This is a genomic window from Arthrobacter sp. sptzw32 (assembly GCF_059089735.1).
The window spans coordinates 1-230,686 of record NZ_JBNHEZ010000006.1; the positions used below are offsets into that span (position 1 = coordinate 1).

Genomic DNA, 230,686 nt, shown 5'->3' on the forward strand with positions numbered 1-230,686 from the left:
TCAACCAATCAAAAAACAATCGGTATCAACAAACTTGGCACACTATTGAGTTCTCAAACAACAGACACACCCGGCACCACCACCACAACAACACGCCGTGGATCGCTCCGGAGCAACTTTTCAAACTTACCCGAACCCCCAAAGCTTTGCAAATCAACGTCTCCGCGATACAAACCCTCAAGAACCCGGCCCCACCCAAACAGGCACGCCCAAAAGCGAACCATATTCCAGGCCATTCAAAGGGGGGTTGGCCGCAAACTCTCCGCAACAGCGGCGGCGACTCAAAAAACAATACACCCCCAACACACCAACCCGCAAATCCACCCCCACCCAAACCCCACACCACCCAAAACCCCCGCCAACCCGCCACTTCCAAAGCAACCAACACCACCAAACCCCCCCACCCATACACCCAACCCCCATGAAACGGCCCACACTTACAAGGCGAGTTGGCCACAGCCCATGGGCGGAACAAGTACGCACCAGTACCTTTATTGGGACATCGAGGACTGGCCAGATTTAGGACCACGACCCCCTCTAATACGAAAAGCACGACGGGGCGGGCGGCGCAGGCGCGGGATTTCCCCAACAGTGCCCGCGCCGAGGCTGTGCTGACCGGGCTCCGGCCGGTGCAGCTCAGCGTGCCCACGGACGCCAGGCAACGTGCGCCAGCTGCGCAGGGGATCGCACTTCCACTGCCCTGGCGCTTCCCTCCGGAGCAATAGCGCTCATTTCGCCGAAGTGTTGGGCACCAGCTCTCAAAGGTCATCGGCGGGGGGAGTGAGCGAGTGACGAACCGGGCGCTGGACCGGGCCCATCCAGAGGGTTCGTCTATGCAAGTTTCGTCAACGCGCGTGACGGGCAGACCAACAACCGGCCCGTCACCGGCGCCATCGGAGTCACCGTCAGCGGAGTATGCCGAGATCCTGCCAGACGGAAAAGGCCCGACCTGCGCAATGTTCCGGCCCCGCGGCAGCCTTAGGCAAACCACCCCTCAGAAGGTGCAACAACCAATGACTAAGTACAACTAGTCCACGAATTCCGACTGGGTCTCGATGAAGTCCCAGTCCGCCGCCGTCAACACTGCCGCCGGGTTATCGGGGCGGGGTCCGCCAGCCTCCGCAATGCCTTGCAGTACCGGAAGTGGAAGTTCCTCGGCACGAAGGTTCTCCCTCAGCCATTCCTTGCTGGCGAGGTCCAGGTCCAGCCACCACATAAAAATCTCCATGCCCTCACGCCCTTTCGTCAGCTGATTTAACGGTAGGCGCGGGCCGGTCGGGCTACAAGGTATTGGGAGCGGCTCCAAGTAGTGCGCCCGTTTCTTCGGGTACCGGCAAGTAACCGGCTTTCCGGGAGCACGCCAAAGACGAGTAGTCCCTACTCACGACTGGCAACGAGGGCCCACCTAGCCTGAAAACTCAAGCAAGCTGACCGTGCTGCTGGGGCAATCGGTGCATTCGCTGGTCCTCCTCGTCATGGTCGGTTTCACATCAGAACTGGGGAGAATCATCATGAAACGTGCCATAACAACGTTGGGGGTGCTGGGCCTGACTGCATTCGCCGTCGCGGCTCCCGCCGTAGCGGACCGTGGCAGCGATGACGACAACAGGATTGTCATTTGCCACGCCGGCTCCGGCTCCAACTCCAGCCAGTACAGTCCCATCACTGTTGCCGTCCCGTCACTGAACGGCCATGACGGGCACGGCTCGGACATAATTCCGCCAGATGACGGCATGGATTACGGACAAAACTGGGATGCCCTGGGGAGGGCCATCCATGCCGGCGGGTGCGTGACGCCGGGTACGGTGGTTCCTCCCGTGCATCCACCCGTCGTAGTGAACCCGCCCGTCGTACCGCCCGTCGTAGTGAACCCGCCCGTCGTACCGCCCGTCGTAGTGAACCCGCCCGTTGTTCCGCCGGTCGTGGACCAGCCCGTGATACCTCCCGCCGTCGTGGTTCCACCCGTGGAAGTGCCGCCGGTGGAACAGCCGGTGGTTACCTCCGTTACAAACCCGCAAATTGTTGAACAACCCGCAGCCGTTCCGCCGGCGACAGTACCGCCGGCAACAACCGTCGTCGTGCCCGAACAGCCGGCGGCAGTCCAACCGGAGGCCACGGTGGCCCAGGCAGCAGCGGCAGCTCCTGCCACCGGTGCCGCCATCAGCTCAGGCCGCGGAACGAACCAGGGGTACAACGCCCAGACTGCCGTCGGCGGACCTGACGCCGAGCCGTCCTGGCTGGCCGGCCTGGGCGCACTGCTTACAGCTGGAGCGGCAGTGGCATTCCGCCGCAAGCCCCGCACACTGCCCCTCACACGCTGACGCGGGTAAGCCCCGGCCGAAGGCCACCTGGGAAGGAAGGCGTCCCGCCCCCGCGGGCGCCTTCCTTCCCTATCCCACATTTGCAGTGGAAAAGGAGCAGCATGTCGAAAAAAACTAGCCGGCACGCAGCCTCCGGAGCGCGCAGGTGGAGGCGCTGGAACCGGGGCGACCTGGTGATTCTCCTGTGCGGCGTCATGGCCTTTTTATCCCTCACTTTCGGCGCCCCCGTGTTCCATGCGGCGCAAGTACCTCCCGGTGTCAGCGGGGCCATGACAGCACCGCCCTCCGGCGGCACCTTCGACAAACCGGCACCAAAGGCCCCGACGGCGATGCCGGGGGTGGCACCCCCCGCCTCGGCCGCTGCTCCTGCCGCTGCGCCTGCTCCTGCCCAGCAAGCGCAGGCCCCTGCCCTGCCGGCAGCAGCCGCCCCGGTGCGCATCCGCTACCCATCGGCGGCCTTCGATGTGCCGGTGCATGCACTGGAGCTGGACGACGCCGCACGCGCCAGCGAAACGATTGTGCCGCCGGCAACCAAGGACGGCTACTGGCTGGCCCCGTTCGGTACCCCGGGAAACGGCTCCACCAACACCACTTACATCATCGGCCACAGCTGGGAAGGCACAGAGGCACCCTTCAACCAGCTGAGTTCATTGGCCGCAGTGGGCGATCTGCTGGAGGTGGACACTGCAGGCGGCTCTATGCCCTACCGGGTGGACGGCGTGACAACCCACCTGAAGTCCGGCCTGAAAGACAGTCCAATTTGGGACATTGTGCCCAACCGGCTGGTGCTGATCAGCTGTTACACCCAGGACCCCTGGGGCAAGAACGTGGTGGTCATGGCTTCGCCGGCTGCTTCCTGACCCTTCCGGGCGGGTTGGCGCTGTTCAAGAGAGCGGAAGCAGGCTGAAAATAGACTATGTCGTCAGAAAACACGCGCGGTACTTCGCCGCTGCTGGTAGGTGTTGCTCCCCGCCAGCATCCCGAGGTCCTGCAAACAGCCGCCAACCTCGCCGCCAGGCTGGGGACCCGCCTGCTCTGTGCCTACGTGGATGAGGCGAGCTACCTGGTGGAGTGGGACCCGGCCCGGTCCGCCCACAGGCTCTCGCTGCACCCGGACGCAGATGCGGAAAACATCGGCGGCGTGACGGCCGAACTGAAGACTGCCATTGAAGCCGCTGTGGCCCAGGTGCCGCCGGGGACCGCCGCCGCTGAGTGGACACTGCAAACGCTGGCAGGGGATCCCGCCCGTGCCCTCGCCCAACTTGCGGCGGAAACAGATGCACCGATGATCATTGTGGGAACCTCCGAGCGGGGCTTCTCGCACCGTCTTGCGGAGGCTCTCAGCGGCTCCGTAGGTGCCTGGCTCACCCATCATCAGAGCAGGCCCGTCCTCATCGTGCCGTACCGGATGGCAGCCCACCAGGACCGGTCCTGACCCATAGATGAGCGTCCTGAACGGCTGGAGATGAGGCCCAGTAAGTAAAGTGAAAGTAGTTATTCAGGGTGCTGGCGGACCGGGCTACCAGCCCGTAAGCTGATTCAAGCAGGCCGATTCCAGCAGCATGGAAGCTGGCCTTGCCCAAGAGCCGCTCCGGAGTGCGTATCCCCCAATAACGCACTCCGGAGCTTTTTTGTGTCCGATAGCCCTCTCTAGGGATACCCCGGCGGGGTACTTGTGCCCATACCCCACCGGGGTATACCGTAAATGGCATGACCACAATTGACGGAGCAGCAACTGAAACGGCCATGGACCAGGCGCCAGCAGGGCACGGGTACGCCGCGAACAAGGATGCGTACCTTCGCCGGCTTAAGCGCATTGAAGGCCAGGTGCGGGGGATCGCACGCATGGTGGATGAGGACAAGTACTGCATCGACATCCTCACCCAGGTTTCCGCCGTCACCAAGGCTCTGCATGCCGTCAGCCTCGGGCTCGTTGAGGAGCACATCGGCCACTGTGTAGTGGGTGCCGCCTCCGAACCTGACCCCGCTCTTCGGGCAGAAGTCATCGATGCCAAAGTCAAGGAAGCTGCTGACGCCATCGGCAGGCTTCTGCGTTAGCCGCCTTCCCGCGGCAGATTCCCACACCCTTTCCCAAGGCCGTCCCAACAAGAGGAGCACACCATGAGCACCATTTCCCCTACCACCACAACTGTCAGCGTTTCCGGAATGACCTGTGGCCACTGCGTCTCGGCCGTCAGCGAGGAACTTGAGTCCCTGGCAGGCGTAGAGGCAGTGGACGTCGAACTCAACGCCGGCGGCATTTCCACTGTCACCATCACGTCCAGCAAGGAACTGTCGCCGTCCGAGATCGGCGAAGCCGTGGCAGAGGCCGGCTACCTGGTGGTAGCCAACGAAGCGTAGACACCACAACTATCCAGGGAACGGTATGAGCAACCAGGAACTAATCTCCCAGCCCGAAAGCCGGGTGGTGGAACTCGACATCCAGGGCATGACCTGCGCCTCCTGCGTCAACCGGGTGGAAAAGAAACTGGGAAAGCTCGAGGGCGTCCAGGCCCTGGTAAACCTGCCCCTGGAATCAGCCCACGTCACAGTCCCGGCCGGGATCACCGACGAGCAGATAACCAACACTGTCAATGCCGCCGGCTACAAAGCAACAATCCGCCAACCGCTTCACCCCACCCTGCACCAGGCGGGCGGCACCGCGGGCCACGAAACTGCAGTTGAAGGGGTTATGCCCTCGAGCGGTGACATCGGGGACGTGCGGCAGCATGCGTCCAAGCGAGGAGCGAGCGGGCGTGCCGAGCACGTCTCCGGTGGCGCCGCGGCGGTCGGTCACGGCACGGGCAGCGAAGACACCGTCTCTCACGGGGGCGCTGCCTCCCGGCTGCGCCCGCGGCTGATCCTGGCCGCAGTCCTGACAGTGCCCGTGTTCCTGATTTCGATGGTCCCGGCGTTCCAGTTCGCGCACTGGGGTTGGGCCGCAGCCACGCTGGCCCTGCCCGTGGTGACGTGGGCTGCGTGGCCGTTCCACCGTGCTGCCGCCATCAACGCCCGGCACTTTGCTTCCACGATGGACACCCTGGTGTCCATCGGCGTTGTTGCAGCGTACCTGTTCTCGGCGTGGCAGCTGTTGGCGGATCCGCTGATGACGGAGCACCCCGGCATGGAAGGCATGGAGCAGGGCGGCCTTTACTTCGAGGTTGCGGCCGTCGTCACCACTTTCCTGCTTCTGGGACGCTATCTCGAGGCGAACGCGAAGCAAAAGGCCGGCGATGCCCTGCACGCCCTCCTCAGCCTCGGGGCCAAGGATGCCTCCGTTTTGCATGACGGCCGGGAGCACCGGATCCCCGCCGGGCAGTTGCAGATAGGTGATGTCCTGGTGGTCCGGCCCGGCGAGAAGATCGCCACGGACGGTGTGGTGGTTGAAGGGTCCTCGGCCGTGGACGCTTCGCTCGTCACGGGCGAATCAGTACCCGTGGACGTGCGTCAGGGCAGCCGGGTCACCGGCGCAACCATCAATACCTCCGGCCGCCTGCTGGTCAGGGCCACCCGCGTCGGCTCCGAAACCACACTTGCCCAGATGGCACGGCTTGTGTCACAGGCACAGACGGGCAAGGCTCCCATTGCCCGCCTCGCGGACCGCATCAGCGCTGTGTTCGTTCCCGTAGTCCTGGTGATCGCCGTTCTTACCTTTGTGCTGTGGATCCTTCTCGCCGGCGCGGAAGGCGGAGGCCTGCGCTCGGCCTTCGTTGCCGCCGTCGCCGTTCTCGTGATCGCATGCCCGTGCGCGCTCGGCCTCGCCACTCCAGTCGGCTTGCTCACGGGCACCGGCCGGGGCGCGCAGTTGGGCATCCTCATCAAGGGCCCGCAGGTTCTTGAGGACACCCGCACCGTGGACACCATCCTGCTGGATAAAACAGGCACCGTCACCACGGGAGTTCTGGCCGTGGACTCCACCCTTGCCTTTGAGGGATTCGACGAACGTGAGGTGTTGAGGCTGGGCGGCGCTGTTGAAGCGGCCTCCGAACACCCTATCGGGCGTGCGATAACCGCTGCCGCGGCAGCGGCCCAGGATGCGGGCACAGCCACCATTTCAGTGCCCGACGGCGCCCGCCTGCCATCAGTGCAGGCCTTCCGTTCCGCTCCAGGCGGCGGAGTCGCCGGAACCGTCGAGGGCAGGCTTGTCACCGCCGGCCGCACCGGCTGGCTTGAGGATAACGGCATCGCTTTGACTCCGGCGCAGCTGCAGCTGCTGGCTAAGGCGGAAGCTGCAGGCGCAACCGCGATCTGGGTTGCCGTGGACGGTGCTCCTGCCGGCATCATCAACCTGCGGGACACCATCAAGGAAGGTTCCGCGGCTGCCATCGACCGGATGAAGTTCCTTGGCCTGCGGCCCATCCTCCTGACCGGGGACAACGCCGCTGTTGCCGCCCAGGTGGCCGCCGCCGTCGGCATTAATCCTGCAGACGTCTACGCAGGGGTCCTGCCGGAGGGCAAGGTGGAGGTGGTGCGCACGCTGCAGTCCGGCGGGGCTACCGTGGCCATGGCCGGAGACGGGGTCAATGATGCTGCAGCGCTGGCCCAGGCTGACCTCGGCATTGCCATGGGGTCCGGAACCGACGTGGCCATCGAGGCGGCCGACCTCACCGTGATGGGAAGCGACCTCTCGCAGGTGGTCCAGGCCATCGAACTGTCCCGCCGAACCCTGTCCACCATCAAGACCAACTTGTTCTGGGCGTTCTTCTACAACGCCGTGGGCATACCGGTGGCGGCGCTGGGACTGCTCAACCCGATGATCGCCGGTGCCGCGATGGCAGCCAGTTCCGTCCTGGTGGTGGCCAACTCCCTGCGCCTGCGGAGCTTCGGGAAGCAGGCCTAGGGCGCCCGTCCGGATGCCCAGGCACTGAACGCGACGTCAGGCGGCGCCATACCGGACCGCCGCCCGGGCCCGCGCCTTTGCCGCCTCGGCTTCCCGGTCCTTGGGCGGTGCCTGCGTCACCAGCGAGTCAAGAAGATGCTGGGTGATGTGGGCAATCTCGTGGACTGCTTCTTCGAAGGCTTCCTCGTTGGCCTTGGACGGTTTTGTGCTTCCGCTGACCTTGCGCACGTACTGCAACGCTGCGGCATGCACTTCCTCCGACGTGGCGTTCGGTTCGAAGTTGTGAAGGGTTCGGATATTCCGGCACATACCGCCATGCTAGGCGCTGGATCGCCAAGGATCGACCCCCTCCAGGAAGGTTTATTCTTCTGGTGTGCCCTTGCGGCACTCCGCCGCGGCGTGGCACTTAGGGGACGGGCTCGACGTCGTTCGCGTGCTTCAGCGGTGAGGGCACCCTGGGTGCGTCCACGGCCCTACCGGCGGGGACAGCCGAGGGGGCGCGCAGCTCATCGAACCGGACCAGGATAACGCCGCCGACGATAAGCGCACCGCCCAAAAGCTGGATGGCGCCCGGCAGCTCCCCCAGCAGCAGCCACGCCCAGATCACGGCGAAGAGGACCTCGGTCAGCGATACGAATGAGGCCACCTTTGATCCCAGGGCGCGGGCGCCCATAATGCCGGAGACATAGGCCAGGACCGTTGCCAGGATGACCAGTCCGGCCAATGAAACCCACCAGGGGGTGACCCACGGGCCAAGCTTGGTGTCTGCCGTGTTGAGTGCCATGGGCAGCAGGCCGGTTGCAGCGGCAAGCCACATCACGGCTGCGCCCACCATAAGTCCGCCCGAGGCCAGCACTATGGGCGGCAGAGAGTCATTTTCCTTGGCCGTGATGAAGAAGTAGATGGCAAGGCAGACCGCGGCGGCGACGCCCCACATGACACCCACCGGGTCCACCTTGACCGTGCCAGTGAGGTCCAGGACCAGCACCAGGCCGCCAAGTGAAAGCAGGGTCCCGCCGAACGTCAGCGCACGCGGGCGCCTCCGGCTGGCCGCCCACAGCCACAGCACAATCAGTACGGGCGCCAGGTACTCCAGGAGCAGGGCCACCCCAACGGATAGCCGGGCCACGGCGTTGAAGTAGAACAGCTGGCATGCCGCGACGCCGATCAGGCCGAACAGGACAATGGTCAGCCAGTTGTCCCGCAGCTGGTGCCAGCGGCCCCGCAGCGCAGGAATGGCAGGGACGGCGAGGATCAGTGCGGCCCCCGTCAGCCGGGCGGTCACCGCAGCTCCAGGTGACCAGCCTGTTTCCAGCAGCGCTTTGGCGAAGGAGCCGGAGGTTCCGAAGACCGCGGATGAAAACAGCGCGATACCGAGCCCGGAGGCCAGGAAGCCGCGCCGCGGCGCAGCCGTCCGGCTGCTCGGGGGGTGATTGTGGGCGGCAGGCACCGTCGCCTCCTGTCAGGAGTAAAGTGGGGTAATGGTCATGACACTACGCCCCGCGTCCGTAAGGAGTCAAGATGGTCTTTGCCCCTGACACCGAGGTGGCACTCCGCACCGTCGTTAATCTCATCAACTCCGCCGCCAACGGACGGGAACAGCTGACTTCCCAGCAGGATCTGGACAGCTTCCTTGCCGCAGAAGGGTTCACTGGCTCCCGGACCCGGGACGCAGCGGAGCTGGCCAGCGTCCGCGGACTGCGGCGGCAGCTCGCGGACCTGTGGATTGCCGACGAGGAAGCGGCGGTGGCCACCGTGAACGGGCTGCTGCGGGCTGCCAACGCCCTGCCCCAGCTGGTCAAGCATGACAAGTGGGACTGGCATCTGCACGCCACTACCCCCGAGGCCCCACTCGCCCACCGGATGAGCACGGAAGCGGCCATGGCCCTGGCAGACGTGATCCGCAGTAAGGAGATGGACCGGCTGCGCACCTGCGAGGCAGAGGCCTGCGACGCCGCCGTGCTGGACCTCAGCCGGAACCGGTCCCGGAGGTATTGCGATACGGGCAACTGCGCCAACCGTGCGCATGTGGCTGCCTATCGGGCGCGGCAGGCGGCGGCAAATTAACGGCCCAGCAAGCGCATATCACGCCGCCCCGGCGGAGCAGGGCGCCCCCAGCGTATAGGTCAGCGGTCTGCAGTACCCTCGGGGCCGCCGTCGGAAGCGGGCGGTTTCTGGACGCCGGGCGCGCCGAACCCGTGGGAACTATTTGGAGCCGAGCTGAGGTTCACGCCGGAGCCCTTGCCCAGGTAATCCGCGTTGTCCTTGTGGCTCATGGCGAGCATCGCGGCAATCACCAGGGTGACGATGAAGGCAATGCCCGCGGCAGTGAAGGCAAGATCGAAACGGGGGGCCCGTGCAGTGCCGCCGGAGGCGAAAATCACCACGGCCACGAAGGCGATTACGGCCCAGAAAGCGGAGAACATCAGCGGGCCCTTCACCGAGGTCCGCATCTTGCGCGGATGTCCTGGTTGCTGGTCTGCCACGGTGATTCCTCCCTGCAGGCGGCGCGCCGGCCGGCCCGGGTCGATGTCTTTCGGTATGTGTCCGGTCATTTCCACGACATTTCTACGAGAAGTAGAACCGGACACCTCCTAGTTTACGGGGTTCCAGCAGCGGTGCGGGCATCGTGCCGGATGGTCAGCCCGGCAAGGGCCCACAGCACTCCGGAAATAATGGCTCCGCCACCGGCAACGCCCAGCAGCGCATGCGCTCCAAGGCCGATAAAAAAGGGCAGGATGGCGGCGGTGCCGAGCCCGATGATCCCCGAGGCCACCCAGTCCCTGGCGAGGACGTGCCGGCCGCGGAATCCAAGCCCGCAGAACAACTCGAAAGCCCCCGCTACGCCCAGTCCCAGGGCTGCAATCACACCAAAAAGGAGGTCACCGTGCAGGAGCACCAGCGAAAAACCGGCGCCGGCCAGCACGGACCCGGCCGCGGAGAGCTTCTTGCCCACCGCACTGTCACGCGGGAACCCCGTAGCGGGGATACCCCACATCAGGAGCAGCCCGGTTGCCAGCAGGTAGAGCCCGCCGGCCCAGCCCATGACTTCCACGGACGGTGCTGCCCAGAAAATGGTCACAGCCCCAAAGACCAGCGCCGCCGCAGAACGAAGGAGCACCGGTTTCCACAGCTCAGCCGCGGGGCCCGTTCCGGAAGCAGTACCTGCGGGAGTATTCGGTTGGGTCACCGGTCCAGTTTAGTGGGGGCAGCGCCTACGTCGAACCGAGCACCAGCCAGCGGTCAGACCGGGCGCGGGCGCCCAGGGTAACGGCGCGTGCGGCCATGTAACCGAGGGCAAAGGCCGCCCACAACCAACCCAGCGCGGCCCCTCCGCGTGCGCCTGACAGGGCCACGGCGATCAGGAGTGGCCCGTACACCGCGAGGTTCACCATGCCGGCGAGCGCCAGGTATTTAGCGTCCCCCGCGCCGATCAGTACCCCATCGAGGACAAAGACGTAGCCGGCGACGGGCTGGCCGGCAGCTAGGATCCACAAGGCGACGGCCAGGGCCGAGTGCACCTCGGGATCGGACGTGAACAGGGAGCCGGCCCAGGGAGCGGCGAGCGCCAGCAGTGCACCGGTGACCGCGCCGAAGCCAAGGCCCCAGCGGGTCATGGTCCCGGTCAGGACCCGTGCCCTTGCAGGGTTTGAGGCACCGAGTTCCTTGCCGATCAGCGCCTGCGCAGCGATGGCCAGGGCGTCCAAGGCGAAGGCCAGGAACGAAAAGACGGTCATGGCGAGTTGATGGGCAGCAAGGTTGACCGGTCCCTGTGCCGTGACCACAACCACGGTTGCCAGGATCGCCACCCGCAGGCTGAGGGTCCGCAGCATCAGCCACGACCCCACCCGCGTCATGCTCCTGATCCCCCGCCAGCTGGGCAGGAGGCTGACGCCGTTGCGCCGGGCGTTGCGCCTCACCATCACCAGGTAGACGGCGGCCATGGCCCACTGGGCCAGGCTGGTACCCACGGCGGAACCGGTCACAGACCAGCCCAGACCGTAGACGAGCCACAGGTTCAGGACGATGTTCAGGCCGAACCCGGCGGTGGCCACCACAAGCGGCGTCCGGGTGTCCTGCAGGCCGCGAAGGAGGCCGGTGCCGGCAAAGATGAGCAGCATGGCAACCAGTCCTGGCATGGACCAGCGAAGATAGTCGACGGCGAAGGTGCGGACATCACCTTCGGCTCCCAGGAGGCCGATCAGCGGGTCGGCGGCCAGGAAGCCCGCCACGGCTAACCCCGTGCCCAGCAGCAGTGCCAGCCAAACGCCGTCGCGCCCTGCCGCCAGGGCTTTGCCCAGCTGGCCGTCCCCAATGGCCCGGGCGACGGCGGGGGTGGTGGAATACGCGAGGAAAACCATCAGGCCGACGGCAGTATGCAGCACTGCCGACGCCAGCCCCACTCCTGCCAGCTGCGCCACGCCAAGGTGGCCAACAATCGCCGAATCAGCCAGCAGGAACAGCGGTTCGGCAACGAGCGCGCCAAAGGCCGGAACAGCCAGCCGAAGGATTTCGCGGGCATGTCCCTTCGGTGGTGCGGCTGGCGCCGGGGCAGGTAATTGGGGCACCCCGCCAGCCTAATGGGCTACCTGCGGAGCATGGCACGGCATGACAAAGACCACAATATGAAGCAAATAGTTGACGCTTCAACTATTAGCACGGAAGACTAAGGTCTTATGAAACAGTCACGACTTACCACCACCGCTGTCACCGTCCTCCGGATTGTCCTGGGCTTCCTCTTCGCCGCCCACGGCTGGCAGAAGTTCTCTGAATGGACCATCGCTGGCACGCAGGCCTCATTCGCCAAAATGGGAGTTCCGGCAGCGGAAATTGCCGCACCGGCCGTTGCCGTCCTGGAACTGGGAGGCGGAATCGCACTGATCCTCGGTGTCCTCACCCGTGTGGTGGCCGCACTCCTGGCGCTGGACATGCTGGGCGCCCTGTTCCTGGTGCATGCCTCAGCTGGAGTGTTCGCCGCAAACGGCGGCTATGAACTGGTCCTGCTCTTCGCAGCGGCAGCCTTCGCCCTGGCGCTGACCGGTGCAGGGCGCTTCTCTGTTGACCGTGCAGTGTTTGGCCGCGGCAACTCGAAGCTGGCCGTCCTGGCCTGACCCGGGCCTCAGGTTTCCGATCGCGAACGACGGCGGATGGGCACGAAGATGCCCCTCCGTCGTTCTGGGTTAATCAGAGCGGCCAAAAGCACAACTTCGAATGAGCGCGTCCAATATCTTTCGGGAAAGTTGGGAAAACGCTTGCCAGCAGGTTCGCGGCGCTGATAAACCTTGGGTGCTGCAGTGAGAGCTGCATCACCCCTCCCAGGTCTCAGTCATCCCGAATCGCTCCGAGAATCAAGCAGTAGCTGCAAAAGAGTCTCCGCAGCTACTGATTTGAATCGTTACAACCTTCCTGGGTACCGCTTTGCCACTGCTCATCGAAGGAGATGTCCGTGAAAACACCCCCGCCAGTGACCCCGCTGCCCCAGGAAGCACCGCCACCCCGCCAGCGCAGGCTGCCCGCCGGAGCGAAGGCCGTTACGGCTGCCGTGGCTTCCGCCGCCATCGCCTTCACCGGGCTTCCGGCAGTCCAGGCCGATACCGCCTTGCCGCCCGTGGGAAGCGGCTTCAAATTCGACTTCGGCCCCGGTGCCCTGGCGGAAGGCTACACACCCGTTGCCGCCAATACGCAGTATTCGGCGGGCACCAAGTATGGCTTCACGGACACCGCCGTTACCTCCGGCACGGACCGCGGCACCGGGGACCCGTTGCGGTCCGACTTTGTCCAGACGCAGGGCAGTTCCTTTTTGGTGGACCTGCCCAACGGTGACTACACCGTCAAGCTCATCGCCGGCGACGCCGCCGAAGCCACCAACATCGCCATCACCGCAGAGAAGATGGCCAAAGTCCAGGCAACGGACAAGCCGGCCGGCCAGTACCTGGAAATGGAATTCCCGATCTCCCTGGTGGACGGCCAGCTCAACCTCGATTTCACCGGAACAGCGGCCAGGATCAACTCCCTGGTCATCGCTGCCCGCGCTCCGCGGACCGCCACCACTGACCCCGGCGTCTACCTGGCCGGTGACTCCACCGTGCAGACCTATGACCCCAGCTTCGCTCCGCAGGCAGGGTGGGGCCAGATGATCGACCGGTACTTCGATGACAGCGTCTCCTTCAAGAACCACGCCATTGGCGGCCGGAGCTCCAAAAACTTCATTAGCCAGGGCCGGCTGGACGAGATCCTGCGCGTCATCAACCCTGGCGACTACCTGCTGGTCCAGTTCGGCCACAACGACGCCACCATAGGCGTCGATGACCGCTACGCCTCCCCCGCGGACTACAAGGAATACCTCCGGACGTACGTCAACGGGGCCCGCCAGCGTGGAGCGACACCAGTCCTGGTCACCCCGGTGGGACGCCGGGACTACGACGAAGCCACCGGCAAGTTCCGGGTCAGCTTCCCCGAGTACGTGGCCAAGATGCAGGAGCTGGCCGCGGAGGAAAACGTGGCTTTGGTTGATCTCTCAGCTTCGAGCCGCGCCTACTACGACGCCATCGGTCCCGAGGACACCAAGTCCGTTTTCCTCCATGTCGACGCAGGCGTCTATCCCAACCGCCCCACCGGCACGGTGGACAACACCCACTTCCAGGAATACGGCGCCATCCAGATCGCCCGCCTGGTGGCCGGCGGAGTGAAGCAGCTCGGCCTTCCGCTGGCTGCCCGCGTGAAGGAAGTGGCACCGCCGTCGTCCGTTCCGGCCAAGCCGCAGGGCCTGGTGGCCGGCAGCGTTTCCAATGCGGGAGCGCTCCTGAAGTGGCAGCATGTTGATGGCGCGGACATCTACAAGGTGTACCGCAAGCTGGCCTCCGAGCCGGACAGCGCCTACAAGCTCACCACCACCGCGACCGTCCCCACCGCCAACCTGGCCGGGCTGGCTGAAGGTACGGCTTACAACGTGCGCGTCGCAGCCATGAACGGCAAGGGCCTCTCCGAGCCCAGCGACACCCTCCCGGTGACCACCAAGCAGGCGAAGTACAAGTTCGACTTCGGGCCGGCGGGAGCACCGCTTGAGGCCGGGTACACCGAGGTCAACCGGACCATGGCCTACACCCCCGAGCGGGGCTTCGGCTTCAAGGACATCTCGGTACTCAGCGACCGCGACCGCGGCGCAGTCACCAGCAACCTGCTGCGTGACTTCGTCCTCAGCGGATCCAGCTTCGAATTCCAGCTCGACGTCCCCAACGGCACCTACGCGCTGAAGACCTACCACAGCGACTGGATCGGCTCCACCCGGACCGACGTGGCCGCCGAGGGCACACCCTTCGGCCAGGTCTCCTCCAGCAGGGCATCCTCGGCCACCAAAATCATCAACCAGGTCCTGGTATCCGACGGCCAGCTGAACCTGGTCCTCAGCGGCTCCGGCCAGCGGCTTAACGGCCTGGAGGTTACTCCGCTGCTGGTGGGACCGACCAACCTGCACGCCGCGGCGGTCAATGCCGCCGCCGAACCCCCCACCGTGGACCTCGCTTGGGACACCGTGGCAGACGCCGCCAGTTACAAGGTGTTCCGCCAGGCCTCCTTTGAAGCTCAACCACAGCTGATCGCGGAAAACGTCAGCGCCGCTTCCTTCCAGGACACCACTGCTTTTGCCGGACTGAAGTACAAGTACTTCGTTACGGCGCTGGACAGCACAGGACTGGAATCGGTTCCGTCCAACACGGTGGAGACCGCTCTGGTGGATCCCACCACCCCGGTCCCTGCTGCCACCAGCAAAGTGGACGTGAAAGCGGTGGAAAAGACCAGTGTCAACCTCAAGTGGCAGAAAGTCTCCGGGGCTGCCGCCTACCAGGTCTACCGGTCCACCTCCCCCGACGGCCCCTTTGACTATGTAGGCCGTGCCTCCGAGGTCAACTACACGGACTACACGGTGCTGACCACCATCAAGTACTACTACCGCGTCACCACCGTGAACAAGGGCGGCGAATCCACGCCATCGGCGGTGGTGGGGACTGAAAAGGTTACCGTCGTCAACCGCCAGATGGAGAAGCTGGACCGCGCCCCCGTGGCCCTGCTGACCGGTGACGGTGTACGGGTGGGCTGGCGCATGCTGGGCCTTGACCCGGAGCAGGTTGGCTTCCATGTCATCCGCGACGGCGTCCAGCTCACTGATGAGCCGATCCGCAACAGCACCACTTTCCTGGATCCCGCCGGTACCGCCGCCTCGAGGTATGCCATCAAGACCGTGGGCAACGGCGGGGACCAGCTTACGGCCGAGTTCACACCGCTGGCCCGGGACTACCTTGCCATCAAGCTGGACAAGCCCGCGGACGACTACACCAAGGACGGCCAGCCCTACGGCTACTCCGCCGGCGATTCGAGCGTGGCGGACCTGGACGGCGACGGAACCTACGAGGTTCTCCAGATGTGGTCACCGTCCAATTCCAAAGATAACTCGCAGGCAGGCTACACCGGCACTGTCTACGTGGATGCCTACAAGATGGACGGCACCAAACTCTGGCGCATCAATATGGGCCCGAACATCAGGGCCGGCGCCCACTACACGCAGCTGCTCGCTTACGACTTCGACGGCGACGGCAAGGCCGAAGTGGCCATGAAGACGGCGGACGGAACACGGGACGCGGCCGGCACGGTGGTGGGCAACCCGAGCGCCGACCACCGCAACAGCACCGGCTACGTGCTCACCGGCGACGAATTCCTGACCGTCTTCCACGGCGCCACCGGAACCGTGATGGACACCGTGAAGTACGATCCGCCACGCGGCGACGTGGGGGCCTGGGGAGACACCTACGGCAACCGCGTGGACCGGTTCCTTGGAGCCGTGGCCTACCTGGACGGCGAGCACCCCTCCATGATGTTCAGCCGGGGCTACTACACCCGCGCCGTGGTGGCCACCTACGACCTGGTGGGCGGCAAGATCACCAAGCGCTGGGTCTTCGATTCGGATGCTGCGGGCGCACAGTACCGGGGCCAGGGCAACCACAACCTGTCCGTGGCCGATGTTGACGCCGACGGGAAGGACGAGTTCGTCTTCGGATCCATGACCATCGACGACAACGGCAAGCCGCTGTACAACACCAGCCTCGGCCACGGCGACGCCATCCACACCAGCGACCTCGATCCCTCCCGCCCGGGGCTGGAAACCTTCGCCGCCCACGAGGACATGGCTTCAAGCGGAAACAAGGGTGCCACGTTCCGGGATTCGCGGACAGGTGAAGTGCTCTGGAGCATTCCGGCTGCCAAGGACACCGGCCGGGCGGCCGCCGGAGACATCGATCCCCGCCACGCGGGCGCCGAGGGCTGGGCCATCGGCGGTGACGCGTCCTGGAATTCCCCTGTCGGCGAGCTCCGCTCGGCTAAGGGCCAGCTGATCGCCAACCGCATTCCAGCCGCCAACTTCCTGGCGTGGTGGGACGGTGACCTGCTGCGCGAAATCGTGGACCACGACTGGAACGCCGCCGGCAACACCGGCACGCCCAGCATTGCCAAGTGGAACTGGGAAACCGAGTCCAGTGACCGGCTGCTGACGGCTGCCGGCGCCAAGACGAACAACAGCACCAAGGGGAACCCGGCCATCCAGGCGGACCTCCTGGGCGACTGGCGTGAGGAACTGGCATGGCCCTCGGCGGACAGCACCGAGCTGCGGATCTACACCACCTCCGCAGCCACGGACGTCCGGCTCCGTACGCTGATGCATGATCCGGTATACCGCCTCTCGGTTGCCCGCGAGAACATCGCCTACAACCAGCCGCCGCACCCTGGCTTCTTCATCGGTGAGGGCATGGAGCTCCCCGCCCAGCCGGACATCGTCTATACCCGCGCCGGCTGAATCTCCGGGAACCGTCTTTAGCAGGTCAGCAATGCCCGTCCGCCCTTGGCGGGCGGGCATTTGTTGTTGGACCGCAATGTTGCAGGCCCAACTGATGGGTAACCGGAGGCGTCAGTAAGATCGCACCATGACTGAGACTGGCGTCCCCAACTCCGTGACCCTCCGCTTCCTGGCCGCCCCCATGGACGTGGGGCACAGCGGCTCCGTAGACGCCGGGACGGTTTTGGAGTGGGTGGACAAGGCTGCCTACGCAGCTGCCGTGGGTTGGGCAAAGTCCTACTGCGTCACTGCCTACGTGGGCAACATCCACTTCGCCGATCCCGTTAACAGCGGCGACATGGTGGAAGTGGAAGCCACGATCGTCTACACCGGCCGCTCCTCCATGCACATCAGGACCGTGGTGTCCTCGGGGGACCCGAAGGGTGGCCCGGCAACCATGCGCAGCCAGTGCATGGTGATCTTTGTAGCCGTAGGGGAGGACGGGAAGCCCATCCCGGTCAAGCAGTTCGAACCTGTCACCCCAGGTCAGATCGAGCAACGGGACCATGCGTTGGCGCGGGTGAAGGTCCGCGAGCAGATCGTGGAAGCTATGAACCGGCAGGAATATACCGCCGCGGGTACGGCCGAGCGGGTCACCCTGCGGTTCTTGGCCGCTCCCACCGACGTGAACTGGGGCGGAAAAGTCCATGGCGGCATCGTGATGAAGTGGATTGACGAGGCTGCCTACGTCTGCGCGTCCCGCTATTGCGGGATGGACACTGTGGCCGTATTTTCGGGCGGCGTCAGGTTCTACCGCCCGCTGCTGATTGGCCACATTGTGGAGGTTGAAGCGCGCCTGGTGTACACGGGGACGAAGGGCATGCACATCGCCGTCCACGTCCGCTCAGGCGATCCAAAAGGCCGCGAACTGAACCTCACCACCTATTGCCTCACCGTGATGGTGGCGCGCGACGACGAAGGCAACTCCGTCCCGGTTCCCGCCTGGGTGCCCGTCAGCGATGAGGACAAGAGGCTCCACGCCCATGCCCGCGAACTGCTGGAAATTCGGGGAACGGCGCCGGGCAACCGGCTGCCGAACCACCTGCTCGCACCGGCTGAGGGGTGAGGGCGAAACTGTCCTCAGCAGAAGGGCAGCGCAGGACAGCCGTGGCTCAGAAGCCTCCGCCGCCGGCGTCGGCTGCCATGTTGGCGAAACGGGAGTAGTGGCCCTGAAACGCAACCACGATGTCCTTGGTGGGCCCGTTACGATGCTTGGCCACCAGGATGTCGGCCTCACCTGCGCGGGGTGATTCTTTGTCGTAGACGTCCTCACGGTGAAGCAGGATGACCATGTCCGCGTCCTGTTCAATGGAGCCGGATTCACGGAGGTCCGAGACCATGGGGCGTTTGTCAGACCGCTGTTCCGAGCCACGGTTCAGCTGGGACAGGGCAATGACAGGAACTTGGAGTTCCTTGGCCAGCAGCTTCAGGGCACGGGAGAACTCGGAAACTTCCTGCTGGCGGGACTCCACCTTTTTGCCGGAGCTCATCAGCTGCAGGTAGTCGAGGATGACAAGCTTGAGATCGTGCTGCTGCTTCAGCCGCCGGCACTTGGCGCGGATTTCCATCAGGGACATGTTGGGGCTGTCATCAATAAACAGGGGGGCGTCATTCATCCTGCCCATGGTGGTGGCAATCTTGGACCACTGCTCGTCCTTGATGGTTCCCTTGCGGAGGTCCTGCAGGCCGATGGTTGCCTCCGCCGAGAGCAGGCGCATGGCAATCTCGTTCCGGCCCATTTCGAGCGAGAACATCACGGTGGCCAGGTTGTTTTTAATGGCCGCTGAGCGGGCAAAGTCCAGGGCGAACGTGGACTTACCAACAGCGGGCCGGGCGGCAATGACGATCATCTGTCCGGGGTGGAGGCCGTGGGTAAGCTCGTCCAGCTCGAAGAAACCGGTGGGGACTCCGGTCATGCCCTCACCCCGGTGGCCGGACGCCTCAATTTCGTCCACCGTGGACTCCATGACGTCCTTCAACACCACGTAATCCTCTGCGGTGCGCCTTTCCGCGACGGCATAGACCTCGGCTTGGGCCTGGTTAACCAGGTCTTCCACCTCGCCGTCCGAGCCATAGCCCAGCTGCACGATCTTGGTGCCGGCGTTGACCAGGCGCCGGAGGACCGCGCGTTCCGCAACGATCTCTGCGTAGTACCCGGCATTGGCTGCAGTGGGAACAGTCTGGATCAGCTCATGGAGGTAGGCAGGGCCACCAATCCGGTTGATCTCGGCGCGCTTGGTGAGTTCATCGGAGACCGTGACGGCGTCAGCCGGTTCACCGCGGCCGTAAAGGTCGATGATGGCTTCATAGATGGTTTCATGCGCAGGCCGGTAGAAGTCCTGGCCGCGGAGAATCTCCACGACGTCGGCAATGGCGTCCTTGGACAGCATCATTCCGCCGAGGACGGATTGCTCGGCGGGAATATCCTGTGGAGGCTTCCGGCTCACGTCCGATCCGCGGGTGGCTTCGATCGGGTCCAGATGCGCTACTGACAAAGCTGCCGTCCTCCATGTGTACCGGGGACCGAAGTGCCCGGTGCTAACCATCCTGCTAAGGCGTCTGCGCTGCAATAGCTGCGCTCGGCCACCTGCCAAGGATTACCAGCAGGGTCCGACAATCCCCGCGCTGCCCGCGCGGTGTGTGGGCTTCCGCCGAAGTTATCCCCACTATCCACAGGTTTTCCACAATGGGGTATCCCTGCAGGCTGCAGCGGTCCTCTGTGTATCCTCCTGCGCCCTCCCGGCGGCGTTCCAAGCCACCGAAGAACAGGTACCCCGCTACGCTAGCCGCACTCGCTTGGCCCTCAAAGCCAGCATGCGGGGAAGGGTGTGGATAACCTGTGCAGTACCGGGCATAGCTTGTGCACAGCCTGTGGGGAAAGCTGTGGAAACGAAAAAACTTTGCCGCCTTTTATGCGTCTGAGCTGCGGAAACGTGCCAGCAGGCATGTGGAGAGAACATTTCTTTTCGGGAATTTCATCCACAGCCTGTGCTGCGGGTGCGGGGAAGGATAGCGTCTCCGGGCTGCGTCCACAGGGCCGGCCGCCGCCACTGTGGCGGCTCTCATATCTTCCGCAGCTGATCCGGCCCTCCCCTGCGCCCGCCTCCATGCAGAGCCCTGAATATTGCTGTGGATAACCTCGATGTGGCATAAGCTCTATGCATGGGCGAACTGCTGCTGGTGTTGTTGCCGGCAATTGTTTTGGTGGCGCTCATGTGGGGTCTTATCACAGCCCTGAGCCCGCGTGATGCGGGCATGTCTGAGGCCGAAAAGTACCAGCGCGACCTGGCGGAACGTTCAGCCCTGCACTACGCAGCCCAAGTCCAGGCTGCCACGGCCGCCCGCGCCCGCCTGGAACGGAATACGGAGCCGAGCCAGAACTCCGCCCAGGCAAGGCAAACAGATCTGGCTGCTGCCAGGAAGCACATAGAACGGCTTTAGACAATGGAATCGCTAGTGGCCCCCGTCCTTATCCTCCTTGCAGTCATTGCAGGGGTAACACTTGCGGCCCGCGCCGTGAACAGGCGGAAGGCTGCCCGCAGCGCGGAACCGGCAGCGCCCGCGGTTACGCCCGCTGAGCTCGCGCGGACTTCCGCTGCCAGACTTTCCGAGGAGGAGCACCGGAGGCTGTATGCCCTGATCGCCCAGGGCCAGGCGATGGCGGCCATCAAGTTGTACTACGAGAGCACCGGAGAGGGCCTGCGGGCGGCCCGGGACGCCGTTGGAGCCCTGGCAGCCCATCCCCAGCCCTACCGGGGCGCCGAAGCTCCTCCTGCCGCTGTCGAGGATGACGAGGACGAAGAACCGCAGCGTTTCCCCTACCGCTACCGCGCCATTGCCAGTAAGGGTGATGTGACCCGTGAAGTCAGCAGCAACATGCTTAATGACGAGATCTACGGCAGAATCCGCACGCTTGCCCGGAGCGGGGACACCGAAGCTGCGGTAACCGCCCTGACGCGGCACTCGGACATCACCCCGAAGCAGGCCCGGGAGTTCATCGAACTACTGGACGACTGAGGGATGCCGGCACCTACCCCGCGCCTTCCTATTATGGGCCGCGTCCCTGCCGGCCCGACCTAGAAGTCGAACATTTCCCCCAGCCAGCCGTCCTTCTTCTTGTGGCGCCGCCGGTCATGGTCCCTGTCGTGGTCCTTGCCGTACCGGCGGTCATCGTAGCCCCGCTGCTCCCCGCGCGGTTCGTAGCCGGGATACAGGGGCGGAGGTGCCAGTCCGGGTACCGGGGTTGCCGGCGGGACCGGGGCGGGACCCGGCAAGGTGTCCGCAGCGCGGTCCAGGATCTTGTCCAACTCCCCCCGGTCCAGCCATACGCCCCTGCATTGGGGGCAGTAGTCAATTTCCACCCCGCTGCGTTCGGTCATGAGCAGTTCCACGGAATCCACAGGACACTTCATGCCCGCATAACGTCCGGCAGTGCCCGAAAGTTCGGCGGCAGGTCAGCGGGTTCCGGAAATACCCGCCAGAAGCTGTTCGAACGGCAGCGACTCCATCGGGGCCGGCTTCCGTCCGGGCTGAGGTCCTTCCAGCAGGCGCGCAAACTCACCCGCCGCCCGGTTGATGCGTTCGGCAAGGCCGGAGCCGCCGTCGGCCGCAGTGCCCCAGTCCTGCGGCCCTGCGAAGACGCCTGTGGCGGCCGCCCGGGTGCGCAGATAGCTGAACAGCGGCCGCAGAGCGTAATCGAGGACCATCTGGTGACGGTCGGTGCCGCCGGTAGCACCCAGCAGTACCGCTTTGCCGTCCAGGGACTTGGGATCCAGCACGTCGATGAACGATTTGAAGAGGCCGCTGTAGGACGCACTGAAGACGGGCGTCACTGCGATGATTCCGTCCGAGGCCTCTACGCCGGCAATGACCTCCGCCAGGCGGGGAGCCGCGTACCCGGTAACAAAGTTGTTGGCGATGTCCACGGCCAGGTCGCGGAGTTCCACAACGTCCACCTGCACGCTGAAGCCGGCGCCGCCCAGCTCCCGTTCTGCCGACGCAGCCAGCTGGTCTGCCAGCAGGCGGCTCGATGACGGTACGCCGAGTCCGGCGGAAAGGACTGTGATGCGGCGGGTTTCCATGGCATTCTCCTGTTGCTGGTTCATTTCATCGTACATGCATATGCATCTACCTACTGAACCGGTCAGGTTCCCGGACTATTCCCGGGCGTCCGCTAGAGCAGCACCGATCCCCGGATGCAGGCTGTGGAATGTCCACCTATCCAGATACCGCCGTCGTAGGCCCTGACGTGAACACGTCCTGCCCTGCCCAGTACGGTTCCCTGTGCCGCTACATACTCTTTCGGCGCCCTGTTGCTGTTGATCAGCCACTGCGCTGCGCCGGCATTGAAGCTGCCGGTAACGGGGTCCTCCATCATGGAGTCGCCGGGGAGGAACGTGCGGATTTCAAAGTCGGCTTCAGTTCCAGGTGGGTGCGCTCCCACGACTCCCACTTTCAGCTCGCCCATTGCGGCATAGTCGGGTCTGACCGACAGTACCTGCTCCGCGGATTTAAGCAGCACGCCGATCCACTCGGGGCCGTTCACCAGCCAGGAGGCATCAAGGATGTCAGATTCGGCAATGCCCAGGCCCGCGGCCAACTGGCTGCGAAGCTCCCCCGCCACGGGGCCGAAGCGGGTGAGGGGCGGGGCCGCGAAGGCCAGCCGGCCGCCGTCGTGCTTCACCCGCACCAAACCGGCACCGCACTCCTGCACCACGAAGCCCTCGGATTGGGGCACGCCGCCGGTCTCGAGCCAGGTGTGAGCGGAACCAAGCGTTGGATGTCCGGCAAACGGAAACTCCTCACTCCCAGTGAAAATCCGTACGCGGTAGTCCGCACGGGGGTCAGTGGGGGGAAGCAGGAATGTTGTTTCGGACAGGTTGGTCCAATTGGCGAACTGCTGCATCTGATCCGCTGTCAGTCCCTCGGCGTCTGCCACCACCGCGAGCGGGTTGCCGCGGTACGGCTGAGTGGAGAAGACGTCGACCTGATGGAAGGGGCGGCTGCGCGGTAAAGGTGAACTCACCGCTGCAGGGTATCACCGGCGGTGGCCGGCACACCGCCGCTCTTGTGGCACCTCTTCCAGGCAGGAAACGGCACCGGGCCCGCCGCACGGCATCGTCGAGGCCCGTGGGGCCGCAAGGTCAGGCAGATGCACCGGCGAAGGGAGCAGACAAAAGACCCCCGCTGCCGGAAACCGGCAACGGGGGTCTTGGTGCAGCTTGAAACTACTTGCCTGCGACGACGTCGAGTTCGATCACAGCAGCAACGTCGTCGTGCAGACGGACGTTAGCCTGGTAGGAACCGACGGACTTGATGTGTGCCGGCAGTTCAACCTTGCGCTTGTCGATGCGGCCAAGGCCAGCGGCCTCAACAGCGTCAGCGACGTCGCCCTGCTTGACGGTGCCGAACAGGCGTCCGGTCTCGCCAGCCTTGACAACGAGCTTGACCGGCTTGGAGGAAAGTGCAGCAGCCTGCTTCTGAGCGTCTTCCAGGGAAGCGTGCTCGCGGGCGGCGCGGGCAGCCTTGATGGACTCAACCTGCTTCTCGCCACCCTTGGACCAGGTCAGGGCGAAGTTGCGGGGGAGCAGGTAGTTACGTGCGTAACCGTCCTTGACCTCTACAACATCGCCGGCAGCACCGAGACCGGTTACTTCGTGGGTCAGAATGAGCTTTGCCATGTTAGTTAATCCCTTCCTTAGCCGCGGCCAGCGCCGGAGTAAGGCAGCAGGGCAACTTCGCGGGCGTTCTTGATTGCCTGTGCGATCTTGCGCTGTTCCTGCACCGTGACGCCAGTGACGCGACGGGCGCGGATCTTTCCGCGGTCGGAGATGAACTTGCGCAGCAATGCTACGTCCTTGTAGTCGATGACAGTGATGTCAGCGGCCTTCAAGGGGTTGGACTTTGGTTTGGGCTTACGGAGTTCAGCCTTAGCCATCGTGGAGCTCCTATTCTAGGGAGCCCGTGGATATTGATCCACGGGATGGTGGTGGTCCGGCGGCGGCTGCCACCCTGGTGCCTTGCAGCACGTTCGGTGGTCCCGGCGCCGGGCCTTTATTGGTTGTTAGAAGGGAGGTTCGGAATCGGGGCCGTTGCCCCAGCCGCCTGCGCTGGAAACCCCGGGCGTTGCCCAAGGGTCATCCTGTGCAGCCTGCTGGTTGCCGCCGCCCCAGCCTCCGCCGGAGTTGCCGCCCTGGTTTCCACCAGAGTTGCCTCCTCCGAAGCCACCGCCGCTGTTGCCGCCGCCGAAGCCGCCCTGGCCACCCCCGCCGGAGCGTTGGGTGCGGGTGACTTTGGCATTGGCGTAGCGCAGGCTTGGGCCGATTTCGTCGACTTCAAGCTCGATGACGGTGCGCTTTTCGCCTTCTTTGGTTTCGTAGGAACGGCTCTTCAGGCGTCCGGTCACAATCACGCGCATGCCCTTGGTAAGGGACTCGGCGACGTTCTCGGCCGCTTCACGCCACACCGCGGCGCGGAGGAACAGGGTTTCCCCGTCCTTCCACTCGTTGGACTGGCGATCAAAGGTGCGGGGGGTGGAAGCGATGGTGAAGTTCGCTACTGCCGAACCGGACGGTGTGAACCGCAATTCCGGGTCATTGGTGAGGTTACCGATGACCGTAATGGTGGTCTCGCCTGCCATCTACTGCCTCCTTGTTCGATCCTGGGTGAAGAGTGCGTTTCCTGCGGGGTAAAGAATGAAAGTTGGGCCGAAGTTACTCAGCAACAACTTTCTGCTCTTCGGGGCGGGTGATCTTGGTGCGCATGATGGTCTCGTTAAGAGACAGCTGGCGGTCAAGTTCCTTGGCGGTTTCCGGCTTGGCGGTGAAGTTCACCACGGCGTAGATACCTTCGGACTTCTTCTTGATTTCGTAAGCCAGTCGGCGACGGCCCCAGATGTCAACCTTTTCGATGGTTCCACCATCGGTGGTGATGACATTCAGGAACTTCTGAAGCGACGGCTCAACGGTACGCTCTTCGACCTCGGGGTCGATGATTACCATCAATTCGTAAGGACGCATATGTGAACCCACCTCCTTTGGGCTAAGCGGTTACGGCATTTCCGTAACAGGAGGTTCATTTGCGATGCCATGCGATGCCCCGCCGCCGGAACGGAGGCAGGACGCAGCACAGACTTCAATATCTTAGTGCATTTGGACTGGATAGGCGATTCGCGCTTGACTCAAGGCTATCGGCCATGGTTCCTCACGCAGCAGAACGAAGGTCGCTATGTGGAAAACCCCACGCAAGGGCCATGGCGCCCCGGAGTGCCGGCTAAAAAGCCGTCCTGTAAAACAGCCCGGTTACGGCTGCCAGCAGCCACGGGTCCTCCACCCCGCACAGTTCGCGTGCCGAGTGCATGGAAAGCAGCGGAACACCCACGTCCACCGTCCGGATTCCCAGGCGCGTTGCCGTCAGCGGGCCGATGGTGGAGCCGCAAGGAACGGAGTTGTTGGACACAAACTCCTGGTACGGCACACCCGCTTCCCCGCAAAGCCGGGCCCAAAAAGCGGCCCCGTTGGCATCCGTGGCGTACCGCTGGTTGGCGTTGATCTTCAGCAGGGGGCCGCCATTGAGCACCGGATGGTTGGCGGGATCGTGCCGTTCGGCGTAGTTCGGATGGACAGCATGCCCCGCGTCCGCTGATACACAGAACGACGCCGCCAACGCCTGCCGGCGCTGGCTCGCCGTGGCGCCGAGCCCATCAGATATGCGCACCAGCACATCCTCCAGGATGGGCCCGCATGCCCCGGAGCGTGAATTGGAGCCAATCTCCTCGTGGTCGAAGGCGGCAAGCACAGCGATCGGGGCACCGGCGGCTGCACGGGCAGCATCAGAGGATGCATGCTCGATGAGAGCCGCCAGCCCGGCATGCGTGGCGGAAAGGTTATCCAACCGCCCTGACGCGAAGAACTCCCCATTCCCGCCGAAAACCGCAGGGGCCTGCGTGTCTGCGATGACGACGTCATACCCGCCGATCCGGGCAGGATCCAGTGAGACGCCGGGAACGTGGGACGCCAGCACAGCGAGCAGGTCAAAGTCACCAGGGTTTCCGAGTCCCCACACCGGATTCATGTGGCGCTGCTTATCCAGTGTCAGGCCTTCATTGACGGTCCGGTCGAGGTGGATGGCCAGCTGCGGGAAGCGAAGCATAGGCCCGGTGGCCGTCAGGTGCTCGGAACCGTCCAGCATCACCAGCCTCCCGGCGAGCTGCAGTTCCCGGTCCAGCCAGGAGTTCAACAGCGGCCCGCCGTACACCTCCACTCCTGCCTGCAGCCAGCCATGCGCACCGGTAGTGGGCTTGGGCTTGAGCTTAAAGGACGGCGAATCGGTGTGCGCCCCCAGGATATTGAACGCAGTGGCGGGTCCGGCACCTTCGGGTACAACCCAGGCGATCAGTGCACCGTCGCGGATGATGAAGAACGAGCCTGCGCCGCCGTCCCAGGTGTGCAGCTCATCCAGGCGGGCAAACCCCGCCTCCACCAGCCGGCGGCCCGCCTCATGCGCGGCGTGGAAGCTCGACGGCGATGCCCTGACGTAAGCGCCAAGGTCCTGGATGTGGTCTGCAGCGGAGGAAGGCATGATCCCGAGTCTAGATGGTGACGTTCAGCCCTGCCGTGTAGCCTGCTGCGGCTGATCCTGCCATGGTGGCGAGCTGGTAGATGCCGCCGTCGTTTCGAAACACGCTGTCCTGCTGGAGGCTGGTGCGGCCCATGGCGCGCCGGCTGGCCCCGTAGCCGGGGGTGGAGTAAACGTCGTCGCACGCCGCTTTGGTCAGCGCGATCTGCGAAACGGCCAGCACCTGCCCTGCAGCCGTCGCATTGCGCATGGACTCGAACACCTCAAAATGAATATGCGGCCAGCGCCCGGGGTAGGCGCCCGGGAAGATGGAGGTGAAGGTGGCCTGTCCGTTTGCGTCTGCTTCCTGGACGCCCCGGAGATAGTTTTCGCTGGACAGTTCGGGATCGTACATCGAGTACCTGCCGTCCCGGTCGCAGTGCCAGGCGTACACGGCGGCGCCGGCCAGTGGAACGCAGCCGTTGGCGTTGTCCAGCAGCGTCAGGGTGAAGGCCAGCGGTACGCCTTCAGCCCTGGCGGTTCCCGTCCCGAAGCTGGACGCGATGTCCCGCCGGACGACTCCCGAGGCTTCGAGCAGGTTTGGTCCGTTTGAGCCGTCGGCCGGAAAGGGTCCGGCTGTTTCCTTCGGTATCTCCATGCCGCACTCGGCGATGGCGCGGGTCAGGGTGGGCGACGGCGAGGCCCCGGCCGCAGTTCCGCCGGCCGCCGGGGCGGCGGAGGACGTCGCAGTGCCGGGGGAGCCGCCGGGAGTGCAGGCGGCCAAAGCAGCGGCAGCCCCGCCCGCACCGAAGAACATGCCCAGCGACCGTCGGCTCATGATGGTGGACAGATCGAACTCGAGGCCGCGGTCGTGGTCCGGGTGGGGAACATGCTTGCTCATGGAACTATCCAACCCGCCCGCACCCCACCTGCATAGAGCGTTTCCTGTACGGGAAGCCTCAGGAGGATCCTGGCCCCTCAGACGTCGCGTTTCTTCAGCACGATCATTGCCGGGACCAGGAACAGCAGCACGTAGCCGAGGAAGATCAGCCCGCCGTGCCAGGGGTCAATCACGCCGTCGGTGTGGCCAATCGAAAGGAAGCGCCCGCCGGCCTCGCTGGGAATGTACTGGGGAACGTACTTCCAGAAGTCACCGGGGATAAGGGTCATGAAGCCGGCTGCGATGGACAGGACGAAGAACATTGCCACCAGGACGGTGATGCCACCGGCGGAGTTGCGCAGCAAGGTTCCCAGGGAAAGGCCGATCAAGGCAACCCCGGCTACGTACAGGCCACCGGTGAAGATGCTGTAGAGCACGCCCTCCGTGGTCCAGTCGAGGTCAAAGCCCATGCCCTGGAACACCGGCATGGCGATCAGGAAGGTGGCCGCTCCGGCAATGGTGGTGATCACGTAGGAGATAGCAGCAAGGATGATCGCCTTAGCCACAAAGGCCGGCGTGCGCCGGGGGACGGCGCTCATCGTGGAACGGATCATGCCGGTGGCGTATTCGGAGGACATGAAGAGCACTGCCAGTGACCCGAGGATCAGGATGCCGATCTGGAGCCCGGCGTTGGGCAGGTTGTAAAGGTCGAAGCCCGAACCCGGGGGGAAGGATGCCTCGAGCATTTCGGGGGTCATCGTCTGGCCCTGCTCCCTGGCGCTGCGCGCTGTCTCCTCCAGGTAGGTGTAGCGGATCAGGACGGCCAGCGCGCCGATGCCGATGATGGCTGCCAGCGTCAGCAGCAACAGGATGCGGGTGGACATCAGCGACCAAAGCTTGATCCATTCGGACCGCAGGACGCCGCCGAAGGTCACGCCTTTGGTGCCGGCGGAGGAACGGGTGGGCCCGGTTCGGGTCTCAGTCATGGTGCTCATCCTTACTTTCCTGCCACAGCCGGGGCAGACACTGCGGGGCCGCCGGCCAGGTGTGAGTGGTATTCCACTTCGTCCTTGGTGAGGTCGAAGTATGCGTCTTCAAGGGAGGACACCTGCGGAGTGAGTTCGTAGAGGAGGACGCCGTTGTCCAGGGCGATCCGGGCGATGCCCCGTGAGTCCATTCCCGTGACTTCGAGGGTTTCCGGCTCGCTCTGGTCCACCGTGACGCCGTCGCCGGCCAGCAGGGCGGACAGTTGCAGGGCTGCACTGGTGCGCACCAGCGTCCTGGTCTGCCGGGTTCCGGCGATGATGTCCTTGACCGGGGCATCGGCAATAATCCGCCCGCGCCCGATGACTATCAGGTGGTCCGCGGTCTGTGCCATCTCGCTCATGAGGTGGGAGGAAAGGAAGATCGTCTTGCCTTGGTTGGCGAGGTACCGGACGAGGTTGCGGACCCACAGGACGCCCTCCGGGTCCAGGCCGTTGACCGGCTCGTCCAGGATAAGTGTTTGGGGATCACCCAAAAGTGCCGCAGCGATGCCCAGCCGCTGGCCCATGCCGAGCGAGAAGCCGCCGGCCTTCTTGCGGGCCACCGCTTCCAGGCCGGTCATTTCGATGACTTCCCTGACCCGTGTCTTGGAAATGCCGTGCGTGGCGGCCATGGCCAGCAGATGGTTGTAGCCGCTGCGGCTGGTGTGCACGGCCTTGGCGTCCAGCAGTGCGCCCACCTCATGCAGCGGCGCCTTGTGCTCTGCGTACGGCCGCCCGTTTACGGTGACGGAGCCTGACGTCGGCCGGTCCAGCCCCATGATCATGCGCATGGTGGTCGATTTTCCGGCGCCATTGGGGCCCAGGAAGCCAGTGACCTGCCCTGCCTGGACGGTGAAGCTGACCCCTGCCACGGCGGTTTTTCCCCCGTAAACCTTGGTCAGGCCTTTTGCCTCAATCATGGATTGTTCCTTTTGGACGGCAGCGCGCGGCTGCGGATGTTGGGACGCTTGTATATCCACCACGGTACCGATGCGCGGCCCCCTTTTCCGCGCTCTCAGGGATGATTCAGGGGTAAACCGGGGTGGTCCCCGGAAGTGACTCCGGTCAGGAAGCATTCAAGAAGGAAAACTGTCAGGGGCGGGGGGAGTAGTAGGTGAGGGCCCGGGGCAGCACCCGGTAGGTCACGCTGCGCACGCCAACCAGAGCCTCGCCGTCGACCGCCAGCGCCATCGGTGACCCGCCTGCTTCGATGTGCACTTCCTCTGCCTCTGATAAGTGGGTGATTTTTGAGGTGGCCACCGTGCCGGTCAGTACGCACCACAGCAGGCGCAGCCGGGCGAAAGACTCATCGGCGGTGATCAGGCGGACGTCCAGGATGCCGTCGTCCATGACCGGCCGCAGCAGCGGGGCATGGTCCCGGGGATAGTACCGCCCCCGGCCCACGTACGCGATCCAGACTTTGTGCAGCCTGCCGTCCACCGTCAAAGTGGTGGGGCTGCCCACCGTGAACGTACGGAACATCGCCACTACTCCGGCAAGGGGTTTCCCCAAGGCGGGCTGCAGTTGACGCCGCTGGCGGACAAAATCGGGATACAGGCCGACGCTGGAGGTGTTAAGCATGATCAGTTCCGCTGTTTCAGGCTTTCCCTCGAGCCCCCGTTCAACCGTGACTGTTCCGACGTCGGCCAGCGCCGCTGCACCCTTCGATGAGGCCGACAGGGCTTCCGTGAGGCTCCCCGTGCCGGCGTCGCGGGCAAAGTGGTTCAGGGTTCCGCCGGGCAGGACGAGCAGTGGGATGGCCCGTTCGACGGCCACGGCCGCCGCGGCTCCCACCGTGCCGTCCCCGCCCCAGACGCCCAGTGCACGGGTTCCGGGGTGGCCCGCGATCTCGTGGATGGCCGCCACCAGGTTTTCGTCCGGCAGCACGGTCTCTACATACGCCTTGGGGAATACCTGTAGAAGTGCGGCAGCTGTCTCCTCCTTGAAAGAGCCGCCCAGCGTGTTGACCACGACCGCCAGCCCATCACCTTCAGGCAGTTGGGGCGCTGTGGTCCAGGTCCTGGCCGTTGGAGGCAGGGGCGGGCGGACGGGCCACCACCGCCGGGTCAGCAGCGCCGCGCCGGCACCCAGCGCCGATCCGAAGATCACGTCTGAGGGCCAGTGCGCCCCGGTATGAACCCGGGAGTACGCTACTCCCAGCGCCGCGGGGGCCAGTGCAGCCCCCAGGGCGGGCTTCACCAGTCCCGCGCCCACGGCGAATCCGACGGCAGAAGCCGAGTGGCCCGAGGGCATGGACGAACTGCGCGGTTGGGGATGCACGAACCGGAACACCGGAAGATGTTCGGGCAGCGGGCGGGCCCGGGGCAGGAGGGTCTTGAAGATTCCGTTGGTAACGGCAGAAGCCACCGCCTGGGCCAGAAGTCCATGAAGTGCAGCGCGTCGGGGCATGCCGGGGGAGGTGGCAAGAACGCCAGCGACGCCCATCCAAAGTTTTCCGTGGTTCGCAGAAGCGGACAGTTGGCGGAAGAAGACGTCGTGGTTTCCGCCGGGCAACCTCGATACATGCCGTACGAGGTATCTGTCTGTCCGGCTGATCCACTGATGGCCCCTGCGCCATTTCCCGTGCATGCCCTCACCCTACCGCCGTGGCTGCTTCCGGTGGGGGCCATCTCGGCGCGCATGCCAGCCCGTACTTCGGGTAATGCGGTTACTTGGTGGTCAACGGCTTGGCGGCGCCGGCCAGCAGCAGGGCGACGAGGATGGGCGCAAGGATCGCCAGCAGCGCGAGGTGGATTCCCGTGAGGTCGCCCAGGTATCCCAGGAGGGGCGGCCCGGCCAGGAATGAGATGTATCCGAGGGTCGAAACCACCGAGACCCTCGCCGCTGCGTGCCGGGGGTCGTCGGCAGCCGCCGACATCCCCATGGGAAAGGCCAATGCTGCTCCTACGCCCCAAAGCGCGGCGCCCACAGCAGCAAGCCACACGTTGCCGGCGAGCACAAACAGGCAAAGGCCGGCGGCGGCTGCTGCCATGCTGGCGCGGAGGACGGCGACGCGGCCGTACTTGTCGATAACGTTTCCCCCAAGGAACCGCATGGCGGTCATTGCGAGGACAAAGAGGGCGAACATCAGGGCGCCGGTTGATTCGGAGGTGCCCAGGCCGTCAACGGATGCCTTGGCGATCCAGTCATTGCCCGCGCCCTCGGTCAGGGTGGCACCAAGGACAACGACACCGATGAGCAGGGTCCTGCCGTCCCGCCAGGCCGAAGGGCCCTTGACAACTTTCGGCTCACCGTCGACCGGGGCAGGTGTTGTCGTGTGCGGCAGGAAGTAGCGCGGAACGGTCAGGGTCACCAGCAGCACGATGCCCGCGATGACCAGCAGGTGCACCGGCAGTCCAACGCCAAGGTTCGAAAGCCCGGCCCCGATGAGGGCACCCACGAAAGCTCCGCCGCTGAAGGCAGCGTGGAACTGGGGCATGATGGTGCGCCGAAGTTTGTGTTCGACGTCAGCCCCTTCAATGTTCTGCGAAACGTCCCACAGGCCGATCGCGATGCCAAAGAAGAACAGGGCGATGGCAGTGCCCGGAATGGAGGCTGCGGCCAAGGACAGCGCAATGCCCACACCGGCCGCTGAGGCCAGGAGTCCGCCGAAGCGTACGGCGTTGGCGGTGCCGATCCTGCCCACTACCCAACCGGCGGTCGGCAGGGCGAGTAATGAGCCGACGGCGGTGCAGAGCAGCAGGGTGCCCATCTGGCCGGAGGTGATCTCCAGGGTCTCGGTGACTGCAGGAATCCGCGCAGCCCAGCTGGCGAACACCAGACCGTTGATGCCGAAGACAACGAACGTCGCGGCGGCTGCTGCCTTCAAACCGGCATGCTGTGCCGTTCCGGTATTTATGCTCATTCATTCACTACTTCCACAGAGTTGTCTTCGATGGACTGCTCAACTGCTGATGAGAGCGGGGGTCAGCGGGCGCGCGCCACGCGCTTCTCATCCCACACGGGTTCAGCGGACTCGTACACCTTGCCGTCGGAACCGAACACCAGAAAGCGGTCAAAGGTCCTGGCGAACCAGCGGTCGTGTGTCACGGCCAGGACGGTGCCTTCAAAGTGGTCAATGGCCCGTTCCAGGGCCTCGGCCGAGTGCAGGTCCAGGTTATCCGTAGGCTCATCCAACAGGAGCAGGGTGGCCCCGCTGAGCTGCAGGAGCAGGATCTGGAACCGGGCCTGCTGGCCGCCCGAAAGGGACTCGTACTTTTGCTCCGACTGGCCTGCCAGCCCGTAGCCGTCCAATGCCCCGGCTGCTGCCTCACGGCCCAGGCCGGACCGGTGTTCGTCGCCGCGGTGCAGGATCTCCAGCAGCGTCTTGCCGAGGAGGTCCGGCCGGACGTGGGTCTGGGCGAAGAACCCGGGACGGATCCTGGCGCCGAGTTTCACGGTGCCCTCGTGCGGCACTTCGGCGATCTCCACATCGGAGACCGGCAGGTGCTCCCGTTCCGGATCGGTGCCGCCGGTGGCAAGCAACCGCAGGAAGTGCGATTTGCCCGAGCCGTTGGATCCCAGGACACCCACCCGGTCACCAAACCATACCTCTGTGGAAAACGGCTTCATCAGCCCGGTGAGCTCGAGCTTCTCGGCCACGATCGCGCGTTTGGCGGTCCGCCCGCCCTTCAGCCGCATCTGCACGTTCTGCTCGATGGGCAGCGCCTCAGGCGGCCCCATTTCCAGGAACTTCGCCAGGCGGGTCTGGGCTGCGTGGTAGCGGTTGGCCATATCGGACCGGAACGCAGCCTTGTTTTTATACATGTTGACGAGTTCCTTGAGCTTGACGTGCTCCTCGTCCCACCGCTTGCGCAGTTCCTCGAAGCGGGCGTTCCGGTCCGCCCGCGCCTCCACGTAGGAGCCGAAGCCGCCGCCGTGGATCCAGGCCCCCGCCCCGTTAATGCCCGGTTCCAGCGTGACAATGCGCCCCGCCGCGTTGTTCAGCAGTTCGCGGTCGTGGCTGATGAAGAAGACCGTTTTCTTCGATTCGTTGAGTTTGTCCTCGAGCCAGCGCTTCCCGGGTACGTCCAGGTAGTTGTCCGGTTCATCCAGCAGCAGCAGGTCGTCGGGTCCGGCAAAGAGTGCCTCCAGCACCAGCCGCTTTTGCTCGCCGCCGGAAAGTGTCGACGCCGGGCGGTGCTGCGCGCGGTCAAAGGGCAATCCCAGCGCAGCCATGCACACTTCGTCCCAAACGGTCTCGACGTCGTAACCACCGGCGTCTCCCCAGTCCACGATGGCCTGGGCGTAGCGCATCTGGCTTGGTTCGTCGTCGTCCTCCACCATGGCCAGCTCGGCCTCATCCACCTCACGGGCAGCTGCGGCGAGGGCCGGCGGCGCCGCGGACACCAGCAGGTCGCGGACAGTGGACCCGTCCCGCACCTGGCCCACGAACTGCCGCATGATGCCCATGTTCCCGGAGCGTCCGATCACGCCTTCATCCGGAACCAGGTCCCCGGCGATGATCCGGAACAGCGTTGTTTTACCAGTGCCGTTGGGGCCGATAAGGGCGGTCTTGGTGCCGTCCGGAACCTTGAAGGTCACCCCGTTGAGCAGCTGTGTGCCATCGGAGAGGAAGTAATCGATACCGGATACGTCAATATGGGCCACGTACTCCATCTTCCCATGCCCCGGCAGCGCAGTTTTTGGCACATACCGCTGCCTGAATGGCCCGGAAGCCGGGCATCCACCGCAGACTCTAGCCGGCAGCCGTGAGGAATTTCTGCAGCAACGGCCCGGATGTTGTTGCCCCCAGCCCGCCGTCCTCAACAAACACGGCGACGGCAAGATCACCGTGCACAGCCACAATCCAGGCGTGGGTCTTGGGCGGATTCGCATTGCCGAACTCGGCAGTGCCGGTCTTGGCCCCCACCGGAGCCCCGGGGACGCTGGAGAGGAAACCGGCGTGCCCGGACGTTACAACGGCGCGCATCATGTCTGCCAGCAGTGTTGCCTCTTCAGGAGTGATGGGCTTGTCCGACGCCTGGGACGGCGCCTCCGCGGAGGCTGTGGCGGACGGCTGGGCAGCGGGAGCAGTTGAGCCGCTGGTTGTTCCCTCAGCGGCGGCACCGGCGTCGGGGTTCAGGACCAGCTGCGGCGCAACCGGTGCACCCTTGGCCACGGAGCCCGCCATCATGGCAGCTGCCAGGGGCGAGAGCAGCACCTTTCCCTGGCCGATCATGGACGCAGCGTGCTCGGTGCCGGCGGCTTCGCCGGGGACTGAGCCCAGGAAGGCGTCGGCGCCGAGGGTGGGTGCTTCCACCGCAAGGCCCATGGCCATCGCAGCGTCCTCCAGCTGCCCTTGGGAGACGGTGTCACGGGCGGCAATGAAGGCGGTGTTGCAGGAGTGTGCGAAAGCGTCGCGAAGGGTCACCGATCCCAGGGAGCCCTCGGGGTACCCTTCCGCGTTTTTGAAGGTGCGTCCGTCCACCGCCAACGTGGGGGTGCATTCCACTGTCGACTCAGGGTTCAGTCCGTTGCGGAACATCGCCAGCGAGTCCACCATCTTGAAGATGGATCCGGGGGCGTACTGGCCAAGCATGGCCGTGTTGTAGCCGTTGCTTCCCGAGCCTGATGCGGCCGCCAGGACGGCGCCGCTGGAAGGGCGGAGCGCAACAATTGCGGAGGCGGGTCCCACACCTTCGAGGGTGGTCTCGGCAAGGGACTGCAGCTTGGGATCCAGGGTTGTTTTCACCGGTGTTCCCGGCGTGGGCTTCACTTCGAAGAGCACCCGGCGGGGGTCCGTTGCGGCGGACTGGATCTGTTCCCTGGTCAGGTCGGCACGCTGGGCACGGACAACGACGGCGTCCGTCCCCCGAAGCTGCTTGTCGTACTGCTGCTGGAGGCCGCCGACGCCTGTCACATCACCCGGAGCCAGCTCACCTTCGGATGCCTCAATCTGCTCGGCAGTAGCCTCACCCACCGAACCCAGCACGGCGCGGGCAAACGTCCGGCTGGGGGCCAGGGGCACCGAGGCGGGAACGGCGCGCGCCCCGGGAATCGCCGCGATCTGCTCATCGGTGATGGTGCGGCCTTCTTCGCGCAGGGTTATCGCAGACACGAACGCCTCCGCGCCGGAAGCCTGGACCTGCTGGACGTAGGCGTCCGGGTCCACTCCTACCAATGCAGCAAGCTTTGCAGCAGAATCAGCAGGATCTGCGGCACCAAGCTGCGGCTTGTCGATGCCGACGTTAACCACCGGCCGGTAGGTCACCAGGGGTACGTCCCCGGCGCCAAGGATGTCTGCCCGCTGGGGCGACTGTGAGCCTTTGCTCAGGACCTCGCTGTCGGCAAGGTCCGGTGCCAGGGTGGCCGGGTCCCAGACCGTGAGCCACTTATCCCCGGACTTCTTGAACTTGGCTGAAACGGTGTACTTCCACTCGGTGCCGCCGAAGTTCCAGGTGTAGTTCAGGGGCACTGAGGCGTTGTCACCCTCGAGGGCCAGTTCGCCTGCTTCGACGGCGGGCTTAACGGGATCCAGCGCGGCAAAAACTTTCTTCAGCTGGTCATTGGCAGCTGCTGAATCCTTGCCGTCAAAGGGCACTGAGCCCACATCGAGTCCGGAGACGGCGGCAGCCAACTGCCCCGCAGCCTCTTCAGCGCCGCTCCTTCCGTCGTCACAGGCAACCAGCGAAGTCCCGAGAATGACGGCAGCGATGCCCAAAGAAAGTTTTGTTGATATCCCCATTGCGCCATTATCCCCCGCTTCAATGCTGGGCTTGTCACATGACGCGCCTTCCGCGCAACCAGGGCACGTTCAGGTGGCAGGCAGGCCGAGTCGGGGCACCGAAAGGCCAAACATGTCGCGGAGGGCATGTTTGGCGGCGTAATAGCCTGGCATGCCCGTAACACCCGGTCCTGGCGGAGTGGAAGAGGAACACAGGTAGACGCCGCGCAGCGGGGTCCGCCACGGGACGCGCGACACAACGGGCCTCTGCACGAGGTTCAGCATGTCCATGGTGCCCGCGCTGAAGTCTCCGCCAACGTAGTTCCGGTTGTACTTTGCCAGGCCCGCGGCTGTGATGGCCTTCGACTCCACCACAAGGTCCCGGAACCCGGGAGCGAAGCGCTCCAGCTGGGCGGTGATGGCCTCGGTCATGTCCCGGGTGGACCCGGTGGGGACATGGCAGTAGGCCCAGAGGGTGTGGTGCCCCGCCGGCGCCCGGCTGGAGTCGAAGCGGGACTGCTGGGCCACCAGGACGTACGGGCGTTCCGGGTGCTTGCCGGCGTTCACTTCGTTCTCGGAGCGTGCAACTTCTGCCCGGGTGCCGCCCAGGTGAATGGTTCCGGCGTCGGCCAGTTCCTTCGCCGCCCACGGCACAGGTCCTGAGAGGATGAAATCTACTTTGCAGGAGCCGTTTCCGTACCTGAAGGATTCCAAAGCACCGCGGTAGCGCACGGGAAGCGCGCCGCCGGCCATGTTCAGCAGCCCCTGCGGAGCGACGTTCAGCAAAGTTGCCCGGGTTGCGGGAAGATCCTCAAGCCGGTCGATCGGGGCGTCCGTGTGGATAACGCCGCCGTGTGCAACGAAGTCCTCTGCCATCGCGGCGGCTATGGCAGCGGATCCGCCTTCGGGAATGGGCCAGCCTCCGGCATGTCCAAGTGCACCAAGCATCAACCCGCCGCCGGAAGCTGCAAGGGATGGCTGGTGCGAGATGGGATGGGCGGCCACACCGCTGAGCAGTGCGGGCGCCAAATCTTCCTTAAACCGGGCGTTCCACAGTACAGATCCCTGCTCCAACGTCCGCAGCCCGAACAACCCTGCCGCCAGAGGGTTGCGGGGGATGCGGAGAAGTTGGTTTTGGGTGAAGTCCATGATGCCGTCGATGCGGTCAACAAGGGGTGACATCAGACGCCGGTAGGCATCGCCGTCGCGGCCCAGCCCTGCAGCTGTCCTGTCCAGGGACCGGTAGGCGAGGGCAGCCCTGCCTCCATCCAGCGGGGACCCGTAGGACAGCTCCGGGGTGATGAGGTTAATCCGGCGGGACAGTTCAAAGGCCTTGAAAAAGGGTGAGGCCACCGCCATGGGATGCACGGCGGAGCAGATGTCGTGGAAGTGCCCGGGCCGCATGACTTCGCTGGTGCGCGCGCCGCCACCGATGGTTTTGCCGGCCTCGAAAAGCTCCACGGAAAGCCCCGCCCGCGCCATTACTGCAGCTGCTGCCAGCCCGTTGGGCCCGGCGCCCACCACCGCCACATCAGGCATTGGAACCAACCTTCCAGGGCAGTAGGGAGTCTGACCGGTTTCGAAGGTTCAACCTGAGCCAGTCCGGCGCACCGGTGAAGGGTCCGCCGTGGGGATCGTCGAGGTGATGCCGCCGGATGGGGTCGTAGTCCGGGTTATAGATGTCCCAGGTTACGCGCAGCATGAGGTAGCCCACCGCAGCCATGTGTGCCGCCACGGCGAGAACGTAGTAGGGCATATCCAGGTTGTGCTGGGAAGAGCCTGCGCTGGTCACTTGTCCAAGGTACATCCACACTGCTGCCCAGTGCAGGCCTTCAACTCCCTGCCAGATCAGAAAGTCGCGCCATCTGGGCCGGGCCAGCGCCAGGAGGGGGATCAGCCACACCACGAACTGGGGTGAGTAGACCTTGCCGGTAAGGATGAAGGCCGCCACGATGAGGAAGGCCAGTTGGGCCAGGCGGGGACGCCGGTGGGCGGTCAGGGCGACGGCTGCAATGGCCGCGCAGGACAGCAGGAACAGGCCCAGGGATAAGAAGTCGACGGCGGCCGGGCTGAGTTCCGCCCACCGCAGCCGGTTCGCCACAAGGTTGTAGGCGAACCACGGCGAGCTGTAGCCGGCACCGCGGTCAGCGCTAAACTGGAAAAAGTAAGCCCAGCCGGCGGGATTCGCGGCGGCGAAGGGCAGGTTGACAGCCAGCCAGGAGGCACCGGCAGCACCCGATGTCACCAGGAAGGGGCGGAAACGGCCGGTCCGCACTGCCAGCAGCAGGATCGCACCCAATACAAGCACTGGATACAGCTTCGTGGCAGTGCCCAGCCCGATGAAGACCCCGGCAAGCACAGGCTGCCGGCGCGCGAAAAAGAACATGCCCAGGGCGAGCAGCGCCACCGCCCACAGGTCCCAGTTGATGGTGCCGGCCAGCACGATGCCTGGGGCCAGGGCCACCATGGCCGAATCCCAGGGCCGGCGGCTGGTCATTCTGGCGGTAGCCAGGACCGTGATCACCGTGACAGCGGCCAGGAGCGCCGCATTGATGTCAAAGTAGGCGAGCACGGTCGAATCCGATACCCCGGTCCCGGGAACCAGCCATGCCGTTACTCCTGCGATCAGGGCGATCAGGACCGGGTACTCAAACTGGCTGCCGGCGCCGAGGATGGGAAAGGTCCCCTCTGCCAGTCCACGGTTTCGAAAAAGCTCGGGAAAGTCGGAATAGCATGTGGCGTAGAACTGTGTGGGGGACTCCCAGCCGTTGGCGCGGCAATACCCTTTGACCAGGAGGCCCGCGAACGCCGCCAGGACGGTAAGCAGTATCAAAACGCGTTCCACGGTGAAAATGCCCGGGGAGACGATGCCCGGCGCCGCCCGCGATCCGAGGGGTCCGCCGATGACTTCGGTGAAGTTGCGCAACAGGACGTCACTGCGGCTGGGAACTACCAGGCGGGACCGCCCTCGATGCTCCGGCGGCTGGGTCTCCTGCATGGAACCGAGCTTACCGCCGCTGCCGGAAACCCTCGGAGGAGCGCCGCTAAAGACCCCACCGGACAATTGCCGGTGTCCTCTTATCCCAACCCAAGGTGCAGACTTTTGCAGTTCCGAGGATAAAGTGCCGCCCCTCGGCAGGAGGCAGTTCGAGCCAGCGCGCTGTGAGGATCCGGGAGAAGTGGCCGTGGGCCACAATAAGGACGTTGTCCATTCCCGATTCGAGTACGCGCCCAATAATCTTGTCCGCCCTGGCGGCCACCTCGTCCAGTGTCTCGCCGTTGGGCACGCCATGGGTCCAGATCAGGTAGTCCGGGTTGTCTTTCCGGATCAGGTCCGAGCTGATTCCCTCGTAGTCGCCGTAGTTCCACTCGACGGCAAGGGGCTCGTGCTGGGCGTCGGGGAAGCCGGCCAGTTCAGCGGTCCGGCGCGCGCGCCTCAAGGGAGAGGTCAGCACCAGGTCGAAATCCACCGGGTCCAGAACCTTGCGGGCTTCCACTGCCTGCTGTTCGCCTTCGACGGTAAGGGGCAGATCGGTGAGTCCGGTGTACTGCCCGCTTTTGGACCACTCGGTCTCGCCGTGGCGGAGGATCCAGAGCTGCGGCCGGGGGGCAAGGGCAGGGTAGGTCACTTGGACTCCTTTGAGGAACGATCGACGGCGGCAGGAGACGTTTCAGCCCCGGCTTCAGCGGGTGCGGCTTCGGGCTGTTCCGCCCACCAGCGGAGCAGTCTAGCTTCGGCTTCCTCGGTGGGCAGGGGGCCGTGCTCCATCCGCTCATTGAGCAGGAACTTGTAGGCGCGGCCCACCACGGGACCAGGTTTGAGCTCCAGCAAAGCCATGATCCGGGCGCCGTCCAGGTCGGGGCGCACCGCCTCCAGCGATTCCTGTTCCCGCAGCGCGGCGATCCTGGCCTCAAGGTCGTCATAGGCGAACGCCAGCCGCTCGGCCTTCCGCTGGTTGCGGGTGGTCACATCTGAACGGGTCAGCCGGTGCAGCCGTTCCAGGAGCGGCCCTGCGTCGGTCACGTAGCGGCGTACAGCGGAATCGCTCCAGCCGGCCTCGCCGTAGCCGTAGAAACGCATGTGCAGCTCCACGAGGCGGGCGACGGCTTTGATGGTGTCGTTGTCGAACCTCAGCGCCTTCATCCTCTTGGAGGTGAGTTTCGCACCCACCATGTCGTGATGGCGGAAGCTGACCGCGCCGCCCGGTTCGAACCGGCGCGTAGCCGGCTTGCCGACGTCGTGCATCAGCGCTGCGAAACGCAGCACGAAATCAGGCGCCGGCACGGGGCCTTCTGTATCCGTTTCCAGCTCCGCTGCCTGTTCCAGCACCTGCAGCGAATGCTGGTACACGTCTTTGTGCCGGTGGTGCTCATCCGATTCGAGCCGGAGGGCGGAGACTTCGGGCAGCACGAACTCGGCGAGGCCGGTGTCCACCAGCAGGTCCACGCCGACCCGAGGCCGGGCACCGCAGATGAGCTTGGTGAGTTCGTCCCGCACCCGTTCCGCGGAAATGATGGTGATCCGTTCTGCCATCCGGCTCATGGCCTGTCGGACGTCGTCGTGGACGGAAACACCCAGCTGCGCCGCGAACCTGGCGGCACGCATCATCCTCAGCGGATCGTCGGAGAAGGACGCTTCGGGGGAGCCGGGCGTGGCCAGGATGGAGGCGTGCAGGTCGCGCACGCCGCCAAACGGATCCACGAGCTCCAGGGAGGGCAGTTTCAGGGCCATCGCGTTGATGGTGAAGTCGCGCCGAAGCAGGTCATCGGTCAGGGAGGAGCCGAACGCCACCACGGGCTTCCGCGATTCCGGATCGTACGCCTCGGCGCGGTAGGTGGTTACCTCAATCTGGAAGCCGGCCTTGCGCATGCCGATGGTCCCAAAAGCGCGGCCAATCTCCCAGTAGTTGTCCGCCCACTTTTTGATGAGGGCCACTGTCTGGTCCGGCGTGGCGTCGGTGGTGAAGTCCAGGTCCGGTGAGGTCCTGCCCAGGAAAAGGTCACGCACCGGGCCGCCCACCAGCGACAGTTCGTGGCCGGCGTCCACAAAACGCTGGCCGAGCTCCAGGACCACCGGGTCCACCTGGAAATCGACGGTGTGGGATTCAGTCTCGTGATGTGCGTGCGCCATAGTTACTTAAGCTTGTCAGAAACCAGCGGCGGCGCAGGCCAAAATACCGTCAAGTTCCGCTCATTCCGTCCGCCACCGGGAATGCGCCTCATCTGCAGTCCATGTTCGTGTCATGTTCCGGTCATCACGAACGGGCAACAGTCGTTAGAGTGGACTCCATGGCCCATCCAGTACCGAGCGCTCCAGGCAGGAGGACAAACGCACCGTTGCCGTCGGCAATTGGTGCGCACGTTGCACCTGCCCAGCACTCGGCACCGGCCTCGCTGCCCACGGTGGAGGAAGTCTCCGCCGGCGGCGTCGTGGTGGACACATCCGACGCCGAGCTGAGGGTGGCCATTATCGCCCGCCTTAACCGCGGCGGACGCCTCGAATGGTGCCTGCCCAAGGGTCATCCGGAGGGCAAGGAAAACAACGAGCAGGCCGCAGTCCGGGAAATCGCCGAAGAGACCGGCATCGAGGGGGATATCCTCGCACCGCTCGGAAGCATCGATTACTGGTTCACGGTCAGCGGCCACCGCGTGCATAAGACGGTCCACCACTATCTCCTGCGCGCCACCGGCGGTGAGTTGACTATCGAGAATGATCCGGACCAGGAAGCGGTGGATGTTGCATGGGTTCCCATCCAGGAACTCGCGCGCAAGCTGTCCTTCCCGAACGAACGGCGCATCGCCGACTTGGCCCGCGAAGTCCTGCCCGAACACCTCTAGGCGGCACAGCTGTGCCGGCATTGCCGTGATAGGCGCCCACGGGTGAGACGATGAACTCGATGTCAGCTTCCAATTCTCCTTCCGATCAGTCCGGCCGCGCCGGCGGCGCTCCCCACGGTGTGCCCGGCCACGACACATCCACTGACCGTGCACACCTGGCCGGCCCGCCCATGGACGGGGCACCACTGGACGGCGGACCCGTTGACGGGGCGCCGGCAGAAATTGTCTCTACCGACGGCGGTTCCGCGGAGGCTGGACAAGCCGCCGCGGCGCAGGCAGGCGAGACCAGGTCAAGCGCCATCATGGCCGCCGGAACCCTGGTTTCGCGCTTCCTGGGATTCGGCAAGACCTGGATGCTCGGCACAGCTCTGGGACTCGGTTCCACGGTCAATGACACGTTCATCAACGCCAACAACCTGCCCAACCTGATCTTCCTGCTGGTGGCCGGCGGCGTGTTCAACGCAGTGCTCGTTCCGCAGATCATCAAAGCCAGCAAGGCTCCCGACAGGGGAGCGGACTACATCAGCCGGCTGCTGACATTGGCAGTCCTGCTCCTGCTGGGACTGACGGCGCTGGTTACTTTGGCGGCGCCGTGGGTCATCGAACTCACCACCCAGGGATACTCCCCGCAGCAGAAGGCACTGGCGGTTACGTTCGCCTTCTGGTGCCTGCCGCAAATCTTCTTCTACGGCCTTTATGCCCTCCTCACCCAGATCCTCAATGCCAACGGCGCTTTCGGGCCGGCCATGTGGGCGCCCATCCTCAATAACGTGGTGGCCATAGCCGGGCTGGGCATGTTCATCTGGATTTTCGGCACCAACGAATTCAGTCCGCACACCCTGGAGAACTGGGGTGACACCCAGACCCTGTTCGTAGCCGGATTCTCCACCATCGGTGTGGTGTCGCAGACCGCCATCCTCATGATTCCCGTGATCCGGCTGAAACTGGGGCTGCGGCCGCGGTTCGGCTGGCGGGGAGTGGGACTCGGCCAGGCAGCCAAGCTAAGCGTGTGGACGTTGCTGACTGCCGCCGTCGGGCAACTCGCCTTCCTCTACGTCATGCGCATAGCCACCATTCCCGGCGCCGAGCGCATCCGGCTGCAGCAGGCGGGGGACCCCGCTGCTGCCATGCTGCCGGGCAACGCCGTTTTGGAAGTGGCCAGCCAGCTGTACCTGCTGCCGCATTCCATCATTGCCCTGTCCCTCGCCACGGTCCTGTTCAACCGCATGACCCGTGCGTCCCAGGACGGCAACCGTGCCGAACTGCGCGATGCCCTCTCGCACGGACTCCGGACCATGGCCGTTGCCACAGTTTTCGGCGCGTTGGCACTCTTTGCCCTGGCGGGCCCGCTCGGCATGTTCTTCTCAGGCGGCTTGCGCCAGGACGGCGTGATGCTGGCCCAGACGCTGACCATCCTCGCGCTCAGCACACCGTTCATGAGCGCCAACTTCATGATGTCGCGGGTCTTTTACGCCAACGAGGACGCCCGGACCCCCTTCTACATCCAGCTGCTCCTGGCAGTTGTTTACGTGGCCGGGGCATTCGCCATCCAGTTCCTGCCGGTGAACCAGATCATCTACGCCATCGCCGTGCTTTACATGGTGGGCAACATCCTTTCCGTAGTTATCAGCGCCTACTTCCTGCGGCGGCTCCTGGGGCATCTGGACGGCCCGCGGATTGCCAACTCCTATATCCGGATGGGCTATGCCGCGCTGGGTTCGGCAATTGCGGGCGCAGGAGCGCTTTGGCTGATGGGCAGCTACAGCCCGGACGGGTTTGCCTGGCGCGACCGGCTCGCAGCGCTGATCACGGTTATCGTGGTGGGTCCCGTCATGCTCGTGGTGTATTTCGTCCTGCTCAAGCTGCTCCGGGTCTCGGAACTTCGCGATCTGCTTCGTCCCCTGCTCGGGCGGCTGGGACGCGGCCGGCAAGATCCGCCGGCGACGGAAGGCGGGACCCCGCCGTCGGACACTTCACCTGGCGCACCCTCCGGGGAGCCCCGCCGCCCCGCGCCGGAGCGGGCCACCACGTCGGTTGATACGGGCCTCATCCCGCGCATTTCAGGTGAATTCGACGCCGTTTCCTTCCGTGCCGGGCCGGTTCCGGAGCGCGCCGGCCAAAGGCATGATGCCGACGGCGGCCGCGGCTCCGCGGGTTCGAGCGCCTATCTTCCCGGCGAGGATCAACCCGGCACCGCACGCGGCGGTCTGTTGCGCGATCAGATCCCGCTTCCGGGCCGGCGGACCTTCCAGGGGAAGTCCGGCGAGAACCCACACTTCAAGCCCCGGCGGCCCCGGAAAAAGTGATGCTTGCCCGGTTTGCCGCTGTCTTTGTCCGCGGGGCGCCGGGCGCCATCGGCTAGGATCGAAAGGGAACAGGGGTAGTTGCATTCAAGGGTCAGCTCCCCGGCGGCCCCTTGAACGGTGGTTGCGTCATCCGAGCCGGCGATCCCGGACAGTCTAGGAGGAACACGTGTCCAACCCGATCGATGTCGGATCAGTACTGGGCGGCCGTTACAAGGTCACAGCCACTGTATTGGCCTCGCACGACCACGATCTGGTGCTGGACGGTGTGGACCAGGTTCTCAACCGACCCGTCAGCATCCTGGTTGCCGGACCTCAGAACACCGAGCAGGTTGCGCAGAGCGCCCGCGAAGTAGCCACCGGTGAACGCCCCGGGACTGTTCAGGTTCTTGACCTCGGCGTGACTGAGGATGCCACGTACCTGATCACCAACCACACGTCCGCGGCGGACCTGCTGGACCTCGTGGTGGCGTCCAATCCACCGTACGTGGAGCCCTTTTTTACGGACACCCTTGGAAGTGAAATCTTTGGGCAGCCGCGGTCGCATGAACCCGAGCCCTATGACGACGAAGACCATGTAGAAGCGGGTTACATCAACTACGGAGAGCGACACCCCAGCCAGGTTGATCCGTTCCGTCCCGCGCCCGTCGTGCCCCCGCAACCTCCCGTCCGTCCGGCTACGGCACCCGCTGCCCGCAAGCCTGCCGGTGCGTCTCCGCTGGGCGGTGCTGCCCTTGGCGGCGCTGCTGCCGGGGCTGCGGCTTCACACGCTTCCGCCCGCCCGGCCGGCCCGTTGACGCAGCCCGTTGGCCCTTCGACACGGCCTGCGGGAGACACGGCTGCTGCCAGCGCTGCCTCCCCTTCAAAGCCGGCACAGGCGCCTGAAACGGCCAAGCCGAAGGTGTCCCTCTGGTCCGAGGACGACTACGCCAGCGCTGACGGCCAGGACCGCCACGGGGATGCGCCGGTAGAACATGACCGGGCGGTAAAGAAAAAGTCCTCCGCCGTATTTGCCCGTGCGGCGGCTCCGGCAGCCGCTTCCTCTGCTGCCGCCCCGTCCCACGTGGAACAGGACGACTACGACGACCGGGACGCCCCTGCACGTGGACCCCGTTCCATGCGCTGGCTTGTGGGCGGGCTGCTGGCCGTTGTCCTGATTGCCGGCCTTGTCTTCGCCGTTACCAACCTGGGCAGCCTTTTCGCCCCAGAACCTCAAGCCAACCCATCCGCTCCTGCCACGAACGCTGGCGCTCCCGCAGGCTCCGGTGCACCAACGCAGGCACCCACCTCGGCGCCGCCCGCAGTCCCGCCCGCGATTGAAAGCGTCAGCCGGCAGGGCAACTTCGATTTCGCGGCCACCTTTGACCGTGACCTCATCAAGGCGTACGACGGTAACGCCGCCAGCTACTGGTCCGACATGGAATTCGCGAGCGAAAACTGGGGCGGCCTGGCCGCCCAGGGCGTGCCGCTGGTGGTAAAGCTGGAAAACCCGGCAACCGTTTCATCCGTCACACTTTCGCAGCTTGGTGGCTCCGGCGGAAACATCACGGTGTACACCAACAGCCAGCCCTCCCTGGACGGAGCGAAGGCGGTGGGCACCAACAGCTTTACGTCGGCAGACCTGAACATGCCCCTGGCAGAACCCGTACAGGCCCAGTACGTTATCGTTTCGATCAACTCCCTGCCGAGGCTGGCGGCGCCCAAGACGCGCTACGGTTATGGCCTTCGGCTGGCCGAGGTAAAGGTTCAGTAACCCCCACGGATTGCGCTCGCTCCGCAACACCTGGGGCGGAGATTACTCTGCGGTGCTTGGCTTTGCTGCAGGGCGGTAACCTTGAAAGAGCGTCTCGCGGAGTTCGCTTACTGCTTCCCGCCGGCATTCCGTTGCGCCAGGGGCCCGGAATATTCAGGCTGCAGTATCAGTTGTGCCATGTGGCCGGCCTCCAAAGCGGGGCGCGTCAAAAAGGAAGAGGTTCACCGTTCCGTGACCATCACAGAAAGCACCACGTCAGATTTACGTGATGTCATCATCGTCGGCTCCGGCCCGGCTGGATACACGGCAGCTGTCTACACTGCCCGCGCCAACCTGAAGCCCCTGTTGTTGGCAGGTTCTGTCACTGCCGGCGGTGAACTGATGAACACCACAGATGTGGAGAACTACCCGGGCTTCCCGGAGGGCATCATGGGACCGGACCTGATGGAGAACTTCGAGAAGCAGGCAGCACGCTTCGGTACCGACATACAGTTCGAGGACGTCACTTCGCTGCAGCTCGTAGGTCCGGTAAAGACAGTCACCATTGCCACGGGTGAGAGCTTCCAGGCAAAGGCAGTTATTCTCTCCACCGGCTCCGCCTACCGCGAGTTGGGCTTGCCCAATGAAAAGCGGCTGTCAGGGCACGGCGTCAGCTGGTGTGCAACCTGCGACGGTTTCTTTTTTAAGGACCAGGACATCGCGGTCATTGGCGGGGGAGACTCAGCGATGGAAGAGGCACTGTTCCTCACCAAGTTTGCGAAGTCGGTAACGGTTGTCCACCGCCGTGATTCGCTCAAGGCCTCGAAAATTATGGCTGACCGCGCCCTGGCGCACGAGAAGATCAACTTCGTTTGGAACAGCACGGTGGAAGACGTGGTTGGAGACCAGAAGGTCAGTGGTCTGAAGTTGAAGAACCTCATGGACGGTTCCGTATCCGACCTGGCCGTAACTGGCGTATTCGTGGCTATCGGCAATGACCCCCGTACTGATCTGGTTAAGGGCGTCCTGGATTTGACGCCCGAGGGCACGATTGCCGTGGCTGGCCGCAGTTCCAGGACCAGCTTGCCGGGCGTTTTCGCGGCTGGAGACGTTATCGACCCCACCTACCGTCAGGCCATTACAGCTTCGGGTTCCGGCTGTGTTGCCGCTCTCGACGTTGAGCATTACCTCGCAGACCTGCCCGCCTAAGTCCGTAAGCGCTATACGAGAAAAGAGATAAAGCTATGAGCAATGCGAAAGACGTAACAGACGCAAGTTTCGGTACGGACGTTTTGTCCTCGGATAAGCCGGTTATCGTGGATTTCTGGGCCGAGTGGTGCGGCCCCTGCCGCAAGCTGGGTCCCATCCTGGACGAGATCTCAGTCGAGTACAGCGAGAAGGTTGACGTTGTGAAGCTGAACGTCGATGACAATCCGGGTATTGCCGCTGAGTACGGAATCACTTCGATTCCCGCCGTTTACCTGTTCCAGGGCGGGGAAGTGAAGAGCACCGTCGTCGGGGCAAAGCCCAAGCAGTTTTTTGAGAAAGAATTTGCTGACGTCCTTTCCTAGGAGCGCAGCAGCGGACAACGTCCGGTACTTGGAAGTGGCCACCGCCTCGCAGCGGTGGCCACTTTTTTGTGTACCTAGGCATGGCCTTGGCACTCAGGCAAGGGCGCAACTGCAGAAGATTGTTAGTTTTGAGCTCTGTCTTAATCCTTGACCAGGGCTTAGAGCGGGTTCGCCACGGCAGGGAAGAAGCCTCTTGGTAATGCGGTGGACGCCGTTGAACTAGTGCATAAGTACCTCGGCCCACTCTTCCTGTTTCACGTGAAACAGGAACAAGAGGGCCGTTTCAGTGGTCATTGGCAACGGCTGCACAGCTACTCCAGCTTTTCGCAGCGCCACAACGAGTGGACACCGGTGCGGACCATCCTCATGTTTCACGTGAAACGGCGGCGCCCCTTCGCGGGAAATTGGTGATGCCCTACTTGGCATTGCACAACAGCAAAGACGACAGCTTCGATGATTCGCGGCACGTTTCGTACCCGCGCGGAGCCGGCATGCGGCGCCTACTTTGTTGAGACTCAGTAGCGTAGACTCCTGGGTGTCCGAGGAAGATCGATACACCGAGCTCCTTGCGTCTGGCTGGCCTCCAATTGCAGGTAAGTGTAAGCACTCAAGACCACCTGACCCTCCCCCAGAGTAGTGCGGCGTTTCGCCACACCTCGCATGCCCTGTATGGGTAAGACTAAGTTGAACGCCAAGGTACGCACCGGCGTTTCACGTGAAACAGCTACGACGAGGGGGCGCTTTGAGTTAAGGCGCCCGCTTCGGGAGTGCACTCCTTGCAGCACACACCCGACAGTCCCCATATCCGCTGCACACGGAGGACGTGCAGACGTACGACCGATGGCCCGACCAGTCACTCAGCAGCGCAACCGCACCTTCCGCGGCAGCAATGATCTGCGGTTGTAGTAAAGAAAGCGGGAGGGGCGGGCTTAGTTATATGGACCGGAGGCCTGCTCTTATCCTTGAGGGTCGAATTTACTCCTCCCATCATTGCAATTTCTGACCCTGCTATCGGCAGTGCCTCGACTGTATAAGTGCTAGACCAAAACGCGAGGACTACACAGCTGCAACCACGACCCGGGCTTGGTCTTTACTTCGGGAAACAGCTAACAGTCGAACGACAGTGCAGCAGTACCAAAGGATTCAGAGCATGTGTACGGCTCGTTGTGTCCTGCAAGAGCAGGCGCCTAAACTACGACGGGCAACAACGGTAAAGCCCGTCTGGCTCCCACCAGCCGATTGGTTTCACGTGAAACATGGCCGGCGGCAGAGCGAAGAGGCGTGTCCTTGGAAACATAACAAGTACAGAGTTGTCGTTGCCTGACAGCTAAACACCAACGCGTGGGGGCTAGGCGAAGCACGACCACCGTGAAGCACGATTGTAGAACGGTGTTGCGGCGAAGTCGGCACGGATACGGCGACTAACAGAGAGCACTTACGCAGTTCATACTCTCGGTAGTATCAAGCGTTGTGTAAAGCCAATTCAAAGGCGGTCGTTCTAGAACAAGAAGACCGCCCTAAGAGCAGCTCAACAAAAGCAGACTAAGCCCACAGGAAAGGGTCGCATGCAGGTACCTCACCTCCAAGGCGATTGGGCTGACCAGTATAAGCAACTTCGGCGGCGATGGCCTCCAAGGCGCAAGGGGGTGTCCATGCCAGGCACATTTGCTTGCCCGTCCCCGCCATCATAGTCACGAGCGGATTCGCAGATGGGACAACTTCCTGCACCGCTGCTCGTAGTTTCGGGTGCCTCCTTCCACAGGCTTATCCACATCCACGTTGCCACTTGTCCCCATAGTTATCCACAATTGCTCAGAAGTGTTACTGTCCTCACTCCTCGCTGTCAGCGGAGGTCGCGTGCGTGTTGTGGTGTTAAGGCCGGCTGCTGTCGGGAGTGTAAGAGCGCCCAGTGCATACGCCGGAACCGGAAGGCGCATAACCTGGCTGCTTAGTAAACCTAATCCGGCTTCTTAGGATCTACGCTGGGCGGTGCGGCGTGGCAGCGGCTGCTGTGCACGCGTGTGGGGTTTGTGTTTCACGTGAAACGGCGACGAACGTAAGAGTACGAGACCTGAGACGTGTGGGGCGGGCGAAAGCGCGGACCGGCTGACGTGCAGGTCCGGCGCCGTAGGTATCCACAGTGTTGTCCACAGCACTTTTCCACACGACGCCACGGCTGCTGGGTCGCTGATTATTGCTGGACATGTATAGATGTAGCCAGCGCATACTAGGAGGTAGAGGTGATTCGACGTGCTGGGCCGCTCCACCTCACCATTGCTTGAATCGCGGGCCGTGGCTAGCCTTCCAATCTTTCATCTGCGGCTGAACTAAGGCCGCAATACGTCGCTGTCGAGGACCCGCTTATAGGCCAGCGAGGCACCTGGTTTGTCAACAGCAGGAACCATATGTCCGGTTGATCCTCGAGCGATAATAAGGCATCGTCCCGGCGGCCGTCAGTGAGGGTTTGGTGATGCAAAGCATTGCCTAGCTGCAGGGGTACTGGCCAAAGCGCGCTGCTGTTGTGTATTTACCGGAAGGGTCAAGGCACATACAGCGATCCGGGACGCTGTCTGACGGTGCAACACCACCCAAGCGTCCTATCGGGCTACTAAAGCCTATGCTGTGCAAGGAAGGGATAACAGCAGCCGCTGCCTTGCGGTGTAGTAGGGACCACCGATCTTAACGCATCACTAGGCGGAAGGGCTGCCCTACGATCCTCTCCTTTTGAGGCCACTACAGCCGCCGCGGGCGCTTGGTGGTTCATGTCTTAGCACACTCCAATGGCTAGCTGTTACCCGTATTTATGAGACGACCAAGTGCCTACGGATGTTTCACGTGAAACGCAGCGAGCGTTGAACGATGGGTCCGTAGGCTTCTGGCCGCAATAGGGAAGTGCCACGTGCTTGGGTCACCAAGAGTGCCCGCGTCCTGATGTCGCCTAAGACCACTGGACTAGCTGAACTGAGCGGAAAGTAGCTTGCACGAATGCCGACCTGCCCGCACCCGGGACAGCCATGCGGATTAATCGTGGCAGCAGTGAAGGGCTCGGCTACGGCGTAAAGCAGCCGCTGAAGGTGCGGGCAGGCCGCACGCGAAGCGCTGTATCGCAGGAATACCGCAAGTTCGATGACTGTCTGTCCCAATCGCTGCAAGTAGATCGGGGCGCCGCAACTAGGTTAGCGGGTGCCCAGACCTTGCCGATAGCTCGCTAGGAGTGTTCGCTGGCGCAAATACGTAGGGTGACACCGCAGGTCGACTCAGAAGAAGATGAGCTACGGCATTTGAATCGAGTGCAATAGCCATAAGCGCCTGGCCACCTAGGATGCCCCATGCAAAGAACACCCGTTCCCCGACTGTGGAAAGGTCAGTAGCAACGCCAGCACAAGGCACCTTTTCCTTGGAACGACTGGTTCAAGAACTTCGTAACTATAGGAGGCTCCACATTCGCGAGCCCAACTTCGGTCCCAAACACACGTTACGGAGGAACGTTTCACGTGAAACACCTACGCCCACTCTAAGGAACGTCGGGCCAGAACATGCCCTAGTCGCCCTTGCACCGAGGCTACTGCTCGCGCCGATAGCAATCGTAGTCAAAGCTAAGCCTGAAATTGATATAGCTGCAGCCACTATCCGCAGTAGATCTCCAACCGCAGAAAAAGACCAGGTCTGCGTCATGTGCTGCACCTCCTCGTGTTTACGGTACTCCGGCCATAAGTGCTGGGGGAGTTCCGGACCAATCCCCCAGTAACGCCAGCAGCGGTTCTCGTCCGGAAAAGCACGGAGAAACTTCGTGGCCGCTCTGCCCTAGTGGCCGAAGGACAACGAGCAACAGTCCACATGAATCGCATCCGCTGTTTCACGTGAAACAGCAACTCTAAGCCCAAAAGTCGCTACGACCACAAGTGGAAGGAGGCAGACTTCGTAGTCCGATAACGGGGACCTACAAGGCGCAGACGAGCACTATGAAAATTTGATCTCGATGCCCAGGCATACGTTGAGTGGGCCCAACTGAATGAAGGCTCCACTGCAAGTCGTGCAGCGGAGCATTGAACAACGTTAGTTTCCTGCCATTAGCCAATAGCAGACGCGCCTGTCACCGGGTTATGGGAACCCGCTAGAAGCAGTAAAACGCCGGCGCCAGGACTATTAGTTCTCCGAACCAGGAGCGAGCACGTCCATGATTCGGTTAAGATCCTCAACACTGGCAAATTCGATGCTTACTCGGCCCTTACGAACGCCCAGCGAGATCTTCACGTTCGTGTCCAACCGATCGGAAAGCGACGACGCCAGGTAATCAAGGCGCTCGTGGCGCGCACCAGGACGCGGAATGTTGTTCTTGGCCGGCTTGGCAGGGTCTTGGTACAGAGCCACGGCTTCTTCTGTAGCGCGCACAGACATTCCCTCGGCCACAATACGCTGGGCAAGCCGTTCCATCGCAGCTGCGTCAGGAAGCGCCAGGAGGGCGCGTGCGTGGCCCGCAGACAGCACGCCGGCCGCAACCCTTCGCTGAACCAAAGCAGGCAGCTTCAGAAGCCGGAGGGTGTTGGACACCTGCGGGCGCGAACGGCCTATGCGGTCGGCCAGCTGTTCGTGGGTAGTACCGAAGTCCTCAAGGAGTTGCTGGTAGGCAGCAGCCTCTTCCAACGGGTTCAGCTGGCTTCGGTGAAGGTTCTCGAGCAGTGCATCCCGCAGCAGATCGTCATCGGTGGTGTCCCGGATGATGGCGGGGATGGTTTCGAGTCCAGCGGCCTGTACAGCACGCCACCGCCGTTCACCCATGACGAGCTCAAACGGTTCTCCACCCACTTCGGTTGAATTCCGAACCACAATGGGCTGGAGGACACCGACTTCGCGAACTGAGTGCACAAGCTCCGCCATGTCGTCCTCATCAAAGACCGCACGAGGCTGTTTCCGGTTTGGGTGGATGTCGGAGACGCGTATTTCCGCAAAACGGACTCCCGGGACCTGCACCAGTTCCACACCAGTGTCCGTTGCAAAGGAATCAAACGAATCACCAGCGGCGGCATCCACAAGCTCCGCCTGGTCCGCCTTTGACGAGTCCGTTGTGGCGGTGTCAGATGCCTCAGCCCCACTCTTTACGGTGGGCTCGTCGGCGTCCTGAGTGCTGCCGGCGCTGTTCCCTGCCGGCTCGTCAGTGGAGTCCACGGGAGTGGGGGCTGACGTCGGTGCCTGCCGCGCGGATGATTTCGCTGCAGACGTCTTGGCCGGCGAGTTGCTGGTTGCCTTGGCTGGAGACCTTTTTATGGACCCTGATTTACCCGGCGTCGTCACCTTCAGGACCGACTCCTGCGTCGACAAAGCATCGACTTCCTCCGGCTCGGAAGTCTTCCTGCGCCCCTCGGGAAAGAAGAGATCGACGGGCCGTGAGACCGCTGCACCGTTGCCGGCCCCGTTCGCACCGGCGGAACTCGGAATCAGTGCGCCCAAACCGCGGCCTAGGCCCCGTCGCTTCTCGCTCATGGGTAAATCCCTCCAGTGGTAGAGCACGGCCTTACCGCGCTCCAGTTGTTGCAGTTCTTGAAGTTTTAGCGTTCCGCTATTTCAGCAGCGGCTTCCAGGTAAGAAAGGGCTCCACTGGATGAGGGATCGTACGTCATCACGGTTTGCTGGTAGCTCGGAGCCTCCGAGATGCGGACCGAGCGCGGCACCACCGCGGACAGTACTTGTTCGGGGAAGTGCTGGCGGACCTCGGCGGCAACCTGGGCAGCGAGGTTGGTCCGGCCGTCGTACATGGTCAGGAGGATGGTGGACACCACAAGGTCAGCGTTGAGATGCTTCTGGATCATCTCGATGTTTTTGAGGAGCTGGCTCAGCCCTTCCAGTGCGTAGTACTCACACTGGATCGGAATGAGGACTTCGCTCGCCGCACAGAACGCGTTGACCGTCAAGAGGCCGAGGCTCGGAGGGCAATCAATGAAGATGTAGTCCAGGCGTTCTTCGCCCTTCTTTTCACGCGTCTTCGCGTAAACATCGATTGCCCTACGTAGCCGCTGCTCGCGCGCCACGAGTGACACAAGCTCAATTTCCGCACCGGCCAGGTGAATGGTTGCCGGTGCACAGATGAGGTTTCCGATATCCGGGCACTGCGCCACTACATCAGAAAGAGGAACATCGTTGATCAGGACGTCATAGATGCTGTCCACGTCTGCGTGGTGCTCGATGCCCAACGCAGTGGAAGCGTTGCCCTGGGGGTCAATGTCAATGACCAGAACATTCAGTCCGGCAGCGGCAAGGGCGGCGGCAATGTTGACCGTGGTGGTGGTCTTGCCTACGCCACCCTTTTGATTGGACACGGTGAAAATGCGCGTCTTCTCGGGACGCGGCAACTGGCGCCCCACGAGCCGTTCGCGCCTGCGGGTCTCGTGCGCCAGTTCGCGAGCAATTGGACTTGTGTCGTCTATGGCATCGATGATGTTTGCCCTACCGGTAGACGTTGTTTCACGTGAAACGGCGCCCGCCGAAGACGGTGCTACCTTTTTCGATTGATTAGACGAAAAACCTGACGAAGCGGATGCAGCACCAGCGAAAGAACGCGCTGACCCCAATGACACGAACGGCGGTATCCGTTGCGTGGAGGCTTCGCTACTGGTCACTGGGGCACACTCACTCTCGTTCAGCTGTTTTTGCTGCCGTTGACTAGCCTAACTGCTTACCCCGGCAGACCGTGGCCGCCGGGCCTACCCTAGGCCTTCTTTTGGGACTTGTTCACAACGATGCGCACTACAGTGGTGGGCTCTTCCAGCAGGTTGTCGCCCACCGTGACGACAGATGTCTGAACGCCCCCAAGTTTTCGGATAACCTTGGCGGCCTTTTCGATCTCCTCGGCCGCGCTGCGGCCCTTGATGGCAACAACCTCGCCATGGCCGCCAAGCAGGGGAATAGTAAGGCTTGCGAGGTTGGTCAGTGCAGATACCGCGCGTGCCGTCACAACGCCAGCCTCCACATGCCCGACGGCAAGTTCAGCACGCGTCCTCATGACGGTCACGTTATCGAGGTCCAGGTCGTCGACCACTTCTTGCAGCCAGATCACCCTGCGCTCCAGCGGTTCGATCAGGGTAAGCTCCAGGTCAGGGCGGGCGATTGCAAGGCAAAGGCCTGGCAGCCCGGCGCCACTGCCCACGTCGGCTACGTGGCTTCCCTGCGCAATCTCACTCTCAATGACCGCGCAGTTGAGGACGTGCCGTCCCCACAAGCGGGGAATCTCCCGTGGCCCGATCAGACCACGCTCCGTCCCAGAGGTGGCCAGGTGCTCCACATACCGCTTCGCGAGGTCCAGTCGGTCACCGAAAATCTTTTCAGCCGCCAGAAGCTCAGCTGCAGTGATGTCAACCATGATCAGGGAATCAGCAATCCTCTAGTCCGCGGATACAACAATGTGGCGTCCGGCGCCTTCGCCCTCGGACTCGCTCACGAGGCCCAGATCAGCGACGGCGTCGTGAACGATCTTCCGCTCATAAGCACTCATCGGTTCGAGAGCAACAGCTTCGCCTGTCTCCTTTACAGCAGCTGCCGCATCTTCGGCGATCTTCTGAAGGTGGCCCGTGCGTTCCTGCCGGTAGCCGTTGATGTCCAGCACCAACCTGGACCGGTTCTCCGTAGCGGACAACACCGAGAGCCGGGTCAGTTCCTGCAAAGCTTCCAGGACTTCGCCGTCCTCTCCCACCAGGCTGTCCAGGGTGTCGGACTCTTCTTCCGTAACGATCGAGATGTAGGTGCGGCCGTTGCGGACCTCTATGTCTATGTCACCGTCAATATCTGCAATGTCCAGGAGTTCCTCGAGGTAATCAGCTGCAACGTCGCCCTCTTCCTCGAGCCGGCTGGCCGAGGACACCTTGGGGGCGGAGTTGTCCTCTGCCGCGGACTCGTCCTGATCGTCGATGATCTCTTCGGAAAGGGCGTGTTCGGTACTTTCGGCTGACATTACTTCTTCTTCCTGTTCTTGCGTTGTGGCTGGATGCGCTGTCCCTTGGCCTGTGCCACGGCAGCAGCGGCCGCAGCGGCGTCGGCGTCATCGTCCTTCTTGCCGCCAAGGATGGAGAGGGCCGGGAGGCCCTTGGCGGCACGGCGCTCGGCGAGGGCCTTGGCAGCGGGGGATCCCGGCGTCGGCATGCGGCGGATGACAAAGAACTGCTGGCCCATGGTCCAAAGGTTGGTGGTGGTCCAGTAGATCAGGACACCGATGGGGAAGTTGATGCCGCCCACACCGAAAACGATGGGCAGGATGTAGAGCATCATCTTTTGCTGGCGCATGAAGGGGCTGGCCATGGCCTCTTCAGACATGTTCTTGGCCATAATCTGCTTCTGCGTGATGAACTGCGAAGCTGTCATCGCCAGGATCATCAGGATGGAGAGGATCCAGACTGCCACCACGTTGCCACCAGGGGGTGTGCCATGGAGCAGGGTCGCCGACAGGGGGGCACCGAAAATGGTGGACTGGTCAAACTGAACCACCTGCTCGTGGCTCATGGCGCCGATGCCCTCGCCTTCGCGGCTGGCCGTCGAAATACCGGACAACACCGTGAACAGCGCAAAGAAGAACGGCATCTGGATCAGCATGGGCAAGCACGCGGAGAACGGGTTGGTCCCGTGCTTCTTGTACATCGCCATCTGTTCCTGCGCCATGGCCTGGCGGGACAGCTGATCGGTCTTGCCCTTGTACTTGTCCTGAAGTTTCTTCAGGTCCGGCTGCAGCAGCTGCATGCCGCGCTGTGCCTTGATCTGCTTGACGAAGACGGGGATAAGGGCGGCACGGATCACCAGCACCAGCCCGATGATGGACAGCGTCCAGGTCCAGCCCGAGGCCTCAGGCAAGCCAATAGCAGTCAGGCCCTCGTGGAAGCCCACCATGATGATGGACACAAGCCACTTGAACGGAAACATGATTGTTTCAAAGAAGTCCATACTTATCCCTATTCGTCAGGCCGCAGTGCGGCCTTCTCCATCAGTCCGAGCAGCCAGGTACTTGTCCGGGTTGTTCAGCACAACAATTGTGGGGGTCTGGCTGGCAGGCCATTCCCGGTGGCCGGCGGGGACATGATCCACACCACCGGCGTTCCATGGATGGCAGCGGCCGAGGCGGCGGGCGGCCAGCCAGCTCCCCTTGACGGCGCCATGGACGGTAACAGCTTCAAGGGCATAGGCCGAGCATGAAGGGAAGAATCGGCAGACCTGGCCGTACAAGGGAGAGATCACCTTGCGGTAGGCAGTCAGCAAAAGGATAAGAGTGTTGCGGGGCAGGTTCCAGAGGAACCTCCCGGCAGCGGAAGCAGCAGGAAGGAGATAGGTGACGACGACGGCGGTGGCGTTACGCACGCAGTGTCCCCTCCTGTGTTGTATCGGCCGAACCGTTAGCAGCAGCCCGTGCAGGGCGGCCAGCCAGCCGGGTCATAGTCGCTGCCAGTGCGGCGTTGTAATCCGACAACAGCTGATCCCAGCTTGCGGACGCGGACGCAGGAAGCGCCCGGACCACTATGGCAAACCCGGTACCGTACTCGCGCAGCGAGGCAGCACCTGCTTCTCTCAGTCTCCTCTTAACGAGGTTCCTGACCACAGCGTTCCCGACACCTTTGGAAACGATGAACCCGATCCGGCTTGGTTCGTCAGCAGCAATGGCTGCCGTATATAACACTACGTTCCGGCGTCCATTGCGGACACCGGAACGTACAGTTGTTGAAAAATCGGTTGCAGTCCTCAAACGGTTGCGGGTGGCCAGCACCTTAAACTCGCAAAGAAATGTCTACCGACGAGTCAGTATTTACGCCGACAGCTCGGTACGGCCCTTGCCACGACGGGCTGCCAGGATGGCGCGACCGGCACGGGTACGCATACGAAGGCGGAAGCCGTGCTTCTTGGCTCGACGGCGGTTATTCGGCTGAAAAGTCCGCTTGCTCACGTTAGTTACTCCAGTGGATCAAAGGTGCGCCCACCCGATCAGTAAGGGGAAGAACTGGCCGACGCTAAGTTTTGTATATGCACGCTTCCCCCGGCTGCTCAAACGCACTGCGTCTGAGAGATTCAGATGGGGCCAAAAAGCGGACACAAAGGACTTCACAACGTTAGGGCAATTTGAACCCCCGAGTCAAACCGAAGCAGGGCAGCAGCAGTATCCACAACTGTGGCCAAGCAGCCCTTCCAGCCTGTGGATGAAGTGGCTCACAGCCCCGTTTTCAGAACAACAGCCGTGTAATTATCCACAAGCTACTTGCCAGCTATCTTCTAGGCTTTTCATCCCCTAGAGTTGCCCAGTAGCCGATTATCCACGTGCTGTGCATAACCCTGTGGATGAAGCTGAGCCCCTCCTGGTTCAAGACTTGCGGCTGCAGGCAATGCAGGCAAAGCAAGTTTTGAGGGAACCGATTGATGACAGTAGACGAAGCCAACCACGCCAATACTGTCGGAAGTTCCTGGCGGCGCGTGATCACCCTGCTGGAGCAGGACCACCGCGTTACCCCGCGGCAGCGTGGCTTTGTCATCCTGGCCCAGGCCCAGGGCCTGATTGGCTCCACCCTGCTGGTTGCCGTTCCCAATGAGCTCACCCGCGAAGTGCTGCAGACCCAGGTCAAGGACGCTCTGGATGACGCCCTGCACAACGTGTTCTCCGAGGACATCCGCTGTGCCATCGACGTGGACACCGATCTGGTGCCTGTGCACGTAGAGCCGGAACCCGTCGTCGAACCTTCCTTCTCGCCGGACCAGCTCATCGAGCAGAAGCCGCAGCCCATGCTGCCCAGTACCTCCCACGAGTTCGGCCGCCTGAACCCGAAGTACGTCTTCGACACTTTCGTTATCGGTTCCTCCAACCGCTTCGCCCATGCAGCGGCCGTCGCAGTGGCTGAAGCGCCGGCCAAGGCGTACAACCCGTTGTTCATCTACGGTGACTCCGGCCTGGGGAAGACACACCTGCTGCATGCGATCGGACACTATGCCCGGCGCCTGTATAGCGGAATCCGCGTCCGCTACGTCAATTCAGAGGAATTCACGAACGACTTCATCAACTCCATCCGCGACGATGAAGGCGCCAGCTTCAAGACCACGTACCGCAACGTGGATGTGCTGCTGATTGACGACATTCAGTTCCTCGCCGGCAAGGACCGGACGCTTGAGGAGTTCTTCCACACCTTCAATTCGCTGCACAACAACAACAAGCAGGTGGTCATCACCTCGGACCAGCCGCCCAAACTGCTCGCCGGTTTCGAGGACCGCATGAAATCGCGCTTCGAATGGGGCCTGCTGACGGATATCCAGCCGCCGGAGCTCGAGACCCGCATCGCCATCCTGCGCAAAAAGGCCCTGAGTGAAGGCCTTTCGGCGCCGGATGACGCCCTGGAATACATCGCGTCCAAAATCTCGAGCAACATCCGTGAACTTGAAGGCGCCCTGATCCGGGTTACTGCCTTCGCCAGCCTGAACCGGCAGCCCGTTGATGTGGCCCTCGCCGAGATGGTCCTCAAGGACCTCATCACCGACGACGGCGCCCAGGAGATCACGTCGAGCCAGATCCTCACGCAGACTGCGGACTACTTCAAGCTCAGCATGGAAGAGCTCTGCAGCAAGTCCCGCACCAGGACCCTCGTCACCGCCCGCCAGATCGCCATGTACCTGTGCCGGGAACTGACGGACATGTCGCTTCCCAAGATCGGCCAGGAGCTCGGCGGCCGCGACCACACCACTGTGATCCACGCGGACCGCAAGATCCGCGAGCTCATGGCCGAGCGCCGTGTGATCTACAACCAGGTGACAGAGCTGACCAACCGGATCAAGCAGCAGCAGCGCGATTCCTGACCTCGCATCTATACCTTATTAACAGGTGCATGTGGATAAGCCTGTGGATAGTTAAGGGGACAACGGCGGTTAATGGGCTTAAAACCCTTAAGGCGCCTGTGGATTCGAAAAACGGCCAAAAAAGTTGTCCCCATCCACACCCTGTTTAAAACCTGCTCCGCCCACAGCTCATGAACAGGGCTTAACCGCCGGATCCTGCGGCCGGAGGAGGTTATCCACAGTTTCCACAGCAGTTATTAACACTACTAATCCCAAAAATTTGAAATCCCTCAAATAACAAGATCGTTCTCCTGCCCCGCACCAGGGGCCGACGGCCCCGAGGGACCTGACGGGGACAATCGGGGGATGGGTTAATCGCTGGTCTTCCGGCTAAGCTGTCAGCAGCGCTCCCATCCTTGGGTTTCTGCGTGGTCAAGGCAGCACGGACCATGCAGGTTCAGGTGTCGGGACAACTCCTTTGGGGGCTTCCTGCGGGAAGTTTCCGGAACACCATCGCAGCAGCAATGAAAGGCGGCACCCTTCCGTGAAGTTCAGAGTCGATCGGGACGTCCTGGCAGAAGCCGTCACGTGGACAGCCCGATCGTTGTCTCCGCGGCCGCCTGTCCCCGTCCTTTCCGGCCTGCTTTTGAAGGCCGAAGCAGGGACTGTCAGCCTTTCGAGCTTTGATTACGAGACGTCCGCCCGTTTGGAAATCGCGGCAGATATCCGTGACGAAGGCACCATCCTGGTTTCCGGCCGCCTCCTCGCGGACATTTGCCGCAGCCTTCCCTCAGCCCCTGTCGACGTCGAGACGGACGGCAACAAGGTCACACTGACCTGCCGCCGAAGCAGCTTCCACCTGGCGACGATGCCTGAAGCTGAATATCCGCCGCTTCCAGCACTTCCCACCGTCAGTGGAACAGTTCCGGGTGACGCCTTTGCCCAGGCGGTCTCTCAGGTGATCATTGCGGCCAGCAAGGATGACACCTTGCCCATCCTCACCGGGGTTCGGATGGAGATTGAGGATGACCTCATCACACTCCTGGCCACGGACCGCTATCGTCTTGCCATGCGTGAGGTGCCGTGGAAGCCGGTGAATCCGGGAATCTCCACCAGTGCCCTGGTCAAGGCCAAAACCTTGAACGAGGTAGCTAAAACCCTTGGCAACAGCGGTGATATCCACCTCGCTCTCGCAGATGACGAAAGCCGCCTGATCGGGTTCGAAAGCGGTGGACGTACCACCACCTCGCTGCTGGTTGATGGGGACTACCCGAAGATCCGCTCGCTTTTCCCGGATTCAACTCCAATCCACGCAACCGTGCAGACCCAGGAACTCGTTGAAGCGGTACGGCGCGTGTCACTGGTGGCAGAACGCAACACGCCTGTCCGGCTGGCCTTCACCCAGGGTCTGTTGAACCTTGACGCCGGCACCGGTGAAGACGCCCAGGCGTCCGAGGAACTGGAAGCCCAGCTCTCCGGTGATGACATCACCGTCGCGTTCAACCCCCACTACCTGGTGGAGGGCCTGAGCGTTATTGAAACCAAATTTGTCCGGTTCTCATTCACGGCAGCACCAAAGCCCGCAATGATCACCGCCCAGACAGACGCTGACGGCGAGGACCAGGACGACTACCGTTACCTCGTGATGCCGGTCCGCCTCCCCAACTAGTCCCCACCGCCGCCACCCCGCGCCGCAAGTCCCCATCGGCTCCCCGGCCAGGGAACCCTGGCGGCGTGACCCATGCAGTTGGGCTATCCACCCTCCCACCAGCGCAGAAAAGAGATCCACCGTGCACATCGGACTGATCGGCCTCGGCAAAATGGGGTTCAACATGCGCGAACGCCTGCGCAAGGGGGGTGTGGACGTCACCGGGTACGACCGCAATCCGGACGTCACCGACGCCGGCTCCATTGATGAGCTCCTCGCCGCGGTTCCCAGTCCACGGCTTATCTGGGTGATGGTTCCCGCCGGCGACATCACCGACGCCGTGATCAGGGAACTCGGCGAAAAACTGGATGAGGGCGACCTCGTGATCGACGGCGGCAACTCGCGTTTCACTGAAGACCAAAAGCACGGGGAACTCCTCGCCGCCAAGGGAATCCGTTTCGCGGACTGCGGCGTTTCCGGCGGCGTCTGGGGACTGCAGAACGGATACGGGCTGATGGCGGGCGGCGATGCAGCCGACATTGAACGCGCTCTTCCCGTATTTGACGCCCTGCGTCCTGAGGGTGAACGCGAAGACAGCTTTGTCCACGTTGGCGGTGTTGGCGCCGGCCACTACGCGAAGATGGTGCACAACGGCATTGAGTACGGCCTCATGCAGGCGTACGCCGAGGGTTACCAGCTGCTCGCTTCCAAGGACATCATCACCGATCTGCCGGGCACCTTCCGTGCCTGGCAAAAAGGCACCGTGGTCCGTTCCTGGCTGCTCGACCTCCTGGTCAAGGCACTGGACGAAGATCCGGGCCTGCAGAATATCGACGACTATGTCGAGGACTCGGGTGAGGGCCGGTGGACCGTGGAAGAAGCGATTGCCAACGCCATTCCCGCGCCGGCCATCACCGCTGCGCTCTTCGCACGTTTCGAATCGCGTGAGGACAGCTCCCCAGCCATGAAGATGGTGTCCGCCCTGCGCCACCAGTTCGGTGGACACGCAACCCGTCCCGCCCAGTAGCCACCACGGGGAGCTCCTTAGGTTCCCAGAATTGCCGAACCCCGCGTGTACCTAGAACACCTCTCACTGACCGACTTCCGCAGCTACGCCCAGGTGGACCTTGCCCTGGGTCCGGGTGTCACCGTCCTGGTGGGCTACAACGGCATTGGCAAGACCAACTTGATGGAAGCCATCGGCTACCTGGCCACGCTGAGCTCCCACCGGGTCAGTTCAGACGGACCGCTCCTGCGGTTCGGCACCGACCGTGCACTCGTCCGGGCACGGCTGGTCCGCGGCGGGCAGATCACCGTGTTGGAACTGGAGATCAACGCCGGCCGGGCCAACCGCGGCCGCATCAACCGGAGCAACCCGGTGCGCGCCCGCGACCTGCTCGGCATATGCCAAACAGTGCTCTTCGCCCCGGAAGACCTGGCACTGGTAAAGGGTGACCCCTCGAACCGGCGCCGCTTCCTCGATGAGCTGCTCGCAAGCCTGGTCCCGCACCACGCGGCCACGCGCAGCGACTATGACCGCGTCCTGAAACAACGCAACGCCCTGTTGAAGTCCGCCCGCGCCGGCAGGTTCACCTCCGCCCATGAAGCAACATTGGATGTCTGGGACCAGCACATGGCCAGGGCCGGGGCCGAGTTGCTTTATGCCCGGCTTGAACTCGTGGAGCGTCTCCGCCCGCACCTCGCCCGGGCGTACGCCGAGCTGACTGACGCGTCCAAACCCGCTGACGCCCTCTACCGCTCCACGCTCCAGGATCAGATGGACGACGACGGCGCCCTCTTGCGAAGTGACGCCGGTACCGGAGCCGGAAGTGCTTCGCCGGAAGCCGACGACTTGCGCCAACTGACGGTTGAGCAGTTGACCGAACGGTATGTGCGTGCCTTCGCAGAGGCGCGACGGAAGGAACTGGAGCGGGGGATCTCGCTGGTGGGACCGCATCGCGATGAACTGGAGCTGATCCTGGGCCAGGCACCCGCGAAGGGCTACGCCTCCCATGGAGAAACGTGGTCCATGTGCCTCTCGCTCCGGCTCGCTTCCTATTACGTGATGTTGGATGATGCCCGTACCGGCGGTTCTGCCCCCATCCTGATCCTTGATGATGTTTTTGCCGAGCTTGACGTCCAGCGCCGGCGTAAACTGGCGGCAATAGTGTCGGGCGCGGAACAGGTCCTGGTGACCGCCGCCGTCGACGCCGATATCCCGGAAGAGCTGTCCGGCCGGCGGGTGAAAATCATCGCGGGAGGTATCGATGAATAGGGACGAGAAAAAGCCGGGCCAACAGCCCGGCGGGCAACAACCCCGCGGCACTGACGGCCGAGTCCCCGACAACATTGACGCGCCGCAGGCTGCACTGAACAGGATGCGGGAGGCTGCGGCAGCGCGTGGAGAAATCCGGCGGGCCGCCACGCGCCCGGGATCCCAGAAGGCCAAACGCGGAATCAGGGACACCCGTGGTTTCAGCCAGTTCCATGCCACCGGGCGCGATCCCCTCGGCCTCGGCAACGTAGTGGGCCGGCTTGTGGCTGAGCGCGGTTGGACATCACCGGTTGCGGTGGGCTCCGTCATGGCGGAATGGGCCACCCTGGTGGGACCGGAAATTTCCGCGCACTGCACGCCGGAGAGCTTCACCGACACTACGCTGCATGTCAGATGCGATTCCACGGCCTGGGCCACGCAACTGCGGCTTCTCAGCATCAGCCTGCTGGAGAAATTCCGAGTGGAACTGGGGGATGGAGTAGTCACCAGCATCCAGGTCCTCGGACCCTCGGCACCCAGCTGGCGCAAGGGCGGCCGGTCCGTGAACGGACGGGGACCCCGCGACACCTACGGATAGTCCGTCGTCGAACTCTTGAAAATCCCCTGATTGGCGTGTAACGCCCTGGAAGGGCCGCAGGCTGTATAGGCACCCGGAGACCGGACCGCTGGAGCGTCCAAGGCGGGATACATGGCCTGCCGCAGGCACATTGGCCTTCGCTCACGGCTCCGCAATGCGGGGATACCGCCGGTTTCGCGATAGAATCGCTGTAGATAACTGGGCGCGGGTGAAACGTTGACTGAGTCCGTTTTCCGCAGGCTTTCAGCACGCGGACATCGGGTTCCGCCATCAGCTAGTCACCGGCGCTATAAGTTTGCGCCTGCCGGCAGATGGAAATTCCTGGGCACCTGGGGAAGACATCAGTCGGCTACCATCGAGAACAGAGGAGTCGGCAACGCCTGTGGCTAACGACAATACGGATATTCTGGCAGTTGAACCCGCAGTCGAGGATGCCCGCACGCCTGACACCCCTGCGGAAGCTGCCGCCCCGCGCGAATATGGCGCCAGCGACATCACCGTCCTTGAAGGCCTGGAAGCAGTGCGCAAGCGCCCGGGCATGTACATCGGCTCCACCGGGCCGCGCGGGCTCCACCACCTGGTCTACGAAGTGGTGGACAACTCCGTGGATGAGGCCCTCGCCGGCTACTGCACCCACATCGAGGTAGTGCTTCAGGCTGACGGCGGCGTGAAAGTCGTCGATGACGGCCGCGGCATCCCCGTCGACATGCACCCCACCGAGCACAAACCCACTGTCGAAGTAGTCATGACCATCCTGCACGCCGGCGGCAAGTTCGGCGGCGGCGGGTATGCCGTTTCCGGTGGCCTTCACGGCGTGGGTATCTCGGTTGTCAACGCCCTCTCCAGCAGGGTGGATACCGAGGTCCGGCGGCAAGGCCACGTGTGGCGGATGTCCTTTGCCGACGGCGGCAAACCCCAGGGCAGCCTGGTCAAGGGCGAGGAAACCGACCACACCGGAACTACCCAGACGTTCTACCCGGACGCCGAAATTTTCGAGACCACCGAGTTCGACTTTGAGACGCTTCGGGCACGGTTCCAGCAGATGGCCTTTCTCAACAAGGGCCTGCGGATCACCCTGACGGACGAACGTACCTCGACCAGTGACAGTGAAGAGGACGCTGACCTTGATTTGGACGGCGTGGTCACCGAGGGTGAAGTCAAAGCCGAGCACCGCACGGTGGTTTACCAGTACAACGAAGGCCTGCTGGATTACGTCAAGCACCTGAACTCCGGCAAAAAGGTGGAGGTAGTCCACGAGGACGTCATTGCCTTCGAGACCGAGGACAAGGAACGCCGGATTGCCCTGGAAATGGCAATGCAGTGGACCAACGCCTACTCCGAAAGCGTCCACACCTACGCCAACACCATCAACACCCATGAGGGCGGTACGCACGAAGAGGGTTTCCGTGCTGCTATGACCTCCCTGATCAACCGCTATGCGCGGGAAAAGGGAATCATCAAGGAAAAGGACGACAACCTCACCGGTGACGATATCCGTGAGGGCCTCACCGCGGTTATTTCCGTCAAGCTTGCCGAGCCCCAGTTCGAGGGCCAGACCAAAACTAAGCTCGGCAACTCCGAGGTCAAGGGCTTCGTCCAGCGCGTTGTTACCGACGGGCTCGGTGACTGGCTGGAACGCAACCCCGGCCCTGCCAGGGACGTGATCCGCAAGGCCATATCAGCGGCGCAGGCCCGGATGGCGGCGCGCAAGGCCCGCGACAACGCCCGCCGCAAGAGCCCGCTGGAATCGTTCGGTATGCCGGGCAAGCTGTCCGACTGCTCCTCGAAGGACCCGGAGAAGTGCGAGGTCTACATCGTGGAGGGTGACTCGGCAGGCGGCTCGGCCAAGCGCGGCCGGAACCCCGAGACCCAGGCAATCCTTCCGTTGCGCGGCAAGATCCTGAACGTGGAGCGCGCCCGCCTGGACAAGGCACTGGGCAACGCAGAGGTCCAGTCCATGATTACGGCGTTCGGTACAGGCATCGGCGAGGACTTTGATCTTTCAAAGCTCCGCTACCACAAGATCGTCCTCATGGCCGACGCCGACGTGGACGGCCAGCACATCACCACCTTGCTGATGACGCTGCTCTTCCGCTACATGCGTCCGCTGATCGAAAACGGCTACGTCTACCTCGCCCAGCCGCCGCTGTACAGGATCAAGTGGTCCAATGCGGCCCACGACTACGTCTACAGCGACCGTGAGCGTGACGCAAAACTGGTCGCCGGCCAGGCAGCAGGGCGCCGCATTCCGAAAGACAACGGCATCCAGCGCTACAAGGGTCTCGGCGAGATGGACTACACCGAACTCTGGGACACCACCATGGATCCGGACCACCGCACGTTGCTTCAGGTCACTATGGATGATGCCCTCGCTGCGGACCAGATCTTCTCGGTCCTGATGGGCGAGGACGTGGAGTCACGCCGTAACTTCATTCAGCAGAACGCCAAGGACGTCAGGTTCCTGGATATCTAGGCGCACTTCCCTGACATTCCAGAGCTGACATATACCTGAAACGGAAAATACATAATGAGCGACGAAACACCCGAGAACCCGGTCCCCGAGGCCGGGAACCCGGACACCGTTCTTGAAGGCGACGTGCTGATCGACCGCGTGGAGCAGGTGGACCTGCAGACGGAAATGCAGCGGTCCTACCTGGACTACGCCATGGCCGTTATTGTGGGCCGCGCCCTGCCGGACGTCCGGGACGGCCTGAAGCCGGTGCACCGCCGGGTGCTGTACGCAATGTTCGACGGCGGCTACCGCCCCGAGCGCTCCTTCAACAAGTGCGCCCGTGTAGTGGGCGAGGTCATGGGCCAGTACCACCCCCACGGCGATACCGCGATCTACGACGCCCTGGTGCGCCTCATCCAGGACTGGACCATGCGGTACCCGCTGGCCCTCGGCCAGGGAAACTTTGGTTCGCCCGGCAACGATGGTGCTGCGGCGCCCCGTTACACGGAGACGAAGATGGCCCCGCTCGCCATGGAGATGGTCCGGGACATCGACGAAGAGACTGTCGACTTCCAGGACAACTACGACGGCAAGAACCAGGAACCCACCATCCTCCCGGCCCGGTTCCCCAACCTGCTGGTCAATGGTTCCTCGGGCATCGCCGTCGGCATGGCCACCAACATCCCGCCGCACAACCTTCGCGAGGTAGCGGACGGCGTGCAGTGGTACCTGGCTAACCCGGGAGCGAGCCGGGAGGAATTGCTCGAAGAGCTCATCCTGCGGGTCAAGGGCCCGGATTTCCCCACCGGCGCCACCATCCTGGGCCACAAGGGCATCGAGGATGCTTACCGGACAGGCCGTGGTTCCGTCACCATGCGCGCGGTGGTGAACGTGGAGGAACTGCAGGGACGGACCTGCCTTGTGGTCACCGAACTGCCCTACCAGGCAAACCCGGACAACCTCGCCATCAAGATCGCCGAACTGGTCAAGGACGGCAAGATCCAGGGCATCGCCGACCTGCGCGATGAAACGTCCGGCCGCACCGGCCAGCGCCTGGTGATCGTCCTGAAGCGCGATGCCGTGCCGAAGGTGGTGTTGAACAACCTTTACAAGCACACCGAGCTGCAAAGCAACTTCTCCGCCAACATGCTGGCCATTGTTGACGGGGTGCCGCGCACATTGAGCCTCGACGCCTTCATCAGGCACTGGGTGACGCACCAGATGGACGTCATTGCCCGGCGCACCCGGTACCGCCTGCGCAAGGCCGAGGAAGAGGCCCACATCCTGCGGGCCCTCCTCAAGGCACTGGACATGCTCGATGAAGTCATCGCGCTTATCCGTGCCTCCAACACCACCGAGGCTGCGCGCGACGGCCTGATGGAACTGCTGGACATTGACGAGCTGCAGGCCCGCGCCATTCTGGACATGCAGCTGCGCCGCCTCGCAGCCTTGGAACGCCAGAAGATCCAGGACCGGCACGCTGAACTTGAAGCACTGATCGCGGAGTACAACGAGATCCTTGGTTCCGAACAGCGCCAGCGCGAGATCATCAGCAACGAACTCGGTGAGATCGTGGCCAAGCACGGTGATGACCGGCGCACCAGGATCCTCATGGGCTACGACGGCGACATGTCCATGGAGGACCTCATCCCCGAAGAGGAGATGGTTGTCACCATCACCCGTGGCGGCTACGTCAAGCGCACCCGGAGCGATAACTACCGCTCGCAGCAGCGTGGCGGTAAGGGCATCAAGGGCGCCCAGCTCCGCGGCGACGACGTCGTGGAACACTTCTTTGTCACCACCACGCACCACTGGCTGCTGTTTTTCACCAACCTCGGCCGCGTCTACCGGGCCAAGGCCTATGAGCTGATGGAAGCGGGCCGTGACGCCAAGGGCCAGCATGTTGCCAACCTGATGGCATTCCAGCCGGACGAACACATCGCCCAGGTCCTGGACATCAAGGACTACCAGCAGGCGCCTTACCTGGTCCTCGCCACCAAACGGGGCCTGGTCAAGAAAACGCGGCTGGAGGACTACGACACCAACCGCTCCGCGGGCGTGATCGCCATCAACCTCCGCGACAGCGATGAGCTGGTGTCCGCGCAGCTGGTTTCGGAAACCGATGACCTGCTGCTGGTGTCCCGCAAGGGCCAGTCCATCCGCTTCACGGCAACCGAAGACGCCCTTCGCCCCATGGGGCGTGCTACCTCCGGTGTCACCGGCATGAAGTTCCGCGAGGAGGACGAACTGCTGGCCGCCAACGTGGTCACTGACGGGTCGTTTGTATTCATCGTCACCGAGGGTGGCTACGCCAAGCGCACCGCAGTGGATGAATACCGCCTGCAGGGACGCGGCGGCCTGGGCATCAAGGTTGCCAAGCTGGCAGAAGGACGGGGCGACCTTGTGGGAGCGCTGATCGTTCAGGAAGAGGACGAAGTGCTGGTGGTTATGGAGGGCGGCAAGGTGGTCCGCTCCTCCGTCGCCGGCGTTCCCGCCAAGGGTCGGGACACCATGGGTGTCATCTTCGCCAAGCCGGACAAAAACGACCGGATCATCGAAGTGGCGCGCAACAGCGAACGCGGTCTTGTGGGCGAGGAATTGCTTGAGGATGACGTAACGTTGGCTGAAGATAGCGGTTCCCCGGAGGAAGCCGCAGAGTCAGCAGTGGCAGAAGAATCACCGGCCGTAGAGTCAGAGGACGCCTCGGGCGACGCTGAGCCGAACGAAGACAACACGGAGGTAACGAGTGAGTAATCCGGACTCATTTCCCAACCCGAACACTTCTGTTCCCGAGGGAAGCCGGCCTTCGGCTGCGCCCCGCGTGAACGCTCCTGTTCGTCCCCAGCAGCGTCCGGCAGCACCTGCCGCTGCTCCAGGCCAGCGCCCCCCGGTCTCCGGGCAGCGCCCCGTACAGGGTGAACGGCCTGTGCAGGGGCAGCCGGCACCGCGCACCGCACCCGTAAATTCCGTGCAGGGCCAGCCCGTCCAAGGACAGCGACCCGCACAGGCAAACCCCGTACAAGGACAGCGTCCTGCACAGGGAACGCCGGGCCTGGTTAAACCGGCGCCGAAGGCAAAGGTCAGGCGTGCGCGGCTGCTGGTCAGCAAGGTGGATCCCTGGTCCGTGTTGAAGATGGCGTTCCTGCTGTCAGTGGCGCTGGGGATCGTCACGGTGGTGGCGGCCATCGTCCTGTGGACCGTTCTGGACCTTACGGGCATCTTTGACCAGGTGGACAGCCTGCTGGGCACCCTTGCTGGCTCCGAGGGCGGCGGCTTCGAACTGAAGAAGGTTGCTTCCCTGGGCCAGGTGGCATCCTTCGCCACCATCATCGCCGTGGTCAACGTTGTCCTGTTGACCGCGCTCTCCATGCTTTCCGCAGTTCTCTACAACATTGCTGCCACCCTGGTGGGCGGCATTGGTGTTACCCTCACGGACGATTAGTCCCTGTTTTCACCGGCCGGTGGCCGGTGAAAACGCCCGATTTGAGATCGGGCCGGGATGTGCTGTAAAGTCATGTCTCGGCCCGATGAGGTATCGGGGCGTATAGCTCAGGCGGTTAGAGCGCTTCGCTGATAACGAAGAGGTCCCAGGTTCAAGTCCTGGTACGCCCACGGAACCTGTGCAGGTTCAAGTGGAGGTTTGGTTCGCATCACTGCGGTCGGGCCGGAATGGGGAGCACGTGAAGAAGTTGCTTGTAGTGGCAGCTGCAATCGCGAGCGTCCTGGTCTACCGGAAAGCACAGGAATCCGAAGCCCGGAAAACTGTCTGGAGCGAGTCAACCGATACGGTTGACTAGGCCGGACGTCCAGGCCGGGAGCTGGTCAAGAGCTCCCAGGTTCTAGGGTATGATGGACGGGTTGCTTCTTATGGGGGCATGGCGCAATTGGTAGCGCACCTGCTTTGCAAGCAGGGGGTTCGGGGTTCGAGTCCCCGTGCCTCCACCATAAGAAAGTCCCGGTCAGCGTCAAGCGCTGGCCGGGACTTTTGCTTTGCCCGTCTTTGGCCGAGATTAGGCTGGGACAGTGAACTTCTTTATCGCGGCCCTGGGCGTGCTGGGTGTAGCGTCCTCCGGCCCCCTGATAGCTGCCACGCTTGGAGCTACCAGTGTCAGCGCGTTGGCCATAGCCTTTTGGCGGAATGCCATTGGTGCCGCGGTCATGGCCACTCCCACCCTCGTGCGTGAGCCGGCCCAGTTTGGCAGGGTCACCAGGGCGGAGTTTCGCTGGTCGGTGCTGGCCGCCGTCGCGCTGGCCCTGCACTTCGCTTGCTTCATCACCTCGCTGCAACTGACCAGCGTGGCCGCAGCCACCGCGCTGGTCTGCCTCCAGTCGGCGTGGATCGCCGTCTTCCAGCTCCTCCGCGGGACCAGGCACCCTTGGCAGGTGCTGGCAGGGCTGGGCATCGCTTTCGGCGGAGTCGTAACCATCACAGGGTTCGACATGGGGTCTTCACCCGAGGCCCTGCTGGGAGACCTGCTGGCGGTGGCCGGCGGGGCGCTGGCCGGCCTGTACACGCTGGCGGGCGGCAAGGCCCGGCAAAGTATGACCACCGGTACCTACACCACCCTGTGCTACGGCATGTGTGCAGCCCTGGTGGCCGTGCTGGCCCTGGCCAGCGGCCAGCCGCTCGCGGGCTTCGAAGGGGCCGGCTGGCTTGGCATCGCAGCCATCACAGTGGGGGCCCAGCTCATTGGGCACACGGCGTTCAACCACCTGCTGGCCACCATGAGTCCGCTCCTGGTGTCAATGATCATTCTTTTGGAAATCCCCGGGGCCGCAGTGCTCGCAGCCCTGTTCCTGGACGAGGTTCTTCCTGCCGGTACCTACGCCGGACTGGCACTGATCCTGGTGGGACTCGCCGTCGTCGTACTGAGGTCCGGGCGGGCAGCGCGGCGGAAACGGGCAACAAGTACCGGCAGCCCTGACGGTCCGCCCGAGCGTCCCCTGGCGGAACTGGGGACGGACTAAACCTCCCAGCCGCGGGGCCCCTACTGTCCGCCGCGGCGGACGGGCTGGGCGGTGTTGACCGTGTGGATGGCCCGCAGGAGTTTGGCCGGGAAGTACACCGAGAAGAACACCACCATAGGAGCCTTGAGGGCCATCTTCTTGACGTTGTGGGCCTTGTAGGTCCGGTCAAACCGGGTGACGTAGTATCGGTAGTCCCGCGGTGAGTCTTCCAGCCGGCGGGCCGACATTCCGGAGACCATCTGCGGACAGTAGTTGATCTTCAGGTCGTGGTCCGCAAGGTGGAGCGAAAGATCGATGTCCTCATGCATCTCGTCCTTCTCATCACGGCAGGTCTCGGACCGGATGATTTCCCAGGCTGAGGACCGAAGGGCCATGTTTGAGCCGAACAGGAAGTGGTACTGGTGCTTAGCCAGCTTCAGCATGAGCTGGCGCATCTTGTCGTCCGCTTTGAGGCCGAAGCGCCGCATGGGCATGTCGTAGTAGACCACGGGGCCGGTGGCTGCCTGGACGGACTGGTCCAGGAATGCGCGCTGCACTTGTTCCACCCAGTCAGGTTCCAGCACGGAGTCCGCGTCGATCCGGCCAAGAATGTCTCCGGTGGCGCTGTCCAAACCGAAGTTGCGGGTGGGAATAAGTCCCTGTTCCCGGTCCTGGCTTAGCAGGATGATGGGGCTCTCCGGATACTCGAGCTGCATCTGGCGCACAATGTCCGCGGTCCGGTCCTTGGACAGGTTATCCACCACGATGATCTCGTGGGCGGGCACCGACTGGTAGATGGCAGCTATGAGGCACTGCCGGATCACGCTCTCCTCGTTGTAGGCCGGGATAACAATTGATACGCGGGGCAGTTCTGCTTCGTCGTTCAAGGCATCCCCAGAGGATTGGTCGGCTGGCATCAGTCCAAATCTAGCACCGATCAGATGCACGGCCGGGAGGCCGGGTTAGCCCCCTAGGACGACGAAGGGGCCCCGCCTCGGGAGGCGGGACCCCTTGTCGGGATGTGCACTGTCAGGACTGGCTGGTGCCCTTGTCCGCACCAACGCTGGACGCGGTGGTGCCGGTGGCAGTGGTTGCGTCCGTTGCCGTGCCGCTGGAGAGGTCCTCAGCGACGTGCTTGGCCTTGTCCGTGGTGTCTCCGCCCGTGGCCCCGGCTACCTCAGAAGCGGAACCGGTGGCTGCTTCCGGTACTTCGTTGACGGTGGTGGCCGAAACCGGTGCAGGAGTACCGGTGCCCGTGACGGGTGACGGCGTCTTCCACGGATCCTCGACGGGCTTGGACGCTTTCCAGGCTGCTACGCCGGCGGCGACAGCCGCGGCAATAACACCGAAGACCAGCCAGCCGCGCTGTTTCGGCGCTTCCGGCTCCGGGAGCTGAACGGTGGCTGTGCGGCCTGCCTGGGTGGCTGCTGTCCGAAGCTGTGTCCCGGTGGCCAGGGCCTGCTCCTGGAGGGCGTGAATAATTCCAACGTCGCCGAGCTTCTGCGCCACAGCGTCAACACGTCCTGGAGTGTTCTCCAGCGTGCGGTGGACCGCGCCCGAGGCGACGCCGATCTGGTCCGACAGACGGGGCAGGAACTCGATAACAACCCGGTCCCGGGCGTTGAGGATAACCGGCGTCGCTTTGTCCAAAGCTTCATGCAGCCGCGGGGAAGCGCCCTCCACTGCAACGTTGATCCGCGGTGCGAGCTGCGCGATGCTGTCCTGGATGCGCGGTGTCACAACGGCAACTCCGTCCGCCGCCCTGTGTGCGGCCGACTTCAGGCCTTCCTGAACCTTAGGAGATGCGGTGTCCAGGTTGTGCTGCAGGCGGCCAACCGCTGCTTCCACACGGGGGCCCGCCCAATCCCTGGCGTTCTCAACGGCGCCGATGACTGACAGCTCAAGGTCACGGGCAATACGATCCGATTTCTTCACAACTACCTCCCGATTAATGTGACGGTCTGTGGTTAGCCTACGTGGCATGCTGTTCACCGGCTATTCTCCCTGCGGAATTTGGGCGGATTTCACCGAGCGCGGAACTGTTGCCACAGCCATCCCCACCCCGGACGGCCGTGGAAGAATGGGCGCTATGACTGCAATCGCAACCGCAAAAGCAACCATCCACACCAGCCTCGGCGACATCGTCGTTAACCTCTTCGGCAACCACGCGCCCAAGACGGTCAAGAACTTCGTTGGCCTCGCCACCGGCGAGCAGGCATGGACCCACCCCGAGACGGGCGAGGACAAGACCGGCACGCCGCTGTACAACGGCACCATCTTCCACCGGATCATCAAGGACTTCATGATCCAGGCCGGCGATCCCCTCGGCCGTGGCGTGGGCGGTCCGGGCTACCAGTTCGACGACGAGATCCACCCCGAGCTCAGCTTCAACCAGCCCTACAAGCTGGCCATGGCCAACGCCGGCATCCGGATGGGCAAGGGCACCAACGGTTCACAGTTCTTCATCACCACCATTCCCACCGACTGGCTCCAGGGCAAGCACAGCATCTTCGGTGAAGTGGCGGACGAGGAATCCAAGAAGGTTGTGGACGCAATCGAGGGCGTCCGTACCGGCATGGGCGACCGCCCGGTGGAGGATGTCACCATCAACAGCATCGACATCGAACAGCTGTAACCCTCTCCATGAGTTACGGAATTCCGTCGGCGGAGCCGTCCGCGCAGGTCCCGGTATGCCCCCGGCATCCGGACCGGCCATCCTATGTGCGCTGCCAGCGGTGCGGGCGCCCTGCGTGCCCCGACTGCCAGCGGGCGGCCGCCGTCGGATTCCAATGCGTTGACTGCGTCAACGAAACAAGGCGCACGACGCCGGAGGTCCGGACCGTTTACGGCGGTGCCGTTGCGTCCGGGAAACCGGTAGTGACGTACGGGATCATCGCTGTGTGTGCGCTGATGTACGCACTGCAATGGCTGATTCCGGGCCAGGTGGTCTATGAACAGTTCGCCTATAACAACGTGTTCGCAACCCCCGAGTACGGCGCATTCGAACCCTGGCGGATGCTCACCGCAGCCTTCCTGCACTCCCCGGATTCCGTCCTGCACATTGCCCTGAACATGTACACCCTGTGGATTTTCGGCCAGGCCCTCGAGCCGCTCCTGGGCCGCGTCCGTTTCCTGGCGTTGTACCTCATCTCAGCAGTGGGCGGCTCCGTTGGATACCTCCTGCTGAATCCCGTGCTGGTGCCGGGACAGGGACTGGTGGGAGTGGTAGGGGCCTCAGGTGCCATCTTCGGCCTCTTCGGCGCCATGTTGCTGGTCCAGCGCCACCGCGGCGGAGACACCCGCCAACTCTGGGTTCTGATAGCGATAAACGGCGTGATTGGATTTTTGATCCCCCAGATCGCCTGGCAGGCGCACTTGGGCGGCCTGATAACTGGCGCCCTCTGCGCCGCAGTCCTTGCGTACACTCCGCGCGGGCCGCGGCAGGGTGTTGTCCAGGCCGCAGGGCTGGTGGCCGTCCTGGTCCTGCTGGCAGCTGCCAGCTGGGCCAGGATCTCCATGTAGAACACGGAAGCACCCCCGCGGCAGCCATTGTCATCCGCGTACAGGAAGGCCCCGACATCGCTGATGTCGGGGCCTTTGCTTTTCCACAGCACTTATCCACAGTGTTGGTAACTTACACGAGTGTAGTTCCACCCGGGAAAGCCGTCTTTCCCTGAGACGGCGGGGGCTGGCGACTGCTGCGGTCCAGAGACTCCACATCTGTGGATAACTGTTGGGGATAGTGCTGTGTGTAAGTGGACAAAGCGTCCGCTTCCTATGGATCTGTGGATAAAAACGTGGAAGAAGGCGCAATATCGGCACTCCGGGGTGGGATGCCCTTATCCATCAACAGGCTTATGCACACTGTTAATAAGTGACAGGGGTGTAATCGCTCCTTCGCATATGCCCGCATCGTCGGGAGTAGGGAGCCAAAACTGCCCGTGTGATGGTCCCGGTTTCCACAGTTGTGGATAAGTTGTGGGTATCGCGGTGTTGGTAAGTGGACAACTCTTCCCGAGGGCGCTGAACTAGGTAAACGTGGGCTGCGCAGCCCCTGCCGGCCCACTGACCGTCTTCCATTGCCTGCCTGCAAGGAGAATCCATTGAGCGCCACCACGAAGCACATCTTCCTTGACAAGCAGCATCCAGGCTTATGGCGGGCTCTCAACGGGCTGGGACTCAAAGTCCGGGAAGCCGCGGAGGCTGCGGGCCTGGATGAAAAGACCGTGGAACTCCTGCACGTCCGGATATCACAGCTCAATGGCTGCGCTTACTGCCTGGATCTCCATGTGCGGGACGCTCTAGAGGCTGGTGAGACCGGACAGCGCTTGGCGGTGCTTCCTGCTTGGCGCGAGACGGCCCTTTTTACGGACAAGGAACGGGCAGCCCTGGCGCTGGCCGAAAGCATCACCGAACTGCCGGGCCACAGTTCGCAGGCCCAGGAGGAAGCGTTCGCGCGCCAACACCTGACGGAGGAGGAATTTTCGCTGGTCAGTTGGCTGGCCATCACCATGAACGCCTTTAACCGGATCTCCATCGTCAGCCATCACCCTGTGCAGCAGGACCGCTGAGCACCTGGGTGCCCACCGGAAGACCCTTTATCCACAGGTCGTCCACATTGTTAATAACCGCATATGACCCGCATGATTGCTGGTTTTCCCGCTGCCGGGCGCGGGTGACGCCTGCCCGGTCTTTGTCTTGGGGAGTTTTCAACAGTGTGGATAACTTTGCCAACACTTGGGGAAAACCTAAGAATCAGGCGGGGTGTTGGGGCCAGATTCCTGAGGAACCACGCCGGTGGCTGTCCAGCAGGTGCGTGTCCACCATGCCGATAGCTTCCATGAGGGCAAACATGGTGGTGGGGCCGACGAACGAGAACCCCTTTTTCCGCAGGGCCTTTGACAGGGCAATGGACTCCGCAGACTGGGTGGGAATCTCGGTATGGACGGCAGGGCGGGGTGTGTCAGCAGGTTTGAACTGCCATACGAAGTTCACCAGGCCGCCTTCTTCGCGCAGTGCGAGGGTGGCCCGCGCGTTGGTGATGGCGGAGCGAATTTTCAGCCGGTTTCGGACGATGCCCGGATTCTGCAGAAGCCGGTCGACGTCGGCTTCGGTGAAGATGGCCACGGCCTCGGGGTTGAAACCCGCGAAGGCGGCCCGGAAGGCGGGGCGTTTCCGGAGAATGGTGGCCCAGGAAAGACCTGCCTGGAAGCCCTCCAGGCAGATGCGTTCGTAGAGTCCCTGTTCGTCGGTGACGGGCAGGCCCCATTCCTGGTCGTAGTAGTCGCGCAGGAGCGGATCAACCGATGCCCATGCGGGACGGGCGAGGCCGTCATCGCCAACAACTGCGCCCCCGGCAGCTGCAACGCCGGCAACTGCATCCCGTTCAGGAACTATGAGCGCCACCGGGTGGTCATGAGGAAGCCGATGATTGCGATGCCGAAGCCGGCCACGATGTTCCAGGACTCCCACGCCTGGACGGGCAGCTGGCCTTCGCTGATGTAGAAAGTGATGATCCAGAAGAGGCCGATGATCATCAGGCCGAACATCACCGGCTTGAACCAGACCGGGTTCGGTTTGTAAGACTGCGACGTGGCCTGCTGGGGGGTGCTGGCGGTCTTCTTGCGAGGCTTTGACTCGGGCACGGGCTCTCCTTGGCGGGCTGAGGCAAGCTCGGCGTTCCGGGCTTGATATCCTGCAAGAAGGAAGCTGCCAGCGGTCTGCGCGATCTTGGTCAAATCTGGATTCTTACTAGCAGCCAATTCTAGCCGTAGCCAAGGGTTACGAACGCCCATGGCACACGCCCCGAGGAGAACCCGTGGTACTGCAGGAGAAGGCGAGGCCCGCCGCTGCGCCGGTTCCCGGCGTCGTCATACTGCGCGGGACAATCCAGGTGGTGGGCGAGCTGCTGATTACCGCCGGTGTGATCCTGCTGCTCTTTGTCGCCTGGCAGCTGTGGTGGACCAACGTCGAATCCGACGCGAAGCAAAGCGAAGTCATCAAGGAGTTCGCCCAGGATCTCGGCACCGCCGCACCGGTCCCGGATACGCCCGCAGCCCCTGCAGCACCTGAGGATTTTGGCCCTCCCGTCGTGGGAACCGCGCCTGGCCACGCCGGCACGATCGGGATCATGTACATCCCCCGGTTCGGCGAGTCCTACACCCGGCCCATCGTCCAGGGCACCACCGGGGACGTGCTGGATACCCTGGGGTTGGGGCACTACACCAACACGGCCATGCCCGGAGCAGTGGGCAACTTTGCTGTCGCCGGGCACCGCCAGACCCACGGCGCTGTCCTGGACAACATCCACACCCTGGTGCCCGGGGACAAGATCTACGTCCAGACCAAGGACGGCTACTACGTGTATGTTTTCCGCAACAACCAGATTGTGATGCCCTCGCGGTCGGACGTCCTGGAACCGGTGCCCACCCTTCCGGGCGTCACCCCCACGGAAAGCTTCCTCACCATGACCAGCTGCAACCCCCGGTTTGGGGCGGAAGAACGCATCATCGCCTATGCCCTGCTGGACAGCTGGCGCCCTGCGTCCGCCGGCCCGCCCGCTGAAATAGCAGCCCGGGTGGCTGCAGCGGTTGGAAGGGGTTGAGTATGTACGGCTGGATTTTCCGCCAGTTGCCGGGGCCATTGTGGCTCCGTATCCTCACGTCGCTGGTGCTCATCGCCGCCGCACTGGTATTGATGGTTCAGTTCCTTTTTCCGTGGATGTCCGAGTACACCCAGTTCACCGACTCAACGATTGGTGCAGCAAGCCAGCCATGACCACAACCAAGATCCTCGTGGTGGATAACTACGACAGCTTCGTCTACACCCTTGTGGGCTACCTCCAGGAGCTCGGCGCGGAAACCACTGTGGTCCGCAACGACGACGTCACCCTGGCCGAGGCCATTGAACTGGCCGGTACCCGGGACGGCGTGCTCATCTCACCAGGCCCGGGCAACCCGGCCGAAGCGGGTGTCTGCATCGAACTCATTCGCTGGTGCGGCGAGAACAGCGTCCCTATGTTCGGTGTGTGCCTGGGACACCAGGCGCTGGCGGAAGCGTTTGGGGGCAAAGTGACCCATGCACCCGAGCTGATGCACGGCAAGACCTCGCTGGTGGAACACATTGGAACCAGCGTCTTTTCGGGACTCCCCTCCCCCGTCACGGCCACCCGTTACCACTCGCTGGCTGCGGTCCGGGACACGCTTCCGGACGTCCTGGAAGTAACCGCCCAGACCGCCACCGGAGTGGTGATGGGCCTCCAGCACCGGACCGCGCCCCTGTGCGGCGTGCAGTTCCACCCGGAGTCCGTGCTGACGGAAGGCGGCTACCAGATGCTGGGCAACTGGCTTGAGTCACTGGGCATGAAGGGCGCGGCTGCGCGGGCAGCAAAGCTGAGCCCCCTCATCCAGCACTGACCCGTCCCAAAAGAGGGCGTCAGCCCCGCCTGCGCGACGTCTCCGTGGGCGTTGGCGTGGGAGTCGGTTCAGGTGTCGGCGTGGCGGTGGGTGATGGCGGTGGCGGAGGTGGAGCCTTGGCCACAACGAGGGTAACGGTCTTGCCCTGTTCCACCGCGGCGTTCACGGCGTCGCTCTGATCCGTGACCCTGCCCGGCTCCACCTGGGCGTTTTCCGCCTCGGTGACGGCCGGTACCAGGCCCAGTTCCTTCAAAACCGCCTCTGCTTCTTCCCGCGTCCGTCCGCGAAGTTCCGGCACCGCCACCTTGCCCGTGGACACCACCAGCTCAACGCTTGTGCCCACACCCACGCTCTGTCCCGGGGCAGGGCTCGTGGTGATCACGATGCCGGCCGGGACGGTAGCGCTGTTGGCGGTGGTGGTGGAGGGGGCGCCCACTAAACCAATTTGGCGCAGCATGTCCCGGGCTGCGGCTTCCGTCTTGCCGGGCAGCGTGTCCGGAATCGTGACGGCGCTTGGCCCCTCGGAGATGTTCAGGACCACCTCGGATCCGGGATCAACGGCGGTGCCGGAGGCCGGATCCGTTCCGATAGCGGTGCCTTTGGGTACCGTGTCGTGCTGGGCTCGGACGATTCGAGGTTCCACGTCCGCGCCGTAGAGCTCCTGCAGCGCGGCGGACTCGGTCATGGCCGCCACCACCGGAATCGAAACCTTCGGCGGCGGCGGTGCCGGGCGGTTCACGATGGTATACAGCCACAGTGCGCCGCCTGCCAGGACCAGGACGGTGAAGATCACCAGGGTGGAGATCCATGCACGGCGGCGGGACTTCTGGTGCGCGGTCCGCTCGCGTTCCGGGGGCAGGCCAAGGGGTAAGTCCTCACGCGCGGAAGGTTCGTAGGCGGCGGGAGCGGGGTGGCCGCCGTCGTCCGCCAGAGCGCCGACAGCAGCGAGCCGGCCGGTGGGGGCATCGTCCAGGAAGCTGGCACCGGTCACTGCAAACGCTTCAGTGGCGGGAGCCGGTGCCGGGACGTAGTCGTTGGGATCGGTGGGCGCCTCTGAGGCGGAAACTGCTGCAACAGGAACACCGGCCCTGGCAGCACGCAGTGCACGCATAAAGGCGGCGGCGTCCTGGAACCTGTCATCGCGGTTCTTTTGCAGTGCCTTGGCCAGAACGGTGTCCAGCGCGGGAGAAATTTCCGGGTTCAGGCTGCTGGCAGGGGCCGGAATTTCGCGGACGTGCTGGTAGGCAACGGATACCGGGCTGTCGCCAATGAACGGGGGGCGGGAGGTCAGCATTTCATACAGGAGGCATGCGGCGGAGTAGAGGTCGCTGCGGGCGTCCACTGTTTCGCCGCGCGCCTGCTCCGGTGAAAGGTACTGTGCCGTGCCCACCACGGCCTGCGTCTGGGTCATGGTGGCTGAGGAATCGGCGATGGCACGGGCGATGCCGAAGTCCATGACCTTCACGGAGTCCGTGCCCTCGCAGTACATGACGTTGGCCGGCTTGATGTCGCGGTGCACGATGCCCGCCTTGTGGCTGTACTCCAGCGCTGCGAGTACCCCCAGGCAGTAATCGATGGCCTGGGCAATGGTGACGTCATTGGCCCGGATGAGGTCCCGGATGGTCTTGCCCTCAACGAATTCCATCACGATGTACGGCACCCGGACGTTGTCATCCGAACCGTCGTGGACGAGGTGTTCGCCGGTATCGTAAATGGCCACGATGGAAGGGTGGTTCAGCGCAGCCACGGCCTGGGCTTCGCGCTTGAAACGCGCCTGGAACTGGGGGTCCCGCGCAAGGTCCGGGCGCAACAGCTTGACGGCGACGGTCCGCCCCAGCCGCGTGTCGAGGCCCTGGTAGACGTCCGCCATTCCACCCCGGCCAATGAGGCCCCCCAGCTCGTACCGTCCGCTCAGGACACGCTGGTTATCCACCGGGAGGTTGTCCTCCCGGTGCAACGGTGTGCGCGCTGGCTCGTTCATTGGTTGTCCTGGCGGTTACGGCGTGCAGGTCGGCGGCACGCCGGGCAGTTGGCCGGGGGTGCAGTCCGGCAGAGGCGACTGTGGCGTTGGTGCTGCCACGGAGGAGGTTGTGGGTGCGGGTACGGGGGTCGGCGTCGTCGGGGCCGGGGAGGTGGTGGTGGGCGCCGGCGGTGCCACTGCGTACGTGATTGTCACGGGGGCTCCCACTTCAACCCGGCCTGAGCGGGACAAGGCGATCACGGAATTGGGAGCCGCGTTGGCATCTACCTGCGGCTGCACCGTGACGTCCAGGTTGAGCGCGGACAGCTCGGACTGGACCGTCCGGTAGTCCTTCCCCAGGTAAGCCTCGGGAATGATGTTCACGGTTTCGGGTGCAGGGGGCGTGGTAGGCGCAGGCGTGGTGGGGGCCTGCGTGGGAGTGGCCGACGGCGTCGCCCGGGTGGGGGTGGCCGACGTGGCCGGAGCGCTGGTGGCCGGGGCGCTGGATGAGGGGTTGCCGGACGGTGAGAGGACGCCGAGCTGGTTGACCAGGAACCCGGCCAGCGCGAACAGGAGCAGCAGGACCAGGGCGATCAGGGGCCAGGTCCAGGGGCTGCGGCCCTTGCGCCGGGGCTCGTCGGCGGGCTCGTCGTCGTACGTTGTTTCTTCCGGTACCCATTTCCGCTCCGCGGCGAGGGCGTTGGCCCGGGCGAGCGTTCCCTGTGGTTCACCGGCGTCGGTGGCCGGGGAACCTGCTGCACCGGCCGCAATTCCCGCCGCAGCTCCGGCAGCACCGGCACCAACAACCGGCAACGCGGACGTGGGAGTGGGGGAACTGTCCCGCTGGGCACCGATCACACCCGTAGGGGCAGTTGTGGTGTCCACGGGGGCCGTGATGGGACCCGTGTCGGCGTCGAACAGGAGCATGCCCGGGACGGCGGCGCGCGCAGCGCTGACGTCTCCGTTCCGGATGGCTTCCGCGGCTTCTGCCAACTTGATGGCGTTGGCCGGCCGGTCCTTGGGATCCTTAGCGAGCATGGACATCAGGAGGGCGCGCACGGGGGTGGGAAGCGACTCCGGAAGTGGCGGAGGCGCATCGTTGACCTGGGCGAGGGCGATGGCAATTTGCGATTCACCCGAGAACGGCCGGTGCCCGGAGAGGCACTCGTAGCCGATCACACCGAGCGAGTAGATGTCCGAAGATCCCGTGGCGGTCTGGCCGGTGGCCTGCTCAGGAGCCAGGTACTGGGCAGTACCCATCACCTGGCCTGTCTGGGTGAGGGGCACCTGGTCCGCAAGGCGGGCGATGCCGAAGTCCGTGACCTTTACGCGCCCATCAGGGGTGATGAGCAGGTTCCCGGGCTTAACGTCGCGGTGTACGAGTCCCTGGGCGTGGGCAACGGCAAGGGCCCGGGCGGTCTGGGCGATGATGGACAGCGTCCGGTCCGGGGACAGCACCTGCTCATGTTCGATGATGGCGCTGAGGGGCTGGCCCGGTACCAGTTCCATGACCAGGTAGGCCGAGCCCTCTTCCTCGCCGTAGTCAAAAACGTTGGCGATGCCAACGTGGTTGAGCAGGGCTGTGTGGCGGGCCTCTGCACGGAAGCGCTGAAGGAATCCGGGGTCCCCGGTGTATTCCTCCTTCAACACCTTGATGGCGACAGTGCGGCCCAGGACGAGGTCTTTGGCTTTCCAGACTTCACCCATACCGCCGATCGCGATCCGCGTGGTCAGCTGAAATCTGCCGCCGAGGGTGATTCCCGTCGTAGGCCTCACTTATTCAACACCGCCTCAAAAATTTTCTTCGCGTTAGGACTCGTAAGCTGTGCGCCGGTGGTGATGTCCACGCCTTCCATAACGATCGTGACACCCACCTGCGGATTGTTTGCCGGAGCAAAGCCGGTGAACCAGGAGTTGTTCACGCCGTTGCCCAGCTCTGCAGTACCGGTTTTGCCTGCCACCTGGACCCCGGGTACCGCGGCCCTGTTGGCGATGCCCTGGCTGACCGCACTGGTCATCCATTCGGTGATTTGGTTGGCGATTTCCGGGGTGGTGGAGGTGCGCAGCGGTTCCGGTTTCGGCTCATCGATGACACGAAGGTCCGGGGAGCGGAGGGTCTTGATCAGGTTGGGCCTCATCTGCACCCCGTCATTGGCGATGGCCGCGGTCATCAACGCCACCTGCAGGGGTGTGGCGCGGACGTCACGCTGGCCGATGGCTGACTGGGCCAGCCCCGGGGCGTCCAGATCGTCAGGGAAGTAGTTCTCCCGTGCGTACCCGAGCTTCAGCTGGTCGCCCATGTCCTCGCCGAAGCCGAACTTCTTGGCCTGCTCGGCGATGGCATCACGGCCGAGGTCAAGGGCGATGCTGGCGAACGGGGTGTTGCAGGACTGCTGCAGGGCGAATGCGAAGTCTGCCGTGTCGCGGGTGTAGCAGTTGCCCCCGGCGTAGTTGGGAAGCCTGTACTGGATGCCTTCAAAGGGCATTTCAGCGGGGTTGGGGAGCTCGCTGTCCCTGTTGTACTTGCCGGAGGCCAGGGCTGCAGCAGTGTCCACGAGTTTGAAGACGGAGCCCGGTGCGAGCAGTTCACCCGTGGGCCCGCTGACATTCTGGTTCAGGTTGATGCCCGGAACCTTCACCAGTTCGTTCATGTTCGCGGTCTCAGCGTTTATATCCTGCGTGGCCACCAGGTTGGGGTCGTAGGAGGGCTTGGACACCATGGCCAGGATCGCGCCGGTCTTGGGGTTGGTGACCACGATCGATCCGCGCTGCCCGTCCGGGATCAGGTCATAGGCGAGCCGCTGGATCTCCGGATCGATGGTGAGTTCCACGGAGACACCCTTGGGCTGGTTTCCGAGGAACAGCTGGCCTACCCGGTCCAGGAAGAGCTGGTCTGAATTGCCTGCCATTTCCTCGCCCATGCCTTGTTCAAGGCCGGTGGTGCCGTGGGTCTGCGAGAAGTAGCCGGTGATCCCTGCGTACAGTTCCGGCTGCGGGTAGGTCCGCTGGTACGCGCAGGTCTCGGACCCGCTTTCCACGGATTCCGCCACAGGGGTTCCGGCCACCACTATGGCGCCGCGGTCATTGCAGTAGTTCTGCAAAATGGCGCGCTGGTTCCAGGGGTTGTTTTCGAGTTCTTCGGCGCCGATCACTTGAACGTAGCTGATGGCTCCGAAGATGAGGGCGAACATGGCGATCGCTGCGACCCATGAATGCCGTATTGCCTGGTTCACAGGTGCTTCACCGCCTCGGTAGGAGTATCAATGCCCTCGGGTTCCGCGCCTCTTGCCGGAGGCATGGGGGTGGTGTCCACCGGACCGCGGGCGGTGTGGGAAATCATCAGGAGCAGGCCCACGATGATCCAGTTGGCCAGCAGGGAGGAACCGCCTGCGGCCAGGAACGGGGTGGTGAGGCCGGTCAGCGGGATGAGCCGGGTGACGCCGCCGATGACCACGAAGCACTGCAGCGCCACGGCGAAGGAGAGACCGCAGGCTAGAAGCTTGCCGAAGGCATCACGGGTGCCAAGGGCCGCCCGGAAGCCACGGGTGAACAGCAGCAGGTACATCAGGACGATGGCAAAGAGCCCCACCAAACCCAGTTCTTCCCCGAGGGAGGCAATGATCATGTCGCTGTTGGCAAACGGAACGAGATCAGGACGGCCCTGGCCGAGTCCGGTGCCCACCAGGCCGCCGTTCGCCATTCCGAAGAGCCCCTGGACAATCTGCCGGCTGCCACCGGGGAAACGGTCGTACACCTCCGGGGTGAAGGCATTGAGCCAGCCGCTGATGCGCAGTTCCACATGCGAGAAGACGCGGGAGGCCGCGAACCCGCCGCCAACAATGAGGGCGAGGCCGATGACCACCCAGCTGATGCGGCTGGTGGCTACGTAGATCATCACGATGAACAGGCCGAAGAACAGGACCGACGAGCCCAGGTCGCGCTGGAAGATGAGGACGCCGATGCTCACCAGCCAGGCGGTGATCATCGGGCCCATGTCCTTGAACCGCGGGAATTGCATCGGGCCGATCTTCCGGCCGGCCAGCAGGATCAGGTCCCGGTTGGACGAGAGATACCCAGCGAAGAATATGGCCAGCGTAATCTTGGCGACTTCACCCGGCTGGAAAGTCAGGGGGCCCAGCCGGATCCACACGCGGGCACCCAGGATTTCGCCGGCACTGATGCCCGGAATCAGCGGCAGTACCAGCAGGAGAGCACTCGCGGCCAGCGAGATGAATGTGAATTTACGCAGGATGCGGTGGTCTTTGAGGAACCAGATCACTGCGATGGCCACGGCCATGGCAATAAGGGTCCACCGAAGCTGGTTGTTGCCGGTGTCGTCCCCGGGCGCGTCCAGGCGATGAATCATTGCCAGGCCGATTCCGTTCAGGGCAACTACGAGCGGAAGTATTACCGGGTCGGCATATTTTGCACGGAAGCGGAGGACGCCGTGGAAAACCAGGGCGGCCAGGGCGAGGAGGCTCGACTGGAACCAGAAATCGGAATCGAAGGCTTTTTCCTGGTCCACTCCCACCAGCATGTTGGCCCCGATACCGACCGCAAGGGCCAGGAGGAGCAACGCGAGTTCAACATTGCGGCGGGGTTTGGGCGTGGTACTGAGCTGGCTCATTGGCCCACCTCGCAGGTAACTGTGGGACTGGGTGTGGGGGACGGGCTTGCAGGAGCCGCCGAGGCGTCGGGCGTCGGCGTAGCCGTAGCCGTGGCAGTGGCCGGAGCGCTGGGGGATGCGGAGGCCCCGGGAGAGGCCGATGGCGGCACGCACTCGTCTTCAGGAGAAGTGGTGCCTGTCAGTTCAAGGTTCTTCACGATGCGCTGTGCATCGTAGAGGTCCTGGGCAGGGACGGTCTGGCGGACGCGCTGCTGCGAAAACACCGGCAACGAGTCCATGCTGATGTCGGTGACGGTCTCCAGGCTGGAGAGCTGGATGGGGCCCAGGCGCTGGGAAACGCCGTTGAATATAGCCACCCGGGAATCGAACTCACCCACATAATAACGGGTCTGGGTCCAGGCGTACCCGAGCCAGAGCCCCACGGTGAGGACTACCAGTACGGACGCGGCGATGGACCAGGTCAGCCACCTCCGGCGCTTGAGCGGCACCACTGTGTCGTCCGCGTCACTGGTTGGCGGTTCGGCCTTGTGGGTGAGGAGCGTTGCTGCGCGGCGTGCCACGGTGCGGCCGGCGATGGTGGGAATGGAGCCGGACTCGGCAGCTGTCGCGGCCGCCCCTACGAGTTCGTGCGGCCGGGACGCGAGTTCGTCGCGGAGGACTTCGGCGGAGAGATGCTCGCCGAGGTGGGGGTCGGTGGCCCCTGCTGCAGAGTAATCAGCGCCTCCGCTGCCTTCCCCTGGTTCTGCCGGGTCCTTGGCACTTGGACCTGCTGCGCTGGCGGCGGGCGGTTCTCCAGGGGTGCCGGCGGTGGGCCTGGCACCGTCAACCGAATCCGGTGCCTTGGCGGCAGGGGAGCCTGCGCTCTTTGCCACGGCAGCGGCTTTGGTGACTTCGTGGGAGGGAATGACGTCGACGGCGGCTGTACTGACGTCGTCGGGCGTTTCTTCAACGATCTCCAGCATCACGACCGTGACGTTGTCCGGGGAACCGGCCTCGAGGGTGAGATCCACGAGGGTCTCCACGCACTCGCGGAGGTCTTTGGTTTCGCGCACTGTCCGTTCGACAGCGTGCCCGGCAACATAGTTCAGGCCGTCGGAGCAGAGGAGCCAGCGTTCGCCGGGCTCCACGTCCAGGGTGTCAAGGTCGAGTTCAGGGCTGGCGTCCACGTCGCCCAGGACGCGCATCAGGACGTTTTTGTGCGGGTGTGTTTCGGCTTCTTCGGGCCGGAGCCGTCCCTCGTCGATGAGTCTTTGTACGAAAGTGTGGTCAACGCTGACCTGCTCGAATTTACCGTTGCGGAGACGATATGCGCGGGAATCACCGATGTGGGCGAAGTGCAGCTTTCCCTCGGCCAGCAGGAGCGCCGTTACGGTGGTGCCCATTCCGGCCAGCTTGGGGTTGATGTGCACAAGCTCGGACAGCAGCGAGTTTGCGGTCTGGATTTCATCGGCCAGGGTGGTGGCGGCGTCCCCGGTGTAGTCGCCGTGGTCCAGGTGGATCATGTCCAGGACAGTGGCGGCTGAAGCGACGTCACCGCCGGCATGGCCGCCCATGCCATCGGCGACCACGGCAAGATGGCGGCCGACGTAAGCGGAATCGTCGTTCTTGGAGCGGATTTTTCCTACGTCGGACCTGGCGGCGAAGCGCATGATGAGGGGCCGCGGCGCCGGTTGAGGGTCGGTGGCGGGGTTTTGCGGGGCGGCCACGGCTATGGCCTCAATTCGATGACCGTCTTGCCGATTCTCACGGGTACGCCAAGCTCAACGGGCAGGGCACGGGTCAGTTGCTGGTCCGCCAGGTAGGTGCCGTTGGTGGAGCCGAGGTCCTCGATGAACCAGCGGCTGCCTTGGGGAAACAGCCTGGCATGACGGCCGGAGGCGTAGTCGTCCTCCAAAACCAGGGTGGCCTCCTGGGCGCGGCCCAGCAGGATGGGGCTTGCGGCCAAGGGGAGGGTCCGGCCTTTGAGCGGGCCTTCGATGACGGCCAGTTGCCGGGCCTGCTGCTTCACGGGCTGGGGCGCTTCTTCGGCAAGTTCGGGATTTTTGCGGACCTGGCGGGCTGTGGGGGCACCTGCTGCGGCCTTGCGGCCCACCATGAGGTCGCGCCGCATTGCGGAGACGATGCTGAAGATCAGCACCCAGAGCAGGAGCAGGAAGCCGAACCGCAGGGCAGTGATGGTGAGTTCACTCATGCGTGACCGCCAGGGCCGGCAGGAAGCAGGCGGAAGATGATCTTTGTCCGTCCCATCGTGATGGTGGAGCCGTCAGTGAGTTCGGTGCTTCCGGCAACTTTGTGTCCGTTCACGTAGCTCCCGTTGGTGGAGCCCATGTCCACTGCGCTGGTAACCCCGTTGGCGGTCCGGATCTCGAGGTGACGACGGGATACACCGGTGTCCTCAACCAGAATGTCCGCGTCGGAGGACCTGCCCAGCACGATGGACGGGGCATTAAGGGAATACCGCTGGCCGTCGATGTCCAGGACAGGCTGCAGCCGGACGGGCTGCCTGCTGGGGGCGGCGGGAAGGTTGGGACGGGGCGCAGGACCGCCCGGGGCGGTGCCCTTTGATTTTTCGGTAGAGGAGATGATTTCGAAGTCACCGGCGCGAAGTTCCGCGTCACGGCGGAAAGAGATGCGCACCGAGCCCTGCAGCGTGTAGCCCTGGCTGCGCACATGGTTGATGACAACGTCGCAGAGTTCCTCGGCCAGTGGCGTGCCCCATTCCTGGGCCCGCCGAAAGTCCTCTTCGCTGAGCTGGACGTCGAACACATTGGGCACCAGGGTGCGGCCCGCGGCCACAGTGAGGGAGCGGTGGTCCACTTCCCGGCGCAGCCTGCTGGCGATCTCCACGGGTTCAACCTGGGCGCGCGAGCCGGTGGAGAAGACGCCGCGGACGGCCTTTTCGATGCCGCGCTCGACTTTGTCCAGCAGACCCATGGTTCTTCTCCTTTCCCCCCGGATGCGGGGCAGTTTTCGTTCCGTAAGTTCAGTTGCAGTGCTGTTCTTAAGCCGACGGTGTGCCTGCGACCAGCAGTCACTCCTACATCAGATACTACTGGGCAGCCCTGTGAATGACCTTAATCCACAACGGCCGGGCGCTGCCAAAAGTTCAGTCTCGGGCTGATGGTGGTGCATTGCCGCCGGTGTTCCAGACCCTGGCGCAGTCCTGTTTATGGCACCGGTTAGGTGGCGCACGGCCGAGCCCTGGGACCTCAATTAGTGTTTTCCCTCCAATGTCCGTTATGCTTTATCTCGCTGCTTTTACAGGGTTGCGGTTCGGGAAACCGGCCGCGATTCCGTGAAGGAAGTTGCGCGCGAGTGGCGGAACGGCAGACGCGCTGGCTTCAGGTGCCAGTATCCGAAAGGGTGTGGGGGTTCAAATCCCCCCTCGCGCACGCAAATGAAGGGCCCCGGTCAACAGACCGGGGCCCTTTTGCTTTAGCGGCACGGGGGTTACTGCCGCGCGGAAGCCTTGAACCGGCGTCGGGAGTTCGCGAGGTGGCTGCGCATGGCAGCTGCCGCGGCAGCCTCGTCACCGTCCGCGATGGCGTCAGAAATGGAGCGGTGTTCCTGGACCACCTGGTCAAAGTGGTCACGTGCATAGTGTTCGACGCCGGTCATCAGCCGGGTGCGCGGCATCGCGATCATGGTCTGTCCAAGGGCGGCCAGGCAGTCCGAGTAGAAGGGGTTGCCCGACGCGGCGGCCACGGCCCGGTGGAAGTCGAAGTCGGACTTCATGGCGTGGGCTGGATGGCCGGCACTCGCGGTGAACTCCTCCAGTGCGGCGGTGACGGCCCGCAATTGCCGTTCTGTGTGGTTTCTTGCTGCCAGCGCCGCGGCCTCGGTTTCCACGCCCATCCGGAATTCGAGCATGTGGAGGCGGTCCTCCATGGTTGCCACGGGACGGGCCCCGGGTGCTGCCTGGGGCCCGTCCGACGGCGGGGTGAGGGCGAAGCTGCCACGCCCCCGTTCAGTTTCGACAAGTCCCTCGGCCTGGAGCCGGGTGAGTGCCGCCCGGACAACGGTCCGGCTGACGCCGAAGTCGTTGATGAGGGTGTTTTCGCTGGGGAGCTTCTCGCCGGGCTGGATGGCGCCGTCGACAATGCGGGTGCGAAGGTCAGCGGCGAGGTCCGCGGTGAGGTTCCGGCTCATGGCAACAAGGTTACGCGCCGAACTCCACGGAGTCGGTGGTCCAGGCGCGTGCCTGGTCGCTGAGGGTGACGCCGAGGCCGGGGCGGTCGGGGACGATCATCCGGCCGTTCTTCGTTTCGAGGCGCTCGTTGAACAAGGGATCAAGCCAGTCGAAGTGCTCGACCCACGGCTCGCGCGGGTAGGCGGAGGCGAGGTGCAGGTGGATTTCCATGGCGAAGTGCGGCGCCAGGCCCAAACCGCGCTCGTCAGCCAGGGCTGCGAGGCGGAGGAACTGGGTGATGCCGCCCACGCGGGGTGCGTCCGGCTGGATGATGTCGCAGCCGTTGGCGTTGATGAGGCCCTTGTGTTCGGCCACGGAAGCGAGCATTTCACCGGTGGCGATGGGGGTGTCCAGGACGTTGGCCAGGTGCGCGTGGCCCTCGAAGTCGTAGGCGTCCAGGGGTTCCTCTATCCAGATGAGGTTGAACTCCTCGAGCTGGCGTCCCATTCGGAGGGCTGTGGCTCGGTCCCACTGCTGGTTTGCGTCCACCATGAGCGGTACGTCCCAGCCGATGTGCTCCCGGATGCCGGCTACGCGGCGCAGGTCCTCTTTACTGTCCGGCAGGCCCACCTTGATTTTGATGCCGCCAATGCCTTCCTCGATGGACTGCGTGGCGCGGGCCTTAACTTCGTCCAGCGTGGCGTTGAGGAAGCCGCCGGAGGTGTTGTAGGTCTGCACCGAGTCTCGGTAGGAACCGAGGAACTTGGCCAGGGGCAGGCCGACGCGCTTGGCTTTGAGGTCGTAGAGGGCGATGTCGATGGCGGCGAGGGCCTGGGTGGCGACGCCCGAGCGGCCCACCGAGGCGCCGGCCCAGAGGAGCTTGGTGTAGATCTTGGCGATGTCGTTGGGGTCCTCGCCGATGATGCCCTCGGCGACTTCCTTGGCGTGCGCGTACTGGGCGGGACCGCCGGCGCGCTTGGAGTAGCTGAAGCCGACGCCGGTGTGGCCCAGTTCGGTGGTGATCTCGGCGAAGAGGAAGACCACCTCGGTCATGGGCTTTTGCCGGCCGGTGAAAACCTTGGCGTCGCTGATGGGAACGGCCAGGGGGAGCTTGGCGGTGGACAATTTGACGTGCCGGATCAGGTCGACGGTACTCATGAGTTCTCCTTTGGGCGGGACCGGGCTCCTTCGCCCGCCTTCTTATAATACAAGTTACTGTCTTGTATTATAAGCATTGCTCGGCCAATGGGTTGCGAACTGCTGCCTGGGTTTCTGGGTTGGAGTGAGGACCGGCGTGTGCCGGATCCCCTTACAAGTTGCTGACGACTTGCCACCGATTGTTCTGGTGAAAGGGTGTCAGGTTGGAGTCTGTGACCTCCTATTGGGACTGTCCGGAAATGACTAATCCGGTGCAATCCTGACAAGTAATTCCAGGGGTTCCTGACGTCAGGTTGGGGTGTAGTCAATTCCACAACGCGCCCTTGCGCCACCATTCGTGGGTTATTGTTTTGACGGCGACTGGTGAACTCATTTACCTATGGCTGAATGCGGCCAAGCAGCTTCACAGCTATCGCACAGCCTGGGGCTAATAGACCGAAAGGTGCGTACGGTTCACTCTTATCCATGAACACTTCCGCATCGCCGTGGTTTCCGTAGCCATGATGGTGGTGGAAGAGCCCGAGACATAGGAGCTTGTCTGCAGTGACGGCAGCTGCGGAGGCAGTGTCCGCCGTAGTGCTGGCGTAGGTTCCCTTGGAATTGCCGCCCAATTGCCTCGTACGTTTACAGGTTTGTTTTCGCGACGCGTATGCATCGGCTGGTGGCGCGTCCGCCTCCAGCGCCCCGTCCCTGCGCTTGCTTTATGCCGGGGCCGGGAGGAAGCCAAGAGCTTCCCATCATCATGTCAAGTGAGTGCACTGATGGGACAAGGCAGGCAGCGGCGAGGGGTGCCAAGTCCGCAACCATTCCACCTGTTCAACCCTTGCCGCCCGAGATGCAGCTTGTTAGTATGTCAGGACAAAGTTTGCAAACAAAGGAGTTCGACATGCCGCTCGTACGCATCGACATCAATCAGGGACGAACCGCGGAAGACCTGCAACGGCTCAGCCGCGGGATTCACGACGCCATTCTCGCTGAGTACGGCATTCCTGAACGCGACTACTTCCACATTCTTACCGAACACCCGGCAGGTCAGATCTTCGCGCAGGACGCCGGTCTCGGGTTTGAGCGCACCAGCGACGTTGTGATGATTCAGATCTTCACGCAGGGTGGCCGTTCCCAGGAAGCCAAGCAAAGCCTTTTTGCTTCCGTAGCGAGCAAGTTGGCGGAGGTCGGTGTGTCCGGCGAGGACGTCTTCATTGGCTACGTGGAGAACACCGCGGGTGACTGGTCCTTTGGCTTCGGTCGCGCTCAGTACGTTACGGGCGAGTTGGCGGTTCCCAAGAAGTAGTGCGGCTGCCCCTATTGGGGGTGGGCAGCTGAATTAATTGTTTGCATGTCATTACAAACTTTTGACAGGACATTGCGTCTAGGGCAAAGTATTGCCCGTGGCCTTCATCACGGCCAGCAACCCGAGGCCCTGCCTGTCAAAGGATTTTGAGTTCACAGAGAAAGGTCCACGAGAATCGTGACCCACGAGCTTCTTACGATCGGGCGCATCAGCGTTGATATTTACCCGAACGACATCGGAGTGGACCTGGAGGACGTCACGTCCTTCGGGAAATACCTCGGCGGTTCCCCCTCAAACGTAGCGGTAGCCGCTGCCCGGCACGGGCGACGGACAGGCGTTATCACCCGAACAGGGGATGACGCATTCGGCAAGTACCTGCACCGGGAACTGCACAAGTACAACGTCGACGACTCATTTGTCTCCCCGGTCAAGGAATGGCCGACGGCGGTGACGTTCTGCGCGATCAAGCCGGCAACGGACGATTTCCCGCTCTACTTCTACGGGCGTTTTCCCACCGCCCCGGACCTGCAGATCAAGGCCGACGAGCTGGACCTGGACGCCATCCGGGAAGCAGGCATTTTCTGGTCCACCGTAACCGGCCTCTGCCAGGAGCCCAGCCGCGAGGCACACATCAAGGCGCACGAGGCGAGGGACCGTGACAAGCTTCGCATCGGCCAGTTCACCATCCTCGACCTGGACTACAGGCCGATGTTCTGGGCTTCGGAGGAAGAAGCCCGGGCCGAGGTCGCCAAGATCCTGCCTCACGTCACCGTGGCCATCGGCAACGACAAGGAATGCGCCGTCGCTGTTGGGGAGGGCACCCCTGATGAGCAGGCGGACCGTCTGCTGGCCGCCGGCGTGGAAATCGCCGTGGTCAAACTGGGCCCTGAAGGCGTGATGGCCAAGACCCGCACCGAACGCGTGGTCTCCGCCCCCGTCCCGGTGGAAACCCTCAACGGCCTTGGTGCCGGCGATTCATTCGGCGGCGCTTTCTGCCACGGACTCCTCTCTGGTTGGCCGCTGGCCCAGGTCCTGGACTACGCCAACGCCGCAGGCGCCATCGTCGCTTCCCGCCTGTCCTGCGCCGATGCCATGCCGACGCCGGACGAGGTCACCTCGCTGCTGGCCGAACGCGGCCGCCCGATTCCCGGCGCTTCCATTCCCGAAGGAGCAGCACTGTGACCCTCACCTCCCTAGCCTCGAGTAATGCCGTGGACGACAACCCGCGCCGCTACGAGCACCTGAGCACCATCCGGCTCGAAGACCCCGAAGCTGTGGCCCGCGCCGCCAAGTCGCGCCGCCGCCACCCCGGACTGAAGGCGGGCCGGCAGAACTTCATTGTCGCCGCTGACCACCCTGCCCGTGGTGCCCTCGCCGTCGGTTCGGACCCGGTGGCCATGGCTGATCGCCGCCAACTGTTGGATCGACTGCAGATCGCGCTGGCCAACCCTGCCGTCGATGGGGTTCTGGCGTCTCCGGACATCATGGACGACCTGCTCCTGCTGGGCGCCCTTGAAGGCAAGCTGGTGTTCGGTTCCATGAACCGCGGGGGCCTGGCCGGGCTGGTCAACGAAATTGATGACCGTTTCACCGGCCACACCGCCGCCGCGCTGGAATCGCTGGGCGCTGACGGCGGGAAGATGCTCACCCGCATCTGTTTGGGTGACCCTGACACCGTGGCCACCCTGGAAGCCACCGCGAAGGCAATTGACTCCCTGGCGGCGCGGAAGCTGATCGCCATGGTGGAGCCCTTCCTCTCGGTCCGTGAAAACGGCCGTGTCCGCAACGATCTGTCCGCCAACGCCGTGATCAAGTCCATTGCCATCGCCGAAGGCCTGGGCTCCACCAGCGCCTACACGTGGATGAAGCTTCCCGTGGTAGCGGAGATGGAACGCGTCATGGCTGCCACTACCATGCCCACCGTACTGCTGGGCGGGGACCCGTCGGGCAGCCAGGATGAGGTCTTCGCCGCTTGGGGAGCAGCCCTTGCACTGCCCGGAGTCCGGGGCCTCACCGTCGGCCGCACCCTGCTTTACCCCGCAGACGGGGACGTCGCGGGCGCGGTCGCTTCGGCCGCTTCACTCCTGCACCACACCACTCAAATCCCGGAGTAAGTCATGGCAACGCGCAGAATGACGGTGGCTCAGGCCGTCGTCGAATACCTCTCCAAGCAGTACACCGTGGATTCCATCGACGGTGTTGAGTACCGCGAACGGCTGATTCCGGGCACGTTCGGTATTTTCGGGCACGGCAACGTGGCCGGGGTTGGCCAGGCCCTGAAGCAGTACCAGCAGATGGACCCGGCCATCATGCCGTACTACCAGGGCCGGAACGAACAGGCCCAGGTCCACCAGGCCGTAGGCTACGCCCGGCACACCCGCCGCCGCCAGACCTACGCCATCAGCACCTCGATCGGCCCGGGCTCGTCCAACCTGCTGACCGGGGCGGCACTGGCCACGACCAACCGCCTCCCGGTACTGCTGTTGCCGTCCGATACCTTCGCCACCCGCGCGGCGGACCCGGTGCTGCAGCAGCTTGAGCAGCCCTACGCGTACGACATCACAGTCAACGACGCGTTCCGGCCGCTGTCGAAGTTCTTCGACCGGGTCAGCCGGCCCGAGCAGCTGTTCTCCGCGTTCCACCACGGCCTGCGCGTCCTGACCGACCCGGCCGAAACTGGCGCGGTGACTATCTCGCTGCCGCAGGACGTCCAGGCCGAGGCCTTCGACGTCCCGACCGAGTTCCTCGCCGAGCGGGAGTGGCGGATCCGCCGCCCCGACGCAGACGACGACGACATCGCCCGCGCCGCCGCTGCCATTAACGCTGCCAAGCGCCCACTGATCATCGCCGGCGGCGGTGTCCTTTACGCCTACGCCACCGACGAACTGGCGAAGTTCGTGGAGCTGACCGGCATCCCGGTAGGAAACACGCAGGCCGGCGTCGGCGTTCTCCCGTGGGACCACGCCCAGTCCCTGGGCGCGATTGGTTCCACGGGCACGACGGCGGCCAACGCGATCGCCGCCGAGGCGGACTTGATCATCGGCATCGGCACGCGCTACGAGGACTTCACCACCGCATCCCGCACCGCGTTCCAGAACCCGGACGTAAAGTTCGTGAACATCAACGTCGCCCCGATCGATGCGTACAAGCACGGCACCACTCTGCCGATTGTGGCCGACGCCCGCAAGGCACTGGTCAAACTCAACACAGCCCTGGGCGGCTACCGCGTCGGAGCCGACCTCGACCGGCAGGTCGTGGCGGAGAAGAAGCGCTGGGACGCCACCGTCGACGAGGCCTTCGACACCCGCTACACACCGTTGCCGGCACAGAACGAAATCATCGGCGCCACCAACCGGGCCATGGACCCTCAGGACGTCGTCATCTGCGCGGCAGGGTCCCTGCCCGGTGACCTGCACAAGATGTGGCGGGTCCGTGACCCCTTCGGCTACCACGTCGAATACGCCTACTCCTGCATGGGCTACGAGATCCCCGGCGGCCTCGGCGTCAAGCGCGCGGCCCTGGCCGAAGCAGCGGCACGTACGACGGCGGCAGACGAGGCCCGAGCGGACGTGCGGGACGTCGTCGTGATGGTAGGGGACGGTTCCTACCTGATGATGCACACCGAACTGGTCACCGCCGTTGCCGAACGCATCAAGCTGATCGTGGTCCTGATCCAGAACCACGGTTACGCCTCCATCGGTTCACTTTCTGAAATGCTTGGCTCGCAGCGCTTCGGCACCCAGTACCGGGCGCTGAACGAAGCAGAGCACAGCTTCGACGAAGGGGAGACGCTCCCGGTGGACCTGGCCCTGAACGCCGAGTCCCTGGGCGTGAAGGTCATCCGGATCGAACCGGGGGAGAAGGTGATCGCCGAGCTCGAACAGGCCATCCGCGATGCCAAGGCAGCCCCTGAGGGCAGCGGACCGATTCTGATCCACGTCGAATCCGACCCGCTTTTGGACGCACCGTCCTCGGAGTCCTGGTGGGACGTTCCCGTCTCGCAGGTTTCTGAGTTGGACTCCACCAAGCAGGCCTTCCAGACCTACGTCGATCACAAGTCCCGCCAGCGCAAACTGCTCGGCTGACACCCCTTCCATCCCACGCACGTACTTTTCACTACTCAAGGAAGAGTCCCCATGACTGCCACCACCACTGACACTGTCATCAACCACTTCATCAACGGCGCTGAAAGCGCCGGTGAAGGCGACCGCACCACCCCGGTCTACAACCCCGCCACCGGTGCCGTGTCCGCCACGCTGCGCTTGGCCAACCGCGCCGACCTTGACACCGCCGTCGCCGCCGCCCGCAAAGCAGCCGACACCTGGGGCGACATTTCCCTGGCCAAGCGCACCGCGGTGCTGTTCAAGTTCCGCGAACTCGTGGCCGCCCACGTCGACGAACTCGCCCAGCTGGTCACCGCCGAACACGGCAAGGTCCTCTCGGATGCCAAGGGCGAAATCGGCCGAGGCCTCGAGGTCATCGAATACGCCTGCGGGATCCCCACCCTGCTCAAGGGCGACTACTCTGACCAGGTTTCCACCGGCATCGACGTCTTCAACTTCCGTGAACCTCTCGGCGTGGTCGCGGGCATCACCCCGTTTAACTTCCCCGTCATGGTCCCGCTGTGGATGGCGCCGATGGCGATCGCCACCGGCAACGCGTTCATCCTCAAGCCCTCCGAACGCGACCCCTCCGCCTCGCTGCTGCTGGCGAAGCTCTGGAAGCAGGCCGGCCTGCCCGACGGCGTGTTCCAGGTCCTGCACGGGGACAAAGAAACCGTCGACGGACTGCTGACCCACCCGGACGTGGACGGCATCTCCTTCGTCGGGTCCACCCCGATCGCCCAGTACGTGCACGAAACCGCCACCAAGCACGGCAAGCGCGTCCAGGCCCTCGGCGGGGCGAAGAACCACGCCATCGTCATGCCTGACGCGGACCTGGACAACGCAGCCGACCATCTCGCCGCCGCCGCGTTCGGGTCCGCCGGTGAACGCTGCATGGCCATCTCCGTCGCCGTCGCCGTTGGCGATGCCGCGGACCTGATCGTCAAGAAGGTCGAAGAACGGGCCCTGGCCGTGAAGGTCAACAACGGCACCGCCCCCGACGCAGAAATGGGACCGGTCATCACCCCGGCCTCCAAGGAACGCATCATCAAGATCGTCACCGAAGCCGAAACCGCAGGCGCGGCCATGGTGGTGGACGGCCGCGACCTCGTGGTGCCCGGCCACGAGGACGGCTTCTGGGTCGGACCTACCGTCATCGACCACGTCAAAACCGAAATGACCGCCTACACCGAGGAAATCTTCGGCCCCGTCCTCGTCGTGGTCCGCGTCGACACCCTCGAAGACGGCATCAAGCTCATCAACGCCAACCCCTACGGCAACGGCACCGCCATCTTCACCTCCTCCGGCGCAGCCGCCCGCAAGTTCCAGCGCTCCGTCACGGTCGGCATGATCGGCATCAACGTGCCCCTCCCGGTCCCGGTGGCCTACCACTCCTTCGGCGGCTGGAAGGCCTCGCTCTTCGGTGACAAGCACATCTACGGTCCCGAAGGCGTCTCCTTCTACACCCGCGGCAAGGTCATCACCTCCCGCTGGCCCGAAACCCACCACGCCTCCGGCGCTTCCTACAACTTCCCCTCCAACTAGTTACCCTCGCCCGAGAAGAGAGATAACGCTGTCATGACTGAGAACAAGCTGATCATCGGTACGGCGCCGGACTCGTGGGGAGTCTGGTTCCCGGACGACCCCAAGCAGACCCCGTGGGAGCGCTTCCTGGATGAGGTGGCCGAATCGGGGTACAAGTGGATCGAACTGGGCCCGTACGGCTACCTTCCCACGGACCCCGCCCGATTGGCCGAGGAACTCAAGGCCCGGGACCTGCAGATCTCGGCCGGCACCGTTTTCACCGCCTTCCACCGTGGTCTAAACCAGTGGGAAGCGGCATGGGAGCCGGCCCGCCAGGTAGCCGAACTGACCGCAGCCATGGGTGGGGAGCACATTGTGGTCATCCCGGCCATGTGGCGCGATGACGTTACCGGTGAAGCGGTCGAAAGCGGCACCCTGAGCGACAAAGCCTGGAGCGGCCTGTTCGCCGGGCATAACCGCCTGGGCAAAACTTTGCTGGAGGATTTCGGCCTGAAACAGCAGTTCCACTCACACGCCGATTCCCACGTCGGGGCCCAGGAGGACATTGAAACCCTCCTCGGTGCCACCGACCCGCAGTACCTGAACCTCTGCCTGGACACCGGACACGCGGAATACTGCGGCGCCTCAAGCCTGGAACTGATCAAGAACTACCCGGACCGCATCGGCTACCTGCACCTGAAGCAGATCAACCCGGAAATCCTCAAGAAGGTCAACGATGAAAACATGACCTGGGCCGCCGCGAACCTGGCCGGCGTCATGACCGAACCGCCGAACGGGCTGCCGGACCTCCGCGCCGTCATCGAAGCCGTGGAAGCCTTGAACCGGCCAATTTTCGGCATCGTCGAGCAGGACATGTACCCCGTCGCTTTCGACGTGCCGATGCCCATTGCGAAGCGCACGCGCAACTACCTGCTGTCCTGCGGCTCCCGCACCGCCGTCAGCTGACCGCTTCCATTCCGAGACAAAAGGACATAACAATGACTGAAACCCTCCGCGTAGCCGTCATCGGCGCCGGACGTATGGGCGCCGACCACATCCAGCGCCTCCACGAGCGGATCCACGGAGCAGAAGTGGCTGCCGTCGTGGACGTCGACCTGGCCCGCGCCCAGGCCGCAGTCGAAGGTATCCCGGGTGCTGTGGCCCTTGCCGACGCCGAGGAAGCCCTCAATAACGGCGACGTGAACGCCGTCCTCATCGCCACCCCCGGCTTCCTGCACGAGGACATCCTGGTCAAGGCAATCGCCAAGGACATCCCGATTCTTTGCGAAAAGCCTCTCACTCCCGACGCCGAGTCCTCCTGGAAGATTGTCGAAGCAGAGGTCGCGCTGGGCCATCAACGGATCCAGGTCGGTTTCATGCGCCGCTTCGATGCCGAATACGCCGCGCTCGGTCAGATCATCCGGAACAATGAATTGGGCGAACTGCTCATGCTGCACCACCAGCACCGGAACCCGACCACACCTGAGGGATTCACCAACGAGATGGTGATCCATGACGCAGTCGTCCACGAGTTCGATGCTGTTCGGTTCTTCACCGGCGAGGAGATCACCAGCGTGCAGGTCCGCCTGGGCAAGGCAACGAAGAATGCACCCTCAGGCCAGCACGACCCACAGCACGTCCTGGTCGAAACCGAGTCCGGTGTCCTGGCCGACGTCGAAATCTTCGTCAATGCCAAGTTCGGCTACGAAGTTGCCACGCAGGCTTCCTTCGAAGAGGGCATCGTGAGCATCGGCGGCGACAAGGGCCCCTACACGCGCAGCGCCGGGCGCTGGGGCGGCAACGTCACCCCGGGCTTCGAGGAGCGCTTCGGCGCAGCCTACGACGTTGAAATCCAGTCCTGGGTGGACGCGGCACTCAACGGTGCGATCGGCGGCCCTTCGGCGTGGGACGGCTACGCGACCGCAGCTTGCTGCGAAGCAGGCGTGGAGGCGCAGAAGAACGGCGAGAAGGTCGCCGTGAAGCTGAACGCCAAGCCCGACCTGTACAAGTAGGACAGCGGAAGGGGACGGAGCTTCCGTCCCCTTCCGCTGTCTCCGCCCCTGATCGACCCACAATGGAGTGCTTCACGTGAAAATTGCGCTTGACCCCACACCGTTCCATCACTCGCACAGCCTGCTCGAGTTCCCCAGGGTCGTGGCCGACCTTGGCTACAAGTACATGCAGATGACGCCACACGCCGATCTCATCCCCTTCTACAACCACCCGAAAGCCGATGACGAGCTGGTGGGGCAGCTGAACAAGGCATGCCGGGATGCCGGGATCGAGATCGCGTCCGTCCTGCCGGTGCTCCGCTGGTCCGGGCCCGACGAGGACGCCCGTGAAGCAGCGGTCCGCTACTGGAAGCGGGCCATCCAGATCACCGTTGACCTTGGCGTCACCACCATGAACACCGAATTCAGTGGTCGTCCGGAAAAGGCTGAAGAGTCCGAACGGGCGTTCTACCGCTCCATGGAGGAACTGCTGCCGATTATCGAACGTGAGGGCATCGACCTGTTGATCGACCCGCACCCCGACGATTTTGTGGAGGAAGGCCTCGCCGCCATCCGTGTCATCCGCGGCTTGAACTCCAAGAACGTCGGTATGGTCTACGTGGCCTCGCACAGCTTCCACATGAAAAACCAGCCGCTGGAGATCCTGCGTGCCGCCGGCGACAAGCTCCGCCTCGTTCACGTCGCCGACACCATGAACCACCACGCCTCCCACGGGCTGCGCTACATCACCAACCCGCCCGGCAACCCCGTCCGCGTCCACCAGCACCTGAAAATCGGCGACGGCGACGTCAACTGGGACGAATTCTTCGGCGGCCTGAAGGAAATCGGATTTCTGGACCGCGACGACACCGTCATGGTCTCCAGCGTCTTCGCCGAGGACGAGAACGCCGAGGACGTCTCCCGCTACCAGCTGGAAACCATTAAGCAGTACGTCCAGAAAGTCAACGCATGAGCAGCCCGGCTCCCGCGACCGCCGCAGGAAAGCCCCACAACCACAAAAAGGCGCTCCGGACTGTCACCATCATCTCCACCTTCGGCGGCCTGTTGTTTGGCTATGACACCGGCGTGATCAACGGCGCCTTGCCGTACATGCAGGAAGACCTGGGACTTACCCCCCTGACCGAGGGCCTGGTCACATCCTCCCTGCTGTTCGGTGCAGCCTTCGGTGCCCTGTTCGGCGGGCGCCTGGCGGACCGCAACGGCCGGCGAAAGATAATCATGGTCCTCGCGATGGTCTTTCTTGTGGGGACCCTGGCCTGCACCTTCGCGCCCAACACCGAAGTGATGATCCTCGCCCGGTTCGTGCTGGGCCTGGCGGTCGGCGGGGCCTCCGTGACCGTCCCCGTGTACCTTGCCGAGGTATCGCCCAGCGCCCGGCGCGGCCGCATCGTGACGCAGAACGAGCTGATGATTGTCACCGGCCAGCTGCTGGCCTTCATCTTCAACGCCTATCTGGGCAACACCTTCGGCGAAACAGGCGGCATCTGGCGCTGGATGCTGGTAATCGCCACCCTCCCCGCAATTGCACTGTGGATCGGCATGAACTTCATGCCCGAAAGCCCGCGCTGGCTCGCCTCAATGGGAAGTTTCGGCGAAACTCTCAGCGTGCTGCAGCGCATCCGGTCCCAATCAGAAGCCCGGGCGGAGTTCGAAGAAGTCAAGGCCATGGCCGTGGAGGACTACAAGTCCAAAATGGGTTCCTGGAAAGATCTCGCCACCCCCTGGCTCCGGCGGATCTTCGTGGTGGGAATCGGACTCGCCGTGATCCAGCAGATCACAGGCGTGAACTCCATCATGTACTACGGAACCCAGATCCTCGCCCAGTCCGGATTTGGCCGCGAGGCAGCACTGACGGCCAACATAGCCAACGGCATCATCTCCGTCCTTGCCACCTTCGTCGGCATCTGGCTGCTCGGAAAGGTTGGCCGCCGTAAAATGCTCATCACAGGGCAAGTGGGCACCACCACAGCCCTGCTTCTGATTGGTGTCTTTTCCCTGGTGCTGCCGGAGGGAACCGAACGCGGCTTCGTGATCCTGGCGCTGACCGTGACCTTCCTGGCCTTCCAGCAGGGCGCCATCTCCCCGGTGACCTGGTTGATGCTTTCGGAAATTTTCCCCCTGAAGATGCGCGGGCTCGGGATGGGCGCCTCCGCCTTCATTCTTTGGATCGTCAACTTCCTGGTGGGCTTCGGTTTCCCCCAACTCCTTGCAGCCATAGGGCTTTCCAACACGTTCTTCGTCTTCGCCGTCCTGGGCGTGGGAGCCATCGCGTTCGCCGCCAAGTACGTCCCGGAAACCAAGGACAAGAGCCTTGAGGACGTCGAACACTACTTCAAGTCTCAAACGCACGGACCCGTTGAAAGCCCTGTCCGCTGACCTTCAGTACAAAGAATCACGGTACGAAGCCCTCCCGACACCCGGCGGGAGGGCGACCCGCCACCGGACCTAAGCCCATCGAACGGGTGAGCTGACCATTGGAGAAGCACGCACGGCGCCCTGGTCAATGAAATCTGGGTCAAGCGCCCTGGTGTCGTTGAGTGGACTGGCGGCTTATCAGGGTGGGTTGGAGCTTCCGGGTGACAGCCGGGCCGTCCATGCCACTGATCCGGGCCAGGACGACCTCGGCGGCCGCCCTGCCCAGTTCACGCGAGTGCTGGTCAATCGAGGTCAATCCGATCAGCGGGGAGGCTGCTACTTCGATGTTGTCACAACCGACAATGGCCACGTCATCCGGAACCGACAGGCCCTCCAGTGCAAGGGCCTCCATGGCACCGATGGCGGTCAGATCATTGTGCGCAAAAATAGCTGTGGGCAAAATGCTGCCGGACTGTAGAAACTGCGTCATGACCTCCCGGCCTCCACGCTCGGTCATGTCGCTGTGGACCAGCACTGGTGTGAGGCCCAACTTAGACATTGCGCGCAAGTACCCCTTCCGCCGTGACGTGTAGGGTATGCCCTCGGAAATATCGATATGGGCGATGCGCCGGTGCCCCAGCTGGTGAAGGTGCTCGACAGCAAGTTCCCCGGAGCGGAAGTCGTCCGGAAGGACAGCATCCACGCCGTCGCAGTCCAACTCGCGGGTAATTACGACCGCGGGCGTACCGCGCAGGGCGGCGGTGAGCTCACCTGCCGTCCCCGTGTAGCCCGCCAGGATCACCCCATCGACCCGCATCTCCACGAACGACCGCACAGCCTCTATTTCCGCGCGCGGGTCTGCGGACCCGACAGCGACCATCAGCTGGTTGCCGCTGCTTGCCGTTCCTTCGGCAATGCCGTCATAGACATCCGCGAACACTGGATTGTGCAGGTCCAGGAACAGAACGCCCAGTGTTTTCGTTCGGTGGCTGGCTAACCGGCTGGCAAGCCGGTTAGGGGAGTAGCCCAGGGCGGCGGCACTCTCCAGTACCGCGCTCCGCTTGGCCGGCGACACTTTGGGCGACTCGCGCATGACCAGGGAGACGAGCGCACGACTGACCCCGGCGGCGCGCGCCACATCCTCCATGGTCACTGACCGCGGGGCGGGGGGAGTCTGCTTCACAAGACTCCACTATGCCACTGCGGCCGCGCTGGTCAGCCCTTGAAGGGCAGCCGCGGGTCGATGTCCTGCCCGTCCCAGCTTTGCCGGACCCAGCCGTGGTGCGGGTCGTCGCTGATGAGCCACTCGCGCACGGGGCCGGGGCCCGCCATGACGTTGAGGTAGTAAAGGTCGTAGCCCGGGGCGGCCATAGCCGGACCGTGCCAGCCGTAGGGCACCAGGACCACGTCGCCGGTGCGGACCTCGGCAGAGACGTCGATGGGCCGCTCGTCAGAGGCGTAGACACGCTGGTAGCCGATGGCGTCTGCGTCCGCCGGTGCCGCGGAGCCGGCGGCCACCTGCGTCTCGAAGTAGTAGATCTCCTCGAGATTCGTCTCGCCTTCCTTCTCCTCGTCATGCTTGTGCGGGGGATAGGAGGACCAGTTCCCGGCCGGGGTAAGGACCTCGCAGACAATAAACCGGTCCGCTTCCAGGGCCGCGGGGGTGCCGAAGTTGTGGACCTGGCGGGAGCAGTTGCCCGCGCCGCGCAGTTCCACCGGCGTGTCCGCGGCCGTCACCAGACGTGTGGGGTAGGAAGCTCTGGCGGGTGCGGTGGCTACAGCTACCCTGCCGCCGGCGGAGGAACTTATGGTCACCGCACGGCCGATTCCCGAGTAGAGAACGTCGGTAGGACCGGTGAACACCGAGGACCGGCCGTTGAGTTCATAGGTTGTCCCGTCCACGGTCACCGTAAAGGCTCCGTTGAGCGGCACCACAATGCGTTCTTCCTCTGCAGCGGGAAGTACGACGTCGGCCCCGGCATCGAGGGTGGCGACCTTCAGGCCCGTGTGGGCCCACCCATCAATGGGGGAGGAGTCGGAGGTTCCGATCGAGATGTCCCACTTGCCGTCAGTGGCGGTGCCCAGCGGGTAGACCCAATTGGTCATAAAGAGTGCTCCTTGCGGTTAGCGCTGTACGAGAGTCATTTCAAAGCTGTAGGAATCGGCGCGGTACACATGGTGACCCGTTTCAACGCGACGGCCGGTATCGTCCACGGCGGTGCGCTCCATGGTGACCAGCGCTGATCCTTCCCTTGTTTCGAGCATCGATGCCTGGTATTCATTTGCCGTCATGGCGCCGATACGCTGCGTGGCCAACCGGAAGTTGACACCGCCACGGCGCAAGATGGAATACAGGCCTTCCCCGGCCAGCAGGGCTTCATCCATGTCCGCGATGTCATCGCGCACCCAGTTCTCCATCAGCGCCAACGGCTTGCCGCCGACCTTCCGCAGCCGAGTGAAGTGGTAAATTCTCGACCCGCCGGGAAGCTGGAGCGCCGCCAAGGTGGCCTCGTCCGCATCGACATGGGAGAAGCTCAAGACCTCGGTCGTGGGCTTCTTGCCGTTATTGGTCAGATCGTCATAAAGACTGGAAAGCTCCAGCGGGCGGCGAACCTGACTGGAAACCACCTGGGTCCCCACACCCCGTTTTCGTACCAACAACCCGGAACGCACAAGCTCATCCATAGCCTTGCGCATGGTGGGGCGGGAAAGGTTCAACTGGGCGGCCAAGTCGATCTCGTTGTCCAACCTGCTGCCCGGCTCCAACACACCGTTGTAGATCGCCGCTTCAATACCCTGCACTACCTGGTGATACAGAGGCACAGGCGAAGACCGATCAATACTAAGGGCCAGATTGGTAGCCACGGTGCGTTCCTCTTCTTAGCATCCCAAGGTGTTTCTCTAACAAAATCAAACAATTGTCAGCATATGTTCCATTGATAGGACATACCCTACCCCGATCCTAACAGTCGAAGACGGGCCGTCAAGGATACCGAAGCCGTTCTTTCCCTTACGCCCACAACTAGTTTGTTCTGACATTAGAACTTTCTATTGACGCAAGGGATTAGAGCGCTCTAAACTCAGTGTCACGCATCACACTCCTGACCGGTCGTGCCGGTCCTCGAAGAATCTGAGAGGCAACAATGCAGTTGCAGAAACAATCCCAAGGAGCCACCGGCACCCAACGCCGGGGCTACCTTGCCCGGCTCACTGTGATTTCGACCCTCGGCGGTCTGCTGTTCGGGTACGACACCGGCGTTATCTCCGGCGCCCTGCTGTACATGAACGATTCGCTCAACATGAACTCCGTCGAGGAAGCCACCGTGGTCAGCGCACTGCTGTTCCCGGGCGCCGCCATCGGCGCCCTTGCCGGCGGACGCATGGCGGACAAGCTGGGACGCCGGGGATCCCTGCTGGTCTGCGCGCTGCTGTTCCTCTTCGGCGCCATCGGCTGCGCCATCGCCCCCACGGTTTCCTTCATGGTCGCCGCCCGCATCCTGCTGGGCCTCGGCGTTGGTGCGGCAGCTGTTACCTGCCCCCTGTACCTGGCCGAGATGGCGCCGGCCCACCTGCGCGGCCGGATGGTGACCATCAACGAGCTCATGATCGTTACCGGGCAGATGCTGGCCTTCGCCATCAACGCCCTGCTCGATGCGCTCATCCAGGACACTGAGGTCTGGCGCACCATGCTCGGCATCGCTTCGCTGCCCGCCCTCGCGCTGCTCGCCGGCATGCTGCTGCTGCCCGAATCGCCCCGCTGGTACGCCATTCGTGGGCGGCTGGAGGACAGCCGCCGCGTCCTGAACCTGAGCCGCAGCCCGCAGGAAGCCGAGAGCGAATTTGAAGAGATCGCACTAGCGGCCCAGACTGCAAAGAAAGAGCGCGGGCACGCCCTGCGCGACCTGCGGGACAACCCCTGGATGCGCCGACTCCTCTGGATCGGCATCGGCCTCGCCACCGTACAGCAGGCCACAGGCATCAACACCGTGAACTACTACGCCCCCACCATTCTGGAAAAGAGCGGACTGGGCGTGAGCGCATCGCTCGTTGCCACCATCGGCGTCGGCGTCACCTCAGTCCTGATGACCATCCTGGGCATCTGGCTGCTGGGCTTCATCGGCCGCCGCAAAATGCTCATCATCGGCTTCTCCGGCGTGGTCGGATCGCAAGCCATGCTCGCCGTCGTATTCCTACTACCGCAGTCCGACCTGGCCAGCTACACCATCCTCGCCGCCATGATGCTGTTCGTCGCCTTCGTCCAATGCTTCATCGGCACCTGCGTCTGGCTGCTCCTCTCCGAAATGTTCCCGCTGGCCATCCGCGGCTTCGCAATGGGCATCGCGGTGTTCGCACTCTGGACCGTCAACGCCGCCATCTCCTTCCTGTTCCCGATCGTCGTCGAAGCCCTGGGATCCACCGGCACCTTCGGCCTGTTCGTCCTGGTGAACATCGCCTCCCTGGCCTTCGTGTCCAAATTTGTTCCCGAAACCAAAGGCCACTCCCTCGAGGACCTCGAAGCACACTTCCGCGAAGGCACAGCACCCGCCAAGGTCTAGGCCCCCCTCTCCGGAGCACCTCCTCCACATGCAGAACCCCGCTACCAACATTTGGTGGTGGGGTTCTGCACGGGGGCGAGACCCCCACTGAAGAAAACGACGCCATGGGCGCCACTTGCGGTTTCTTGTCACTTCCGTCAATCACTTCGTGCTGGTGTATGCGGAACAGGCTACGACCATTGGAACTCGCCTCAAGGCCATAGGAACCAAAGCATCTTCCCTGCAGAAGTAAGGTCACACCATGGAATCCTCCGACATAACCTTCCGCACCCGAAAATGGGTGCGCCCAGAAGACCTAAACGCTAACGGCACCCTGTTCGGTGGAAGCCTCCTCAAGTGGATTGATGAGGAAGCCGCAATCTATGCCATCCTCCAGCTCGGCAATGGCAGGGCGGTGACCAAGTACGTCTCGGAGATCAACTTTGTCAGCTCCGCCGTGCAGGGGGACCTCATTGAGATGGGCTTAACGGCAACCAAGTTCGGCCGGACCTCCCTCACCATGCGGGCGGAAGTCCGCAACATGATCACTCGGCAAAGCATCCTAACCATCGAGGAAATCGTGTTCGTAAATCTAAACATTGAGGGTAAGCCCGAGCCGCACGGCTACAAGGAAATCACCTACGACAGAGACAGGATCCCTACACACCACCTGACGGAAACACCACACAGATAGGGACGGCGAACGCTGTGCCTCCAACTTATAGTTCCTCGCCAGCAAGGTGACCCCCTCCAGCGTTTCCAGCATGGGAAACAGCTTTTGGAGAGCCTTTCGAAAACCTTTCAGCAGCTGTAGAAAAGGCTCGCCCAGGGCCGACAGAAGCTGCCGCTGCCCCCTCGCGGCGCGAGCTCGACAAAGCTGCCAAGCGCCTGGCCATCATCGAAGCCGCCTGGACGTGCTGCGCGCCAAAGGACCAGGGAGTTACACCGCCGAAGCTGCGGGGATCGCCCTGTGCACGTTTTTTGCGATAACCTCAGCAGGCTTTCGAAGAAAACTCTCCTCTGACCCGTGCGGAAACACCAAAAAGACTAAGTGGGACGAGTTCTCCCACCCTACTTCTACTCGTGCCACTCAAACGCCGATAATGGATATTCCGTCAACCTGCCCAAGCCTGAAATAGGCCCTTGCTTCCTGCCGCGCGGGCGGTTCTATTGCTGTACGTCGCCGTAGAGGTGGCGGAGGGTTTCAAGTCGTTGCTTGGCCAATTCGGTATCCGTGGAATTGACGAGATCCGCCTTCCGGGGCCCGCTCGGGGAGCGCCGCAGCTGCCCGCTGTTGAGCATTGCCAGTACTTAGGTAACGTCGATGTTCAGCGCTTTGGCTGCCTGTTCAATGCTGAGGTAGCGGTGGTAGCTCCAAGTCATGCCTTACTCCCGGTGGGGTTGTAGCCCGACGTGGGGGACTGCAGCGCGTCGGGCGCGGGCCCTGATTGCAGTGCTTGCAGCAATCACTGAATTCTCAGGCCCCTCAGGGACGCCGGGTCGGTTGAGACCCCTCCTCCGCCCCGTTACCACCCAGCATCCCGCAACTTGAAGCAGAAAAGTACTCGTGAACCGTGGAAACCCGTGCGGTTAGCCGGTCGGGCTGCTGGCAAGTTCACCAAGCAGCCCTCATAAGTTGGAGTGCATCAACCAGCCGCGCCCAGTTCACTCAAGAAGGCAGAAATCATGCCCGCGGCAAGTCGCCCTGCTTGATGCGCGGGAGAGGCAGCTGCAAGGCGAACTGTGTCCGACCCGGTTGTGACGTTGCCGTTACCCGGCCGCCGTGGGCTTCCACGATCGACTGCACGATGGACAGGCCCAAACCGCTGGTACCTTCGGCCGCTGATGCTCCCGCCTGGTCTCCCGAACCCTTCCGGGCCGCGTCTGCGCGGGCAAAGCGTGAAAAAACATGGTCCACGAATTCGGCTGGGATGCCGCCGCCGTCGTCCGTTACCGTCACGATCGCCGCACCCTCGGGTGAAGTGCCGACGCCGGTCACCACGATGGTGCCGGACGGCGTGTGCTTGCGGGCGTTGGAGAGCAGGTTCATCAGCACTTGGCGCAACTGCGAGGCATCGCCGTTGACCACCACCGGCTCATCGGGCAGCTCAAGGCGCCAGGTATGTCCGGGGGCCATCACCTTCTCGTCACTGACGCTCTCCACCACAAGCTGCGTGAGGTCCACTTCGCTGAGTTTGAGCGGCTGCCCCTCGTCCAGGCGGGCGAGCAGCAGCAGGTCCTCCACCAGCGCCGTCATCCTTTCGGACTGGCTCTGCACCCTGGCCAGGGACTTCTGGCCGTCCGGAGTGAAGTCCTCCGTCATCCTCATCAGCTCGGTGTAGCCGCGGATGGCGGTCAGCGGGGTCCGTAGCTCGTGCGATGCGTCCGCCACGAACTGCCGCACCTTGGTCTCGCTCTTCTGCCGCGCCTGGAGCGCACTGGCCACGTTGTCCAGCATGAGGTTCAGCGCATGGCCAACGCTGCCCACCTCCGTGCCAGGGTTGGAGTTCGACGGCGGCACGCGCACCGCCAGCGCCACCTCACCGGCGTCGAGCGGCAGCTGCGACACCCGGGTGGCCACCTCGGAGAGCTGCTCCAGCGGCTTCATGGTGCGCCGGATCAGGATGGTTCCGGCCAGCCCCACCAGCAGCAGGCCGCCCAGCGAGACGAACACGAAGGTCCACACCAGCGATGCGAGGGTGCTTTCCTTGCCGGCGAGGGGGAGTCCGGTCACCAGGACATCACCGAAATTGGTTTTCACCGCCACCAGCCGGTAGCTGCCGTTGGAGAGGGCGCGGTCCACCGGCTGCCCGTCAGTGTTGAGCCCGAGCAGGGTTTCCTTGTCTTCGGTGGACAACGGGGACCGTGTGGTGTCCGAGGCGAGGAAACCGGCGCTGTTCACCTGGCCGTCCACAATGCGGGCATTCAGGGTGCCCACGCTCTGCCCGCGCGCGTCCAGCGGGTCGCGTCCGTTGAAGACACCCATCGGGGGACGGCCGGGATCGTTGGACCGCTCAGCGGCCTGGCTCAGCTGGTCATCGAGCTGCCGTGTCAGGAAGGCCTCCATGGAGGCGTAGCTGACCAAGCCCACGGCACCGCAGATGGCGATCAGCAAGGCCATAACCAGGAGGATCAGCCGGGTGCGGAGGTGCCAGGTGTCGGGTTTGAGCCAGCTCCGACGATGTCGATGGGGAGCTTCGGGGGAGGCCATGGCGGCTACTCGGCAGGCTTGATGACGTAGCCGGCGCCGCGCACGGTGTGGATCATGGGCGGGTGGACGGCGTCGATCTTCTTGCGCAGGTAGGAGATGTAGAGCTCCACGATGTTGGCCTGCCCGCCGAAGTCGTAGTCCCACACCCGGTCCAGAATTTGTGCCTTGCTGATCACCCGCCTGGGGTTCTCCATCAGGTAGCGGAGGAGCTCGAACTGGGTGGCCGTGAGCTGGACGTCCTGACCCGCCCGGGTGACCTCCCGGGTATCGATGTTGAGGACAAGGTCGCCCACCACCAGTTCCGCGGTGTCCATGGCGGCAACACCTGAACGTTGCACCAGGCGATGGAGCCTGAGCAGGACTTCCTCCATGCTGAACGGCTTGGTGACGTAATCGTCGCCGCCTGCGGCCAAACCCACAATCCGGTCCTGGACGGCGTCCTTGGCCGTGAGGAAGAGCGCCGGCACCTCCGGCGCGAAGGCCCGGATCCTGCCCAACAGCTCAACGCCGTCGAACCCGGGAAGCATCACGTCCAGCACCAGCACATCCGGGCGGAAGGCTTTTGCAAGCTTCATGGCCTCCGGGCCGTCGGCGGCCACAGCGACCGACCAGCCCGCCATCCGCAGGCCCATACTCATCAGTTCGGAGAGGCTCGGTTCATCGTCCACAACCAGGGCACGGATGGGGGAGCCGTCCGGATGGGTAAGCGTGGGAAGGTTGTTGGTCATGGAGTGCGAAGTGGCCATGGGACAACTCTCCGATCATTCGTTAAAGCCGGGCTATGGTGTTCCTGTGCCCAGGCTGTGAATAGCTTAGCCAGCTGGTGCCGCCGGGACGCACGGCCTGACATTCCCGGACAGCGGTGCAGCAAATTTTATTGCTCCCGTCGGCCCCCAGCTGAACATGCAGGACACGGCGCTTTCTGTAGCCGGATCGGCTAATTCATTCGACCCCTCCTGCCTGAACGTCCCCGTCATAAGAGGCGCTATGGCTAACAGGGTTTACTCTCCGGGATCTTGGACAAGAACCATTTTGGGTTTCCCGTGCTGCCCCCTTCTGGTAAATCAATAATGGACGTTCCGTCGCCTGCCTCGACGGGACAAATCCATGCTTGCTAATCACGCTCCCGACCTCGGGCGACTTTGAACCCGGCTACAGCTGGGGTCAATTCGGGCTATCTGCGGCTGGAAGTGGGAGATGTTGGAGTCGCTCCCCGACAACAGGTGTCTTCGTCAGGAACCGGCACGGGCCGGAAGGACGGCGGGCATGATCTTACGATCCAGTAATCCGTAAGGGCGATGGCACTGCACTGTACGGTGTTTTCCGGGGCCAAGTCCAGATCCGCGGGCTATCGGAAGGGAAGCTGCAGAACTTCCGGGCGATGGCGGGAGGTGCAAGCGTGGGGCAGCACCGCGCAAAGGCGTGTCAGAGCGTCTGAGGTTAGCGGCGCGGTCCGCCACCACCGCCGCCGGGGCCCTGGGCCGCAGTGTACTCGCCGGCCGTCACCGTGCCCTGCTCTGTGGCGCCATCCAGGGACCCCTCGCCGAGACCGGCGCTGACAGTCGCCGTGCCGCCGGTGTAGATGGTGTATTCCTGTCCTTCGGCGATGGCAGCGGAGGAGAAGACCAGTGATGCTGTGGCCTTGCTGGTGACGAATGCCGCCACCACAGTGCCGGAGGAGTCGGCAATCTGAACCACGGTACCTGCGGCGACTGATGATCCAAGCGTCACCTGCACGCCGGACTGCGTAGAGGACGAGCCTGGCGTAACGACCATGCCGGCGCTTCCTGCCGCGGCCACTGTTCCGCCGGTGACGGCCAGTTCTCCGTTCACATCCAGCGCCCCGTTGCCGGAGTTGGTGGGGCCGTTGACCACCACGGTGCCGCCGGAAATGCTCGCGTTGCCGTTGGAATCCAGGCCGTCGCCCTGTGAGTTGATGGTCAGCAGGCCGCCGCTGACCTCCACCGTGTAATCGCCGACGGCCATTTCACCGCCGCCCATGCCCCCGCCCATCCCAGATTGGGCAGACGTGCCGGAGGTGCTGCTGCCGCCTGAGGCGTTCACGCCGTCGTCGTTGGCGGTGACGGTAGCGGTTCCGCCAGTCATGGTGATGTGCTGGGCCTCCAGGCCCTCCTCGGATTCCTCCACCGTGGTGGTGCCGGCCGCGATGGTGAGGGTATTGAAGGCCTTGATGCCATCGTCACCGGCGCTGACGTTCAGGGTGCCGCCGTTGATCAGCGCCCAGCCGCGGCCTTCATCCTCCTCGTTGTCGGACTTGAAGCCGTCACCGGCCGCGGACACCTGGTATGCCCCCTCGAGCAGCACCGTGTAGTCCTTGCCGACGATGCCGTCATCGCCGGCGTCCACTGTCACGGAACCTGCCGCCAGGACCAGGCCGTCCTTGGCGGAGATGCCATCGTTGAAGTTGCCGTCCACCGCCAGCGAACCGGTGCCGGCAATGGTCAGGTCTGCCATCGAGTACAGCGCGGCATTCGGCGCGTCCGTCCCCTGGTCTGCGTAGATGGCAGCATCGCTGAGCGCGTTGGAGGTCCCGTCCTCGAGGTAGACGATGGCCTCGTTGGCGCTTTGCACCACAAATGGAGAGCCGGTGGAGTTGCTGATGTCCGCACCGTCAAGGATGATGCGGACCACGTCTTCTTCGCCGGCTGCCACCACGATCTGCCCGTCGGACAGCGAGCCGTTGAGGCGGTAAGTGCCGGCCGCGGTGATGGTGACGGTGTCACCGTCAACCTTTATAGCGTCCGACGACGACGAGGCCGTGCTGGCTCCGTCCGCCAGGGTCACGGCTACTTCGGAGGCGGCGTCCCAGGCGAGGTCGTCGGCGTCGTAATGCGTGTCGGCGGCCAGGGTGTCCAGGGAGACGGCCTGGGCGGTGCCGGACGTGGCGGCGGACGTGGTGCCGGTGCCGCTGATGGCCGAGACACCGGTGGGGGTGGTGCCTGCTGCCGAGCAGCCCGCCAGGCCAAGAGTGACGGCCAGGGCGGCGACGGAGAGGTGCGTACGAAGGTTCTTCATGGTTGGTCCTTTGGGAATTTTTGAGGGGACTGCGGGAAGTAGAAGACTAGGCTGCGGGCCGGAGGGACAGGCTGCGGCTCAGCGTCCGGTTCCAGCGGTTGGCGGGAAGGTCGGGGCAGAGGGCGGCCATCCCGGTGGCGAACTTGGAGATCCGGGAAGGCCGTACGCCGTGTGCCCAGAGATGCCGGTCGAGCGGGCCGGCAGTGGAGCCCGATTTGGTCTCAAGGATCACAGCGTCATCCAGTACCCAAGCGGAGTGGGCGGGGCGCTGCCAGGTCACGTTGGTGTCGATGGTGGCCCGGCTCCCGGACTCCGGCAGGTACAGGGTGGTTCGGTTGTAGCGGGTTTCCAGCACCGGCCCGAGACGGCCGGACGGCATGGCACCAACTGACGCAGTGAGCGTTTCGCGTACGTAGTCCAGGCCCTCGGCGGTGAGCCGGGCGCGGTCTTCAAGGTGGTAAGGAATGCGCTCTTTGACCGTTGCTTCGCGGGCGCCTTCGGTTTTGACCTCCAAAAAGCTCACCGCGCTGTCCACGTAGGTCCTGGTGCGGATCTTGTAGCGGCGCCGGCGGCCACGGGCGGCGAGCAGGTAGCTGTCCAGGTTGGCGGTATCAAAGTAGACGGAATCGTAGGCGAAGCTGCGGGAGCCGCTCATCTCCAGCACCCGAACATCGGCCCGGAACGTGCCCAGCAGTTGGCGGGCGAGCCCTGCGTGAACCACGTACTTGCGGTCTACGCGGGTCTGGAGCGCAGCTTCGCTGTTGAGCTCTTCCAGCCCTACCGGGGGGAGGGAACGAAGATTGCCGGTGACGTCTGTTCCGGTGGTGCTCATGCGGCACCTGCCCGGGCCGTGCCGTGTGAATAGCCCGGAGCTGCGACGCCCGGTTCAACGGATGGGAGTTCCGTATGGCCAGGCGCCGCCGTCGTGATGGCCGGGATGCTGGCGGGAGCGGTCAAGACGGCGGGGGAGTAGGCGTACCGGACATCGACGATGGTTTTATCGTTGACAAGGTCCAGCTCCTGAACGGTAGCCGAGTGGACCTTGCCGTGCAGTACTTCCTCAAGCCGGGCGTAGAGTTCGCCGTCCTCGGCGATGGCGCGGTCCAGGACCACGGTCTGGTGGCGGTGGGCGGGCAGGACGCGGGGGTGGTCTCCGACGAACATCACCAGCAGGATCAGGGCCATCAGTGACCCGGTCAGCCACAGGGGTTCGATGCCCAGGCCGGCGATCAGGCCGAGGGCCAGGGCTGAGAAGTAGTAGGCGACTTCGTGCTGGGCCAGCTCGGTGGAGCGGAGCCGGATGATGGACAGGACGCCGAAGAGCCCGAGTCCCAGGCCGAGCCCGGCGGCTGATCCTGACAGCGCGGTGGCCACAGCCAGGACGCCAACGTTCATGCCCAAATAGGACACCACCAGGTCGCGGCGGCGGTGCCGGCGGAGGTACAGGGCGAAGGTCAGGAGGCTGATGGCCGCGAGGTCGGCAAGGATGAAAATTACTGGGTTCATGGGATTCTCCGGGATGTTTCGGTGGGCTGGTCTTTACTTTCCCGGCCCATCCTGTGCAGGTGCTGTGCCGGAACCTAGCCGCATATATGAGTGCGGACCGGTGCTTTATCCGATGTGCTGCCGGCCGCTCCAAGGGCTGGTTTGCGCGCGAAAAGCCAGCGCTGCTGCACCGCGAAGCTTGCTGCCAGCAGGACGATTTCGGCCAGGATCTTGGCCGGCAGTGCCAGCAGGCCGGCGGCTTCGAGGGCCCAGATCAGGCCGAAGTTCGCGGCAAGCAGCACGGCGGCAAGGCTGAAGTAGCGCAGCCCCGTAGCCGTGGCGGGTTTGTCCCTGCCGTGGTCGAAGACCACATTCCGGTTCACCATGAAGTTCACGCCGGCGCTCACCGCGCGGGCGCCCAGCACTGCCAGGAGCAGGGAATCGAGGAGCAACGTGAGCAGCAGGAACAGCACGGTGTCAAGCAGGAAAGCCGTGAAGGACGAAGCCAGGAACTTCAGCAGCGGCGCGTAGATCCGCACCGAATCTGCCACCGGCCGGAAGTGCGATCCGGAGTTGTGGTTCAGGTAAACAGTGGCGATCTCCAGTGACCGGATGGAATAGCCGGCCCGCCTGGCTTCGAGCAGCAGGTTCAACTCATACTCGTAGCGGTCGCCGCGGACCGACCTCAACCAGGGGATCATCGCGGCCGGGTAGCCGCGGAGGCCGGTCTGGGTATCGGGGATACGCTCGCCGGTCGCCAGCGTGAAGAGTACCTTGGTGGCGTTGTTGCCCAGCCGCGAGCGCGCAGGAACCTTCCCGGTGAAGGACCGGCTGCCCAGGACCATGGTGGCCCAGCTCCCAGCCTCAGCGCGGTCCTGTCCGAGGGCTTCCGCCACCCGCAAGATGTCCACCACTGTGTGCTGGCCGTCGCTGTCGGCGCAGACCACATCATGGCCCGGGAGGTTGTCGGCAATGAATCCGAAACCGGTTTTAAGGGCAAAGCCCTTGCCGCGGTTGCGCCCGTAACTGATGACGTGGCACCCAAGTGCCCTGACGACGTCGAACACGTCCCGGTACTGCGAGCCGCTGCCATCGTCCACCACCACAATGGGAACACGCGGTTCCGTGGCACGGATGTTGCGGATCAGGTCGGGAAGCTGCTGGTCCGGCTCGTAGGCGGGGATCAGGATGATCACGGCGGCCTACTGCGCGATGTAGAGGATGTCGGAGGTGCCGCGTTCCTTGTTCTCACCCAGCGGGTTGTTTACCAGCTCGCCGTTGAAGTACATGGTGGACGAGCCGCCGCCGTCGATGTTGTAGGCGGTGGTGGCGCCCAGGCCCTGAATGATTTCGGCGAGGCCGGTCATGGTCACGCCGGCGCTGTAGCCAGGGCTGCGGCCGTCCGCCACCACAAACACCAAATGGTTCTGGTCAATAATCCCAACGGCGGTACGCGGATGTTCTCCCTGGATGGAGTGGTTACCGAAGTTGGTGTCTACTTCAACGTCCTCGATGCCCTCGGCCACCTCGCCGTTGTCCAGGAGGGAAGGGCCAAACGAGAGGGTGTTCCAGACACCGTCGACCAGCAGCTGCTCGGCGGTGGTGGTGGTTTCGTCGTACACCTTGACCGTGCCGTCGCGGTAGAAGGCCAGGCCCTGCCGGGCGCCTTCATCCCGGAAGACCACGCCGTTGCGGATCACGATGCCGGTGTCGCGGAAGCCGTAGTAGTCCCCGTTGATGGCGAAGACGGCGTTGTTCGCCTCGGCGATCGCAGAGGTGGTTTCGGTGATGTTCTCACCAAAGCTGTCATTGGCGAACGCTGACTGGAGCGTGGTGGCATCATCAAGTATGACGTCGGCCACGTAGTAGGTGACCGTACTGTCGCCACTGCCGGTGGTCACCGTGGAAATGGTGATGTTCGACGATTCGGAGGAGTAGGTGGTGTCCGTGGTGACGGCAGTGGCGGAGGCCGTGTCCGCCGTCGTGCTGGTGGAGGTTCCCGTGGAAGTGCCAGCCTGGCTGGCCTCATAGGCGGAGACATCAGAGATCTCCACGTGCTGGACAACGAAACGGTCCAGAGCCCACGCGGTGGCGCCACCGGCTGAAAGCGTCAGCGCCACGGCCCCCGCGACGACGGCGCGCCGAAAGCAGCCACCCTTACGAAATTTGATTTGCTCAGAAGTCATGCCTCATTTCTAGGCAGGACACTTAGCAGAGGGATGTACCGGGTATGTGTGGAACCTGTGAAACGAGCTTGCTAAAAGGGTTCTGCTGTAAAGCGAGACAGGCCGAAACCATATGAGATCCTGCATTTCATCGGTGTGGGCTTGCGGCTTGGAGGAAGCGCTGGGATTGACGTTTTCGTGGATGCCCGGTTTGCCCGGACCGGGGGGTCTGTACGTTCCGTGGCGTAGGAGGAACGCTTGCTCCTTCGCTCGCATCCCAGCTCCTTGATTACAGGCGTTTGTCAGGCCGTCCGGCTTGCCTTCGTCTCCCGCTCGTCAGCGGGCACCCTGCCGCTGACCCAGCGCGTAACCGAGCGCAGCCTCGGCGTTCCCCGGGGCTACGCCTCCTTCGCGGTGCCCCTGGGCGCCACCACCAAGATGGACGGCTGCGCCGCCATCTACCCGGCCATCGCGGCAATCTTCGTCGCCCAACTCTTCGGCATCCAGCTGGACTTCACCCAGTACCTGCTGATCGCCTTGGTCTCCGTCCTGGGCTCCGTGGGGACCGCCGGAACCACCGGCGCCGTCGTGATGCTTACGCTGACCTCTCTACGCTGGGACTGCCGCTGGCCGGCGTCGGCCTCCTGCTGGCCATCGATCCCATCCTGGACATGGGCCGCACCGCGGTGAAACGTGGCAGGCCGGGCCTTGGTCCCCACCATCGTGGCCAGGCGCCTGGGCATCCTGGATGAGTCGCTGTACAACGCACCCCGCAGCGGCACACCGTTAGTGGATGACAGCGACTACGCCCCTGCAGCGTTCACCGGAACCAGCACGGACACCGCGCCGCCTGAACTGCAGGATGCGAAGGCATAACTGCACAGTGTGATCTGCGCGGTGTAATCCGCAGAGTGTGATCAGAAGGAAGTCCCCGGGAATCTTTCCCGGGGACTTCCTTGTGTTGCGGGCTTTTCGGCGCCGGGTCAACGGCCGCCGATAACCCCGTTCTGCACTGCCTTGGTGACGGCATCGGCCTCGGTCTGGGTCAGCTTGCCGTCCGTCACCGCCTGGTCCAGCCGGGTCTTGAGGGCCGCAGCCTTCGCCGTCTGCCGCTCGCTGCGCAACTCCTCCAGCGCCGCAGTCACCGTGGACTCGTCGATGTCCAGCGATTCGGCAAGCGACGTGGCCAGCGCAGCGTCGCGGGTGGCAGCGTCCGGTTTGCTGCCTTCGGCCGGCGGCGTGGCGGGCTTGTTGGCTTCCCGGAAGGCCTGGAGAGCTTCCGTGACCTTTGCTTCCTCAACCCCGAGCTTTTCCGCGAGCACGGATGCCTGCGCCACGCCGCGTTCGCCGCCGCGGCCGCCGTGCTTACCCATGCCCTGTTCCGTGCTGCCGTCGGTAGAGGCGCTGCTGCTCGCGCTCGGGTAAGGAGTCGGCGTGGTGGTGGCGGAGGCCATGCCGGCGACTCCAAGTCCGGCACCGAGGGCCAGCGCCGTAGCTGACAGGCCGAGGGTCATTTTCTTTGTGCGTGACATGTGTTTGTCTCCTGAATCCGCCGTCCTTGACGGCTGCTGTTGGGTTGCCTCTCTCGAGACGTTTCCAGCATCGGAAAACAGCTTCTGGAGATCCTTTCGGGAACCTTTCATTCAGCTGTGAAAAAAACTTGCTCTGAGTGCAAAGCTGCACGAAGCGTCAGAGCGTGACGCCACCTTCCACAGGGGCAACAGAAGCTGCCGCCGCCCCCTCGCGGCGCGAGCTCAACAAAGCCGCCACGCGCCTGGCCATCACCGAAGCCACCCTGGAGCTGCTGCGTGCCAAGGGACCGGGCAATTTCACCGCCGAGTCTGCCGGGATCTCCCCCCGCACGTTTTTCACCTACTTCAGCAGGCTTCGAAGGAAAAGCCGCCTCTGACCCCGCGCAAACAAAAAGCAGTGTCGGACGAGTTCTCTCATCTACTTCTACTCGTCCCACCCAAACGCCGATAACGGATATCCCGTCAACCTCACTCGACTCGGAAAAGCTCGCTCCGGTGACTCTGTTCCTTCCCGATGGCGTGGGTCAATTCAGGTTATCCACGGCTGGGAATGGGAGCCGTGGGAGCTCCCTGGCAGCGGTAGCGGTGGATAACCGATGAGAATTGTCCCCGGCTGTGGGCGGCGGAAGCTACGTATTCACTGTGGAGCGGAGATTCAATGCCCACTGCTTGCAGACCAAGCGAGGAGACCTTGGGTCAGGTTGGGGTGTGCCTAAAGTTGGCAGGACTGAGACCCCCTACAGTGCTCGCTGACACAGCTGCTTTGAGGTTCCCCCGTCGGGGTATTGAAGTGAAGGAAGATGCTGCCAAGAGTGCAGGGGCCCTAGAGGACTTCTACGGATGATCCCTTGGTTGGGCGTTTGCAGATCCACGTCCGTTCCCCCTCGCTTTGCAGCACAGGAGCGTGCGATGCAGCTTTCGATTTCTCAGCCGCAACTGGAGCCGTTGGCGCGGGAGAGCAAGCGACTCAGGCTAGGGCTCCAAAGGTGCCAGAAAGTTGAAAACCATCTTGTGGGATGGTTTTTAAGTTGCTAGGCTCACATCAGCTTCTTGATCGAAACGTTTCAAGAACTTGTTCGCTGACACTTGCACCCCTCGGGATTCAAAGGAGAATTCTCATGATTACCACTGAGCAGAAAGCCGCGAACAGGCGCGGATGGCGGGTAGCCTTCGCGGCCGGTCTGGCTTCCTATGTTGACGCCGGCGCCATTGTTGGCACCGGTACAGCCCTCGTTATCCTGCAAAACATTCTCGGCCTGCAGCCCGCCCAAATCGGCCAGCTTTCTGCACTGCTGACCATCGCCATCGCGGTGGGGGCACTGATCGGCGGCAGGCTCGGTGACAGGTTCGGGCGCCGCCGCGTATTCCTCATCACCTTGAGCGTGTACTTCCTTGCCGCCCTTGTGCTCATGCTCGTTCCCAGCGTCGCCGTGCTCTACGTTGGTTTAGCGGTGCTTGGACTTGCTGCCGGCGCTGATCTGCCTGTTTCCATGGCCATGGTGGCCGAGTCGGCTCCGGAGGACAAACGCGGCAAGATGGTCACGTTCTCACACATGCTGTGGATGGCAGGCATTCTGGGTGTCATCATCATCAGCATCTTCTTTGGAAACGCTGGTCTTCTAGGTGCACAGGTCATCTACGGTCACCTTGCAGCAGTGGCTCTGATTGCGTTGGCCCTGCGTTGGGGCATCCCAGAGTCCAGAGTCTGGGCCGAGTCGGTTTCCGCTCCTGTCGACGAAGAGCGGGTAGACCTGGGCTCCCTGCGTACACTTTTCAGCCCCAAGCTCATCGCGCCGCTGGTGGCTACCGGCCTGTTCTACGCTTTGGTCAACATCAACGCGAACACCAACGGGCAGTTCTCCACATACCTTTATGTCAACGTCGCGGGAGTTGATGTGGCCACTGCCTCAATGCTGGGTCTGGGCGTTTTGGTCCTGAGTGTCGCTGGACTGTTCGTGATGATGCGCGTCGTGGACGGCAGCAACCGGCACCGCGCGTTCATCATCGCCGCGGTAGTGGCACTTGTCGCCATCGCCGTCCCCTTTGTCTTCGGCGTCAACGCACTCACCCTTACCGTCATGGGGGTCGTCGGAGCACTGGCTGGCGCGATCGCCGGTGAGCCAATGTACAAGGTTTGGTCCCAGGAGCTCTTCCCTACAGCGCACCGCAGCACGGCCCAGGGCATCACGATCGCCTTCGCACGCCTCGTCGCCGCTGCCGTGGCATTGGTTACTCCCCTCATCATCTCTGCCGGCCCGGCCCTGTTGTTCCTCTTCCTCTTCCTAACCTCAGCGGCCGCTTACCTGATCGGTGTTTTCTGGATCTTCCGGATGCGGAAGTTCCTTAAGAAGGACAGCACCGAAGCCACAAGCCCTGCGCGCAGCCTGGCTTAATCGACGGCTAGATTATGACGATGCAAACCGAGGAACAGCCCACCCCCGACCTCGCCCCGGCAAGAACTCGGCGCACCGGACCATATAAGGCGGCGGACGCCCGGCGTGAAGCCATCCTGGAAGCGGCCATCGAGCACTTCGCTCAGTGGGGATACTTCAACTCGTCGATCCCTAAGATTGCCGCCGACGTGGGAGTGACCAAGGCAGGGCTGATCCACCATTTCCCCACGAAGGAGGTTCTGCTCTCGGCGGTGCTCGAACTGCGCGAACAGCGGGCCGTCAAAGCCTTTTACGCTGACGACTCACTGCTGGACCCGGAAAACTACTTCCGCCAGATAGCAGCCCAGGCCGCCTTTAATGAGACACAGCCGGGATTAACGCAGATGTTCTCAGTACTGGCGGCTGAGTCATCAAACCCCGAACACCCCGCTCACGAGTACTTCCAGGAGCGGTATTCAAGCGTCATCACGCACATCGCACGGATTCTGGACCGAATGGCCGCGGCCGGGACCATACTTGCCGGCACGGACTCGCGGCACCTTGCTGCCGAAATCCTGGCCGTGGTGGACGGCTTCACCATCCAATGGGCACTCGCCGGCCCCCCGTTCTCACTCCACGACAACGTGCGCCAGTATCTCGACCGGCTGCTCAGAACCATCACTCCTGACGCCCGCGCCCTGAGCAGCTAAACCCCCTTAGTGAAAGAAGCATTATGACGTTCCCCTGGTCCGCCCTGATGATCGCTCCCGATGAAGACTTCGACGGCGCGGCGCTGCTCCGCAAACAGTTCCACCTCGCCACCGGGCACGGCGCCCCCGTGCGGGCCGTGCTGAAGGCCACGGCATTCGGAGTCTTCGAAGCCACCATCAACGGCCATCCCGTCAGCAATGAGGTGTTGAGCCCTGGTTGGAGCTCCTATGAATGGCGGCTCCGCTACCGCAGCTACGACGTCACAGACCTCCTGGAACCGGCCAACATTCTAGGTGCTGCGCTTGGCAACGGCTGGTACCGGGGGAACCTGTCCTGGAACGGCAACTCTGCCTTCTACGGGCCGGAACTGGGATTCTTCGCCCAGCTCGAGATCACGTACGCTGACGGCTTTGTGCAGACCGTAGGCACCGACGAATCCTGGCAGTCCGGGCCGTCGGCCACGACCGCTAACGACATTTACAACGGTCAAAGCATCGACGCTCGCCGGGCCGGCCAGGAATGGTTCGGACCGGAGTTCACCAACGGCACGTGGGCAGGGGTCCACGCCCTGGACTTTGACACCTCCCGCCTGGCCGAACCGGTGGGCCCGCCCGTGGTGCGTAACGAGGTGCTTAAGCCGGTGAAGGTTTCTTCCTCCCCGAGCGGCAAGACGTTGGTGGACTTCGGCCAGAACCTGGTGGGGTGGCTCCGCTTTACGGTGCAGGGCGAACCTGGCCAGGTCATCACGCTGCGCCACGCCGAGGTCCTGGAAGATGGGGAACTGGGCGTTCGCCCGCTCCGTACCGCCCAGGCTACCGACACCTTCACGCTCTCCGGTGGTGTGGACTTCTTCGAGCCAACCCTGACCTTCCACGGTTTCCGCTACGCCGAGGTGAGCGGCTGGCCCGGTGAACTGACCGAAGAATCCATCGAAGCAGTCGTCGTGCATTCAGCACTGGAACCCACCGGAACTTTTGAATGCTCGAACGACCTGGTGAACCAGCTGCACCGGAACGTGGTCTGGGGCCTGAAGGGCAATTTCCTGGACCTGCCCACGGACTGTCCGCAACGGAACGAACGCCTGGGCTGGACCGGCGACATCGCGGTCTTCGCACCCACCGCCGCGTTCCTCTTTGACGTCAAGGACTTCCTGCAGGACTGGCTGCTGGACCTCGCCGCTGAGCAGAAAGCTGCCAACGGACTGGTTCCCTTTACCGTTCCGGACATCCTCAAGTACGAGGATCACCCCAAGGAATTTCCGACCCCCGAATCAACAGCCCTGTGGAGTGAAGCCGCAGTATGGGTTCCGTGGGCACTCTGGGAAGCCTACGGCGACAAGTCCGTACTGAGCCGGCAGTTCCACTCCATGGCCGCGCACACCCGACGTGTGGAAGGCCTGCTCTCCCCGACAGGCCTGTGGGACCAAGGGTTCCAGTTCGGCGACTGGCTCGACCCCGACTCAGCACCCGACGAGCCCTGGAGCTCCAAAGCGGACAACGGGGTGGTGGCGACAGCCTGCCTCTACCGGACGGCCCGCATCACATCCGAAACCGCGGCCATTTTGGGCAGGGAGGAAGACGCCAGCCACTTCGCCGCGTTGGCAAAGCGCGTCCGTGCAGCCTTCAACACCCACTACGTGCAAGAGGACGGCACAATCCTCAGTGACTGCACCACGGTCTACGCCCTGGCTCTCGCCTTTGACGTCCTGGACAGCGGTGAAAAGCGTGGCGCGGCAGCCACACGCCTCGCCGAGCTCGTCCGCAAGAACGAATACAAGGTCTCCACGGGCTTTGCGGGGACCCCTTTCATCACCTGGGCACTCTCCGAGTCCGGGCACATCGAGGACGCCTACCGGCTGCTGCTTGAACAGCAGTGCCCTTCCTGGTTGTACCCCGTCACCATGGGCGCCACCACCGTCTGGGAGCGCTGGGACTCCATGCTGCCCGACGGCACCATCAACCCCGGGGAAATGACCAGCTTCAACCACTACGCCCTCGGCGCAGTCGCAGACTGGCTGCACAAAGTGGTGGGCGGCATACGCCCCCTCGAGCCCGGCTACACAAAAGTCCTTTTCGCACCACGTCCGGGCCCCGGCATCCACTGGGCCAAAACCTCACTAACCACTCCCCACGGCACAGCCCGCGCCGAGTGGAACCTCACCGGGGAAGGAGTGCTCGAACTGACCGTCACCGTGCCCGAGGGGGTGACCGCCGACGTGGACCTGCCCGCCGCTGCCCGCCAAACTCTCAGCGCAGGAACGCACACGCTTACATCCGCAGGCCCGTCATTCGCAGGAGGAACCAAATAATGCAGACCGAGACCATACCCGCCTTTCAGGATTCCAGCCTTAGCGTGGCGGAGCGGGTGGAGGACCTTCTCTCGCGGATGACGCTTGAGGAAAAGGCCGGTCAGATGTTTCACGCCATCGCCTTCGGCGGGCAGGACGTGGACCAGCATACCGAGCAGTTGATCAGTCATGGCTTCCTGACCCACTTCAACGTCCATCAACTGCCCGACGCGCGGACTGCCGCACAATGGCACAACCGCATGCAGGAGCTTGCCTCCCAGACCAGGCTCGGCATCCCCGTCACCGTCTCCACCGACCCCCGGCACGCCTTTGCCGAAAACCAGGGCGCGTCCTTCGCAGCCGGTTTCTTCTCGGCCTGGCCCGAACCCATCGGAATGGCGGCGCTGCGGGACCCCGAGACAGTCCGCCGCTTCGCCGACGTCGCTCGCCAAGAATACCTGGCGGTCGGCCTCCGCGCGGCGCTGCATCCCACCGTTGACCTGGCGACCGAACCCAGGTGGGCCCGCCAGTACAGCGGCTTCGGCCAGGATCCCGAGCTCGCAGGCCAACTCGCAGCGGCTTATCTTGACGGGTTCGAGGGCGGCGCGGTGGGCAGCGAGAGCGTGGCATGCATGACCAAACACTTCCCGGGCGGCGGGCCCCAAAAGGACGGTGAAGACCCGCACTTTCCCTACGGGCGCGAACAGGTATACCCCGGCGGTAAATTCGAGGAACACCTGCTGCCGTTCCGCGATGCCATCAAGGCCGGGACCAGCGCCATCATGCCCTACTACGGCATGCCTGTCGGGCTGGAACGCGAAGGCCAGCCCATCGAGGAAGTCGGCTTCGGATTCAACCGGCAAATCATCACCGGCCTGCTTCGAGAGGAACTCGGCTACGACGGCGTCGTGTGCACCGACTGGGGTTTGCTTCACGCGTCCGAAGCCTTCGGCATGACGCTCCCGGCCAGGGCATGGGGTGTTGAACACCTTTCGGTCGAGGAACGGATGATCAAGGTCCTCGACGCCGGATGCGACCAGTTCGGCGGCGAATCGTGCCCCGAGATCCTCGTTGACCTCACCAGGGCGGGGCACGTTTCCGAGGACCGGATTGACGAATCAGTCCGCCGGCTGCTGCGCGTCAAGTTCCAGCTGGGCCTCTTTGACCACCGCTTCGTGGATCCGGACGCCGCGGTGGCAACGGTTGGGAAAAAGGAGTTCCATGAAGAGGGCCTCCGCGCCCAGGGTCGTTCTGTGGTTGCCCTCAAAACTGCGGCAGATCTCCTACCGCTCAACCCGGGAACCCGGGTTTATCTCGACGGGATGTCCGGCGAACATCTCCAGGACCGCGCCCTCCCCGTTGCCAGCCCCGCGGAGGCCGATCTCGCGATCATCCGTATCGATGCCCCCTACGAAGAGCGGAACGAGCTGTTCCTGGAGGCCAGGTTCCACGCCGGAAGCCTGGAATTTGACGCGGAAACCGTCGCCCGCATCGAACGGACAGCACAGCACGTTCCCGTGGTGCTCGTGGTGAACCTGGACCGCCCCGCAATCCTCACCCCGCTCGAGCCCAACGCCTCGGTACTCCTTGCCACTTTCGGAGTTTCTGACGAGGCTCTCACCCAAGTCCTGAGCGGCAACATCGCACCCGAGGGCTGCTTACCCTTCGAGCTCCCGCGCTCAATGCAGGCAGTCCTGGAAGGCCAGAGCGATGTGCCCGGCGGCACTCACAATCCGCTCTATCCCTACGGCTACGGGCTCAAGAAAATATAGGGACGTAAGAGAGTTCCCCTGGGCGAACCGCAGCAGTTCCGTGAACTGCGCTCTGTCTGTGTGTAGGCTCGATCCCAAACCTGGCCTCGGGCCAGCGTTTTCCGTTCAGGTCGAGCGTGCTGATGGGCGCGTACCCGATTGGCTCGGGCAACCTGCGGCTCAAGCCCCTAACCAAGATGAGTTGGAGTTCCGTACCAGCGGAACAGGATCAAGCCATACGGTCCCCTTTTGTCGGGTTGAGGTGTGCTCCAAAGCGGTTTAGGCGATGGCCGGGACCTCGCGGTCCGGCGCGGGATCCGTCTTAAGTGCGGTTGGCTGGCCCAAATCTTCCATTTCCCAATCGTGTTCCCATGAGGAACTACAACGTTTCTAGGCAAAACGGCAACATTAGCGGATGTCGCGTGGATCGGGGCGGCCCCAGCCGGTGCGGAAGAAAGTGTTATTAGCCATTTTGTAGCAAAGATTCCCGTCAAGCTCTTGCGGCAGGATCCAGATCTCGTAGCCTTCTGCAGCAGCGAAAAGTGCTCGACCGTGGTTGTTATCGGCTGCAAGCCACAGTACTGATGAGTCGTGCGTCGCGTCGTCAACAACCCCTGCGCGGACGATGAGGAAATCCTTTCGCACCTCCACGGGCACCCCGATTAGGCGGCTCCAGTCGTCGTGATAGCGATACGGCTTCATCACGGTGCCCTCCTCTGCCGCTCAGCAGGCTTCGAAGTCGGCCAAGACTTTGACTTTGGCCGCAGATGCGGAGCCCGGGTCGAACGTGTAGCCGATCCATTCCCTGGCCAGCCGGCGTGCAAGCTCGATTCCCACGACCCGCTGGCCCATGGTGAGGACCTGGCAGTCGTTGGATAGTACTGAGCGCTCCACGGAGAACGAGTCGTGTGCTGCAGTGGCGCGGATGCCTTCGACCTTGTTTGCGGCGATGGCAACACCGATTCCAGTGCCGCAGAAGAGGATGGCACGGTCTGCGGCGCCGTCCCGGATCATTTCCCCGGCGGCGATGCCCACGTAGGGGTAGGGCTTGGTGAAGTCAGCGGGTGTATCGGTGCGGTTGACGCCGATGTCTATGACCTCGCTGACGCGGGGATCCTGCCGGAGGTCTTCAAGGACCCTGTCCTTGTAGTCGACGCCTGCTTCATCCGATCCCACAACGAGCCGCAGTCCAGTGGTTTGCCCTTCTTCTTTCATGCTTTTACTCCAACTGTTTCTTGGGTCGACTTCAGGGGTGTCACCGTCAGGTGGGCTCCTATGACGGTGAAAATCATGGCCAGGGAGGTGGCGCCGGGGTCGGGTGTGCCCAGGCTTTTCTCGGCAAGGGGCCGGGCCCGGCCCTTCAGGGGAAGAAAATCTGCGGTTGCTTCAGCGGCCGATGTGGCCTTCTGTGCAGCGTCCTTCCATGCTTCGTCCGGCCGTGTTCCGTTGGCTACCAGCCGACCGAAGGTTGTGGCGAACGGCAGGAGGGCGTCCACCATGGTCTTATCTCCGGTTTCGGCTTTGCCCAGCTGCACGATCCTGTCCGAGAACGCGGTTACCCCGGCAGCGAGCTGTTGTGCGTCAGGGGCTGCTGTGTTTCCCATGGCTTCACCCCAGGCCCTTAGTCCGGCGCCCCAGAGGACTCCTGAGGTGCCTCCGGCTTTGTCGGCCCAGGCGTCTCCGGCAGCGATGAGCACATCGCCGGCACCGGCTCCTTTGGAGTAGGCGAAGGATGCCGCAGTGGCTGCGGCGTCAATGCCCCGCACCATGCCGCGGCCGTGGTCCCCGTCCCCAGCGATTGCATCCAATCTGCCCAGGCGCTCCTCGGCGGCATGCAGGGATTCCCGAGCCGCTTGGACTGCCGCCAGGCAGGCCGAGGCGAAAGTGCGGGAGGCGTCAGCGGATTCGAAGGAAGCAACGGCACTGCCGGCCTCGGTGTCTTCCTCGGTCCCTTGGATACCGGAGGTTGTGGTGGTCTTGCCGCGCCGGTAAGCAGGGGTGTTCGCTGGGGCAGCCCACAGGGGTTCAAGTTCGTCGTCGAGCCAGGTAACAGTAAGTGAAACGCCGGCCATATCCAGGCTGGTGACCAGTTCGCCGACTTCGGGCAGCACCAGGGTGTACCCGGCGGCACGCAGCAAAGGCGCTACCGTGCCCCAGAGAACGAAAAGCTCTTCATGCTTGGTGGATCCCAGCCCGTTAAGAATGACGGCTATCCGCTGCCCGGCATCGTGCGGGGTTTCGGCGAGGACCCGGGACACGAGTTCCTGCCCCAGTTTTTTGGCGGATGGCAGGTCCGTGTCGTGGAGGCCGGGTTCGCCGTGGATCCCCAAACCCAGGCCCATCTGCCCGTCCGGCAGAGTGAACAGCGGGGCCTCAGCGCCGGGGAAGGTGCAGCCGGCGAAGGCGCTGCCGATGGTGCGGGTCAGGTCATTGGCTTTGCGGCCCACCCGGGCCACCTCGGCCAGTCTTTCACCGTTTTCCGCGGCGGCACCCATGATCTTGAAGACGGCGAAGTCCCCGGCGATCCCGCGGCGCTTGGCCGCTTCCGACGGCGGGGCGCTGGCGATGTCGTCAGTAACCAGGACGTTGTCCACCGCGATCCCTTCAGCGGCCAGCCGTTCGCTGGCCATGCCGAAGTTCATCACGTCCCCCGCGTAGTTGCCGTAGGTGAAGACGACGCCGGCGCCGGACTCCGCTGCCTTGGCTACGGCATAGGCCTGCTGGGCGGAGGGGGAGGTGAAGATGTTGCCCACCACGGCCCCGTCAGCGAATCCGGATCCGATCAGTCCGGCGAACGCCGGGTAGTGGCCGGAGCCGCCGCCGGCGAGGACCGCGACTTTGGGCTGTGCGGGGCGGTAGCGGCGGACCGCACCGCCGGGCACCTGGCGGACGAGGTCCGAGTGGACGTCACAGAAACCCGCCAGAGCCTCCTCGGCGAAATCCGAGGGGTCATTGAATATTTTGGTCATGGTGTTGGCTCTCTGCCGGGGTCCTGGTGCGGTGGGCTGCTGGCCGTCGAGGTTAGTGGATGTGGCTTCCGCCGTTGATATCGATGGTGGTGCCGGTGAGGTAGGCCGCGTCTTCGGAGGACAGGAAGGTCATCACGGCAGCGACTTCCTCGGTGGTGGCGTTGCGGCCCAGCGGGATGCCGGCGTTGATCGCGGCTTCCTGTTCCTCGGTGCTTCCTACACGGATGTTGGTGTCAACGGCGCCCGGGGTGATGGCGTTGACGGTCACGCCGGTGGTCCCGAGTTCGCGGGCGAGGGCTTTGGTGAGGCCGAGGATGGCTGCCTTGGCTGCGGAGTAGGGGACCTTGCCGAAGACACCGCCGCCACGCTGGGCAGAAACGGAGGACATGTTGACGATCCGGCCCCAGCCGTTGTCAATCATGTCCGGCAGGAACGCCTTGGTCACCAGGTAGGTGCCGGTGGCGTTGACGTCCATTACCTTGTGCCATAGCTCAAGGGTGGTCTCCAGGAAAGGTAGCGGTGAGGTGATGCCGGCGATGTTGGCCAGGGCGCCGACCGGCGGGAGGGTGCCGGCAGCGACCTCGGCGGCGACGGCGGCCTGGGCCGCCGTGACGGAGGCTTCGTTGGCGACGTCGATTTCATGGCCGAAGGCGGGGACGTTGAACTCGTTGCCGATTTCGGCGGCGACCTTGGCGGACTTCTCACCGTCGAGGTCCAGGATGACGATGCCCCAGCCTTCACGTGCGTAGCGGCGGGCGGTGGTGATGCCGATGCCACGATCCGAGGTTGCTCCGGTGAGGACTGCGGTGCGCTGAATGGTGTTGCCCATGATGACTCCTAGGTTTTGGGATGGCAGTGTGGATGAAAGAGTTTGTTGCGGTGGTTCAGATGAGATCTGAGATGAAGCTGGCTGCTTTGGCCGCGGCTGCCGGCCGTTCTTCGTGCGTGACGTCGCGGGTTTCGAGTTCCAGGGAGAAGTGGCCGGTGTAGCCCTGTCCCGAAAGCCGTCTTAGGCCCGCGGCGAAGTCCGCGTTGCCGTTACCGATGCTGAGGTTGATGTTTCCTGGCACTGCATCGCGCAGGTGGACGTGGGCGATACGCCCGTAGTGACGTTCCAGGTACTCCAGGGCGTCCTCCCCGGACGCCACGATGTGGCTGAAGTCCATGACGATCCCGACGTCGGTGCCCTCCAGCCGGTCGGCGAGCAGTCCGGCACGCTCCAGGTTCCAGCAGAACCGCAGGAAGTGCAGGGATTCGGTCCAAAGTTCCACGCCGAACGCCGCAGCACGTTCGCTGGCGTGGATCAGTTGTCCGGCGATAGCGTTCAAGTCCTCGTCCAGGCTCCGGACCGGGTTGTGGTCGAGGGCCCCGCACGGCAGGACCAGCGCCTTCGCACCGGTATTGGCCGTGAGAGTGAGGAGTGCGTCAAGGTGCCGCTCCCGCGCCGCCCTGGCACCGGCGTCGAGCACTGCGTTGAGGTCGCCGATGTCGCCGTTCACCGAGCGGACGCGGAGACCGGATGCTGCCACTTCCTTAGAAACAACGGAAACCGCGGCCGCGTCCAGCTCATAGGGGACGTGGTTGCAGACGCCCGGGAGAGCGCCAAGATCGATTTCCTCGAAACCCAGTTCGCCCATTGTCCGCAAAGCAGTCTGCAGGTCCTGGTGCCGGAAGCTGATGGACGAGCAGCCCAGTCGGGAGTTGAACATCGTCGTTGAATCCTCTGAATGGGGGGGTGATGTGAATCACGATACGCAAGCAAGTGTCGACAGTCAACCACAAACATCGACTGTTGACATCCCGAATGATCCAAGTCACACTTATCGCACAATGTGTTAACAGTCGACAGTGTCGAAGTGCGAGCTTTGGTCACTCATCGAAAGGGATTTAGCCAATGAGCAACGAAGCTCTCAAAATGCGGGGCCATGTACACGGCACCAAAGACGCAAAGCGCGTCGCCATCGGCTCCGGTGTCGGCGCCGTCATTGAGACGTACGACTTCATCGGCTTCGGCACTGCCGCGGCCTTGTACTTCGGGACGGTCTTCTTTCCCAATACAGACCCGGTGACCGGAACGCTGGCCGCCTTTGCCACGCTCGGCGTTGGTTTCGCTGCCCGTCCTATCGGCGGCATCATCGGCGGACACCTTGGGGACAAGGTTGGCCGCAAGCCGGTCCTGGTGGCCTCCCTGATCCTGATGGGCGTGGCGACCTTCCTGATCGGCCTGCTGCCTACTTATGAGCAGGTGGGCCTGCTTGCACCGGCGCTGCTGGTGTTGGTCCGCATCGTTCAGGGCCTGGCCTTCGGTGCCGAGTGGGGCGGTGCCATCCTGATGAGCTACGAGCACGCACCCTGGAAGTCCAAGGGCAAGTACACCGGCATCGTGCAGGCCGGCTTCCCCGTGGGCCTCCTGCTGGCCAACCTGGTCTTCCTGGTCAGCGTGAACCTCGGTGGCGAGCTCGCCTGGCGCGTTCCCTTCCTGGCCAGCATCATCCTCGTTGCTGTCGGGCTGATCATCCGCGCCAAGGTCCCCGAGTCCCCGGTCTTCGATGAGGTCAAGGAAAGCGGCGCCATCGTCAAGAACCCGATCATCGAGGTCATCAAGACCGATTGGCGCAGCATCGTCCGCGGCATCGGCCTCCGCATTGCAGAGACTGCCGGCTACGCCGTGTCCATCACGTACATGATTTCCTACCTTCACACCCAGCAGCTCGCGGACAAGACCGAAACCCTGGTGGCACTCTGCATCGCCTCGTTCATCGGCATCTTCGCCACCATGGCCTGGGCCCGGCTCACCGACAGGATAGGCCGCCGGCCGCTCTACATCTGGTCCACAGCCTTCGCTCTCCTGTTCGGCATCCCCATGTTCCTGCTGGTCAACACCGGCATGTTCATCTTCGTCATCGCCACCATCGTGATCTCCTACGCCGTCTGCCAGAACTCCCTGGCCGGCGCGCAGGGTCCTTGGTTCCCCGAACTGTTCCAGGCAAAGACCCGCTCCTCCGGCGCCTCACTGGCCTACCAGATCTCCGCGATGGTCTCCGGCTTCACCCCCTTCATCACCACCCTGCTGTTCGTCGCCCTGGGCTGGATGGGCCCGGCCCTCCTCTTCAGCTTCTACGCAGCCATCGGCCTCTGGGCCGCCATTGTCACCCGGGAAACCTGGGGCAAGCGCGAACGCCAGCTCGCTGACGAAGCCACCAACAACACCCCCAACACGGTGAGTGTCTAATGACCACCACAGAAGAAGACCAATTGACTGCCACTCTGGAAACCCCCGCCGCCCCCACCACCGAACGCATTGCCAATGTTTCGGCCGCTGCCTACCGGATCCGGCACCACGCCCTGAACATGGGCGAGGTCCAGGGCCAGGGCTACGTGGGCCAGGCCCTGGGCGCAGCCGATATGCTGGCCACGGTGTACTCTGACCAGCTTCGGTTCCGCGCTGAGGATCCACACTGGGAGGCACGTGACAGGTTCCTGCTCTCCACCGGGCATTACGCCATCGGCCATTACGCGGCCCTCGCTGAAGCCGGAATTGTTCCGGTGGAGGAACTGGAAACCTATGGCTCGGATGATTCCCGGCTGCCGATGTCCGGGATGTCCACCTACACCCCCGGTATGGAAATCTCCGGCGGCTCCCTCGGGCACGGGTTGACCATCGCCGTGGGCATGGCCTTGGGCCTGCGCTACCAAGGCTCCAATGCCCGGATCTTCAACTTTCTTTCGGACGGTGAACTGGACGAGGGCTCTACCTGGGAGGCTGCCATGGGCGCGCACCACCACCAGCTGGGCAACCTGACCGCAATGGTGGACATCAACGCCCTGCAGGCCGACGGCAAGACGGACACAGTGCTCCGCACCGAGCCGGTGACTGAAAAGTGGGAATCGTTCGGCTGGTACACGCAGCGCGTGGATGGGAACGACGTCGGCGCGTTGCTGGCCGCGTTCGACAACGCAGCCGCCCAGGCCGCCGCCGTCGGACGCCCCTCGGTGATCCTGTGCGACACGAAGGTCGGCCGGGGCGTGCCGCTGCTGGAGGACCGCGAGAAAGCGCACTTCATGCGCATCGAAGAACACGAATGGCAGACCTGCCGCGAGCAGCTCACCGCCGGCTACGAAGGAAAGGCTTCAGCATGAGCACCACCACCGAGGCCCCCGACACCACAACAGCGGCCAAGCCGAAGCTGAAGACCTCAGCGATGATCGCCTCCTTCGCCGACCCCGACCAAAAGACGGCGTCCGCGCCGTTCGGGCACGCCCTGGTGAAAGCCGCCCAGGAGAACGACAAGATCGTCGGCCTCACCGCCGACCTGGGCAAGTACACGGACATGCACATCTTCGCCAAAGCCTTCCCGGAGAGGTTCTTCCAGATGGGCATGGCCGAACAGCTGCTCTTCGGCGCCGCGGCCGGCCTGGCCGAAACCGGCCTGGTGCCGTTCGCGTCCACCTACTCGGTGTTCGCCGCACGCCGCGCCTACGACTTCCTCTGCCTGGACGCCGCCGAGCCCAACCTGAACGTCAACATCGTAGGCGGACTGCCCGGCCTGACCACCGGGTACGGCCCCAGCCACCAGGCAACCGAGGACATGGCGATTTTCCGCGGCATGCCCAACCTAACCATCGTTGACCCCTGCGACTCGATCGACATCGAGCAGGCCGTCCCGCAACTGGCAGCCAGTGATGGACCCACCTACCTGCGCCTGCTCCGCGGCAACGTCCCCACCGTCCTGGACGAGTACGACTACACCTTCGAGCTCGGCAAGGCCAAGGTGCTGCGCGGCGGCAACGACGTCGTGTTCATCTCCTCCGGCCTGATGACCATGCGCGCCCTCCAGGCGGCCAAGGCCCTGGCGGCGCACAACGTGGACGTCGCCGTCGTCCACACCCCCACCATCAAACCGTTCGACGCCGCCACCGTCCTCGCCGAGATCAACACCGACCGGCTCGCCGTAACGTTGGAGAACCACAGCGTGGTGGGTGGCCTGTTCGAAACAGTAGCCTCCGCCATCGTCACCGCCGGCGTGGGCAAGCGCGTGGTTCCCATCGCACTGCCTGACCAGTTCCTCGACGCCGGCGCCCTGCCCACCCTCCACGACCGCTACGGCCTGGCTGTGGACCGCATTGTCGCGAAGGTACTCGCCGAGCTCGGCTGACCTATTCTCCACTGCAAAAAGCACGGCCCCGGTCCCGGCCGGTGCCGTGCTTCTGCCGTAGTATCAAAATACGACTGTAAACAGTTGACTTACAACACTGAGGACGGAAGCCATGGCCGGACTGACAGCCCCGCTGCTGGGACTGGAAAAGAAAAGCTTGCGCGAGCAGGCGCTCTCGGCACTAAGGACCGCCATCACCAGCGGCGAACTTACGCCCGGCCGGCACCTGGTGGAAACCGAACTGTCCGACATGCTGCAAATCAGCCGGGGAACCCTGCGCGAGGCCCTGCGTCAGCTTGAACAGGAAGGCCTGCTCTCCGCCGGGCCCCGCGGCAGGCTGTCAGTCCGCCACCTGAACGAGAAGGAAATCCGGGAAATCTACGCGGTAAGGGCCGCTCTGGAAACCCTGGCAGCGCGGACACTATGCGAACTGCCGGACCGGCAGCACGTCATCACCTCGCTGCACTCAGCTATCGACGCCATGAGAACCGCGGAGAAGGAGAGCCTGCAGACTCAAGTCGAAGCGGACCTAAACTTTCACCGCACGCTTTGCCGGGTTACCGGCAACGACACGCTCCTCCATACTTGGGAATCCTTGGAAGGATCTATCCGGATGTCCATCATGTACGCAGGGCTCGAAAAGGGCGTCAAAAACATGAGCGTCGACCGGCACCATGACATCGTGGCCGCCATCGAAACCGGTGATGTGTCCCTGGCCCGGAAAACCATCAGGGAACACATGGAACAAGCGGCTGACAACCTCGTCGCTTAAGCACATTTTTGTCCCAGACCTCGACAGAAAAGGGCCCTGAGCGGAAACCCGGCCTGCGCACCTCAGCCGCTCCCCACCTTTTGGAACCCCGATAACAGGACTGCCGTCTACCTGTCCAGGCTCAAACATTTCCCTTCGCACGGTCATGGAGGACGGCTGAAGACACGTCGCCCCCAGGAAGGCTCGACGGCGTATCTTGTGAGCTATTGACGCGCTTGCTGGCTGGAAGTTGCAGCCACACGGTGATTCAGCGCCGAGACGCGGGCTGGCTTAGGGGAGGGATGCCAGCAATCGACGCGCACCTAGGCAACGATGCCGATATATGTAAAAGGTGCACCTTTGCCTTGGACAACTCAACGTTCCTTGAATTTGCACCAGCCAGGTCACAGCAATTCTCCCCAGAATTCCTGCGGCGCCCAGGTTCCAAGTCTTTGGTTAGGCGGCCCAGCGGACAGACGTTTTCATGGTCACCACTTTTCCGCCTTCTACGTCTTCGGCGCCGAGGCTGATGGTGATGGAGGATAACTCTGACAGGTTCGAGAGGTGGGTTCCCCCGCAGGGTATCCGGACTTCCTGGTTGTCCAGGGTAGCAATCCAGTGGCGGCGGTCAGTGAGCTTTTCTCCCTCAGATTCAATCCGGACTGGGGCTCCTGCCGCCCGCCATCGTTCTAGGAGTGCATTTGTTTGCTGCTCGATTGCTCCGAGGTTTTCGAGGAATTCTGCGGCGTTGAAGCCTTTACGCCGCAAGGACTTGCCCAGGCGGTACACGTCGACTGAGGTGAGTTCGTTGATGGTTGACGTGTCGATGGCGGCCGCGTCAAAGTTCGGGTGCCCCAGCCCGTCGGTGGGCACGTCCTTTGACCACAGGTGTGCCACATGGGCGTTGAGCGCCAGGGAGGCGACATGGCAGGCCGTGTGGCCTGCCGAAAGGGCCCTCCGGTTTGCGACATCAATTGAGACGGCAGCTGTTGCACCGTCCTTAATCTTGTCGTCGCTGTCGATGATGTGGGCTGCGAAAAACGTCCAGCCTTCTGAGCCCTTCTTGACGCTCACATCCGTCCCCAGCTGCAGCTGGGTTCCGTCGGTGGCCCCGACAACACAGTCCACGATCGAGTAGGATCGGGCGTCTATCACTAGCTGGCCTTTGTCCGGTCCCTGATCAGGCCAGGCTGCATCAGTGGGATGGCATGCAGTTGTATCCAATATGACAGCCTGGCGCCCTTCGCCCACGGGAGCGGTGTGTAGCACGGTCCCGGTTGATGTCATCGCCCCTGCAGGATAGCTGACAGTTGTTTCGGTGAGCGGTCGGGACAAGATGTTTCCTTCATCAGTAGAGCTATGGATGACGTGCCTTGATGCAAGGTCACTGCCATCGACGGTCTCCGGCACGGGGAAGCGGCTTCATTGGCCGCGGGACACAGTACGAATCTGCCAGCCGTCCTGTTGACGGAATGTTCGTGAACCTCTTCCGTAGGACAGCCTAAGCCGAAGGGCGCTTCGAGCAGCGAATATATCTTCGACTACTCCGCGTGAAACGACGAGGCCGGCATCGAGCACGTCAATCTCGTCCCCGGTTCTGAGTCGCTTCCAGTCGAAGGTTTCCATAACCAGTTTCCCCACGGTGTCCTCCTTAGCTTCTTCGCAGGTTCCGCCGTTAGGAAGAATGGGGGACAGTTACCTTCCTTTTAGGATCGACAGCATCGCCAGGTCGCGGGCAACGGCTGCCTTGGCGTCCCCGCTGCTGGCATCCCATCGGCCTGTAGTTTTCCTTTGATGACTTGGTGAGGCGGGGCCCCTGCTGCTCGCCCTTGGACTGCCCTTTCGAGTCAGGTCACCGTTTTCAGCGGACGGGATTGGGTCGTAGAAGATCGCATCCGTGCTCTGCCGGCCTGGAGCCACGTGTGGAGGCAGGCACGGCAGACTCGCGGCAGCGAGTTCGGAAGGCTGTGGGACGGCACTTGGATCCATGGCGCCATGGACAACCGTTCCCGGCATCACTGGCAGTTTTCTGCTAGCACTCACAACGCTCCCTGGTTTCCCCGAAAGGGACTGATTCGCTGAGGGCCACGGTGAACATTTCCGGGCTGTGGCGTGTGACGAGGATGCCGTGGCGCTTGGATGTCAGTGCCTTGGGCAAGGCAGAGGCGACGGCCAGATCGAGTTGTTGGTCCAGGGTCCCCCGGGCGGTGACTCTGACGGTCGTCGAAAATGCGGTGGTCATGGCTAGGTGCTTTCGTTTTTGGTCGTTGGCAGCCGGAGGCTTGTGAAGAAGGCTGGTGTTTGGTGGAGGTAGCGGGTACCGGAAGTCCCTGAGCGGTGTCTCTGTATGTTCACACCACGGCGTTCGGGGCCCCTTATCGCCAAGACTTCTTGGGTTGAGGGGTCGATTGCCGTAAATGATTCGCGCCCGGTGCTGCTGCATGCTTTTCAGGGCTTCACTGCTGGGTTGCGTGCTCCAGGGTTTTGTTGAGCCGGGAGTTTTTCACGGAGTACGCGAAGTAGAAGATGAGGGCAAAGCCGGTCCAGCCGATGAAGGCCAGGAGGGTCTGCGGGCGGAGGTCTTTGATGATCCATAGGCATCCGGCGATCGCCAGGATGGGTGTGAGCGGGTAGAGCGGAACCTTGAACGGGGCGGTAATGCCGGGGCTTTGTTTTCTTCGGACGATGACCGCCACCGCTACGACGAGGAAGGCTACCAGTGTGCCTACGCTGGTCATTTCGGCGAGGAAGTTGATGGGGAGAAGGCCGGCCAGGACGGCCACTGCTGATCCGGTCAGGACCGTGCCGGCGATGGGTGTTTTTGTCCTCGGGTGTACCTTGGCGAAGGTTGGCGGAATCAGGCCATCGCAGCTCATCGAGTAGAAGATACGGGTCTGGCCGTAGAGGACAACCAGGGTGACGCTGAAGATGGAAACCACGGCTGCGACTGCCAGGACCGTGCCGGGCCAGGTGGCGCCGGTGACGGCCTGCAGTATTGCTGCGAGCCCGGCTTCCTGGCCTTCGAACTGATCCATGCCCTGGGCACCGACTGCGACGAGGGCGACTGTGACGTAGAGGGCGGTGACCGCTCCGAGGGTGATCAGGATGGCCACGGGCATGGTGCGGGCAGGGTTCCTGGCTTCGTTTCCTGCAGTGGAGACGGCATCGAGTCCGATGTAGGAAAAGAAGATGATGCCTGCTGCGCCGGTGATGCCGGCAAGGCCCATGGGGGCGAAGTCTGCAAAGTTGTTTTCGTTCCACCCCGTGATCCCGATGATGATGAACATCAAAAGGACAGCGATCTTGATCATCACCATGATGGCGTTGGCCTTCGCCGATTCGCTGGCACCGCGGATCAGCAGCAGAGTACACAGCACAACCAGGATGACGGCCGGGAGATTCACAGTTCCTCCGGCTTCCGGGGCGCTTGAGAGTGCCTCGGGGATCCGTACCCCGAACAGGTTCTCGAGCGCCTGGTTGAGGTATTCGGACCAGCCGACGGAAACCGCGGCGGCAGAGACGCCGTATTCGAGCAGGAGGCATGCTCCCACGCCCACGGCAGGCAGTTCCCCCAAGGTGGCGTAGGCGTAGGAATACGAGGATCCTGATGCGGGCATGACGCTGGCCATTTCGGCGTAGCAGAGGGCAGTCAGTCCGGCGACAACGGCGGCGATCACAAAGGACCAGATCACTGCCGGGCCGGCGACGGGAACTGCTTCCGAGAGGACTATGAAGATACCGGTTCCGACAGTGGCACCTATGCCGAGCATGGACAGCTGGAACACTCCCATGCTTCGGGTGAGGGACTGCCCCCCGATGGATGAACTGCCGTCCTGTTCTTCGGGGGTGGTCTTACGGAAGACGGCGTGAAGGAGTGGAGGCATCTTTGGCATTCCTAAAAGTCTGGTGAACGGGCCAGCTGACCGCGCTGGGTCCCAAGGGTGGTGGAAATCACCCCCGGCATAGTAGACATATATTGCTCATAAGGGCAATAAAAGCCCTAGCCCTCCGCCTCCGATGCAGTATTAAAACTCAGATTCTTGACAGGTAGTGCCCACTTGGGCAATATAAGTAACAGCACTGGTGAGCGTTGGGTGCTCATTCTTAGACAACCCGTATGGCGCGCGTGTGCCATCGAACTTTGGAGCTGCCATGAAAATCAAGGACTTCGGCGTCGAGATCTGGATGAACAAGTACGAGAACGACTGCGCCTACAACCTCGCCGAGACCTGCGTCGAGTCGCTGACGGTTGATCAGTTGTTGACGTTGGCTGGGCGCAAGGAAAGCTTCATGGCCGAAATCCTGCCGATGAAGCTCACTTACGGGGCGATTGAAGGCTCCGAAGCCTTGCGGGTGCAGATCGCCGGCCTGTACGAGACCCTGAAGCCGGAAAACACCATCACGACCCACGGCGCCATCGGCGCCAACGCCCTCATCCATGAAACCCTGGTCGAACCGGGCGACGGCGTGATCTCGGTGCTGCCGACCTACCAGCAGCACTACTCAATTCCTGAGAGTTATGGCGCCAACGTCCAGCTGCTGAAGCTCCGCCCGGAGAACGGCTACCTCCCGGACTTGGATGAGCTGAAGTCCATGGTCGATGCCAACACCAAGCTCATCGTGTTGAACAACCCGAATAACCCGACCGGTTCCGTCATGGACCGGCAGATGCTCGAATCCATCGCCGATATTGCCTCCACTGTCGGGGCGTACGTTCTGTGCGACGAGGTCTACCGCGGAACAGCCCAGGACGGAGACGGCTTCACGGCCTCCATCGCCGACGTCTACGCCCGCGGCATCAGCACCGCCAGCATGTCCAAGTCCTTCTCCCTCGCCGGACTCCGTTTGGGCTGGGTGGCCGGGCCCACGGAAGTAATCGAGCGCGTCGCAATCCGTCGTGACTACAACACCATCAGCGTCGGCATGATCGATGACGTCCTGGCCCGCATCGCACTGGAAAACAAGGAGACCATCCTCGAGCGTTCCCGTTCCATCGTGCGCACCAACCTGGCCATCCTGGATGAGTGGGTCCAGAAGGAGCCCTCAATCACCTACGTCAAGCCTGCCGGGGGTACCACGGCCCTGCTGCAGTACAACACCGACGAGCCCTCGGCCGAGCTGGCGGAGGCACTGCTGAAAGAAACCGGTGTGCTCATGACACCGGGCAGTGCCTTTGATCTGGAGGGCTGCCTCCGGATCGGTTACGCCAACAACGAAGAAGTTCTTCGTGCCGGTCTTCCCAAAGTCAGCGAGTTTTTCGCGCGCCGCGCACAGGCATAAATACTTCTCCGGCCGGGGCGGACTCCTCCCGGCCGGAGAGCCCACCAAGAACGACCCCCGCAAACGCAGGATCCGCCCGAAGCGCGCTTAACGCCTGCGCAGGTTTCCGGCCCTAAAGAAGTGAGCTCCATGACCGACTACCAGGTGATCAACCCGGCCACGGGGGAGCGCAGCGCCCCCTTTCCCGCTATCAGCGACGCCGAGCTACGGAACGTCATCTCCGCAGGAGATGATGCCTACAGAAACTGGGGCAGGAACAGCACCGTACAGGAGCGCGCCGGGCTGCTGGGCCGTATTGCGGAGCTGCACCGAAGCCGGCGGAAAGAACTTGCCGATATTGCAGTGGCAGAGGTCGGTAAGCCGCTCTCCCAGGCACTGAGCGAAGTCGACTTCACGGCTGACATCTACGATTACTACGCCAATAATGCAGAGAAGTTCCTCGCTGACGAACCCATAGATCTTTTGGTCCCCGGCGGCAGCGCCTTCATCCGGAAGAACCCGATCGGGGTTCTGCTGGGCATCATGCCCTGGAACTATCCCTACTATCAGGTGGCCCGCTTCGCGGCACCGAACCTGCTGCTGGGAAATACCCTCATCCTCAAGCACGCCCCGCAGTGTCCCGCCTCTTCGGCAGCCATTGAGAACCTGATTCACAGCGCCGGCGCTCCTGTCGGGGCGTTCGCCAACGTCTATGCCAGCAACGATCAAATAGCTGATGTCATCGCCGACGCACGCGTGATGGGCGTCTCCCTCACCGGCTCTGAACGCGCAGGTGCTGCGGTAGCCGAAATCGCGGGACGGCATTTGAAGAAGGTTGTCCTTGAGCTTGGAGGGTCGGACCCGTTCATCCTCCTGTCCACTGATGACCTGGACCGGGTCGTCGAATCAGCCGTCTCGGCCCGCCTGGAAAATAACGGACAAGCCTGTAACGCCGCCAAGCGATTCCTGGTCATTGACGAGTTGTTCGATGCATTCACTGACCGTTTTGCTACCGCTCTCGAACGCGTGAAACCCGGTGACCCATCGCGTCCGGAAACCATCCTGGGCCCTGTTTCCTCCGGTGCTGCAGCACAACGGCTTCAGGAACAGCTTGACCTTGCAGTCTCCCACGGGGCCTCCGTGGTCACCGGGGGAGACCGGTCCGGAACCTTCTTCCCCGGGACTCTCCTCAGGGGTTTGGATACGGAAAATCCGGCCTATCAGGAAGAGTTCTTCGGACCCGTCGCCTCGATACACAAGGTCTCCTCCGAGGCCGAAGCGATAGCGGTCGCTAACGACAGCGTGTTCGGGCTCGGAGCCTACGTCTTCACCACAGATTCAGACCAGGCCCTGCGGGTAGCCGACCGGCTGGAAGCCGGCATGGTGTTCCTCAACGGGGTAGGCGTCGAATCACCCGAGCTGCCCTTCGGAGGGGTCAAACGCTCCGGCTTCGGCCGGGAACTCGGCCGCTACGGGGTTGAGGAGTTCGCAAACAGAAAGCTCATCCGCACAGTCTCCTGACTCGATTCCTCACCGAAGGCTCCACCCACTACGGGTGGAGCCTTCGCCGTACCCGCGCTGATGCGGCCTTCGGACCCTGAAGATTTCCGACCTCTTCCCACCTAAACACTGACAACCGGGCACTTCCGCCAGCTACCTACAGGCTCCGTGCCACGGGGTCCGAAGATCCCCAGTCTTTCACCGTCCCGGCAGGCATAGGCAGTTTTTCCTTCCTGCGGCCCGCTCCAGCAGGCAATACCGACGTTGGGGGAGGGAGAGTCATGAGAAAGGCAGAGCCGCCCATCCTGGCATCAGGATGGGCGGCTCTGCATGGCTCAGGTAGCTTCAGTCCGTGGACAGGTGGGTGGGGGCGAACATTTTCAGGAGGGTTTCCACCACGATGACGTTGGGCCCGTCCGATGCGAAGCCAGCCCTAAGTGCCTCGCCCACGTCCTCGGCTGCCACCTTTGTGGCGGGCACGCCGAAGGCTTCGGCGAGTTTGACGAAGTCGGGGCGGGCAAGTTCGGTGGCGGTTGCCTTGCCGAAGGCGCCCACCATGTATTCGCGCAGGATGCCGTAGCCGCCGTCGTCGACGATCAGCCAGGTGACGGGGGCGTTGTGCTGCTTTGCGGTGGCGAGTTCGGAGATGGAATACATCGAGGAGCCGTCACCCGATACGGCGAGCACCCGGCCTTGCTTGCCGAGGGTTTCCAGTCCCACTGCGGCGCCGATGGCTGCGGGGAAGCCGTAGCCCAGTCCGCCGGCTCCCTGGGCTGAGTGGAACTGGCCTTCGCGGGCGTCCCAGCAGCTCCAGCCCCAGTAGGAGGCGATGGTCATGTCCCAGAAGGTTTGCATGTCCGCGGGGACGGCCTCGCGGATGTCCGCCATGAATTTCAGTTCCTTGCCAAGGTCCTGGGATTCCAGGCGTGCTCTGACCTTCGCCAGCGACTCCTTGACCAGGTCCTCCGGCGCGGTGCCGTGCCAGTGTGGCCTGGTTTCTAGAGTCTCAATCACCAGGGCTTCGTCCAGCGCGGCGAGGGCTTGACCGGCGTCGGCGCGGATCCCCAGACCTGGACGGTTTGATTCCAACACGCGCGGTTCGGCGTCGATCTGGATGATCCTGCCGCGGGGCTCAAACGTAAAGTAGTTGGACGTGACCTCACCCAGGGACGAACCGATCACCACCAGGACGTCGGCGTCCTCGAGTAGGTCGGTCATGTGCTGGTCCTCGATCCAGGACTGCAGGGACAGCTCATGGTTCCAGGGAAAGGCGCCGTTTCCGCCCGGGGTGCAGATCACGGGGGCTCGGAGTTTTTCGGCGATTGAGAGCAGGGACTTCTCTGCCCGGCCCCGCCGGGCGCCGCCGCCGGCGATAATGGCGGGGCGTTCCGCAGTCTGCACCCATCTCACTGCTTCGCGGACCAGTTCCACCCGGGGCGGGTTGTCCGCTGCTTCGGCCAGGGCGTCCTCCACCGGCGGGACCATAATCGGGTCCAGCAGGACGTTCTGCGGAATCTCCAGCCAGACAGGTCCCTGGGGCGAGGAGATTGCTTCGGTCCAGGCGTCCTGGATGGCCGAGGGAATGCCGGACGCGTGCTGGATCAGCCGCTGGCTCTTGGTGACGTTGGCGGCCGAAGCTTTCTGGTCATCGAGCTGGTGGAGCATTCCCTTGCGTCGGGCGCCCAGTCCCTCGAGCGGGATTTGGCTGGCGACCACCACCATGGGAACGCCAGTAGCGTACGCTTCCTGCAGCCCGGCCAGTGAGGTCAGCGCGCCCGGCCCGGTGGAGAGGAAGAGGACCCCGACCTCCCCGGTGGCCCGGGAGTACCCGTCCGCTGCGAAGGCTGAGTTGTTCTCCACCCGCGAGGAAACAAACTCCAGGTTGCCCCGGCCCATAGCGTCAAAAAGCCCCAGGGCGTGCTGCCCCGGGATGCCAAACACAGTCCTGGCGCCCAGCGCCTCCAAGGTCTCGACGACGAGGTCCCCGCCGTTGCGGGATCCCGTGCCTGGAGTGGGTGGGTTTTCTGCGTTCATAGTCTCATTCCGGTTTGTGGTGGCGGAGGGGTTGGGTCATGCCCTGCAAGGTGAACCGTTACGGTCCTTCTCCCCTTGGTGGGTTCGGGCTGCAGGAAGCGGCGTTGCCTGGTGCCGTCGTGTTAGTCCTTGATCCGGTATCCGTCGTCGGCATGAAATATGCGCCGGTGCTGCGGTACGGAGGTGATCCAGACGATTTTTCCGTCGTGGGTGATTGCGTCAACGGTGCCTTCGACGGGCAGTTGGGTCTCGTGGGCGAGGACGACGTTCTGTCCCTCAGACAACTCGGCCCATCCGTCACGGCTGTTCCTGGAGGCAGGATTGCTGGTTTCAGTTGCCATGGTTTCAGCTTCCGTGGGTGGCCCGGAGGCCCGCGCCATCGGCGCCAGGAGACATGGATGGCACGGGCGCCTGGGGATCAGTGCGAGAGTACGGCCAGCGCGTCGATTTCGACCAGCGCGCCCGGGGCGAGCTGGGCACCAACAGTTACGCGGGCGGGGAAGGGCTGCGGTACAACCCTGCTGTATGCGCCGTCGAAGGCATCGAAGTCATCGTCTGAAGCGAGGTAAACCCGGGTGATCAGCACATCAGCCCATGTTGCTCCTGCGTCCTTGAGGAGAGCTTCGATCTGTTTGAGGCTCTGTTCTGTTTGCTCTGCGATTCCAGCGGCGAGAATTGATCCGGTCGCGGGATCGATGGCGAGTTGCCCGGAGAGCTGCAGGAATGGCCCGATCTGCTTGCCCTGGCTGTAGGCACCGACCGCCGGTGGAGCTGTGGGCGTGTTGATGATTCGCTGTTCCATATATCTCTTACTTTCTCAAAGCGGAAGGCCGCGGGCGGGAGGGGCAGGCGACTGGCATCAACGTGGATGAGCGCTAGCCATAAAGAGCAATATACTGCACAACGCTCCGACGTGACAACCCAATTCTTTGACCCTCGCCCCGAACTTTTCTCTGCACTTTTTACGATGTTGCGCGATAACGCACCACTTCCCTATAGGAATTCAGGGTTAGGAGCGGAGAAGCGATGCGCAATATAGTGTGCGCTTGTGTGCGAAATGAATTCCAGGAAGGTTCCTACTGGGGCACCCGCCGGGCTCCCTTTGGCAGAGCTCCTAGGGCAGCGCTTCCGGCACCGGCGCGTCCGTCTGGGGCTTAGCTTGACCAGTGTTGCAGAAGCAGTGGGATTGGGAGTCAGTTCCCTGAGCAACATAGAAACCGGACAGCGTAATGCCAGTCTGCCGGTTGTCCTGCGCCTGTGCAGGGCTCTGTACTTGCGTGTGGAGGAGGTGCTGGACACGAATCCTGAGACGTTGGGGTGGCAGGGTCCGGGGTTGCGCGGCAGGGAGGGGGAGGTGAAGGAGCTGTCGCTGCAGCTCCTTACCGACCCTGGGGAGTCCCGTGTCGCGGTGATCAGTGCCACCCTCCCCTTGGGACACCAGTGTTCCCTTAACGGTGCGCCGGCAGGAGTTCTGACAGTTGTTCAGAAGTCCGGATGTTCGGTCATCCGGTCTGAGAAGGATGAGGAAGTTCTCCGGCCAGGCGATGCACTGACTTTCCGCCGACGGAGTCCCGCGATCTGGCTCAGCGTGGAAAGAGGACATTCGACAGCCCTGTGGGTCATCGCTCCTGGCGGCGATTGGCGGCATACTTTCGGGGCAGTCCGCAGCGGTAACGGAGCCTTGCGATGTTAGGTCAGGGAGTGTTGATTACTACGATCCGCACAAAGCTGACTTCTTCTGCGGAGGTGTTGATGTAGGAGTAGGCGCGGTCGGTGGCAATTCTGGCCACTCCGCCCTTTCCCACCGAATAGCTTGTGCCGTCCACGGAGAGGGCCAGCGTACCGTTGACGACGGCGAGAATCTCTTCTGATCCAGCCGGGTCCGGTTCAGCGTCGTACCGGTCCCCGGGCGCCAGAGTCCAGTCCCACATTTCTGCAGGGCCCTGGCTTTTGGTCGTGGTGAAAACGCGCCCCCGGCTTCCCTGCTTGGTGCCCTGCCAGACGGTGGACGCTTCGTCCGCGTGCAGAAGCTCGACGGGGCTGTCCGCGCGTGTGCGGACCAGTGAGGAGAATTCAACGCCCAGTGCTCTGGCGATTTTATCGAGCGTCACCAGAGAGGCATTGGCGGTTCCGGCTTCTATGGCTGTAAGCATCCTGCGGCTTACGTCCGACCGCTTCGCCAGATCCGTCACGGATATGCGTTGGGCGGTCCGGAGCTTCTTGATAGTTCCGCCGACCAGCGCAATCAGGGACTGCCCCGCGACATCGACCTCTGTCATTGATCCATCCTGCGCTCGGGTGAGTGATAAAGTGCTCAGTTTGGAGCATATCAGGTAGGCCGCTTCTTCTAGCCCAACGCCTGGCAGCTTCTTGTGGCGCTTCCATCGGTACATCTATACTGCCTATGTGAGCAATTTATTACTCACATAAACAAACCTTTCCTATGGCCAGCGTCCTACGCTGTCCAGATCTCTGTTCACATCAAGGAGTCTCCAGTGTCCGCACCTTTTAACTCGCCCGATTCTGCGCCTGGGGCTGGCCTTACGGGCAGCAGCCGTGTGAAGCGGGGCATGGCTGAGATGCTCAAGGGCGGCGTCATCATGGACGTCGTTAACGTCGAACAGGCCCGCATCGCCGAAGATGCCGGTGCTGTTGCTGTGATGGCGCTGGAACGCGTTCCGGCCGATATCCGTGCCCAGGGCGGCGTCTCCCGGATGTCCGATCCGGACATGATCGACCAGATCATCGATGCTGTGTCCATCCCGGTCATGGCCAAGGCCCGGATCGGCCACTTCGTCGAGGCGCAGGTCCTGCAGTCCCTGGGCGTGGACTACATCGACGAGTCCGAGGTCCTCACCCCGGCCGACTACGTCAACCACATCGACAAGTGGAACTTCACCGTTCCCTTTGTCTGCGGTGCTACCAACCTCGGTGAGGCGCTGCGGCGCATCAACGAGGGCGCGGCGATGATCCGTTCCAAAGGCGAGGCCGGCACCGGTGATGTCTCCAACGCCACCGGGCACATGCGCCAGATCCGTTCCGAGATCGCCAAGCTCGCAGCCCTGCCCGAGGACGAGCTGTACGTCGCGGCGAAGGAACTGCAGGCCCCGTACGACCTGGTCAAGGAAGTTGCCGCTGCCGGCAAGCTGCCCGTGGTCCTGTTCACCGCCGGCGGCATCGCCACCCCGTCCGATGCTGCCATGATGATGCAGCTCGGCGCTGACGGCGTGTTCGTCGGTTCCGGTATCTTCAAGTCCGGCAACCCCGCCCAGCGCGCGGCCGCCGTCGTGAAGGCCACCACCTTCTTCGATGACCCCGACGTCATCGCCAAGGCCTCCCGCGGCCTGGGCGAAGCCATGGTCGGTATCAACGTCGACGAGATCCCGCAGCCGCACCGCCTCGCCGAACGAGGCTGGTAAATAAAGCCAGTGGAGCGCAGTCCCGGATTTTCCCGGGGCTGCGCTCCTGTCATGTATTGACGTGCCCGTGGCCGGTCAGCAGTCGGTAGAGGACCCGGGCACCAAAGATCAGGGACTCCACCGGCACTCGCTCGTCCGTCCCGTGGAACATTGAAGAGAACGAGTAGTCCGGCGGTAACTTCAGCGGCGCAAATCCATAGCCTTGGATCCCAATCGAGGCAAAGGATGCGTTGTCAGTAGACGCTGATGAGGTGTAGGGCACGATTTTGCACCCGGGATCCTCGGCGGCGAGAGCGGTCTGCATCTGTGTGACAAGGCTGGAGGCGGGATTGGCTTCGTCTGCCTCTGTCAGATCAATGACGTCCACTGAGATGTCCGGGCCGAGGACGGAGGCCAACTCATAAAAGAAGTCCTCCTGGTACCCGGGGATGAACCTTCCATCCACGAGGGCTTCTGCGCTGTCGGGTACGACGTTCAGGGACTTTCCGGCCCTGAGGACGGTGGGGTTCGCGACATGCCGCACGGAAGAGGTGAGCATGCCGGCTACTGGTGCCAGGACGCTGCCGTCCAGAGATTGCGGATCGCCGAGGATCCCCGGGGCTCCCAGCCGTTCCAGGGATTCCGTCATTTCGGAGGATACCTTGGTCAACCGCAGCGGCCAGCGGTGCTCACTCAGGCGCGCTACCGCGGAGGAGAGGATGCCGATGCTGTTCTGTGTGTTGGTGATGGACCCGTGGCCCGCCCTGCCCCGGGCTGTCAGGCGAAGCCATGCCACGCCCTTCCGGCCGGATTCGAGCAGGTAGATCCGCTGGTCCGGCCGGACTTGGACGGAAAACCCCCCGACCTCGCTGATCGCTTCGGTGCAGCTGTCGAACATGTCCCGGTGGTTGTTTACCAACCACCGGGATCCCAGGGTGAAGGCGTTTTCCTCATCCGCGGTGAAGGCAAGCACCAACTCGCGCTGGGGCCGTACGCCCTGCCGGTGCATTTCGCGCACTGCCGTGAGGATCATCGCGACCATGTGCTTCATGTCAATCGAACCCCGTCCCCAGAGGTATCCGTCCAGGATCTCACCGGCGAACGGATCAACAGTCCAGAGTCCAGGGTCGGCGGGGACGACGTCGAGGTGACCGTGGACGAGCAGCGCCGGTCCCGGTCCTCCCGGCACTCGGGCAATGACATTGCTGCGCCGAGGAACAGGTTCCAGGAGGCTCGACTGAATCCCGGCTTCAGCGAGTTTGGTCGCGACGTACTCAGCAGCATCGCGTTCCCCCGGCCCTGACGAGTCGCCGTAGTTGGAGGTATCGATACGGATCAAGTCCCTGCAGATGTCGACAACTTCTTCAAACCCGGATGACTGCCGCCCGGATACTCCAGGCAGGGGAGACGCTGCTTTCACAGCACCCGGGACAGGAAGGATTGGGTGCGTTCGTGCTGGGGGCTGAGGAGCACTTCGTCGGGGGTGCCCTGTTCGACGATGATGCCGCCGTCGAGGAACACGACCTGGTCGGCGGCCTCACGGGCGAAGCCCATCTCATGGGTCACGACGACCATTGTCATCCCCGAGGCTGCCAGGTCCCTCATGACTTTCAGGACTTCTCCGACGAGCTCGGGGTCCAGGGCCGAGGTTGGTTCATCGAAGAGCATCAGTTCGGGTTTCATCGCAAGTGCACGTGCGATTGCGACGCGCTGCTGCTGGCCGCCGGAGAGTTGGGACGGGTAGTGGTGTGCCTTATTACCCAGCCCCACCTGCTCAAGGAGCTCGTGAGCCCTCTTTCGGGCGCTGAGAGCCGACTCCTTGAGCACCATCCGGGGGGCTTCCATGACGTTTTCCACGGCTGTCATGTGGGGGAAAAGGTTGAATCTTTGAAACACCATGCCGATTTTGGACCGTTGCCGGGCGACGGCACCGTCATCCAGCTCGTGAAGGATTCGTCCTTCCTGTCGGTAGCCTACGAGGTCACCGTCAACGTAGAGCCTGCCTGAATCGATGCGTTCGAGGTGGTTGATGCACCGAAGCAGGGTACTTTTGCCTGAACCGCTGGGCCCTAAAAGGCAGGTAACGTCACCGCGCCTGACGGTGAGGTCGACGCCTTTCAGTACTTCGTTATGTCCGAACTTCTTGCCGACGTTGTCCGCGAGGACCATGGTGTCGTTCATCGTGCTCCTCTTTTCAGTCTTGGCGTGGCAGTAGGGCTCACTCCTCGGCCAAATCTCTTTTCCATTTGGCTCTGCCCGATGGACAGCAGCGTGGTGACGATGAGGTACCAGATGGAAGCGACAACCAGCAGGGGAATGACTTTGTAGTTCTGTGCGTAGACCTGCTGAAGGTTGGTCATGAGGTCGTTGCCGGCAATGACGGACACCAGGGCGGAGGTCTTGAGCAGGGAGATCACTTCGTTGCCCATCGGCGGCACAACGACGCGCATGGCCTGGGGCAGGATGATCCGTCGCATGGTGATGGCCCGGTTCATTCCCAATGCCGATGAGGCTTCACGTTGTCCCGAATCGACGGACTGGATCCCGGCCCTGACAATCTCGGAAGCGTAAGCGGCTTCATTGAGTCCCAGGGCGAGGATCGCAGCTGTCGTTGAATTGATCAGCGCGGACGTGGGCGAGGAGAAGAACACGGTGTCCGTGAACGGAATACCGATGGTGATGGAGGGGAAGAAAGCCCCGATGAAGCCCCAAAAAATGATCTGGACCAGCACAGGGATGCCGCGGAACACTGTCACGTAAGCTCCGGCCACGGCCCGCAACACCCAGTTATGGGAAAGGGTCATGATGGCAATGATCGTGCCGCCCACCAGGCCGATGATCATGCTGACCACGGTCAGGTAAAGGGTGACCATGAGGCCCCGGATGGTCAGCTCGGCAAAGAGATACGCGCCAACTGTGGGCCAATCGAGATTGGGATTGGTCGCAAAGATCCATGCGATCCCGGCGGCAGCCAGGCCGATAAGGACCGCAGCAACGGTACGCCAGGGGTGCCGCTGCCGCCGTACTTCGAAGTCGTCCACCCGGCGCTCATTTTGTACGCTTACCGACATCTCAGCCCCCGTGCTGGTTGGCCAGCGGCGCCGGAATAGCCGTCTGGCTCACACCGTACTTGTCCAGGATGGCTTCGTAGATTCCGTTGTCCATCAGCTTCTCGATGGCGCCCAGCACAGCTTCGCTCAACTTCTTCTCAGTTTTCGGGACTCCTACGCCGATCAGGGAGCTTTCATACCCACCGGGGGCTGCCGGATCATCAAGTACCTGAACGCTCGTGTCCTGTGTGGCTGCATAGGCCAGGGCAGGCAGGTCCCCAACGATGGCGGTGATGGCTCCACTGTTCATCGCCAACTGCTCATCCGAGAAAGCCGGGAAAGCCTTGATCTCGACGGGTGCTTTACCGGCGTCTGAACATTTCTGGCTTTGAGTGCCGACCAGGTCAGCCTGCAGGGAGCCGTTCTGCACGCCTACCGCCCTGCCACAAAGGTCATCCAGGGTCTTGACGTCGGAGTTGGTCTTCTTGACCAGAATCCCGGAGCCGGAGCGGGCGTAGTTGACGAAGTCGAGCTGCTGTTCCCGCTCTGCGGTATCAAACAGCGTAGCCATCAGCACGTCGTACTTGCCTGCCTGCAGACCCGGGATCAGCCCGTCGTACGGTTGCTGGGAAAACTCGAAGGGAACACCAAGGGTCTCTCCAATGGCATGGCCAAGGTCAATTTCGAGGCCCACCAGCTCCTCGCTGCCTGGAGCGGCGAACATCTGGTAGGGCGGGAACGGCGCATTCGTGGCAACCCGCACAGATCCAGCGGCGCGGAGCTTTTCAGGGACGAGGGCGGCCAGGGTTTCATCTTTGGTTGCTGCCGGGATTTCGGCGGGGGCCGTTGACGAGCCTCCAGCACTGGGGCTCACAGTGGGGTTGGCACACCCCGAAAGCGTGCCGGCGGCAACGGCAAACGTGAGAGCACTCACGGCAGCGGCCCGAAGGGTGACGGAAAGCTTAGGCATCATTAGTTCTCTACTCCGAGTGTCCTGTCCGACGGTGCCGGATCTCTGGAGAGCGTGGAGCGCTGGAATGAGCGCTCCATCGCCCATTGTGAGCAATATAACACCCATTAGATTACAGTTGTGGTTCATGGCGCAAGACTTAGAGCAATATTTCTCTCACATGAGGCCTGATACTCCCAGGGGGCGGGTCGGCGTTCCGAACGCGCCCACCGCAACCGTCATGAGGGATACAGTGCACCCCAAGTGCAGTATGATGCACTTATGGATATGACTACAACGGCCCTTGCGACGGCTATCGGCGGCCGGGTGCGCAAGGAACGGCAGTCCCGGGGCTGGACGCTTGATCAGCTTGCCGATGTTGCGGGGGTGAGCCGCCGCATGTTGATTAACGTCGAGCAGGGTGCGGTGAACCCCAGTGTGGGGACGTTGTTGCGGCTCAGCGATGCGCTGGGTATCGGGCTGCCTGCACTGGTTGAGATGCCCCGTCCCAGGCCGGTCACGGTGACGCGTCGGGGTGAAGGCGCTGCCCTTTGGACCTCTGCGTCCGGTGGGCGCGGCGTGCTGGTCGCCGGGACTGAGTTCCCCAATGTGGTGGAGCTGTGGGACTGGACAATGGGGGGAGGGGACCGGCACGACAGTGAAGCGCATTTGCCCGGCACAAAGGAGCTGCTGCAGGTACAGGAAGGCTCCGTCTCCGTTGTGGTTGCGGGCGAGACGTTCGTCCTTGAGGCAGGTGACGCTGTTTCCTTCCCCGGTGATGTGGAGCATTCGTATGGCACCGTGGGCACGGAACCGGCGCGGTTCTCCCTGGCGGTTTTTGAACCGGGTGTGGGGTCAGGGCACCGGCCGGAGGTAACTGATGCGTGACGTGGAGACACTTCAGGAGTTTCTGAACGGAGCCCGGGTGGACGCCGCGGTGTACTCGCTGCGACCCGATTACCGGGCCGTTTTGTTAGCGGTGGACGGGCTGGTTCCCGGTCCCAGCGACGCGGCCAGTGAAGCGCTGCTGCAGAAGGCAGAGGCCTCGGCACAAAAAGCTCTGGACGGCCGAGGCGTGGAGGACATTCCCCACGTGCTCGCGTGGCGCGAAGCCTACAAGGGATTTGGAGCCAAACCCCAACGCACGCGCAACAGCCTTGAGGCATTGCTCCGCCGTGCAGCTTCGGGCCTGCCGCGGGTGAATCGGCTGACTGACATCTACAACGCCGTCTCGGTGCTTCACCAGGTCCCATTGGGAGGCGAGGACCTCACCAGCTACATGGGGACGCCCCGGCTGACACGCGCTGCGGGCACGGAGCCGTTCGACACCATCGCCGGTGGTGCTGAGGTGCTTGAGCACCCGGATCCCGGCGAGGTGGTGTGGTGCGACGAGATCGGTGTGACCTGCCGGCGCTGGAACTGGCGACAGGCCCAGAGAACCCAGCTCCGCGAAGACACCACAACAGCACTGTTCATCCTCGACGCGCTCCAGCCCATGACCAATGAGGCGCTCGATACTGCGGCAGAGGACCTGGCCGGGTGCCTGGGAACGCTCGGTCCGGACGTCCTAATCGCCCGCCGTCGCATAGCGGCGGACACTACATCCCAAAAAGGAAACTGACATGCGCATCCGAAGCGCTTTGAACGTCCCTGTCCCGCCGTGGGGACTTGCCATGACGGCGATCCTGTCAATCCAGCTGGGCTCGGCCCTGTCGGTGGACCTGATCAAGGAGGTCGGCCCGTCCGGAACAGCCTGGCTCCGACTCAGCATGGGAGCCGTCATTCTCCTGGCGATTGCCCGCCCGCCGCTGCGTTCCGTCCGCCGAGTCGACGTGCTGCCGGTGCTTGGGCTCGGGATCATGACTGGCGTGATGTCGATCGGGTTCCTCGCAGCGATCGAGCACATACCGCTCGGCACCGCCGTCGCGATCGAATTCCTCGGACCCCTGACGGTGGCCGCGCTCCGCAGCCACAACAGGACGGCACTCGTTTGGCCGGCCCTGGCGCTGCTCGGCGTCATCCTCCTGACCGAACCCTGGCGAGGCGACTTCGACCCGACCGGTGTGGCGTGGGCGGCGCTGGCGGGAGTTGCCTGGGGCCTCTACATCCTGCTCACCCAGCGGATCGGGGACCGTTTCACCGGGATTGGGGCGCTCTCAATGACTGTCCCCATCGCCGCGTTGGTGGCCGCCGTCGTCGGCATACCGCAGGCCGCCGGCCACCTCACCTTCGGGGTCCTGGCCGCAGCGGCCGGGCTCGCCCTCCTGCTTCCCGTGCTTCCCTTCGCACTGGAAATGCTCGCCCTGCGCAGGATGACGCCGACCGCGTTCGGAACCCTGATGGCACTCGAACCCGCTGTCGGCGTCCTCCTTGGACTGCTCATCCTGCACCAGCAGCCCTCAGCGGTCCAGGTCGTGGGCATCCTGCTCGTCGTCCTCGCAGGTGCCGCGGCACAGCGGGGCGGACGACGGCGCCCCACGCCTCCGGAGCAGCGTCCCAGCCCTGCTGAAAGCGACGCCGCACGCTAACTGGCCGCGCTGCTGCTTACACCCCACGGTGTCCCGGTCGCGGCACCCTTCCGGAGGTGCGCTCATTGTTGACCGCTGGCGCTGGGACCGCCGCCGACTCTGCTTTCATCCCGAATCCAATCAAGGAGTTTGAACGATGTTCACTGGCTTAAGCGCTTTTCCACTCACCCCGCTGGCAGACGATGCGGTAGACGAGGCTTCGTTTATTCGGCTGGTTGAAAGGCTCAGTGCGGCGAAAGTCGACTCCATTACCGCGCTAGGCTCCACCGGTTCCTACGCGTACCTGAGCAGTGATGAGCGGAACCGTGTGGCCCATCTGACTGTGCAGCATGCTGGCGGGACGCCAGTAATCGTCGGTATCGGGGCGCTGCGCACCTCTCAGGTCCTGACAAACGCGGAAAACGCCCAGCAGGCCGGAGCATCCGCGCTGCTGCTGGCGCCCATGACCTACCAGCCCCTTACCGATGACGACGTGTTCGAGCTGTTCCGAACGGTCACAGCCAACTCGTCGCTGCCCGTCGTCGTCTACGACAACCCCGGCACCACGCACTTCACCTTCAGCACGGAGCTCTACGGGCGCATCGCTGAGCTACCCAAAATCGCCTCCATCAAAATCCCAGGGGTACCGGCTGACCCGCAACAGGCCTCGGCCCGGGTCCAAGGTATTCGGGCGGTTGTTCCCGAGCACGTGACCATCGGAGTATCCGGAGACGCCCACGCCGCCGCGGGCCTGGCTGCAGGCTGCGATGCCTGGTACTCGGTCATCGGTGGTACTTTGCCCGCCCTGGCCACGAAAATCACACAGGCGGCGCAGGAACGCCGGTACTCGGACGCCCTGACCGAGTCCGAGCGCCTTGAACCGCTCTGGAAGCTGTTCGCCGACTTCGGCGGGAGCATCCGTGTGGTCGCTGCCATCGCCGAGCACCTGGGCTTGGCCCCAAGAGCCTGCCTGCCGCTTCCCATCCAGGGATTTACCCCTGATCAGCGGGACCGTGTTGCCGGGGTCATCGATGCGCTCGGCCTCCACGAATAACACCGGTACCGGCGTTTCAAACTTAAAGAAGCTCCGGGTCCGGGCTCTGGCCCGCTATGTATTCGCCGCCACCCTGGTTCGAAGTGCAGACGGGGGAGCAGTAGTCGCTACCGTGCTGCTGGCACACTCCAGGGGGATGCCTGGCTGGTTGGCTGGACTGCTTGGCGCCTCGATCACCGCACCCCACCTGCTGGGACCGTTCATCGCCCGAAAGCTGGACACAGCCCGCGACGGGCGCAAGGTCATCGCCGCCTCCGCCACACTCCACGGGCTGCTGCTCGGGGCGGCTGCCCTGCTCATGCCGATCGGAGCGTTGTGGCCGGCCGTACTGTTGTTTGCCTCCGGGGTCTTCGGGCCTATGCTCACCGGCGGGATCAGCAGCCGGCTACCTTCCATCGCCGGGCCGGAACAAAGCAGCCAACGCAGGGCCCAAAGCTGGGATGTGGCTACCTACGGGCTCAGCGGGACCCTCGGACCCGCCGCCGTCGCCTGGATAGCAGCAACATCAGACCCCCTGACCGCCACCATGGTCCTCGCCGCGGTGGCCGTCGTCGGAGCCGGCGCCGTCCTCGCGCTCCCCAAACAAGAACCGCCACACCCGGCAACCACGGTGCCATCGCCCGCACAAACTCTATGCCTTATTTGGACTAATGGCCCTCTTCGCCGGACCCTGGGGCTCACTGTAACAGTGGCGTTCTCCGTTGCCGCTCTGCCCATCTACGCAGTGACTATCGCTCCGGTATTGGGCGGGGGCCCAGCCGCGGGTTTACTCGTCGCCGCCTATGGTGCTGGCAATCTTCTGGGATCGGCTGGCCTCATGCTACGACCGCTCCGTGGCGACGCCGACCGGCTCATGAGCCTCCTGGCCGTCCTCGTAGCGGCAGCGCTAGCGGCAGTCATCTTCACCTCAACCCTGCCTGCATCACTTATCGCCTTCTGCCTGGCAGGGGTTGTCAACGCGGTGTTTTTCGCAGCTACTCTCGCTGCCCGAAGTGAGTTTGCGCCCATCGAATCCCGTGGGCAAATTTTCATCTGGGTCGGAGCGCTCAAGATCGCCGGGGGAGCAGCCGGAACAGCTAGCGCCGGGGCGATAGCGGGCGTTGCCGGCTGGGCGCCTCCCGCTCTGGCGACAACACTCACCGCAATGGCCGTAGCGGTCACAATCGTCGAAAGACTCCGCCGACCGCTGTCACTACACGGGTAAAGCCAAAGACAACGGGCGAACACTGTTGCTCGGGCTGCCCCTCCCAAGTTTCCGACACAGAGAAGCAATGATTCGATCTTCTGAAAAGAGGCAATGCCATGCACCTTCCTCCGTTCCTCATTGAGCGCATGTTCGCAAAGCACGAATTCACCGCGCGGGTAAACCTCACCGGTTCCGACACAGAGGCGCTGTCGCTGAACGAACTATGGCAAGTAGCGCCCGAGCGAACCCGGGCCTGGTACGAGTCGTTGACACTTGGATACACCGAGTCGCCCGGCCACCCGGAGCTGCGCGAGCTGGCCGCTCAGGCCTCCGACGTTGGATCCGGGTCGAACGTCCAAATCTTCGCCGGCGCCACGGAGGCCGTGTTCGTCCTCTTGAACGCGGTTCTTGAGGCGGGCGATCACGTGATTGTCATTGGTCCGACGTACCAGCTCCTGATCGACGTTCCGCGGGCAATCGGTGCCGACGTGACCGAGGTGCGCCTCCGCCGCGAGAACGGTTGGGAGCTCGACATCTCTGAAATCAAGCACGCTGTACGGCCCAACACGCGGCTTATCGTCACAAACTTCCCCCACAATCCCACCGGAGCCCTACCCGAGCGGGCGGTTTTCGAGGAACTCATCAATCTCGTCGATGGGACCGACACATTCCTGCTCAGCGACGAAATCTACCGGGGGATTGAGCTTGATCCGCAGCGCCAGCTCCCGTCTGCGGCGGCCATGACGCCCAACGCCATCGCAGTTACGGGAGTATCCAAAGTGCTGGGCATGGCCGGCGTCAGGATCGGCTGGACCGTAACGCAAAACGCAGGAATCACCGACAAACTCCTCGATTACCGCTACTGGACCACCTTGGCCACCAGCGCCCCGAGTGAAGTCCTGGCCATCGCAGGTCTCCAGGCAGCACCCGCCCTTCTGGACAGAGCCAACACCCTCGTACGTACGAATTCCTCGGCCCTTGCCACGTTTGTTGCCTCGACGCCCGGCTGGGATTGGATCCCCCCGGTCGGTGGCACCTGCGCCTATCCGTGGCTGCTCAGCTCCAATGCAGAAGCTTTCTCAGAATGGCTTGTTAAGCATCACGGAGTACTCCTGGCTTCCGACGTCATGTTCCAGCACACCGGGCAGCACCTACGCTTTGGTTTGGGACGGGCACAATTCCAGGATGGAATTTCTGCTCTCGAGCAGGTCTGGCCGGGATGGCTGGGCGCTGCGTCCTGACTCCGCGGCTGATTCGTTGATGTTGTAGGTGTTGAGGGTTCGCAGGCTGGGCGGTTGACCGGAGACCTGGGCGGCTGGCTTGGTCCAAACCGGTGGAAAGGGTGCGGGCGAATGTTCTCTCAGCGTGTTGGCACCCGGGCTCCCTTTCAGGGGCCGAAGGACAGAATGCTCGTCGCCCTGCTTCAAAAAGTCCCGCCGCCCATTTGGGCGGCCCAGGGCGGTCTTACCCTGCACTGCACAAACTGACCTACGCCGTGACTCACGTCCTGCTGGGCGCCCGCCCGTGGTTGTGATCGGAGCAACAATCAGTTAACGTATTTGCAGACGTAATCCCGGTCAGTGTGCATGCATCCCACTAATCGGGACAATTCATGGTTCATATATCAGCAAAATGCTTGGCGCAGGAAGGTTTTCAATGTCATTTGTTACCAAGGCGCCAGCCACGAAGGGACGGACCAGCCCGGTACCGAAGCCCGCCCTGATTTACTTCTTCGGTGCCCTGGGCGGCATCCTCTTTGGCTACGAAACGGGGATCATTGCCGGAGCTTTGTCCTATATCTACAAGACCCCGGGATTCCCCCCAAACGCCCTGACCACGGGCCTGATCGTTGGCGGAATTTCCATCGGTGCCATTGTTGGCGCAGTCAGTGCCGGCAGGTTGTCCGACCGCATCGGCCGTCGACGTGTCATCCTGATTCTCGGCGTTATTTTCATTGTGGGCTCCTTGGCCTGCGCCGTCGTGCCAAACAACGAGGCCCTTATTGCCGGGCGAATCTTCCTCGGACTTGGGGTGGGTGGATGCTCTGCGCTGGTGCCGGTGTATCTGTCCGAAATGGCACCCGCTAAGGCGCGGGGCCGTCTGGCGGGCCTGAACCAACTGATGATCGTCACCGGTCTGCTGCTTGGCTACTGCGTTAACTTTCTCCTCGCTCACACTGAAGACTGGCGGCTCATGCTCGCCAGCGGCGCTCTCCCCGCGCTGCTCCTTGTCGCCGGCCTTCCCTTCCTGCCAGAAAGCCCGCGCTGGCTAATGACCAAGGGCCGTACAGAGGAGGCGGCGCGCCTGCTCTACGCCACCCGGTCCGCGGAGGAAGCGGCTTCCGACATTGAAGCGATCACCCGCGTGGAAGCCAGAAGCTCACACAGGGAACTCCTGGCCAAATGGGTACGCCCGGCCATCATCGTCGGTGTTGGTATTCCCATTCTTTGCCAGGCCACTGGACTGAATATGGTGACCTACTACGCTCCAACGATTTTCGAAAGCCTGAATCTGCCGCACGAAAATGCTCTGATGTTCACGATCATTCTCGGAACCATCAAGGTAGTTTCCGTGGCGGTCGGACTGCAGTTCATCGACCGCGTCGGCCGCAGGACCCTGTTGGTTGCCGGAAGCGCATGCATGGCCCTCTGCATGGCCGCCATGGCCTTCGAAGCGAGTAAGGGCGATCAAGTTGACCCGATGTCGATGCTGATCGCCATGGCCGTCATGTTTGTCAGCTACTCCCTAACCTGGGGGCCGGTTAACTGGGTTTTGCTCGGTGAGATCTTCCCCCTCCGCGTCCGCGGGGCGGCCATGGGCATGGCAAGCATGGTCACATGGTTCGCGACGCTCGCCATTACCTTCGGCTTCCCCCTGCTGCGCGAGTCGCTGGGCCTGGCAGGGACGATGGTCCTTTTCGTGGCATGCAATATCGCCGGATTCTTGTTCTGCCTGAAGTTTGTCCCTGAAACGAAGGGACGGAGCCTGGAGCAGATCGAGCAGGACCTCCACGACCGCCACGACACCAAAGTTGCTGCCACAGCACAATGAGCTCGCGTCGGACTCCGGCTAAGGCAGGTGCGTAAGGAAGGGAAACGCGGAGCACAAGCATGCGGACCTCGCGGCTCTGACCGTCGAGTCGTCGGAGGAAAGCATTAATGGAAGGAGACTGCCGGTTGGGTCGGTGGCCGTTGTGTGTACTGGAATCTTGAGTTGAAGACATCGGCCAGGTAGTCCCGGTAACCGGGACTAGGATGTTTCAGGGACTATAGAGATAGGTCGGACCGGCCTATGGGGTCCCGAACCTAGGTAGCGATGCTTCGAGCTCCGTGCAGACTCGAAGGGCTATCCTGCACTGAACTACCCGAGAGGGAACGATATGGCGTCCACCACGACGATGGGGAAGGGTTCTCTGGACCGGGGCCTGGAACTGTTCAACCACCTTGCCCGCAGCAAAGAAGCTTCCACGGCAGAATTGGTCAAAGCCCTGGGCATGAGCCGCAGTGCAACGTATCGGTTGGTGGAGCGGCTGCATGAGGATCAGTACATCATCCAAACCCCAACCGGCCAGTGGAGGCTCGGGCCGTCCATCGCCCGGCTCGCGATGGCTGCGGTGCAGTCCGTCGAAGTAATGGACGTTGCACCGGCGTTACTCCGGGCGTTGGCTCAGCAGACGCGCGAGAGTGTAAGCCTCGGGGTACTCAATGGTCATGAAATTGTCTTCGTCTATCGCGAGCTTGGCCCCCAATCCGTCCGGGTAAGTGCCGAACTGGGAGCCCGCCGTCCGCTGCACGCAACGTCCATCGGTAAGGCCTACTTATCAGGTCTGGGAGAGCATGAGCGATCAACCCTGTTGCGCCAGCTCCAGCTCAGCCCCCACACTCCCCATACCATCACCTCAAGAGCGACCCTGGAAGATGACATCCAGCTCTCGCTGGAGCGGGGCTGGACAGAGGAACACCAGGAGTTCGATCTCTCCAGTACCTGTTGCGGCGCCCCGATTTTCGACCACTCAGGACACGTCGTGGCAGCGATCAGCGTTGCCGGACCTGCCAACCGAATGCAGGAGCAGACTGGTACTTTTGGTCCCTTGGTTTCGGCAACCGCGGCCGCCATTTCCCGCCAGCTGGGATATGAACCGCGAAATCCAACCACCCAGGCGCGCGCTGTTTAAGCCTCCCATGCCTGGTGTTGGTCTATCGAAAGTTGCCTCCATTTCAGGGCCGGCAGGAGTGCGGTGCCCGTAATTTTAAGCCAACTGTCCGCTGTGTGCTGGTGACGAACACAGGGAATGGTCTGTGAGGACGCGGTCGACATGGTCTTGGTGCCTGGCGCCGGTCGAAAAAACCATAGCGCACTCTAAAGAGCCCCTTTATAGAGAGACCAAGGGACGCTATTGATTTCGGCATACAGCACGGACGAGCCAGCCGTCCTCGTGGTGGAACATTCGTCTGCCACCTCCGTAGGTCAGGTGAAGCCAGAGTACGCGTCGATCGTGTGTGTAATCGTCGACGACGCCGCGTGCGATGACGAGGTCGTTGTCGAGGACTTCTATTTCCTCGCCGCGGCTGAGGCCTCTCCAATGGGACATATCGAGAGTCATTGTTGTGGCAGGCCTTCCATGGTTTTCTTCTCTCGTGCTGCATCGGTGGTGGGCGTGCTTCCAGGGCGATGTTAGGGATGGGTGGTAACTCGGCAGCTGAAGGTTCGTTCTTCACCCGGTTGGACAAGCATTTGTCCAGGGCTTGTCAGTACTTCCCCGCGATGTGCCGCGGATACGGGCAGGCCTGCCCACGGCTCGAGGCAAACGAAGTTCGCACCTGCCTGCTTCCACACCGTGAACTGCGTAAAGTCGTCGAAGGCCAGGTCTAGTAGCGGCCCGTCCGGCGAGACGTACCGGACGGTACGGCTTTTCACTGACTCAAAAATGATCGCTCCGTCAGCGAAAAGGTCTTCAGTCAGAGTAAGGACCTTTTCATGCAGCGGTGTCGGATGACGGGCAGCGGTGAGCTGCACCTGGGCATCGACCCGCCGGATTGCGTCGGTTTCCTCCTCGGGAAAAAGAAGCTCCCATCCCGGGGACGGATCCCATCGGAAGGCCGGGTGCCATCCGAGGGATGCAGGCATGGGCGCTGGGCCCGTATTGGTGAGTGTAAAGGTGAGGTTGAGTGAGGGCCCGTTGAGCGAGCAGCAAATTGCCAACGAAAAGGGAAACGGAAACATTGCTTCTGTTGCCGGGCTGTTGCGGAGCAGGAAGCGTGCCGTGCGGGCGGTGGTTTCCAGGACAGTGAATTGGCTGTCTCGTGCGAATCCGTGCTGTGTCATCGGGTAGCTCCGGCCATCGTGGTGCAGCACGTCATTGGCGAGCCGTCCGATAATCGGGAACAGGACGGGGGCGTGCCGCGGCCATTGCGGTCCTGCTGACCAAAGCAGTTCCTTGCCGGTGCTGTTCTGGAGGGAGACCAGCTCCGCGCCGTGGGAGTCCAGTACGGCGCGAAGCTGGTCGGTCTGGAGATGTACTCTCATCAGTCCGTTTCCGGGCTGGTGCAAAAATCGCAGTTGTCCGGGCATTGCCATTCCGGTGTTTGGTAGGCAGTGTCTTCTTGCCGGATGAGAAGGAGTTCTGTGCTCATGGTCAGGCCGAGGGTTGTGGAAGGCTCAGCTGCCCGTTGACCCGGGTGGGAACGATGAGGTTTCCGTCCTTGAGCTCGTCGGGGAGGACGGTTGCCGGGGCATCCTGGTAGGTGACCGGGCGCAGGAACCGGCGTACGGCGGTTGCTCCGACGGAGGTGTGCAGGGAGTTGGTCGATGGCCAGGGCCCGCCGTGGGTCTGGGCCCAGCTGACACTCACGCCGGTGGGGTAGCCGTTGTAGATGATGCGGCCGGCCCGAGCTTTTCCGAGTTCTGTGAGCCGTTGTGCCAGGTCGTCATCGTCTTCGCCGAGGTGGATGGTCAGGGTCAGGGAGTCCTCGATCATCGACAGTGCCTGTTCGAGTTCTGGCAGCGTCGCGTAGCGGACGATGATGGCGGAGGGTCCGAAGCATTCTTCAACAGTCTCCCGCCGCAGCCGGGAAGCGTCGATGCTGTAAACGGCGGGAGTAACGCGGAATCCCCCCTCGGCAGGGGCTTTACCGGTGGCGACCCGATCCACGTCCTCCTGATCGTCCAGGGCGCCGGTGATGGCAGCGTAGCTCTCGAAAATTCGGCGGTTCAGCAGGGGTGAAACGTTGCTGGAGGACAGTTCGTGGCTGAGCCTGGAGACGAGAATGTCGCCTTCGGGGCTTTGCGGGACGAACACGACGCCCGGTTTGGTGCAGAGCTGCCCGGCGGAGGTCGTGATGGAGGCTGCAAGACCGGCTCCGATGTCGGCGCCCCGCTCGGCCGCGGCATTGGGGGTGACAATCAGGGGGTTGAGGCTGCTGAGCTCACCGTAAAAGGGGATGGGTTGTGCCCGGCGGCTGATCGCTTCCATGAGCGCGGTCCCGCCGCCAAGGGAGCCCGTGAAGCCGACAGCCTGGATGAGGGGGTGGCTGACCAGCGCGGTTCCGGCTTTCTGGCCAAAGACTATTCCCAGGATTCCTTCTGGTGCCCCGTAGTTGGTGGCCGCTGCAGCCATGATGTCGTAAGAGACTTTGGAGGTGCGGGGGTGGGAACTGTGCGCTTTGAGCACGACCGGGCAACCGGTCGCGAGGGCTGATGCTGTGTCGCCGCCGATGACGGAGAAGGCAAAGGGGAAGTTGCTTGATCCGAAGACGGCCACGGGGCCGATGGGCTGGAGGATGCGGCGCAGGTCCGGACGCGGCCCCATCGGAGTCTCGCCGGCGGTGTCGATGGCCGCTTCGAGGTAGCTGCCTTCAAGTAGGACTTCGGCGAAGAACCGCATCTGGTAGCTCGCCCGTTTGAGTTCCCCGGTCAGGCGGGCCGGGCCGATGCCTGTCTCTTCGTCAGCGGCCTTTATGAGCTCTTCCGCGTTTAGGTCCAGGCTGTCCGCGATTGCCTGGAGCAGCCCGGCACGGCCCGTTCTGCCGATGGTCTCCAGATAGGGGAAGGCCTTGCCCGCGTTCTCGACGATGCGGCCCACGTCCGCCGGAAAGTTTTCTTCTGCTACCGGGTCCAGGCGGGCTCCGGTGTAGGGGTTGGTGCCTGCAATGGTGGTCATGATGCTGGGGTCCTTGGCTCTGGGGGTCAGTGGAAGAGTGTGGCGGGAACTGTTGCGGCGTTTCCCGGGTGCATTACCGGCACGCCTTCGACTTGGGGTGCGCGGCCCTGGGCCAGCATGCCGCCGTCGATGTTGAAGGTTTGTCCGGTGACGAACGCTGATTCAGCGGAGGCCAGGAAGATGACGCCGGCTGCGATGTCTTCGGGTGTTCCTGCGCGGCCCAGCGGGATCTGGGCGGCGCGCAGGTCCTTTTTGCCGTCCCACATGGGCGGTTCTCCCTCGACCGCGATTGCGCCGGGGCGCAGGGCGTTGACGCGGATGCCCCAGGGGGCGAGGTCAACGGCGACGGCGCGGGTGAAGGATTCCATCGCGCCTTTGACGGAGTCGTAGGGGATGTGGTTGCGGTGGGCGCGTTCGGCTCCGTGGGAGCTGATGTTGATGATCGATCCTTTCTTGTCCTGGGCGGCCAGGGCGCGCGCTGTTCGCTGGGTGCAGCCGTAGAGCATGTTCATGTTTTTGCTCACGAACAGTTCCCAGTCGGCTGGTTCCACTGACAGGAAGTTGCCCCATGCGGTGTCGCCGCAGCGGACGTAGGCGTTGTTGACCAGGATGTCGACTGTGCCCAGGGCTTCCTCGGTTTCGGCGAACACCCGGTCGACCTGGGTGAAGTCGGACATGTCACCGATCGCGGCGTATGCTTCCACGCCGGCGTCCCGCAGCTCCTGCACGACGGACTCGGCCGCGGCCGCGTCGACGTCGTTCACGGCAACGCGTGCGCCTTCGGCTCCGCAGCGGATCGCGATGGCACGGCCGATGTTTCGCCCTGCTCCGGTGACGAATGCAGTGCGGCCGGTGAGGGAACCGTGCCCGGTGGTGATGTCGGGGGAGGCCCAGGTGGTGTTGGCTTGCTGGTTGTTCATGCCTTCTCTTTCACGGGGAGGTGATGTCCAGTGTGTGTGTGGGCAAAGCCCACATCCGCACTGCATCTTCGTTGATTTCGATGCCGAGGCCGTTCCCTGTCGGAATGGTGACCTGGCCGCTTTGAGCCAGTATCGGCTCCTTCAAAACGCCTTCACGGAAGGGATTTTCTCCCCGGTCGTATTCAAGCAGCGGCGGGTAGGCGTTCCTTTCACCGAAGGGTGATGCCGGGAGGGTGGAGAGCAGTTGCAGGGTGGCGGCCATCAGGACGCCGGTTCCCCAGACGTGGGGGGCGACGCGGAGGTTCCACGCGGTGGCCATTTGGGCGATGACCTTGGCCTCGGTGAACCCGCCGCAGACGGAGAGGTTGGGCTGGACAATGTCGATGCGTTTTTCCGCGATGTAGTCACGGAAGCCGAACCGGGTGTACAGAGCTTCTCCTGCGGCCAACGGAAGGTCCGTGTTGTTGCGCAGCATGGCCCACCCGTGTGTTTCGTCCGGGGGCAGGGGCTCCTCGATCCAGTAGGGACTGAAGTCCTTTACCTCACGCAGTGAAGCCAAGACCGTGTCCACCGTTGCGTTGGCGTTGTAGTCCACCATGACCAGCCCGTCCGGACCCAGGAGGTCCCTGGTGATGGCTGTGCGTTCCACGTCGTCACGGATGCCGGAACCGACCTTGATTTTCGCGGCAGTGAAACCTTCCTCGACGGCTTCTTCGATGTAGTCCCGAAGGATCCTGTTGTCGTCTGATTCATGGTAGTAGCCGGTGGAGGCGTAGGCGGTGACCTCATCACGGACCCGTCCACCGAGCAGGGCCGAGACCGGAAGACCGTACGTTCTCGCGGCAGCGTCCCACATCGCGGTGTCCAGGCCGCTGATCGCCGCAACGTGAAGTCCGCCCTTGGTCAGGTGGTACCCGGCGTTGAGCCGGCTCAACCAGGCGCCTTCCCTGAGTTCCAGTGGCTGGCCGATGACCGTGTGGGCGAGATCCTCCAGGTGGGCGGAGACCACACGGGGCGGCCCGAAGGACTCCCCCCAGCCCTCGATGCCGTCGGAGGTCGTTATCTTGACCAGAGTCGCAGTTCTCGCCGCGACCCTGACCTTGGAGGTGCCGAATCCGCCGTCCTTCAGCCTGTGCTCGAGCGGAAAAATTTCGATCCGCTCGATCGTACTCTGCCTAGTCATCGTCTGCGGCACCCTTCACTTGTCCGACAATCTGGGTGGGATTGACGAAGCGAAGCGCGATCATCAGCAGTACCGAGGTCATTACCGTGTAGATCACGGCCATGGCATCAATGGTTTGGGCGCTGCGGATTCCGGTGGAGAACGCGGCCGAGTACAGGGCGACGATGAGGGTTTCACTCTTGGGCCCTGCCACGAGGAACGTCAGTTCGAACATGGCCACGGTCCGGACCAGGATCAGCACGCCCGCGGCCAGAATTCCGGGGGTGAGCAGCGGCACCAGGACCATGCGGAACATTTTCCAGGTGTTCGCACCGCACATGCGGGCCGCCGACTCGAGGTTCCGATCCAGCTGGCCGATGAACGGGGTCATCACCAGGATGACGAACGGCAGGGCAGGCACCAGGTTCACCAGGATGACGCCGGTGAGGGATCCGGCCAGCTGGAGCTGGTACATCAACGTTGCCAGCGGCACGCCGTACGTGATCGGGGGGAGCATCACGGGCAACAGCATGAGGAGCATGACCAGCTTTTTGCCGGGGAAGTCCCGCCGGGCCAGGGCGTAGGCCGCGGGAACGCCGAGGGCGAGCGATAGCGCCAGGACACTGAAAGTCACCTGGAGGGTGGTGATGAGGACGTCGGCGAGGTTGAATTCCTGCCAGGCCTGACCGAACCACTCGACCGTGAAGCCTTCGGGGAGTGGCCCCCTGAACCAGGTGGTTCCGAAGGCGTTGACGATGACCGAGAGGATGATTCCGGCCAGGTTGAGGAGGAAGAATCCGACGGCTACCCAGACTGCGATCTGGAGTAGTGAGCGCTTGTTCTTGGTTGGGGCGGCCGGGTTGTCGGTTGACCGTCGGGATGTTGATGGGGGAGCGGTTGTGGTTGTCATGATCAGCCCTTACCTCCTGCTGTGGATCCTTCGTAGAAGCGGCTGCGCAGGACCAGGACCGCACCGATGATGACCATTTCCACTACGCCCATGATGACTGCAATCGTGGAGGCGAGGGAGAAGTCATATTGTTCGAACGCTGCCTGGTACGCGGCGATGGACAGGACGCGGGTGGATCCGGTGGGTTCGCCCACGAGGTTTGCCGAGGGGAAGACGCCGAATGCCAAAACGAAGGTCAGACAGAAGGTCATTGCCAGACCGGGCGCGAGCAGCGGCATCACGATGTACTTTGTCCGCTGCCATTTCGTAGCGCCCAATGTCGCCGCTGCCCGTTCCAGTGTCGGGTCGATGCCGGAAAGGTACGACAGCGTCAGCAGGAAAGCGAACGGGAAACCGGTGATGATCAGGGAGAACAAAACCCCGGCGTAATTGTAGATAAGCCGGACGGGTTCATCGACAAGTCCGATACCCAGGAGCACCTGGTTGAACCACCCTGTGGGGGAGAAGTAGCGCAGCAGGCCGTCGGCCACCAGAACTGTACCCAGACTCACCGGCAGCACGAGGATGGCCGTCAGGAGCCGCTTTCCCTTGAACTTGCGGCGCATCTGCATCGCGATCGGAACGGAGGCCCCGACGTTGATCAGCGCAGCCGGCAGTGCCAGGGCCAGCGTCTTCCATATGGTGGAGGACTGGAACGGGTCGGTGAAGAAGTTCACGTAGTTCGCGAACGGTCCGCCGCCGTTCAGGGGGTCCATTGAGATGCTGACGCCGTAGAACATCGGGTAGACGAACAGGGCTCCAAGGATCAGGACGGCTGGCACCAGCAGGACCAGCAGAGGATCGATGCCGCGGTCTGCCAGTTTGTGCCGGAAGTTCAGCTTGGGGGCATCGTTGCGGTTGGTCAGGGTGGTCACGAAAAGACCTCTTCTTGCACGGCGGCAGCGGCCTGGACGACGTCGTCGGAGCATTCGTCTCCGGTGAACAGCAGTGCGCTGTAGTGGGAGAAGCCCACCTCGAAGGTATCGCCGGCACGGACGCGGTCCTTGAGCCGCAGGTGAATTACTTCCCCGGCTTCGGTGACGCCCTCTACAACGAACGTGTGTCCGGAGAATTCGACGACGACGGCACGGACCCGCAGTGAGTTTCCGTCCACGGGGCCGAGCTGGAAATCCTCCGGCCGGACGGCCATGATGGCCCTTCCGTTCTGGATGGGACGCTGCGCGGTGACCTGGAAGGAATTGCCGTGCGAGCGGACTCCGACGATTCCCTGTTCACCAGCCGAGGACGTGGTCTCGACAGAGAACAGGTTCCGGAAACCCATAAAGGATGCGACGTAGGTGTTGATCGGCCTGTTGTAAACCTCTTCGGGAGGTCCAACCTGATCGACTTTTGATCGGCGCAGGACAACAACGCGGTCTGCCAGGGCCAACGCTTCTTCCTGATCGTGCGTCACATAGATGGTGGTGAGCTTCAGGCTCTGGTGCAAACGCCGGATTTCCGTGCGCATCTGCAGCCGAAGCTTTGCGTCCAGATTCGATAGCGGTTCATCCATCAGGACCAGACGGGGACGGAGGACCACGGCACGTGCGATGGCCACGCGCTGCTGCTGGCCACCGGAGAGTTGGCCGGGGAGCTTGGAGGCGTGCTCCTGCAGGTCTACCATGGCCAGCGCCTCATCGACCCGGGTACGCATTTCCTGCTTGTTCACGCCCCGGACTTTAAGGCCGAAGCCGACGTTGTCGCGGATGCTCAGGTGGGGGAAGAGGGCGTAGTTCTGGAAGACCATGCCGAACTCGCGCTTCTCCGAAGGCAGGGTGTCGATCCTGACGTCGTCCGCCCAGATGGCGCCTTCGCTGAGCGGAAGCAGGCCGGCCAGGCAGCTCAGTGCTGTGGATTTTCCGCAGCCTGAGGGGCCTAGGAGGGCGATGAACTCGCCACCTTCGATGGTCAGGTCAAGGTGATCAAGGGCTGTTATGGGGCCGAATTTTCTGGTGACGCCTTGGAGCCGGAGCTGGCCCAGTTCGGGTTTTGCGGTAGTGGTGTTCACGTTCGTTGTCTCCTTTGACTAATGCTTGCGCCGGCTACTTTTGCTGTACTTTGGCGCCGCCGACGTTGCGGTCCCACAGATCAAACGCGGAAACCATGGCATCAGCTTCGAGGGGGATCTCCAGCGGCTGGCTCTTGATCAGCTCGTCGTAGATGGGGCGGCCAAATTCCTTGATCAGGTCCTGGCTCTCCTGCGGGGCCATGGTCAAGGGAACATCCTTGACGGCCGGTCCCGGGTACAGGTAGCCCGAATCGTAGGTGAAGGCCTGCTGCTCAGGTTCCAGCGCGTACTTCATGAAGTCCAGGACGACGGCCAGGCGCTGGCCTTCGATGCCCTTCGGTGCGGTCATGAAGTGTCCGTCACCGACCCAGGTGAAGTCGTTGAACGCGCTGACTTCCATCTCCGCCGGGACCTGGCCGATGGCGCGCGGGTTGATGTCCCAGCCCGTAGTAGTGGGAATCATCCAGCGGTTCCCCTGCGCCAGTTCAGTCATGGTCTGCGCCGTGCCGGTGGGGTAGTAATCGATGTACTGGTTCAGTTCCGCCAGGTAGGCCCACGTCTTTTCCCAACCGTTAACCGGGTCCTTGGGGTCCTTGTCGCCGAGCATATACGGCAGGCCCATCAGGAACGCGCGTCCAATGCCCGAGTTGGCCGGGCGGGCGTAGAAGAACTTGTTGGGGTTGGCTTTTGCCCAGTCGAGAAGCTCCTGGGGTGTCTTGGGCGGGCTGGGCACCTTTGCCGGGTCGAACTCCAGCAGCGGGCCGCCCGGGTAGAAGACAAAGGACAGGCCCTTGCCCTGGGCGAGCTCCTGGAACTTGCTGACGTTTTCGTCGTAAATCTCGCTGGGTTCCGGAAGGTTGTCTTTCTGCTGGCCGAGAAGGTCGTACCAGACGTCCTGCTTCAGACCCGAGGCCATGCCATCAGAACCAGTCAGGACGAGGTCGATATCCAGCCGGCCCGCCTTTTGCTGCGCCTGAAGCTTTCCGACCAGTTCGGGGGCGTTGACCTTTTGGAAGGTGAACTCCTTGACAAGCTCCGGGTGTTCTTTCTGGTAGTTGTCGAAAATTTGCTGGCTGAGTTGCAGGTTTCCGGCGACGTCGACGACGTTGATCGTCAGCGGTTCGCTGGGCAGGACAACTTCACCGGCAGGGGTGTCCGCGGCGCCCGGGGCTTTAGGGGCGCTGCATCCGGTGACCAGCATGGCGCCTGCCATGGAAATGGCGGCGAGGGTTTTCAAATACTTCAATGGAGTCTCCGTTGTCTCGTGCCCGCCGTTGTGGCGGGCTGAAGCGATTTCAGGCGTCAGCGGTTTCGCTGGCTATGGGGCGGGGGACGGGGCATTCAAGGTGATAGCCGCGGCCGGCGTAGTCGAACCCTTCGAGCTCGGTGACGGTCACCCCGGGGTGCTGGGCCGCGGCATAGTATGCACGGATTTCCTTGATCAGGCCCGTCTTCTCGTCGAAGACGTACCATTCATCGCCCCGAAGGATGGTGCCTTCAAGGGTTTTGTAGTGCGTCCATTCGATGACGGCCTGGTGCGACTCGGGCGCAACGACCAAGCGGTCGATAGTCCATGCCGAGCCCTTGGTGGCAACAAAATGCGCCCAACGTTCGGCGATCAACCGGTTGCCGTGCCAGGCCCCCCCATACATGCTTGGGGGGAAGTAGTGGACAGCATCTTCGGTGAAGCATGCGGCCATTTTCTCTACGTCGGCTTCGTTGCAGCCAACAAAGTAGGTCCTGATCAAAGCTTCGTACTGAGCGGCGAGGTTGGAAGGAGCATTCATCGTGATGCCTTCCATTCCTGGTACTCGGCCATCGTCTTGTCGTTCGGGGGGTAGACGCCCAGCAGGGACTCTCCGTTGTGTACCCGGGTATGAAGGTAGGCCTCGCGGGTTTCCTGTTCCAGTGCGTCCTCGGCGATGACCGGGGCCAGTGAGCGGGGAACGATGATCACGCCATCGGGGTCCCCCACAACGATGTCACCGGGATAGACGGCGACGCCGGCGCATCCGATGGGAACCTGAAGATCGGCCACGTGGAAGCTGGTGAGGCGCGTAGTGGCGGTGATGGCCCGGGCATAGGTCGGAATGTCGAGGGTTTCCAGGACGTAGCCGTCACGGAAGGCGCCATCGGTGATGAAAGCCTTCGCACCGCGGTGCATGGCGCGGGTTACGAGCATGTCACCTGCGGACGCGGCGCTGATGTCGCTGCGGCTGTCGATGATCATGACGTGGCCGGGCTGAAGCTGTTCGACACCGGCCCACTGAAGGTTGTCCTCATCGGCGAGTCCCTCAAGGGTGTCGAGGTCCTCGCGGGCAGGGATGAAGCGCATCGTGAACGCCTCTCCTGCGAACGGTTCCTTGACCTGACCCACAGGTGCCACTCCGACCAGGAACTGCTGCCGCAGGCCGTGCTTGAACAGCTGGGTTGCCAGCGTAGCGGTGCTTACCTTCTTCAGGGTTTCCAGGACCTCCGGGTCCACCTGCTGGGATTGGATGCTCAATTCCTGCTCCTTTTTCGCTTCAAAAGTTTCATTCTCTGGGAAGCCGTCTCGTTCAACGGGATTCCTGTTACGATCGATGCTAGGCAGGAAACAAAGAAATACCTAGCGGATTGTGAGGTGAAGCACCGGAATGAGCGAACTTATCGAGCAGCGGGACAATATCCGCCGCGAAGTCCCATCCAGTGAGACGAAGGAGGGTGCGAGTGGGGCGAAGGACCAAGCGGCTGCTTCGGCTCTGGACCGGAGTCTTTCCATTCTTGATTTCCTGGCGACGACCCGGGGAGCGACGACCGGGGAGATTGCGGCAGCCGTCCACGTGAGCCGCAGCACCACGTACCGGCTTGTGGAGCGCTTGCGGCAGCGTGGCTACGTTGATGACATCGGCCATGCCGGGATCTGGCACCTGGGTCCGGCCGCTGCCCGCCTGGCGCTTGCCGCCGTGCAGTCAAGTGATGTCGCTCAGATTGCGCCGGAGTACCTGAGGATGCTTGTCCAGCAAACCCGTGAATCAGTCAACCTTGGCGTCCCCCGCGGTACGGAGATGGTTTTCATCTACCGGGACAAGGGACCCCAGACCGTCGCCGTTCATGGCGACGTCGGGGCGCGGAGGCCTATGCACTGCACGTCCGTTGGCAAGGCATACCTGGCCGCCCTGCCACAGGAGGAGCGGGAGCAAATCCTCTCCAAGATGGTCTATCACCGCTTCACACCGCACACCATCACCACGAGGGCGGCTTTGGAGGAAGAGATTCGACGCACTATTGAACGCGGCTGGTCCGAGGACCATGGTGAAATCGACCCGTCGAGCACCTGCTGCGGCGCCGCCATCCGCGACAACATGGGCCGGCCCGTTGCCGCCATCAGCGTCGCCGGCGTAACCGACCGGATCAGCCCCGAACTTTCGCGTATCGGCGCCGTGGTGGCCAGCACCGCCGAAGCCATATCCCGCCGTCTCGGCTACGACCCGGCCATCAACTACGCCACATCTCCCACCGCAGGAACGAGAAAATAGCTTGAGAATCGCACGAATTTCCCTCCAGCAACGCCCCCGCCTTGCAGTCGAAGACGATGGGGCATGGCGCGTCCTGACCCAGACAGACCTCGCCGCAATCGTGGCAGGGGAAGCACCTGAAATAGATCCCGCCGAGGAACCCCTGAGCCACCCGGGACTGTTGGCCCCGTATCCGGGAGGAACCATTTTCGGGATCGGCCTCAATTACAGGGACACCATCAGGGACATGGGATTCCCGACCCCAGAAACGCCGTACCTTTTCCCGAAACTCTCCTCCAGCGTCGCCGGGCCAGGAGACCCCATCATTCTTGACGCGGACGTGACCACAGAAGCTGACTGGGAGGGCGAGCTCGCGGTCATCATCGGCAAAACGGCCCGCAACATCCCCGAAGAAGGCGCCTTGGATTTCGTCTTCGGATATACGGCGGCAAACGACATTTCGGCACGGGACGTCCAGCGGGCTGATCCCCAATGGGTCCGGGGCAAAGGACTGGACACCTTCTGTCCCATCGGCCCGGTCATCGTCACTGCCGACGAGATTCCCGACCCGCAGAACGTCCGGATCAGGACCTGGGTCAACGGGAACATCGTCCAGGACGGGAACACAGCCGACATGGTCTTCGGCGTCAGGGCGCTCATTTCCTACCTGAGCAGGCACTTCACCCTTCGCCCCGGAGACGTGATTCTCACCGGCACCCCATCCGGGTGTGGCGGGTTCATGACTCCTCCCAGGTTCCTCGCACCGGGTGACCAGACCACGGTGGAAGTCCAAGGAATCGGAAGCCTTACAAACCCGGTGGCAGCGGCATCCGTTCCGGTGCCATGACCTGTGCACGGCCCAACGATAAGCACCGCTAACAGAATCGACGCTATGGCTCCCGAAAATTCGCTGCCCAGAACCACTGCTGCAGACGACAGTCTGATCAATGAACAACATTTCGCAGGGCTTCGTCCCGGCGAAGCAACCACGGACCGGATAAAGGGAATTGATCTGTCCTTGATCATGCTCCCTCTTGCCGCTCCCATCAGCGACGCGAAAGTCCTGACAGGGCGCCAGGAGCCCCTGACGGAAATTGCGTTTCTTTTCGCTGAGATCCACACCGAGGCCGGACTGTCCGGCATCGGCTACAGCTACTCCAAACGGGCCGGCGGCCAGGGCCTCTTCGCCCATGCCAAGGAGATCGCACCGAAACTGCTGGGCGAGGACCCCAACGACATCCAGCGTCTGTGGACCAAGCTGATTTGGGCCGGCGCCTCCGTCGGCCGCAGCGGACTCGCCACGCAAGCCATCGCCGCCATGGACATCGCCCTCTGGGATGTCAAAGCCAAACGCGCAAACCTTCCCCTGGCCAAACTGCTGGGAGCCCACCGCGACACCGTCCCGTGCTACAACACTTCCGGCGGATACCTCTCCATGTCCATCGAGGAAATCCGGGCCAATGCCCAGGCCTCACTGGAACGAGGCATCGGCGGCATCAAGATCAAAGTAGGCCAGCCGGACACATCGCTGGACATCCGACGAGTGCGTGCAATGCGGGAACTTCTCGGGGACGACTTTCCCCTGATGGTGGACGCAAACCAACAATGGAGCCGCACTACAGCCCTTCGCGTTGGCCTAAGGCTGGAAGAATTCGATCTCACTTGGATCGAAGAACCCCTCGACGCCTACGACGCCGAGGGCCACGCTGCCCTCGCCAGGGATCTGGTCACCCCGATAGCTACCGGGGAAATGCTCACCAGCACGGCTGAGCACCGAACCCTGATCCGTGCCGGTTCGGTGGACTTCATGCAGCCGGACGCTCCCCGGGTCGGCGGCATCACCCCCTTTCTGAAAATCATGGCCCTGGGCGAAGATGCAGGAATCCGCATGGCACCCCACTTCGCCATGGAAATCCACCTCCACTTGGCCGCAGCCTACGAGATCGATCCGTGGGTGGAGCACTTCGAATGGCTGGAACCGCTCTTCAACGAACGGCTGCAAATAGGAGGAGGCCGAATGATCATTCCGGCCAGACACGGGCTTGGCATCTCACTCAGCGAACAAGCCCGGGCATGGACGGCGGACCGCGCCAGCTTTGGCGGTACCGGCACCAGCTGACGCGACCCCTCGCCCACAATCCTCACCCGCCTTCCTCCCAAGCCAGCCGCGACCATGATCGCCGAACAAGATTCCGCGATCAGCGGGCTCCCGAGCACCCTTCCCACATCATGGTGAATCCGCTCGCCATTGCTGCAGAAGGCCAGCCGAAAGCCGAAACACGCGGCAGAACGCGCCATCCGAAAGGCGACAAACAGCCCCATCCGGGCATGCGTCCGAAACGCCGATAATGGGGCTTTCGTAAAACTAGCCGTTGCTGGGGCTACTTATCTCCCCGGTACCCCACGGACAGATAGCACTCCCATAGATCATTCATCGCCTTATATAGACGTGCACCGATGGCGTCTAGCTCCTCTGGACTATGCTGGGCGGCCTCCAACTGGCCCACTAACGGTCCCGAAGTAAATCTCTATCTTCGACTGTTCCAAAACGTGGTGGTGCCCCTTATCAGAGAACCACCAACGGTGGCCTGCAGAATCTTGTTGCGTTGTTCTAGAGCTGCCTTGGCTTCAGCCAGCGCGGCCATAGTCGTGGCCTTATATTCCGCGCTGATCGTATTGGATTCGGCCAGGAGTTTCTTCGCGAGCTGAATCATGGACGAAGCGCTCATATTGGCGGTCACGGCGTGTCCAACCGCCGCATTGCTTTCGTTGATCAGTTCTGCGCACAGATCTACAAGGTGCTGCTCCACGTATGCAGCCCATATGGCGATACGGCCTACAGCTGCTTCGCCTTCCTTGGTCATGGCTGTGTATGTACGGTGTTCCGGCCGCTCCAGTATTGCTGACGCTTCGTCCATACTCGTCAGCCTATGCCGCCGTTGTGAGCTTCATTGGGAAAACCGATGCAGCGCCGGTGGCGGCGCTCAGACTGAAGGAGTGCCAACAAATGCGGCATTTTCTCACCTAATGAGCAGCCAGATCGAACGCCGATAACGGATATTCGTAAAGCTACGGCAAGAGGGGTGTCTTGGCGGAGGACAGGGTGTCGACTGGCCTGGCGTGGCGCAGGTACTGGTAGACCGTCTCCCTGCTGATCCCGTAGTCGCGGGCAAGCAAGGCTTTCGAAACGCCGCTGCCGGCCCGCTGGACCAGTTCGGCGGCTCGTTCCGGCGTGAGGGTCTTTTTCCGTCCTTTGTAGGCGCCGCGCTGCTTGGCCAGGGCAATGCCTTCCCGCTGTCGTTCCCGGATGAGGGAGCGTTCGAATTCGGCGAAGGCGCCCATGACGGAGAGCATGAGGTTGGCCAGGGGGGAGTCCTCGCCGGTGAAGACCAAGCTTTCCTTGACGAACTCCACCCGCACACCTTTGCGGGTCAGGCCCTGGACGAGGGCACGTAGGTCATCGAGGTTCCGCGCGAGCCGGTCCATGCTGTGCACAACGACGGTGTCTCCGTCGCGGGCGAACCGCAGCAGTTCAGTGAGCTGCGGGCGGAAGGTGTCCTTGCCGGAGGCCTTGTCCGTGAAGACCCGGTCCAAGACCTGGCCTTCGAGCTGGCGTTTCTCGTTCTGGTCCAGTGTGCTTACCCGCACGTACCCGATCCGCTGCCCAGCCACTTATTGCCTCCGAACCGTGGTCCCGTCAGGCTGAGTTCTAGGCCTGTCTCAGAAAGAAGTCAAGACGAGCACTAAAGTTTGTCAGATTGGGGGTGTGCTTCAGCCTGACGTTTGAATCGGGCTGAAGCAGTCCGCGGTCCTTCCCGTCGCCGGTCTTCGTGGAGTTTTTGGGTGGCGCTTAGCCGCTCCAATATCCATTGATATTGCTTGTTTCTTCGTCGAGGTGCTTTATAGCAAAAGGCCCACGGGCAGCTGGTGCTGTCCGTGGGCCGTGCTGTTCAGCGGGTTTAGGGGATGGTCTTGTTGGCCACTGCTCGAGGGCCTTCCGTTTCAGCGGACAGGGTGTCGGTCGGTTTAGCGTCTTCTTCACTGAAGAGGCTGCTGCCCTTGGTTTCTTTCATGGTCAACACGGCTGCCAGGCCAATCAGTCCAACGAGTATGAGGTAGAAGGCCGGCATCATCTGGTTGCCGGTCTGGGCGATGAGCCAGGTCAGTACGTAGGGAACTGTGCCGGCGAAGATCGCTGCTGTGATGCTGTAGGCGATGGACAGGCCGGTCTGGCGTGTGCGGGTAGGAAAGAGTTCGGCTGCGGCTGCTGCGTGAACGCCCAGGATGAGTGCCAGAATGATGCCTAGTCCAACGGTGCTTACGGCACCGGCCCACGGTGTGCCGGACTGCATGGTGAGGAACAGCGGGTATGCCAGCACGATGAGTGCGATCGCTGCGGTGATGAGCAGAGGTTTGCGGCCAATTCGGTCGGACAGCGCCCCTGTCAGGGGTACGAGGATGAGTCCTGCGATGGAGGCCGCAGTGGAGAGCAGGGCGGCGGTTCCGGCGTCGAAGCCGAGCACGGATTCCTGGTAGGTCAGGAGGTAGACGAGGACGACGTAGAAGGTTACGTGCATCATGATTTCCAGGCCGCTCATTTGCAGGAGCTGCTTCCAATGCCGTGTGAAAACCTCTTTCACGGGGCTTTGGGGGATGTTGTCGAGTTCTTCGAGTGATTTGAACTCCGGGGTGTCCTCGATCTTGGAGCGGATGTAGAAGCCGACCACACCCAAGGGCACGGCGATGAGAAATGGTATGCGCCAGCCGCCGTTCTCAATGGTTGCAGCATCCATCGTGCTGGTCAGCACGAATACAACCAGAGACGCGGCGAGGAAGCCCAGGAGACTGCCGAACTCAAGCCAGCTTACGCCGAATCCGCGATGCTTCCGGGGGGAGTACTCGGCCAGGAATGCTGCGGCGCTGCCGAATTCGCCACCAGCGGCAAGGCCCTGTACGACGCGGGCAGCTATGAGCAGGATGGGAGCCCAGATGCCGATGGCATTGTAGGTGGGCAGGAGGCCGACAACGAGGGTTGCGCCGCTCATCGACAAAATGACTATCGAAAGCGTCTTCTTACGCCCGATCCGGTCGCCAAGGGTTCCGAAGATAAGGGCACCGAGCGGGCGGACGCCGAAGCTGATGGCAAAGACCGCGAACACAGACAGCAGCGCCGCGGTACTGTCCTGTTCCGGGAAGAAGACGACGGCGATGGTTGAAGCCAGATAGGCGTAGATCGCCCACTCAAACCAGTGGACGAAGACGCCTATGGAACCGGCTGTGACGCTTGTGCGCAGCCCTTTCCGGCTGATTCGCCCCTCAATATTGTTGGTGTTCACTGCTACTCCTGGAGGAAAAGTATCCGATGCTGGGGTAGAAAGCGCATCCGCAGGTGGCCGCCCCTATGGTTTCAGAACTGCGCTACCAGGAAGTGGTGATGGGGATCACTCGGGATTGCTGGCATTTACCATCTTTCTGCCACGTCGAGGATCTGTCGAATAGTTATTTCACGGAAAGCACATCTGATTTCCTGATGGCGGCACTCCAACCTTGTCATCTACGAAGACGAGCTATCGGTGATAGCTCACCTCTGTTTCGCCCGGACGGACCGTGAAGCTGGGGTTACGGACGGCGGTGACTGCACCGCTACGCACGCCGAGGTTGGCAACAGTGAGTGGGCGCTGCTGTTTCTGCTCATCACCTACCATGATCCAGGGTTCCTTTGGGGACTGCGGAGGTCACTGCAAATTCGACAGGGAGTACGTGGTCGGGCCCGACGCAACTTCGTATACGGCGCGAATGCGGGCATCATGAACGCCCCTTGGGCCCGAGCGGGAGGGCTACGGCTCGTGACTGCTCGCGCTGTCGCCTTGACTTCCTGGTACGCCTTCCCGGCGCCTATTCCTTAGTAGATGCTGCTTTCGCAGCCACGATCTGGTGCCGTAACGCTTGCCCTACTGCCCGTACCCGTGCAGTAGGGCGCTGCGATTGCAGGTGGGCCAGCACTGTCTTTAGCTCCGGGACGTCGTCCTTGATCTCGACAGTTGCTATTTTTCCCCCGTCGTACGTCAGGCGGTGTTGAGGGCGTTGGTGAAGGATGGAATATCCAAGACCCCGGGCTACGAAAGTGCGTACGGTCTCATAGCTTGCAGAGCGGAATCTGATGTCCGGCTCCCGGCCGCTGCGCCTAGCGATTGAGAGCATGAGATCGCGGGTGTGAGGCAGGTCCAGCAACACGAAGGACTCTTCCCTGAGCGCGGACAACGGCACGCTGCCCGAGCCCGCAAGGTCATGATTAGGTGGAAGCGCGAGGTATGGCCTGGCCGTATGCACCACGGAACCTGCGATTCCCTCCGGCAGGTCCAGGTCATAACACAGTGCAAGGTCAGCCTGGCCGTTGATTAGCGCGCTGACGCATCCTGAAATGTCCGTTTCAAGTACCTCGACTTCCAGGGCGGGGTGTTCCTCCCGCAGCCTGGTGAGCACGCCGGGAAGCAGGAATGGTGCGAGGGTGCTGAAGCATGCCATGCGCACCCGGCCCTTAACGCTTTGCTGCTCGCCCCGCGCGTGGTCGAGGCTTTCCTCTACATGGGTCAGAATGGCTTGGGCATCGCGCAAAAACAGCTCTCCGGCAGGAGTGAGCACCAACCCTTTGGACCTCTGCCTGATGAAAAACTGCGTGCCAATATGGCGCTCCAATTGCGCGATCGCCGCTGACACAGCGGATTGCGCCACGTTCAGCCGGACGGCGGCGCCAGTCATCGACAACTGGGCGGCCGCCTCTGAGAAATAGCGCAATTGCGTGAGTGTGACATCCATGTTCACCACACTACGACATTCATCTGATTTCGAGATGTAACTGTTCTAAAAGGACTGTTGGACAGATCCGGACGGGCGCGGAAAGCTGGGACAAGAAGTCTGGAACTGACGATCGAGCCAGTAGAACGAAAGGTAGCGGTGAAAGTGAAACACCAGCGCATCCGCACATTCAACACCAAAGACACCTACCCGGAGCAGAACCTGGACAACGACCTCTGCCAGGCGGTGGTAGCCAACGGGGTCGTCTACCTTCGTGGACAAATTGGGCAGGACCTGGACACCCGCGAATCGGTGGGTATCGGTGATGTTGAAGCTCAAACGGAAAAGGCCATGGCCAACATCGACATGCTTCTGAAGGAAGCGGGCAGCAGCCTCGAAGACATTGTCAAAGTCACGGTGTACATCATTGATCCGCGCTACCGTGAGACTGTCTATCGGGTGTTGGGCCGCTGGCTCAAGGGAGTCTTCCCGGTTTCCACCGGGATCGTCGTACAGGCGCTGGCACGGCCGGAGTGGCTGGTGGAGATCGACGCCACAGCCGTACTGTCGACCTCCCAGGTGGCACAATGACGTTCAGCATTGCTGGCACGGACGGGCAGGGGCGGTATGGAATCGCCGTGTGTTCCTCTTCCCCTGCCGTCGCCGCACGTTGCGCCCACCTGCGGGACGGTGTAGGCGCCGTCAGCTCACAGAACATCACGGATCCCCGTCTGGGCGGCGCCCTGCTGGATCGCCTCCAGGCCGGAGATTCAGCGCAGGAGGCCCTCGATGCAATTGTCCGCAAAGCTCCCGCGGTTGATTACCGCCAGTTGGTCGTCTTGGACTCCAAGGGTGCTTCAGCTGTCTTCAGCGGCGCGCACACGTTGGGCGTCTTAGGTGAAGGCAGAGGCAGGAACTGCGTTGCCGCCGGGAACATGCTGGATAGCCCTGCCGTCGCCCAGGCGCTGTGTGACAGTTTTGAATCTGCCACCGGTGAGCTGGAGGAGCGGTTGCTGGCTGCGCTGAAGGCTGCTGAAGCTGCCGGTGGGGAAGCGGGCCCCGTAAGGTCTGCAGGGATGTCCATCGTCTCCGGTCATGGCTGGAGGGACACTGATTTGCGTGTGGACTGGCACGACGACCCCATAGCTGAGCTTGGAAGGCTTCTGGATGTATGGCTTCCACAGCGCCAGGATTACGTGGTTCGCGGTCTCGATCCGGCCTCGTCCATCAGCTATGGAGTGCCAGGCGATGAACGCTGAGCTGGCAGCCAAGCTGAACGCAGAGGTTCAGCACGGACAACGCGATCGGGTGCTGGAGGCCGTGGCCGGGCAGCAAGCGGACCTGACCCAGCTCTCCGAGACGCTGCACGCCAACCCGGAGCTCGGCTGGCAGGAACACCGCGCAGCAGGGTGGACGGCAGACTATTTGGAACAGCACGGCTTCGACGTCGAAAGAGGGTACCTGGGTTTCCCCACTGCCTTACGGGCGGTCTTCGGAAATGGTAGCCGTCGGATCGGCGTCATGGCGGAGTACGACGCCCTGCCGGGTCTCGGTCATGCCTGCGGCCATAACATCATCACCGCCATCTCGTGCGGGACAGCGGTGGCACTGGCAGGGTTCGCGGTCGAACGGGACCTGACTGTCGAACTTTACGGAACTCCTGCCGAAGAAGGCGGAGGAGGAAAGATCGAGCTCTTGAAGAAGGGTGCCTTCCACGGCCTTGACCTTGCCATGATGGCACACCCCAGCCCGGTGGACTCGGCCGAGGCGCGGCCCTACGCCGTCGCCCATAACCATGTGCAGTACAGGGGCAAATCGGCCCACGCCGCGGCTTACCCGGACCAGGGCATCAACGCCAATGATGCGTTCATCGTCGCCCAGGTCGCTCTGGGTCTTCTTCGCCAGCAGCTGCCCGGCGGCACCCGGGTGCACGGTATCCAAACCCGTGGCGGTGAAGCCCCGAACGCCATCCCGGAAAAAACAGAGGGGCGCTGGTATGTCCGTGCCGAGTCACTCGCCCAGCTCGAAAAGCTGGAGGAGCGCGTCCAGCGCTGCTTTGAAGCCGGCGCCCTGGCATCCGGATGCGAGCTGTCGGTCACACCGGAATCAGAGCCGTACTCTGAGTTTCGGACAGATCTGCGGGCGCTGGAACTGTATGTCCGTCATGCAGAGTCCCTCGGGAGAGACTTCAACGTGCCGGCAGAGCAGGCGACCATGAACCGGGCCTCCACCGACATGGGCAACGTCTCCCAGGTGGTTCCGGCTATCCATCCCTACATCGGACTGGGCTGCTTCCCTGCAGCCAATCACCAGCCGGAGTTCGCTGCGCATTGTGTGGGCGAAGCAGCCGACCGCGCAATTCATGACGGTGCTGCGGCCCTGACGCTGACAGCACTGGACTTCCTGGCACAGTAGCCAGGCGCTTTCTCCCATAGTCGCAGGAACAGGACCATGACAGATCAACCATCGTCGACCGACCCCCGCAACCGGCGGGAACACGACAGCCTCGGCGACCGGGACGTCCCTGCCGAGACCTATTGGGGCATCAGCACCATGCGGGCCGTGGAAAACTTTCCCGTCAGTGGACGGCCCATCGGCAGCCTTCGTTCCCTGCTGTGGGGACTGGGAGCTGTAAAGTACGCCGCAGCCCGCGCAAACGAAAGCCTCGGCCTCCTCGAACCCGTCAAATCCGACGCCATACAAAGTGCCGCCCGCCAGGTCATGGACGGGCTCCTGGATGACCAGTTCGTCGTGGACACCATCCAAGGCGGCGCCGGTACCAGCACCGCCTTGAATGCCAACGAAGTAATAACCAACCGCGCCCTGGAACTGATGGGACACGACAAGGGCGACTATGCCACGCTGCACCCGATCGATGACGTGAATCGAAGTCAGTCGACCAACGACGTTTACCCCACTGCTATCAAGATCGCCTTGCAGCGTGAGCTCACAGAACTCTGTTCCGAACACAACAGGCTCAGCGAAGCCTTCGATGCCAAGGCGGCAGAATTCGCAGGAATCATCAAGGTAGGGCGAACCCAACTCCAGGATGCCGTACCGATGTCAATGGGCCAGGAATTGGGCGCCTTTGCCGAAACTTTGCGCGAGGACAGGAACCGGCTCCTTGAGCTTTTGCCGCATCTGCGCGAATCCAACCTCGGCGCCACGGCCATTGGCACAGGCATCACCGCTCCGCCCGGATACCGGGAAGCCGTCATGGTTGAACTCAACGCAGTCACTGGCCTGCAACTCGTCTCGGCGACCAACCTGGTCGAGGCAACCGGTGACACCGGCGTCTTCATGCTGGTCTCTGGAGTTATGAAGAGAGCCGCGGTAAAACTGTCAAAGATTTGCAACGACCTCCGTTTACTCTCCTCGGGCCCTCAAACGGGCTTCGCCGAGATTTTCCTGCCCGCAGTGCAGGCCGGGTCCTCGATCATGCCCGGAAAGGTTAACCCGGTCATCCCCGAAATGGTCAACCAAGTCGCCTTTCGCGTCGTCGGCGCCGACGCGACCGTGACCATGGCTGTCGAGGCCGGCCAGCTGCAGCTCAACGCCTTCGAACCCGTCATCGCTGACGCGCTCCTGGAATCAATCTCCTGGCTAACAGTCGCATGCCGCCAACTCCGCACCCACTGCGTGGACGGCATCAAAGCCAACACTCAGGTCCTGCAGCAACGCATGCTCGAATCAGTAAGCGTCGTCACTGGCCTCGCTCCTTTGATCGGCTACGCCGCGGCGGCAGAGCTGGCCAAAGAAGCGCTATCCAGCAACCGGGGCATCGCAGACTTGGTGATCGAACGTGGACTGCTGGACAGGCGAATAACAGAAAACGCCCTTGCTGCCGCGTCAATGGCTGGACTGGGCTGAACAGCCGAGGCTATACACAACGACAACCTCAACTAGGCATTTCGAAGGTCGGCCATATGACGGCAACGAGCGCGAGACGAACTCTTACTAAGAACTAAACTCACTTAACCCTAAGCTCCGTTATCCGCTTCGAAAGCCCCGGTGGTCTGTAAGCATAATGAATCCGCTGGAATACCGCAGGAGAATGAAGGCAATGACGAAAAAGACCAAAATCGACCGTTTAACAGAATTGGACTGCGCTGCACGTGAGAGACCCGGTCATTGTCACCGAACAGGAACCTAAACCCCGTTCGTAGGCATTTGACCATAGGGGCGTCGCCGTCTCCCCGATTTAGTCTTCGCTGTCAGCCACGCCCATGATGAGAACTCGATTTTGAAAATATGAAAATAGAACAGCCTATTAACCAAGGGAGCCATTCCGGAGGCCAGCACACCGCACCGTCCATGGCGGTTCTCTTCCATGACCCGCTGACCACGCAGAACCTCGCGGCCCAACCCCTGTTCCTCCGCGGCGAGACCCGTCGTCGCTCTCTTGGTTCAGAACGAAGCGCCCACAAAAGGCAACCGTCACAGCAGAGCAACACCCTTGCGAAAGTGGCCGTGTCACAGGACCTCGAAGCCCTGCGGCGACGCATGGCACCTGCTGTGCGGTAGGCGCCTGCGTTACGCCTGAAAAGCTCAGCAGCACGGGCAGACGTTGACCCGATCTCAAGCTGGGCCGTTTTGCCGTAGACCTGTCCCTAGCCTTCGCCTCCCTGGCAGAATTTCCTGATCCCTAATGAAGAACCTTTGACAGGGGGCGAAGTGGTTGTACTCGTTGCACCGTCGCCGCAGATCGTCGCAACCTATCTGCGTAATCTAAATTACAGATGTACTTAAGCGAATTTATTCGCTATGCAGATGCCGCTGGGCCCGTCAAAATTGAAATAGATGGCCGGCCGTGTCCGCCATTCGCCCATTCCAGTCGAGTTTCCTCATAAGGCATCGACGGAAAAATGATTTTTCGGTGTGTGCCAAGTACCACTGGGGCAATTCGCATTAAAGTAGGAGATTGAAATGTCAAGCCAAGAGGTTGAGGTTCTCGTTGTAGGGGCCGGTCAGGCCGGCATTGCTATGAGCGAGCACCTGTCTGAGCGCGGTATCACGCACATCGTTTTGGAACGCGACCGTATCGCCGAGCGGTGGCGCTCCATGAGGTGGGACTCTCTTGTGGCGAACGGTCCGGTCTGGCATGACCGCTTCCCGGGCCTCGAGTTTGCCGAGCACGATCCAGGTGCCTTTGCCTCAAAGGAACAGGTCGCGGACTATTTTGTCGCCTATGCGCAGAAAATCAACGCTCCGATTCGTTGCGGAGTCGAGGTGAAATCCGTCCGCAGGAACGTCGGCGCGCCCGGCTTCGAGGTGACGACCTCGGATGGGGACTTCAATGCCCGCTATGTTGTGGCTGCCACGGGCCCGTTCCAAAAGCCTGTCATTCCGGCCGTCGTTCCCGATGCCGCCGGCATCGTACAGATGCACTCCAGCTCCTATCGGAACCCCGGCCAACTGCCTGAAGGTGGCATCCTCGTTGTCGGTGCCGGCTCCTCAGGGGTGCAGATCGCAGCAGAAATCCAGCGGTCGGGCCGTCAGGTCTACCTCTCCGTCGGACCGCACGACCGCCCCCCGCGCAGTTACCGCGGACGGGACTTCTGCTGGTGGCTTGGAGTGCTCGGCATGTGGGACGCTGCCACTCCTCCCCGCGGCGCGGAGCACGTAACCATTGCGGTGAGCGGAGCGGACGGCGGCCACACTGTCGATTTCCGTGCCCTCGCCGAAGACGGCATCAAACTTGTTGGCCGGACCGAAGTCTTCGACAACGGAACGATGCGCTTTGCCCAGGATCTTCGCCAGAACGTCGAAAACGGCGACACGCATTATCTGCAGCTGCTGGACCAGGCCGACGCGTACATTGAACAAAACGGCCTCGATCTCCCCGAGGAACCGGAGGCCCGTACACTACGGCCGGACCCGGAAAGCCTTACTGATCCCCTGCGCGAGCTCGATCTCGCAGCAGCCGGTGTCACCTCCATCGTGTGGGCAACGGGTTTTGTTCAGGACTTTAGCTGGCTGCAGGTCAACGCCTTCGACGACAATGGCAGGCCGCAGCATCAGCGTGGGGTTTCTTCAGAGCCCGGTATCTACTTCCTGGGCTTGCCCTGGCAGTCACGCCGCGGATCGAGCTTCATTTGGGGCGTCTGGCACGACGCTAAGTACGTCGCCGACCAGATTTCCATTCAGCGGAGCTACCTCACCCACAACGATCAGGACGCGCTAGTACCCACTGGGGCGGTCTAAAGCCCCACACCCGCATCAGGTTGAACGGTGCCTTCCCCATATCGAACAGCCTCGTCGTATCAGGACTTGCCCGGCCCGAATGGGTCGTGGAGATAGACGCAAGGGCCGTCATCACTGACAAGTAGGGGGCAAGAAAACCAGTTGGACCGGATTTCGTGTAGCAATTGAGGGACCGTGCCACAAGGCACGGTCCCTCTGTTCGCTTCAAAGACGGGAACACCAATCGGAGATTTGATCCTCCTACGGGGGACAAAAGCAAAGTGAGGACCATTCCCATTGCGGGTCACCATCTTCACGAGCAGTCAAGAGATGTGAAGATACCAGTGTTTTCGAGGCGACCGTAAGCAGATAGTTATCCGCGCTGGCCTCTGCCCGCTTCCGGCAAGAGCGCAAATCAGAACTGTCCAAACAGTTGAGCCTTTTTAGGAGAGTCTTACCAGTCTTGTAGGGCAGGGAGCCGTCCCGGTCTATGGCTGCTGTCGGACCAATGGTTTGATATGCAGGTCCCAATGGTGACGCAATCTAATCCTTCCGTAGATCACAGAGACATCAACTTGCGAGTGCCGGTCATACCAGGGGTGCGGAACGTCCAGGCAATAAGGAGCAGCTGCAGCGATGCCATTACGCTTCAGGCATTTGCCCGCAACCTCAAGCGCGCTCCACAAGTCTGTGCGCCTGACCGTTAATCGATTCGCCGTGCGTATAATCTGCCGACACTAGGGAACTGCCGGAACGCGGACTTCGGTTGAAGCGAGGCGTGCGGCAGTGATAACTCCTTCAATTTCCGAATCTGAAAAAGTTAGCTTGAACCTATTCGCGAGACTATCGAAAACACCAATAAAGGACCGTGCGCATTGCATGATCATCGCTTCTGCCTCGTCTGCAGTCACTCCTAATTTCTCCTTCAGCAATGCCGTGAGAGCCACCAACGATGCTGGATTGTCTAAGACAAACGCCGTTTCCGTGTCACGCACGAGCGGTCGAACTCTAGGTGCGTCGGATTCAGCGAGCACTTCCCCCTGAAGTCTGAAGTCCCGCGACGACGATCCGACGTGGAGCTGAACCACACCGTCATCGAGCACAGCTCGCCCCACCCGGGAGTCCCAGTAAGAAAGGTCTTCGGAATCAATCGTTAGGGCCACACGCCGCGATTCGCCGGCTTCAAGGTGCACTTTTGAGAATCCCACTAGTTCACGTGCCCTCCGCACCCTTGGATTGATGTAGTCCGCGTACACCTGTGCAGTCTCGGCACCGGCGCGTCCCCCTACGTTGCTCACCGTGAATTCAATGTCAAGAGAGCCGCCGGGCCTGACCGCAGCACTCGTCACAAGGTCCGAATACTCGAAGTCGGTGTAGCTGAGTCCGAATCCGAACGGGAAGAGGGGCTCAATGTCTCTGGCATCGTAAAAGCGGTAGCCCACGAACGTGCCCTCCGAGTAGCGATGCTGCCCGTTCTCCCCCGGGTATTCCAAAATCCCTGGGATGTCCTCAATCCTCTTTGGGAAGGTCGTCGTCAGTTTGCCTGAGGGAACTACGTCTCCTGATAACACCTGGGCCAAGGCCGATCCCATGGCTTCTCCAGCGAAGAAGGGAACTACGACTGCATCAACCTCGTCGAGCCATGGCATGGTGACGGCGTCAGGGATAGTTAGTATCACCACAGTGTGTTTGGCCTCTTTTGCTACCTGCGTAATGAGGTCGTCGAATCCCGGTGCGAGAGCGAGGCTGGGGCGGTCGACGTTCTCTCCGTCAGCGTTGAGGGGCGCGTTCGCGAAGACCATGGCAATATCTGCCGAGCGCGCCAGTTCGGCGGCGTCCCCGAGCAGAACGTCACCTTGTCCAGAGAAGCCCGAATGGAACTCTATCGTGGCTGCGGGTAGGACTTGTCGAATTTCGTCTAAAGGGGTATCTACAACGCTGGGAACCATACGAGCGCTACCGAAGCCTTGGATTACTGGCTCAACTGCGCCGGGCCCAAAAACTGCCACGCGGAGTTTCGCGGACGGACTCAACGGTAATAGTCCTGAGTCGTTCTTGAGGAGGACGATAGACTCGGCGGCGGCACGTCGTGCAACGTCATGATGGTTGAGGTGCCCATCCACCCTCTGACTCCGCAGGTCGGCGATCTTCTGCACGGTTCGCACGACACGCCCCACACTCCGATCGAGAACTTCGATGCCGACCTCACCGGATGCGTAAGCGGCTTCCAGCGCCTCCTTCCGCATAGCGCTTTCAGGCATGTCCAGATCATTGCCTGCGTGGATGGAGGCCGGCCGGTCCTTCACGCCGTGCCAGTCGGAAACCACCAAGCCTTCGTACCCCCATTCTTCTCGAAGAACCGAAGTAAGAAGCCACTCATTTTCCGACGCTTGTGTGCCGTTCAGCTTGTTGTACGACGACATAACGAGCGCAGGGGCACTCTTAGTTATGGTGCGCCGGAATCCTCGAAGGTAAACATCGCGAAGTGCCCGCTCGTCTATGACAGAATCCATGGTCGTCCGTTCGACCTCGGAGTTGTTCGCAGCAAAATGCTTGACGCAGGCAGCTACGCCCGAGCCCTGAAGGCCTACGACAACCCCTGCGGCAATTTCGCTGGTCACCAGCGGGTCCTCGGAATAGTACTCGGACGTCCTGCCAGCAAGAGGAGTGCGCCGAATGTTTATTCCAGGCGCCAGCAGAACGTCTACTCCGAAATGGGAGCACTCCTCTGCCATTGCCTCACCTATCAATCTCGCCAGCTCCGGATCCCAGGAACATCCCAGACTTGAGCCAGTAGGGAAGCAGGTGGACATTTCCACTTTCCTTTGACCGACCGCTTCACGGTCTCGATCGTTAACTAAAGCGAGGAAGGCCGTGAAATCAATGCCGCCTCCAGCGCTTTCCTCGACCTGTGCACGCGAGTATCGCACCCCATTCGGACCGTCGGTCATGACGATCGATGGCACCCCAAGACGATCAACCGGGGCCGTGCGCCACAGTCCATGTCCGGATACTAGGTCGAGCTTCTCCTCTAGCGACAGGAGGTCAAGCAGGTTTGAGGAGTCTTGGCGGGAATTTTCCATTGTCTAATGCTTACCCGGTCGCTTCATGCATTCAACCGCAAATATTCGAGGAACGACATCTGTCCAAACGATGAAACATGGACGAAACACCTCCTAAATATCGTCGAAACTTCGCGCTGGAATATTGATGCCATCCCGCATCCGGATCAGAATAAGTGATGCAGAGCATCATTAATCACTGCTTGCTTTGAAAAATCGCACGCCAGAGGATGTTGGGACTATCCGTTGACTTTCCACCTGATTGGACCCAGAGCGTGCTAAAAAGACATTTCGCAGGTGCACTGCTCGCAATAGCGATGACCCTATCGGTCGCTGCGTGCGGCAGTTCTGGCTCGACCGATTCATCGACGACGCAGGGAGGCACCGCTCCGCTGCTTACACTTGGCACAGTGGTCGACGTGCCCTCCTACGATCCGGCCCAGCTGCGGTACAGCGGCGAATTCCCTCAACTCTGGGCGCCTGTATACGACACTCTTCTTAAACTCGACCCTGACGGCAAGGTTTCTGAGAACCTGGCTACCGAGTGGTCGTACAACGCTGACCGTACAGTGCTGACGATGAGCCTGCGCGAAGGCGTTACCTTCACTAACGGCGAGGCCTTCAATGCTGAAGCTGTGAAGGCTAACCTCGAACATTTCAAAGCCGGAACGGGAAATGACCGCTACCTCGCCGCCTCGATTGCTTCCGTCGATGTGTTGGCAGACCACCAGGTGGCCATCAACTTATCCGAGCCGGACCCGGTGCTTGAGTTTTATTTGGCGCAATCGCTCGGTGCGGTAGGTGCACCAAGCGCGTTAAAGAGCGAGTCAATCAAGCTGGAGCCCGTGGGGTCCGGTCCATACGTCCTGGATACCACGCAAACCACGCGTGGCAACCAATACGTCTTCACCCGCAACGCCAACTACTGGAACACCGAAGCTTGGCCATTCGATAAGCTCATCATCAAAGTGTTTCCTGACGTCAATGCTCGCCTGAACGCTCTGACTTCCGGACAGATCCAGGGAGCGCGCATAAACATCCCCCTCATGGATCAAGCAAAGGCCCAACGTCTGACGGTTCACCCTAACCGCGTGGACTGGGTCGGTCTGAATATTGTTGACCGAGACGGCGCCGTCGCTCCGGCCCTTGCTGACGTGCGCGTTCGTCAGGCAATCAACTCCGTGTTTGATCGGAAGGGCATGCTGGCAAGCATAGATCTTGGTCAGGGACTGGTCACGGAACAGATTGTGGGCGAGGCAAGCTCTGCATTCGACGAATCGCTGAATAGCAAGTATGCCTACGATGTCGATCAGGCCAAGAAACTGATGGCTGACGCTGGCTATGCTGACGGGTTTAGTATCCCGATGATGGATAGCTCCCGGTACAAGGCGTATCAGCCTTACGTGGAGCAGGCCTTGGGGAAGATTGGCATCAAAATCAACTGGGTTCCTGTTACTGACGCCGCTGCTATTGAGAAGAGTTTCAGCGGGGAGTACCCGATCCTGATAATGTCGCAAGCTGCCCCGGCGCAGTCCTGGGATGCCCTGAACTTTGCCTACCAGGGCGCGTACAACGTCTTCAAGTCCGAGGATCCGGAATTCACCAAGCTCATGGAGTTGGCACAGTCGAGCTCCGGAGATGTGCAGGTGCAGGCATACAAGGATGCGAACAAATGGCTTGTTGATAACGCCTGGTTCGCGCCGTGGTACTACGTTGACCTCATCTACGCAACAAGCGATGACGTATCTATCGAGGTGCAGGCCGGAAGCGCTGGTCCTCAGCTGCGGTATTACAAGCCTGCTAAGTAAGTAAGACCCACGGGCCGCGCCCCACCACGGCGCGGCCCGTATCCAATGTTCATCAAGAAAGCGGAAAAGACACATGGGCATCTATCTTGCCAAACGACTTGTGGCCGCGGTCGTGCTGCTGGTGCTCGTCACATCGGTGACATTTGCGGTGATGTATGCCAGCAGTGAGAACGTCGTTCGCTCCCTCGTGGGTGAGAACGCTTCGGCAGCGCAGATCGAACAGCGTACAGCCGAGCTAGGGCTCGATCGTCCCCTGTGGGAACAATTCGCGGCATGGGCCGCAGACGCTTTTAAAGGCGATTTCGGCGTTTCCTACTTCACCTCTGAGCAGGTGACCCTGGCCATCGTTAATCACTTGCCGGTGACCCTTTCTCTAGTTGTCACCTCGATGATCGTGCTCTCGATCGTCTCCGCTGTGCTCGGCACACTCGCGGCTATCCGGATTGGAGGCGCCCTCGACCGAACTCTTCAGGTCGTGACCGAAGTCTTCAGCTCCATCCCGAAGTTTTGGCTCGCACTGATGCTTGTAATCATCTTCGCGATCACAATTCCTGTGCTCCCCGCCACCGGTTTCGTCCCTTTTAGTGAGGATCCATTTGGATGGGCAATGAGTCTTCTCCTTCCTGTAGCGGCCATTGTGCTCGGCGAGCTGCGCGTGACCTCCATGGTGCGCGGAGCGGTCGCCGACGAACTTTCCAAAGACTACGTGCGCACCCTGCGCTCTCGCGGCTTGAGTGGCTCGGACATCCTCGTCCGGAATGTACTCCGAAACGCGGCACCGCCTTGGATCACTCTCATGTCGATGAAATTCGTAGGGCTTCTCGGCGGAACACTTGTCATCGAGAAGGTTTTCGCGCTGCCGGGCCTCGGAACGCTGGCAACAAATGCCGCACTCAACGGAGACGTGCCGATCCTTCTAGGGGTAGTGGTCGCCACAACCCTGATCATCGTACTTGTCTACTTGTTATTCGATCTTGCTCAATCCTGGCTTAACCCGAAAGTGCGGCTCCAATGAGTATTGAAATATCCGAGCTCGCGGAGCATTCCCGCACCCGTCCAGGGGCATTCCGCCGATTCCTGCGAAACCCGCTTGGCATCGTCGCAAGCATCGCGCTGCTTGCGATCGTCGTGATGAGCATCCTTGCTCCTGTCATTGCGCCGTTTAATCCCGCGACACCGATGCTGGAGCAGATCAACGCCGGGCCAAACGACACCTATGCGCTCGGTGGCGACAGCGCGGGCCGCGACATGCTCAGCCGCCTTATCTGGGGTGGCCGCAGCACCCTATATGGCGCCGTCGTTGTTGTCTTAGTAACGGCAGTCGTCGGTATCGTGACAGGTCTCGTCGCTGCCTACGTTGGTCGATTCACCGATATCGCGCTGGGGTGGATCTCGGATGCACTGCTTGCCATCCCGACCATCATTGTCCTGATCGCTTTATATGCGGCGATTGGTCCTGATGTCACAATCTCCATGATCGTATTTGGCGTTTTGATCTCTCCTTTCCTGTACCGGCTCGTCAGAAGCTTGGCAATCGAGGTGAAAAATGAGCCATACGTCGAGGCAGCTCGCGTTGCCGGCCTTGGGAACGTTCGGATCATTTTCCGCCACATTCTGTCAGTCATACGCGGCCCCGTCATCGTCATGCTCGCCGACATAGCAGCGACCGGCATCGGGATCCAGGCAAGCCTGGAATTTCTCGGCCTAGGTTCTGTCAACTCAGTCACCTGGGGCGGGATGGTGCAAGACTCCTTCAATGCCATCTACCGTGCGCCCTTGAACGTCGTGTGGCCAGGCCTAGTTCTGACCATCACCATCGCAAGTGTGGCGCTCATCGGCAACGCCGTCCGCGACGCGCTGAATCCCACCACCGGTTCAGCCAAGGCTGCACGGCAGGCTAAGACTACGAGGAATTCGGCGGCTACTCGTGTTCGAGCCGCTACACCTCAGCCCGCGCAGACTCCTACCACAGCAGGCAACGAGCCGCTGGTGCGCGTTCGCAACCTACAGATAGGCTATCCAACCTTCCACGGAGATATGAGCGTCGTCGTCAAGGACGTCTCATTCGATGTAACAGCAGGCGAAGTGCTCGGCTTGGTCGGCGAGTCGGGATCGGGAAAAAGCCAAACGGTGCTGTCGATTTTGGGACTCCTCCCGCCGCAAGCTCATATTCTCGGCGGCAGCCTGATGTTCGAAGGGCAGGTGCTCGACGATAAACGGCATAGGGAAATACTTGGACGAAAAATTGCTTATGTGCCCCAGGAGCCTATGAGCAATCTCGACCCGCTCTATCCAATCGGCGTTCAGCTAGCGAGGCCGCTTCAGAAGGTATCTGGCCTTTCCCGGCAGGATGCGCAGCGGCGCGCGGTCGAGTTGTTGGATCGCGTCGGTATCCGCGATCCGGAGTCGGTCTACCGCCTCTACCCGCACCAAATTTCCGGAGGCATGGCACAACGCGTCTTGATCGCCGGAGCGATTTCGTCCGAACCCGACCTCTTGATTGCTGATGAGCCGACCACTGCTCTGGACGTAACCGTGCAAGCTGAAATACTCGAACTGCTCCGTGACTTGCAGCGGGAACGGTCGATGGCGGTTCTTCTAGTCACTCACAACTTCGGAGTCGTCGCCGACATATGCGACAAGGTCATAGTCATGAATGGCGGACAAATTGTCGAGTCCGCCTCCGTGGATGAACTTTTCACTAATCCGCAACACCCATATACCAAGATGCTTCTCGACTCGACACTTGAGAACGCAACCTCACGAACATATTACGAGGGCAGCCCGGCATGAGTATCAACCAGCTATCCGGTGAACAACCCGTCGCACTGCGCGTGCGTGACGTTAGTGTTGAATACCCTTCCCGGAAATTCATGACACCGCCAAAACGCGTACTTGACCGCGTATCGCTAGACATACGCCCAGGCGAGACCGTAGGGCTAGTAGGGGAATCCGGGTCAGGGAAATCGACTCTGGGTCGAGCAGTTCTCGGACTCGCGCCAGTCGCTGAGGGATCCATTGAGTTCCTTGGCCAGGATCTCACTCACGCATCGACTCGCAACCGCCGGAGAGCTGCGAAAGACCTTCAAGTTATATTCCAAGACCCCTACGGATCCTTGAATCCGGCGATGCGCATCCGCGACATCATTCTTGAGCCTGTTTTGAGCAGCGGTGGTGACCGGACCGAGGCTCAGTCGTCTCTGAAACAACTGCTTGAACGCGTCCATCTGCCATCCGATACGCTCCAGCGCTATCCAAGTGAATTCAGTGGTGGCCAACGTCAGCGTATCGCCATCGCTCGTGCACTGATCATGAAACCGAAACTGATTGTTTGCGATGAGGTGGTCAGCGCCCTTGATCTGTCCACGCAAGGACGCATCTTAGATCTCCTCATTGAAATCCAAGAAGAAACCGGCGTATCGTACCTGTTTACTTCTCATGATCTTGCGGTGATTCAAGCGATTTCACACTCGGTTGTCGTTCTTTTCCGAGGAAAAATTGTGGAGACAGGAGATGTCGTACAGGTGACGACACAACCCAAACAGGAATACACAAAACAGCTGTTGATGGCATCTCCCGTTCCAGATCCTGTTCGCCAAAGGGAGCGGCGTGCCGAATACAGAAGGACCTTCATGTCCAAGGAACTGACGGGATAAAGCGTAGGCAGCGGGTGCTGCCCGATACTTTGTTTCCCTCCTGGAGGGCGTCCTCAATCTGGGGACGCCCTCCAGCTTGGCCGCAAAAATCAGTGAATGCGGAGCGCTCCCGCCCGACTTCAGCTCGTACGGGAAGTCGCTTGGATCTCGGCGCCGTTGTAGATCTTCGCCAAACGACTGCGAATAGGCAAAGCGACTGATGCCTTGCCCACCTTCCCTGCTCGATTTCAGAACGCCGATAACGGATATTCCGTAAAGCTGGTTCAGCATCAAACAGTTCCCGCTGCGCTGCGGACACCCCTTGCCAATGGGCAGGCCACGGGCTACCTCGCGAGGACGTCGACCTTGAGGGGCGCGCAGATGTTCACTAGCCAGCTGAAGCCGTCGGCGGCGGCGAAGGCAAGCCCGCTTGCCGGAACGACTTCAAGGTGGTCCTCTTGGACCCTGTCACCAAAAAGCATGTACGCCTTGGCGCTGTTGTCGCGTTTAGACATCCAGCCGATGCCGTCAAACCCGGCGGTATGGGCTGCATGGGCCCATTTGCGCGTCTGCGGATAGTTAGCCATTGGGGTATCGGTGAGCTGGGTGGCTTCGATCCCGAGGGCGCGGAGGCCTAATCCGAAAAATTCTGCGATCCGGAACTGCCGCTTCAGCTCCAAGCCAGCCATGACACTGTTGGCGTATATGCTGCGGGGGAGCGTCGCCCGAGCACCAACCGGGATGTCGTGCAGCAGGGTTTCAGCCAAAGCAGCTTCCCGGGTTTCAGCGAGGTAGAGGGCCGGGACCATCGGGTCTCCGAAGAAGTGAAAGCGGCCAGCGCCCTTCGGCCCCGGGTTGAACTGGTTGGGTCGGAACTGGTTTGAGTGAATGCGCTGAAAGACGGTGCCAGCGGTCAGGATTCCAACACGTGGTTCGAAGGGGTTGGGCGGCTCGGGGGTGGCCGGCCAGGCAACCGTCACCAGATGGCTCCGAAGTGGGCAGCAGCCGCAGCGAGCAATTGCTCCCGGTCATTGAGATGGTCCACCGGTCGGCGCTGGTCTGCGAAAGCCGATGAAGGGGCTGCCATCCACAGGACCAAGTCTTCGTCCGGGACGTCGAGGTCGCGGGTGAGCATCAGTAGTTCCGGAATGACCGGCAAGACGCTGCCGCGTTGCACATCGAATTGGAACTTCGGATAGCGGATGGCCTGGCGCCGAGCATAGCCGAGCAGTCTGCCCGCCGTTCGCTGAGACGACGCGAAGTTCCGGTTGGTGACTTTGGCGCCGAGGAAAGCTGCCGTTTCAGTGCTGCTCATCGACGGCAGTTCGTTCTCGATCCGCCGCCACCAGTTCTCCTCCGCCTGTAAACTCCGGACAAGTTCGGGAGACGGCGTTTCTGGGTTGGACGCAATCGCGGCCCCCAAGGCCGAGATGCTGTTCGCTTCGCTAAGAGCCCTTTTCAGTATCCATGCGTCAACGCCGGGGACACCGGGCAGATCCTTTGCCGTTGGCGACGGTGAGGCTTTGGCTGAGATAGAGCCGCCTGCAGCACTCCGAAAAGCCGCTTTGGCTTTCTTCTTCCGGATGACGTCCCTCCGAGAGGTGACCATTTCCGCTCCTGATCAATGACGGTTATTACGTTCCACTCTAGCGCGTGCACTGTCATCCGTGAAGAATTGGGGCTCACTCGATGACGCCCCTCGGAGTACAAGTCAAGCCAACGAATTTGTGCTTGCTGATCGCGACCCCTGAAACTGGTGGCCACTCTGGCCCGTCCATGGCTGGGGTCAATTCGGGTTATCCACGGCTGTGAATGGGGAGCCGTTACGGTAGCTCCCTGGCAGCAGTGGCGGTGGATAACCTATGAGAATTGTCCCCGGCTGTGGGCCGGGCGGACTTGTTGCGAGGACCAAGCAAGGAGCCGTGTGTCAGGTTTGGGTGTGCCTCACCTTGATAGGCTTAAACGCCCTGAATCTGTATGTATGGAGTGGCTATGGCCACGGCTGGTTCACGATTTCGGGCCAATTGCACGTACCTGCCAGCCGTCCACCCGCCGGTAAGTTCGTCCACCTCTTCCATAGGAGTGCTTGAGCCGGATAATGCTTTGATACGAATCCACATCCTCGATTACTCCACGTGCAATAGCTAGGCCGTCATCGAGCACCTCAATTTCATCACCGCGTCTGATCCAGCTCCAGTCAAAGATTTCGAAAGACACTGGCGTCATTAAGCCTTCCTTGATTCCTTCGGCAGGGACGCGTGATTCATGGCGGCCAACGTGCACGATGGCGGTCCCTCCCGCGTAGGGAGGCACCGCCATCGTCATCGCGGAATGGGGAAGGGCGCTACTCCGCTTCCACGGCGGCAGCGACCGCGGCGGTGACGGCCGGGGCAACGCGGGGGTCCAAGGGGCTGGGCACGATGTAGTCGGCGGCGAGGTCCTCCGCCGCGAGCTCCGCGATAGCATACGCAGCTGCAAGCTTCATGGCAGGGGTGATACGGCGTGCCCCGGCGTCCAGGGCCCCGCGGAAGATGCCCGGGAAGGCCAGCACGTTGTTGATCTGGTTCGGGAAGTCGCTGCGGCCGGTGGCAACCACGGCGGCGTACTTCACGGCGACCTCGGGCAGCACCTCGGGGTCCGGGTTGGAGAGGGCGAAAACGATGGCGTCCTGGTTCATCAGGGCGAGGTGTTCCTCGTCCAGCTTGGAGGAGGAGACGCCGATGAAGACGTCGGCTCCGGCCAGGGCCTCGGCGGGGCCGCCTTCGAGGCTGCGGGGGTTGCTGCGGCCGGCGATGTCGGCCTTCTTGCTGGCCTGGTCCGCGGCCAGATCCGTACGGGTGCTGTTGATGATGCCGCGGGAGTCCAGCAGGACCACGTCGGTGATGCCGGCTGCCAGCAGGATTTCGGCGACGGCGATGCCTGCCGCTCCTGCGCCGGAGACCACCACGCGCAGGGTTTCCAGTTCTCGGCCGGTCACCTTGGCGGCGTTGGTCAGCGCGGCGAGGGCAACGACGGCGGTGCCGTGCTGGTCATCGTGCATCACGGGGCAGTCCAGTGCCTCGATGAGCTTTTCCTCAAGCTCGAAGCAGCGGGGTGCGGAGATGTCCTCGAGGTTGACCGCGCCGAAGCTGGGGCGCAGGCGGACGAGGGTTTCCACGATTTCGTCCACGTCCGTGGTGTTGAGCACGAGCGGAATGGAGTCCAGGTCGCCGAAGGTCTTGAACAGGGCAGACTTTCCCTCCATCACGGGCAGGGAAGCACTGGCGCCGATGTTGCCCAGGCCCAGAACAGCCGTGCCGTCGCTGACCACAACCACGAGGCGCTCGGCCCAGGTGAGGGTGCGGGCGAGTTCGGGCCTGGCGTGGATGGCGCGGCTTACCTCGGCCACTCCAGGGGTATAAGCGATGGACAGGTCGCGCTTGTTGGACAGCGGGACGGTGCTGGCGATAGAGAGCTTGCCGCCCTGGTGGGCATCAAAAATCTCAGCTTCGCTCAGTGCGGTGGCTGCGGAATCGTCAGTTGCTGCGGTTGCGTCAATGGACACGTCGTTGTCTCCTGGTGCTCGCCGTGGGCACACGGCACATGGGAACCCGGGCCCGGGGGCTTCAGGCGTTGGAAATGAGAGGAAACCCAAAGGTGACGGGTTCGCCAAGTCGTCGGGAGCAGCGGTGACGGGGGGTAATTCTCACCCTGAGTCCTTATCCGCCGGCAGGGGCTGGGGTGAGCGGGACGGGGACCAGTTCCTGGAGTTCTTCGAGGGTGCAGCCGAAGGTTTCGCGTACGGTGACGCCGTCGGGTCCGGTGAGGAAGACGGCCTTGTCGGTGTACACGCGGGTTACGCAGCCGACGCCGGTGAGCGGGTACGTGCAGGCTTTCACGATCTTGGAGGCACCTTCGCGGGTGAGCAGGGTCATCATCACGAAGACATCCTTGGCGCCGGTGGCGAGGTCCATGGCTCCGCCGACGGCGGGAATGGCACCGGGAGCGCCGGTGTGCCAGTTGGCCAGGTCGCCGGTGGCGGAGACCTGGAAGGCACCCAGGACGCAGATGTCGAGGTGTCCGCCGCGCATGATCGCGAAGGAGTCGGCGTGGTGGAAGTACGAGGCACCCGGGAGCTCTGTGACGGGGATTTTGCCGGCGTTGATGAGGTCGCCGTCGATCTCGTCGCCCTTGGCCTCGGGTCCCATCCCGAGCATCCCGTTCTCAGTGTGGAGCGTGATGTTCTGCTCTTCCGTGAGGTAGTTCGATACGAGGGTGGGCTGCCCGATTCCAAGGTTCACGAAGGATCCGGGGGCGATGTCCTTGGCCACGAGCCGGGCGAGGTCATCCCTGCCCAGCGGCTTTTCACTGGTTTGGATAGACGTTGCGATGCTCATTTCAAGCCACCTTCTCTGCATTGCCTGCCGCGGGTACGCGGACCACGGTGTTGACGTAAATACCGGGGGTGACGACGTTTTCCGGGTCCAGCCCACCGGTGGGGACGATTTGGGACACCTGGACGATGGTCTGCTTGGCCGCGGCGGCCATGATGGGGCCGAAGTTCCGTGCGGTCTTGCGGTAGACGAGGTTGCCCACGCCGTCGGCTTTGAGGGCCTTGATCAGTGCGACGTCGGCGTGAATGGGGGTCTCAAACACCTGGCCGCGGCCGTCAATGATCCGGGTCTCCTTGCCCTCGGCGAGCATAGTCCCGTACCCGGTGGGGGTGAAGAACCCGCCGATCCCGGCCCCCGCGGCCCGGATCCGTTCCGCGAGGTTGCCCTGCGGGACGAGTTCCAGCTCGATCTCGCCGGCCTTGTACTTGGCGTCGAAGTGCCAGGAGTCGGACTGCCTCGGGAAGGAGCAAATCATTTTGCGGACCCGGCCTTCCTTGATCAGCAGCGCCAGGCCTTGGTCGCCCTGGCCGGCGTTGTTGTTCACCACGGTCAGTCCGGTGGCGCCGCAGTCCATCAATGCGTCAATCAGTTCAAACGGCTGCCCGGCGTTCCCGAACCCGCCGATCATCACCGTGGAACCGTCCCTGATTCCGGCCACGGCCTCCTGGACCGAATCTACGAAGTTCAGCATGACTTAGGCCTTTCCCTTGGAAGCGGTGACGTTTTCGAGGACGACGGCGAGGCCCTGGCCCACGCCGATGCAGATCGCTGCCACACCCCAACGTTCGCCCGAGGCCTGCAGGGACCGAGCGAGGGTCCCGAGGATCCGGGTTCCGGAGGCACCGAGCGGATGGCCCATCGCGATGGCACCGCCGTGCCGGTTCACAATGGAGGGATCGATGCCCCAGGCGTTGATGCACGCCAGGGACTGGGCGGCAAAGGCTTCGTTAAGTTCGACGGCGCCCACCTGGTCCCAGCCGATGCCCGCCTTCGCGAGGGCCTTGTTCGCCGCCTCCACCGGAGCGAACCCGAAGTACTGCGGATCGTTGCCGTGCGCACCCCGGCCCGCGATGCGCGCCAACGGCTCAAGGCCCAGCAGCCCGGCGGCACCCTCGGATCCGATCCAAGCCGCGGAAGCGCCGTCGGACAGCGGGGAAGCATTCCCGGCCGTAACCGTGCCACCCACCTCGGCCCCCTCAGGCTCGTTGCGGAACACCGTCTTCAACGCCGCGAGCTTCTCCGCGGTGGAACCGGGGCGGATCCCCTCATCCCGCACCAGGTCTGTTCCGGGCACCGGGGCGACGAGGTTGTCGTAGAAACCCTCGTCCCACGCGGCGGCGGAGAGGTTGTGCGAGTCCGCGGCGAACTGGTCCTGCTGCTCCCGGCTGACCTTGTACTTCTCGCGGAGCCGTTCGGTGGCCTCGCCCAGGGAGATGGTCCACTCCTTGGGCATCGCCTTGTTCACCAGGCGCCAGCCCAGCGTGCTGGATGCCAGGGTCATGTCTCCGGCAGGGTAGGGCTTCTCGGTTTTGGGCAGCACCCACGGGGCTCGGGACATCGACTCGGCGCCGCCTACGAGCACCAGGTCCGCGTCGCCGGCGTTGATCTGGCGGGAGGCGATGATCGCAGCGTCCAGCGAAGATCCGCAGAGCCGGTTGACCGTGGTCCCGGGGATCGACATGGGGAGGCCGGCGAGCAGGGTGCCCATACGGGCGATGTTGCGGTTCTCCTCGCCGGCGCCGTTCGCGTTGCCGAACACCACCTCGTCGATCCGTTCCGGGTCCAGGGCGGGGGCCCGCTTCACGGACTCCTTGATCACGTGCGCGGCAAGGTCATCCGGACGGACCCCGGCGAGGCCGGACCCGAACTTGCCGAACGGGGTGCGCACGGCGTCGTACACAAAAGCATGATTCATGGTTCTTCCTTTGTTGACGCGAACAAAACAGAGGTTGCGGGGTCTAGGCTGCCGCAGGTTTACGGGGAGTCGGCTGGTATGCCAAGAACTTCCAGCTCTCGCCCTCTTTGATCCACACCGAGAGTGCGCTGTTGGCAAGTGTTTTCTGGGTTCCGTTGACGGTAAGGTCTGCGTTCATTTGCCCCAGTACGAGTGCGGTGTCCCCGATCAGGACGATGTCTTCTATAGGGTGGTCGATCCGGTGGTACCTGTAGAAGCCCTTGCGAAGCTTCTCCAGGTAACTGCTCAGCGTGTCACGGTCACCCAGTGAATGCGTGTACACCAGACGCTGGTGGCACAGGTCTTCGAAGGCGTCGTAGTCACCATCGACTACAGCTTGATAGCGCTTTGCTTCCAAAGTTTCGATTTTGTTTTTCTCGGCTGCAGTGGTGTTATCCACGGAGCACTCTCCTTGCTTAAGTGTTGGGGACTATCGGCCGCCACGAGTATTAGCCGGCCCTGCTGCCCACGCCCAACGCTGCTTCTTCACGACGTTGGGCCGGCCCGGGTACCGGGAAGTCAATCCTGAGCTGATGAATTGGCCCAGCCTGATTCCAAGGTAAAGCACGGCCGGCGCGGCGTCAACTGATACTTGACAGAATGAACGGACCAGCGCCGCTCGGGAACCCCGCCATGTCCCTCGCTTCATCCCATGATCAGAAGGACAACGCTGCATAATTTCGCGGAGAAGCACACCTTCTCGAGGCCGCTACACACCCATCCCCTGGCTGGTGGGGGTTTACAAACTTGGTACACATGTCCGCTGCTACTTGACAACTGTGTGTTGGACCACTTAACGTCGTCCTCGAATCATAAACGGAATGAGGTCAACGTGGTCCTTAGTACCGAGGTCCTGCTTTCTGTGAACAGGATCAGCAAAAGCTTCGGCGGGGCGAAGGCGCTCAACGACGTTTCGGTGGACTTCCGGGCGGGCGAAGTGCACGCGCTGCTGGGAGAAAACGGCGCCGGAAAGAGCACCCTGGTCAAGGTCATAGCCGGTGTAGTTACCGCTGATGCCGGCGAAGTGACCTTTCCGGGAGGCTCCGAATCAGCCGATGTTGCCATGGTGTTCCAGGAACTTTCAGTGATCCCCGAGTTGTCCGTTCGGGACAACATGGCTCTGAGCATGCGCCGGACCTCAGGTCTTTTGGTGCGCAGGGAAAAACTGCAGGAGCGGATGCGCACTGCGCTGGCTTCTGCGGGTCTTCAAGACCTGGATCTGGACATGCCCGTGGAGGCATTGCCGCTGGCTAAACGCCAACTGCTCGAGATCGCCCGTGGACTCGTCGCCGATGCCCGAACCCTGATCCTGGACGAACCCACCGCCACCTTGTCGGACATTGAAATCTCGCGCGTCCATGAGGTTGTCAGGTCGCTGGTGGCAGGCGGACGATCAATCGTCTACATCACCCACCGGATGGGCGAAGTCTTCCGGTTGGCTGACCGGATCACTATCATGCGTTCCGGCAGCGTGGTGGCCAGCGGTCCGACGGCCGATTTCACCATGGACTCGGTTGTCACGCACATGCTGGGCGAAGAACACACAGCGGGGGAGGCAATCCATGTTCAGGAAAACTTTGCCCCGGAAAATCGCCGGAAGCTGCACATCCGCGAACTGGCCTCCGGACACCGCTTCTCGGACGTCTCATTCACTGCGCAGGCCGGGGAGGTCACCGCGCTCTTCGGCCAGATAGGCTCCGGAGCTGATGACGTTGTACGAGCCCTCGTCGGTCTCATCCCTGTGACCGCGGGGGACATTCAATTGAACGAGATTCAGCTGTCCGCCCTGTCCCGCCCGAAGTCCCAGAAACACGGTATCGCCTACGTCTCCGCGGACCGTGTTCTGGAGGGGGTCTTCCTCAGCGGTAGTGTCGCCCAGAATGTCAGCTCGGGTGCACTGGCCGCCGTCAGCCGTCAGGGCACCATCAGGGCTGAGCTGGAAACGGACCTCGCCCGTTCCGTTGCGACCAAGGTGGCCTTCGACCCGGCGCGCATCCGGGTTCCCGTTGGATCCCTCAGTGGCGGCAACCAGCAGAAGATCGCAATCGGCAGGGCCCTGGCCACTCAACCCGATGTTCTGGTCCTGAATGAACCGACCCGTGGCGTTGATATCGGCGCCCGCGCGGAAATCTATCGTGCACTCCGGCAACTTTCCGCGAACAACGTCATTGTCATCGTTTATTCGAGCGACATCGTTGAGCTCCGCGAACTAGCCGACCGGGTCATCACCATGTTCCGCGGCCGCCCGGTCAGCAGCAACCGTACAGCCGAAGTCACAGACTCCCAGATCCTCACCGAAATCCTTCACGGAGCCAAAGCATGAACACTAAGATCACGGCACGGGCGACGCAACAAAAGCCGGTGGCCCCGGCCAGGCCGCTCGCCAAAACCATGAAACGGATCACGACGGACAGCTCAGCTATCATCGCCGTGACCACCGCCCTGCTGTTCATCCTGGCCTGCATCTTCGTCAGCGAGTTCGCCACGGTGACAAACCTGCGAGCCCTGTTCCTCTCAGTTTCCCTGGTGGGTATTGCCGCCGTCGGCCTGAGCATCATCACCATTGTCGGCAGGCTGTTTGCCCTGTCCGTCAGTGCGATGGTCGCGGTTTCCACAATCGTGTTCGCTTCCCTCCTTCACACCGGACCCTGGACCGCGATGGCGGCTGCCGTCCTGTTCGGTGCCCTCGCCGGTGCAGTGCAAGGGTTCTTTGTTGGGCGCCTGGGAACGGATCCCATCGTTACCACCATCGCAGCCGCGGCAATCCTCATTGGCTTCGCGCAGATCGTCACCGGTGGGCGCAACGTGCAGGGGGCAGGTGACGCCAGCGTCTTTGGGCAAACGATGGCCGGCGTCGTCCCCGTCCAGGTTCTTGCCTTCTTTGTCCTCACAGTGCTGGCCTGGTGGATGCACCGCTACACCGTACTGGGCCGGCGGGTAACACTCGTGGGTTTGAACGAAAAAGCAGCCCTTGTCTCAGGAATGCGCGCCTGGCCCGTGGTGCTGTTTGCCTTTATCGCCTCGGGTGCCATGGCAGGCCTGGCCGGCGGGCTGCTGTCCTCTGAATCGGGACAAGGAAACCTCCAACTGGGAGGCACCTTCGGCTTCGATGCCATCACGGCCGTCGTTGTCGGCGGCGTCAGCGTCAAGGGTGGAACCGGAAATCCCGTCGGCGCAGCAACCGGAGCGATCCTCGTCGGTCTGCTCGGCAATGCCCTGGTGCTGCTCGGCCTCAGCTACGAAGTCCAGCTCATCTTCAAGGGCGTCCTCGTCCTGCTGGCTGTCGTAGCGACCGGCATCGCATCCAACCGTCAATCAGGAAGAAAGCGTTGATCCCGTGGTTAGACTCTATTGGCACTTCCGGACCCTGCTGGCATGGTCGCTGGCAATCCTTGCATTCATCGCCTTCGCAGTAACCAACCCGGCCTTCCTCAACGCCGGCAACCTCTACTCCCTGCTGCAGTCCTTCGCCGTCCTGGCACTGGTCGCGACCGGTCTCGCTCTCGTCATGATCGCGGGTGAATTCGATCTCTCCATCGCAGGAACCATTCCGTTGGCCGCACTCATCGCAGTCAAAGTAGGAGAAACCGCAGGGATACCGGTTGGCGTGGCGGCAGCTATCGCTGTCGCCGCCGCGGTCGGCGTACTCAACGGGTGGCTGACCGCCCACTACTCCGTGCCTTCCCTGGCAGTCACCGTCGGCACACTGGTGCTGACTATCGGGCTTGGTTTCGCTGTTGCAGGTGGCCAGATCGTCACCCTGACCGACTTCGGACCAGGGCTTTGGCTGGATCAGGCCATCGCCGAGATTATCTCGCCCCGCGCCCTGATCTACGTGGTGCTTGTCGTCGCGGCGGGCTGGTTCATGGCCAAGACCTGGCCTGGTGTGAAAATCCGTGCCGTCGGAAGTGACCGCCAGCGCTCCTCGGCGTCCGGTCTTCCGGTGACCCGGGTCCTGATCCTGGCGTTCGTCATCTCGGGTCTGTTCGCCGGAGTGGCAGGCGCCCTTCAAGGACTGACCCTGGCATCGGGTGCGCCGGGATCAGACGAAGCCACGCTCCTGCAAGCCGTCACCGCAGCCATCATCGGCGGGGTCGCGTTGACCGGCGGCAAAGGCAGCATTCCAGGTGTTGCCGCGGGGGCAATGTTGCTGGCCGTGGTCGGCAACGGCCTTAGCCTGCAAGGTACCTCAACCGCCATCATCCAGCTCGTCAACGGCGGAATTCTCCTCCTCATCGTTGTCATCGACCGGCCGCTGAACAGCATCGTCAACAGGTCGGTCGAGAACAGCATGTCCCCATCCACACACCGCGCATTAATCAACCACTAGAAGGATTACCAATGAAAACCACCTCAATGAAGAGACTGGCTGTCGCTCTTTCCCTCACCTCTGCACTGTTCCTGTCTGCCTGTGGATCAACGCCCTCAGCAGCACCGAGCGCAGGTGGCGGGTCAGACGATGTCAAAGGCAAAAAGGTCACGCTGCTGACTGTCGCCCAGAGCTGTGACTACTGCGCCAAGCACACCGAAGAATTCAAGAAGGTCGCCGAAGCCGCAGGTGTCCAGGTGACCGTTGTTGTGAACGACTTCAATGCTTCCGAACAGGCGCAACAGGTCAACCAGGCCATCAGTACACGCCCTGACGCGATCGTCCTATGGCCGGCCGATGCAACTGCCATCACCCCTTCCCTGCAGCGGCTCAAGCAGTCCAAGATCCCGGTAGTCGTGACCAACTCACATCCGCAGTCCGATGATGAGAGTCTCTGGAACACGTTCACCGGGCCCGATGATTATGCCAACGGCCAGGAGGCCGCCAAGGCCATGATCGCCGGGTTCAAAGAGAAGGGCTTCGGAGACTCTGGATCAGTCGTTATTGTCGAAGGCGTACCTGGAACCCCGCCGGCAATCAGCCGTACCAAGGGATTCAAGGACGAGCTGGCAGAGTCCGCACCTGGAATCACGGTAGCCGGTTCACAGCCCGGCAACTGGGACCAGACCCAGTCCACGTCCGCAGCGGCCAGCCTCATCACACAATTCGGCGGCAAGGACCTTCGCGGTATTTACGCCCAGGCCGACAATATGCTTGCCGGCGCCATCGTTGCCGCGGACCGGGCCGGCCTGAAATCCTCAGATTTGGCCATGGTGGGATCAAACTGCTCCATCGAGGGTTACACCAACATCGAGAAAGGCGTCCAGTACGCCTCCGTACTGCAGAGCCCGATTGAGGACGGCGAGTACGCCGCGAAAGCAGTGATCGATGTTTTGGGCGGCAAGAGCGTTGAGAAGAACCAATACCTCACCCCCAAGACCATCACGAAGACCAACCTTTCTGACTGCGCAGCAGCAGTCGGCAAGTAACGGAGGAAATTATGGCTGACTGGACACTTACCCTTCCCGACCACGTCATCGTCACGGGCACCGCCAGCGGCTTGGGACTGGAATGCGCCAAAGCGCTGCTGTCAGCAGGCAGCCATGTCATCGGCGTTGACCTCGGGGACGGCCCCGCACAGTTGGCGGAGCACCCCGGGTACCAGCACATCGTCGGTAACGTGGCAGCGGAGGCGACGTGGCAGGAAGTAGCCAAAACGGCAGCAGCAGGGGCTAACGGATCCTTGGGGCTGATCGCCGCAGCTGCCATCCTTGGCGTCGGCACGCTCGAGGAAGAAACCCTGGAGTCGTGGAAGCGCACGTGGGAAGTGAACGTCCTCGGCAACATCATTGCCCTAAAGACGCTCATGCCGCACCTGCAGGAAGCAGACCACGCCTCCGTCGTCGTGGTGACCAGCGTGGATGCCCATTTCGCGGAGCAGCAGTTGGCGTCCTATGCATCCTCCAAGGCCGCACTCACCGGAGCCGTCCGTACAATCGCCTTGGACTACGCCCGCACGGGTGTCCAGTTCAACCTCCTGGCCCCCGGGCCGATGCGGGCAGGACTCTTCGAACGCCACCTCGCCTCGGCCAGCGACCCGGAGAAATTCCTGGCCACCCGCCAGGCCCGCCAACCCCTCGGACGGATCACCGGAGCGGACGAAGTAGCAAACTCGGCACTTTTCCTGCTCTCCAAGGAATCCTCTGCCGTGTTTGGCACCACGGTCATCGCCGACGGGGGCCTGACCACAGGTTTTGATTTCCGGACCGGCTCCGAAGGTTCCTCCGCGCACCAGAATTAAGCAACATCAGAAAACCCGAATCACCGAAAGGTACATCTCATGGAACTGCAACTGACCGGCAAGAAGGCCATCGTTACCGGCGCAGCCACAGGCATTGGCCGCGCCACCGCACTTCTGCTGACCGCCGAAGGTGCCACCGTGGCAGCCCTGGACATCGACAAGTCCGCGCTGGCCGAACTGGAGGAACTGGCAGCTGACAACCCAGGCCGGATTGTCCCGGCCGTCGTTGACTTCACCCAGGGCGAGGCTACCAACAACGCTGTCGCTGAGGCGATCAGCCAACTTGGCGGCCTGGATCTTCTCATCAACAACGTTGGATCCGGAGCGGTCCGGTCCTTCGAGGAGCTCACTGACGAGGACTGGTCACGGACCATGGAGCTGAACTTCATGAGCTACGTCCGCACCATCCGCGCGGCACTGCCCGCCCTGCGCGAATCAGTCGCTCCATGCATCGTCAACAACGCCTCTGACCTTGCCCGGCAGCCTGAAGCCCAGCCCGTCGATTACGCCGCCAGCAAGGCCGCAGTCCTGGCACTGACCAAATCGATTGCCCGCGCAGAAGGCCCCAAGATCCGCGTCAACGCCGTGGCACCCGGACCCATCTGGACGCCATTCTGGACAAAGCCCGGCGGGTTCGCAGACACACTCGCCACCGTGCACGGCATGGACCCCCAGGCAGCTGTCGAACACGAAATGAAACTCCGCCAGCTTCCCTTGGAACGGCTGGGCACCCCGGAGGAAGTCGCGCGGGTTATCGCCTTGCTCTGCAGCCCGGTCACGAGCTTCGTCACTGGCTCCGTGTGGGGCGTAGACGGCGGCAGCATCCGTGGACTCATCTAACCTTCAGCATTCCCCGGACCGGAAGGAAGGTCACGGGCCCAATCACCATTCAGAGGAACAGGACATCCTGTCCCTGGAAGATCTTCGATACGAGGCTGTGCTCAGGTCAGATTTTGACGCCTTCGCTGTTCTCTGCCACGAGGAACTCGTCTATGCGCATTCCAACGGGGAACGCGATGATCTGCGGAGCTACATGGATAAGTGCCGGCAGGGAGTGTACGTCTACCACCGGATCGATCATCCTGTCGATCAGGTCAAGATACTCGGCGATGTAGCCCTCGTCATGGGCGAAATGCAGGCCGAACTGACTATCCGGGGGACACGTACAGAACTGGACAACAGCGCCCTGGCCGTGTGGATCCGCGTGGGTTCATCCTGGAAGCTGCTGGCCTACCAGCCAACACCGAAGCCTGTGCAAGCTGGCCAGAGAGGCACAGCCGCCTCCGCGGGCTCAACACCCTAGAGGGCTCCAGAACCGCAAAGCAGAAGAGTGCCGGCGACGCCTGTCGCCGGCACTTTCTGCTTTCTACCGTCCGCTTGCCTTCCGCCCATACGAGTTGGCATCCAGTTTGTACTCTTGAGGTTGACACACTCATGAAGACTTTCTGCGCTGACGACACGCCCTGCCGACTCATGAAGACGCGATAAGCAGAAGAAATTAGGCGTGTGAGTGTTCAACCGCAGCGGATTCCTCGCCGTTCGACGCACCGGCCCTGGCCAGATCAAGGGGATGGGCGAAGCCTTGACGACCGACGACGGCCCAGATGGCGACACAGTCTTCACCAGAGGTGTTGCTGAGACGGTGCGGGACGTTTGAATCAAAATTCATGCTGTCGCCAGGCCCGAGAACATCGCTGTCGAAGGCGACCTGGACGTTAAGTTGGCCGGAAAGGATGTGGATGTACTCCCACCCTGGGTGACGCATCAGGTCACCGGCGGCGCAGGACTCGCTCCCGGGAGTGTAGGTCACCCGCAGAAACTCGACCAGCGGGTCTGCCCGTTCCGTGAGCCGCTCCCAGCGGACGCCTCCCATGTTGATCTCGGGACGGTCCCCGGCCCTTTGGACTCCTGGGAGCGCTGAGCCTGCAGAAGCGGTGAAGGCCGAATGGCTGGTCAGCTCCCTAGCGGCGGCCCCGTTACCGGTCGCGTCATTAGCTTGCGGCGCGGGGGCCGAGTGCTCACCACTCATCAGCGTGTCCAGTGAAAGCCCCAGTTCCGAAACGATGGTGTACAAGGTCCCGATGGAAGGGACAGCACGCCCCAGCTCAACCTGCGACATAAAACTTGCCGAGATTCCTACCCTACGGGACAGCTCCCTCAGGGAAATCTTCCGCTTCGTCCTGGCGGCCCGGAGCTGGCTGCCCAGTTGGGCGCGACCCTCTTGCGTAACCGGTGCAGTGTCCTGAATGCTCATCCTCGGCCTTTCCGACGGTCCTGCCCGGCGCGCGGGCAGACCGCTGATTTGACTGCCCACTCAAGGCCTGAAGCCCGCTAGAGATGTACAGTGTGCGCGGACACCAGTTTAGCTTCTCTACCCGATCATTGCCCACACTTCACAATCCGCCCGCCCTAACACAGACATATTCCAGTTATTTCAGCCGAGTGTAAAGCGACATGTGCTGTATTACTTGACACTGTGGGGTGTATCACTTTACATTTAAAGGGTGATAAAGCCGCGAAGCTGGTGCGAATGGGGATCTCCCAACCAGCCCGGCGCATCAGCCGAAGCTTTCGGAAGCTCCCGGACTCGAAGCGAGGACGGACAGCACCGGAGCCAGAGTTCCACTGTGTATATCTACCCTCTAACTAGGAGCAAATGATGGTGCAGGATCGCAAAGGCGCCTCCGCATTCAAACTGAGCCGCCGCCACATCGGTGTAGCTGTGCTCACGGGCGCCACCTTGGCGCTCTCCGCCTGTGCCGGGGGCGCGGGGTCGGGAAACGGCGACAACCCCACCGTTGGCTTCTCAGCTGGTGTCCTTGATAACCCGTTCACGGCAGGCCTCGTGGACTCGGTCGTCACCGAGGCCAACTCGAACGGATTCAACATGCTTCCGGCGTCCAATGCCGAAGGTGACCCCGCCAAGCAGGTAACGGACATCAACACGCTGATATCCCAGGGCGTGAAGGGCCTCGTGACCATCCCCCGGGACAGCGATGCAATCATCCCGGCCATTGAGGCTGCGAACGCCGCAAACATTCCAGTGGTTACCGTGGACACCGCAGCCAACGGCGGCAAGATCTACATGAACGTCAGGGCAGACAATGTTGCCATGGGCACCAGCGTCTGCGAACAGATCGGCAAACTGACCGGCGGCAAGGGCACGGTGCTGGAACTGCACGGTGCACTGTCTACCACCTCCGGTTTCGACCGCAACAAGGGCTTCAGCGAGTGCATGACGTCCAAGTTCCCGGACATCGAAATTATCCGCAAGGACACCAACTGGGAGTCTGCGAAAGCCGTCGAGAACGCCCAGACGGTGCTGAGCACCTCAAAGATCGATGCAGTGTTCCTCGCCAGCGACTCCGTCATGCTCTCCGGCGTGCAGACGGTGATGGAAGGCCAGGGCAAGTGGGCCCCCGCAGGGCAGCCCGGTCACGTTCCGCTGGTAACGATTGATGGTTCGAAGGGCTCCCTGGACGCCATCCGCTCCGGCCACGTTGACGCTGTCATTTCCCAGCCGGTGGACCTCTACGGCAAATACGGTGTCCAGTACCTCAAGGACGCCATCGCCGGCAAGGAATACAAAGTTGGTCCTTCCGAGCACGGCAGCGAGATCGTCGACTACAAGGGCAACCTGGCCGACATGCTTCCCTCACCGGTCATCACAAAAGACAACGTTGAGGACCAGAACCTCTGGGGCAACAAAAAGTAGCCTGCTCCCGGCCGAGCAGGGCCTGGGTGAAGACTGAAACAGAGAAAGGGTGACATCGTGGTCACAGCTAATACGCAGAATGCCATCGAGATCCGCGGACTGCAGAAGTCCTTCGGCTCGACCAAGGCGTTGACAGATGCCAACCTGATCGTCCGTTCAGGCGAATCCCGCGCCCTTCTCGGCCGGAACGGCGCAGGGAAGTCCACCTTGATCGCGATGCTGACGGGCCTGGTGCACCCAGACGCCGGAAGCATCCACATCCAGGGCGCAGACGGCCAAATCACCGAAGGCCCGGGATCCGATTCCATCGCCTGCGTCTATCAGAAAAGCACGCTCGTGCCGGAACTGACCGTGGCGGAAAACATCAGCCTTGGTGCCTACCCCCGCAAGCGCTGGGGAAGTGTGGATTGGTCAGCGATTCGCAAGACCGCCACCGATCAGCTCAAGGACTGGGGGTACGAACGCATCGTCGACAAGACCGTCGAAGACCTTGAACCGCTGGAAAAGAAGATCGTGGAAGTGTGCAGAGCACTGTCCCGTGGACCGCGGATCCTCCTCTTGGATGAACCGACGGCCGGGCTGGACGAAGGTGCGTCCCATGAACTCTTCGCTCAGATCGACAGCCTGCGCCAGCGCGGAGTGACCGTCATTTACGTCTCCCACCACTTGGAGGAGATCTTCAAGGTCTGCGATTCAGTCACCATTCTGCGGGACGGGCGCGACGTCCTGACCGCCCAGACAGCGGATCTGACCGTCAACCGGATCGTGAACGTCATGGCTGGGGTCAGCGAGGAAGAAGCCGCGGCAGCCAAGAAAGACTCTGCCGCCGCTCACCGCGCCCAGGAGCAGCTCGGTGAAACCCGTTTGAACGTTTCGGGGGCCCGCGTCGGCCTCCGAGTGCTGGGAGCCAGCCTGACCGTCCGCGCCGGAGAATGTGTCGGGCTGACGGGCCTCGATGGTGCCGGTCACGTCCAGCTCGCCCAGGCCATCGCCGGCCAGGTGGCAATCGACATGGGAACTGTTGAACACAACGGCCACACGCTCGGCCAGGGAAACGTCATCAAGACGATCAACGCGGGTGTGGGCTTCGTTCCCGAAGACCGCCACGTCAACGGCTACGTCCCGGAACTGTCCGTGGAAGAGAACGCCACCCTGACAATCGTCGACCGGCTTCGCGGCCCTGGCGGCCTCATCAACTCAAAGCGTCGCCGCGAACGCTTCACTGAACTCTCCGGAGCCTGGGCCATCAAATGCGACGGACCGACCCAGGCCATCGAAGAGCTCTCCGGAGGCAACCAACAGAAGGTCGTGCTCGCACGGGCCCTCGCTTCAAACCCGGACACGCTTGTCCTCGTCCACCCAACAGCCGGTGTCGACGTGACAGCGAAGGAATCCATCTACGAATCCCTGCGGGCGCTGCGCGACAGCGGACGGTCCTTGCTGATCGTCTCCACTGACGACACGGACCTGGAAATCTGCGACCGGGTGATCGTTATGTACAAGGGCGAAATCCACGCAGAACTCAACGCCGGCTACGAAGAGTGGGAACTCGTCGGCGCAATTCAGGGGGCGGAGACAGCAGCATGAAACCGACGACCTCCCCCCTGCAGCCCACGCCCACAGAGCCAAAGAACCAAGGAGAATCTCCAATGTCCACGCATGCCCCGACCGTTGCGGGTTCGGCGACCAGCCGCCGCCCCCTCAACTTCATCGAACAGGCCCGCTCGTCCGGCTGGGCCCGCGAACTCGCATTGCTCCCGGCCATTATCTTGGCGATGGTCGTCGGGGCGTTCCTGTCCCCGCAGTTCCTCACGGCAAACAACCTCCTGAACAACGTCCTTGTCACCTCTGCTGTGCTTGGAATTGTCGTGATTGCCGAAAGCATCATCCTAATCTCCGGATACTTCGACCTCTCACTCGAATCCATCGTCGGGCTGGCACCGATGCTTGCAGTGTGGCTGGTGCTTCCCGCCGCTGTCGGCGGCTCCGGATGGGGCTGGTCGCCATGGGCAGCCATTGGAGTGATGTTTGCCCTGAGCATCGTCATCGGACTCATGAACGGCTTCCTCGTCGGCAAGCTGAAGCTCAACGCCTTCATTGTCACCCTGGCGATGCTCACCCTTCTCCGCGGTCTGACCATGGGCCTCTCAGGCGGCAAAACCCTTTCCGGCCTCCCTGCCGAATTCCTTGCCCTGGGCAACACGAAATGGCTTGGCATCTCGATTCAGATCTGGCTCTTCGCGATCTTCCTGGTGGCCGCCGCAATCTTCATGCGCAGCCACCCGGTCGGCCGCAAGCTCTACGCCATGGGCGGCAACAACGCTGCAGCAGCGGCAGCAGGCATCAAAACACTGCGTCTGACCATCGGAGTCTTCGTCGCCGGCGCCATTATTTCCGCGTTCGCCGGCCTCATGCTTACAGGCCGTATCGCCTCCGTGACCGCCAACCAAGGTGACGGTCTGATCTTCACCGTGTTCGCCGCCGCCGTCATCGGTGGCATCAGCCTCAACGGCGGCAAGGGCTCCATGATCGGCGCCCTCAGTGGCGTGCTGCTGCTGGGCATCATCCAAAACATCCTCGTTCTGTCCCAGGTTCCCTCGTTCTGGATCCAGGCGATCTACGGTCTGATCATCCTCAGCGCCCTGATCTTCAACTACCTGGCTGGCTCCCGGCGTACCCGCCGCGTCGTCTAACCCATCCCGCCAACCCTGAAAGCTAAGGAGCGCACACCGTGAGTTCACCATCCTTCGACGGAAAGGTCGCCATCGTCACCGGCGCGGCCAGCGGCATCGGCCACGCCACAGCAACGGCACTGGCCGCACAAGGTGCAACCGTCTACGGAGCCGACATAGCCGCCCCCGCAGACGGTGCAGCCGACGGGACCATCCAATGGCGGCGTCTGGACGTCGCCGAGGAAGATGGTTGGAAGGCCCTCACGGAAGAAGTGCTCCAGGCCCACGGCCGGATCGACGTCCTAGTCAACAACGCAGGCCTCGTCGGATCCTACGACTCGATCACAGACATCGACATCCAGGACTGGCACCGGATCATCTCCATCAACCAGACCGGAGTTTTCCTGGGCATGCGCTCAGTAGTCCCGCCCATGCTGGCCCGGGAATCCGGAGCGATCGTCAACGTCTCATCCATTTGGGGACTCGTCGGAGCAGCCGGCGTCGCCGCCTACCAGGCCTCCAAAGGTGCCGTAACCGTGATGACGAAGAACGCCTCCGCCACCTGGGCAGCCCAGGGAATCCGTGTGAACTCAGTCCACCCCGGGCTGATCACAACGCCCTTGACGGAAAACCAGGATCAAGCCATCTCCGACGATCTGATCGCAAAAACCCCCATGCACAGGGCAGGGCAGGCCAGCGAAGTCGCCGACGCGATCGTCTACCTCGCCTCGGACAAGGCCTCCTACATCACCGGCGCGGAGTTGGTTGTAGACGGTGGATTCACCAGCATCTAGACCCCCTTTACCAGCCGCCCCAGCTCCAAGGAAGGAACATCACCATGAGCACGGACCTCGGCCCCGAAACACTGACTGCCGCCGTTATCGACAGTTTCAGCAACACCCCGGATGACCGCCTTAGGACTATCCTGACCAGCCTCACGACCCACCTTCACGACTTCGTCAGGGACATTGAACCCACGATCGAAGAATGGGAAACCGCCATCAACTTCCTGACCGCCACAGGCCAGAAGTGCGATTCCGTCCGTCAGGAGTTCATCCTCCTGTCAGACGTGCTGGGCGTGTCCATGATGGTGGAGACACTCAATGACGCCGAGACCCCGGACGCCACCGACTCCACTGTCCTGGGACCGTTCCACATGGTCGAGTCACCGAAGCGCGAGCTGGGCGACAACGCTTCCCCGGAAAGTGAAGGCGACATCTGCCTGGTCAGGGGCCGCATCCTTTCCGTCACCGGTGAACCTGTCCCTAATGCCTCCATTGACATCTGGCAGGCGAACACCAAGGGCTTCTACGACGTTCAGCAACCCGGCATTCAAAGCGTCGGGAACGGCCGTGGCCTGTTTACATCCAATGCGGACGGGGAGTTTTACTTCCGCAGCGTCATCCCCAGCTATTACCCGATCCCGACTGACGGACCGGTCGGTGACCTGCTGCACGCGACGGAGCGCCACCCGAACCGGCCGGCGCACATCCATTTCATTGTCACCGCCCCGGGTTTCCGGGAGCTGACAACCCACATTTTTGTTGGCGGGAGTGACTACATCGACTCTGACGCTGTTTTCGCCGTGAAGAAGAGTCTGATCGCTGAATTCGTGCCCAACACCTCAGAGGCCGATGCAGCGCGGTACGGGCTCAGCTCACCGTTCATGGAGGCAGTGATCGACATCGTCATCCACCCCGAACTCGTCGACCCCGATATCGTCCACACCGCCGTGATGTCCCCGTCCACTGCGCGGATTATCGAAGCACAGGAGAACACTCGATGAAGGATTTTCAGTACCAGGCACTTCCCATGCGCGTCCGCTTCGGAGCGGGCTCCCTTGCCTCCCTCAATGACGAAGTCGTCAGCCTCGGCCTCAAGCGGGTCCTGGTCCTGGCCACCCCCTTCCAGGCGGACCTGGCAGAGCAGGTCTCCGAGCAGTTGGGCGAGCTCAGCGCCGGAGTGCATGCGGAAGCTGAAATGCATGTGCCCATCGAATCCGCTCACAAAGCGCGGGAAGTAGCCGCAGCGGCCCAGGCCGACGGGTACGTCGCCGTGGGCGGCGGGTCGACGACAGGCTTGGGCAAGGCCATCGCACTGGAGTTCGGCCAGCCCATCATCGCCGTGCCCACAACCTACGCCGGCTCAGAGATGACCCCCATTTGGGGTCTGACCGCCGACGGTGAAAAGAAGACGGGGCGCGACCCCAAAGTCCTGCCCACTAGTGTCATCTATGACCCGGAACTTACTGTCTCCCTGCCGGTGGCCATGTCGGTCACCAGCGGATTCAACGCCATTGCCCACGCGGTGGAAGCGCTGTACGCCCCTGACGGCTCGCCCATCATCTCGCTGATGGCAGAGGATGGCACCCGTGCGCTGCTGGAGGCAATGCCGAAGATCGTCAAAGAGCCGACCGATATCGAGGCGCGCTCCGATGCCCTGTACGGGGCCTGGCTCTGCGGTGCCACGCTCGGCGCGACCACCATGTCTCTGCATCACAAGCTGTGCCACACGCTGGGCGGGACGTTCAACCTTCCGCACGCTGAGACGCACACCGTCGTGCTGCCCTACGCACTGGCCTACAACGCCCAGCACGCACCGCAGGCAATCGCGGCACTGCAGCGGGCCACCGGATCCGACAACCCTGCAGCCCACCTCCGGAAACTGAGCCTGTCCCTTGGGGCACCGTCGTCACTGGCTGAGCTGGGCCTGAAGGAATCCGACATCGACAAGATCGTCGAAATTGCCACCAAGAATCCCTATTCGAATCCGCGGGAAGTAACCCCGAAGGGCATCCGTGAACTCGTCACCGCTGCCCTTCATGGCAGCGACATCTAAGTAACGTCCGCGCTACAACCTGTTGCCTGAACCTATAGAAAGAACACAACATGTCTGAGACCGTAAACGACGTTCGTTCGGCGCCCGCGGTACCGCCGGTGGGAACCGTTCCGGCTGTCCTGGTCCGCAAAGACGCGGCCGGCACCATCACAGTCGAGCCCGGCACAGCACCCGTCACTGCGCCCAGGCCGACTGAACTTCTCGTACGGCCTGCCTATGTAGGGGTATGCGGCACCGACATCGAAATCCTGCATGGCAGCATGCCCGCAACCTTCAACATCAACTACCCGCACGTTCTGGGGCATGAATGGTCCGGCACTGTCGTAGAGGCGGGCAGCGACGTTGAGGGGTTCCACCCCGGGGACAGAGTCCTCGGCCACGGACACCTCGGCGGGAACGACTGGTTCGGGGTCACCCACGACGGAGCCGCAGCTGAATTGTTCACCGTTCCGGCGGACATGTGCTTCCACATTCCCGACGAGGTGGACATGCTCACGGCCGCTGTCATCGAGCCTTTCGCCTGCGTCTTGAACGGACTCAAAAAGATCGGCGGCATCAGCGCTGCCGACACCGTCCACGTGCACGGGCTTGGAGCGATCGGCCTGAATGCAGTGCTCCAGGCAGTCACCGCAGGAGCAGAAGTCGTTGTATTCGATCCCAGCCCACTTCGCCGGGAAACGGCGATGAAACTGGGGGCCGCGGCTGCCGTGAATCCACTGGAGAACCCGGACACCGCAGCGGCCGCAGCAGCAGCCATGGGACGTCCCTTCGCGGACGTGGTCATTGAAGCATCCGGTAATTCGGCTGCACAAGCAGCAGCACTGGAGAGCGCGGACCACAACGGACGAGTCCTGCTGATGGGCGTCTCGACCCCCAGGTCCGCGCCCGCGCGGCTGGGACTTGTCCAGGAACGGAACCTAACGATCACCAGCTCAACGGGGGCGCCGGTGGCCGTATGGCCGGCGGCAATCCGCTACGTGGCAAACACACGCCTGAACCTGGCTGAGATCGTCTCGACTGTCGTCCCCTTCTCCAGGGGAGACGAAGCCCTCCAAAGGGCGCAGGACTCAAGCCGGGAAACGAAGGTCATGCTGGCCCCGGACAGCACCCATTCCGACAACGTACCAAGCTCTTCAGCCCCCAAAGCGAATTAACAAAAAGGACGAACGTGAACGCTACCAACATCATTCAGAACCGGGACCTGCTGGCTTCCTGCTGGACCTGGGCAGGAAACGCAGCACCTCTCCGCGGCGACGAAACCAGCCCTATCGACGTGCGTACCCGGGTTGAGGCCGCCGCCAAGGCAGGCTGGAAGGGACTGGGCTTCATCCACGCCGACCTTCCCGAGATAGAAACGACCATCGGCCTGAAGGGACTCCGCCAGCTGCTGGACGACAACGGAATCGTCCACGTCGAGATGGAATTCCTCGCCGACTGGTGGAAGACCGGCCCCGAACGCGCCGAATCCGACCGCTGGCGCAAGATTTTGTTCAACGCCGCAGAAATCCTCGGCGTCAAGACCATCAAGATCGGCGCCGAACTCGCCCTTGAAGGCGAACCAGCCCCTGTCGACGAGACCGCGTTCCACCAGGAGTTCGACCGGCTTGCTACCGAGGCCGGCGAAGTGGGCACACGGGTTGCTCTGGAACCCATGCCGATGAACAACCTCAAAACGATCGAAATCGGCGCGAAGTTCATCAGCGAGGTCAACAACCCCCACGGCGGGCTCACCGTAGACACCTGGCACACCAGCCGTGGCGGCACCCGCTACGAAGACCTGGCCGCCATCCTGCCCATGGACAAAGTCTTCGTCGTTGAAATCGATGATGCCCATAAGGACGTCAGGGGCTCTCTGTGGGAAGACACCATCAACGAACGGCTGTACCCCGGTGAAGGCGACCTTGACACCGCCGCCTTCGTCAAAGCCATCCATGAGGCCGGATGGCGCGGACACTGGGGCGTGGAGATCCTTGCGGAATCACACCGCCTCCTGCCCCTGGACCAGGCCCTGGCCCGCGCCCACGACACGGCGGCCGCAACACTGGAGGCTGCATCCCAACTGATCGCCGCGGAACAGTCTGAAAAGGTCTAACCCGAGCTGATCCACAACAAGCCTGGCCCACGCGCTACCCCAGCAGGTAGTGCGTGGGCCGGACCTTACCTGAGCACAGAAGAAAGCCGAACCCCCATGAGCGCACCCGCCCCCGAGGCACGTTCGGATGCTGCCATCAAACTTGGCATGCGTCTTCGTGACGCCCGGCAGAGCGCCAAACTGTCCCTGCGTGAACTTGCGCGCCGTGTGGACGTCTCCGCCAGCCTCGTTTCGCAGGTCGAGCTTGGCCGCACATCACCGTCCGTCGGAACCCTCTACGCTCTCGTATCAGAACTGGGCCTCTCCCTTGATGAGGTCATGCAGGATGGCGCACCATCGGAAATCCAGCTGCCGGGCACCAATCTTCGCGTTGTTGAAACCGCACCCGTCAATGGCGACGGCGGGCCTTGGTCATCCAAGGATCTTGTGACTTCTCTACTGCCATCCGAAGCGGGCAACGAACTCCCAGGACTCCTGGAAGCGAAAGACCGCCCAAAACTCCGCGTTGCTGGTGTCCTCTGGGAGCGACTCACCGCAGAAAACGACCCCATCGTCGAACTACTCCGAGTGACGTACGGAAGCGGCACCGAATCCTGCCCGCCCGACAACCTCCTGCGGCACGGTGGACACGAGTACTTCCACATCCTTCAAGGAAGACTCAACGTAGAGGCCGGCTCCTCGTCAGGAACCCTCAGCGCGGGCGACAGCATCAACTTCGTATCCTCCATCCCTCACCGGCTCAGCAATCCTTTCACGGAAGACTGTATTGCCATTTGGGTCGTAGTCGGCCGCCAAAGTCATGAGTCGGACAACCCCGTCTCACCGGTCGCATAGGGCAGCTGTATCGGTCGCTGAGACCAAAGAAAGTCATCACGTGCACTTATGGAATATGGAACGGAGTGCGAGTTGAACTCGTCATCCACGCGCTACCGTTGGCAAGGACCTACTGGTGACGCGCAGCCAAACACTGCCACCACGCCTGTCAACTGGACCGAGCTGTGCCCAGGCGACCTTGTATTGTTGGTATCTGAGAAGACGTCCCACATTGGAATCGTTGACACCGTGTCCTCTGACAGCGAGTATCTGTGGCTTTTCCTAAGCGACGGCACGGGTCGCCGGTTGTTCACCAAGACTGAAGCTCACAGAACTTTCATCGATCCGGTGGACCTCGCCAAACGGCCAAGACCAGCCCAATAGGCCCCCTTACTTCTGAACATACGGCAGGCGCTGTCGTGGCCAGAGAGGTTCCTTGGAAGCCGCTCAAACACCACAAACCCGTGACACACCCCGGGGAGGACTATAAATGCTGCTCACCCTTTTTGCGGCTCTAATCGACGGAGCTGGTTACGGAAGCGACCTAAGTGCGTTTCATGACCCTCAGGAAGCGAGGTTCCCTCAGGGAGTGCTTGACTCGTTCCCTTGGGAAGGCTGGTGGCAGGAGGAAGCCCCAGCGCCTTAGCTCATTTATGGGCCCTTCAGCGGCCAGCCGCGCCGTACGAAAATCATGATCGATATGAGCAGCCTGGACTAAAACGCCCTCGAGGATCCTCCAGCAAACCTGTGAGGGCACATCGCCCGGACCATAACCCGCAGTGCCCCCACCGCCAAGCTAACTAGAACCACCTGACAACCAAAGCCTTGATACAAGAATCGACAGGAGACAAGCCGTTGGAACCGCTCGTAGTAGGACTCCTTGGGATCACCCACCCTCACGCCTCCGCACGGGTACGTGCGCTCCGCGAGATCGAAGGGGTCGAAGTAGTGGCCGCCGCAGACGACGATCCTCTGCTGTCGTACTTCACAGCCAAGTACGACATGGAGCCCCGCGACATAGAAGGAGTGCTTCAGGACGAGCGCATCAACACAGTCATGGTCCACTCCAAGAGCAAGGACATGGTCCCACACGCCCTGAGGGCCCTCACCGCTGGAAAATCTGTCGTCGTAGAAAAGCCGGGCGGCTCAACCGTCGATGACCTGTTACAGCTGGCCAAGGCGGAAGCTCAAGCGGCGCCGGGACTGATAGTACAGGTCGGGTACAACGTCCGCCTGGCACCGTCGATCACCCGAGCAAAGGAGCTCATAGACGCCGGGACCATCGGGAACGTGGTCAGTGTATCGGCCAGAGGTGCCGCCCTGGCCGGTGAGCACCTCACGGCCCACCTGAACCAGCCGGCGGACATGGGCGGGGGGCTATGGATCATCGGGTGCCACATGCTCGATTCTCTGGTCAGCATGTTCGGCGTCCCCGAGACCGTCAATGCGCGTGTGCGCAAGTCCGCGTGGCTCTCAGACAAGTCGAGCCGCGAGGACTCCGCAGCTGTGCTGCTGAATTATCCCGACATGTCCGCTACCTTCAGCTTCGACAGCCACGACCGTCTCGAATGGTTCGAGAGTTCCCGCATATCCGTTTACGGCACCACCGGAATGATCGAAATCGGCGTCCTTCCCCAAAAGCTAAGGGTTTACATCGAGAAGGACCAGGCCGGCTGGCCGGCTGGCTGGACCGAATGGACCCAGACCTATTTCACCCCACCGTTCGCCCGGACTGAAGCGAACAAATTTTCCGAACTGCCCGAACTGGAAAACATCAGCAATTTCCGCACCGAGATGCGTGGATGGGTCAACAGCATACGCACCGGCGCCCCTGTGGTGGCGCCCGTCGAGGATGCCCTGGCAGTGGCGCGGATCATTGACGCCAGCTACCGCTCCGAGAAGGACCAAGGGGCACCCGTCCACGTCGCGCGAAGCGTGAGCCTGGAAGCGGGGCTCGCCTCATGACAGCCGTTCGCTGGGGAGTGCTCACTACCGCCCGCATCGCCCAGGACCGCTTCCTGCCCGCCATGAACAAAGCCCGCAATGCGGCCGCCGCCGCAGTCTCAAGCCCAAACGGAAGGGCTGCGGAGATCGCCCAAAGGTTCGGGATCCCGGCGACATACAACTCACATGAAGACCTCCTCGCCGACCCGAACATCGACGCCGTCTACCTTCCGTTTCCCAATGGTCTGCACGCAGAGTGGATCATCGCAGCGGCGAATGCCGGCAAAGACATCCTCTGCGAGAAGCCCCTGGTGTGCAGCCTGCAGGACTACCGGCGGGTAGTGGAGGCCTGCGAACGGAAACAAGTAAATCTGATGGAGGCGTTCATGTACCGCTTCCACCCTCAGCACCAGAAAGTCCGCGAGCTCCTCGATGCAGGCAGGATTGGGAACATCATCTCAATGCACGCCCGCTTCCACTTCGTCATGAACCGCGCTCCCGGCGAGATCAGGCTCCAGCCGGGCCTGGAAGGCGGTGCAGTCAACGATGTCGGCTGCTACGCCATCGACATCATGAACATGATCGTGGGCAGCCTTCCGACCAGCGTCTATGCCAAAGGAACAAGCCCCTCGGACCCGGTTGAAACCAGTGTGGCGGCCATCCTCGATTACGACGGAGTCCTGGGAACTTTGGACTGCGGCTTTGACGGGCCCCGTACCAACACCTTCCAGATCATCGGAACAAAAGGACAAGTCACCCTCGACACGGCCTTCGACCCCGACCCATGGGATTCGGTGAGTGTGAAAGTCTCCCTGCGAAACGGCCACGCTGAAGTTTTCGACATCACTGAAGACCATTTCAAGATGGAAATTGAACGTTTCAGCGCCCGTGCGCGCAACCCAGGAGCAGAGTTCATAGACAGGGAACTAACCGAACAGAACCTTGCCGTGCGCCTCGCAATCCACGAATCGCTCGCTACCGATCAGCCCTGCAAGGTCGCAGCAGTGCATGTTGCTGAAGACCTCTTGCCAGGGGAGCAGTAGGTTTCGGGTCATGGCATTTCGGGTACGCACGGCCATTGCTGCCTCCAACCCTTCGCCTGTGAGGTTGAGTTCTACGCAGGCGCGCCGACCGTGCGACTTGAAAGAAAGCCGTCCTTGCCCCTAACTACGGCACCTGGACACCGTCTACCGGTTCCTGTGGCAACTCAGAATCCCAGAAGTTCTCCGGAAACACGGAGAACTACCACGAACCTCGACTCACCCACGCCAGAAATTGGAGATCCACATGTCTAAGCCCATCCTGCAGGTCATCGTCGGCAGCACTAGGCCCGGACGCGTAGGCCGGTCGGTGGCAGACTGGTTCGTCGCGCAGGCCAACGAGCACGGTGAATTTGACGTAGAGGTTATAGACCTTGCCCACATCGGCCTGCCGATGACTGACGAACCGCACCATCCCCGACTGCGGACCTATGTGAACGATCACACCAAACGGTGGAGCGAAACCATCGACCGCGCGGACGCGTATGTGTTCGTTATCCCGGAGTACAACTATTCACTCAGCGCCGCCGTGAAGAATGCGATCGATTTCTTGTACCAGGAGTGGGCCTACAAGCCCCTGGGAATTGTGAGCTACGGTGGAGTCTCGGGCGGGCTGCGCGCTGCGGGGACGTTGAAGCAGGTAGCCAGTGCACTGAAAATGATTCCCACCCCTGACCTGGTAACTATTCCCATGGTGGCGCAGCTGAAGGATGAAAGCGGCAACTTCAATGCGCTGCCGATTATGGACGATTCCGCCGCCGTGCTTCTCAAAGAACTGCACGTCCTCCACAATGCCCTTACGCCGCTGCGCGAGGCGCAGAAGATCGCCCAGTAGCGCGGAACTCGAATGAACTACCCTCCGCGCGATAGCGGCACGAACCGAATCCTTATCAAATCTGGAACCGTCGTCTCCATGGATGAGGAAATCGGTGTTTTGCCGGTCGCGGACATCCTTATCGAAGATGGCATCATTACGGCTGTCGGGCAGCAGTTAGACGTCTCTGAAGATACCGGTCCCATAGAAATCGTAAGCGCGGAGGGACGCATAATCGTCCCTGGATTCGTCAATGCGCACATGCACACCTGGCAGACAGCCCTACGGGGGATTGCTAGCAATTGGACACTCCTCGAGTACTTTCGATGGACCCATGCCGGGCTGGCCACCCACTTCGCTCCTGAGGACATCTACTGGGGAACCTACGCGGGCGCCCTGAACCAGATCAACTGCGGAACGACTACATTGGCTGACTGGTGCCACAACAATCCAACGCCGCAGCACACCGATGCAGCCGTTAGCGGCCTGCATGCGAGCGGAATCCGGGCCACCTTTTTCCACGGCAGCCCGAAACCTGATCCCAAATCGGGAGAGGCTCCTTTTTGGGAAATTTCCCATGACCGGACGGAAATCGAGCGTCTGCTCGCGGATTCCCGGTTCGCCCCAGGAGAAAAGCTTCGCCTTGGCATGGCTGTTCTCGGGCCCCATTACTCCACGCTAGATGTGGCGTTCACCGATTTCCGGCTCGCAAGAGAGCTGTCGCTGGTCACAAGCATGCATCAAGGCGGCGGGGCGGCCCGGGCGCCGCAGGGATGGGCTGCATTGGAGGATGCTGGCCTCTTGGGCCCCCACATTAACATCGTTCACGGAAACGATTTGGACGACAAGCAGTTGCGGCGGTTTATCGCCGCCGGGGTGACGTTTTCCGTTACCCCGGAAAACGAAATGACTCAGGGCCACGGGCATCCGATCATCGGGCGGCTTCGAGATCACGGAGTCGCTCCATCAATCGGTATCGACCTTGAAGCGGGGCTATCCGGAGAGATGTTCCTGGCGGCACGTATTGCTCTGGTTCACCAGCGTGCGTTGGATAATTTCCGCTACCGCGCACAAGCCGGAACCCAAGTTATACCTGAGACCTCGACCATCACCACTCTTGAGGCGCTTCGCTGGGCAACTGTCGAGGGTGCGAGAATGCTCGGACTTCTCGATCAAGTTGGGACGATCACCCCTGGAAAACGCGCTGATCTAGTTTTCGTTGATGCAACTCTGCCGAACATGCAGCCGGTGCATGACCCGGTCAACTCAGTAGTCATGCAGACGAGTTTGGCAAATATCGAAGCGGTCATGATCGACGGTCGATGGCGCAAGCGCGATGGCCAATTGCTGAATGACTCTGGCTCGGTGCTTGATTCCCAGGCTTGGCTCGAACCTCTGAAGGCATCGGGTTACCGGTTGGCGACTGCGGTCGGGCTCCAGAAGGAAACCGCAAATTTCACGCTTCCGGCGTGAGAGTTCCAAAATCGACTGCGAACCCACGGCCAATGCTAGTAGCAGAACCAGCAGCATGTCGGCCAGCTCCAGAAACCAACTCCGCAAGGGCCACTTCAGATACGATCCAATCAAACATCCGGTTGAGGACATGGGATCAGCGGGAAGACATTGAGCTGCCACGCCGGAGTTCAAAGGACTATTAGGACGCCGATGTAATGCCGACTTCGAGGCACTTTGTTGCCACTCCCCGGGTAACACCGAACGCCGATAACGGATCTTTCGTCAAGCTATAGGCGCGCGGCGGGGGAGAGGTCACCCGTCCGAGAAGAAGGACCTTGAGGCCTGTAATGATTGGTGCCATGGACAAATTTGAGGCCGAGACCGGGGTTGGACAGGACTCGGTCCTGGAAGTTCGCGTGGCGCTGGTCGACAGCGCGCCTGAGATTTGGCGTCGATTCGAGCTCCGGGGCTCCCTGGCTTTGAGCCAGGTGCATCAGGTCCTGCAGGCAGCATTTGGCTGGGACGACGCGCACCTGCACAGGTTTGTAACAAGCGACCCGTTCGCGCCGCTACGGCCGGTCGACGGCGAATTTCCGGAAGTCCCGCAGTGGCTCCCAGGACAGCAGTGTGAAGAACCGGGCGACAGGCCCGAAGAGGATTGCTCCCTGGATCAGCTGCTTACATTGGGCTCAGCCGAAGCGTTCTACGAGTACGACTTTGGAGACAGCTGGCTTCACCGGCTTGAGCTGGTTTCCCGCCGGCCCGCGGACGAAGACAGTCCGCCCGCCCGGCTGATCGATGGCGCCCGGCGCGGCCCCTTGGAAGACTCCGGAGGTTTACCCGGGTACGAAGAGATCATGGACGCGCTGGCCGACCCGACGCACCCTGACCACGCTGAGCACTCAGCCTGGGTCGCCGACATAACCGGCTCCAATGCGCCTTTTGACCCTGCCTTCCTCGACATTCCCGCCGTAACCCGGGCGCTGGCTGAGCAGTTCCGACGTACGCAGTCTGGGGAAAAACGCCGTAAGTGACGGGCAGGAAACAGCCCCTTTTCGGGGCACTCCCCTGCCTGTTTTGAAGAGCCGATAATGGAGATTCTGTAAAGCTAATGGCTGTGCGGTCCAGGGCACATCGACGACCAGGCAGGGGAGCGGATCACTCCAACTTTGCGTTGCGGAGGTACTGGTAGACGGTCTCCCTGCTGATCCCGTAGTCACGGGCAAGAAGTGCTTTCGGAACACCGCTGCCGGCGCGATGGACGAGTTCGGCTGCCCGGTCCGGTGAGAGGGTCTTTTTCCGTCCCTTGTAGACGCCGCGCTGCTTGGCCAGGGCGATGCCTTCCCGCTGGCGTTCCCTGATGAGGGAGCGTTCGAATTCGGCGAAGGCACCCATGACGGACAGCATGAGGTTGGCCATGGGGGAGTCCTCGCCGGTGAAAACCAGGCTCTCCTTGACGAACTCCACCCGCACACCTTTGCGGGTGAGGCCCTGCACAAGGGCCCGCAGGTCATCGAGGTTCCGGGCGAGCCGGTCCATGCTGTGCACGACGACGGTGTCCCCGTCGCGGGCGAACCGCAGCAACTCCGTAAGCTCCGGTCTGGAAGTGTCCCTGCCGGATGCCTTGTCCGTGAAGACCCGGTCCAGAACCTGGCCTTCAAGCTGGCGTTTCTCGTTCTGGTCTAGGGCGCTCACGCGTACGTACCCGATCCGCTGCCCGCTCACGGTGCCTCCAACCCTCGTCCTGTCAGGTTGAGTCCTAGGTTCCTCTCAAAAGAAAGCCAGGACAAGGTGACCCAGTCGTCTGGTTGGGGTGTACTCAGTTGACGCACCAGGGTGCCGAGAGCGGCGGCCCGACCGCGCGGCGCGAGCTTTCCAGGGAGATTACCGCGGCGCGTCTCCCCAAATTCTGATTACACCGGCGGCAATGTCTATGGCCGCCTCCGCTACTCCAGAGAGCCCCGCTCGTACTCCATCTCCCGGTTTCCAAGGCGGGACGGGTCTCGAGTCGCTGCGGGTACAGTGGAGCGTCCAAGGAGGAAGGCGGGTACCTGTTGGATGACCGGGGACGGGTGAAGCGTGAGAGAATCCCGCAAGCGGCTGAGCAGCCACGGAATACGGTGGCACGCGATGAGCGGCGACTGCAGCTTCTGCAGGCAGCCCAGGAAGTTTTTGTAGCCAGTGGTTACCACGGTGCCAACATGGACGATATTGCCCAAGCGGCCTATGTGAGCAAGCCGGTTCTGTACGAGTACTTCCCATCCAAGCGTGAGCTGTATCTCGAGCTGCTGGACATTAACCTCAAGGCACTAGGCGATGTATTGCAGGAGTCCGTCCGTTCCACAAAGCTCAATAAAGAACGGGTGCATGAGGCTATCCGGGCCTATTTTGGCTACATTGCCCGTGACGACGGCGCATATCGCCTCGCCTTCGAATCCGGCCTGAGCAATGATCCTGACGTCCGCGTAAGGCGGGAGGCATTCAGAAGGGGATTCGCAGGCGCAATTGCCCAAATCATCAGCGAGGACGCTCAACTGCCGCTTGTCGAAGGGGAACTGCTGGGTAGGGCTTTAATGGGTCTGGCTCAAGCAAGCGCACGTTATTGGGTAGAGGACAACGCTGAACAAGGCAGCGCTGCCCTTGGCATGGACGCGGCCAGCGAGCTTGTTTACCGCCTGGCGTGGCGGGGTATTTCACGCTTTCCCAAGGAGACTTAGAAATGACTGAGGTGTCACCCGGGGCATGCCAACGTGGATAGCTCTTGACCGCGTCGGCTTTTCTCCGACCGTTCCGCAGTGAACCGACGGTGGCTTTTCGACGTTACTATCTGCTCCTTCACGACCCAGTTTTGTGCGGCAGAAACGCAAGCGGCCTTAGACCGCCGAATGATCGGCTTGATTCGCTTGCGGGGCTTCGGGGGATCACCGGTACGTGCCCTTAGAGTGACTGCATGGGTAGTAGTTTCCTCATCGGTTTAGCTGCAGTTGTAGCCATCGGCCCAGCGCCCGGAGGCGGCGAACACTCGGATTCCGCGGCTATCGGGTTTAGCATCGTGCCATGTCGAATTCGTGGAAAGAATTCAAAGCCTTTGCCATGGGCGGCAACATGTTTGATCTTGCCCTGGGCTTCATCATCGGCACGGCCTTCGCCGCACTCGTGGACAGCCTCGCCAACGACATCCTGCTGCAGTTCGTCGCTGCGATCTTCGGCGCGCCGGACTTCAGCCAGATGAGCTTCACGGCGAACGACGCCGAAATAAGATACGGCAGCTTCATCACCGTGCTGATCCGGTTCCTGCTGCTGGCTCTGGTGCTGTTCGGGATCGTCAAACTCCTCAAACGCTTTGGCATGGGCAACTTCCGCGCCCAGGGCCAACAGGAATGCCCCTACTGCAAAGAATTCGTGGCCATCGACGCCATCAAATGCAAATACTGCACCGCCGACATCGACCCGGGGCAACTGGAGGAAGAAGACATCGAGCTGCTGAAAAAGCGTGAAGGCTGGCAAAATCCCAACGACGGCATTGCCTAACCCGGCCTTAAATTAGACCCAGAGGAGACATATCGGACCGTGTAATGGCCTCAGGCCGTTGGGCGCTGTCTTCTGTGAACGAGACTCCAGTGGGGTTGTGCCGGACCGGCCCGCCGTAGTGCCGCCTGGGGCGGTGTGCGGTGGGTGAGTGTTTGGACGTCGTACTTTTTCAGTAGCCAGATCGCCAGGAGCCAGGGCAGGACGCCGTAAATGACCTGTGCGGTAAAGCTGCCGGAGGACAGCACGAGGTAGGACTGCCACAGGTTGGCGTAGCCGTGGAGGATGACGATCCAGAACAGGCTGCCGGTATTGTTGTACAGCCAGGTCAGCACGATGGTGTACCCGACAACGCCGACGGTCAGGCCGACCAGCGAGAATGCCGCCTGCAGTAACCCCCCCGCATCTGTCATCAGCGGCAGCAGCACCACCGAGGGCAGATGCCATGATCCCCAGGCCACACCAAGGATCCAGCTGGCCCGTTCGGCTGTCCGCGTCCTTTGCAGATAGGGCAGTGCGAAGCCGCGCCATCCGAGTTCTTCGGCCAGCCCGGTGCAGACGATGAGGAACAACAGGAAGGGAACTGCAAGCATCACAGGGACCAGGAAGCTGTACTCCAACGATGCCATGCCGCCTGTCACCCAGCCCAGGGCCACTGCGGCCAGGCTAAGAACGATGGGGAACAGGAACACGAACAAGATCCACTTTCCCGGAACCCGTGCCCTGAGCAGGCGGGAGAAAAGACTCCGCAGCCCTGGACGCCCGTCCACCAGCGCAATGACGATAACGCCCGCCATGGACGGGCCAAACGAGAAGCACAACAAGACCACTGCCAGGAGGACGCCCGGGTCAGTTCCGCCGGTGCCGAGCAGGAGGAAGTTCGCCTCGTTCGTGGGAGATATGCTTCGCGGGACCAGGTGGAGGTACGCGGGAATTTGTACCGCCCAGGTGATGCCGTAGGCAAGAACCAGGAAGAGCGGCCAAGCCCACCGGACACCCGCCGAGTTGCTCATAAGAACAATTCTGAAGCTGACACAGGATCAGCGAAACCATGTCCAAGACGTATTGCCCTGAATTCCCGACTTGCTGAAACCTGGACCGAAAACACGAGCGATGACGGGGCGGTACGACCATGAATGAGAGGCCATAGCCCTCGGCGGGCCGATAGCGTTGCACGCTGATATGCGGGTTGCCACCGAAACCGCCCCGGGCATTACTGTGGCCCTAGGCAGTCTCAGTACCTAAGCGAGGGGGATCTATGGCAGCGAAGCCGCCGGCAATGTCACCGTCCGGTCAGCCGGTTGAGGAAGTACTTGACCGGGCCACGGGTCCCCGCCGGGCCGAGGCAGAGGAACTGCTCGCACTCCTGGCCGGGATTAGCGGCGAGCAGCCTGTGGTGTGGGCAGGCCGGATTATTGGCCCTGGCGAGTATGAGTACCGCTACGAAAGCGGCCACCGCGGCCGCGCTCCGGTGCTCGCGTTCGCGCCGGGACCTGCAAAACATACGGTCTACCTGGCTAACGATTTCTCAAAGCGCTGGCCCGACCTGATGGAACGGCTCGGCCCGCACCGCGCCAGCCAAGCCTGCCTCTACCTTACGCGCTTGACCGGCGTGGACCGCAGCGTGCTGCGCGAGCTGCTGGAACGCTCACTGGCGGAGACCCTGTCAAAGGCGCACTGACCCGGGTCCATCCCTCAGCCGGGCGCACTGCGTGCGTCGATTTCGACCTTCACCCAGTACGCCAGGGCGGCAGGCCCGCGGATCTGGTCCTGGGGGACACTGATCCACCCAGGACCCATCGGACGGTCCTTGCCCATGTACGCTGGCGTCCCGCGACGCCGGAGCAGCTCGTCATACTCGGCGGGATTGGTGCGCACGAGCAGGTCACCGTGACGGCCGGCGGAGAGCGTCATCCGGTCTTCCACCATGAAGGACAACCCACCGAACATACGCACCTCACGCACATTTCGATACCCGGCCAGAAGCTCACGGACCCGCTGAGCAAGGGCCTCCCGCGGGCCGGATTCGGTCGCCGTCATTGCCCGCCCTCCATCCTGCGGGCGTGCCCGAGGTAGTGCAGATCAGACGCTGATCCGGCCACGGACAGCTCCCTCGATAGCAGTGACGTACCCAAGATGCCTGCCCGCATCCTACGGCTACTCGACGCCGGCGGCACCGGTCGAGGCGTCCGGTGAGGCCGTCGCCGCGGCAACGCTACTCGGGCCAACTCCACACTGCGTGCTCACCCTTTGGGGGGCGGCAGTGTTCTGCCGCCCCATTGATGGTGCGGTGGCAACGGGTTAGGGTGTGGTGCACCATGCAACAGGAGAGGTAACGACCGATGTCCGGTGAACCAGTGTTCTTCGAGATTGGCGTTCAGGACGCCGCCCGTGGCAGGCGCTTCTACGGGACACTCTTTGACTGGGAACTGGTGCCCGGACCGGGAGAAGACGGCTACTCGATCAGCACCGCCGGGATTCCAGGAGGCATCCACGGAGGTGACTCCGACGCCTCCCCCTACCTGTTCTTCAAGGTGGACGATCTGGACGCCGCCCTGGCGCGGGTCCGTGACCTCGGCGGATCCGTTGACGACACCGACCTCGGCGACACGAACGCCGCCGAATACGGGCGGTTCAAACTCTGCAAGGACGATCAAGGCTCAACCTTCGGCCTGCACGAACCCCCACCTAACAGGAAGGATAAACCTGCGCCACGAAGCTGACCCTGACAGGAGGTCGCTGTCTTGACCAGCCAAAGACCAACAGCGCCGCTGCCACAGCGCTGGTCAGACGTCGAGAATTGAACCTAGGCAAGGGGCAGGCCATCTGATACTAGAATTGGCTAGGGAACTGCGGGGCAGCGCTTATCGCTTTCCCGTACTTACGATGGACAGCCTGCTTGCTCACGCCCAGACACAGTGCTATGACTTCCCAGGAAAGCCCCGCCTGCCGGGCCCTCCTCACTAGGGAAGCTTCATTGCGCCCGACTTCCTTCTGCAGCTCAGCAACGGCCTGCAACGCTTCAGCCGGACCTTTGCCGTCCATGGACGCAACCAATTATTTCATGCGATCCACCTCCATCCCGTCAACAAGCGTTGACGGGATGGAGCGCGTCAACGCTTGTTGACAGAGGCGTCAGATTGAATGTTTCGTGACCGTTCAGCTTTTGGCGCAGGAGGGACAATTAAGCCGGGGTGACCGGTAACTAATCGCCGTCCTGCAGCGCGGCGTGCTTAGGATAAAAAGGTGAACTGTCGGCAGGAGGCCGGCAGCAACGACAGACCGTAGCAAGACTCCAGCGGACAGGCTACGAAGAGATCATGGACATCTTGCCAACCGTCGCATTCTGACGGCGCCGGGCACGCAGCCTGGGTGGCCGACACAAGCGGTTCCGATGCGCCTTTTGACCCCGCGCCTTCCTAGACATAACCGCCGTGAACCGGGCGCTGGCTAGAGAAGCTGACTCAAACTAGTGGGAAGCATAGTTACTTTCAACTTGATGATGCCTCTGCGGTTCAGCAGCTGGCGGGACCATGCCACCCGATAAAGTTGATGCCATGGGGGAGAAGAAGAACGACGAGAAGTACCAGCGGTTCATCAACCGCCCGTACTACTACGGGTATGCCGCGGGCGGTAAAACTGTTCATGCTTACACCAAGGAAGAATGGGGTCTCGGTGCCAGTTCGGGCGGCGGCGACCATAACTTGATCCGTTCCTTCTACTCCAGCCTTCTCTTGACGGTTCTGGTGGCGCCGGTCTCGCTGTTCTGCCTGCTCCTCGGGATCCTCGCGATCTTCAAGATGCCGATCATGGGGCTGGTCATGGTGTTCTTCGGGCTTCTCCTTGGCCTTGCAGTCGTCCAGGGATACTTCAACATCACGGAAGAACGGCGGGGGCGCAAGGCCCGAAAACTCAAGGGCCTCCCGAAGCCGTGGTGGGAGGCCGACGATGACCGCGCCTACGAATGGTTTCTGAAGCACCCGGATCCGCGTATCCAGATGCCCCTGGAGTACTTCCCGTATTCCGTGAGGCTCCGTAAGGAAATGCCGGAAGGGGCTTCTCGGCGTTGAGGGCTGACTTGCACCTTGATCGTGGGGATTTTGAAGACATACCCCTGCCGCGTTCTGGTTCATCGGGATCTTCCCGCTGGGCTGAGCCAAAAACCCCCTTACGAGATACTTCAGGAGCCCCAACGTGAAGAGAATCCTCGCCGCAGCGGCCATCGCAGCAGTCGCGGGCCTGACGGCATGCAGCTCAACTGCTATAGAACCCAACGGCCCCAGCTCCATACCTGCGGAGACAGCCATCACCACGCAGGCATCACCGTCAGAATCATCAACAGCAGTTGCGGCAGGCAGCGCAAAAGAGGCCTGCGAAACCTACAACGCGCTCTACGCAGAGTACAAAGCCCTTCCCGGCGCCGATCCGAACGCCTATGAGGACATCTACCTGAAGGCGCAGGACGCAAAAACCACCGTCCCAGGAGATCTGAACGGTCTGTTCGCGGCGCTGAGCGTTCTGGCTATGAATCACTCGGCGGCGGCCGAAAACGGGGGCCAGCCTGAGCAGGTATCCAAGGACGCCGTCCGGGACGCCGTCTTCGCCAGTGCAGGCACCTGCACTGCCGAGGGCGTCACGCTCCGGCTCTAAAACCATCCAGCACAAAACACAGGGCACCGCCCGACGGGGATCGAATGAACATCATGGCAGCGCCGGAACGCCGGCGCCAGAAACAGTACAGCCGCGGATGAGCTGCGGGGTTGCTGGCCTTGGCCCTGCTCCTCAGCCGGAACGGAGACTAAGACGCTGTCGTCTGGCGCTTTCTCCACCTTCGACGCCGCCGGCGCGGAGCAGATCCGAGCGAGCAAGACCGCACGACTGGATATGAGCTCCGGGACCGTGCAGAAGGCCGCCTTCCGCACGAGGTCTGACTTCAGCGAATCCGGGACGGCGTGCAGCGCTACGGCATCGACGCCGAAGCCGCGGAAGGTTAGATCAGCGACATTCAAATGGATCCAGGTTCAAGCAGTGACCACTAGCTGTACTAGCCCTCGGGCACGGACACGAGCTTGGATGTGAACTACAATTTCCGCTACGACGGCACCGAGGAAACGCAGGTAATCATTCGTCCACGTCCTCACGGCAGCCTAGGAACATGCTGAGGATCGGGATTTTCCGAAACAAGGGACTGGACGACGCTGCCCTGCTTGCCCAGATCCGTTTTATAGATAGGACCCACTATGGTTTACGACCGTGAGCGTGAGCGGCGAAACGATGCCGTGTACGCCGAGCACAAGAGTGCCGTAGCAGCCGGAGAGAAGCGCGCTCTACGCAAGA

At 62.5% G+C, this 230,686-nt stretch carries 206 protein-coding genes, 3 tRNA genes and 2 pseudogenes (1 of these 211 cut by a window edge); 109 read left to right on the top strand and 102 right to left on the bottom strand.

The features are described 5' to 3' along the window. Nucleotides 1-1,027: 1,027 nt before the first annotated feature. Nucleotides 1,028-1,228: a hypothetical protein gene (locus tag AC5RVN_RS12420; RefSeq protein WP_494138125.1), complete on the bottom strand. Its 201-nt coding sequence runs from the start codon at nt 1,226-1,228 to the stop codon at nt 1,028-1,030. A gap of 283 nt (nt 1,229-1,511) precedes the next feature. On the opposite strand from AC5RVN_RS12420, the gene AC5RVN_RS12425 reads away from it, so the two are divergent. From AC5RVN_RS12425 to AC5RVN_RS12450, 6 genes are all read left to right on the top strand, one after another. Beyond that, a complete protein-coding gene (locus tag AC5RVN_RS12425) occupies nt 1,512-2,321 on the top strand; it encodes a hypothetical protein (protein ID WP_494138126.1) in 810 nt (269 codons plus the stop codon). A 101-nt stretch (nt 2,322-2,422) separates the two neighbouring features. Further along, nucleotides 2,423-3,181, top strand: coding sequence for a class F sortase (locus tag AC5RVN_RS12430; RefSeq protein WP_494138127.1), 759 nt, complete (start codon nt 2,423-2,425; stop codon nt 3,179-3,181). A gap of 56 nt (nt 3,182-3,237) precedes the next feature. Further along, nucleotides 3,238-3,756, top strand: coding sequence for a universal stress protein (locus tag AC5RVN_RS12435; protein ID WP_494105788.1), 519 nt, complete (start codon nt 3,238-3,240; stop codon nt 3,754-3,756). Between the two features lie 275 nt (nt 3,757-4,031). After that, nucleotides 4,032-4,379: a metal-sensitive transcriptional regulator gene (locus tag AC5RVN_RS12440; RefSeq protein ID WP_494042285.1), complete on the top strand. Its 348-nt coding sequence runs from the start codon at nt 4,032-4,034 to the stop codon at nt 4,377-4,379. Between the two features lie 63 nt (nt 4,380-4,442). Further along, entirely contained in the window at nt 4,443-4,682 is a 240-nt protein-coding gene (locus AC5RVN_RS12445) for a heavy-metal-associated domain-containing protein (RefSeq protein WP_494042284.1), read from the top strand. A 25-nt stretch (nt 4,683-4,707) separates the two neighbouring features. Next, a complete protein-coding gene (locus tag AC5RVN_RS12450) occupies nt 4,708-7,161 on the top strand; it encodes a heavy metal translocating P-type ATPase (RefSeq protein ID WP_494138128.1) in 2,454 nt (817 codons plus the stop codon). A 36-nt stretch (nt 7,162-7,197) separates the two neighbouring features. Here the strand turns inward: AC5RVN_RS12450 and AC5RVN_RS12455 are convergent, their stop codons facing one another. Both AC5RVN_RS12455 and AC5RVN_RS12460 read right to left on the bottom strand, forming a co-directional pair. Beyond that, complete coding sequence (locus tag AC5RVN_RS12455) at nt 7,198-7,470, bottom strand: DUF2277 domain-containing protein (protein WP_494105790.1); 273 nt, start codon at nt 7,468-7,470, stop codon at nt 7,198-7,200. A gap of 97 nt (nt 7,471-7,567) precedes the next feature. Further along, nucleotides 7,568-8,611: an EamA family transporter gene (locus AC5RVN_RS12460; RefSeq protein ID WP_494138129.1), complete on the bottom strand. Its 1,044-nt coding sequence runs from the start codon at nt 8,609-8,611 to the stop codon at nt 7,568-7,570. A 71-nt stretch (nt 8,612-8,682) separates the two neighbouring features. On the opposite strand from AC5RVN_RS12460, the gene AC5RVN_RS12465 reads away from it, so the two are divergent. Next, nucleotides 8,683-9,228 carry a CGNR zinc finger domain-containing protein gene (locus AC5RVN_RS12465; RefSeq protein ID WP_494138130.1) on the top strand — a complete coding sequence of 182 codons (546 nt, stop codon included), beginning with the start codon at nt 8,683-8,685 and terminating at the stop codon, nt 9,226-9,228. A gap of 59 nt (nt 9,229-9,287) precedes the next feature. Here AC5RVN_RS12465 and AC5RVN_RS12470 read toward each other — a convergent pair whose 3' ends face one another. The 3 genes from AC5RVN_RS12470 to AC5RVN_RS12480 form a co-directional block, all read right to left on the bottom strand. Next, nucleotides 9,288-9,647, bottom strand: coding sequence for a hypothetical protein (locus AC5RVN_RS12470; protein WP_494138321.1), 360 nt, complete (start codon nt 9,645-9,647; stop codon nt 9,288-9,290). 113 nt (nt 9,648-9,760) lie between these two features. Continuing rightward, on the bottom strand, nt 9,761-10,351 hold the full coding sequence (locus tag AC5RVN_RS12475) for a hypothetical protein (protein ID WP_494105792.1): 591 nt from the start codon (nt 10,349-10,351) through the stop codon (nt 9,761-9,763). Between the two features lie 25 nt (nt 10,352-10,376). Further along, the gene (locus tag AC5RVN_RS12480; protein ID WP_494138131.1) at nt 10,377-11,729 is read right to left on the bottom strand and encodes an MATE family efflux transporter; all 1,353 of its coding nucleotides are present in this window, start codon (nt 11,727-11,729) and stop codon (nt 10,377-10,379) included. Between the two features lie 108 nt (nt 11,730-11,837). On the opposite strand from AC5RVN_RS12480, the gene AC5RVN_RS12485 reads away from it, so the two are divergent. The 3 genes from AC5RVN_RS12485 to AC5RVN_RS12495 all read left to right on the top strand — a co-directional run bounded on the left by AC5RVN_RS12485 (nt 11,838) and on the right by AC5RVN_RS12495 (nt 18,107). Further along, on the top strand, nt 11,838-12,272 hold the full coding sequence (locus AC5RVN_RS12485) for a DoxX family protein (protein ID WP_494105794.1): 435 nt from the start codon (nt 11,838-11,840) through the stop codon (nt 12,270-12,272). 335 nt (nt 12,273-12,607) lie between these two features. Then, the gene (locus AC5RVN_RS12490) at nt 12,608-17,002 is read left to right on the top strand and encodes a rhamnogalacturonan lyase family protein (protein ID WP_494138132.1); all 4,395 of its coding nucleotides are present in this window, start codon (nt 12,608-12,610) and stop codon (nt 17,000-17,002) included. A 127-nt stretch (nt 17,003-17,129) separates the two neighbouring features. Next, entirely contained in the window at nt 17,130-18,107 is a 978-nt protein-coding gene (locus tag AC5RVN_RS12495) for an acyl-CoA thioesterase (RefSeq protein ID WP_494138133.1), read from the top strand. Between the two features lie 46 nt (nt 18,108-18,153). Here AC5RVN_RS12495 and dnaB read toward each other — a convergent pair whose 3' ends face one another. Further along, a complete protein-coding gene (gene dnaB, locus AC5RVN_RS12500) occupies nt 18,154-19,536 on the bottom strand; it encodes a replicative DNA helicase (protein WP_256247236.1) in 1,383 nt (460 codons plus the stop codon). A 667-nt stretch (nt 19,537-20,203) separates the two neighbouring features. On the opposite strand from dnaB, the gene AC5RVN_RS12505 reads away from it, so the two are divergent. Next, nucleotides 20,204-20,482, top strand: a complete 279-nt coding sequence (locus AC5RVN_RS12505) for a hypothetical protein (protein WP_494138134.1) — start codon at nt 20,204-20,206, stop codon at nt 20,480-20,482. 3 nt (nt 20,483-20,485) lie between these two features. Further along, on the top strand, nt 20,486-21,058 hold the full coding sequence (locus AC5RVN_RS12510; RefSeq protein WP_494042273.1) for a hypothetical protein: 573 nt from the start codon (nt 20,486-20,488) through the stop codon (nt 21,056-21,058). A gap of 59 nt (nt 21,059-21,117) precedes the next feature. Here AC5RVN_RS12510 and AC5RVN_RS12515 read toward each other — a convergent pair whose 3' ends face one another. The 19 genes from AC5RVN_RS12515 to AC5RVN_RS12605 all read right to left on the bottom strand — a co-directional run bounded on the left by AC5RVN_RS12515 (nt 21,118) and on the right by AC5RVN_RS12605 (nt 41,298). Beyond that, nucleotides 21,118-21,453, bottom strand: coding sequence for a TFIIB-type zinc ribbon-containing protein (locus AC5RVN_RS12515; protein WP_494105798.1), 336 nt, complete (start codon nt 21,451-21,453; stop codon nt 21,118-21,120). 42 nt (nt 21,454-21,495) lie between these two features. After that, nucleotides 21,496-22,122 carry an FMN reductase gene (locus tag AC5RVN_RS12520; RefSeq protein WP_494138322.1) on the bottom strand — a complete coding sequence of 209 codons (627 nt, stop codon included), beginning with the start codon at nt 22,120-22,122 and terminating at the stop codon, nt 21,496-21,498. Between the two features lie 92 nt (nt 22,123-22,214). Next, nucleotides 22,215-23,066 carry a PhzF family phenazine biosynthesis protein gene (locus AC5RVN_RS12525; protein ID WP_494138135.1) on the bottom strand — a complete coding sequence of 284 codons (852 nt, stop codon included), beginning with the start codon at nt 23,064-23,066 and terminating at the stop codon, nt 22,215-22,217. A gap of 202 nt (nt 23,067-23,268) precedes the next feature. Continuing rightward, nucleotides 23,269-23,721, bottom strand: coding sequence for a 50S ribosomal protein L9 (rplI, locus tag AC5RVN_RS12530; protein ID WP_494042270.1), 453 nt, complete (start codon nt 23,719-23,721; stop codon nt 23,269-23,271). Between the two features lie 17 nt (nt 23,722-23,738). After that, complete coding sequence (gene rpsR, locus AC5RVN_RS12535) at nt 23,739-23,978, bottom strand: 30S ribosomal protein S18 (RefSeq protein WP_003800144.1); 240 nt, start codon at nt 23,976-23,978, stop codon at nt 23,739-23,741. Nucleotides 23,979-24,104: 126 nt separating this feature from the next. After that, a complete protein-coding gene (locus AC5RVN_RS12540; RefSeq protein WP_494042269.1) occupies nt 24,105-24,680 on the bottom strand; it encodes a single-stranded DNA-binding protein in 576 nt (191 codons plus the stop codon). 73 nt (nt 24,681-24,753) lie between these two features. Next, the gene (gene rpsF / locus AC5RVN_RS12545; RefSeq protein WP_078107099.1) at nt 24,754-25,059 is read right to left on the bottom strand and encodes a 30S ribosomal protein S6; all 306 of its coding nucleotides are present in this window, start codon (nt 25,057-25,059) and stop codon (nt 24,754-24,756) included. A gap of 253 nt (nt 25,060-25,312) precedes the next feature. After that, the gene (locus AC5RVN_RS12550; RefSeq protein WP_494138136.1) at nt 25,313-26,620 is read right to left on the bottom strand and encodes a M18 family aminopeptidase; all 1,308 of its coding nucleotides are present in this window, start codon (nt 26,618-26,620) and stop codon (nt 25,313-25,315) included. 10 nt (nt 26,621-26,630) lie between these two features. Then, entirely contained in the window at nt 26,631-27,497 is an 867-nt protein-coding gene (locus AC5RVN_RS12555) for an intradiol ring-cleavage dioxygenase (RefSeq protein ID WP_494138137.1), read from the bottom strand. A 77-nt stretch (nt 27,498-27,574) separates the two neighbouring features. Then, the gene (locus tag AC5RVN_RS12560; RefSeq protein WP_494138138.1) at nt 27,575-28,462 is read right to left on the bottom strand and encodes an ABC transporter permease; all 888 of its coding nucleotides are present in this window, start codon (nt 28,460-28,462) and stop codon (nt 27,575-27,577) included. Between the two features lie 11 nt (nt 28,463-28,473). Further along, the gene (locus AC5RVN_RS12565) at nt 28,474-29,421 is read right to left on the bottom strand and encodes an ABC transporter ATP-binding protein (RefSeq protein WP_494138139.1); all 948 of its coding nucleotides are present in this window, start codon (nt 29,419-29,421) and stop codon (nt 28,474-28,476) included. Between the two features lie 172 nt (nt 29,422-29,593). Next, nucleotides 29,594-31,090, bottom strand: a complete 1,497-nt coding sequence (locus AC5RVN_RS12570) for a bifunctional phosphatase PAP2/diacylglycerol kinase family protein (protein WP_494138140.1) — start codon at nt 31,088-31,090, stop codon at nt 29,594-29,596. A 79-nt stretch (nt 31,091-31,169) separates the two neighbouring features. Beyond that, nucleotides 31,170-32,366: an MFS transporter gene (locus AC5RVN_RS12575; protein WP_494138141.1), complete on the bottom strand. Its 1,197-nt coding sequence runs from the start codon at nt 32,364-32,366 to the stop codon at nt 31,170-31,172. A 62-nt stretch (nt 32,367-32,428) separates the two neighbouring features. Continuing rightward, a complete protein-coding gene (locus AC5RVN_RS12580; protein WP_494105882.1) occupies nt 32,429-34,111 on the bottom strand; it encodes an ABC-F family ATP-binding cassette domain-containing protein in 1,683 nt (560 codons plus the stop codon). Between the two features lie 88 nt (nt 34,112-34,199). After that, nucleotides 34,200-36,188: a penicillin-binding transpeptidase domain-containing protein gene (locus AC5RVN_RS12585; RefSeq protein WP_494138142.1), complete on the bottom strand. Its 1,989-nt coding sequence runs from the start codon at nt 36,186-36,188 to the stop codon at nt 34,200-34,202. A gap of 69 nt (nt 36,189-36,257) precedes the next feature. After that, nucleotides 36,258-37,706 (bottom strand): phytoene desaturase family protein, encoded by a 1,449-nt coding sequence (locus AC5RVN_RS12590; protein ID WP_494138143.1) that lies wholly within the window; start codon nt 37,704-37,706, stop codon nt 36,258-36,260. Beyond that, nucleotides 37,699-39,165: a glycosyltransferase family 87 protein gene (locus tag AC5RVN_RS12595; protein WP_494138144.1), complete on the bottom strand. Its 1,467-nt coding sequence runs from the start codon at nt 39,163-39,165 to the stop codon at nt 37,699-37,701. The genes AC5RVN_RS12590 and AC5RVN_RS12595 overlap by 8 nt, the downstream gene beginning before the upstream one ends. Nucleotides 39,166-39,211: 46 nt before the next feature. Then, complete coding sequence (locus AC5RVN_RS12600; protein WP_494138145.1) at nt 39,212-39,796, bottom strand: histidine phosphatase family protein; 585 nt, start codon at nt 39,794-39,796, stop codon at nt 39,212-39,214. Further along, on the bottom strand, nt 39,793-41,298 hold the full coding sequence (locus AC5RVN_RS12605) for a CCA tRNA nucleotidyltransferase (RefSeq protein WP_494138146.1): 1,506 nt from the start codon (nt 41,296-41,298) through the stop codon (nt 39,793-39,795). The genes AC5RVN_RS12600 and AC5RVN_RS12605 overlap by 4 nt, the downstream gene beginning before the upstream one ends. 206 nt (nt 41,299-41,504) lie before the next feature. Between AC5RVN_RS12605 and AC5RVN_RS12610 the strand changes: the two genes are divergently transcribed. The 5 genes from AC5RVN_RS12610 (at nt 41,505) to trxA (ending at nt 47,611) form a co-directional block, all read left to right on the top strand. Further along, nucleotides 41,505-42,005, top strand: coding sequence for an NUDIX hydrolase (locus AC5RVN_RS12610; protein WP_050057127.1), 501 nt, complete (start codon nt 41,505-41,507; stop codon nt 42,003-42,005). A gap of 59 nt (nt 42,006-42,064) precedes the next feature. Next, nucleotides 42,065-44,311, top strand: coding sequence for a murein biosynthesis integral membrane protein MurJ (gene murJ, locus AC5RVN_RS12615; RefSeq protein ID WP_494138147.1), 2,247 nt, complete (start codon nt 42,065-42,067; stop codon nt 44,309-44,311). A gap of 166 nt (nt 44,312-44,477) precedes the next feature. Beyond that, nucleotides 44,478-46,061: an ABC transporter substrate-binding protein gene (locus AC5RVN_RS12620; RefSeq protein ID WP_494138148.1), complete on the top strand. Its 1,584-nt coding sequence runs from the start codon at nt 44,478-44,480 to the stop codon at nt 46,059-46,061. Nucleotides 46,062-46,292: 231 nt separating this feature from the next. Next, on the top strand, nt 46,293-47,249 hold the full coding sequence (gene trxB / locus AC5RVN_RS12625) for a thioredoxin-disulfide reductase (RefSeq protein ID WP_494138149.1): 957 nt from the start codon (nt 46,293-46,295) through the stop codon (nt 47,247-47,249). 35 nt (nt 47,250-47,284) lie between these two features. Then, nucleotides 47,285-47,611, top strand: a complete 327-nt coding sequence (trxA, locus tag AC5RVN_RS12630; protein WP_494138150.1) for a thioredoxin — start codon at nt 47,285-47,287, stop codon at nt 47,609-47,611. A 4,146-nt stretch (nt 47,612-51,757) separates the two neighbouring features. Here the strand turns inward: trxA and AC5RVN_RS12635 are convergent. The 8 genes from AC5RVN_RS12635 to rpmH form a co-directional block, all read right to left on the bottom strand. Next, a complete protein-coding gene (locus tag AC5RVN_RS12635; RefSeq protein WP_494042253.1) occupies nt 51,758-53,092 on the bottom strand; it encodes a ParB/RepB/Spo0J family partition protein in 1,335 nt (444 codons plus the stop codon). Between the two features lie 65 nt (nt 53,093-53,157). Next, nucleotides 53,158-54,225 (bottom strand): ParA family protein, encoded by a 1,068-nt coding sequence (locus AC5RVN_RS12640; protein ID WP_494042252.1) that lies wholly within the window; start codon nt 54,223-54,225, stop codon nt 53,158-53,160. Nucleotides 54,226-54,314: 89 nt separating this feature from the next. After that, a complete protein-coding gene (gene rsmG, locus AC5RVN_RS12645; RefSeq protein ID WP_494138151.1) occupies nt 54,315-54,965 on the bottom strand; it encodes a 16S rRNA (guanine(527)-N(7))-methyltransferase RsmG in 651 nt (216 codons plus the stop codon). A gap of 21 nt (nt 54,966-54,986) precedes the next feature. Beyond that, nucleotides 54,987-55,553: a Jag family protein gene (locus tag AC5RVN_RS12650; RefSeq protein ID WP_494105810.1), complete on the bottom strand. Its 567-nt coding sequence runs from the start codon at nt 55,551-55,553 to the stop codon at nt 54,987-54,989. Further along, entirely contained in the window at nt 55,553-56,533 is a 981-nt protein-coding gene (yidC, locus tag AC5RVN_RS12655; RefSeq protein WP_494042249.1) for a membrane protein insertase YidC, read from the bottom strand. The genes AC5RVN_RS12650 and yidC overlap by 1 nt, the downstream gene beginning before the upstream one ends. Nucleotides 56,534-56,548: 15 nt before the next feature. Then, nucleotides 56,549-56,944, bottom strand: coding sequence for a membrane protein insertion efficiency factor YidD (yidD, locus tag AC5RVN_RS12660; RefSeq protein ID WP_494138152.1), 396 nt, complete (start codon nt 56,942-56,944; stop codon nt 56,549-56,551). Continuing rightward, complete coding sequence (gene rnpA, locus AC5RVN_RS12665) at nt 56,937-57,347, bottom strand: ribonuclease P protein component (RefSeq protein ID WP_494042247.1); 411 nt, start codon at nt 57,345-57,347, stop codon at nt 56,937-56,939. The genes yidD and rnpA overlap by 8 nt, the downstream gene beginning before the upstream one ends. 39 nt (nt 57,348-57,386) lie before the next feature. Then, a complete protein-coding gene (rpmH, locus tag AC5RVN_RS12670; RefSeq protein WP_003800212.1) occupies nt 57,387-57,524 on the bottom strand; it encodes a 50S ribosomal protein L34 in 138 nt (45 codons plus the stop codon). Nucleotides 57,525-57,991: 467 nt separating this feature from the next. Between rpmH and dnaA the strand changes: the two genes are divergently transcribed. The 12 genes from dnaA (at nt 57,992) to AC5RVN_RS12730 (ending at nt 71,312) form a co-directional block, all read left to right on the top strand. Next, nucleotides 57,992-59,413 (top strand): chromosomal replication initiator protein DnaA, encoded by a 1,422-nt coding sequence (dnaA, locus tag AC5RVN_RS12675; RefSeq protein ID WP_494042246.1) that lies wholly within the window; start codon nt 57,992-57,994, stop codon nt 59,411-59,413. A gap of 523 nt (nt 59,414-59,936) precedes the next feature. Next, complete coding sequence (gene dnaN, locus AC5RVN_RS12680; RefSeq protein ID WP_494138153.1) at nt 59,937-61,061, top strand: DNA polymerase III subunit beta; 1,125 nt, start codon at nt 59,937-59,939, stop codon at nt 61,059-61,061. A gap of 121 nt (nt 61,062-61,182) precedes the next feature. Continuing rightward, on the top strand, nt 61,183-62,067 hold the full coding sequence (gnd, locus tag AC5RVN_RS12685; protein ID WP_494138154.1) for a phosphogluconate dehydrogenase (NAD(+)-dependent, decarboxylating): 885 nt from the start codon (nt 61,183-61,185) through the stop codon (nt 62,065-62,067). Nucleotides 62,068-62,112: 45 nt separating this feature from the next. Next, nucleotides 62,113-63,315 (top strand): DNA replication/repair protein RecF, encoded by a 1,203-nt coding sequence (gene recF, locus AC5RVN_RS12690; protein WP_494042243.1) that lies wholly within the window; start codon nt 62,113-62,115, stop codon nt 63,313-63,315. Next, nucleotides 63,308-63,892 carry a DciA family protein gene (locus AC5RVN_RS12695; RefSeq protein ID WP_494138155.1) on the top strand — a complete coding sequence of 195 codons (585 nt, stop codon included), beginning with the start codon at nt 63,308-63,310 and terminating at the stop codon, nt 63,890-63,892. Before recF ends, AC5RVN_RS12695 begins: the two co-directional genes overlap by 8 nt. A gap of 382 nt (nt 63,893-64,274) precedes the next feature. Next, complete coding sequence (gene gyrB / locus AC5RVN_RS12700) at nt 64,275-66,365, top strand: DNA topoisomerase (ATP-hydrolyzing) subunit B (RefSeq protein ID WP_494138156.1); 2,091 nt, start codon at nt 64,275-64,277, stop codon at nt 66,363-66,365. Between the two features lie 54 nt (nt 66,366-66,419). Next, nucleotides 66,420-69,098, top strand: a complete 2,679-nt coding sequence (gyrA, locus tag AC5RVN_RS12705) for a DNA gyrase subunit A (protein WP_494042240.1) — start codon at nt 66,420-66,422, stop codon at nt 69,096-69,098. Then, nucleotides 69,091-69,786, top strand: a complete 696-nt coding sequence (locus AC5RVN_RS12710) for a DUF3566 domain-containing protein (RefSeq protein ID WP_494138157.1) — start codon at nt 69,091-69,093, stop codon at nt 69,784-69,786. Before gyrA ends, AC5RVN_RS12710 begins: the two co-directional genes overlap by 8 nt. Nucleotides 69,787-69,882: 96 nt before the next feature. After that, nucleotides 69,883-69,956 (top strand) — tRNA-Ile (locus tag AC5RVN_RS12715). Nucleotides 69,957-70,024: 68 nt separating this feature from the next. Then, nucleotides 70,025-70,141 (top strand): DLW-39 family protein, encoded by a 117-nt coding sequence (locus AC5RVN_RS12720; RefSeq protein ID WP_494042238.1) that lies wholly within the window; start codon nt 70,025-70,027, stop codon nt 70,139-70,141. 72 nt (nt 70,142-70,213) lie between these two features. Beyond that, nucleotides 70,214-70,289 (top strand) — tRNA-Ala (locus tag AC5RVN_RS12725). Between the two features lie 78 nt (nt 70,290-70,367). Beyond that, entirely contained in the window at nt 70,368-71,312 is a 945-nt protein-coding gene (locus tag AC5RVN_RS12730; protein ID WP_494138158.1) for a DMT family transporter, read from the top strand. Between the two features lie 20 nt (nt 71,313-71,332). Here the strand turns inward: AC5RVN_RS12730 and AC5RVN_RS12735 are convergent, their stop codons facing one another. Both AC5RVN_RS12735 and AC5RVN_RS12740 read right to left on the bottom strand, forming a co-directional pair. Continuing rightward, entirely contained in the window at nt 71,333-72,229 is an 897-nt protein-coding gene (locus tag AC5RVN_RS12735; protein WP_494138323.1) for a glycosyltransferase family 2 protein, read from the bottom strand. 91 nt (nt 72,230-72,320) lie between these two features. Beyond that, entirely contained in the window at nt 72,321-73,226 is a 906-nt protein-coding gene (locus AC5RVN_RS12740) for a hypothetical protein (RefSeq protein ID WP_494138159.1), read from the bottom strand. Between the two features lie 154 nt (nt 73,227-73,380). On the opposite strand from AC5RVN_RS12740, the gene AC5RVN_RS12745 reads away from it, so the two are divergent. From AC5RVN_RS12745 to AC5RVN_RS12755, 3 genes are all read left to right on the top strand, one after another. Beyond that, nucleotides 73,381-73,926, top strand: a complete 546-nt coding sequence (locus AC5RVN_RS12745; protein ID WP_494042235.1) for a peptidylprolyl isomerase — start codon at nt 73,381-73,383, stop codon at nt 73,924-73,926. Between the two features lie 8 nt (nt 73,927-73,934). Next, complete coding sequence (locus AC5RVN_RS12750) at nt 73,935-74,813, top strand: rhomboid family intramembrane serine protease (RefSeq protein ID WP_494105816.1); 879 nt, start codon at nt 73,935-73,937, stop codon at nt 74,811-74,813. Nucleotides 74,814-75,394: 581 nt separating this feature from the next. Beyond that, entirely contained in the window at nt 75,395-75,862 is a 468-nt protein-coding gene (locus AC5RVN_RS12755; RefSeq protein WP_494042233.1) for a carboxymuconolactone decarboxylase family protein, read from the top strand. A gap of 184 nt (nt 75,863-76,046) precedes the next feature. On the opposite strand, the gene AC5RVN_RS12760 is transcribed toward AC5RVN_RS12755, so the two are convergent. Next, complete coding sequence (locus AC5RVN_RS12760) at nt 76,047-76,697, bottom strand: DNA-3-methyladenine glycosylase I (RefSeq protein WP_494105817.1); 651 nt, start codon at nt 76,695-76,697, stop codon at nt 76,047-76,049. Further along, complete coding sequence (locus AC5RVN_RS12765) at nt 76,685-76,936, bottom strand: cell division protein CrgA (protein ID WP_494042231.1); 252 nt, start codon at nt 76,934-76,936, stop codon at nt 76,685-76,687. Before AC5RVN_RS12765 ends, AC5RVN_RS12760 begins: the two co-directional genes overlap by 13 nt. Nucleotides 76,937-77,109: 173 nt before the next feature. Between AC5RVN_RS12765 and AC5RVN_RS12770 the strand changes: the two genes are divergently transcribed. From AC5RVN_RS12770 to AC5RVN_RS12780, 3 genes are read left to right on the top strand one after another with little or no spacing between them, the layout of a single operon-like run. Further along, nucleotides 77,110-77,895 carry a class E sortase gene (locus AC5RVN_RS12770; protein WP_494138160.1) on the top strand — a complete coding sequence of 262 codons (786 nt, stop codon included), beginning with the start codon at nt 77,110-77,112 and terminating at the stop codon, nt 77,893-77,895. A 2-nt stretch (nt 77,896-77,897) separates the two neighbouring features. Then, the gene (locus AC5RVN_RS12775) at nt 77,898-78,068 is read left to right on the top strand and encodes a hypothetical protein (protein WP_494042229.1); all 171 of its coding nucleotides are present in this window, start codon (nt 77,898-77,900) and stop codon (nt 78,066-78,068) included. Then, complete coding sequence (locus AC5RVN_RS12780) at nt 78,065-78,706, top strand: anthranilate synthase component II (protein ID WP_494042228.1); 642 nt, start codon at nt 78,065-78,067, stop codon at nt 78,704-78,706. The genes AC5RVN_RS12775 and AC5RVN_RS12780 overlap by 4 nt, the downstream gene beginning before the upstream one ends. A gap of 19 nt (nt 78,707-78,725) precedes the next feature. On the opposite strand, the gene pknB is transcribed toward AC5RVN_RS12780, so the two are convergent. From pknB to AC5RVN_RS12815, 7 genes are read right to left on the bottom strand one after another with little or no spacing between them, the layout of a single operon-like run. Further along, entirely contained in the window at nt 78,726-80,687 is a 1,962-nt protein-coding gene (pknB, locus tag AC5RVN_RS12785; RefSeq protein WP_494138161.1) for a Stk1 family PASTA domain-containing Ser/Thr kinase, read from the bottom strand. Between the two features lie 15 nt (nt 80,688-80,702). Then, on the bottom strand, nt 80,703-82,442 hold the full coding sequence (locus AC5RVN_RS12790) for a serine/threonine-protein kinase (RefSeq protein WP_494138162.1): 1,740 nt from the start codon (nt 82,440-82,442) through the stop codon (nt 80,703-80,705). After that, nucleotides 82,439-83,899, bottom strand: coding sequence for a peptidoglycan D,D-transpeptidase FtsI family protein (locus AC5RVN_RS12795; protein ID WP_494138163.1), 1,461 nt, complete (start codon nt 83,897-83,899; stop codon nt 82,439-82,441). Before AC5RVN_RS12795 ends, AC5RVN_RS12790 begins: the two co-directional genes overlap by 4 nt. Next, nucleotides 83,896-85,293 (bottom strand): FtsW/RodA/SpoVE family cell cycle protein, encoded by a 1,398-nt coding sequence (locus tag AC5RVN_RS12800; protein WP_494105822.1) that lies wholly within the window; start codon nt 85,291-85,293, stop codon nt 83,896-83,898. The genes AC5RVN_RS12795 and AC5RVN_RS12800 overlap by 4 nt, the downstream gene beginning before the upstream one ends. Continuing rightward, nucleotides 85,290-86,999, bottom strand: coding sequence for a PP2C family protein-serine/threonine phosphatase (locus AC5RVN_RS12805; protein WP_494138164.1), 1,710 nt, complete (start codon nt 86,997-86,999; stop codon nt 85,290-85,292). Before AC5RVN_RS12805 ends, AC5RVN_RS12800 begins: the two co-directional genes overlap by 4 nt. A 2-nt stretch (nt 87,000-87,001) precedes the next feature. Then, entirely contained in the window at nt 87,002-87,484 is a 483-nt protein-coding gene (locus AC5RVN_RS12810; RefSeq protein ID WP_494105824.1) for an FHA domain-containing protein FhaB/FipA, read from the bottom strand. Further along, nucleotides 87,481-88,227 (bottom strand): FHA domain-containing protein, encoded by a 747-nt coding sequence (locus AC5RVN_RS12815; protein ID WP_494138165.1) that lies wholly within the window; start codon nt 88,225-88,227, stop codon nt 87,481-87,483. The genes AC5RVN_RS12810 and AC5RVN_RS12815 overlap by 4 nt, the downstream gene beginning before the upstream one ends. A 375-nt stretch (nt 88,228-88,602) precedes the next feature. Between AC5RVN_RS12815 and AC5RVN_RS12820 the strand changes: the two genes are divergently transcribed. Continuing rightward, nucleotides 88,603-88,685, top strand: a tRNA-Leu gene (locus AC5RVN_RS12820). A gap of 58 nt (nt 88,686-88,743) precedes the next feature. Here AC5RVN_RS12820 and AC5RVN_RS12825 read toward each other — a convergent pair. After that, nucleotides 88,744-89,442 carry a FadR/GntR family transcriptional regulator gene (locus AC5RVN_RS12825; RefSeq protein ID WP_494105826.1) on the bottom strand — a complete coding sequence of 233 codons (699 nt, stop codon included), beginning with the start codon at nt 89,440-89,442 and terminating at the stop codon, nt 88,744-88,746. A 10-nt stretch (nt 89,443-89,452) separates the two neighbouring features. Further along, a complete protein-coding gene (locus AC5RVN_RS12830) occupies nt 89,453-90,580 on the bottom strand; it encodes an L-talarate/galactarate dehydratase (protein WP_494138166.1) in 1,128 nt (375 codons plus the stop codon). 886 nt (nt 90,581-91,466) lie between these two features. Between AC5RVN_RS12830 and AC5RVN_RS12835 the strand changes: the two genes are divergently transcribed. The 9 genes from AC5RVN_RS12835 (at nt 91,467) to AC5RVN_RS12875 (ending at nt 101,886) form a co-directional block, all read left to right on the top strand. Then, a complete protein-coding gene (locus AC5RVN_RS12835; protein ID WP_494138167.1) occupies nt 91,467-91,871 on the top strand; it encodes a tautomerase family protein in 405 nt (134 codons plus the stop codon). A gap of 177 nt (nt 91,872-92,048) precedes the next feature. Then, a complete protein-coding gene (iolC, locus tag AC5RVN_RS12840) occupies nt 92,049-93,053 on the top strand; it encodes a 5-dehydro-2-deoxygluconokinase (RefSeq protein ID WP_494138168.1) in 1,005 nt (334 codons plus the stop codon). After that, on the top strand, nt 93,050-93,985 hold the full coding sequence (locus tag AC5RVN_RS12845) for a Cgl0159 family (beta/alpha)8-fold protein (protein ID WP_494138169.1): 936 nt from the start codon (nt 93,050-93,052) through the stop codon (nt 93,983-93,985). Before iolC ends, AC5RVN_RS12845 begins: the two co-directional genes overlap by 4 nt. A gap of 18 nt (nt 93,986-94,003) precedes the next feature. Beyond that, entirely contained in the window at nt 94,004-95,956 is a 1,953-nt protein-coding gene (gene iolD / locus AC5RVN_RS12850; RefSeq protein WP_494138324.1) for a 3D-(3,5/4)-trihydroxycyclohexane-1,2-dione acylhydrolase (decyclizing), read from the top strand. Between the two features lie 51 nt (nt 95,957-96,007). After that, nucleotides 96,008-97,519 carry a CoA-acylating methylmalonate-semialdehyde dehydrogenase gene (locus AC5RVN_RS12855; RefSeq protein ID WP_494138170.1) on the top strand — a complete coding sequence of 504 codons (1,512 nt, stop codon included), beginning with the start codon at nt 96,008-96,010 and terminating at the stop codon, nt 97,517-97,519. A gap of 33 nt (nt 97,520-97,552) precedes the next feature. Next, the gene (locus AC5RVN_RS12860) at nt 97,553-98,464 is read left to right on the top strand and encodes a sugar phosphate isomerase/epimerase family protein (protein ID WP_494138171.1); all 912 of its coding nucleotides are present in this window, start codon (nt 97,553-97,555) and stop codon (nt 98,462-98,464) included. Between the two features lie 32 nt (nt 98,465-98,496). Then, on the top strand, nt 98,497-99,510 hold the full coding sequence (locus tag AC5RVN_RS12865) for a Gfo/Idh/MocA family protein (protein ID WP_494138172.1): 1,014 nt from the start codon (nt 98,497-98,499) through the stop codon (nt 99,508-99,510). Nucleotides 99,511-99,586: 76 nt separating this feature from the next. Beyond that, nucleotides 99,587-100,462, top strand: coding sequence for a sugar phosphate isomerase/epimerase family protein (locus AC5RVN_RS12870; protein ID WP_494138173.1), 876 nt, complete (start codon nt 99,587-99,589; stop codon nt 100,460-100,462). Beyond that, complete coding sequence (locus AC5RVN_RS12875; RefSeq protein WP_494138174.1) at nt 100,459-101,886, top strand: sugar porter family MFS transporter; 1,428 nt, start codon at nt 100,459-100,461, stop codon at nt 101,884-101,886. The genes AC5RVN_RS12870 and AC5RVN_RS12875 overlap by 4 nt, the downstream gene beginning before the upstream one ends. 139 nt (nt 101,887-102,025) lie before the next feature. On the opposite strand, the gene AC5RVN_RS12880 is transcribed toward AC5RVN_RS12875, so the two are convergent. From AC5RVN_RS12880 to AC5RVN_RS12890, 3 genes are read right to left on the bottom strand one after another with little or no spacing between them, the layout of a single operon-like run. Further along, nucleotides 102,026-103,048, bottom strand: a complete 1,023-nt coding sequence (locus AC5RVN_RS12880) for a LacI family DNA-binding transcriptional regulator (protein WP_494138175.1) — start codon at nt 103,046-103,048, stop codon at nt 102,026-102,028. Between the two features lie 32 nt (nt 103,049-103,080). Further along, on the bottom strand, nt 103,081-103,971 hold the full coding sequence (iolB, locus tag AC5RVN_RS12885; protein ID WP_494138176.1) for a 5-deoxy-glucuronate isomerase: 891 nt from the start codon (nt 103,969-103,971) through the stop codon (nt 103,081-103,083). An 18-nt stretch (nt 103,972-103,989) separates the two neighbouring features. After that, nucleotides 103,990-104,730, bottom strand: a complete 741-nt coding sequence (locus tag AC5RVN_RS12890) for a GntR family transcriptional regulator (RefSeq protein WP_494138177.1) — start codon at nt 104,728-104,730, stop codon at nt 103,990-103,992. A gap of 278 nt (nt 104,731-105,008) precedes the next feature. Between AC5RVN_RS12890 and AC5RVN_RS12895 the strand changes: the two genes are divergently transcribed. Then, nucleotides 105,009-106,421: a sugar porter family MFS transporter gene (locus tag AC5RVN_RS12895; RefSeq protein ID WP_494138178.1), complete on the top strand. Its 1,413-nt coding sequence runs from the start codon at nt 105,009-105,011 to the stop codon at nt 106,419-106,421. 241 nt (nt 106,422-106,662) lie between these two features. Beyond that, nucleotides 106,663-107,094 carry an acyl-CoA thioesterase gene (locus AC5RVN_RS12900; protein ID WP_494138179.1) on the top strand — a complete coding sequence of 144 codons (432 nt, stop codon included), beginning with the start codon at nt 106,663-106,665 and terminating at the stop codon, nt 107,092-107,094. Between the two features lie 990 nt (nt 107,095-108,084). Here the strand turns inward: AC5RVN_RS12900 and AC5RVN_RS12905 are convergent. The 7 genes from AC5RVN_RS12905 to AC5RVN_RS12935 form a co-directional block, all read right to left on the bottom strand. Beyond that, nucleotides 108,085-109,611, bottom strand: a complete 1,527-nt coding sequence (locus tag AC5RVN_RS12905) for a sensor histidine kinase (RefSeq protein WP_494138180.1) — start codon at nt 109,609-109,611, stop codon at nt 108,085-108,087. Between the two features lie 5 nt (nt 109,612-109,616). Then, the gene (locus AC5RVN_RS12910) at nt 109,617-110,357 is read right to left on the bottom strand and encodes a response regulator transcription factor (RefSeq protein WP_494138181.1); all 741 of its coding nucleotides are present in this window, start codon (nt 110,355-110,357) and stop codon (nt 109,617-109,619) included. Nucleotides 110,358-111,051: 694 nt separating this feature from the next. Beyond that, nucleotides 111,052-112,647 carry a carbohydrate-binding domain-containing protein gene (locus AC5RVN_RS12915; protein ID WP_494138182.1) on the bottom strand — a complete coding sequence of 532 codons (1,596 nt, stop codon included), beginning with the start codon at nt 112,645-112,647 and terminating at the stop codon, nt 111,052-111,054. Between the two features lie 46 nt (nt 112,648-112,693). Further along, on the bottom strand, nt 112,694-113,479 hold the full coding sequence (locus AC5RVN_RS12920; RefSeq protein WP_494138183.1) for a polyphosphate polymerase domain-containing protein: 786 nt from the start codon (nt 113,477-113,479) through the stop codon (nt 112,694-112,696). Next, complete coding sequence (locus AC5RVN_RS12925; RefSeq protein ID WP_494138184.1) at nt 113,476-114,153, bottom strand: DUF4956 domain-containing protein; 678 nt, start codon at nt 114,151-114,153, stop codon at nt 113,476-113,478. The genes AC5RVN_RS12920 and AC5RVN_RS12925 overlap by 4 nt, the downstream gene beginning before the upstream one ends. 74 nt (nt 114,154-114,227) lie before the next feature. Continuing rightward, nucleotides 114,228-115,328, bottom strand: a complete 1,101-nt coding sequence (locus AC5RVN_RS12930; RefSeq protein WP_494138185.1) for a GtrA family protein — start codon at nt 115,326-115,328, stop codon at nt 114,228-114,230. Between the two features lie 6 nt (nt 115,329-115,334). Next, a complete protein-coding gene (locus AC5RVN_RS12935) occupies nt 115,335-116,318 on the bottom strand; it encodes a phosphodiester glycosidase family protein (RefSeq protein WP_494138186.1) in 984 nt (327 codons plus the stop codon). Nucleotides 116,319-116,555: 237 nt separating this feature from the next. On the opposite strand from AC5RVN_RS12935, the pseudogene AC5RVN_RS12940 reads away from it, so the two are divergent. Beyond that, a pseudogene (locus AC5RVN_RS12940) lies at nt 116,556-117,173 on the top strand (dicarboxylate/amino acid:cation symporter); the annotation flags it as partial. A gap of 107 nt (nt 117,174-117,280) precedes the next feature. On the opposite strand, the gene AC5RVN_RS12945 reads toward AC5RVN_RS12940, so the two are convergent. After that, nucleotides 117,281-117,829, bottom strand: a complete 549-nt coding sequence (locus AC5RVN_RS12945; RefSeq protein WP_494138187.1) for a hypothetical protein — start codon at nt 117,827-117,829, stop codon at nt 117,281-117,283. A 164-nt stretch (nt 117,830-117,993) separates the two neighbouring features. On the opposite strand from AC5RVN_RS12945, the pseudogene AC5RVN_RS12950 reads away from it, so the two are divergent. The 5 genes and pseudogenes from AC5RVN_RS12950 to AC5RVN_RS12970 form a co-directional block, all read left to right on the top strand. Then, nucleotides 117,994-118,179: pseudogene (locus tag AC5RVN_RS12950) on the top strand (TetR/AcrR family transcriptional regulator); the annotation flags it as partial. Between the two features lie 768 nt (nt 118,180-118,947). After that, nucleotides 118,948-120,222, top strand: a complete 1,275-nt coding sequence (locus AC5RVN_RS12955) for an MFS transporter (protein WP_494138188.1) — start codon at nt 118,948-118,950, stop codon at nt 120,220-120,222. A 20-nt stretch (nt 120,223-120,242) separates the two neighbouring features. Continuing rightward, nucleotides 120,243-120,911, top strand: a complete 669-nt coding sequence (locus tag AC5RVN_RS12960) for a TetR/AcrR family transcriptional regulator (protein ID WP_494138189.1) — start codon at nt 120,243-120,245, stop codon at nt 120,909-120,911. A 23-nt stretch (nt 120,912-120,934) separates the two neighbouring features. Further along, nucleotides 120,935-123,220 carry an alpha-L-rhamnosidase gene (locus AC5RVN_RS12965; RefSeq protein ID WP_494138190.1) on the top strand — a complete coding sequence of 762 codons (2,286 nt, stop codon included), beginning with the start codon at nt 120,935-120,937 and terminating at the stop codon, nt 123,218-123,220. Further along, complete coding sequence (locus AC5RVN_RS12970) at nt 123,220-124,971, top strand: glycoside hydrolase family 3 protein (protein WP_494138191.1); 1,752 nt, start codon at nt 123,220-123,222, stop codon at nt 124,969-124,971. Before AC5RVN_RS12965 ends, AC5RVN_RS12970 begins: the two co-directional genes overlap by 1 nt. Nucleotides 124,972-125,358: 387 nt before the next feature. Here AC5RVN_RS12970 and AC5RVN_RS12975 read toward each other — a convergent pair whose 3' ends face one another. The 5 genes from AC5RVN_RS12975 to AC5RVN_RS12995 are packed head-to-tail and all read right to left on the bottom strand — an operon-like array spanning nt 125,359 to nt 129,628. Beyond that, nucleotides 125,359-125,652 (bottom strand): hypothetical protein, encoded by a 294-nt coding sequence (locus AC5RVN_RS12975; protein WP_494138325.1) that lies wholly within the window; start codon nt 125,650-125,652, stop codon nt 125,359-125,361. A 21-nt stretch (nt 125,653-125,673) separates the two neighbouring features. Further along, nucleotides 125,674-126,165, bottom strand: coding sequence for an RpiB/LacA/LacB family sugar-phosphate isomerase (locus AC5RVN_RS12980; RefSeq protein ID WP_494138192.1), 492 nt, complete (start codon nt 126,163-126,165; stop codon nt 125,674-125,676). Further along, nucleotides 126,162-127,919, bottom strand: coding sequence for a dihydroxyacetone kinase family protein (locus AC5RVN_RS12985; RefSeq protein WP_494138193.1), 1,758 nt, complete (start codon nt 127,917-127,919; stop codon nt 126,162-126,164). The genes AC5RVN_RS12980 and AC5RVN_RS12985 overlap by 4 nt, the downstream gene beginning before the upstream one ends. 52 nt (nt 127,920-127,971) lie before the next feature. Beyond that, on the bottom strand, nt 127,972-128,748 hold the full coding sequence (locus AC5RVN_RS12990; protein WP_494138194.1) for an SDR family NAD(P)-dependent oxidoreductase: 777 nt from the start codon (nt 128,746-128,748) through the stop codon (nt 127,972-127,974). Between the two features lie 55 nt (nt 128,749-128,803). Further along, nucleotides 128,804-129,628, bottom strand: a complete 825-nt coding sequence (locus tag AC5RVN_RS12995; protein WP_494138195.1) for a sugar phosphate isomerase/epimerase family protein — start codon at nt 129,626-129,628, stop codon at nt 128,804-128,806. A 185-nt stretch (nt 129,629-129,813) separates the two neighbouring features. Between AC5RVN_RS12995 and AC5RVN_RS13000 the strand changes: the two genes are divergently transcribed. The 4 genes from AC5RVN_RS13000 to AC5RVN_RS13015 all read left to right on the top strand — a co-directional run bounded on the left by AC5RVN_RS13000 (nt 129,814) and on the right by AC5RVN_RS13015 (nt 133,847). Continuing rightward, the gene (locus AC5RVN_RS13000; RefSeq protein ID WP_494138196.1) at nt 129,814-131,151 is read left to right on the top strand and encodes an MFS transporter; all 1,338 of its coding nucleotides are present in this window, start codon (nt 129,814-129,816) and stop codon (nt 131,149-131,151) included. Further along, a complete protein-coding gene (locus AC5RVN_RS13005) occupies nt 131,151-132,059 on the top strand; it encodes a transketolase (protein WP_494138197.1) in 909 nt (302 codons plus the stop codon). Before AC5RVN_RS13000 ends, AC5RVN_RS13005 begins: the two co-directional genes overlap by 1 nt. Then, a complete protein-coding gene (locus tag AC5RVN_RS13010; RefSeq protein ID WP_494138198.1) occupies nt 132,056-133,075 on the top strand; it encodes a transketolase family protein in 1,020 nt (339 codons plus the stop codon). Before AC5RVN_RS13005 ends, AC5RVN_RS13010 begins: the two co-directional genes overlap by 4 nt. 112 nt (nt 133,076-133,187) lie before the next feature. Continuing rightward, nucleotides 133,188-133,847, top strand: coding sequence for a GntR family transcriptional regulator (locus tag AC5RVN_RS13015; RefSeq protein WP_494138199.1), 660 nt, complete (start codon nt 133,188-133,190; stop codon nt 133,845-133,847). Nucleotides 133,848-134,282: 435 nt separating this feature from the next. Here AC5RVN_RS13015 and AC5RVN_RS13020 read toward each other — a convergent pair whose 3' ends face one another. From AC5RVN_RS13020 to AC5RVN_RS13030, 3 genes are all read right to left on the bottom strand, one after another. Continuing rightward, complete coding sequence (locus tag AC5RVN_RS13020) at nt 134,283-134,981, bottom strand: alanyl-tRNA editing protein (RefSeq protein ID WP_494138200.1); 699 nt, start codon at nt 134,979-134,981, stop codon at nt 134,283-134,285. Nucleotides 134,982-135,858: 877 nt separating this feature from the next. Then, nucleotides 135,859-136,068, bottom strand: coding sequence for a hypothetical protein (locus tag AC5RVN_RS13025; protein ID WP_494138201.1), 210 nt, complete (start codon nt 136,066-136,068; stop codon nt 135,859-135,861). Between the two features lie 214 nt (nt 136,069-136,282). After that, entirely contained in the window at nt 136,283-137,710 is a 1,428-nt protein-coding gene (locus AC5RVN_RS13030; protein WP_494138202.1) for an amino acid permease, read from the bottom strand. 268 nt (nt 137,711-137,978) lie between these two features. Here AC5RVN_RS13030 and AC5RVN_RS13035 point away from each other — a divergent pair, with 268 nt between their 5' ends. Both AC5RVN_RS13035 and AC5RVN_RS13040 read left to right on the top strand, forming a co-directional pair. Beyond that, nucleotides 137,979-139,106 carry an aminotransferase gene (locus AC5RVN_RS13035; RefSeq protein ID WP_494138203.1) on the top strand — a complete coding sequence of 376 codons (1,128 nt, stop codon included), beginning with the start codon at nt 137,979-137,981 and terminating at the stop codon, nt 139,104-139,106. Nucleotides 139,107-139,235: 129 nt separating this feature from the next. Beyond that, nucleotides 139,236-140,606: an NAD-dependent succinate-semialdehyde dehydrogenase gene (locus AC5RVN_RS13040; RefSeq protein ID WP_494138204.1), complete on the top strand. Its 1,371-nt coding sequence runs from the start codon at nt 139,236-139,238 to the stop codon at nt 140,604-140,606. A 324-nt stretch (nt 140,607-140,930) separates the two neighbouring features. Here AC5RVN_RS13040 and AC5RVN_RS13045 read toward each other — a convergent pair whose 3' ends face one another. The 3 genes from AC5RVN_RS13045 to AC5RVN_RS13055 form a co-directional block, all read right to left on the bottom strand. Then, complete coding sequence (locus tag AC5RVN_RS13045) at nt 140,931-142,619, bottom strand: thiamine pyrophosphate-binding protein (RefSeq protein ID WP_494138205.1); 1,689 nt, start codon at nt 142,617-142,619, stop codon at nt 140,931-140,933. Nucleotides 142,620-142,741: 122 nt separating this feature from the next. Continuing rightward, complete coding sequence (locus tag AC5RVN_RS13050) at nt 142,742-142,960, bottom strand: hypothetical protein (protein WP_494138206.1); 219 nt, start codon at nt 142,958-142,960, stop codon at nt 142,742-142,744. A gap of 77 nt (nt 142,961-143,037) precedes the next feature. Next, entirely contained in the window at nt 143,038-143,421 is a 384-nt protein-coding gene (locus tag AC5RVN_RS13055; protein ID WP_494138207.1) for a RidA family protein, read from the bottom strand. Nucleotides 143,422-143,676: 255 nt separating this feature from the next. Here AC5RVN_RS13055 and AC5RVN_RS13060 point away from each other — a divergent pair, with 255 nt between their 5' ends. Further along, the gene (locus AC5RVN_RS13060) at nt 143,677-144,312 is read left to right on the top strand and encodes a helix-turn-helix domain-containing protein (protein ID WP_494138326.1); all 636 of its coding nucleotides are present in this window, start codon (nt 143,677-143,679) and stop codon (nt 144,310-144,312) included. Between the two features lies 1 nt (nt 144,313). On the opposite strand, the gene AC5RVN_RS13065 is transcribed toward AC5RVN_RS13060, so the two are convergent. Continuing rightward, nucleotides 144,314-144,898, bottom strand: coding sequence for a helix-turn-helix domain-containing protein (locus AC5RVN_RS13065; RefSeq protein WP_494138208.1), 585 nt, complete (start codon nt 144,896-144,898; stop codon nt 144,314-144,316). Between the two features lie 216 nt (nt 144,899-145,114). Here AC5RVN_RS13065 and pdxS point away from each other — a divergent pair, with 216 nt between their 5' ends. Next, nucleotides 145,115-146,038 (top strand): pyridoxal 5'-phosphate synthase lyase subunit PdxS, encoded by a 924-nt coding sequence (gene pdxS / locus AC5RVN_RS13070; protein ID WP_494138209.1) that lies wholly within the window; start codon nt 145,115-145,117, stop codon nt 146,036-146,038. 49 nt (nt 146,039-146,087) lie between these two features. Here the strand turns inward: pdxS and AC5RVN_RS13075 are convergent, their stop codons facing one another. Genes AC5RVN_RS13075 through AC5RVN_RS13090 form a run of 4 tightly spaced genes read right to left on the bottom strand, consistent with a single transcriptional unit; the run spans nt 146,088 to nt 150,037 of the window. Then, nucleotides 146,088-147,437 carry a M20/M25/M40 family metallo-hydrolase gene (locus AC5RVN_RS13075; RefSeq protein ID WP_494138210.1) on the bottom strand — a complete coding sequence of 450 codons (1,350 nt, stop codon included), beginning with the start codon at nt 147,435-147,437 and terminating at the stop codon, nt 146,088-146,090. After that, nucleotides 147,434-148,198, bottom strand: a complete 765-nt coding sequence (locus AC5RVN_RS13080; RefSeq protein WP_494138211.1) for an amino acid ABC transporter ATP-binding protein — start codon at nt 148,196-148,198, stop codon at nt 147,434-147,436. The genes AC5RVN_RS13075 and AC5RVN_RS13080 overlap by 4 nt, the downstream gene beginning before the upstream one ends. Then, entirely contained in the window at nt 148,195-149,088 is an 894-nt protein-coding gene (locus tag AC5RVN_RS13085; protein WP_494138212.1) for an amino acid ABC transporter permease, read from the bottom strand. Before AC5RVN_RS13085 ends, AC5RVN_RS13080 begins: the two co-directional genes overlap by 4 nt. Before the next feature lies 1 nt (nt 149,089). Further along, entirely contained in the window at nt 149,090-150,037 is a 948-nt protein-coding gene (locus tag AC5RVN_RS13090; RefSeq protein ID WP_494138213.1) for an ABC transporter substrate-binding protein, read from the bottom strand. Nucleotides 150,038-150,298: 261 nt separating this feature from the next. On the opposite strand from AC5RVN_RS13090, the gene AC5RVN_RS13095 reads away from it, so the two are divergent. The 8 genes from AC5RVN_RS13095 (at nt 150,299) to AC5RVN_RS13130 (ending at nt 158,937) form a co-directional block, all read left to right on the top strand. Further along, nucleotides 150,299-150,904 (top strand): helix-turn-helix domain-containing protein, encoded by a 606-nt coding sequence (locus AC5RVN_RS13095; protein ID WP_494138214.1) that lies wholly within the window; start codon nt 150,299-150,301, stop codon nt 150,902-150,904. Beyond that, the gene (locus AC5RVN_RS13100) at nt 150,897-151,637 is read left to right on the top strand and encodes a B3/B4 domain-containing protein (protein ID WP_494138215.1); all 741 of its coding nucleotides are present in this window, start codon (nt 150,897-150,899) and stop codon (nt 151,635-151,637) included. The genes AC5RVN_RS13095 and AC5RVN_RS13100 overlap by 8 nt, the downstream gene beginning before the upstream one ends. A 1-nt stretch (nt 151,638) precedes the next feature. Further along, on the top strand, nt 151,639-152,544 hold the full coding sequence (locus tag AC5RVN_RS13105; protein WP_494138216.1) for an EamA family transporter: 906 nt from the start codon (nt 151,639-151,641) through the stop codon (nt 152,542-152,544). Between the two features lie 136 nt (nt 152,545-152,680). Next, a complete protein-coding gene (locus AC5RVN_RS13110; RefSeq protein ID WP_494138217.1) occupies nt 152,681-153,577 on the top strand; it encodes a dihydrodipicolinate synthase family protein in 897 nt (298 codons plus the stop codon). A 136-nt stretch (nt 153,578-153,713) separates the two neighbouring features. Continuing rightward, complete coding sequence (locus AC5RVN_RS13115; RefSeq protein WP_494138218.1) at nt 153,714-154,781, top strand: MFS transporter; 1,068 nt, start codon at nt 153,714-153,716, stop codon at nt 154,779-154,781. Nucleotides 154,782-154,879: 98 nt separating this feature from the next. Next, nucleotides 154,880-156,004 (top strand): aminotransferase class I/II-fold pyridoxal phosphate-dependent enzyme, encoded by a 1,125-nt coding sequence (locus AC5RVN_RS13120; protein WP_494138219.1) that lies wholly within the window; start codon nt 154,880-154,882, stop codon nt 156,002-156,004. Between the two features lie 391 nt (nt 156,005-156,395). After that, the gene (locus tag AC5RVN_RS13125; protein ID WP_494138220.1) at nt 156,396-157,814 is read left to right on the top strand and encodes a sugar porter family MFS transporter; all 1,419 of its coding nucleotides are present in this window, start codon (nt 156,396-156,398) and stop codon (nt 157,812-157,814) included. 328 nt (nt 157,815-158,142) lie between these two features. Beyond that, the gene (locus tag AC5RVN_RS13130; protein WP_494138221.1) at nt 158,143-158,937 is read left to right on the top strand and encodes an IclR family transcriptional regulator; all 795 of its coding nucleotides are present in this window, start codon (nt 158,143-158,145) and stop codon (nt 158,935-158,937) included. A 500-nt stretch (nt 158,938-159,437) separates the two neighbouring features. Here AC5RVN_RS13130 and AC5RVN_RS13135 read toward each other — a convergent pair whose 3' ends face one another. From AC5RVN_RS13135 to AC5RVN_RS13180, 10 genes are all read right to left on the bottom strand, one after another. Then, on the bottom strand, nt 159,438-160,289 hold the full coding sequence (locus tag AC5RVN_RS13135; protein WP_494138222.1) for an aldose 1-epimerase family protein: 852 nt from the start codon (nt 160,287-160,289) through the stop codon (nt 159,438-159,440). A 109-nt stretch (nt 160,290-160,398) separates the two neighbouring features. Further along, nucleotides 160,399-161,922, bottom strand: coding sequence for an aldehyde dehydrogenase (NADP(+)) (locus AC5RVN_RS13140; RefSeq protein ID WP_494138223.1), 1,524 nt, complete (start codon nt 161,920-161,922; stop codon nt 160,399-160,401). A 26-nt stretch (nt 161,923-161,948) separates the two neighbouring features. After that, the gene (locus AC5RVN_RS13145) at nt 161,949-162,842 is read right to left on the bottom strand and encodes an SDR family NAD(P)-dependent oxidoreductase (RefSeq protein WP_494138224.1); all 894 of its coding nucleotides are present in this window, start codon (nt 162,840-162,842) and stop codon (nt 161,949-161,951) included. Nucleotides 162,843-162,852: 10 nt separating this feature from the next. Next, the gene (locus tag AC5RVN_RS13150) at nt 162,853-164,025 is read right to left on the bottom strand and encodes a mandelate racemase/muconate lactonizing enzyme family protein (RefSeq protein ID WP_494138225.1); all 1,173 of its coding nucleotides are present in this window, start codon (nt 164,023-164,025) and stop codon (nt 162,853-162,855) included. Then, on the bottom strand, nt 164,018-164,914 hold the full coding sequence (locus AC5RVN_RS13155) for an ABC transporter permease (RefSeq protein WP_377085310.1): 897 nt from the start codon (nt 164,912-164,914) through the stop codon (nt 164,018-164,020). Before AC5RVN_RS13155 ends, AC5RVN_RS13150 begins: the two co-directional genes overlap by 8 nt. A 2-nt stretch (nt 164,915-164,916) precedes the next feature. Next, on the bottom strand, nt 164,917-165,828 hold the full coding sequence (locus AC5RVN_RS13160; RefSeq protein ID WP_494138226.1) for an ABC transporter permease: 912 nt from the start codon (nt 165,826-165,828) through the stop codon (nt 164,917-164,919). Beyond that, nucleotides 165,825-166,961, bottom strand: a complete 1,137-nt coding sequence (locus AC5RVN_RS13165) for an ABC transporter ATP-binding protein (RefSeq protein WP_494138227.1) — start codon at nt 166,959-166,961, stop codon at nt 165,825-165,827. Before AC5RVN_RS13165 ends, AC5RVN_RS13160 begins: the two co-directional genes overlap by 4 nt. Before the next feature lie 34 nt (nt 166,962-166,995). Continuing rightward, entirely contained in the window at nt 166,996-168,207 is a 1,212-nt protein-coding gene (locus AC5RVN_RS13170) for an extracellular solute-binding protein (RefSeq protein ID WP_494138228.1), read from the bottom strand. Nucleotides 168,208-168,256: 49 nt separating this feature from the next. Further along, nucleotides 168,257-168,748 carry a nuclear transport factor 2 family protein gene (locus AC5RVN_RS13175; RefSeq protein WP_494138229.1) on the bottom strand — a complete coding sequence of 164 codons (492 nt, stop codon included), beginning with the start codon at nt 168,746-168,748 and terminating at the stop codon, nt 168,257-168,259. Then, nucleotides 168,745-169,467 carry a ribonuclease activity regulator RraA gene (locus AC5RVN_RS13180; RefSeq protein WP_494138230.1) on the bottom strand — a complete coding sequence of 241 codons (723 nt, stop codon included), beginning with the start codon at nt 169,465-169,467 and terminating at the stop codon, nt 168,745-168,747. Before AC5RVN_RS13180 ends, AC5RVN_RS13175 begins: the two co-directional genes overlap by 4 nt. Nucleotides 169,468-169,597: 130 nt before the next feature. Here AC5RVN_RS13180 and AC5RVN_RS13185 point away from each other — a divergent pair, with 130 nt between their 5' ends. The 3 genes from AC5RVN_RS13185 to AC5RVN_RS13195 are packed head-to-tail and all read left to right on the top strand — an operon-like array spanning nt 169,598 to nt 172,577. After that, a complete protein-coding gene (locus AC5RVN_RS13185) occupies nt 169,598-170,479 on the top strand; it encodes an IclR family transcriptional regulator (protein ID WP_494138231.1) in 882 nt (293 codons plus the stop codon). 1 nt (nt 170,480) lies between these two features. Next, complete coding sequence (locus AC5RVN_RS13190; RefSeq protein ID WP_494138232.1) at nt 170,481-171,305, top strand: fumarylacetoacetate hydrolase family protein; 825 nt, start codon at nt 170,481-170,483, stop codon at nt 171,303-171,305. 45 nt (nt 171,306-171,350) lie between these two features. After that, complete coding sequence (locus AC5RVN_RS13195; RefSeq protein WP_494138233.1) at nt 171,351-172,577, top strand: L-talarate/galactarate dehydratase; 1,227 nt, start codon at nt 171,351-171,353, stop codon at nt 172,575-172,577. A 409-nt stretch (nt 172,578-172,986) separates the two neighbouring features. Here AC5RVN_RS13195 and AC5RVN_RS13200 read toward each other — a convergent pair whose 3' ends face one another. The 4 genes from AC5RVN_RS13200 to AC5RVN_RS13215 form a co-directional block, all read right to left on the bottom strand. After that, entirely contained in the window at nt 172,987-173,376 is a 390-nt protein-coding gene (locus tag AC5RVN_RS13200) for a hypothetical protein (RefSeq protein WP_494138234.1), read from the bottom strand. Nucleotides 173,377-173,527: 151 nt separating this feature from the next. Further along, on the bottom strand, nt 173,528-174,130 hold the full coding sequence (locus AC5RVN_RS13205) for a recombinase family protein (protein ID WP_494138235.1): 603 nt from the start codon (nt 174,128-174,130) through the stop codon (nt 173,528-173,530). Between the two features lie 287 nt (nt 174,131-174,417). Then, a complete protein-coding gene (locus AC5RVN_RS13210) occupies nt 174,418-175,794 on the bottom strand; it encodes an MFS transporter (RefSeq protein ID WP_494138236.1) in 1,377 nt (458 codons plus the stop codon). Nucleotides 175,795-176,353: 559 nt separating this feature from the next. Beyond that, nucleotides 176,354-177,274 carry a LysR substrate-binding domain-containing protein gene (locus tag AC5RVN_RS13215; RefSeq protein WP_494138327.1) on the bottom strand — a complete coding sequence of 307 codons (921 nt, stop codon included), beginning with the start codon at nt 177,272-177,274 and terminating at the stop codon, nt 176,354-176,356. A 144-nt stretch (nt 177,275-177,418) separates the two neighbouring features. On the opposite strand from AC5RVN_RS13215, the gene AC5RVN_RS13220 reads away from it, so the two are divergent. The 5 genes from AC5RVN_RS13220 to AC5RVN_RS13240 all read left to right on the top strand — a co-directional run bounded on the left by AC5RVN_RS13220 (nt 177,419) and on the right by AC5RVN_RS13240 (nt 183,457). Continuing rightward, nucleotides 177,419-177,844 (top strand): RidA family protein, encoded by a 426-nt coding sequence (locus AC5RVN_RS13220; protein WP_494138237.1) that lies wholly within the window; start codon nt 177,419-177,421, stop codon nt 177,842-177,844. After that, the gene (locus AC5RVN_RS13225; protein ID WP_494138238.1) at nt 177,841-178,512 is read left to right on the top strand and encodes a DUF1028 domain-containing protein; all 672 of its coding nucleotides are present in this window, start codon (nt 177,841-177,843) and stop codon (nt 178,510-178,512) included. The genes AC5RVN_RS13220 and AC5RVN_RS13225 overlap by 4 nt, the downstream gene beginning before the upstream one ends. Continuing rightward, entirely contained in the window at nt 178,502-179,668 is a 1,167-nt protein-coding gene (locus tag AC5RVN_RS13230; RefSeq protein ID WP_494138239.1) for a M20 family metallopeptidase, read from the top strand. The genes AC5RVN_RS13225 and AC5RVN_RS13230 overlap by 11 nt, the downstream gene beginning before the upstream one ends. 36 nt (nt 179,669-179,704) lie before the next feature. Further along, complete coding sequence (locus AC5RVN_RS13235; RefSeq protein WP_494138240.1) at nt 179,705-181,123, top strand: aspartate ammonia-lyase; 1,419 nt, start codon at nt 179,705-179,707, stop codon at nt 181,121-181,123. Between the two features lie 1,056 nt (nt 181,124-182,179). Next, complete coding sequence (locus AC5RVN_RS13240) at nt 182,180-183,457, top strand: flavin-containing monooxygenase (protein ID WP_494138241.1); 1,278 nt, start codon at nt 182,180-182,182, stop codon at nt 183,455-183,457. A 716-nt stretch (nt 183,458-184,173) separates the two neighbouring features. Here AC5RVN_RS13240 and AC5RVN_RS13245 read toward each other — a convergent pair. After that, a complete protein-coding gene (locus tag AC5RVN_RS13245) occupies nt 184,174-186,519 on the bottom strand; it encodes a beta-glucosidase (RefSeq protein ID WP_494138242.1) in 2,346 nt (781 codons plus the stop codon). Between the two features lie 389 nt (nt 186,520-186,908). Here AC5RVN_RS13245 and AC5RVN_RS13250 point away from each other — a divergent pair, with 389 nt between their 5' ends. From AC5RVN_RS13250 to AC5RVN_RS13265, 4 genes are all read left to right on the top strand, one after another. Further along, complete coding sequence (locus AC5RVN_RS13250; protein WP_494138243.1) at nt 186,909-188,306, top strand: ABC transporter substrate-binding protein; 1,398 nt, start codon at nt 186,909-186,911, stop codon at nt 188,304-188,306. A gap of 73 nt (nt 188,307-188,379) precedes the next feature. Further along, nucleotides 188,380-189,321 carry an ABC transporter permease gene (locus AC5RVN_RS13255; protein WP_494138244.1) on the top strand — a complete coding sequence of 314 codons (942 nt, stop codon included), beginning with the start codon at nt 188,380-188,382 and terminating at the stop codon, nt 189,319-189,321. Continuing rightward, entirely contained in the window at nt 189,318-191,099 is a 1,782-nt protein-coding gene (locus tag AC5RVN_RS13260) for a dipeptide/oligopeptide/nickel ABC transporter permease/ATP-binding protein (RefSeq protein ID WP_494138245.1), read from the top strand. Before AC5RVN_RS13255 ends, AC5RVN_RS13260 begins: the two co-directional genes overlap by 4 nt. Before the next feature lie 80 nt (nt 191,100-191,179). After that, nucleotides 191,180-191,962 (top strand): ATP-binding cassette domain-containing protein, encoded by a 783-nt coding sequence (locus AC5RVN_RS13265; protein WP_494138328.1) that lies wholly within the window; start codon nt 191,180-191,182, stop codon nt 191,960-191,962. Nucleotides 191,963-192,285: 323 nt separating this feature from the next. Here AC5RVN_RS13265 and AC5RVN_RS13270 read toward each other — a convergent pair whose 3' ends face one another. The 8 genes from AC5RVN_RS13270 to AC5RVN_RS13305 form a co-directional block, all read right to left on the bottom strand. Further along, entirely contained in the window at nt 192,286-192,921 is a 636-nt protein-coding gene (locus tag AC5RVN_RS13270; protein ID WP_494138246.1) for an RES family NAD+ phosphorylase, read from the bottom strand. Further along, nucleotides 192,918-193,550 (bottom strand): hypothetical protein, encoded by a 633-nt coding sequence (locus tag AC5RVN_RS13275; protein WP_494138247.1) that lies wholly within the window; start codon nt 193,548-193,550, stop codon nt 192,918-192,920. The genes AC5RVN_RS13270 and AC5RVN_RS13275 overlap by 4 nt, the downstream gene beginning before the upstream one ends. Nucleotides 193,551-193,948: 398 nt before the next feature. After that, a complete protein-coding gene (locus AC5RVN_RS13280; RefSeq protein ID WP_494138248.1) occupies nt 193,949-194,158 on the bottom strand; it encodes a hypothetical protein in 210 nt (69 codons plus the stop codon). Nucleotides 194,159-194,285: 127 nt separating this feature from the next. Then, nucleotides 194,286-195,485, bottom strand: a complete 1,200-nt coding sequence (locus AC5RVN_RS13285; protein ID WP_494138249.1) for an NAD(P)-dependent malic enzyme — start codon at nt 195,483-195,485, stop codon at nt 194,286-194,288. A 154-nt stretch (nt 195,486-195,639) separates the two neighbouring features. Then, a complete protein-coding gene (locus AC5RVN_RS13290; RefSeq protein ID WP_494138250.1) occupies nt 195,640-196,317 on the bottom strand; it encodes a 3-oxoacid CoA-transferase subunit B in 678 nt (225 codons plus the stop codon). Between the two features lies 1 nt (nt 196,318). Next, nucleotides 196,319-197,005, bottom strand: a complete 687-nt coding sequence (locus tag AC5RVN_RS13295; RefSeq protein ID WP_494138251.1) for a 3-oxoacid CoA-transferase subunit A — start codon at nt 197,003-197,005, stop codon at nt 196,319-196,321. Between the two features lie 3 nt (nt 197,006-197,008). After that, nucleotides 197,009-198,229, bottom strand: coding sequence for a thiolase family protein (locus AC5RVN_RS13300; protein ID WP_494138252.1), 1,221 nt, complete (start codon nt 198,227-198,229; stop codon nt 197,009-197,011). 43 nt (nt 198,230-198,272) lie between these two features. Next, complete coding sequence (locus tag AC5RVN_RS13305; protein ID WP_494138253.1) at nt 198,273-198,668, bottom strand: nuclear transport factor 2 family protein; 396 nt, start codon at nt 198,666-198,668, stop codon at nt 198,273-198,275. A gap of 432 nt (nt 198,669-199,100) precedes the next feature. Between AC5RVN_RS13305 and AC5RVN_RS13310 the strand changes: the two genes are divergently transcribed. Genes AC5RVN_RS13310 through AC5RVN_RS13340 form a run of 7 tightly spaced genes read left to right on the top strand, consistent with a single transcriptional unit; the run spans nt 199,101 to nt 205,741 of the window. Further along, the gene (locus tag AC5RVN_RS13310) at nt 199,101-200,591 is read left to right on the top strand and encodes a sugar ABC transporter ATP-binding protein (RefSeq protein ID WP_494138254.1); all 1,491 of its coding nucleotides are present in this window, start codon (nt 199,101-199,103) and stop codon (nt 200,589-200,591) included. After that, on the top strand, nt 200,588-201,601 hold the full coding sequence (locus tag AC5RVN_RS13315) for an ABC transporter permease (RefSeq protein WP_494138255.1): 1,014 nt from the start codon (nt 200,588-200,590) through the stop codon (nt 201,599-201,601). The genes AC5RVN_RS13310 and AC5RVN_RS13315 overlap by 4 nt, the downstream gene beginning before the upstream one ends. 4 nt (nt 201,602-201,605) lie before the next feature. Beyond that, nucleotides 201,606-202,598 carry an ABC transporter permease gene (locus tag AC5RVN_RS13320; protein ID WP_494138256.1) on the top strand — a complete coding sequence of 331 codons (993 nt, stop codon included), beginning with the start codon at nt 201,606-201,608 and terminating at the stop codon, nt 202,596-202,598. Between the two features lie 11 nt (nt 202,599-202,609). After that, entirely contained in the window at nt 202,610-203,626 is a 1,017-nt protein-coding gene (locus AC5RVN_RS13325; protein ID WP_494138257.1) for a sugar ABC transporter substrate-binding protein, read from the top strand. Nucleotides 203,627-203,637: 11 nt separating this feature from the next. Further along, complete coding sequence (locus tag AC5RVN_RS13330) at nt 203,638-204,438, top strand: SDR family NAD(P)-dependent oxidoreductase (RefSeq protein ID WP_494138258.1); 801 nt, start codon at nt 203,638-203,640, stop codon at nt 204,436-204,438. A 39-nt stretch (nt 204,439-204,477) separates the two neighbouring features. Next, entirely contained in the window at nt 204,478-205,278 is an 801-nt protein-coding gene (locus tag AC5RVN_RS13335; protein ID WP_494138259.1) for an SDR family NAD(P)-dependent oxidoreductase, read from the top strand. Further along, on the top strand, nt 205,265-205,741 hold the full coding sequence (locus tag AC5RVN_RS13340; RefSeq protein WP_494138260.1) for a nuclear transport factor 2 family protein: 477 nt from the start codon (nt 205,265-205,267) through the stop codon (nt 205,739-205,741). Before AC5RVN_RS13335 ends, AC5RVN_RS13340 begins: the two co-directional genes overlap by 14 nt. A gap of 195 nt (nt 205,742-205,936) precedes the next feature. Here AC5RVN_RS13340 and AC5RVN_RS13345 read toward each other — a convergent pair whose 3' ends face one another. Then, nucleotides 205,937-206,692, bottom strand: coding sequence for a helix-turn-helix domain-containing protein (locus AC5RVN_RS13345; protein WP_494138261.1), 756 nt, complete (start codon nt 206,690-206,692; stop codon nt 205,937-205,939). 405 nt (nt 206,693-207,097) lie between these two features. On the opposite strand from AC5RVN_RS13345, the gene AC5RVN_RS13350 reads away from it, so the two are divergent. From AC5RVN_RS13350 to AC5RVN_RS13415, 14 genes are all read left to right on the top strand, one after another. Next, nucleotides 207,098-208,153: a sugar ABC transporter substrate-binding protein gene (locus AC5RVN_RS13350; protein WP_494138262.1), complete on the top strand. Its 1,056-nt coding sequence runs from the start codon at nt 207,098-207,100 to the stop codon at nt 208,151-208,153. A gap of 57 nt (nt 208,154-208,210) precedes the next feature. Further along, nucleotides 208,211-209,740, top strand: coding sequence for a sugar ABC transporter ATP-binding protein (locus AC5RVN_RS13355; RefSeq protein ID WP_494138263.1), 1,530 nt, complete (start codon nt 208,211-208,213; stop codon nt 209,738-209,740). Nucleotides 209,741-209,802: 62 nt separating this feature from the next. After that, entirely contained in the window at nt 209,803-210,846 is a 1,044-nt protein-coding gene (locus AC5RVN_RS13360) for an ABC transporter permease (RefSeq protein ID WP_494138264.1), read from the top strand. 38 nt (nt 210,847-210,884) lie between these two features. Further along, complete coding sequence (locus AC5RVN_RS13365; RefSeq protein WP_494138265.1) at nt 210,885-211,619, top strand: SDR family NAD(P)-dependent oxidoreductase; 735 nt, start codon at nt 210,885-210,887, stop codon at nt 211,617-211,619. Nucleotides 211,620-211,663: 44 nt separating this feature from the next. After that, complete coding sequence (locus AC5RVN_RS13370) at nt 211,664-212,611, top strand: dioxygenase family protein (protein ID WP_494138266.1); 948 nt, start codon at nt 211,664-211,666, stop codon at nt 212,609-212,611. After that, on the top strand, nt 212,608-213,663 hold the full coding sequence (locus AC5RVN_RS13375; protein ID WP_494138267.1) for a maleylacetate reductase: 1,056 nt from the start codon (nt 212,608-212,610) through the stop codon (nt 213,661-213,663). The genes AC5RVN_RS13370 and AC5RVN_RS13375 overlap by 4 nt, the downstream gene beginning before the upstream one ends. 50 nt (nt 213,664-213,713) lie before the next feature. After that, nucleotides 213,714-214,817, top strand: coding sequence for a zinc-dependent alcohol dehydrogenase (locus AC5RVN_RS13380; RefSeq protein WP_494138268.1), 1,104 nt, complete (start codon nt 213,714-213,716; stop codon nt 214,815-214,817). Between the two features lie 14 nt (nt 214,818-214,831). Further along, nucleotides 214,832-215,755, top strand: a complete 924-nt coding sequence (locus AC5RVN_RS13385; RefSeq protein WP_494138269.1) for a sugar phosphate isomerase/epimerase family protein — start codon at nt 214,832-214,834, stop codon at nt 215,753-215,755. A gap of 96 nt (nt 215,756-215,851) precedes the next feature. After that, complete coding sequence (locus AC5RVN_RS13390) at nt 215,852-216,589, top strand: helix-turn-helix domain-containing protein (RefSeq protein ID WP_494138270.1); 738 nt, start codon at nt 215,852-215,854, stop codon at nt 216,587-216,589. Between the two features lie 834 nt (nt 216,590-217,423). Next, the gene (locus AC5RVN_RS13395; RefSeq protein ID WP_494138271.1) at nt 217,424-218,533 is read left to right on the top strand and encodes a Gfo/Idh/MocA family protein; all 1,110 of its coding nucleotides are present in this window, start codon (nt 217,424-217,426) and stop codon (nt 218,531-218,533) included. Continuing rightward, nucleotides 218,530-219,555 carry a Gfo/Idh/MocA family protein gene (locus AC5RVN_RS13400; protein WP_494138272.1) on the top strand — a complete coding sequence of 342 codons (1,026 nt, stop codon included), beginning with the start codon at nt 218,530-218,532 and terminating at the stop codon, nt 219,553-219,555. The genes AC5RVN_RS13395 and AC5RVN_RS13400 overlap by 4 nt, the downstream gene beginning before the upstream one ends. A 244-nt stretch (nt 219,556-219,799) precedes the next feature. Further along, complete coding sequence (locus tag AC5RVN_RS13405; RefSeq protein ID WP_494138273.1) at nt 219,800-220,387, top strand: NADPH-dependent FMN reductase; 588 nt, start codon at nt 219,800-219,802, stop codon at nt 220,385-220,387. A 12-nt stretch (nt 220,388-220,399) separates the two neighbouring features. After that, nucleotides 220,400-221,839, top strand: coding sequence for an amidohydrolase family protein (locus AC5RVN_RS13410; RefSeq protein WP_494138274.1), 1,440 nt, complete (start codon nt 220,400-220,402; stop codon nt 221,837-221,839). 341 nt (nt 221,840-222,180) lie between these two features. After that, entirely contained in the window at nt 222,181-222,855 is a 675-nt protein-coding gene (locus AC5RVN_RS13415; RefSeq protein ID WP_494106231.1) for a plasmid pRiA4b ORF-3 family protein, read from the top strand. Between the two features lie 124 nt (nt 222,856-222,979). Here the strand turns inward: AC5RVN_RS13415 and AC5RVN_RS13420 are convergent, their stop codons facing one another. Further along, entirely contained in the window at nt 222,980-223,546 is a 567-nt protein-coding gene (locus AC5RVN_RS13420) for a recombinase family protein (protein WP_494138275.1), read from the bottom strand. Between the two features lie 395 nt (nt 223,547-223,941). Here AC5RVN_RS13420 and AC5RVN_RS13425 point away from each other — a divergent pair, with 395 nt between their 5' ends. Both AC5RVN_RS13425 and mscL read left to right on the top strand, forming a co-directional pair. Beyond that, entirely contained in the window at nt 223,942-224,538 is a 597-nt protein-coding gene (locus AC5RVN_RS13425) for a TetR/AcrR family transcriptional regulator (protein WP_494138276.1), read from the top strand. A 340-nt stretch (nt 224,539-224,878) separates the two neighbouring features. After that, nucleotides 224,879-225,352, top strand: coding sequence for a large conductance mechanosensitive channel protein MscL (mscL, locus tag AC5RVN_RS13430; protein ID WP_494040215.1), 474 nt, complete (start codon nt 224,879-224,881; stop codon nt 225,350-225,352). 50 nt (nt 225,353-225,402) lie between these two features. Here the strand turns inward: mscL and AC5RVN_RS13435 are convergent, their stop codons facing one another. Beyond that, nucleotides 225,403-226,362, bottom strand: a complete 960-nt coding sequence (locus AC5RVN_RS13435) for a CPBP family intramembrane glutamic endopeptidase (RefSeq protein ID WP_494138277.1) — start codon at nt 226,360-226,362, stop codon at nt 225,403-225,405. A 245-nt stretch (nt 226,363-226,607) separates the two neighbouring features. On the opposite strand from AC5RVN_RS13435, the gene AC5RVN_RS13440 reads away from it, so the two are divergent. Next, entirely contained in the window at nt 226,608-227,030 is a 423-nt protein-coding gene (locus tag AC5RVN_RS13440) for a DUF1801 domain-containing protein (RefSeq protein ID WP_494138278.1), read from the top strand. 14 nt (nt 227,031-227,044) lie between these two features. Here AC5RVN_RS13440 and AC5RVN_RS13445 read toward each other — a convergent pair whose 3' ends face one another. Continuing rightward, nucleotides 227,045-227,389, bottom strand: a complete 345-nt coding sequence (locus AC5RVN_RS13445) for a TfoX/Sxy family protein (protein ID WP_494040218.1) — start codon at nt 227,387-227,389, stop codon at nt 227,045-227,047. A 302-nt stretch (nt 227,390-227,691) separates the two neighbouring features. On the opposite strand from AC5RVN_RS13445, the gene AC5RVN_RS13450 reads away from it, so the two are divergent. Further along, nucleotides 227,692-228,072 carry a VOC family protein gene (locus tag AC5RVN_RS13450; RefSeq protein WP_494138279.1) on the top strand — a complete coding sequence of 127 codons (381 nt, stop codon included), beginning with the start codon at nt 227,692-227,694 and terminating at the stop codon, nt 228,070-228,072. Nucleotides 228,073-228,181: 109 nt separating this feature from the next. On the opposite strand, the gene AC5RVN_RS13455 is transcribed toward AC5RVN_RS13450, so the two are convergent. After that, nucleotides 228,182-228,394: an AsnC family protein gene (locus AC5RVN_RS13455; RefSeq protein WP_494138280.1), complete on the bottom strand. Its 213-nt coding sequence runs from the start codon at nt 228,392-228,394 to the stop codon at nt 228,182-228,184. A gap of 512 nt (nt 228,395-228,906) precedes the next feature. On the opposite strand from AC5RVN_RS13455, the gene AC5RVN_RS13460 reads away from it, so the two are divergent. The 3 genes from AC5RVN_RS13460 to AC5RVN_RS13470 all read left to right on the top strand — a co-directional run. Then, entirely contained in the window at nt 228,907-229,419 is a 513-nt protein-coding gene (locus AC5RVN_RS13460) for a hypothetical protein (RefSeq protein ID WP_494138281.1), read from the top strand. 124 nt (nt 229,420-229,543) lie between these two features. Then, a complete protein-coding gene (locus tag AC5RVN_RS13465) occupies nt 229,544-229,999 on the top strand; it encodes a hypothetical protein (protein WP_494040222.1) in 456 nt (151 codons plus the stop codon). A gap of 590 nt (nt 230,000-230,589) precedes the next feature. After that, a protein-coding gene (locus AC5RVN_RS13470; RefSeq protein WP_494138282.1) for a hypothetical protein crosses the window boundary here: on the top strand, nt 230,590-230,686 show its 5' portion. The gene runs 386 nt beyond the window's last position; 97 of the gene's 483 nt are visible here — the first part of the coding sequence; it begins with the start codon at nt 230,590-230,592; its stop codon lies off the right edge, out of view.

What these genes read in the sequence shown, in the direction of transcription:
- AC5RVN_RS12430 (WP_494138127.1), top strand. Translation starts at nt 2,423, where the DNA reads ATGTCGAAAAAAACTAGCCGGCACGCAGCCTCCGGAGCGCGCAGGTGG.
- iolB (WP_494138176.1), bottom strand. Translation starts at nt 103,971, where the DNA reads ATGACCAATTGGGTCTACCCGCTGGGCACCGCCACTGACGGCAAGTGG.
- AC5RVN_RS13235 (WP_494138240.1), top strand. Translation starts at nt 179,705, where the DNA reads ATGACAGATCAACCATCGTCGACCGACCCCCGCAACCGGCGGGAACAC.
- AC5RVN_RS12450 (WP_494138128.1), top strand. Translation starts at nt 4,708, where the DNA reads ATGAGCAACCAGGAACTAATCTCCCAGCCCGAAAGCCGGGTGGTGGAA.
- AC5RVN_RS12920 (WP_494138183.1), bottom strand. Translation starts at nt 113,479, where the DNA reads ATGAGCACCACCGGAACAGACGTCACCGGCAATCTTCGTTCCCTCCCC.
- AC5RVN_RS13435 (WP_494138277.1), bottom strand. Translation starts at nt 226,362, where the DNA reads ATGAGCAACTCGGCGGGTGTCCGGTGGGCTTGGCCGCTCTTCCTGGTT.
- AC5RVN_RS13390 (WP_494138270.1), top strand. Translation starts at nt 215,852, where the DNA reads ATGAGCGCACCCGCCCCCGAGGCACGTTCGGATGCTGCCATCAAACTT.
- yidC (WP_494042249.1), bottom strand. Translation starts at nt 56,533, where the DNA reads ATGGACTTCTTTGAAACAATCATGTTTCCGTTCAAGTGGCTTGTGTCC.
- AC5RVN_RS13255 (WP_494138244.1), top strand. Translation starts at nt 188,380, where the DNA reads ATGGGCATCTATCTTGCCAAACGACTTGTGGCCGCGGTCGTGCTGCTG.
- AC5RVN_RS12555 (WP_494138137.1), bottom strand. Translation starts at nt 27,497, where the DNA reads ATGAGCAAGCATGTTCCCCACCCGGACCACGACCGCGGCCTCGAGTTC.
- AC5RVN_RS12975 (WP_494138325.1), bottom strand. Translation starts at nt 125,652, where the DNA reads ATGAAGCCGTATCGCTATCACGACGACTGGAGCCGCCTAATCGGGGTG.
- AC5RVN_RS12775 (WP_494042229.1), top strand. Translation starts at nt 77,898, where the DNA reads ATGTACGGCTGGATTTTCCGCCAGTTGCCGGGGCCATTGTGGCTCCGT.
- AC5RVN_RS13230 (WP_494138239.1), top strand. Translation starts at nt 178,502, where the DNA reads ATGAACGCTGAGCTGGCAGCCAAGCTGAACGCAGAGGTTCAGCACGGA.
- AC5RVN_RS13040 (WP_494138204.1), top strand. Translation starts at nt 139,236, where the DNA reads ATGACCGACTACCAGGTGATCAACCCGGCCACGGGGGAGCGCAGCGCC.
- AC5RVN_RS12445 (WP_494042284.1), top strand. Translation starts at nt 4,443, where the DNA reads ATGAGCACCATTTCCCCTACCACCACAACTGTCAGCGTTTCCGGAATG.
- AC5RVN_RS13130 (WP_494138221.1), top strand. Translation starts at nt 158,143, where the DNA reads ATGGCGTCCACCACGACGATGGGGAAGGGTTCTCTGGACCGGGGCCTG.
- AC5RVN_RS13140 (WP_494138223.1), bottom strand. Translation starts at nt 161,922, where the DNA reads ATGACCACCATTGCAGGCACCAACCCCTACACCGGAGCCCGCCTGGAC.
- AC5RVN_RS12985 (WP_494138193.1), bottom strand. Translation starts at nt 127,919, where the DNA reads ATGACCAAAATATTCAATGACCCCTCGGATTTCGCCGAGGAGGCTCTG.
- AC5RVN_RS12830 (WP_494138166.1), bottom strand. Translation starts at nt 90,580, where the DNA reads ATGAGTACCGTCGACCTGATCCGGCACGTCAAATTGTCCACCGCCAAG.
- AC5RVN_RS13045 (WP_494138205.1), bottom strand. Translation starts at nt 142,619, where the DNA reads ATGAACGCAGAAAACCCACCCACTCCAGGCACGGGATCCCGCAACGGC.
- AC5RVN_RS13145 (WP_494138224.1), bottom strand. Translation starts at nt 162,842, where the DNA reads ATGAACAACCAGCAAGCCAACACCACCTGGGCCTCCCCCGACATCACC.
- AC5RVN_RS13055 (WP_494138207.1), bottom strand. Translation starts at nt 143,421, where the DNA reads ATGGAACAGCGAATCATCAACACGCCCACAGCTCCACCGGCGGTCGGT.
- AC5RVN_RS12750 (WP_494105816.1), top strand. Translation starts at nt 73,935, where the DNA reads ATGAGTTACGGAATTCCGTCGGCGGAGCCGTCCGCGCAGGTCCCGGTA.
- AC5RVN_RS12990 (WP_494138194.1), bottom strand. Translation starts at nt 128,748, where the DNA reads ATGGGCAACACCATTCAGCGCACCGCAGTCCTCACCGGAGCAACCTCG.
- AC5RVN_RS12855 (WP_494138170.1), top strand. Translation starts at nt 96,008, where the DNA reads ATGACTGCCACCACCACTGACACTGTCATCAACCACTTCATCAACGGC.
- AC5RVN_RS13315 (WP_494138255.1), top strand. Translation starts at nt 200,588, where the DNA reads ATGAACACTAAGATCACGGCACGGGCGACGCAACAAAAGCCGGTGGCC.
- AC5RVN_RS13335 (WP_494138259.1), top strand. Translation starts at nt 204,478, where the DNA reads ATGGAACTGCAACTGACCGGCAAGAAGGCCATCGTTACCGGCGCAGCC.
- AC5RVN_RS13410 (WP_494138274.1), top strand. Translation starts at nt 220,400, where the DNA reads ATGAACTACCCTCCGCGCGATAGCGGCACGAACCGAATCCTTATCAAA.
- AC5RVN_RS13185 (WP_494138231.1), top strand. Translation starts at nt 169,598, where the DNA reads ATGAGCGAACTTATCGAGCAGCGGGACAATATCCGCCGCGAAGTCCCA.
- AC5RVN_RS13260 (WP_494138245.1), top strand. Translation starts at nt 189,318, where the DNA reads ATGAGTATTGAAATATCCGAGCTCGCGGAGCATTCCCGCACCCGTCCA.
- AC5RVN_RS12565 (WP_494138139.1), bottom strand. Translation starts at nt 29,421, where the DNA reads ATGATTGAGGCAAAAGGCCTGACCAAGGTTTACGGGGGAAAAACCGCC.
- AC5RVN_RS13245 (WP_494138242.1), bottom strand. Translation starts at nt 186,519, where the DNA reads ATGGAAAATTCCCGCCAAGACTCCTCAAACCTGCTTGACCTCCTGTCG.
- AC5RVN_RS12590 (WP_494138143.1), bottom strand. Translation starts at nt 37,706, where the DNA reads ATGCCTGATGTGGCGGTGGTGGGCGCCGGGCCCAACGGGCTGGCAGCA.
- AC5RVN_RS12440 (WP_494042285.1), top strand. Translation starts at nt 4,032, where the DNA reads ATGACCACAATTGACGGAGCAGCAACTGAAACGGCCATGGACCAGGCG.
- AC5RVN_RS12550 (WP_494138136.1), bottom strand. Translation starts at nt 26,620, where the DNA reads ATGCCTTCCTCCGCTGCAGACCACATCCAGGACCTTGGCGCTTACGTC.
- AC5RVN_RS13060 (WP_494138326.1), top strand. Translation starts at nt 143,677, where the DNA reads ATGAATTCCAGGAAGGTTCCTACTGGGGCACCCGCCGGGCTCCCTTTG.
- AC5RVN_RS12435 (WP_494105788.1), top strand. Translation starts at nt 3,238, where the DNA reads ATGTCGTCAGAAAACACGCGCGGTACTTCGCCGCTGCTGGTAGGTGTT.
- AC5RVN_RS13085 (WP_494138212.1), bottom strand. Translation starts at nt 149,088, where the DNA reads ATGTCGGTAAGCGTACAAAATGAGCGCCGGGTGGACGACTTCGAAGTA.
- AC5RVN_RS12585 (WP_494138142.1), bottom strand. Translation starts at nt 36,188, where the DNA reads ATGGGGATATCAACAAAACTTTCTTTGGGCATCGCTGCCGTCATTCTC.
- rplI (WP_494042270.1), bottom strand. Translation starts at nt 23,721, where the DNA reads ATGGCAAAGCTCATTCTGACCCACGAAGTAACCGGTCTCGGTGCTGCC.
- AC5RVN_RS12910 (WP_494138181.1), bottom strand. Translation starts at nt 110,357, where the DNA reads ATGGCCACTTCGCACTCCATGACCAACAACCTTCCCACGCTTACCCAT.
- rsmG (WP_494138151.1), bottom strand. Translation starts at nt 54,965, where the DNA reads ATGGTTGACATCACTGCAGCTGAGCTTCTGGCGGCTGAAAAGATTTTC.
- AC5RVN_RS12905 (WP_494138180.1), bottom strand. Translation starts at nt 109,611, where the DNA reads ATGGCCTCCCCCGAAGCTCCCCATCGACATCGTCGGAGCTGGCTCAAA.
- AC5RVN_RS13360 (WP_494138264.1), top strand. Translation starts at nt 209,803, where the DNA reads ATGTCCACGCATGCCCCGACCGTTGCGGGTTCGGCGACCAGCCGCCGC.
- AC5RVN_RS12860 (WP_494138171.1), top strand. Translation starts at nt 97,553, where the DNA reads ATGACTGAGAACAAGCTGATCATCGGTACGGCGCCGGACTCGTGGGGA.
- AC5RVN_RS12650 (WP_494105810.1), bottom strand. Translation starts at nt 55,553, where the DNA reads ATGTCAGCCGAAAGTACCGAACACGCCCTTTCCGAAGAGATCATCGAC.
- AC5RVN_RS13030 (WP_494138202.1), bottom strand. Translation starts at nt 137,710, where the DNA reads ATGCCTCCACTCCTTCACGCCGTCTTCCGTAAGACCACCCCCGAAGAA.
- AC5RVN_RS12695 (WP_494138155.1), top strand. Translation starts at nt 63,308, where the DNA reads ATGAATAGGGACGAGAAAAAGCCGGGCCAACAGCCCGGCGGGCAACAA.
- AC5RVN_RS13115 (WP_494138218.1), top strand. Translation starts at nt 153,714, where the DNA reads ATGCCTGGCTGGTTGGCTGGACTGCTTGGCGCCTCGATCACCGCACCC.
- rpsR (WP_003800144.1), bottom strand. Translation starts at nt 23,978, where the DNA reads ATGGCTAAGGCTGAACTCCGTAAGCCCAAACCAAAGTCCAACCCCTTG.
- AC5RVN_RS13120 (WP_494138219.1), top strand. Translation starts at nt 154,880, where the DNA reads ATGCACCTTCCTCCGTTCCTCATTGAGCGCATGTTCGCAAAGCACGAA.
- AC5RVN_RS13135 (WP_494138222.1), bottom strand. Translation starts at nt 160,289, where the DNA reads ATGAGAGTACATCTCCAGACCGACCAGCTTCGCGCCGTACTGGACTCC.
- AC5RVN_RS13400 (WP_494138272.1), top strand. Translation starts at nt 218,530, where the DNA reads ATGACAGCCGTTCGCTGGGGAGTGCTCACTACCGCCCGCATCGCCCAG.
- AC5RVN_RS13015 (WP_494138199.1), top strand. Translation starts at nt 133,188, where the DNA reads ATGGCCGGACTGACAGCCCCGCTGCTGGGACTGGAAAAGAAAAGCTTG.
- AC5RVN_RS13265 (WP_494138328.1), top strand. Translation starts at nt 191,180, where the DNA reads ATGACACCGCCAAAACGCGTACTTGACCGCGTATCGCTAGACATACGC.
- AC5RVN_RS12815 (WP_494138165.1), bottom strand. Translation starts at nt 88,227, where the DNA reads ATGGGTCTGCTGGACAAAGTCGAGCGCGGCATCGAAAAGGCCGTCCGC.
- AC5RVN_RS13105 (WP_494138216.1), top strand. Translation starts at nt 151,639, where the DNA reads ATGCGCATCCGAAGCGCTTTGAACGTCCCTGTCCCGCCGTGGGGACTT.
- AC5RVN_RS13375 (WP_494138267.1), top strand. Translation starts at nt 212,608, where the DNA reads ATGAAGGATTTTCAGTACCAGGCACTTCCCATGCGCGTCCGCTTCGGA.
- AC5RVN_RS13000 (WP_494138196.1), top strand. Translation starts at nt 129,814, where the DNA reads ATGAGCAACGAAGCTCTCAAAATGCGGGGCCATGTACACGGCACCAAA.
- AC5RVN_RS13370 (WP_494138266.1), top strand. Translation starts at nt 211,664, where the DNA reads ATGAGCACGGACCTCGGCCCCGAAACACTGACTGCCGCCGTTATCGAC.
- gyrA (WP_494042240.1), top strand. Translation starts at nt 66,420, where the DNA reads ATGAGCGACGAAACACCCGAGAACCCGGTCCCCGAGGCCGGGAACCCG.
- AC5RVN_RS12895 (WP_494138178.1), top strand. Translation starts at nt 105,009, where the DNA reads ATGCAGTTGCAGAAACAATCCCAAGGAGCCACCGGCACCCAACGCCGG.
- AC5RVN_RS12425 (WP_494138126.1), top strand. Translation starts at nt 1,512, where the DNA reads ATGAAACGTGCCATAACAACGTTGGGGGTGCTGGGCCTGACTGCATTC.
- AC5RVN_RS13460 (WP_494138281.1), top strand. Translation starts at nt 228,907, where the DNA reads ATGGGGGAGAAGAAGAACGACGAGAAGTACCAGCGGTTCATCAACCGC.
- AC5RVN_RS13290 (WP_494138250.1), bottom strand. Translation starts at nt 196,317, where the DNA reads ATGAGCATCGCAACGTCTATCCAAACCAGTGAAAAGCCGCTGGGCAGG.
- AC5RVN_RS12945 (WP_494138187.1), bottom strand. Translation starts at nt 117,829, where the DNA reads ATGTCACGCACAAAGAAAATGACCCTCGGCCTGTCAGCTACGGCGCTG.
- AC5RVN_RS13300 (WP_494138252.1), bottom strand. Translation starts at nt 198,229, where the DNA reads ATGAATCATGCTTTTGTGTACGACGCCGTGCGCACCCCGTTCGGCAAG.
- AC5RVN_RS13195 (WP_494138233.1), top strand. Translation starts at nt 171,351, where the DNA reads ATGGCTCCCGAAAATTCGCTGCCCAGAACCACTGCTGCAGACGACAGT.
- AC5RVN_RS13450 (WP_494138279.1), top strand. Translation starts at nt 227,692, where the DNA reads ATGTCCGGTGAACCAGTGTTCTTCGAGATTGGCGTTCAGGACGCCGCC.
- AC5RVN_RS12865 (WP_494138172.1), top strand. Translation starts at nt 98,497, where the DNA reads ATGACTGAAACCCTCCGCGTAGCCGTCATCGGCGCCGGACGTATGGGC.
- AC5RVN_RS12780 (WP_494042228.1), top strand. Translation starts at nt 78,065, where the DNA reads ATGACCACAACCAAGATCCTCGTGGTGGATAACTACGACAGCTTCGTC.
- AC5RVN_RS13200 (WP_494138234.1), bottom strand. Translation starts at nt 173,376, where the DNA reads ATGGACGAAGCGTCAGCAATACTGGAGCGGCCGGAACACCGTACATAC.
- AC5RVN_RS12925 (WP_494138184.1), bottom strand. Translation starts at nt 114,153, where the DNA reads ATGAACCCAGTAATTTTCATCCTTGCCGACCTCGCGGCCATCAGCCTC.
- AC5RVN_RS13350 (WP_494138262.1), top strand. Translation starts at nt 207,098, where the DNA reads ATGGTGCAGGATCGCAAAGGCGCCTCCGCATTCAAACTGAGCCGCCGC.
- AC5RVN_RS12465 (WP_494138130.1), top strand. Translation starts at nt 8,683, where the DNA reads ATGGTCTTTGCCCCTGACACCGAGGTGGCACTCCGCACCGTCGTTAAT.
- AC5RVN_RS13025 (WP_494138201.1), bottom strand. Translation starts at nt 136,068, where the DNA reads ATGACCACCGCATTTTCGACGACCGTCAGAGTCACCGCCCGGGGGACC.
- AC5RVN_RS12485 (WP_494105794.1), top strand. Translation starts at nt 11,838, where the DNA reads ATGAAACAGTCACGACTTACCACCACCGCTGTCACCGTCCTCCGGATT.
- AC5RVN_RS13100 (WP_494138215.1), top strand. Translation starts at nt 150,897, where the DNA reads ATGCGTGACGTGGAGACACTTCAGGAGTTTCTGAACGGAGCCCGGGTG.
- AC5RVN_RS12995 (WP_494138195.1), bottom strand. Translation starts at nt 129,628, where the DNA reads ATGTTCAACTCCCGACTGGGCTGCTCGTCCATCAGCTTCCGGCACCAG.
- AC5RVN_RS12875 (WP_494138174.1), top strand. Translation starts at nt 100,459, where the DNA reads ATGAGCAGCCCGGCTCCCGCGACCGCCGCAGGAAAGCCCCACAACCAC.
- AC5RVN_RS12900 (WP_494138179.1), top strand. Translation starts at nt 106,663, where the DNA reads ATGGAATCCTCCGACATAACCTTCCGCACCCGAAAATGGGTGCGCCCA.
- AC5RVN_RS13275 (WP_494138247.1), bottom strand. Translation starts at nt 193,550, where the DNA reads ATGGTCACCTCTCGGAGGGACGTCATCCGGAAGAAGAAAGCCAAAGCG.
- AC5RVN_RS12800 (WP_494105822.1), bottom strand. Translation starts at nt 85,293, where the DNA reads ATGAGCCAGCTCAGTACCACGCCCAAACCCCGCCGCAATGTTGAACTC.
- AC5RVN_RS12505 (WP_494138134.1), top strand. Translation starts at nt 20,204, where the DNA reads ATGGGCGAACTGCTGCTGGTGTTGTTGCCGGCAATTGTTTTGGTGGCG.
- AC5RVN_RS13330 (WP_494138258.1), top strand. Translation starts at nt 203,638, where the DNA reads ATGGCTGACTGGACACTTACCCTTCCCGACCACGTCATCGTCACGGGC.
- pknB (WP_494138161.1), bottom strand. Translation starts at nt 80,687, where the DNA reads ATGAACGAGCCAGCGCGCACACCGTTGCACCGGGAGGACAACCTCCCG.
- AC5RVN_RS13005 (WP_494138197.1), top strand. Translation starts at nt 131,151, where the DNA reads ATGACCACCACAGAAGAAGACCAATTGACTGCCACTCTGGAAACCCCC.
- AC5RVN_RS13080 (WP_494138211.1), bottom strand. Translation starts at nt 148,198, where the DNA reads ATGAACGACACCATGGTCCTCGCGGACAACGTCGGCAAGAAGTTCGGA.
- AC5RVN_RS13405 (WP_494138273.1), top strand. Translation starts at nt 219,800, where the DNA reads ATGTCTAAGCCCATCCTGCAGGTCATCGTCGGCAGCACTAGGCCCGGA.
- AC5RVN_RS12515 (WP_494105798.1), bottom strand. Translation starts at nt 21,453, where the DNA reads ATGAAGTGTCCTGTGGATTCCGTGGAACTGCTCATGACCGAACGCAGC.
- mscL (WP_494040215.1), top strand. Translation starts at nt 224,879, where the DNA reads ATGTCGAATTCGTGGAAAGAATTCAAAGCCTTTGCCATGGGCGGCAAC.
- AC5RVN_RS13175 (WP_494138229.1), bottom strand. Translation starts at nt 168,748, where the DNA reads ATGAATGCTCCTTCCAACCTCGCCGCTCAGTACGAAGCTTTGATCAGG.
- AC5RVN_RS12575 (WP_494138141.1), bottom strand. Translation starts at nt 32,366, where the DNA reads ATGAGCATAAATACCGGAACGGCACAGCATGCCGGTTTGAAGGCAGCA.
- AC5RVN_RS12810 (WP_494105824.1), bottom strand. Translation starts at nt 87,484, where the DNA reads ATGAGTGAACTCACCATCACTGCCCTGCGGTTCGGCTTCCTGCTCCTG.
- dnaA (WP_494042246.1), top strand. Translation starts at nt 57,992, where the DNA reads ATGACAGTAGACGAAGCCAACCACGCCAATACTGTCGGAAGTTCCTGG.
- AC5RVN_RS13110 (WP_494138217.1), top strand. Translation starts at nt 152,681, where the DNA reads ATGTTCACTGGCTTAAGCGCTTTTCCACTCACCCCGCTGGCAGACGAT.
- AC5RVN_RS12540 (WP_494042269.1), bottom strand. Translation starts at nt 24,680, where the DNA reads ATGGCAGGCGAGACCACCATTACGGTCATCGGTAACCTCACCAATGAC.
- AC5RVN_RS12970 (WP_494138191.1), top strand. Translation starts at nt 123,220, where the DNA reads ATGCAGACCGAGACCATACCCGCCTTTCAGGATTCCAGCCTTAGCGTG.
- AC5RVN_RS13325 (WP_494138257.1), top strand. Translation starts at nt 202,610, where the DNA reads ATGAAAACCACCTCAATGAAGAGACTGGCTGTCGCTCTTTCCCTCACC.
- AC5RVN_RS13155 (WP_377085310.1), bottom strand. Translation starts at nt 164,914, where the DNA reads ATGACAACCACAACCGCTCCCCCATCAACATCCCGACGGTCAACCGAC.
- AC5RVN_RS12420 (WP_494138125.1), bottom strand. Translation starts at nt 1,228, where the DNA reads ATGGAGATTTTTATGTGGTGGCTGGACCTGGACCTCGCCAGCAAGGAA.
- AC5RVN_RS12520 (WP_494138322.1), bottom strand. Translation starts at nt 22,122, where the DNA reads ATGGAAACCCGCCGCATCACAGTCCTTTCCGCCGGACTCGGCGTACCG.
- AC5RVN_RS13010 (WP_494138198.1), top strand. Translation starts at nt 132,056, where the DNA reads ATGAGCACCACCACCGAGGCCCCCGACACCACAACAGCGGCCAAGCCG.
- AC5RVN_RS12560 (WP_494138138.1), bottom strand. Translation starts at nt 28,462, where the DNA reads ATGACTGAGACCCGAACCGGGCCCACCCGTTCCTCCGCCGGCACCAAA.
- rpsF (WP_078107099.1), bottom strand. Translation starts at nt 25,059, where the DNA reads ATGCGTCCTTACGAATTGATGGTAATCATCGACCCCGAGGTCGAAGAG.
- AC5RVN_RS12605 (WP_494138146.1), bottom strand. Translation starts at nt 41,298, where the DNA reads ATGGCGCACGCACATCACGAGACTGAATCCCACACCGTCGATTTCCAG.
- AC5RVN_RS12980 (WP_494138192.1), bottom strand. Translation starts at nt 126,165, where the DNA reads ATGAAAGAAGAAGGGCAAACCACTGGACTGCGGCTCGTTGTGGGATCG.
- AC5RVN_RS12455 (WP_494105790.1), bottom strand. Translation starts at nt 7,470, where the DNA reads ATGTGCCGGAATATCCGAACCCTTCACAACTTCGAACCGAACGCCACG.
- AC5RVN_RS12745 (WP_494042235.1), top strand. Translation starts at nt 73,381, where the DNA reads ATGACTGCAATCGCAACCGCAAAAGCAACCATCCACACCAGCCTCGGC.
- AC5RVN_RS13150 (WP_494138225.1), bottom strand. Translation starts at nt 164,025, where the DNA reads ATGACTAGGCAGAGTACGATCGAGCGGATCGAAATTTTTCCGCTCGAG.
- AC5RVN_RS12960 (WP_494138189.1), top strand. Translation starts at nt 120,243, where the DNA reads ATGCAAACCGAGGAACAGCCCACCCCCGACCTCGCCCCGGCAAGAACT.
- AC5RVN_RS12495 (WP_494138133.1), top strand. Translation starts at nt 17,130, where the DNA reads ATGACTGAGACTGGCGTCCCCAACTCCGTGACCCTCCGCTTCCTGGCC.
- iolD (WP_494138324.1), top strand. Translation starts at nt 94,004, where the DNA reads ATGACGGTGGCTCAGGCCGTCGTCGAATACCTCTCCAAGCAGTACACC.
- AC5RVN_RS13065 (WP_494138208.1), bottom strand. Translation starts at nt 144,898, where the DNA reads ATGACAGAGGTCGATGTCGCGGGGCAGTCCCTGATTGCGCTGGTCGGC.
- AC5RVN_RS13295 (WP_494138251.1), bottom strand. Translation starts at nt 197,005, where the DNA reads ATGCTGAACTTCGTAGATTCGGTCCAGGAGGCCGTGGCCGGAATCAGG.
- AC5RVN_RS13090 (WP_494138213.1), bottom strand. Translation starts at nt 150,037, where the DNA reads ATGCCTAAGCTTTCCGTCACCCTTCGGGCCGCTGCCGTGAGTGCTCTC.
- AC5RVN_RS13035 (WP_494138203.1), top strand. Translation starts at nt 137,979, where the DNA reads ATGAAAATCAAGGACTTCGGCGTCGAGATCTGGATGAACAAGTACGAG.
- AC5RVN_RS12510 (WP_494042273.1), top strand. Translation starts at nt 20,486, where the DNA reads ATGGAATCGCTAGTGGCCCCCGTCCTTATCCTCCTTGCAGTCATTGCA.
- AC5RVN_RS13455 (WP_494138280.1), bottom strand. Translation starts at nt 228,394, where the DNA reads ATGGACGGCAAAGGTCCGGCTGAAGCGTTGCAGGCCGTTGCTGAGCTG.
- AC5RVN_RS13095 (WP_494138214.1), top strand. Translation starts at nt 150,299, where the DNA reads ATGGATATGACTACAACGGCCCTTGCGACGGCTATCGGCGGCCGGGTG.
- AC5RVN_RS13345 (WP_494138261.1), bottom strand. Translation starts at nt 206,692, where the DNA reads ATGAGCATTCAGGACACTGCACCGGTTACGCAAGAGGGTCGCGCCCAA.
- AC5RVN_RS13440 (WP_494138278.1), top strand. Translation starts at nt 226,608, where the DNA reads ATGGCAGCGAAGCCGCCGGCAATGTCACCGTCCGGTCAGCCGGTTGAG.
- AC5RVN_RS13445 (WP_494040218.1), bottom strand. Translation starts at nt 227,389, where the DNA reads ATGACGGCGACCGAATCCGGCCCGCGGGAGGCCCTTGCTCAGCGGGTC.
- AC5RVN_RS12825 (WP_494105826.1), bottom strand. Translation starts at nt 89,442, where the DNA reads ATGAGCCGGAACCTCACCGCGGACCTCGCCGCTGACCTTCGCACCCGC.
- AC5RVN_RS12570 (WP_494138140.1), bottom strand. Translation starts at nt 31,090, where the DNA reads ATGCACGGGAAATGGCGCAGGGGCCATCAGTGGATCAGCCGGACAGAC.
- AC5RVN_RS13215 (WP_494138327.1), bottom strand. Translation starts at nt 177,274, where the DNA reads ATGGATGTCACACTCACGCAATTGCGCTATTTCTCAGAGGCGGCCGCC.
- AC5RVN_RS13380 (WP_494138268.1), top strand. Translation starts at nt 213,714, where the DNA reads ATGTCTGAGACCGTAAACGACGTTCGTTCGGCGCCCGCGGTACCGCCG.
- AC5RVN_RS12835 (WP_494138167.1), top strand. Translation starts at nt 91,467, where the DNA reads ATGCCGCTCGTACGCATCGACATCAATCAGGGACGAACCGCGGAAGAC.
- AC5RVN_RS13050 (WP_494138206.1), bottom strand. Translation starts at nt 142,960, where the DNA reads ATGGCAACTGAAACCAGCAATCCTGCCTCCAGGAACAGCCGTGACGGA.
- AC5RVN_RS12955 (WP_494138188.1), top strand. Translation starts at nt 118,948, where the DNA reads ATGATTACCACTGAGCAGAAAGCCGCGAACAGGCGCGGATGGCGGGTA.
- AC5RVN_RS13125 (WP_494138220.1), top strand. Translation starts at nt 156,396, where the DNA reads ATGCTTGGCGCAGGAAGGTTTTCAATGTCATTTGTTACCAAGGCGCCA.
- AC5RVN_RS12965 (WP_494138190.1), top strand. Translation starts at nt 120,935, where the DNA reads ATGACGTTCCCCTGGTCCGCCCTGATGATCGCTCCCGATGAAGACTTC.
- AC5RVN_RS13240 (WP_494138241.1), top strand. Translation starts at nt 182,180, where the DNA reads ATGTCAAGCCAAGAGGTTGAGGTTCTCGTTGTAGGGGCCGGTCAGGCC.
- AC5RVN_RS12935 (WP_494138186.1), bottom strand. Translation starts at nt 116,318, where the DNA reads ATGACTTCTGAGCAAATCAAATTTCGTAAGGGTGGCTGCTTTCGGCGC.
- AC5RVN_RS13225 (WP_494138238.1), top strand. Translation starts at nt 177,841, where the DNA reads ATGACGTTCAGCATTGCTGGCACGGACGGGCAGGGGCGGTATGGAATC.
- AC5RVN_RS13415 (WP_494106231.1), top strand. Translation starts at nt 222,181, where the DNA reads ATGGACAAATTTGAGGCCGAGACCGGGGTTGGACAGGACTCGGTCCTG.
- AC5RVN_RS12915 (WP_494138182.1), bottom strand. Translation starts at nt 112,647, where the DNA reads ATGAAGAACCTTCGTACGCACCTCTCCGTCGCCGCCCTGGCCGTCACT.
- AC5RVN_RS12635 (WP_494042253.1), bottom strand. Translation starts at nt 53,092, where the DNA reads ATGAGCGAGAAGCGACGGGGCCTAGGCCGCGGTTTGGGCGCACTGATT.
- AC5RVN_RS12595 (WP_494138144.1), bottom strand. Translation starts at nt 39,165, where the DNA reads ATGCAGGAGACCCAGCCGCCGGAGCATCGAGGGCGGTCCCGCCTGGTA.
- trxA (WP_494138150.1), top strand. Translation starts at nt 47,285, where the DNA reads ATGAGCAATGCGAAAGACGTAACAGACGCAAGTTTCGGTACGGACGTT.
- murJ (WP_494138147.1), top strand. Translation starts at nt 42,065, where the DNA reads ATGTCAGCTTCCAATTCTCCTTCCGATCAGTCCGGCCGCGCCGGCGGC.